The sequence below is a fragment of the Streptomyces sp. NPDC005262 genome (assembly GCF_042872425.1).
Lineage (GTDB): Bacteria > Actinomycetota > Actinomycetes > Streptomycetales > Streptomycetaceae > Streptomyces.
The window spans coordinates 1-228197 of sequence record NZ_JBIAKK010000007.1; the positions used below are offsets into that span (position 1 = coordinate 1).

196 protein-coding genes, 3 tRNA genes, 2 pseudogenes and 1 riboswitch (1 of these 202 running past the window's edge) are annotated in these 228197 nt (G+C 70.2%); of the genes and pseudogenes, 79 read left to right on the forward strand and 122 right to left on the reverse strand.

Annotation, left to right across the window (positions count from 1 at the left end):
* Nucleotides 1-444: 444 nt before the first annotated feature.
* Complete coding sequence (locus tag ACFYP5_RS18985; protein ID WP_389037103.1) at nucleotides 445-1452, reverse strand: stage II sporulation protein M; 1008 nt, start codon at nucleotides 1450-1452, stop codon at nucleotides 445-447.
* Between the two features lie 119 nt (nucleotides 1453-1571).
* Between ACFYP5_RS18985 and ACFYP5_RS18990 the strand changes: the two genes are divergently transcribed.
* Nucleotides 1572-2540, forward strand: coding sequence for an RDD family protein (locus tag ACFYP5_RS18990; protein ID WP_389037104.1), 969 nt, complete (start codon nucleotides 1572-1574; stop codon nucleotides 2538-2540).
* 554 nt (nucleotides 2541-3094) lie between these two features.
* On the opposite strand, the gene ACFYP5_RS18995 is transcribed toward ACFYP5_RS18990, so the two are convergent.
* The 9 genes from ACFYP5_RS18995 to ACFYP5_RS19035 form a co-directional block, all read right to left on the reverse strand.
* The gene (locus ACFYP5_RS18995) at nucleotides 3095-3703 is read right to left on the reverse strand and encodes a hypothetical protein (RefSeq protein WP_389037106.1); all 609 of its coding nucleotides are present in this window, start codon (nucleotides 3701-3703) and stop codon (nucleotides 3095-3097) included.
* A 177-nt stretch (nucleotides 3704-3880) separates the two neighbouring features.
* On the reverse strand, nucleotides 3881-5338 hold the full coding sequence (gene ahcY / locus ACFYP5_RS19000; protein WP_030927023.1) for an adenosylhomocysteinase: 1458 nt from the start codon (nucleotides 5336-5338) through the stop codon (nucleotides 3881-3883).
* Between the two features lie 269 nt (nucleotides 5339-5607).
* The gene (locus ACFYP5_RS19005; RefSeq protein WP_389037109.1) at nucleotides 5608-6603 is read right to left on the reverse strand and encodes a cation diffusion facilitator family transporter; all 996 of its coding nucleotides are present in this window, start codon (nucleotides 6601-6603) and stop codon (nucleotides 5608-5610) included.
* A gap of 87 nt (nucleotides 6604-6690) precedes the next feature.
* Entirely contained in the window at nucleotides 6691-7872 is a 1182-nt protein-coding gene (gene manA / locus ACFYP5_RS19010) for a mannose-6-phosphate isomerase, class I (RefSeq protein ID WP_389037112.1), read from the reverse strand.
* Between the two features lie 104 nt (nucleotides 7873-7976).
* On the reverse strand, nucleotides 7977-9113 hold the full coding sequence (locus tag ACFYP5_RS19015) for an SIS domain-containing protein (RefSeq protein ID WP_389037114.1): 1137 nt from the start codon (nucleotides 9111-9113) through the stop codon (nucleotides 7977-7979).
* A 100-nt stretch (nucleotides 9114-9213) separates the two neighbouring features.
* Entirely contained in the window at nucleotides 9214-9396 is a 183-nt protein-coding gene (locus tag ACFYP5_RS19020) for a Trm112 family protein (RefSeq protein ID WP_030927015.1), read from the reverse strand.
* Between the two features lie 301 nt (nucleotides 9397-9697).
* Nucleotides 9698-11089 (reverse strand): phosphomannomutase/phosphoglucomutase, encoded by a 1392-nt coding sequence (locus tag ACFYP5_RS19025; protein ID WP_389037117.1) that lies wholly within the window; start codon nucleotides 11087-11089, stop codon nucleotides 9698-9700.
* A 180-nt stretch (nucleotides 11090-11269) separates the two neighbouring features.
* Nucleotides 11270-12886: an L-lactate permease gene (locus ACFYP5_RS19030; protein WP_389037120.1), complete on the reverse strand. Its 1617-nt coding sequence runs from the start codon at nucleotides 12884-12886 to the stop codon at nucleotides 11270-11272.
* 148 nt (nucleotides 12887-13034) lie between these two features.
* A complete protein-coding gene (locus ACFYP5_RS19035) occupies nucleotides 13035-13412 on the reverse strand; it encodes a DUF3499 domain-containing protein (RefSeq protein WP_389037123.1) in 378 nt (125 codons plus the stop codon).
* Between the two features lie 322 nt (nucleotides 13413-13734).
* On the opposite strand from ACFYP5_RS19035, the gene ACFYP5_RS19040 reads away from it, so the two are divergent.
* A complete protein-coding gene (locus ACFYP5_RS19040) occupies nucleotides 13735-14178 on the forward strand; it encodes a metallopeptidase family protein (protein ID WP_389037876.1) in 444 nt (147 codons plus the stop codon).
* A gap of 111 nt (nucleotides 14179-14289) precedes the next feature.
* On the opposite strand, the gene ACFYP5_RS19045 is transcribed toward ACFYP5_RS19040, so the two are convergent.
* The 3 genes from ACFYP5_RS19045 to ACFYP5_RS19055 form a co-directional block, all read right to left on the reverse strand.
* The gene (locus tag ACFYP5_RS19045) at nucleotides 14290-15813 is read right to left on the reverse strand and encodes a DUF5719 family protein (RefSeq protein ID WP_389037126.1); all 1524 of its coding nucleotides are present in this window, start codon (nucleotides 15811-15813) and stop codon (nucleotides 14290-14292) included.
* Entirely contained in the window at nucleotides 15810-19661 is a 3852-nt protein-coding gene (locus ACFYP5_RS19050; RefSeq protein ID WP_389037129.1) for a glycosyltransferase, read from the reverse strand. The genes ACFYP5_RS19045 and ACFYP5_RS19050 overlap by 4 nt, the downstream gene beginning before the upstream one ends.
* A gap of 461 nt (nucleotides 19662-20122) precedes the next feature.
* The gene (locus tag ACFYP5_RS19055) at nucleotides 20123-20386 is read right to left on the reverse strand and encodes a WhiB family transcriptional regulator (protein ID WP_030927001.1); all 264 of its coding nucleotides are present in this window, start codon (nucleotides 20384-20386) and stop codon (nucleotides 20123-20125) included.
* Between the two features lie 750 nt (nucleotides 20387-21136).
* On the opposite strand from ACFYP5_RS19055, the gene ACFYP5_RS19060 reads away from it, so the two are divergent.
* The 3 genes from ACFYP5_RS19060 (at nucleotide 21137) to ACFYP5_RS19070 (ending at nucleotide 24064) form a co-directional block, all read left to right on the forward strand.
* On the forward strand, nucleotides 21137-21637 hold the full coding sequence (locus ACFYP5_RS19060; RefSeq protein ID WP_389037132.1) for a cysteine dioxygenase: 501 nt from the start codon (nucleotides 21137-21139) through the stop codon (nucleotides 21635-21637).
* 115 nt (nucleotides 21638-21752) lie between these two features.
* Complete coding sequence (cofD, locus tag ACFYP5_RS19065) at nucleotides 21753-22709, forward strand: 2-phospho-L-lactate transferase (protein WP_389037134.1); 957 nt, start codon at nucleotides 21753-21755, stop codon at nucleotides 22707-22709.
* Nucleotides 22706-24064 carry a coenzyme F420-0:L-glutamate ligase gene (locus tag ACFYP5_RS19070; protein WP_389037137.1) on the forward strand — a complete coding sequence of 453 codons (1359 nt, stop codon included), beginning with the start codon at nucleotides 22706-22708 and terminating at the stop codon, nucleotides 24062-24064. Before cofD ends, ACFYP5_RS19070 begins: the two co-directional genes overlap by 4 nt.
* A 142-nt stretch (nucleotides 24065-24206) precedes the next feature.
* Here ACFYP5_RS19070 and ACFYP5_RS19075 read toward each other — a convergent pair whose 3' ends face one another.
* The 3 genes from ACFYP5_RS19075 to ACFYP5_RS19085 form a co-directional block, all read right to left on the reverse strand.
* Nucleotides 24207-25268: a DNA-3-methyladenine glycosylase family protein gene (locus ACFYP5_RS19075; protein WP_389037140.1), complete on the reverse strand. Its 1062-nt coding sequence runs from the start codon at nucleotides 25266-25268 to the stop codon at nucleotides 24207-24209.
* A 57-nt stretch (nucleotides 25269-25325) separates the two neighbouring features.
* Nucleotides 25326-26417 carry a sugar phosphate nucleotidyltransferase gene (locus ACFYP5_RS19080; RefSeq protein WP_389037143.1) on the reverse strand — a complete coding sequence of 364 codons (1092 nt, stop codon included), beginning with the start codon at nucleotides 26415-26417 and terminating at the stop codon, nucleotides 25326-25328.
* A gap of 128 nt (nucleotides 26418-26545) precedes the next feature.
* Nucleotides 26546-27955, reverse strand: coding sequence for a peptidoglycan recognition protein (locus ACFYP5_RS19085; RefSeq protein WP_389037146.1), 1410 nt, complete (start codon nucleotides 27953-27955; stop codon nucleotides 26546-26548).
* A gap of 138 nt (nucleotides 27956-28093) precedes the next feature.
* Between ACFYP5_RS19085 and ACFYP5_RS19090 the strand changes: the two genes are divergently transcribed.
* From ACFYP5_RS19090 to ACFYP5_RS19105, 4 genes are all read left to right on the forward strand, one after another.
* Nucleotides 28094-28846: a TIGR03089 family protein gene (locus ACFYP5_RS19090; RefSeq protein ID WP_389037148.1), complete on the forward strand. Its 753-nt coding sequence runs from the start codon at nucleotides 28094-28096 to the stop codon at nucleotides 28844-28846.
* 248 nt (nucleotides 28847-29094) lie between these two features.
* Nucleotides 29095-30399, forward strand: a complete 1305-nt coding sequence (locus ACFYP5_RS19095; protein ID WP_389037151.1) for an LCP family protein — start codon at nucleotides 29095-29097, stop codon at nucleotides 30397-30399.
* 224 nt (nucleotides 30400-30623) lie between these two features.
* Nucleotides 30624-32384, forward strand: a complete 1761-nt coding sequence (locus tag ACFYP5_RS19100; protein WP_389037154.1) for an LCP family protein — start codon at nucleotides 30624-30626, stop codon at nucleotides 32382-32384.
* Between the two features lie 49 nt (nucleotides 32385-32433).
* Nucleotides 32434-34122: an LCP family protein gene (locus tag ACFYP5_RS19105; protein WP_389037157.1), complete on the forward strand. Its 1689-nt coding sequence runs from the start codon at nucleotides 32434-32436 to the stop codon at nucleotides 34120-34122.
* Nucleotides 34123-34219: 97 nt separating this feature from the next.
* Here the strand turns inward: ACFYP5_RS19105 and ACFYP5_RS19110 are convergent, their stop codons facing one another.
* Nucleotides 34220-35242, reverse strand: coding sequence for a glycosyltransferase family 2 protein (locus tag ACFYP5_RS19110; protein WP_389037159.1), 1023 nt, complete (start codon nucleotides 35240-35242; stop codon nucleotides 34220-34222).
* Nucleotides 35243-35516: 274 nt separating this feature from the next.
* Here ACFYP5_RS19110 and ACFYP5_RS19115 point away from each other — a divergent pair, with 274 nt between their 5' ends.
* The gene (locus ACFYP5_RS19115) at nucleotides 35517-36878 is read left to right on the forward strand and encodes an LCP family protein (RefSeq protein WP_389037161.1); all 1362 of its coding nucleotides are present in this window, start codon (nucleotides 35517-35519) and stop codon (nucleotides 36876-36878) included.
* A gap of 80 nt (nucleotides 36879-36958) precedes the next feature.
* On the opposite strand, the gene ACFYP5_RS19120 is transcribed toward ACFYP5_RS19115, so the two are convergent.
* On the reverse strand, nucleotides 36959-37510 hold the full coding sequence (locus ACFYP5_RS19120; protein ID WP_030977033.1) for an acyl-CoA thioesterase: 552 nt from the start codon (nucleotides 37508-37510) through the stop codon (nucleotides 36959-36961).
* A 119-nt stretch (nucleotides 37511-37629) separates the two neighbouring features.
* Between ACFYP5_RS19120 and ACFYP5_RS19125 the strand changes: the two genes are divergently transcribed.
* The gene (locus tag ACFYP5_RS19125; protein WP_389037164.1) at nucleotides 37630-38946 is read left to right on the forward strand and encodes an LCP family protein; all 1317 of its coding nucleotides are present in this window, start codon (nucleotides 37630-37632) and stop codon (nucleotides 38944-38946) included.
* A 92-nt stretch (nucleotides 38947-39038) separates the two neighbouring features.
* On the opposite strand, the gene ACFYP5_RS19130 is transcribed toward ACFYP5_RS19125, so the two are convergent.
* From ACFYP5_RS19130 to ACFYP5_RS19140, 3 genes are all read right to left on the reverse strand, one after another.
* The gene (locus ACFYP5_RS19130; RefSeq protein WP_389037166.1) at nucleotides 39039-39845 is read right to left on the reverse strand and encodes a class I SAM-dependent methyltransferase; all 807 of its coding nucleotides are present in this window, start codon (nucleotides 39843-39845) and stop codon (nucleotides 39039-39041) included.
* On the reverse strand, nucleotides 39842-40318 hold the full coding sequence (locus ACFYP5_RS19135) for a hypothetical protein (RefSeq protein ID WP_389037169.1): 477 nt from the start codon (nucleotides 40316-40318) through the stop codon (nucleotides 39842-39844). The genes ACFYP5_RS19130 and ACFYP5_RS19135 overlap by 4 nt, the downstream gene beginning before the upstream one ends.
* Nucleotides 40319-40474: 156 nt before the next feature.
* Nucleotides 40475-41632: an acyl-CoA dehydrogenase gene (locus tag ACFYP5_RS19140; protein WP_093776593.1), complete on the reverse strand. Its 1158-nt coding sequence runs from the start codon at nucleotides 41630-41632 to the stop codon at nucleotides 40475-40477.
* 189 nt (nucleotides 41633-41821) lie between these two features.
* Between ACFYP5_RS19140 and ACFYP5_RS19145 the strand changes: the two genes are divergently transcribed.
* Nucleotides 41822-43165 carry a UDP-glucose dehydrogenase family protein gene (locus ACFYP5_RS19145; RefSeq protein ID WP_389037172.1) on the forward strand — a complete coding sequence of 448 codons (1344 nt, stop codon included), beginning with the start codon at nucleotides 41822-41824 and terminating at the stop codon, nucleotides 43163-43165.
* A gap of 97 nt (nucleotides 43166-43262) precedes the next feature.
* Here ACFYP5_RS19145 and ACFYP5_RS19150 read toward each other — a convergent pair whose 3' ends face one another.
* Genes ACFYP5_RS19150 through ACFYP5_RS19160 form a run of 3 tightly spaced genes read right to left on the reverse strand, consistent with a single transcriptional unit; the run spans nucleotide 43263 to nucleotide 46201 of the window.
* Nucleotides 43263-44504, reverse strand: a complete 1242-nt coding sequence (locus tag ACFYP5_RS19150; RefSeq protein WP_389037175.1) for a dipeptidase — start codon at nucleotides 44502-44504, stop codon at nucleotides 43263-43265.
* Between the two features lie 21 nt (nucleotides 44505-44525).
* Nucleotides 44526-45065, reverse strand: coding sequence for a 5-(carboxyamino)imidazole ribonucleotide mutase (purE, locus tag ACFYP5_RS19155; protein WP_389037178.1), 540 nt, complete (start codon nucleotides 45063-45065; stop codon nucleotides 44526-44528).
* On the reverse strand, nucleotides 45062-46201 hold the full coding sequence (locus ACFYP5_RS19160) for a 5-(carboxyamino)imidazole ribonucleotide synthase (protein ID WP_389037181.1): 1140 nt from the start codon (nucleotides 46199-46201) through the stop codon (nucleotides 45062-45064). The genes purE and ACFYP5_RS19160 overlap by 4 nt, the downstream gene beginning before the upstream one ends.
* 188 nt (nucleotides 46202-46389) lie before the next feature.
* Between ACFYP5_RS19160 and ACFYP5_RS19165 the strand changes: the two genes are divergently transcribed.
* Nucleotides 46390-46893 carry a GtrA family protein gene (locus ACFYP5_RS19165; RefSeq protein ID WP_389037182.1) on the forward strand — a complete coding sequence of 168 codons (504 nt, stop codon included), beginning with the start codon at nucleotides 46390-46392 and terminating at the stop codon, nucleotides 46891-46893.
* Between the two features lie 133 nt (nucleotides 46894-47026).
* Here the strand turns inward: ACFYP5_RS19165 and ACFYP5_RS19170 are convergent, their stop codons facing one another.
* A complete protein-coding gene (locus tag ACFYP5_RS19170; protein ID WP_389037185.1) occupies nucleotides 47027-48292 on the reverse strand; it encodes an ATP-binding protein in 1266 nt (421 codons plus the stop codon).
* A gap of 15 nt (nucleotides 48293-48307) precedes the next feature.
* The gene (locus ACFYP5_RS19175; protein WP_030926954.1) at nucleotides 48308-48985 is read right to left on the reverse strand and encodes a response regulator transcription factor; all 678 of its coding nucleotides are present in this window, start codon (nucleotides 48983-48985) and stop codon (nucleotides 48308-48310) included.
* A gap of 484 nt (nucleotides 48986-49469) precedes the next feature.
* Here ACFYP5_RS19175 and ACFYP5_RS19180 point away from each other — a divergent pair, with 484 nt between their 5' ends.
* On the forward strand, nucleotides 49470-50960 hold the full coding sequence (locus ACFYP5_RS19180; protein WP_389037188.1) for an oligopeptide:H+ symporter: 1491 nt from the start codon (nucleotides 49470-49472) through the stop codon (nucleotides 50958-50960).
* Between the two features lie 97 nt (nucleotides 50961-51057).
* Here the strand turns inward: ACFYP5_RS19180 and ACFYP5_RS19185 are convergent, their stop codons facing one another.
* The 6 genes from ACFYP5_RS19185 to ACFYP5_RS19210 form a co-directional block, all read right to left on the reverse strand.
* Complete coding sequence (locus ACFYP5_RS19185) at nucleotides 51058-52473, reverse strand: hypothetical protein (RefSeq protein WP_389037878.1); 1416 nt, start codon at nucleotides 52471-52473, stop codon at nucleotides 51058-51060.
* Between the two features lie 14 nt (nucleotides 52474-52487).
* On the reverse strand, nucleotides 52488-53621 hold the full coding sequence (locus tag ACFYP5_RS19190) for a hypothetical protein (RefSeq protein ID WP_389037881.1): 1134 nt from the start codon (nucleotides 53619-53621) through the stop codon (nucleotides 52488-52490).
* A 17-nt stretch (nucleotides 53622-53638) separates the two neighbouring features.
* Entirely contained in the window at nucleotides 53639-54616 is a 978-nt protein-coding gene (locus ACFYP5_RS19195; RefSeq protein ID WP_389037191.1) for a hypothetical protein, read from the reverse strand.
* A 112-nt stretch (nucleotides 54617-54728) separates the two neighbouring features.
* Entirely contained in the window at nucleotides 54729-55397 is a 669-nt protein-coding gene (locus ACFYP5_RS19200) for a peptidase (RefSeq protein ID WP_389037193.1), read from the reverse strand.
* A gap of 188 nt (nucleotides 55398-55585) precedes the next feature.
* Entirely contained in the window at nucleotides 55586-56089 is a 504-nt protein-coding gene (locus tag ACFYP5_RS19205) for an ATP-binding protein (RefSeq protein ID WP_389037195.1), read from the reverse strand.
* Nucleotides 56090-56332: 243 nt separating this feature from the next.
* The gene (locus ACFYP5_RS19210; protein WP_389037197.1) at nucleotides 56333-56701 is read right to left on the reverse strand and encodes an STAS domain-containing protein; all 369 of its coding nucleotides are present in this window, start codon (nucleotides 56699-56701) and stop codon (nucleotides 56333-56335) included.
* Between the two features lie 319 nt (nucleotides 56702-57020).
* Between ACFYP5_RS19210 and ACFYP5_RS19215 the strand changes: the two genes are divergently transcribed.
* A complete protein-coding gene (locus ACFYP5_RS19215) occupies nucleotides 57021-57989 on the forward strand; it encodes an RNA polymerase sigma factor SigF (protein WP_389037884.1) in 969 nt (322 codons plus the stop codon).
* A 112-nt stretch (nucleotides 57990-58101) separates the two neighbouring features.
* Here ACFYP5_RS19215 and hutI read toward each other — a convergent pair whose 3' ends face one another.
* The 4 genes from hutI to hutU all read right to left on the reverse strand — a co-directional run bounded on the left by hutI (nucleotide 58102) and on the right by hutU (nucleotide 63684).
* Nucleotides 58102-59274 carry an imidazolonepropionase gene (gene hutI, locus ACFYP5_RS19220; RefSeq protein ID WP_389037199.1) on the reverse strand — a complete coding sequence of 391 codons (1173 nt, stop codon included), beginning with the start codon at nucleotides 59272-59274 and terminating at the stop codon, nucleotides 58102-58104.
* Nucleotides 59275-59306: 32 nt separating this feature from the next.
* Nucleotides 59307-60674 carry a formimidoylglutamate deiminase gene (locus ACFYP5_RS19225; RefSeq protein WP_389037201.1) on the reverse strand — a complete coding sequence of 456 codons (1368 nt, stop codon included), beginning with the start codon at nucleotides 60672-60674 and terminating at the stop codon, nucleotides 59307-59309.
* Nucleotides 60665-61879, reverse strand: a complete 1215-nt coding sequence (locus ACFYP5_RS19230; protein WP_389037203.1) for an allantoate amidohydrolase — start codon at nucleotides 61877-61879, stop codon at nucleotides 60665-60667. The genes ACFYP5_RS19225 and ACFYP5_RS19230 overlap by 10 nt, the downstream gene beginning before the upstream one ends.
* 143 nt (nucleotides 61880-62022) lie before the next feature.
* Nucleotides 62023-63684: a urocanate hydratase gene (hutU, locus tag ACFYP5_RS19235; RefSeq protein WP_093776571.1), complete on the reverse strand. Its 1662-nt coding sequence runs from the start codon at nucleotides 63682-63684 to the stop codon at nucleotides 62023-62025.
* A 268-nt stretch (nucleotides 63685-63952) separates the two neighbouring features.
* On the opposite strand from hutU, the gene ACFYP5_RS19240 reads away from it, so the two are divergent.
* From ACFYP5_RS19240 to ACFYP5_RS19255, 4 genes are all read left to right on the forward strand, one after another.
* A complete protein-coding gene (locus ACFYP5_RS19240) occupies nucleotides 63953-64381 on the forward strand; it encodes a hypothetical protein (RefSeq protein WP_389037205.1) in 429 nt (142 codons plus the stop codon).
* Between the two features lie 101 nt (nucleotides 64382-64482).
* On the forward strand, nucleotides 64483-65226 hold the full coding sequence (locus ACFYP5_RS19245; RefSeq protein ID WP_389037886.1) for a winged helix-turn-helix domain-containing protein: 744 nt from the start codon (nucleotides 64483-64485) through the stop codon (nucleotides 65224-65226).
* Nucleotides 65227-65264: 38 nt separating this feature from the next.
* Entirely contained in the window at nucleotides 65265-65732 is a 468-nt protein-coding gene (locus tag ACFYP5_RS19250) for a roadblock/LC7 domain-containing protein (protein ID WP_389037208.1), read from the forward strand.
* A 78-nt stretch (nucleotides 65733-65810) separates the two neighbouring features.
* Complete coding sequence (locus ACFYP5_RS19255) at nucleotides 65811-66185, forward strand: hypothetical protein (protein WP_371796058.1); 375 nt, start codon at nucleotides 65811-65813, stop codon at nucleotides 66183-66185.
* Between the two features lie 16 nt (nucleotides 66186-66201).
* On the opposite strand, the gene ACFYP5_RS19260 is transcribed toward ACFYP5_RS19255, so the two are convergent.
* The 3 genes from ACFYP5_RS19260 to ACFYP5_RS19270 all read right to left on the reverse strand — a co-directional run bounded on the left by ACFYP5_RS19260 (nucleotide 66202) and on the right by ACFYP5_RS19270 (nucleotide 69378).
* Nucleotides 66202-66765, reverse strand: a complete 564-nt coding sequence (locus tag ACFYP5_RS19260; protein ID WP_389037211.1) for a hypothetical protein — start codon at nucleotides 66763-66765, stop codon at nucleotides 66202-66204.
* A gap of 181 nt (nucleotides 66766-66946) precedes the next feature.
* Nucleotides 66947-67798, reverse strand: coding sequence for a MurR/RpiR family transcriptional regulator (locus ACFYP5_RS19265; protein WP_389037214.1), 852 nt, complete (start codon nucleotides 67796-67798; stop codon nucleotides 66947-66949).
* The gene (locus ACFYP5_RS19270) at nucleotides 67795-69378 is read right to left on the reverse strand and encodes an aromatic amino acid ammonia-lyase (protein WP_389037889.1); all 1584 of its coding nucleotides are present in this window, start codon (nucleotides 69376-69378) and stop codon (nucleotides 67795-67797) included. The genes ACFYP5_RS19265 and ACFYP5_RS19270 overlap by 4 nt, the downstream gene beginning before the upstream one ends.
* A gap of 141 nt (nucleotides 69379-69519) precedes the next feature.
* Here ACFYP5_RS19270 and ACFYP5_RS19275 point away from each other — a divergent pair, with 141 nt between their 5' ends.
* The 6 genes from ACFYP5_RS19275 to ACFYP5_RS19300 all read left to right on the forward strand — a co-directional run bounded on the left by ACFYP5_RS19275 (nucleotide 69520) and on the right by ACFYP5_RS19300 (nucleotide 74969).
* Nucleotides 69520-70650 carry an ABC transporter ATP-binding protein gene (locus tag ACFYP5_RS19275; RefSeq protein ID WP_384110956.1) on the forward strand — a complete coding sequence of 377 codons (1131 nt, stop codon included), beginning with the start codon at nucleotides 69520-69522 and terminating at the stop codon, nucleotides 70648-70650.
* On the forward strand, nucleotides 70647-71291 hold the full coding sequence (locus ACFYP5_RS19280) for an ABC transporter permease (protein ID WP_389037217.1): 645 nt from the start codon (nucleotides 70647-70649) through the stop codon (nucleotides 71289-71291). Before ACFYP5_RS19275 ends, ACFYP5_RS19280 begins: the two co-directional genes overlap by 4 nt.
* A 3-nt stretch (nucleotides 71292-71294) precedes the next feature.
* Nucleotides 71295-71957: an ABC transporter permease gene (locus tag ACFYP5_RS19285; protein ID WP_376259905.1), complete on the forward strand. Its 663-nt coding sequence runs from the start codon at nucleotides 71295-71297 to the stop codon at nucleotides 71955-71957.
* An 11-nt stretch (nucleotides 71958-71968) separates the two neighbouring features.
* Complete coding sequence (locus tag ACFYP5_RS19290; protein ID WP_389037220.1) at nucleotides 71969-72928, forward strand: ABC transporter substrate-binding protein; 960 nt, start codon at nucleotides 71969-71971, stop codon at nucleotides 72926-72928.
* 18 nt (nucleotides 72929-72946) lie between these two features.
* Nucleotides 72947-74353 (forward strand): purine-cytosine permease family protein, encoded by a 1407-nt coding sequence (locus ACFYP5_RS19295; RefSeq protein ID WP_389037223.1) that lies wholly within the window; start codon nucleotides 72947-72949, stop codon nucleotides 74351-74353.
* A gap of 193 nt (nucleotides 74354-74546) precedes the next feature.
* A complete protein-coding gene (locus tag ACFYP5_RS19300) occupies nucleotides 74547-74969 on the forward strand; it encodes a hypothetical protein (RefSeq protein ID WP_389037226.1) in 423 nt (140 codons plus the stop codon).
* 11 nt (nucleotides 74970-74980) lie between these two features.
* Here ACFYP5_RS19300 and ACFYP5_RS19305 read toward each other — a convergent pair whose 3' ends face one another.
* Complete coding sequence (locus ACFYP5_RS19305) at nucleotides 74981-75742, reverse strand: SDR family oxidoreductase (RefSeq protein ID WP_389037229.1); 762 nt, start codon at nucleotides 75740-75742, stop codon at nucleotides 74981-74983.
* 152 nt (nucleotides 75743-75894) lie between these two features.
* Between ACFYP5_RS19305 and ACFYP5_RS19310 the strand changes: the two genes are divergently transcribed.
* Nucleotides 75895-76731 (forward strand): helix-turn-helix transcriptional regulator, encoded by an 837-nt coding sequence (locus ACFYP5_RS19310; protein WP_389037231.1) that lies wholly within the window; start codon nucleotides 75895-75897, stop codon nucleotides 76729-76731.
* A 298-nt stretch (nucleotides 76732-77029) separates the two neighbouring features.
* Here ACFYP5_RS19310 and ACFYP5_RS19315 read toward each other — a convergent pair whose 3' ends face one another.
* Nucleotides 77030-78433, reverse strand: a complete 1404-nt coding sequence (locus tag ACFYP5_RS19315; protein WP_389037234.1) for a cystathionine beta-synthase — start codon at nucleotides 78431-78433, stop codon at nucleotides 77030-77032.
* A 157-nt stretch (nucleotides 78434-78590) separates the two neighbouring features.
* On the opposite strand from ACFYP5_RS19315, the gene ACFYP5_RS19320 reads away from it, so the two are divergent.
* The 3 genes from ACFYP5_RS19320 (at nucleotide 78591) to ACFYP5_RS19330 (ending at nucleotide 82357) form a co-directional block, all read left to right on the forward strand.
* On the forward strand, nucleotides 78591-79766 hold the full coding sequence (locus tag ACFYP5_RS19320; protein ID WP_389037892.1) for an SGNH/GDSL hydrolase family protein: 1176 nt from the start codon (nucleotides 78591-78593) through the stop codon (nucleotides 79764-79766).
* Between the two features lie 197 nt (nucleotides 79767-79963).
* On the forward strand, nucleotides 79964-81184 hold the full coding sequence (locus ACFYP5_RS19325; protein WP_389037237.1) for an acetyl-CoA C-acetyltransferase: 1221 nt from the start codon (nucleotides 79964-79966) through the stop codon (nucleotides 81182-81184).
* 342 nt (nucleotides 81185-81526) lie between these two features.
* The gene (locus ACFYP5_RS19330) at nucleotides 81527-82357 is read left to right on the forward strand and encodes a hypothetical protein (RefSeq protein WP_389037895.1); all 831 of its coding nucleotides are present in this window, start codon (nucleotides 81527-81529) and stop codon (nucleotides 82355-82357) included.
* Between the two features lie 100 nt (nucleotides 82358-82457).
* Here the strand turns inward: ACFYP5_RS19330 and ACFYP5_RS19335 are convergent, their stop codons facing one another.
* Complete coding sequence (locus ACFYP5_RS19335; protein ID WP_389037240.1) at nucleotides 82458-82775, reverse strand: hypothetical protein; 318 nt, start codon at nucleotides 82773-82775, stop codon at nucleotides 82458-82460.
* Between the two features lie 100 nt (nucleotides 82776-82875).
* On the opposite strand from ACFYP5_RS19335, the gene ACFYP5_RS19340 reads away from it, so the two are divergent.
* Complete coding sequence (locus ACFYP5_RS19340) at nucleotides 82876-83103, forward strand: DUF4287 domain-containing protein (protein ID WP_030926897.1); 228 nt, start codon at nucleotides 82876-82878, stop codon at nucleotides 83101-83103.
* A 77-nt stretch (nucleotides 83104-83180) separates the two neighbouring features.
* On the opposite strand, the gene ACFYP5_RS19345 is transcribed toward ACFYP5_RS19340, so the two are convergent.
* From ACFYP5_RS19345 to ACFYP5_RS19355, 3 genes are all read right to left on the reverse strand, one after another.
* On the reverse strand, nucleotides 83181-84068 hold the full coding sequence (locus ACFYP5_RS19345) for a Bax inhibitor-1/YccA family protein (RefSeq protein ID WP_389037243.1): 888 nt from the start codon (nucleotides 84066-84068) through the stop codon (nucleotides 83181-83183).
* Between the two features lie 149 nt (nucleotides 84069-84217).
* A tRNA-Leu gene (locus tag ACFYP5_RS19350) sits at nucleotides 84218-84303 on the reverse strand.
* Nucleotides 84304-84545: 242 nt separating this feature from the next.
* Nucleotides 84546-84854: a hypothetical protein gene (locus tag ACFYP5_RS19355; protein ID WP_389037245.1), complete on the reverse strand. Its 309-nt coding sequence runs from the start codon at nucleotides 84852-84854 to the stop codon at nucleotides 84546-84548.
* A gap of 64 nt (nucleotides 84855-84918) precedes the next feature.
* Here ACFYP5_RS19355 and ACFYP5_RS19360 point away from each other — a divergent pair, with 64 nt between their 5' ends.
* The 3 genes from ACFYP5_RS19360 (at nucleotide 84919) to ACFYP5_RS19370 (ending at nucleotide 89010) form a co-directional block, all read left to right on the forward strand.
* Complete coding sequence (locus ACFYP5_RS19360) at nucleotides 84919-85401, forward strand: substrate-binding domain-containing protein (protein ID WP_389037897.1); 483 nt, start codon at nucleotides 84919-84921, stop codon at nucleotides 85399-85401.
* Between the two features lie 242 nt (nucleotides 85402-85643).
* The gene (locus tag ACFYP5_RS19365) at nucleotides 85644-86414 is read left to right on the forward strand and encodes an ABC transporter ATP-binding protein (protein WP_093776545.1); all 771 of its coding nucleotides are present in this window, start codon (nucleotides 85644-85646) and stop codon (nucleotides 86412-86414) included.
* 70 nt (nucleotides 86415-86484) lie between these two features.
* Nucleotides 86485-89010, forward strand: coding sequence for an ABC transporter permease (locus tag ACFYP5_RS19370; RefSeq protein ID WP_389037248.1), 2526 nt, complete (start codon nucleotides 86485-86487; stop codon nucleotides 89008-89010).
* Between the two features lie 93 nt (nucleotides 89011-89103).
* Here the strand turns inward: ACFYP5_RS19370 and ACFYP5_RS19375 are convergent, their stop codons facing one another.
* The 13 genes from ACFYP5_RS19375 to ACFYP5_RS19435 all read right to left on the reverse strand — a co-directional run bounded on the left by ACFYP5_RS19375 (nucleotide 89104) and on the right by ACFYP5_RS19435 (nucleotide 103235).
* Nucleotides 89104-90408, reverse strand: coding sequence for a class I SAM-dependent methyltransferase (locus ACFYP5_RS19375; protein WP_389037251.1), 1305 nt, complete (start codon nucleotides 90406-90408; stop codon nucleotides 89104-89106).
* Nucleotides 90409-90708: 300 nt separating this feature from the next.
* A complete protein-coding gene (locus ACFYP5_RS19380; protein ID WP_389037253.1) occupies nucleotides 90709-92094 on the reverse strand; it encodes an NAD(P)/FAD-dependent oxidoreductase in 1386 nt (461 codons plus the stop codon).
* A gap of 627 nt (nucleotides 92095-92721) precedes the next feature.
* Nucleotides 92722-93663, reverse strand: a complete 942-nt coding sequence (locus ACFYP5_RS19385) for an exopolyphosphatase (RefSeq protein WP_389037256.1) — start codon at nucleotides 93661-93663, stop codon at nucleotides 92722-92724.
* Nucleotides 93660-94268 carry a DUF501 domain-containing protein gene (locus tag ACFYP5_RS19390; protein WP_389037259.1) on the reverse strand — a complete coding sequence of 203 codons (609 nt, stop codon included), beginning with the start codon at nucleotides 94266-94268 and terminating at the stop codon, nucleotides 93660-93662. The genes ACFYP5_RS19385 and ACFYP5_RS19390 overlap by 4 nt, the downstream gene beginning before the upstream one ends.
* Before the next feature lie 68 nt (nucleotides 94269-94336).
* Nucleotides 94337-94807: a septum formation initiator family protein gene (locus tag ACFYP5_RS19395; RefSeq protein WP_389037262.1), complete on the reverse strand. Its 471-nt coding sequence runs from the start codon at nucleotides 94805-94807 to the stop codon at nucleotides 94337-94339.
* A gap of 102 nt (nucleotides 94808-94909) precedes the next feature.
* On the reverse strand, nucleotides 94910-96190 hold the full coding sequence (gene eno, locus ACFYP5_RS19400) for a phosphopyruvate hydratase (protein ID WP_030926869.1): 1281 nt from the start codon (nucleotides 96188-96190) through the stop codon (nucleotides 94910-94912).
* A gap of 285 nt (nucleotides 96191-96475) precedes the next feature.
* Nucleotides 96476-97174, reverse strand: coding sequence for a transglycosylase family protein (locus ACFYP5_RS19405; protein ID WP_389037265.1), 699 nt, complete (start codon nucleotides 97172-97174; stop codon nucleotides 96476-96478).
* Between the two features lie 3 nt (nucleotides 97175-97177).
* Nucleotides 97178-97348, reverse strand: a riboswitch (cyclic di-AMP (ydaO/yuaA leader).
* 300 nt (nucleotides 97349-97648) lie between these two features.
* Nucleotides 97649-98584: a transglycosylase family protein gene (locus tag ACFYP5_RS19410; RefSeq protein WP_389037268.1), complete on the reverse strand. Its 936-nt coding sequence runs from the start codon at nucleotides 98582-98584 to the stop codon at nucleotides 97649-97651.
* Between the two features lie 105 nt (nucleotides 98585-98689).
* Nucleotides 98690-100003 (reverse strand): cytochrome P450, encoded by a 1314-nt coding sequence (locus ACFYP5_RS19415; RefSeq protein WP_389037271.1) that lies wholly within the window; start codon nucleotides 100001-100003, stop codon nucleotides 98690-98692.
* A gap of 9 nt (nucleotides 100004-100012) precedes the next feature.
* On the reverse strand, nucleotides 100013-100975 hold the full coding sequence (locus ACFYP5_RS19420; RefSeq protein WP_389037274.1) for a nucleoside triphosphate pyrophosphohydrolase: 963 nt from the start codon (nucleotides 100973-100975) through the stop codon (nucleotides 100013-100015).
* Nucleotides 100976-101082: 107 nt separating this feature from the next.
* Nucleotides 101083-101739 carry a SurA N-terminal domain-containing protein gene (locus ACFYP5_RS19425; RefSeq protein ID WP_389037277.1) on the reverse strand — a complete coding sequence of 219 codons (657 nt, stop codon included), beginning with the start codon at nucleotides 101737-101739 and terminating at the stop codon, nucleotides 101083-101085.
* Nucleotides 101740-101877: 138 nt separating this feature from the next.
* Entirely contained in the window at nucleotides 101878-102279 is a 402-nt protein-coding gene (locus ACFYP5_RS19430; RefSeq protein ID WP_389037280.1) for a GtrA family protein, read from the reverse strand.
* The gene (locus ACFYP5_RS19435; RefSeq protein ID WP_389037283.1) at nucleotides 102276-103235 is read right to left on the reverse strand and encodes a glycosyltransferase family 2 protein; all 960 of its coding nucleotides are present in this window, start codon (nucleotides 103233-103235) and stop codon (nucleotides 102276-102278) included. The genes ACFYP5_RS19430 and ACFYP5_RS19435 overlap by 4 nt, the downstream gene beginning before the upstream one ends.
* A 133-nt stretch (nucleotides 103236-103368) precedes the next feature.
* Here ACFYP5_RS19435 and ACFYP5_RS19440 point away from each other — a divergent pair, with 133 nt between their 5' ends.
* Nucleotides 103369-105900, forward strand: coding sequence for a YfhO family protein (locus tag ACFYP5_RS19440; protein WP_389037286.1), 2532 nt, complete (start codon nucleotides 103369-103371; stop codon nucleotides 105898-105900).
* Nucleotides 105901-106017: 117 nt separating this feature from the next.
* Here the strand turns inward: ACFYP5_RS19440 and ACFYP5_RS19445 are convergent, their stop codons facing one another.
* The 4 genes from ACFYP5_RS19445 to ACFYP5_RS19460 all read right to left on the reverse strand — a co-directional run bounded on the left by ACFYP5_RS19445 (nucleotide 106018) and on the right by ACFYP5_RS19460 (nucleotide 111692).
* Nucleotides 106018-106854, reverse strand: a complete 837-nt coding sequence (locus tag ACFYP5_RS19445; protein WP_389037289.1) for a glycoside hydrolase domain-containing protein — start codon at nucleotides 106852-106854, stop codon at nucleotides 106018-106020.
* 357 nt (nucleotides 106855-107211) lie between these two features.
* The gene (locus ACFYP5_RS19450) at nucleotides 107212-108744 is read right to left on the reverse strand and encodes a protein kinase (RefSeq protein ID WP_389037292.1); all 1533 of its coding nucleotides are present in this window, start codon (nucleotides 108742-108744) and stop codon (nucleotides 107212-107214) included.
* Nucleotides 108741-109388, reverse strand: coding sequence for a hypothetical protein (locus ACFYP5_RS19455; RefSeq protein WP_389037295.1), 648 nt, complete (start codon nucleotides 109386-109388; stop codon nucleotides 108741-108743). Before ACFYP5_RS19455 ends, ACFYP5_RS19450 begins: the two co-directional genes overlap by 4 nt.
* A gap of 129 nt (nucleotides 109389-109517) precedes the next feature.
* On the reverse strand, nucleotides 109518-111692 hold the full coding sequence (locus ACFYP5_RS19460; RefSeq protein WP_389037298.1) for an N-6 DNA methylase: 2175 nt from the start codon (nucleotides 111690-111692) through the stop codon (nucleotides 109518-109520).
* A gap of 234 nt (nucleotides 111693-111926) precedes the next feature.
* On the opposite strand from ACFYP5_RS19460, the gene ACFYP5_RS19465 reads away from it, so the two are divergent.
* Together ACFYP5_RS19465 and ACFYP5_RS19470 are read left to right on the forward strand one after the other, a co-directional pair.
* The gene (locus ACFYP5_RS19465) at nucleotides 111927-112775 is read left to right on the forward strand and encodes a DUF4190 domain-containing protein (RefSeq protein ID WP_389037301.1); all 849 of its coding nucleotides are present in this window, start codon (nucleotides 111927-111929) and stop codon (nucleotides 112773-112775) included.
* A gap of 38 nt (nucleotides 112776-112813) precedes the next feature.
* On the forward strand, nucleotides 112814-113548 hold the full coding sequence (locus ACFYP5_RS19470) for a hypothetical protein (protein ID WP_389037304.1): 735 nt from the start codon (nucleotides 112814-112816) through the stop codon (nucleotides 113546-113548).
* A gap of 46 nt (nucleotides 113549-113594) precedes the next feature.
* Here ACFYP5_RS19470 and ACFYP5_RS19475 read toward each other — a convergent pair whose 3' ends face one another.
* Both ACFYP5_RS19475 and ACFYP5_RS19480 read right to left on the reverse strand, forming a co-directional pair.
* Complete coding sequence (locus ACFYP5_RS19475) at nucleotides 113595-114341, reverse strand: N-acetyltransferase (protein ID WP_389037307.1); 747 nt, start codon at nucleotides 114339-114341, stop codon at nucleotides 113595-113597.
* A 176-nt stretch (nucleotides 114342-114517) separates the two neighbouring features.
* A pseudogene (locus ACFYP5_RS19480) lies at nucleotides 114518-114940 on the reverse strand (HNH endonuclease family protein); the annotation flags it as partial.
* Between the two features lie 123 nt (nucleotides 114941-115063).
* Between ACFYP5_RS19480 and ACFYP5_RS19485 the strand changes: the two are divergent.
* From ACFYP5_RS19485 to ACFYP5_RS19495, 3 genes are all read left to right on the forward strand, one after another.
* Nucleotides 115064-116194: a tyrosine-type recombinase/integrase gene (locus ACFYP5_RS19485; RefSeq protein WP_389037310.1), complete on the forward strand. Its 1131-nt coding sequence runs from the start codon at nucleotides 115064-115066 to the stop codon at nucleotides 116192-116194.
* A 133-nt stretch (nucleotides 116195-116327) separates the two neighbouring features.
* Nucleotides 116328-117680: a tyrosine-type recombinase/integrase gene (locus ACFYP5_RS19490; RefSeq protein WP_389037313.1), complete on the forward strand. Its 1353-nt coding sequence runs from the start codon at nucleotides 116328-116330 to the stop codon at nucleotides 117678-117680.
* Complete coding sequence (locus ACFYP5_RS19495; protein ID WP_389037316.1) at nucleotides 117677-118276, forward strand: DUF6262 family protein; 600 nt, start codon at nucleotides 117677-117679, stop codon at nucleotides 118274-118276. Before ACFYP5_RS19490 ends, ACFYP5_RS19495 begins: the two co-directional genes overlap by 4 nt.
* 115 nt (nucleotides 118277-118391) lie before the next feature.
* On the opposite strand, the gene ACFYP5_RS19500 is transcribed toward ACFYP5_RS19495, so the two are convergent.
* From ACFYP5_RS19500 to ACFYP5_RS19515, 4 genes and pseudogenes are all read right to left on the reverse strand, one after another.
* Nucleotides 118392-119519 carry a DUF6183 family protein gene (locus ACFYP5_RS19500; protein ID WP_389037319.1) on the reverse strand — a complete coding sequence of 376 codons (1128 nt, stop codon included), beginning with the start codon at nucleotides 119517-119519 and terminating at the stop codon, nucleotides 118392-118394.
* A gap of 65 nt (nucleotides 119520-119584) precedes the next feature.
* A complete protein-coding gene (locus tag ACFYP5_RS19505; RefSeq protein WP_389037899.1) occupies nucleotides 119585-120340 on the reverse strand; it encodes an HNH endonuclease family protein in 756 nt (251 codons plus the stop codon).
* 97 nt (nucleotides 120341-120437) lie between these two features.
* Nucleotides 120438-120764: pseudogene (locus tag ACFYP5_RS19510) on the reverse strand (HNH endonuclease); the annotation flags it as partial.
* Nucleotides 120765-120925: 161 nt separating this feature from the next.
* Nucleotides 120926-121792, reverse strand: coding sequence for a hypothetical protein (locus ACFYP5_RS19515; RefSeq protein WP_389037322.1), 867 nt, complete (start codon nucleotides 121790-121792; stop codon nucleotides 120926-120928).
* Nucleotides 121793-121897: 105 nt separating this feature from the next.
* On the opposite strand from ACFYP5_RS19515, the gene ACFYP5_RS19520 reads away from it, so the two are divergent.
* The gene (locus tag ACFYP5_RS19520) at nucleotides 121898-122473 is read left to right on the forward strand and encodes a TetR/AcrR family transcriptional regulator (RefSeq protein WP_389037325.1); all 576 of its coding nucleotides are present in this window, start codon (nucleotides 121898-121900) and stop codon (nucleotides 122471-122473) included.
* Here ACFYP5_RS19520 and mfd read toward each other — a convergent pair.
* From mfd to ACFYP5_RS19535, 3 genes are all read right to left on the reverse strand, one after another.
* Nucleotides 122451-125981, reverse strand: coding sequence for a transcription-repair coupling factor (mfd, locus tag ACFYP5_RS19525; protein WP_389037327.1), 3531 nt, complete (start codon nucleotides 125979-125981; stop codon nucleotides 122451-122453). The two genes, ACFYP5_RS19520 and mfd, sit on opposite strands and share 23 nt — an antisense overlap.
* A gap of 315 nt (nucleotides 125982-126296) precedes the next feature.
* Nucleotides 126297-128882 carry an ABC transporter permease gene (locus tag ACFYP5_RS19530; RefSeq protein WP_389037330.1) on the reverse strand — a complete coding sequence of 862 codons (2586 nt, stop codon included), beginning with the start codon at nucleotides 128880-128882 and terminating at the stop codon, nucleotides 126297-126299.
* Nucleotides 128879-129667 carry an ABC transporter ATP-binding protein gene (locus tag ACFYP5_RS19535; RefSeq protein ID WP_356645371.1) on the reverse strand — a complete coding sequence of 263 codons (789 nt, stop codon included), beginning with the start codon at nucleotides 129665-129667 and terminating at the stop codon, nucleotides 128879-128881. Before ACFYP5_RS19535 ends, ACFYP5_RS19530 begins: the two co-directional genes overlap by 4 nt.
* A gap of 433 nt (nucleotides 129668-130100) precedes the next feature.
* On the opposite strand from ACFYP5_RS19535, the gene ACFYP5_RS19540 reads away from it, so the two are divergent.
* The 3 genes from ACFYP5_RS19540 (at nucleotide 130101) to ACFYP5_RS19550 (ending at nucleotide 133971) form a co-directional block, all read left to right on the forward strand.
* Complete coding sequence (locus ACFYP5_RS19540; protein WP_389037902.1) at nucleotides 130101-131708, forward strand: MFS transporter; 1608 nt, start codon at nucleotides 130101-130103, stop codon at nucleotides 131706-131708.
* A gap of 140 nt (nucleotides 131709-131848) precedes the next feature.
* Entirely contained in the window at nucleotides 131849-132346 is a 498-nt protein-coding gene (locus tag ACFYP5_RS19545) for a DUF485 domain-containing protein (RefSeq protein ID WP_389037333.1), read from the forward strand.
* Nucleotides 132343-133971 carry a cation acetate symporter gene (locus ACFYP5_RS19550; protein ID WP_389037335.1) on the forward strand — a complete coding sequence of 543 codons (1629 nt, stop codon included), beginning with the start codon at nucleotides 132343-132345 and terminating at the stop codon, nucleotides 133969-133971. The genes ACFYP5_RS19545 and ACFYP5_RS19550 overlap by 4 nt, the downstream gene beginning before the upstream one ends.
* 82 nt (nucleotides 133972-134053) lie before the next feature.
* On the opposite strand, the gene ACFYP5_RS19555 is transcribed toward ACFYP5_RS19550, so the two are convergent.
* The 3 genes from ACFYP5_RS19555 to ACFYP5_RS19565 all read right to left on the reverse strand — a co-directional run bounded on the left by ACFYP5_RS19555 (nucleotide 134054) and on the right by ACFYP5_RS19565 (nucleotide 138735).
* On the reverse strand, nucleotides 134054-134947 hold the full coding sequence (locus tag ACFYP5_RS19555; protein WP_389037338.1) for a cellulose-binding protein: 894 nt from the start codon (nucleotides 134945-134947) through the stop codon (nucleotides 134054-134056).
* A gap of 192 nt (nucleotides 134948-135139) precedes the next feature.
* Nucleotides 135140-137752 (reverse strand): SUKH-4 family immunity protein, encoded by a 2613-nt coding sequence (locus ACFYP5_RS19560; protein WP_389037341.1) that lies wholly within the window; start codon nucleotides 137750-137752, stop codon nucleotides 135140-135142.
* 5 nt (nucleotides 137753-137757) lie between these two features.
* Nucleotides 137758-138735 carry an SMI1/KNR4 family protein gene (locus ACFYP5_RS19565; protein WP_389037344.1) on the reverse strand — a complete coding sequence of 326 codons (978 nt, stop codon included), beginning with the start codon at nucleotides 138733-138735 and terminating at the stop codon, nucleotides 137758-137760.
* Nucleotides 138736-139024: 289 nt separating this feature from the next.
* Between ACFYP5_RS19565 and ACFYP5_RS19570 the strand changes: the two genes are divergently transcribed.
* Complete coding sequence (locus tag ACFYP5_RS19570; RefSeq protein WP_389037347.1) at nucleotides 139025-139549, forward strand: YwqJ-related putative deaminase; 525 nt, start codon at nucleotides 139025-139027, stop codon at nucleotides 139547-139549.
* 10 nt (nucleotides 139550-139559) lie between these two features.
* A complete protein-coding gene (locus ACFYP5_RS19575; RefSeq protein WP_389037350.1) occupies nucleotides 139560-140114 on the forward strand; it encodes an SUKH-3 domain-containing protein in 555 nt (184 codons plus the stop codon).
* Between the two features lie 66 nt (nucleotides 140115-140180).
* Here ACFYP5_RS19575 and ACFYP5_RS19580 read toward each other — a convergent pair whose 3' ends face one another.
* Nucleotides 140181-141497, reverse strand: a complete 1317-nt coding sequence (locus ACFYP5_RS19580; RefSeq protein ID WP_389037353.1) for a sensor histidine kinase — start codon at nucleotides 141495-141497, stop codon at nucleotides 140181-140183.
* A 155-nt stretch (nucleotides 141498-141652) separates the two neighbouring features.
* Between ACFYP5_RS19580 and ACFYP5_RS19585 the strand changes: the two genes are divergently transcribed.
* The 7 genes from ACFYP5_RS19585 to ACFYP5_RS19615 all read left to right on the forward strand — a co-directional run bounded on the left by ACFYP5_RS19585 (nucleotide 141653) and on the right by ACFYP5_RS19615 (nucleotide 147313).
* Complete coding sequence (locus tag ACFYP5_RS19585; RefSeq protein ID WP_389037356.1) at nucleotides 141653-142528, forward strand: hypothetical protein; 876 nt, start codon at nucleotides 141653-141655, stop codon at nucleotides 142526-142528.
* A 10-nt stretch (nucleotides 142529-142538) separates the two neighbouring features.
* Nucleotides 142539-142610, forward strand: a tRNA-Gln gene (locus ACFYP5_RS19590).
* Nucleotides 142611-142719: 109 nt separating this feature from the next.
* The gene (gene glmU / locus ACFYP5_RS19595) at nucleotides 142720-144168 is read left to right on the forward strand and encodes a bifunctional UDP-N-acetylglucosamine diphosphorylase/glucosamine-1-phosphate N-acetyltransferase GlmU (protein ID WP_389037359.1); all 1449 of its coding nucleotides are present in this window, start codon (nucleotides 142720-142722) and stop codon (nucleotides 144166-144168) included.
* Nucleotides 144169-144287: 119 nt separating this feature from the next.
* Nucleotides 144288-145262, forward strand: a complete 975-nt coding sequence (locus ACFYP5_RS19600; RefSeq protein WP_030926792.1) for a ribose-phosphate diphosphokinase — start codon at nucleotides 144288-144290, stop codon at nucleotides 145260-145262.
* A gap of 182 nt (nucleotides 145263-145444) precedes the next feature.
* Nucleotides 145445-146035, forward strand: a complete 591-nt coding sequence (locus ACFYP5_RS19605; RefSeq protein ID WP_389037363.1) for a 50S ribosomal protein L25/general stress protein Ctc — start codon at nucleotides 145445-145447, stop codon at nucleotides 146033-146035.
* Nucleotides 146036-146162: 127 nt separating this feature from the next.
* A complete protein-coding gene (gene pth / locus ACFYP5_RS19610; RefSeq protein WP_389037366.1) occupies nucleotides 146163-146756 on the forward strand; it encodes an aminoacyl-tRNA hydrolase in 594 nt (197 codons plus the stop codon).
* An 86-nt stretch (nucleotides 146757-146842) separates the two neighbouring features.
* Nucleotides 146843-147313, forward strand: a complete 471-nt coding sequence (locus ACFYP5_RS19615; RefSeq protein WP_389037369.1) for a hypothetical protein — start codon at nucleotides 146843-146845, stop codon at nucleotides 147311-147313.
* Nucleotides 147314-147343: 30 nt separating this feature from the next.
* Here ACFYP5_RS19615 and ppc read toward each other — a convergent pair whose 3' ends face one another.
* Entirely contained in the window at nucleotides 147344-150073 is a 2730-nt protein-coding gene (ppc, locus tag ACFYP5_RS19620) for a phosphoenolpyruvate carboxylase (protein WP_389037372.1), read from the reverse strand.
* A gap of 277 nt (nucleotides 150074-150350) precedes the next feature.
* Here ppc and ACFYP5_RS19625 point away from each other — a divergent pair, with 277 nt between their 5' ends.
* Both ACFYP5_RS19625 and ACFYP5_RS19630 read left to right on the forward strand, forming a co-directional pair.
* Complete coding sequence (locus ACFYP5_RS19625) at nucleotides 150351-151352, forward strand: acyl-CoA desaturase (protein WP_389037375.1); 1002 nt, start codon at nucleotides 150351-150353, stop codon at nucleotides 151350-151352.
* Complete coding sequence (locus ACFYP5_RS19630; protein WP_267004749.1) at nucleotides 151349-152035, forward strand: TetR/AcrR family transcriptional regulator; 687 nt, start codon at nucleotides 151349-151351, stop codon at nucleotides 152033-152035. Before ACFYP5_RS19625 ends, ACFYP5_RS19630 begins: the two co-directional genes overlap by 4 nt.
* Before the next feature lie 115 nt (nucleotides 152036-152150).
* Here ACFYP5_RS19630 and ACFYP5_RS19635 read toward each other — a convergent pair whose 3' ends face one another.
* Both ACFYP5_RS19635 and ACFYP5_RS19640 read right to left on the reverse strand, forming a co-directional pair.
* A complete protein-coding gene (locus tag ACFYP5_RS19635; protein WP_327125369.1) occupies nucleotides 152151-152516 on the reverse strand; it encodes a VOC family protein in 366 nt (121 codons plus the stop codon).
* Entirely contained in the window at nucleotides 152516-153313 is a 798-nt protein-coding gene (locus tag ACFYP5_RS19640) for a trans-aconitate 2-methyltransferase (protein ID WP_389037378.1), read from the reverse strand. Before ACFYP5_RS19640 ends, ACFYP5_RS19635 begins: the two co-directional genes overlap by 1 nt.
* Before the next feature lie 88 nt (nucleotides 153314-153401).
* On the opposite strand from ACFYP5_RS19640, the gene ACFYP5_RS19645 reads away from it, so the two are divergent.
* Nucleotides 153402-153899 (forward strand): MarR family winged helix-turn-helix transcriptional regulator, encoded by a 498-nt coding sequence (locus ACFYP5_RS19645; protein WP_030976849.1) that lies wholly within the window; start codon nucleotides 153402-153404, stop codon nucleotides 153897-153899.
* Here the strand turns inward: ACFYP5_RS19645 and ACFYP5_RS19650 are convergent.
* Entirely contained in the window at nucleotides 153858-154643 is a 786-nt protein-coding gene (locus ACFYP5_RS19650; RefSeq protein ID WP_389037381.1) for a LuxR C-terminal-related transcriptional regulator, read from the reverse strand. The genes ACFYP5_RS19645 and ACFYP5_RS19650 overlap by 42 nt on opposite strands.
* 277 nt (nucleotides 154644-154920) lie before the next feature.
* Between ACFYP5_RS19650 and ACFYP5_RS19655 the strand changes: the two genes are divergently transcribed.
* Entirely contained in the window at nucleotides 154921-155364 is a 444-nt protein-coding gene (locus ACFYP5_RS19655) for a GNAT family N-acetyltransferase (RefSeq protein WP_389037385.1), read from the forward strand.
* Between the two features lie 9 nt (nucleotides 155365-155373).
* Here ACFYP5_RS19655 and galK read toward each other — a convergent pair whose 3' ends face one another.
* From galK to galT, 3 genes are read right to left on the reverse strand one after another with little or no spacing between them, the layout of a single operon-like run.
* Nucleotides 155374-156540, reverse strand: coding sequence for a galactokinase (gene galK / locus ACFYP5_RS19660; protein WP_389037388.1), 1167 nt, complete (start codon nucleotides 156538-156540; stop codon nucleotides 155374-155376).
* Nucleotides 156537-157541 carry a UDP-glucose 4-epimerase GalE gene (gene galE / locus ACFYP5_RS19665; RefSeq protein ID WP_389037391.1) on the reverse strand — a complete coding sequence of 335 codons (1005 nt, stop codon included), beginning with the start codon at nucleotides 157539-157541 and terminating at the stop codon, nucleotides 156537-156539. The genes galK and galE overlap by 4 nt, the downstream gene beginning before the upstream one ends.
* Nucleotides 157538-158581, reverse strand: a complete 1044-nt coding sequence (gene galT / locus ACFYP5_RS19670) for a galactose-1-phosphate uridylyltransferase (RefSeq protein WP_389037394.1) — start codon at nucleotides 158579-158581, stop codon at nucleotides 157538-157540. The genes galE and galT overlap by 4 nt, the downstream gene beginning before the upstream one ends.
* 234 nt (nucleotides 158582-158815) lie before the next feature.
* Between galT and ACFYP5_RS19675 the strand changes: the two genes are divergently transcribed.
* Nucleotides 158816-160486, forward strand: a complete 1671-nt coding sequence (locus ACFYP5_RS19675; protein ID WP_389037397.1) for a sodium:solute symporter family protein — start codon at nucleotides 158816-158818, stop codon at nucleotides 160484-160486.
* 15 nt (nucleotides 160487-160501) lie between these two features.
* A complete protein-coding gene (locus tag ACFYP5_RS19680; RefSeq protein ID WP_389037400.1) occupies nucleotides 160502-160810 on the forward strand; it encodes a hypothetical protein in 309 nt (102 codons plus the stop codon).
* Between the two features lie 33 nt (nucleotides 160811-160843).
* Here the strand turns inward: ACFYP5_RS19680 and ACFYP5_RS19685 are convergent, their stop codons facing one another.
* The 5 genes from ACFYP5_RS19685 to ACFYP5_RS19705 form a co-directional block, all read right to left on the reverse strand.
* The gene (locus tag ACFYP5_RS19685) at nucleotides 160844-161539 is read right to left on the reverse strand and encodes a LuxR C-terminal-related transcriptional regulator (RefSeq protein ID WP_389037402.1); all 696 of its coding nucleotides are present in this window, start codon (nucleotides 161537-161539) and stop codon (nucleotides 160844-160846) included.
* Between the two features lie 296 nt (nucleotides 161540-161835).
* Nucleotides 161836-163680: a PQQ-binding-like beta-propeller repeat protein gene (locus ACFYP5_RS19690; protein WP_389037404.1), complete on the reverse strand. Its 1845-nt coding sequence runs from the start codon at nucleotides 163678-163680 to the stop codon at nucleotides 161836-161838.
* An 85-nt stretch (nucleotides 163681-163765) separates the two neighbouring features.
* The gene (locus tag ACFYP5_RS19695) at nucleotides 163766-165628 is read right to left on the reverse strand and encodes a PQQ-binding-like beta-propeller repeat protein (protein ID WP_389037407.1); all 1863 of its coding nucleotides are present in this window, start codon (nucleotides 165626-165628) and stop codon (nucleotides 163766-163768) included.
* A gap of 226 nt (nucleotides 165629-165854) precedes the next feature.
* Complete coding sequence (locus ACFYP5_RS19700; RefSeq protein WP_389037410.1) at nucleotides 165855-167696, reverse strand: PQQ-binding-like beta-propeller repeat protein; 1842 nt, start codon at nucleotides 167694-167696, stop codon at nucleotides 165855-165857.
* A gap of 114 nt (nucleotides 167697-167810) precedes the next feature.
* Nucleotides 167811-169625, reverse strand: coding sequence for an ABC-F family ATP-binding cassette domain-containing protein (locus ACFYP5_RS19705; protein WP_389037413.1), 1815 nt, complete (start codon nucleotides 169623-169625; stop codon nucleotides 167811-167813).
* A 99-nt stretch (nucleotides 169626-169724) separates the two neighbouring features.
* Here ACFYP5_RS19705 and ACFYP5_RS19710 point away from each other — a divergent pair, with 99 nt between their 5' ends.
* Nucleotides 169725-170360 carry a lipoprotein gene (locus ACFYP5_RS19710; protein WP_389037416.1) on the forward strand — a complete coding sequence of 212 codons (636 nt, stop codon included), beginning with the start codon at nucleotides 169725-169727 and terminating at the stop codon, nucleotides 170358-170360.
* A gap of 157 nt (nucleotides 170361-170517) precedes the next feature.
* Here ACFYP5_RS19710 and ACFYP5_RS19715 read toward each other — a convergent pair whose 3' ends face one another.
* From ACFYP5_RS19715 to rsmI, 7 genes are all read right to left on the reverse strand, one after another.
* Nucleotides 170518-171831 (reverse strand): acyltransferase, encoded by a 1314-nt coding sequence (locus ACFYP5_RS19715; RefSeq protein ID WP_389037418.1) that lies wholly within the window; start codon nucleotides 171829-171831, stop codon nucleotides 170518-170520.
* A 73-nt stretch (nucleotides 171832-171904) separates the two neighbouring features.
* A complete protein-coding gene (locus ACFYP5_RS19720; RefSeq protein WP_389037421.1) occupies nucleotides 171905-172798 on the reverse strand; it encodes a 4-(cytidine 5'-diphospho)-2-C-methyl-D-erythritol kinase in 894 nt (297 codons plus the stop codon).
* Entirely contained in the window at nucleotides 172795-173745 is a 951-nt protein-coding gene (gene rsmA, locus ACFYP5_RS19725; protein WP_389037424.1) for a 16S rRNA (adenine(1518)-N(6)/adenine(1519)-N(6))-dimethyltransferase RsmA, read from the reverse strand. The genes ACFYP5_RS19720 and rsmA overlap by 4 nt, the downstream gene beginning before the upstream one ends.
* Complete coding sequence (locus ACFYP5_RS19730; protein WP_389037427.1) at nucleotides 173742-175025, reverse strand: ubiquitin-like domain-containing protein; 1284 nt, start codon at nucleotides 175023-175025, stop codon at nucleotides 173742-173744. The genes rsmA and ACFYP5_RS19730 overlap by 4 nt, the downstream gene beginning before the upstream one ends.
* Before the next feature lie 175 nt (nucleotides 175026-175200).
* Complete coding sequence (locus ACFYP5_RS19735) at nucleotides 175201-176067, reverse strand: TatD family hydrolase (RefSeq protein WP_389037430.1); 867 nt, start codon at nucleotides 176065-176067, stop codon at nucleotides 175201-175203.
* 32 nt (nucleotides 176068-176099) lie between these two features.
* Nucleotides 176100-176477: a hypothetical protein gene (locus tag ACFYP5_RS19740; protein ID WP_389037432.1), complete on the reverse strand. Its 378-nt coding sequence runs from the start codon at nucleotides 176475-176477 to the stop codon at nucleotides 176100-176102.
* A 161-nt stretch (nucleotides 176478-176638) separates the two neighbouring features.
* Nucleotides 176639-177532 (reverse strand): 16S rRNA (cytidine(1402)-2'-O)-methyltransferase, encoded by an 894-nt coding sequence (gene rsmI, locus ACFYP5_RS19745; protein ID WP_389037435.1) that lies wholly within the window; start codon nucleotides 177530-177532, stop codon nucleotides 176639-176641.
* A 53-nt stretch (nucleotides 177533-177585) separates the two neighbouring features.
* Between rsmI and ACFYP5_RS19750 the strand changes: the two genes are divergently transcribed.
* The 4 genes from ACFYP5_RS19750 to ACFYP5_RS19765 all read left to right on the forward strand — a co-directional run bounded on the left by ACFYP5_RS19750 (nucleotide 177586) and on the right by ACFYP5_RS19765 (nucleotide 182587).
* Nucleotides 177586-179364, forward strand: a complete 1779-nt coding sequence (locus ACFYP5_RS19750) for a dolichyl-phosphate-mannose--protein mannosyltransferase (RefSeq protein ID WP_389037438.1) — start codon at nucleotides 177586-177588, stop codon at nucleotides 179362-179364.
* Nucleotides 179365-179498: 134 nt separating this feature from the next.
* Nucleotides 179499-181139 (forward strand): penicillin-binding transpeptidase domain-containing protein, encoded by a 1641-nt coding sequence (locus ACFYP5_RS19755; protein ID WP_389037441.1) that lies wholly within the window; start codon nucleotides 179499-179501, stop codon nucleotides 181137-181139.
* A gap of 72 nt (nucleotides 181140-181211) precedes the next feature.
* Nucleotides 181212-181739 (forward strand): YbaK/EbsC family protein, encoded by a 528-nt coding sequence (locus tag ACFYP5_RS19760; RefSeq protein WP_389037444.1) that lies wholly within the window; start codon nucleotides 181212-181214, stop codon nucleotides 181737-181739.
* Nucleotides 181736-182587 carry an EamA family transporter gene (locus ACFYP5_RS19765; RefSeq protein ID WP_389037446.1) on the forward strand — a complete coding sequence of 284 codons (852 nt, stop codon included), beginning with the start codon at nucleotides 181736-181738 and terminating at the stop codon, nucleotides 182585-182587. The genes ACFYP5_RS19760 and ACFYP5_RS19765 overlap by 4 nt, the downstream gene beginning before the upstream one ends.
* Nucleotides 182588-182702: 115 nt before the next feature.
* Here ACFYP5_RS19765 and ACFYP5_RS19770 read toward each other — a convergent pair whose 3' ends face one another.
* The 6 genes from ACFYP5_RS19770 to ACFYP5_RS19795 are packed head-to-tail and all read right to left on the reverse strand — an operon-like array spanning nucleotide 182703 to nucleotide 187678.
* Nucleotides 182703-183497, reverse strand: a complete 795-nt coding sequence (locus ACFYP5_RS19770) for an SDR family NAD(P)-dependent oxidoreductase (RefSeq protein ID WP_389037449.1) — start codon at nucleotides 183495-183497, stop codon at nucleotides 182703-182705.
* A complete protein-coding gene (locus tag ACFYP5_RS19775) occupies nucleotides 183494-184657 on the reverse strand; it encodes a serine hydrolase domain-containing protein (protein WP_389037904.1) in 1164 nt (387 codons plus the stop codon). Before ACFYP5_RS19775 ends, ACFYP5_RS19770 begins: the two co-directional genes overlap by 4 nt.
* Nucleotides 184596-185063: a MarR family transcriptional regulator gene (locus ACFYP5_RS19780; protein WP_389037452.1), complete on the reverse strand. Its 468-nt coding sequence runs from the start codon at nucleotides 185061-185063 to the stop codon at nucleotides 184596-184598. Before ACFYP5_RS19780 ends, ACFYP5_RS19775 begins: the two co-directional genes overlap by 62 nt.
* A gap of 40 nt (nucleotides 185064-185103) precedes the next feature.
* Nucleotides 185104-185871 (reverse strand): energy-coupling factor ABC transporter ATP-binding protein, encoded by a 768-nt coding sequence (locus ACFYP5_RS19785; RefSeq protein ID WP_389037455.1) that lies wholly within the window; start codon nucleotides 185869-185871, stop codon nucleotides 185104-185106.
* A complete protein-coding gene (gene cbiQ, locus ACFYP5_RS19790) occupies nucleotides 185868-186629 on the reverse strand; it encodes a cobalt ECF transporter T component CbiQ (RefSeq protein ID WP_389037458.1) in 762 nt (253 codons plus the stop codon). The genes ACFYP5_RS19785 and cbiQ overlap by 4 nt, the downstream gene beginning before the upstream one ends.
* Nucleotides 186629-187678: an energy-coupling factor ABC transporter permease gene (locus ACFYP5_RS19795; protein ID WP_389037461.1), complete on the reverse strand. Its 1050-nt coding sequence runs from the start codon at nucleotides 187676-187678 to the stop codon at nucleotides 186629-186631. Before ACFYP5_RS19795 ends, cbiQ begins: the two co-directional genes overlap by 1 nt.
* Nucleotides 187679-187867: 189 nt before the next feature.
* On the opposite strand from ACFYP5_RS19795, the gene ACFYP5_RS19800 reads away from it, so the two are divergent.
* A complete protein-coding gene (locus ACFYP5_RS19800; RefSeq protein WP_389037464.1) occupies nucleotides 187868-188233 on the forward strand; it encodes an SsgA family sporulation/cell division regulator in 366 nt (121 codons plus the stop codon).
* Between the two features lie 144 nt (nucleotides 188234-188377).
* Here ACFYP5_RS19800 and ACFYP5_RS19805 read toward each other — a convergent pair whose 3' ends face one another.
* Nucleotides 188378-190609, reverse strand: coding sequence for an MMPL family transporter (locus tag ACFYP5_RS19805; RefSeq protein WP_389037467.1), 2232 nt, complete (start codon nucleotides 190607-190609; stop codon nucleotides 188378-188380).
* Between the two features lie 116 nt (nucleotides 190610-190725).
* The gene (locus ACFYP5_RS19810) at nucleotides 190726-191298 is read right to left on the reverse strand and encodes a TetR/AcrR family transcriptional regulator (RefSeq protein WP_389037470.1); all 573 of its coding nucleotides are present in this window, start codon (nucleotides 191296-191298) and stop codon (nucleotides 190726-190728) included.
* 188 nt (nucleotides 191299-191486) lie between these two features.
* Between ACFYP5_RS19810 and ACFYP5_RS19815 the strand changes: the two genes are divergently transcribed.
* Entirely contained in the window at nucleotides 191487-194765 is a 3279-nt protein-coding gene (locus ACFYP5_RS19815; protein WP_389037473.1) for a S41 family peptidase, read from the forward strand.
* Nucleotides 194766-195442: 677 nt separating this feature from the next.
* On the opposite strand, the gene ACFYP5_RS19820 is transcribed toward ACFYP5_RS19815, so the two are convergent.
* From ACFYP5_RS19820 to ACFYP5_RS19835, 4 genes are all read right to left on the reverse strand, one after another.
* Nucleotides 195443-195637 carry a hypothetical protein gene (locus ACFYP5_RS19820; RefSeq protein WP_389037476.1) on the reverse strand — a complete coding sequence of 65 codons (195 nt, stop codon included), beginning with the start codon at nucleotides 195635-195637 and terminating at the stop codon, nucleotides 195443-195445.
* Nucleotides 195638-195722: 85 nt separating this feature from the next.
* Nucleotides 195723-196643 (reverse strand): SDR family oxidoreductase, encoded by a 921-nt coding sequence (locus ACFYP5_RS19825; RefSeq protein ID WP_389037478.1) that lies wholly within the window; start codon nucleotides 196641-196643, stop codon nucleotides 195723-195725.
* Nucleotides 196640-197587, reverse strand: coding sequence for an alpha/beta fold hydrolase (locus tag ACFYP5_RS19830; RefSeq protein WP_389037481.1), 948 nt, complete (start codon nucleotides 197585-197587; stop codon nucleotides 196640-196642). The genes ACFYP5_RS19825 and ACFYP5_RS19830 overlap by 4 nt, the downstream gene beginning before the upstream one ends.
* Nucleotides 197584-199119, reverse strand: coding sequence for a flavin-containing monooxygenase (locus ACFYP5_RS19835; RefSeq protein WP_389037484.1), 1536 nt, complete (start codon nucleotides 199117-199119; stop codon nucleotides 197584-197586). The genes ACFYP5_RS19830 and ACFYP5_RS19835 overlap by 4 nt, the downstream gene beginning before the upstream one ends.
* Nucleotides 199120-199287: 168 nt before the next feature.
* Between ACFYP5_RS19835 and ACFYP5_RS19840 the strand changes: the two genes are divergently transcribed.
* Entirely contained in the window at nucleotides 199288-199950 is a 663-nt protein-coding gene (locus tag ACFYP5_RS19840) for a MerR family transcriptional regulator (protein ID WP_389037907.1), read from the forward strand.
* A gap of 108 nt (nucleotides 199951-200058) precedes the next feature.
* Nucleotides 200059-200340 carry a DUF2087 domain-containing protein gene (locus ACFYP5_RS19845; RefSeq protein ID WP_319739047.1) on the forward strand — a complete coding sequence of 94 codons (282 nt, stop codon included), beginning with the start codon at nucleotides 200059-200061 and terminating at the stop codon, nucleotides 200338-200340.
* Here ACFYP5_RS19845 and ACFYP5_RS19850 read toward each other — a convergent pair.
* Complete coding sequence (locus tag ACFYP5_RS19850) at nucleotides 200330-201145, reverse strand: exodeoxyribonuclease III (RefSeq protein ID WP_389037487.1); 816 nt, start codon at nucleotides 201143-201145, stop codon at nucleotides 200330-200332. The genes ACFYP5_RS19845 and ACFYP5_RS19850 overlap by 11 nt on opposite strands.
* Before the next feature lie 50 nt (nucleotides 201146-201195).
* Between ACFYP5_RS19850 and ACFYP5_RS19855 the strand changes: the two genes are divergently transcribed.
* Nucleotides 201196-201681: a GNAT family N-acetyltransferase gene (locus ACFYP5_RS19855; RefSeq protein WP_389037490.1), complete on the forward strand. Its 486-nt coding sequence runs from the start codon at nucleotides 201196-201198 to the stop codon at nucleotides 201679-201681.
* 19 nt (nucleotides 201682-201700) lie between these two features.
* Here ACFYP5_RS19855 and ACFYP5_RS19860 read toward each other — a convergent pair whose 3' ends face one another.
* Nucleotides 201701-202501 (reverse strand): alpha/beta fold hydrolase, encoded by an 801-nt coding sequence (locus tag ACFYP5_RS19860; RefSeq protein WP_389037493.1) that lies wholly within the window; start codon nucleotides 202499-202501, stop codon nucleotides 201701-201703.
* Between ACFYP5_RS19860 and ACFYP5_RS19865 the strand changes: the two genes are divergently transcribed.
* Nucleotides 202500-202712, forward strand: coding sequence for a hypothetical protein (locus ACFYP5_RS19865; RefSeq protein WP_389037496.1), 213 nt, complete (start codon nucleotides 202500-202502; stop codon nucleotides 202710-202712). The genes ACFYP5_RS19860 and ACFYP5_RS19865 overlap by 2 nt on opposite strands.
* A 47-nt stretch (nucleotides 202713-202759) precedes the next feature.
* Here ACFYP5_RS19865 and ACFYP5_RS19870 read toward each other — a convergent pair whose 3' ends face one another.
* A complete protein-coding gene (locus ACFYP5_RS19870) occupies nucleotides 202760-203545 on the reverse strand; it encodes an SAM-dependent methyltransferase (RefSeq protein ID WP_389037499.1) in 786 nt (261 codons plus the stop codon).
* Nucleotides 203546-203876: 331 nt separating this feature from the next.
* Between ACFYP5_RS19870 and ACFYP5_RS19875 the strand changes: the two genes are divergently transcribed.
* From ACFYP5_RS19875 to ACFYP5_RS19885, 3 genes are read left to right on the forward strand one after another with little or no spacing between them, the layout of a single operon-like run.
* Nucleotides 203877-204818, forward strand: a complete 942-nt coding sequence (locus tag ACFYP5_RS19875) for an ABC transporter ATP-binding protein (RefSeq protein WP_389037502.1) — start codon at nucleotides 203877-203879, stop codon at nucleotides 204816-204818.
* The gene (locus ACFYP5_RS19880; protein ID WP_389037504.1) at nucleotides 204815-206173 is read left to right on the forward strand and encodes an ABC transporter permease; all 1359 of its coding nucleotides are present in this window, start codon (nucleotides 204815-204817) and stop codon (nucleotides 206171-206173) included. Before ACFYP5_RS19875 ends, ACFYP5_RS19880 begins: the two co-directional genes overlap by 4 nt.
* 6 nt (nucleotides 206174-206179) lie before the next feature.
* Nucleotides 206180-208939, forward strand: a complete 2760-nt coding sequence (locus ACFYP5_RS19885) for a bifunctional YncE family protein/alkaline phosphatase family protein (RefSeq protein WP_389037507.1) — start codon at nucleotides 206180-206182, stop codon at nucleotides 208937-208939.
* Between the two features lie 255 nt (nucleotides 208940-209194).
* On the opposite strand, the gene ACFYP5_RS19890 is transcribed toward ACFYP5_RS19885, so the two are convergent.
* From ACFYP5_RS19890 to galU, 7 genes are all read right to left on the reverse strand, one after another.
* Nucleotides 209195-209268: transfer RNA gene (locus ACFYP5_RS19890), tRNA-Ala, on the reverse strand.
* An 88-nt stretch (nucleotides 209269-209356) separates the two neighbouring features.
* Nucleotides 209357-210517 carry a gephyrin-like molybdotransferase receptor GlpR gene (gene glpR, locus ACFYP5_RS19895; RefSeq protein ID WP_389037510.1) on the reverse strand — a complete coding sequence of 387 codons (1161 nt, stop codon included), beginning with the start codon at nucleotides 210515-210517 and terminating at the stop codon, nucleotides 209357-209359.
* A gap of 167 nt (nucleotides 210518-210684) precedes the next feature.
* The gene (locus tag ACFYP5_RS19900; protein WP_030926682.1) at nucleotides 210685-211287 is read right to left on the reverse strand and encodes a GNAT family N-acetyltransferase; all 603 of its coding nucleotides are present in this window, start codon (nucleotides 211285-211287) and stop codon (nucleotides 210685-210687) included.
* A 17-nt stretch (nucleotides 211288-211304) separates the two neighbouring features.
* On the reverse strand, nucleotides 211305-211895 hold the full coding sequence (locus ACFYP5_RS19905) for a molybdenum cofactor biosynthesis protein B (protein ID WP_389037513.1): 591 nt from the start codon (nucleotides 211893-211895) through the stop codon (nucleotides 211305-211307).
* Nucleotides 211892-212392 carry a cyclic pyranopterin monophosphate synthase MoaC gene (moaC, locus tag ACFYP5_RS19910; RefSeq protein WP_389037516.1) on the reverse strand — a complete coding sequence of 167 codons (501 nt, stop codon included), beginning with the start codon at nucleotides 212390-212392 and terminating at the stop codon, nucleotides 211892-211894. Before moaC ends, ACFYP5_RS19905 begins: the two co-directional genes overlap by 4 nt.
* 124 nt (nucleotides 212393-212516) lie before the next feature.
* On the reverse strand, nucleotides 212517-213827 hold the full coding sequence (gene glp, locus ACFYP5_RS19915) for a gephyrin-like molybdotransferase Glp (RefSeq protein ID WP_389037519.1): 1311 nt from the start codon (nucleotides 213825-213827) through the stop codon (nucleotides 212517-212519).
* Nucleotides 213828-213830: 3 nt separating this feature from the next.
* The gene (galU, locus tag ACFYP5_RS19920; protein ID WP_030976749.1) at nucleotides 213831-214733 is read right to left on the reverse strand and encodes a UTP--glucose-1-phosphate uridylyltransferase GalU; all 903 of its coding nucleotides are present in this window, start codon (nucleotides 214731-214733) and stop codon (nucleotides 213831-213833) included.
* 106 nt (nucleotides 214734-214839) lie between these two features.
* On the opposite strand from galU, the gene ACFYP5_RS19925 reads away from it, so the two are divergent.
* Complete coding sequence (locus ACFYP5_RS19925; protein ID WP_389037522.1) at nucleotides 214840-215421, forward strand: 5-formyltetrahydrofolate cyclo-ligase; 582 nt, start codon at nucleotides 214840-214842, stop codon at nucleotides 215419-215421.
* 51 nt (nucleotides 215422-215472) lie between these two features.
* Here the strand turns inward: ACFYP5_RS19925 and ACFYP5_RS19930 are convergent, their stop codons facing one another.
* Nucleotides 215473-218226, reverse strand: coding sequence for a penicillin acylase family protein (locus ACFYP5_RS19930; RefSeq protein WP_389037525.1), 2754 nt, complete (start codon nucleotides 218224-218226; stop codon nucleotides 215473-215475).
* Nucleotides 218227-218469: 243 nt separating this feature from the next.
* Here ACFYP5_RS19930 and ACFYP5_RS19935 point away from each other — a divergent pair, with 243 nt between their 5' ends.
* The 6 genes from ACFYP5_RS19935 to ACFYP5_RS19960 all read left to right on the forward strand — a co-directional run bounded on the left by ACFYP5_RS19935 (nucleotide 218470) and on the right by ACFYP5_RS19960 (nucleotide 224444).
* A complete protein-coding gene (locus tag ACFYP5_RS19935; protein WP_389037910.1) occupies nucleotides 218470-219972 on the forward strand; it encodes a potassium/proton antiporter in 1503 nt (500 codons plus the stop codon).
* A 311-nt stretch (nucleotides 219973-220283) separates the two neighbouring features.
* Nucleotides 220284-221567 (forward strand): MFS transporter, encoded by a 1284-nt coding sequence (locus ACFYP5_RS19940; protein ID WP_389037527.1) that lies wholly within the window; start codon nucleotides 220284-220286, stop codon nucleotides 221565-221567.
* 66 nt (nucleotides 221568-221633) lie between these two features.
* Nucleotides 221634-221981, forward strand: coding sequence for an FmdB family zinc ribbon protein (locus ACFYP5_RS19945; protein ID WP_389037530.1), 348 nt, complete (start codon nucleotides 221634-221636; stop codon nucleotides 221979-221981).
* Nucleotides 221982-222075: 94 nt separating this feature from the next.
* The gene (locus ACFYP5_RS19950) at nucleotides 222076-222909 is read left to right on the forward strand and encodes an S-methyl-5'-thioadenosine phosphorylase (RefSeq protein WP_030926660.1); all 834 of its coding nucleotides are present in this window, start codon (nucleotides 222076-222078) and stop codon (nucleotides 222907-222909) included.
* 473 nt (nucleotides 222910-223382) lie between these two features.
* On the forward strand, nucleotides 223383-223790 hold the full coding sequence (locus ACFYP5_RS19955; protein ID WP_389037533.1) for an RcpC/CpaB family pilus assembly protein: 408 nt from the start codon (nucleotides 223383-223385) through the stop codon (nucleotides 223788-223790).
* 141 nt (nucleotides 223791-223931) lie between these two features.
* On the forward strand, nucleotides 223932-224444 hold the full coding sequence (locus tag ACFYP5_RS19960; RefSeq protein WP_389037535.1) for an MscL family protein: 513 nt from the start codon (nucleotides 223932-223934) through the stop codon (nucleotides 224442-224444).
* Nucleotide 224445: 1 nt separating this feature from the next.
* Here ACFYP5_RS19960 and ACFYP5_RS19965 read toward each other — a convergent pair whose 3' ends face one another.
* The 5 genes in view from ACFYP5_RS19965 to ACFYP5_RS19985 are tightly spaced (at most 21 nt apart) and all read right to left on the reverse strand, a layout consistent with a single transcriptional unit that may run on beyond the window.
* Entirely contained in the window at nucleotides 224446-224673 is a 228-nt protein-coding gene (locus ACFYP5_RS19965) for a hypothetical protein (protein ID WP_030976735.1), read from the reverse strand.
* A 21-nt stretch (nucleotides 224674-224694) separates the two neighbouring features.
* Nucleotides 224695-225081, reverse strand: coding sequence for a hypothetical protein (locus ACFYP5_RS19970; protein ID WP_389037538.1), 387 nt, complete (start codon nucleotides 225079-225081; stop codon nucleotides 224695-224697).
* Nucleotides 225078-225800 (reverse strand): ubiquinol-cytochrome c reductase iron-sulfur subunit, encoded by a 723-nt coding sequence (locus tag ACFYP5_RS19975; RefSeq protein WP_389037541.1) that lies wholly within the window; start codon nucleotides 225798-225800, stop codon nucleotides 225078-225080. Before ACFYP5_RS19975 ends, ACFYP5_RS19970 begins: the two co-directional genes overlap by 4 nt.
* Nucleotides 225797-226399, reverse strand: coding sequence for a 4Fe-4S dicluster domain-containing protein (locus tag ACFYP5_RS19980; protein ID WP_389037544.1), 603 nt, complete (start codon nucleotides 226397-226399; stop codon nucleotides 225797-225799). The genes ACFYP5_RS19975 and ACFYP5_RS19980 overlap by 4 nt, the downstream gene beginning before the upstream one ends.
* Before the next feature lie 7 nt (nucleotides 226400-226406).
* Nucleotides 226407-228197, reverse strand: the 3' portion of a protein-coding gene (locus ACFYP5_RS19985) for a molybdopterin oxidoreductase family protein (protein ID WP_389037547.1). 519 nt of this gene lie beyond the right edge of the window; only the last 1791 of its 2310 coding nucleotides appear in the window; its start codon lies off the right edge, out of view; the stop codon is at nucleotides 226407-226409.

Genomic DNA, 228197 nt, shown 5'->3' on the forward strand with positions numbered 1-228197 from the left:
GCTTTCCTCCGGGCTTTTCCCTTCGATCTTGCGTTTCCGACTCTATCAGACTCTTTCGTGTCCGATTCCCGGTCGAAGCAGGTTCCGCTTTCCAGGTATTCGCTTTCGCGTTTCCCTTTCCGGCGGGCCCAACCTTACCAGACTCATTTTCGTTCCGTTTCCGGTCCGAATTTGATTCCGATGGCCGTTGGAGTGACCTTTGCCTTTCGGCTGATTCGACTTTATCAGAAGCGTTTCGGCCGAGCTAATCGGCTTCGTGGCCCAGATAAAGGAATCGACGGCTCTTCAGGAATTCAATTTCCAGTGAGCGAGATGGAGACTAGCTGTTGGGTCCTGACTTGTCCAGTCCGACTCAACCGTTAGAATCTACCTCCCCCTGTCCACCATGTCAACGGTTTTTTGGGGCGAGGAGGAGACTAGCAGGTCAGCGGGGTCGTACGCACATCAGGCGGCGGCGGGGAGCTCAGCGCTCCGCTCGGTGGCATCGACGTCTCCCACCTCGCCGGCGCGGGCCGCTCGGCCTCCCAGTACATAGACGTAGGCGAGAAAGGCCAGTTCGGCCGCTATGCCTATGGCGATGCGGCTCCAGGTCGGGAGGCCCGACGGGGTGACGAAACCTTCGATGGCGCCGGAGACGAAGAGAACCAGGGCCAGGCCTATGGCCATGCCGATCGCGGCCCGGCCTTGTTGCGCGAGGGCGGATCGCCGGGTCTGCGGGCCGGGGTCGATGACCGTCCATCCCAGGCGGAGGCCCGTTCCGGCTGCGACGAACACCGCGGTCAGTTCGAGCAGGCCGTGCGGGAGGATCAGGCCGAGGAAGGTGTCGAGGCGGCCGGCCGACGACATCAGACCGATGCCGACCGCGAGATTGAGGACGTTGACGAAGAGGATCCAGATCACCGGGACACACAGGAACGCCCCCAGGACCAGGCACATCGCGGCGGCCTGGGCGTTGTTCGTCCAGACCTGAGCTGCGAACGAGGCCGCCGGGTGGCTGGAGTAGTACGTCTCGTACTCCCCACCGGGGCTGGTCAGGCGACGCAGATCGTCCGGGGCGGCGATGGCCGACTGGACTTCCGGGTGGGTGCCGATCCACCAGCCCATGAGTGCGGCCAGCAGCGTCGAGAGGACGGCCGTGGGTATCCACCAGTGCCTGGAGCGGTAGACCGCGGCGGGGAAGCCGGCTGTCAGGAAGCGGGTGGCGTCGCGCCAGGAGGCCCGGCGGGTTCCCGTCACCGTGGATCGGGCGCGGGCCACGAGCTGGGTGAGGCGCGCGGTGAGCATCGGGTCGGGGGCGCTGGACTGGATCAGCGAGAGATGCGTGGCCGTCCGCTGGTAGAGAGCGACGAGCTCGTCGGCTTCCGTGCCGGTGAGTCGGCGCCCGCGGTGCAGGAGATGGTCCAGGCGGTCCCACTCGGTTCGGTGGGCGGTCACGAATACGTCGAGATCCATGGTCGGCTGCTGCTCCAGGCATGGGTGCGTACGGGTCCGTAGTACTGCGGCGCGCTGCGGGTCAGCTTGGCAGACTGAGCGCCCGAGGGTCAGAGAAGGTCGGCGAAGGGTGGGCGGCGATGAGTGAGCTTGTGACCGGGGACGCGGTCGTACTGGGGCTGCGGCCGGCGAGGCTGCCGAGCCGTGCGTTGGCTCTGGCGATCGATCTTGTCGTGGTCTGGATCGTGTTCATCCTGGTGTCGATCGGTTTGGCCATTGCGACGGTGACGCTGGACGAGGCGGCCAGTGCAGCCATAGCCGTCGCGACCTTTCTGCTGGTGCTCGTGGGCGGGCCGATCGCGGTCGAGACCCTCAGCCATGGACGTTCGCTGGGGAAGCTCGCGTGTGGGCTCCGGGTGGTACGGGACGACGGGGGTCCGATCCGGTTCCGGCACGCGCTGGTGCGCGGGGCGATGGGCGTCGTCGAGATTCTGATGACGCTCGGGGTCTTCGCCTGCATCGCGTCGCTGGTGTCGGCGCGGGGGCGACGGCTCGGGGATGTCTTCGCGGGGACACTCGTCGTGCGGGAGCGGGTGTCGGCCGGTCGGGGGACCGCCGTGCCGCCTCCGCCGCCGTGGCTGGTCGGGCGGTTCGCCGGGCTGGATCTGTCAGCGGTGCCGGACGAGCTGTGGCTGGCGATACGGCAGTACCTGACGCGGATGCAGCAGCTCGACGCGGAGGTGGGGCTGTCCATGGCGGAGCGGCTGGCCGGTGAGCTGGTGGTACGGACCGGGGTTCCGGTGCCGCCGGGGGTGCCGGCCGCGGCGTATCTGGCCGGCGTGGTGAACGAGCGGCAGGCGCGGGATGCCCGGCGGGTGTTCCCCGCTGCACCGGCCGATCACATCGGGGAGGCCGTGGGAGTTGGTTCGGCGCCGGTGGGGGCTGCGGGGGCGGTCGGCTCGGTCGCCCCAGGCACCACTGTTTCCTCTGTGGTGTCTGTTTCCCCTGTGGCGCCCGCTGTCCCTGCGGCTCCTGTTCAACCTGGGGTTTCTGTGGCGGAGGGGCCGGGAGGCCGGAAGCCGGGTACGGGGTTCGCGCCGCCGGCCTAGAAGTTGTCCCGTATGGGGGGCAGTTATCGCCTGGGGTTCATGTTGTGGAGCAGTTGGCCGGCTGAGGCCAGGGCTCAGGGCCCAAAGGGCCCCGTGTTCTGCCTCGTAGCGCTCGCCGTTCCCAGCGTTCGTGCGAGTCCCTGGTCCGCTGCGCCACGCTCCAGTGCCCCGCGTTCCCCGGAACCGCCTCTGCGCCGCGGTGCGACCAGGCACACCCCGACCGCGGCCGCGAGCACGACCACCATGGAAACAACAAAGATCACGGGTCCCCCGTCTGTCCGACGGAACCGTCCTGTGGCCCCTTGTCGATCTGGATCGTCGCATGCTGCCTGTTCACAGGGAAGCCCGGTCCCGGCCTGGGCGCCGCAGCTACGCCTCGGAGCACATGTCCCGTCGCGCCCTGCTCGCGGGAGGCAGTCCCGAGAGGGCACCGCGTCGCGGGTGGGCACGCGCGTGCCGTCGTCCACGTTGCCGGCGATCTCGTCGACTCGCCGTCCTCACAAGCACACGGCCCGTCAACGCACTCACCCACCGCACCGGTTGCGGGGCAACCTCTAAGGGCTGGGCGGGGTTTCCAGGTGTTCGAGCTCGATGCCGGGGGCCGAGAGGACTACGTCGCCGGCGATGTGGATGGTGTGCTGTTCGCCCGTGTCGAGGGCGTTGACCTGGTATTCGTCCACCACAAGAGGGCCGTTGTCAGTGGCGTGCGCTTCACTGTTCACCAGGGCCCAGGACTGGTCGACCGTACGGGGGGCGAGGACCGGGTCCGTGAAGGCGACGAGACGGACGCGGGTCGCGGGGGAACCGGGGGTGAGGCGCAGCAGGCGCGAGGTCGCGATGAGGAATGCGGGGGATGTGCCGGTGAAGCCGTGGGCACGGACATTGCCTTCGGTGGCATGAGTGCCGGTGGGGTCGGTACGGACCCAGGTGACGCCTTCGAGGGCGGCGCCGCGGATCTGCCAGCTCGCGGCGTGCAGTTCGAGGCGGATGGGGCGACCGAGTTCGTCGAGGGCCAGATCGACGGAGCCGAGATGGTCGCCGGAGGGGGCGATGGTCTGGGAGACGTAGCGCCAGCCGGAGGGGCCGGGGGCGCAGTGGAAGTGTTCTTCGCCGAGGGGGGTGTGGTCGTGAGGATCGTGGAGCGAATAACGGCCGCGTGGCATGGGGTCCTTCGGGTTCCTCGGGCTGTGCGGGTGCGGTACGGCGCAGGCCCCCGACACGGGGGTGCGGGGGCCTGCGCTCGTATCTGCTGCTGAGGCTGCGGCGGTTCCTGCCGTCAGTGACCGGTCACCGGCCGGCGGGGGGCCGTGTGGTCGATGACGGGCGGGACCGGTGCCGGATCAGTAGCGGTAGTGGTCGGGCTTGTACGGGCCTTCGACCTCGACGCCGATGTACGCGGCCTGCTCGGGGCGGAGCGTCGTGAGCTTCACGCCGAGCGCGGCAAGGTGGAGGCGGGCGACCTTCTCGTCGAGGTGCTTGGGCAGCACGTAGACGTCGGTCGGGTACTCCTCGGGCTTGGTGAACAGCTCGATCTGGGCCAGGGTCTGGTCCGCGAAAGAGTTGGACATCACGAACGAGGGGTGGCCGGTGGCGTTGCCCAGGTTCAGCAGGCGGCCCTCGGACAGCACGATGATGACCTTGCCGTCGGGGAACGTCCAGGTGTGGACCTGCGGCTTGACCTCGTCCTTGACGATGCCCTCGATCTTGGCGAGGCCGGCCATGTCGATCTCGTTGTCGAAGTGGCCGATGTTCCCGACGATCGCCTGGTGCTTCATCTTGGCCATGTCGGCGGCCATGATGATGTCCTTGTTGCCCGTCGTGGTGACGAAGATGTCGGCCTGGGCGACCACGTCGTCGAGCGTGGCGACCTGGTAGCCGTCCATCGCCGCCTGGAGGGCGCAGATCGGGTCGATCTCGGTGATGATGACGCGGGCGCCCTGGCCGCGCAGGGACTCCGCGCAGCCCTTGCCCACGTCGCCGTAGCCGCAGACGACGGCGGTCTTGCCGCCGATGAGGACGTCGGTGGCGCGGTTGATGCCGTCGATCAGGGAGTGGCGGCAGCCGTACTTGTTGTCGAACTTGGACTTGGTGACGGCGTCATTGACGTTGATCGCCGGGAAGAGGAGCGTGCCGTCGCGGTGCATCTCGTACAGACGGTGCACACCGGTCGTGGTCTCTTCGGTGACGCCGCGGATCTCGGACGCCAGCTGGGTCCACTTCTGCGGGGACTCGCCGAGGGTGCGGTTCAGCAGAGTGAGGATGTGGCCGTACTCCTCGCTGTCCGCGGTCGACGGGTCCGGGGCCGCACCCGCCTTCTCGAACTCGACGCCCTTGTGGACGAGGAGGGTGGCGTCACCACCGTCGTCGAGGATCATGTTGGGGCCGCCGGTGGGGGTGTTCGGCCAGGTCAGGGCCTGCTCCGTGCACCACCAGTACTCTTCGAGCGTCTCGCCCTTCCAGGCGAAGACCGGGACGCCGGCGGGGGCGTCCGGGGTGCCGTTCGGACCGACGGCGATGGCCGCGGCGGCGTGGTCCTGGGTGGAGAAGATGTTGCAGGAGGCCCAGCGGACCTCGGCGCCGAGGGCGACCAGGGTCTCGATCAGCACGGCGGTCTGCACGGTCATGTGCAGCGAGCCGGTGATGCGGGCGCCGGCGAGCGGCTGCGCGGCGGCGTACTCCTTACGGATCGACATCAGGCCGGGCATCTCGTGCTCGGCGAGCGTGATCTCCTTGCGGCCGAACTCCGCGAGGGAGAGGTCGGCGACCTTGAAGTCCTGTCGATTGGCGACCGTCGTCATAACGGGCTGCTCCTCGTAGTGGGTGTCGAGGGTGGGTACGGCTGGCTCTGCGGCGACGGGCACAGAAATGCCCGGGTGCACGCAGCGCAGTCCGTCGGAGGCCCTCTCTCCCTCGCCCGGTCCGCATGCGCGGAGCGGCCGACCGCCATCAGCAGCGACGTCTGACACTGCCATCGAATCTACACCGATCGGGCCGACCGCTCCCAGCCCGCCCGGGGCCGGAAGTGATCGGGAGGGGGGCCGGGGCGGGGGTGCGGGTGCGGGTGGGATCAGTGGTCGGATGGCGTCGGGGCGTCGTCAGGCGTCTCAGGAGCGTCCGGGGCCTTGGCCGGGTTGGTGCCCGTGGCGGCTGCGGCCTCGTTGAAGATGTCCGGTTCCAGATAGATGACCCGGGCGATCGGGACGGCCTCGCGGATGCGGGACTCGGCGGCATTGATGGCGTTGGCGACCTCGGTGGCGGTGTCGTCGTGCTGGACCGCAATCTTGGCGGCGACCAGCAGCTCTTCCGGGCCGAGGTGGAGCGTACGCATGTGGATGATGCGGGTGACGGTTTCGCCGTCGACGACCGCAGCCTTGATCTTTTCGACCTGGTCGGTGTCGGCGGCCTCGCCGAGCAGCAGGGACTTCGTCTCTGCTGCGAGGACGATCGCAATGCCGATGAGCAGGATGCCGATGCACAGCGTGCCGATGCCGTCCCACACGCCGTTGCCGGTCGCCAGGGTCAGGCCCACACCGAAGAGGGCGAGTACCAGACCGATCAGCGCGCCGAGGTCCTCCAGGAGGACGACCGGGAGCTCGGGGGCCTTGGCCCGGCGGACGAACTGGGTCCACGTGAGCTCGCCGCGGCTCTCGTTGGACTCCTTGATGGCGGTCCGGAAGGAGAAGCCCTCGGCGATGATCGCGAAGACCAGCACGCCGACCGGCCAGTACCAGGCCTCGAGCTCGTGCGGGTGCAGGATCTTCTCGTAGCCCTCGTAGACCGCGAACATGCCACCGACCGAGAACAGGACGATGGAGACGAGGAAGGCGTAGATGTACCGCTCGCGCCCGTAGCCGAAGGGGTGCTGGGGGGTGGCTTCGCGCAGGGACTTCTTGCCGCCGAGCAGCAGCAGCCCCTGGTTGCCCGAGTCGGCGACCGAGTGGACGCTCTCCGCGAGCATCGATGACGAGCCACTGAACAGGAACGCCACGAATTTGGCCACTGCGATCGCGAGATTGGCGGCGAGTGCCGCCACGATCGCCTTGGTTCCGCCTGACGCACTCATGGGTGCCTGGTGTCCCTTCTTCGGTGCTGCGGCCCTGGCGCCGCGGCACGGCCGGACATTGTTGCAGCCGCTGATGCGGACGGTACGTCAGGCCACCACTGTGGCGCGGAACAGAGTGCCGGTACCGGACGCTTCGACCGTTTCGCCCGACGGTACGAAGACCGAGGCGCCCGGCGTGAGACCGAGAGTGCCGACGCGAGGTGCGCCCGCGGTGCAGAGCAGGATCTGCGGGGTGGGCCTGGTCAGGTCTACGGGGGCGGCGCCGGGCGAGAGGTCGAAGCGCGACAGCCGGAACTCGTCGACCGGGGTCTCGTACAGCTCCTCGCCGGAAGGGGACGCCTCAGGACGCAGGATGCCGGGGTCGGTCGCTTCGAAGCGGACGATGCGCAGCAGTTCGGGGACGTCGATGTGCTTGGGCGTCAGTCCGCAGCGCAGCACGTTGTCCGAGTTGGCCATGATCTCGACGCCGAGGCCGCCGAGGTAGGCGTGCGGGACCCCCGCGCCGAGGAACAGGGCCTCACCGGGCTGGAGTTGTACGTAGTTCAGCAGCATCGCCGCGAGGACGCCCGGGTCGCCGGGGAAGTGGTGTGCGATGCGGGCGTACGGGGCGTGGGCGCCGCCGAGGCGTTCGGCGGCGGCCGCCGCGGCGGTCACCGTCTCGGCCATCTCGACGGGGTCCGCGGTGAGGATCGCCGTGAGCACCTCGCGCAGGGCCGCCTCTTCGGGGTGGGCGCCGAGGAGATCGACGTACGGCTTCAGGGAGTCGACACCGAGTGCCGCCATGGCCTGCGCCGCCTCGGTGGGCCTGCGGAAACCGCAGAGGCCTTCGAAGGGGGTGAGCGCGCAGATCAGTTCGGGCTTGTGGTTGGCGTCCTTGTACGTGCGGTGAGCTGCGTCGATCGGGACGGACCGGCGCTCCTCGTCCTCGTACCCCTTCCTGGCCTGCTCGAGGTCGGGGTGGACCTGGAGCGAGAGGGGGGCGCCTGCGGCGAGCAGCTTGAGGAGGAAGGGCAGGCGGGGGCCGAACTTCTCGACGGCGGCCGGGCCCAGCTCGCGCTCCGGGTCGGCGGCGATGATGTCGGTGAGCGGCTGCTCCGTGGGGGCTTCCGAGGCGCCGGATATGCGGGTGAGGCGGGAAGGGGCTCCGGGGTGGGCGCCCATCCACATCTCGGCTTGGGGCTCGCCGGTGGGGGCGACGCCGAGCAGCTCGGGAATGGCGGTGGTGGAGCCCCAGGCGTAAGGGCGCACGGTGTTGGAGAGCCGGTCCATGGAGAGTTCGTCCTCGTGAGATGCGCGGATCGCGCGGTGGTCGTGTGGTGCGGTGGGGCTGTGCGTGGTGCGAGGGTCGTGCCCGGTACGGGCGTGCGGTGCGGTCAGGCGTGGGCTGCCGAGGCCAGTGCCAGGTAGACGGCGGCGAAGTCGGTGACCGCGAGGAGCTCGGCGAGGGCTTCGAGTTCGCTGCCCTCGTCCGGTTCGAGTTCACTGATCGCCGTGTCGTGGCCGAGGGCCAGTTCGCGGGCGGCGGGGGCGGCGCTCAGACCGCCGGCGGGCCGGTCGCGGAGCAGGACGACCCGGGCGTGCAGAGCCTCCGCCTCGTCGACCCGGTCGCGGAAGAAGTCGTCGGGGTCGGCCCCTGCAGCGAAGGTGCCCGCCAGCAGCGCCCCATGGGCGGGGAGGGCCTCGGGGAGTTCGGCGGCGAGGGCCGGGCGGCCCGACAGCTCGGCGAGGACAGCGGCGAACCGGCGCCCGACCGGCCCCGCGGCATCGCCTTCCGTCCAGACGAGCGGCAGGCTGTCGGCGAGTTCGGCGGCGAGCGTCTTGGCCGGGTTGCTGTACGTGGCGATGGCCGGGCCGCAGCGTTCCGCGGTGCGGTCCAGGCGGTCGGCGACGCTCTGGAGCGTCTCGGCGGGTGCGGTGATCAGGCCGACCCGGTCGAGCAGAGCGAGGAGCGGCGTGAACAGGGCCCAGAGCGTGCCGGGTCCGGCGGCCGACGTCTCGGCGTCGTACTCGCCGTGCGGGGCGGACGCCATCGGTACGACGAGGCCGTGCGCCCCGTCGACCGCTTCACGCAACGGGGACTGCCGGGGGGCGACGGCGACGACCGTGCAGCCGCGCCTGTAGGCCTGTTCGGCGAGCAGGGCGAGGCCCGGTTCGGAGCCGTCTGCCGTGACGATCAGCAGCAGGTCCACGGAGCCGGCCCAGCCGGGGAGCGTCCAGCGCATGGCGCCCGCGGCAGGTGCGACGCCCGTGGGGTGGATACGGGTCACAGGTGCGGAGGCTCCCGCGAGCGCGCCGATCAGATCGGCGACGCCGGCTGCGGCGGTGCCGGATCCTGCTACCAGGACGGCTCGTGGGCGGCCCTCCGGGGCCAGCTCGGTGATCCCGGCCTCCGCCGCATGCCGGGCGGCGGTACGGACGCGCGCCCCTGCCTCGGCGGCGCCGCGGAGCAGACCGCGGCGGTCGGCTCGGGCCAGGGCTTCCGGGGCGTCGAGCAACGACTCGTCGAGCATGGGGACGGGCCTCCGATCACGTGCTGATCACCGTGCGGGCTGCGGGTGTACGGGGGTGGGGCGCCCGGCCCGGTGGGCGGCGGCGCTCCCGTGCCTCGCGCTACGCGGGGCGGCGGGCCTCGTCGACCAGGAGTACGGGGATGCCGTCCCGGACCGGGTAGGCCAGGCCGCAGTCCGTGCCGGTGCAGACCAGCTCGGGGCTGTCGGCTGCCGATCGGTCGTCGAGCGGGGAGTGGCAGGCCGGGCAGGCGAGGATCTCCAGGAGGCCGGCTTCGAGCGGCATGGGGTGAGTCCCTTCAAGCATTCGAACAGGAGGTTCGGGTTCGCGCGGATCGGGCGAGGTCAGCCTACCGCCGGGGTGACGGGGGCGCGGCCTGGCCGGGGGGGTGGTGCGGTCGCCCCGCGGGTGCGGTGGGGGCGCCCACGGCCGGCTGTTGCCCTGCCTGCCCCTCCCGGAACCGGGGATCCACCCCGGAACCCCGGTCCTCGAGGGCCGGACGGGCCGGAAGGACGCCGTCGAGCGCCGGGCGGGCCGGAGGCCCGGCGCGCCGTGAAGGGCCCCTCGGGCGCTCTCTCAGGTGTCCTCAGACATCGGGGTCGTTCGATGCTGCCTGGCCTCGGACCAAGGCCAGGACTTCGTCGCGTACCGCCGTCATCGTCTCTTCGTCGCGTGCTTCCACGTTCAGGCGCAGCAGCGGTTCGGTGTTGGAGGCGCGGAGGTTGAACCACCAGTCCGGTGCCGTGACGGTCAGGCCGTCCAGTTCGTCGAGGGTGATGTGGTCGCGGGTCTCGAAGGCGGCGCGCACCGCCGCTGTGCGGCCGGGCTGGTCGCCGACCGTGGAGTTGATCTCGCCGGAGCCGGTGTAGCGGTCGTACTGTGCGACCAGTTCCGACAGCGTGCCCGGCTGGCCGCCGAGGGCGGCCAGCACGTGGAGGGCGGCGAGCATGCCCGTATCGGCGTTCCAGAAGTCGCGGAAGTAGTAGTGCGCGGAGTGTTCGCCGCCGAAGATCGCGCCGTGTGCGGCCATCTCCGCCTTGATGAAAGAGTGGCCGACGCGGGTACGGACCGGGGTGCCGCCGTGTTCGCGGACGACCTCGGGGACCGACCAGGACGTGATCAGGTTGTGGATGACGGTGCCCTTGCCGCCGTTGCGGGCGAGTTCGCGGGCCGCGACCAGGGCGGTGATGGCGGACGGGGAGACGCCCGCGCCGCGCTCGTCGACGACGAAGCAGCGGTCCGCGTCACCGTCGAAGGCGAGGCCCAGGTCGGCGCCCTCGGCCAGGACCCGGGCCTGGAGGTCGACGAGGTTCTTCGGGTCGAGGGGGTTGGCCTCGTGGTTGGGGAACGTTCCGTCCAGCTCGAAGTACATGGGGACGACGTCGAGCGGGAGACCTTCGAGGACGGTGGGGACGGTGTGGCCGCCCATGCCGTTGCCGGCGTCGACCACGACCTTCAGCGGACGGATGGCCGTCAGGTCCACCAGGGTCCGCAGGTGGGCCGCGTAGTCGGTGAGGGTCTCGCGCTCGGTGACGGTACCGGGAGTGGCGACCGGCTTCGGTACGCCCTGCTCGGCCCACTTCTCGATCAGGGCGCGGATCTCGGAGAGCCCGGTGTCCTGGCCGACCGGCGCGGCGCCCGCCCGGCACAGCTTGATGCCGTTGTACTGCGCCGGGTTGTGCGAGGCCGTGAACATCGCACCGGGCAGGCCGAGGCTGCCGGAGGCGAAGTACAGCTGGTCGGTCGAGCAGAGGCCGATGAGGGTGACGTCCGCACCGCGCGAGGCCGCACCGCGCGCGAAAGCCGCCGAGAGGCCGGGCGACGAGGGCCGCATGTCGTGGCCGATCACGATCGCTTCGGCATCCGTCACCTCGACGAACGCCGCTCCGAACTCCTCGGCCAGCGATTCGTCCCACTGGTCGGGCACGACTCCGCGCACGTCGTACGCCTTGACGATCTGCGACAGATCAGCAGCCACGGGCCGGTCCTCCTGAGGTTTCTGCGGACCGCCCAAACTACCCGGCGACCGTCCGGGCAGGCCGTGGGGTCTCGTGGCTGGGCGGAGGCGCGGTGCCCGGCTGCCCGGCTGGGCCCAGGGTGACCGGGTGCGGCCGGTCACTGCTCGGTCGTCGATCGGCGGCCGGACCTGCTCCTGTGCTCAAGGCAGCATCCAGCCCAGCACCGCCGTGCTCTGCGCCAGCACGATCAGGCACATCACCAGCAGCAGTCCCAGGCTCCACGGCAGCACCTTGCGCAGCAGGTCCCCCTCGCGCCCGGCCAGACCGACCGCCGCACACGCGATCGTCAGGTTCTGCGGGGAGATCATCTTGCCGAGCACCCCACCGGAGCTGTTCGCCGCGGCGAGCAGCTCCGGAGAGAGACCCGATTCGCGTGCCGCCGAGACCTGGAGTGCGCCGAAGAGTGCGTTCGCGGAGGTGTCGGAGCCGGAGACGGCGACGCCGAACCAGCCGAGCACCGGTGAGAGAAAGGCCAGCCCGGCGCCCGCCGCTGCCACGAACTGGCCGATCGTGGCAGCCTGCCCGGAGAGGTTCATGACGTACGCGAGTGCCAGTACGGAGGTCACGGTGAGGATCGCGTACCGCAGTTCGTACACCGTGCCCACCCATTCGCGCGCCGCGTCCCGGGGACGTACACCGAGTGCGACGGTGGCGATCAGGCCGGCCAGCAGGACGAGGGTGCCGCCCGTGGCGATGAGCGGGAGCGTGAAGAGGTTGGCGCCGACCGGCTTGCCCGCCGGGTTCGCGACGTCGAGCAGGGGCCAGTCGAAGACCCGGGTCGCCTCGGCCAGCAGTTCCTTGACCGGCGGGATCTGGGCGACGGAGAAGACGGCGACGATGAGGGCGTACGGGACGTAGGCGCGCAGTACTTCGCGGTGCGGGTCCTCGTGATCGAGGTCCCCGCTCCGTACGCCTGTCAGGACGGCCGCACGCACCGGTTCCTCGGCCGGCCTGCGTGCCCCGGGGACGGCCATCAGTGCGGCCGCGCCCACGAGCGCGGCGGCGATGTCCGCCAGCTGGGCGGAGACGTAGTTGGAGGCTGCGAACTGGGCACCGGCGAAGGCGATCCCGCAGACGAGTGCGGGCAGCCAGGTCTCGCGCAGCCCGCGCCTTCCATCCACCAGGAAGACCAGGATCAAGGGTACGAGAAGGGCCAGCAGCGGGGTCTGGCGACCCACGACGGAGGCCACGTCGTCCAGCGGCAGCCCGGTGATCTGGGCGAGCGTCACCACCGGCGTGCCCATGGCGCCGAACGCGACCGGTGCGGTGTTGGCCACGAGCGAGACGACGGCCGCCTTCACCGGGTCGAATCCGAGCGCCACCAGCATCACGGACGAGATCGCGACGGGCGCACCGAATCCGGCGAGGGCTTCGAGGAGCGCGCCGAAGCAGAATGCGATGACCAGTGCCTGGATGCGAGGGTCGTCCGAGAGCCGGCCGAAGGAGCGGCGGAGGATGTCGAAGTGCTGGGTACGCACGGTCATCCGGTACACCCAGAGGGCGTTGACGACGATCCACATGATGGGGAAGAGGCCGAAGAGCACGCCCTGAGCACCTGCGGAGACGGTCTGCCCGAGCGGCATGCCGTACGCGAGCGAGCTGACGGCGACCGCGACGACGAGGCCGATGAGTCCGGCGCGGTGTGCCCGCATCCGGACCGCCCCGAGCAGCACCAGCACGGTGACCAGGGGAAGCGTCGCGACCAGAGCGGACATGGCGAGCGAATCGGCTACGGGCTCGAGTTGCTGGACAAACACACAGGCCTCCCCGGATTCCGTGATGCGGAAAAACATTTCTCACGGGTGGGGGAATCGTCGTGTCCACGACAAGAATTGGTCAATGGTCCGTACGAGAAAACTTGTAACGGGAAATCATGGGCGGAGGGCGCCGAGCAGCACGCTGCGGTCAGGAATCCGGCGAGCGCAGCACCCGAAGATGACCGCGGCGCGCGACCTCCATCGGGTCCGCGGCGCGCGGGCCGCCGCCTCTGACATCGGCTGCGCGCTCGTGCGGACGCGCCGCTTCCCGTACGGCGTTGGCGAGCGCTTCGAGATCGTCACCGCTGGGGCGCGTGGGCGCGGAGGGGTCCGAGAGCCGGACCACTTCCCAGCCGCGCGGCGCAGTCAGCCGCTCACCGTGCTCGGCACAGAGGTCGTAGCAGTGGGGCTCGGCATAGGTGGCGAGCGGGCCGAGGACCGCAGTCGAGTCGGCATAGACGTACGTCAGTGTCGCGACGGCAGGGCGGCCGCACGCAGTGCGCGAACAGCGACGTACAGGGCTCACGATGTTGGACGGTACCGCACTCTTGAGCGGGCTGCGACGACTCTCCCTCAGGTCACCCCACCGTGTCGCACTGTGACCTCCGGCACAACCGCCTTTCGGGCAACTACCCTGACCTGCGTCGGAAGAGAGAACCGCAGGTCGCAACGGCAACGATTCCGGTTACCACTCGATACAAAAGCTGTCATTACGTAAGAGATCAGCGGTCGCGGACAGGGCCTGAAACGGGCTCAACGTTGGCCGGAATGTTCAACGGTGGACATGCCGCCGCCCTGCCGGTGAGCGGCGATCCCACTGCCCCGCCGGGAGTTACGCTGCGTCGGTGATGGACAGTCCTGTACCGCCGCCCCACCCGTCCGAGCCGCGATCCGAACCGCGTCCCCGCCGTCGTGACCGCCACGGCCGCGGCATGCGCGGCCCCGTGGCGCCGCCCCAGGTGCCTCTCTCGGTCAGCAGGGCGGAGACCTTCCGCGATCTCGTACAGGATTCGGTGGAGCGGCTGGAGCGCCGCTGGCCGCAGCTGGCCGATGTCGACTTCATGGTCCTCGACGTACCGGGGACGCAGGAGGAGACCGTGCCGCTGGGGCGCGCGGTGTCCGCGGCGAAGGACCAGCCCGCGCAGATCGTCGTCTACCGGCGCCCCGTCGAGATCCGGACCAAGAGCCGCGACGAGCGTGCGCTGCTGGTGCACGAGATCGTGGTGGAGCAGGTCGCGGAGCTGCTCGGGCTGTCCCCGGAGTCGGTCGACCCGCGGTACGGCCAGGACTAGGGCCTGACGGATCACGCTCGGCGCCACGGATCCGCCGGGCACTCCCTCAAGGGGGGCGTGAGTGCGGGTGCGGGGGCGTGCTGTGTCAGGCGCCGCCCCCGTACCCGTTGCTCAGTCGTCCAGGACCGAGAGGTCCTGCTCCGCCGTCGGCACCTCGACCGTTCCGCCGTCGTCCGGGAGCGTCTGCACCGTGAACATCGGGATGCCGTCCTGCGGCAGAGTGAGCGTGCGGGCCGCGTGCACCGGGCCGCCCGACTCCGTCTCGACGGTCAGCGCGTAGCTTCCCTTGAGCCCGTCCGGCACCTGCGGGGTGACCGCGAGCGTCGTACCGCCCTTCACCGTGTACGTCTTGACGGTCCGTTCGCCGCCCCCGCTGCCGGCGGACGCCGTGACCTTCACCGTGCCCGTGGCGCCCGGCGCGGTGAGGGAGAGGACCGACCCCTTCGCCCGGTTGCCGGCCACCGTGGCCTGCGCGCCCACCGGTCCGGTCGCCGGGATGTACGCGACCTCCTGCTTGTCACCGGTGCCGCGGACCACACGCAGCGCGGCCACCACCGGGGTGGCCTGTCCGCTCTGTGCCGGGGTCAGCAGCAGCGAACCCGCTTCACCCCTGGTGATGTTCTTCAGGTCGACGCTCGCGGTCATGCTGGACTTGACGTGGAGATCCTCGTGCCCGGCAGGCGAGATCGCTCCGGTCTTGCCCAGCAGCTTCAGCTTCAGGTCGGCGTCCTCCTCGCCGGGGGCGAAGGCCACCAGCCGTACGGAGGTGGCGTCCGCCGGGATACCCGGGAGGACCAGGGTGCCCGTCGGGTCGACGGAGGCGGTGAGCCAGTCGCTGCCCGTCACGCCGTCCGCCGCCCTCACGACGGCTCCGACACGTCCGGTACGGGTGGTGACGTGGATCGTCACATCGTCGGCGGCCTCGCTGGTCAGGGTGGAGATCAGGACCGGGACGCTGGATCTGGCGGGGACCGTGATGCCCTCGCCCACGTCGGACTTGAGCGAGCCGTCCGGCCCGTACAGCTCGATGTCGGCGACGGCGGCGGTGTCGTCCGGGTTGGTGAGATGGACGTAGTCCTCGCGGGACTTCGCGGTACTGGCGGCCGGGAACCAGAAGTCCGTGTCGGGTCCGGTGCAGCTGACCCCGAGCAGGCCGCGGGAGGCGCCCGTGCTGACCGTGGTGGTCTGCTGGGTGGTCCAGCCGGGGGCCAGCTTGCCGGTGGCGGTGCCGACCAGGGCGGGGGCGTCGGCGCCGGACGCGTCGGCGGTGGCCGGCTTGCCCGGCTCCTTGAGGGAGACGACCGGCTTGTCGGAGTCCGCGGCCTTCTTCTTCGTGTCCTTCTTGGCGGGGGCCCCGTCGCCGGCGTCCGCGTTGGTGGGCACGGACGGCTTCAGTTCCGCGGTACCGGCCTCGCCGCTGCCCGCGGACGCCGGGGTGAAGGACGTGTACGTCGTCTCCGCGAGCTCCGAGAGGCCGGGTGCCGGGCAAAGCAGGCTGGACCGCTCCACGGGCAGCCGCGCGGCGGCCGTCGCCCCCGTGGCGTCCGCGTCACCGGGCGCGGAGAGCGCGGCGAAGCCGGTGACGGCGGCGAGGGCTACGGTGCCCGCGATGAGGGACAGGTTGGTGGACTTCACTCTGACTCGCCTCGCGATGCGTTACCGGTCGGCCACGGGTTCTGGGCCGGGGCGGGGTTCTCGTCGGGGTGTTGCGGGTCGTACGGGGCCTGCCCGCTGTACGGCGCCTGCGGGTCGTACGTGCCCTGCTCGTACTGGCCGTACTGACCCTGGTCGTACTGTCCGCCCTGGTTCGGGTCGTACTGGCCCTGGTCGTACTGCTGCTGCGGGTAGCCGTACGGGTCGTACGCCTGGGCGGCGCCCTGCTGGTACGGATCGGCGTCGGGCTGCTGCTCGCCCTGGTACTGCGCGTACTCGCCGCCCTGGTACTGCTGCTGGGCGTCCCACTCGCCGTACTGGTGCTGCTGCGGAACGGACGCGTACTGGCCGTCCTCGCCCTGGGGCGCGTACTGGCCGTCGCCCTGCGGGTCGTAGGGATCCGGGGCCTGGTGCGGGTGACCGTAGGCGTCGGCCCCTTCCGGCTGCTGCGCGTACGGGTCGGTCGTCTGCTGTGCGGGGATGTATTCACCCGCCGCTTCCGCCGGCCGCTCCGCGCCGTCGCCGAAGTCGTCGCCGTCGTAGTCGCCGTCCTCGGCCGCCTCCGCCTGCGCGGCCGCGCGCAGCCTGCGGGCCCGGCGTCCCTCGCCCGCGACCGGCTCGGCCGGAACCGTCGCGGACTCCTCGGGCAGGTCGTCGTCGATCTCGCGGCGGCGGCCCGGCAGGGCCAGGACCAGCAGGACCACGCCGAGCGCGGCCTGGGCCCAGATCCATGCGGTGTGGGTGAACGGCGTCTCGTACGTGAGGTCCAGCCTGCCGCCCTCGGCGGGGAGCTCGAAGCCCTGCGCCCAGCCGTCGGCGGTCCTGCCGGTCAGCGCCCGGCCGTTGAGCGTGGCGTGCCAGCCGGAGTCCGCCGTGTCGGCGATCCGCAGCACCCGGCCGGAGCCGCCCGCCGGGATCTTGGAGTGCGCCTCGACGGGCTGGGAACCGACGGGCAGCTGTTCGCCACCGGCGCCGGATGGAACGATCATGATCCGGGCGATCTGGCGGTCGACGCGCCACAGCGCGCTGCCGTCCAGCTGGCTCAGCCGGCTCAGCCCCGGGGTCGCGTCGAGCACCCGGCTCATCTCGCGCGGTGCCCCGTCCCGTACGAGCACGTAACGGATCGCGAACCCGCTGAGCTGGCTGCCCTGGTCGGCGCCGGAGCCCGCGACCAGGTTGGCGACGACCTTGTCGAGGTGGCTGTTGCCGCCGCCCGACGCGGCCAGCTCGGCGTCACCCAGCCGCGCGCCGGAGCCGCGGACCAGGGTGTACGAGACGGAGGCCGGCGAACTTCCGCCGAGCACCAGCGTGCGCGGCTGGTCACGGGTGCTGCTCTCCTCCGCGACGAACGCGGGAACCTGCACCGGATCCCGGCGCTCCAGCGGTCCCGCGGCGCCGCCGATCATCCAGCCGGCGGCGGCCACCGCGGGGGCCAGTACCGCGGCGACGGCGATCAGCCCGGCGACGGGCTGGCGCCAGCCGAAGCTCAGCTCCGCGACACGCACCCGTGCGCCGTCCGCACCGACGAGCGCGGCGGCGATCAGCGCGATGCCGTAGACGAGGGTGGCGGGTCCGGCCCAGCCGGAGCCGTTGGTAAGTCCGGCGAAGACCAGGGCGACGAGCGCGACGGCCCAGGCGGCGCGCACCGCGAACTGCCGTTCCCCGCGCAGCAGCGCGGCCAGTGCCGCGAGCACGATGCCGAGCAGCAGTACGCCGCCCACGGCATTCGGGCCACCGGGGCTGATCCCGAGCAGATCGAGTGCGGAGGCCGAGCCCGTACCGAACTCCAGCCCCGCTTCCTTCAGGAACGACGAAGGGTTGCCCAGCAGCGACAGCGACCACGGCGCGAGGACGAGCAGCGGGGTGCCGATCGTGGCGAGGAAGCGGAGTCCGTACGCGGCGACGTCATGGCGGCGCAGTGCGAGGACACCGATGCCGAGGACCACGGCCAGCGGCCAGACGACGGGCGTGAAAGCCATCGCCAGGGTGAGGAGCAGGGTGTACGCCCAGGTGGCGCGCCAGCTGCCACGGGCGTCCCCGCTGCTGCGCATCCCGTACGCGGAGACGGCGGTGCGAGCGATGAGCGGCAGCAGGATCGCCAGTACGGCGGTGCCGAGGCGGCCGGTCGCGAGGGCGCCGGTCGCCGCCGGCAGGAAGGCGTACGCGATGCTCGCCCAGGCCCGCAGCAGCCGCGATTCGAGCAGCGGGCGGGAGACGAAGTACGCGGTGAGTCCGGCGAGCGGCACGGAGCAGACCAGGAGCAGCGTGAGCGCGAAGCCGGTCGAGCCGAGGAACAGCGCGGACAGGGCGGAGATCACGGCGAGGTAGGGCGGTGCGGTCTGGGTGCCGCCGGTGCCGACCGGGTGCCAGCCGTCCGCGTACCGCCCCCACAGGTCGGAGACGTCCGCGGGCGCGGGCAGCAGCGCGCCGCCCGCCAGTGCCCCGCCGCCGAGGAGGCCGCGGCAGGCGACGAGCGAGACGAGGAGCAGGACGGCGAAGAGCACCGGGCCGGGCTTACGGCCGATCCGCTTGAGCCGTGCGAACTGCTCGATCTCCAGGAAGTCGGCGTCGTCACCGCCCGGTCCGGACTCGACGGCGCCGTGCCGTGAGCCGCCCGAGTCGGCGTCGGACCCGCTGCCGAAGTTTCCGGCGACCTGTTCGAAGGTGGCGCGGACGGTCGCGCCGGGCGGCGGGAACAGCCCGCGCAGTTCGGCCGCGTCCACCACTCCCTTGCCGCGTCTGCGCCGGGCAGCGAAGATCCTGCCGGGTCGCAGCAGAGTGCCCAAGAGTCCGGCGACCTCGTCGAGTGCCTGGCCGGGGACCTTGCCGACGAGATAGGCGAGGGTACGCACCAGAGTGCCGAGGACGAGCCTGAGCAGCACCCACGGCAGCATCTTGCCGCGGGCGTTGACGAGCATCGCGTAGACGGCACCGGCCTTGTCGACCCGGTGCGGGGAGGCGACGAAGCGGCCCGCACAGTCGATGGGCCGGCGTTCCCTGGCGGAGGCCTCGGCATGCCGCAGGATGGCGTCGGGGGCGACGAGCACCCGGTACCCGGCGGCGTGCGCGCGCCAGCAGAGGTCGACGTCGTCACGCATCAGCGGGAGTCTGCGGTCGAACCCGCCCAGCTCCTCCCAGAGGTCACGGCGGATCAGCATGCCGGCGGAGGAGACGGACAGCACGGTACGGACCTGGTCGTGCTGGCCCTGGTCCTGCTCACGCCGGTCGAGCCCGGTCCAGCGGCGCCCGCTGTTCGCGATGGAGACGCCGACCTCGAGGAGCTGCTTGCGGTCGTACCAGCCGCGGAGCTTGGGGCCGACGATCGCGGCGTGCGGGTCGCTGTCGACGACGCGGAGCAGCTCGGCGAGCGCGTCGGGCTCGGGCGCACAGTCGTCGTGGAGCAACCACAGCCACTGCACCGGTTCGCCGTGCGGCAGTTCGGGCAGGTCGTAGGCGTCGTCGCGCCAGCTTCTGGTGACCGGGTCCCAGCTGCTGGGACGCTTCAGGTACGGCAGGTCGTCCGGGGTGAGTTCACCGGCCGTGCGTACCGCCTCGTCGACGGCCGTGCCGAAGCTCGTACGGCGTGCGAGGTGCAGGACGCGCTCGGCACCGAGCGCGTCGGTGACCAGCCGCGCGGAGTCGTCGGCGCTGCCGGTGTCGGCGGCGACGACGTGCTGTACGGGGCGTTCCTGCCCGAGCAGCCCGGCGAGCACATCGGGCAGCCAGCGTGCGCCGTCATGGGAGACGAGCACGGCGGTGACGACATGCCGGGGGAACTCTGGGGCGGCGGCGGCCGCGTACGGCGCCGTCGATTGGCTGTGCACGGACATCGAGGTACGGGCCCTCCGGCCGGGTCCGGGGGGCGTCCCCCCGGGGGCTGCATCGGTGTACACGCGCGCTCCGTCGGGGCGTTGGCGCGTCTCGGACGGAGCCCCACACTAACGGTACGGATAACCGGGGTGGCGCGGAGCGGCTGAACGAGGACGGCGGCGGACCGGCCTCGCGACGGTCCGCGGACATGCCAATGGCCCGCCGCCTGCGGGCAGGGTGCAGGCGGCGGGCCATGTCGGTCGGGGGCCGCAGCGTTGTGCGGAGCGGTATGCAGTGGGTGGTCCGGAGCGTGGTCGGTGGCGCTCCGGTGGCCGTGCGGCTCCGGCGGATCCGGTCCGGCAGGCGGTCGCACTGCGGGGTTCGTGGACGTCGCGGTCTCACGGGCGCCGCGGCTTCGTGGACGTCGCGGCTTCGTCGGCTTCGCGGTCCTGTGCGCTTCGCGGTCCTGTGCGCTTCGCGGTCAGACCGCGGCCTTCTTCAGCCGTCGCCGTTCCCGCTCGGAAAGGCCGCCCCAGATACCGAAACGTTCATCATTGGAAAGGGCGTACTCAAGGCATTCGGACCGGACTTCACAGGCGAGGCACACCTTCTTCGCCTCGCGGGTCGATCCGCCCTTCTCGGGGAAGAAGGACTCGGGATCGGTCTGGGCGCACAGTGCGCGCTCCTGCCAGCCGAGTTCCTCGTCCGCGTCCTCGACCAGCAGTTGCTGGAACAGCTCGGTCATGTGCGCCCCTCGTCTGTCTCTTGCGTCCCCGTGATGCGACCGTTATCGAATCGGCCGAACGACACGAGTGAAATTACAAGTGTGTGGATCCGAGCCAGTCAAGCGGAGATCTGCTATTGGGCCCGGTATTCACTCTGCGGAACCAAGCCTATGCAGAAAGTGTGCAAATCACCAAAAACCTGACATATGCCACAGGCTCCACCACGCCCCGTCCGCCACAGAGTGAGACGCCCCGGAGGACGGTCATGTTTCGATTTGATCACCGAAGCGATCAAGATCACAGTCGGGTCACGAGGCCACTGCGACGTTTAAGGGCGCGGTTGTTGCGCCACATCTCCGTTACAACGACTGCACAAACCTTTCTCCGACTGGAGTAACCGGATGAGGTGAAACATTGCCGCCAATTCGGGCATTGAGTTGACAGTGGGAGCTTTGCTCAGTTCTCCTTGATGCCATGCCAGCAAAGTCAGCGATGCGCACCACCCACGTCCGTGGGTTCCGTACCGCTGTCCAGGCTCGCTGTTGCTGTTCCAGCTGTCTCAGCTGTTGATGCCGTCCCCGCTGTCGAAGCCCTCGCGCTCCAGCTAGTCACGGCCCACCCTCGGACCCCGGACTCTCCGGTTCCGCTCCGCCGAGCCGCTTTTCTCGCGCGGCGGGCGCCCGGTCCCCACGACCTCGGGTCAACGCGACACCCCCGCATCTGCGTCCGCACTTCTGCCCGCACTCCCTTGCCGAGGAACCACCGCACCCATGAACAGCGACAGCGACCTCCAGATCGCCGGCGACATCCTCGAGGTTCAGCACCTCCTCCAGCCCGCACGCAAGCACCCGTCCACGGTGGCCGAGTTCGTCGGACTCGCCCGGGCCATCGCCGCCGACCGTGAGCAGTGGGCGTCGCTCGTCCGGTACGACGCGACCACCCGCTGGTACCACCGGCTCCGCACGGGCCCGGGCTACGAGGTGTGGCTGCTCAGCTGGGTCCCCGGCCAGGGCAGCGGAATGCACGACCACGGACTGTCCTCCGGCGTACTGACCGTCCTGGAGGGCGAGCTGACCGAGCGCACGGAGCGCGGCAGCCGGTCGCTGGACCCCGGCGCGCAGCGCGTCTTCGCGCCCGGATATGTCCACGAAGTGGTCAACGACTCCCTCGAACCGGCCGTCAGCCTGCACGTCTACTACCCGGGTCTGACCGAGATGCCGATGCACGCGGCGCAGTGCGCCCCGACGGCCGCTGACGTCGTACCCGCCTGACAGCCCACCCGTCGCCCACCACCACCCCACCAACGATCAGGCTTCGCCCGACAGCCCACCCGTCGCCCACCACCACCCCACCAACGATCAGGCTTCGCCTGACAGACTGTTGTGCATGCGCATTGTGGTTCTGGCCGGTGGTATCGGTGGTGCTCGTTTTCTGCGTGGCCTCAAGCAGGCCGCGCCCGACGCGGACATCACGGTGATCGGCAATACCGGTGACGACATCCATCTGTTCGGGCTGAAGGTCTGCCCCGACCTCGACACCGTGATGTACACCCTCGGCGGTGGCATCAACGAGGAGCAGGGCTGGGGACGTACCGACGAGAGCTTCCAGGTCAAGGAGGAACTCGCGGCATACGGCGTGGGACCCGAGTGGTTCGGGCTCGGCGACCGTGACTTCGCGACACACATCGTCCGTACGCAGATGCTGGGCGCGGGCTACCCGCTCAGCGCCGTCACCGAGGCACTCTGCTCCCGCTGGAAGCCTGGAGTCCGGCTGCTGCCCATGTCCGACGACCGCGTCGAGACGCATGTCGCGATCGAGGTGGACGGCGAGAGTCGCGCGATCCACTTCCAGGAGTACTGGGTGAAGCTGCGTGCCTCCGTGGCCGCCCGTGCGATCGTGCCGGTCGGCGCGGAGCAGGCCAAGCCGGCGCCTGGTGTGCTCGAGGCCATCGCCGAGGCCGACGTCATCCTCTTCCCGCCGTCCAACCCTGTCGTGTCGGTGGGGACCATCCTCGCCGTACCCGGGATCCGGGAAGCCATCGCCGAGGCCGGGGTGCCGGTCGTCGGCCTCTCCCCCATCGTCGGCAACGCACCGGTGCGGGGCATGGCGGACAAGGTGCTCGCCGCGGTGGGCGTCGAGTCGACGGCCGCGGCCGTCGCCCAGCACTACGGTTCCGGGCTGCTCGACGGCTGGCTCGTCGACACGGTGGACGCCGGGGCGGTCGAGGACGTGGAGGCAGCGGGCATCCGCTGCCGCGCCGTGCCGCTGATGATGACGGATGTGGACGTGACCGCCGAGATGGCGCGTCAGGCGCTGGTGCTGGCCGAGGAGGTACGGGCGTGAGCGGCGGCGCGGCCTCCGGCGAGGCTCCCTCGTACCGGGTGTGGGCGCTGCCCGGGATGCCGGAGGTACGGACCGGGGACGACCTCGCGAAGCTGATCGCCGCCACCGAACCGGGGCTGGTGGACGGCGACATCCTCCTCGTCACCTCGAAGATCGTCTCCAAGGCGGAGGGCCGGATCGTCGAGGCGGCGGACCGGGAGGCGGCGATCGACGCCGAGACGGTACGGGTGGTGGCGCGCCGCGGCACGCTGCGGATCGTCGAGAACCGGCAGGGGCTCGTCATGGCCGCTGCCGGGGTCGATGCCTCGAACACCCCCGCCGGGACGGTGCTGCTGCTGCCCGAGGACCCGGACGCGTCGGCCCGGACGATCCGGGACGGGCTGCGGGACACGCTCGGCGTCGAGGTCGGGGTCGTCGTCACGGACACCTTCGGGCGGCCGTGGCGCAACGGCCTGACCGATGTCGCGATCGGGGCGGCCGGGGTGCGGGTGCTGGATGACCTGCGGGGCGGGACCGACGCGTACGGCAACCCGCTGAGCGCGACCGTCGTGGCCACCGCCGATGAACTGGCCTCGGCCGGTGACCTGGTCAAGGGCAAGGCCGAGGGGCTGCCGGTCGCGGTGGTGCGGGGACTTTCGCATGCCGTGGCCACGGGGAGCGGGGCGAAGGTGTCCGGTGGCGATGCCGACGGCGTCGCGCCGGGAGCCCGGGCGCTGGTGCGGGTCGCGGCCGACGACATGTTCCGGCTCGGGACGTCCGAGGCGGTACGGGAAGCGGTGACCCTTCGGCGTACGGTGCGGGAGTTCACGGACGAGCCCGTGGACCCGGCAGCGGTACGCCGCGCCGTGGCCGCGGCGGTGACGGCTCCGGCGCCGCATCACACGACACCGTGGCGGTTCGTGCTCCTGGAGTCCGAGGAGTCGCGGACGCGGCTGCTCGACGCGATGCGGGACGCGTGGATCGCGGACCTGCGGCGGGACGGCAAGAGCGAGGAGTCGATCGCCAAGCGGGTGCGGCGGGGCGACGTGCTGCGCCGGGCGCCGTACCTGGCGGTGCCGTGCATGGTGATGGACGGCTCCCACACGTACGGGGACGCGCGGCGGGATGCGGCGGAGCGCGAGATGTTCGTGGTCGCGGCGGGGGCCGGCGTCCAGAACTTCCTGGTGGCACTGGCCGGTGAGCAGCTCGGGTCGGCGTGGGTCTCTTCGACGATGTTCTGCCGGGATGTGGTGCGTGAGGTGCTGGATCTGCCGGCGGAGTGGGATCCGCTGGGAGCGGTGGCCATTGGTCGGGCTGCGGGGGTGCCGCGGGAGCGCGGGGAGCGGGATGTGGCTGCGTTCGTCGCGGTGCGGTGAGGGGGCGTTTTTCTCCCTTGCCCGCTTCTTCCCGAAACCGCGGGCGGCCGCGGTCTCGCGGCCTTCGGCCGAGCTCCCCCCTCGGTCGCCGGACGGGCTTGAAATCGCCGCGCTCGTCCCGAGCGGCTCGGCGGGCCGTGGCTCACAGGCGGGCGATGTCGCCCCTCGTCATGCGGGGAGCTCGGCGCGATGGGGTGTGGCCCGAGAGCAGGATCAGGCGGGTGGCCCGATGGCGTTGGCCCTCGTAGGGGGCGAGCAGGGTCAGCATCTCCGCGTCGTCGGCGTTCCTGTTGCCTGCCAGGGCGTGGCCGATGATGCCGGGGAGGTGGAGGTCGCCCACCGTGACCGCGTCGGCGGCGCCGTTGGCTCGCTGGAGCGTCTCCGCGGAGGTCCAGGGGCCGATGCCGGGGATCAGTTCGAGCCGCGCGGTGGCCTCCGGGAGGGGCATCGTGGCCGCTTCCTCCAGCCGTCGGGCCACGCGTACCGCGCGCAGGATCGTGGCCGACCGCTTGGCGTCCACGCCCGCGCGGTGCCATTCCCAGGACGGGATCAGCGACCAGGTGCGCGGGTCCGGCATCACATGCAGGCCGTGCGTGGTGAACAGGGTGGCCGCAGGGCCGGGGGCCGGGGTGCCATAGGTCCGGACCAGAAGTCGCCAGGCGCGGTAGGCCTCGTCGGTGGTGACCTTCTGTTCCAGGATCGACGGGATCAGAGACTCCAGCACCAGACCCGTGCGCAGCAGCCGCAGTCCGGGGCGGCGATGCTGGGCCGCGGCGACCAGACGGTGGCGCGGACGGAATGCCTCCGGTTCATCCTCCGCACCGAGCAGGGTCGGTAGCTGGTCCAGAAGCCATGAGGCGCCGGGACCCCAGGCCGTCGCCGCGATCCGGCCGCCCCGGTCGGTGAGGTGCAGCGCGCCGGGGCCGGCCGGGGTGCGGGTCGCCCGCCAGACCGAGCCGTCCCGGTCGACACGGAACGTCGGATCGGCGGGGCCGCGGCGCAGTGGGGCGAGGACGAGGCGCAGGTCCAGCGGGCCGGGTGGGGTCCACTCCCGGGTCAGTGCCTCGGGTGCCTGTTGTGCCCCGGATGCCTGTTGTGCCTCCGGTCGGCGCAATGCCCCCGGTGCCTGCGGTGCCCCGTCCGCTGCGGCCTGGCGCGGGACGGACCTGCTAGGGGCGCTGCGGGGGGCGAATCGTCCTGCCACGGGTGAGGTCCTCGGTCGTCGGGGATACCTATTGAGCGTACGCGCCGCGGAGGCCCGTCATTCGTCCGACGAGAAACGCACGGACGCGTCGGGCAGTGTCGCCCCGCACCAGATGCGGACGCCGTCGCGCAGTTCGTTGTCGGCGCCGACCTGTGCGCCGTCGCCGACGACCGCGCCCGCCAGCACCGTACGACTGCCTATCCTGGCACCGGCTCCGACCAGGGAGTCCGTGATCACGGCGCCGGGTTCGACGACCGCGCCGGCCAGCACCGCGGAGCCGTCGATCCGGACGCCCGCGCCGATCAGGGCGCCTTCGCCGATGACCGTGCCGCCGCTGAGTTTGGCGTCGGCTGCGACGGAGGCCGTCGGCAGCACGAGCCGGTCGCCGCACCGCCCGGGGACGGCCGGGGACGGGGCCCGGCCGAGAACCAGGTCGGCGGAGCCGCGTACGAACGCCTGCGGGGTACCGAGGTCCAGCCAGTACGTGGAGTCCACCATGCCCTGGAGATGCGCACCGGAGGCGAGCAGTCCCGGGAAGGTCTCGCGCTCCACGGAGACCGGGCGGTCGGCCGGGATGGTGTCGATGACCGACCGGCGGAAGATGTACGCCCCCGCGTTGATCTGGTCGGTGACGATCTCTTCGGGCGTCTGCGGCTTCTCCAGGAACGCGGTGACCCTGCCGGTGTCGTCCGTCGGTACGAGACCGAAGGCGCGCGGGTCCTCGACCCGGGTGAGGTGGAGCGAGACGTCCGCCCCGGACGTGGCGTGCGAGGTGACCAGCGCCCGGATGTCGAGGCCGGTGAGGATGTCGCCGTTGAAGATGAGGACGGGTTCGTCCGGTCCGGAGACGAGACGGGACGCCACATTGCGGATGGCTCCGCCGGTGCCGAGCGGTTCGTGTTCGGTGACGTACTCGATGTGGAGGCCGAGTGACGAACCGTCGCCGAAGTACGGCTCGAAGACCTCCGCCAGGTACGACGTGGCGAGGACGATGTGCTCCACCCCGGCGGCCCTCGCCCGCGCCAGCTGGTGCGTCAGGAACGGGACGCCGGCTGCCGGAACCATCGGCTTCGGAGTGTGCACCGTGAGCGGGCGCAGTCGAGTGCCTTTGCCACCGACCAGGAGAATCGCTTCTTTTGCCTCTGTCACAGCACTGTCTCTGCTTCCTGCTGGGGCCGGGCCTCGTTTCGGCTGGCCAGTGTAAGCAGACCGGTCGGATCTCCCCGGTCGGCGGCCCGGCCGACGGTCCGGCACTCCAGCCGGCGCCGCACGGGCCGTCAGCGGCCTTGCAGGTGGGCGGAGCTGGTCCGGGCCGAGCCGAGCTTCTTGTAGAGACGGGTTCCAGGGCATTCGGTCACGAAGCCGTCCCGATGCCCGGAGATGACGTTGAGTTTGACCTTTGTTCCCTTCTTGAACCGGTTTCCACCGCCTGACACGAGGGTGGTTCTGGAGCTCGGGTTGGCGCCGAACAAACCGAGTTTCCAGGCGGTGAGCTTCGCGATGGCGTTCACCGCGGCGGCGGGCGGGTCGGACGTGGTGAAGGTACCGAGCACGGCGATGCCCATGCTGTCGGTGTTGAAACCGAGGGTGTGCGCCCCCTGGACCGCCTTCGTCACGCCCCCGGCGCGTCCTTCGTAGATGGTTCCGCACTTGTCGACGGCGAAGTTGTAGCCGATGTCGCGCCAGCCACTGCTCTTGACGTGGTAGCGGTAGATACCGCGAAGGACCGACGGCGCCTGGGAGCACGTGTACTTGTTGCCCGTGGCGCTGTGGTGGATGAAAGCGGCCTTGACGCTCTTCGTGTACGCGAAGTCCTTCTCGCGGAGCTTCTCGTCGGCTCCCCATCCCTTGCGGGTGATGATGGTCGGGCGGGGGCCGATATACGGCTTGCTGCCCGGCGCGACACCGGCCTCGGCCTCACTCTCCGCCTCGGTCCGCGCCTTGCTCAGTGCGGGCAGGACGCGGCCTTGGCCGGATGCCTGGAGGGAGGTCTGGGCGGATGTGGCGAAGCGGCCGCCGCTGCCGGACACGAGGCCCGCGAACTCGGCACCTGCGGCTTCGAAGTCGCCTTCGCCGGTGCCGGCCACGGGCGACTGCTGCGGGTCCTCGCCGGGGTCGACGAGTTCGAGCCGCAGCCCTTCGGGCAGCGGAACGCGGGCGGTGGCCCGGTCGTGGTCGTCGGACGCCTCCGGGATGACCCGGACCTCGACGCCGTCGCAGTTGCCGACCCAGAGCGGGGCGGTGGAGCCGCGGACCGTCCCGGAGTCGCGCTCGGCGCTCCCGGGATCGGCGGCGTGCTCGGCATTGTGGGTCTCCAGGTCCTGCCAGTCGGACCAACTGTCGGAGCCGATGGCGCGGGTGCGGACCTCGACGGCGCCGTGGAGTTCGGCGTCGGCGTCGTCCCAGACGACGCCAACCAGTGAGAAGGGGTGGACGTCGCGACGAGGCAGACCTTGTACGGCGCCGGCCTCGGCGGTGCCGCTGGGGGCGTCGGTCGCCCGCATGGACGCGTCGGGCAGTGGCGACAGCGGCAGGGACTGCGTCGACCCGGGCACTCCGGCGGGATCGGCGGCCTCGGTCGCTGCGGTGGCGGAGGTGTCGGGGGCGGCGCCCGCGGGCGCGGCGTTGGGCAGCACAAGGGCTGCCGAACAGGTGACACCAATGGCAGATGTGATGAAGGCACGCATACGACCGATAGTGACCACAATGCGACAACGACGGCTACCGGGGTATCTCTGGACAATTGACGGGCCGTCTGCCGAACCGGTGTACCCGATGCCTGTGGCATCCGGCCCCGTCCGGCACCGCCGCGTACCCTTGCGCGGATGAACGCCAGCGACCGCACCCCTGCCGACCTGCTGCGTTCCGCGCTCGCCGCGGACCCGGCCCGCCCCATGGTCACTTTCTACGACGACGCCACCGGAGAACGGGTCGAACTGTCGGTGGCCACCTTCGCCAATTGGGTGGCCAAGACCGCCAACCTGCTGCAGGGCGACCTGGCCGCGGAACCCGGCGACCGTCTCGCCCTCCTGCTGCCCGCGCACTGGCAGTCCGCGGTCTGGCTGCTCGCCTGTTCCTCGGTCGGCGTCGTCGTCGATGTGCAGGGCGACCCCGCCGCCGCCGACCTCGTCGTCACCGGCCCGGACACACTGGACGCCGCGCGCGCCTGTCGCGGCGAACGGATCGCTCTGGCCCTGCGCCCGCTGGGCGGCCGGTTCCCGCAGCCCCCCGAAGGTTTCGCGGACTACGCCGTGGAGGTGCCGAGCCAGGGCGACCGGTTCGCGCCGTACGCACCGGTGGACCCGGACGCGCCCGCGCTGACCGTCGGCGGACTCGGGCTGACGTCGGCGCAACTGGTCGCGCGCGCCCGCGAGGACGCCGGGGAGTTGGGGCTGACGCCCGGATCGCGGCTGCTGACGGGGCGCACGTACGACAGCTGGGACGGGCTCAGCGCCGGGCTCTTCGCCCCGCTGGCCGCCGGCGCCTCCGTGGTCCTGTGCCGGCATCTGGGACAGCTGGACGGGGACGGACTCGCCAAGCGCGTCGAGAGCGAGCGGGTCACCAACACCGCGGTGTGACAAGCCCCCTGACGGCCACTCGTCCGGCCCACAGCGGGCCGAGTCCCCGGGCCTGCGCATCAACTCCGGTACATCATCGGCGGTACAGACCACTCGGGCCCTGGGTCTTCCGTCCTGACCGGGCCGGGCCCCGCGAGCCCGGCCCGGTCAGGACGTGATTCCCGAGCACAACCAAGCGTGAGGTTCAGCCGTCTACTCCTGCGACCGGCGGCCCAGCGCGCCGCCGAACGTGAAGGATGGACGCAGACGTGACCGAAAGCGCCGGCACGCCGGCCGACCCCGACCGCTCGGCCGCGGACCAGGACGGGCACAACGACGAGTCGCAGGGCAGGGACGAGTCTCAGGGCGAGGGCAGGTCTCGGGGCGACGGCGGCTCTCAGGACGGGCTGGATGGCGAAGGCCGCCCTGACGAGCCACTCGACTCGGACGTCGCCGCCAGGCGCAGGCACCGCTGGCTGCGTTGGACTGCGCTCGCCGCGTCGATCTTCGTCCTGATCGCCGCAGGCGGCGGCTGGTGGCTGTACCGGAAGCTCGACAGCAACATCAGGACCGACACATCCGCGGCCGCCGAACTGAAGGTGTACGAAAAGGAACGCCCCGTGTCCGTCGTGCACGACGCGGAGAACATCCTGCTCATCGGTTCCGACAGCCGCGCCGGCGACAACCGCAAGTACGGCCGCTCCTACGGCAGCACCCAGCGCTCCGACACCACGATCCTGCTGCACCTCGCCGCGGACCGGAAGAGCGCCACGGCCATGTCCATCCCGCGCGACCTGATGACGGAAATCCCCAGTTGTCACCAAGCGGACGGAAAGCCCACCAGGAAACAATTCGCCCAATTCAACTGGGCCTTCCAATTCGGCGGCACCGCCTGCACGATCCGCACGGTCGAGCGGATGACGGGCATTCGCATCGACCACCACATGGTCGTCGACTTCAATGGCTTCAAGGACATGGTCGACGCGGTGCACGGTGTCGAGATCTGCCTCAAGGAGCCGGTCGACGACTCGGACGCGCACCTGAAGCTCCGCGCGGGCCGCCAGAAGCTCGACGGCGAGGAAGCACTGGGGTACGTACGGGCCCGCAAGTCCATCGGCAACGGCAGCGACACCGACCGAATGGAACGCCAGCAGCGATTCCTCGGGGCACTGGTGAACAAGATGCAGAGCAACGGTGTCCTGCTCAACCCGACCCGGCTCTATCCGGTGCTGGACGCGGCCACCAAGTCGCTGACCACGGACCCGGGCCTGGACAGCCTCAAGGACCTGTACGAGCTGGTGCGCGGCATGCGCAACGTACCGACCAAAAAGGTGCAATTCCTTACAGTTCCACGACAGCCGTACGCTGCCGATCCGAACCGGGACGAACTTGTCCAACCCGAGGCCGACAAGCTCTTCAAGCGACTGCGCGACGACGCCCCTGTCGCAGTGGTCCCGGCGGATGAACTGAAACGCAGAAAGGGCAAGAACTCGGACGGCGCGGACTCCCGGAGCCCGACGCCCACACCCACCTATTCAGGCAGCAATGCGGCCACCGACCCATGTGAGCAGTAAAGCAATTCCCAAGTAGGCACCATCAATCGGAGCGTAATGAGCAGTATGACCGGTTGTAAGTGCCGTGGAATGTGTCACGCCCGTCGCTTGACAGCGAACCGGGCGGATAGTGTGACGCGATCCGGTGCTTCCGACCTTCAGGTCGCGCACTGCTGGAGCGAAAGATCGAGCGCCTCTCGGGGGGAAGGCGCCTCGCGTGGCACCGACGGAGGACTCAAACAACCGTGGATGCGCAAAGCCGTGGGCGGGCGGACGAAATCGACCCCGCAGACCAGTGGGTCCTCAACCCGCAGACCGGCGATTACGAATTGCGACTGCCTCAATCCGGAGGGGATTCATACCGCACGCCGAGTGCGCCGGGTCCGCGTGGTTCCGGGCGCAGAGGCACGGCGCATGAGGGCGGCGGCGAGCGCAGAAGCGGTGGACGGAACGGCGAGGGCCGGGGACCGGTGCCCGAGCAGCGTGGTCGCCGTGCCAATGGCCCGCGTGGCCCGGAGGGTTCCGGTCCCGACTCCGCCGGTCGGCGCAAGCGCAAGCAGCCGAAGGGCCGCCGCAAGAAGGCGCTGCTCTGGACGGGCGGCGTGATGGCCTTCGTGCTGGTCGGCCTGTCGGTGGGCGGGTACGCGCTGTACCAGCACTTCAACGGCAACCTGAACTCCGTGGACATCGGCGACGCCGGCAACAAGGACGTCATCACCGCCAACGCACCCCTCAACATATTGATCATCGGCACCGACAAGCGGACCGGTAAGGGCAATGAGGGGTACGGCGACAAGAGCAGCCCCGGCCACGCCGACACCAACATCCTCTTCCACGTCTCCAAGGACCGGACCAACGCCACGGCGCTGAGCATCCCCCGCGACCTGATCACCGACATCCCGGACTGCACCACCAAGCAGCCGGACGGTTCGGACAAGGTCATCCCGGGCACCCAGAACATCCGGTTCAACGTCAGCCTCGGCCAGGAAGGCCGCGACCCGGGCTGCACCATGCGTACGGTCGAGGAGATCACCGGCGTGAAGCCCGACCACTTCATGATGGTCGACTTCAACGCGGTCAAGGAGCTGACCACTGCGGTCGGCGGCGTCAAGGTGTGCCTGGCCCACCCGGTCAAGGACCCCGACTCGCACCTCGACCTCCCGGCAGGCGAGAGCAAGATCCAGGGCGAGGACGCGCTGGCGTTCGTACGGACCCGGCACAGCTTCGGCAATCAGAGCGACCTGGACCGGATCAAGGTCCAGCAGCAGTTCCTCGGCTCGATGATCCGGCAGATGAAGTCGGACGACACACTGACCAGTCCGACGAAGATGTACAGCCTGGCGGACGCGGCGACCAAGGCGCTGACGGTCGACAAGGGCATCGGCTCGATAAAGAAGCTGACCGCGCTCGCCAAGGAGCTCGGCAAGATCGACACCAAGAACATCACCTTCGTGACGGCCCCGGTCATAGACAACCCGGCCGAGAAGGTCCATGCCACGGTGGTGCTCAACGAGGCCAAGTCCGACCCGCTGTTCCAGATGATGCGCGAGGACACCTCGCTGACCGAGGTGAAGAAGCAGAAGCAGGCCGCCAAGAGCAAGCAGGACGCGCTGCTCAAGGGCACCAAGGCCGCTGCCGCCGACGTACGCGTCGACGTCCTCAACGGTGGCGACCGGGCGGGCGCCGCTCAGGAGACGGTCACCTGGCTCCAGAACGAGCAGGGCGTACTCAAGTCGACGAACAAGGCCAACGCCCCGGAGAAGATCGCCAAGACGACGCTCGAGTACGCACCGAACCAGGCCGACCAGGCCCGGGCACTGGCCGCCATGATGGGGCTGCCCGGCTCGGCCCTGAAGAAGGGCACCACGGACGCCGAGGGGCTCCAGGCGATGGTCCTGACACTGGGGGCGGACTTCAAGGGCGCAGGTGTGCCTGTCACCGGACCGGCAAAGGTGCCGGACGACATACCGCTGGCAAACGCCGACAAGGCAGTGTGCGCAAAGTGACACGGGGTCACTGCGCCATTCCAAGAGTCTGAGCAGCAGGGGGGACCTGGTGGGACGGAGCAGCACACCCGGGGAGGGAACGCGACCACGCGTCCGGCACGCCGGACAACTCGGCTGGGACGACGGCCTGTACGACGACGGCCCGTCGGCCGGCCCTGAGGGCGGGCCCGACAGCGGCGCCGGGGACCGGGACCGCCCGGACCCCGGCCGCGCCGGGCGGCGCCGCGGCCGGCCGCACCGGCACGGCAAGCGCGGCAAACGCCGCATACTGCGCTGGATCGCCTGGGTTCTCGTGGTGGCGATACTCGGCGCCGGCGCCGCCGGCTATCTCTGGTACGAGCACCTGAACAGCAATCTCCGCAAGGGGCACCGCAGCGCCGGGAACAGCGCGGCGAAGAAGACCGCCCCGAACGCCGCGGGCCAGACCCCGCTGAACATCCTGCTGATCGGCTCGGACAGCCGTAATTCCAAGGAGAACCTCAAGCTCGGCGGCTCGAAGGCGAGCGTCGGTGCGAAGCCGCTGGCCGATGTGCAGATGCTCCTCCACGTGTCGGCCGACCGGAAGAACGCCTCGGTGATCAGCGTTCCGCGTGATACGCGCGTCGACATCCCGAAGTGCGTGGACCCCGACACCGGCCACGAGTCCCCGGCCACCAACACGCTCATCAACGAGTCGCTGGGCCGCGGCGGCCCCGGCTGCACGCTGGACACCTGGGAGCAGCTGACCGGCGTCTACATCGACCACTGGGTGATGGTCGACTTCGCCGGGGTGGTCGCCATGGCGGACGCCGTGGGCGGCGCCGATGTGTGCGTCAAGAACAACGTCTACGACATCCCCAAGCCCAACGTTCCGGGCGGCTCCTATCTGAAGCTGACCGAGGGCACGCACAAGATCAAGGGCAAGAAGGCACTGCAGTGGCTGCGTACCCGCCATGCCTTCGAGAGCGACATCGGCCGCGCCAAGGCCCAGCACATGTACCTGAACTCGGTCATCCGTGAGCTGAAGAACCAGAACGCGTTCACCGACACCGGGCGGCTGATGGACCTCGCCGAGACGGCGACCAAGTCGCTCCAGGTCTCGGAGGAGATCGGCTCGGTCAAGAAGCTGTTCGACCTCGGTATGCAGCTCAAGGGCGTACCGATGGACAAGATCAACATGTTGACGATGCCACGGATCGCGGATCCGGAGGACGACAACCACGTGCTGCCGAAGCCGGTCGCCGCCGACAAGCTCTGGGCGCTGCTGCGGGACGACGAGTCGCTCGACCCGAAGGACCGCAAGACGTCCGGGAAGAAGGACAAGGGGCCGGCCGCGGCCGCGCCTGCTTCCCTCGAGGTGACGGTGGTCAACGGCACCGGAGCCGACGGGCAGGTGCCGACCGGCGGCCGCGCCACAGCCGTCCAGGACATCCTCCGGTCCGAGGGCTTCACCAAGGCCGCCGCCTCGACCGTCCCGGGATCCGCGCTGAGCACCACGGTGACCTACCCGAAGGACTCCGGTGCCCAGGGCAAGTCGGACGCGCTGTCGATCGCCGAGGCCCTGGGGATGCCGACCAGCGCGGTCAAGGTGTCGACGGATGTCGAGGCGCTGACCCTCACGGTCGGCTCGGACTGGCGGACGGGACAGACGTACCCCAAGAAGGCCGCTGACGACGACGACCCTCTGAAGGGGACCGAGGCGGTCAACGGGTCGGAGGAGGACGCCTGCATGGACGTCTACTGGCCGTACCGGTTCTAGCCGGGGCGACCGACGGACAGGGGCGCCGACCGTTCTCCGGGGAGAGCGGACGGCGCCCCTGTCCGTATCCGTGCCGGATCGGCGTGCCCGCGCCGGATCAGACCGTCTGCCGCCCGACCGCCGGGCGGCGGCCGGCCATGACCTTCTTGGCCAGTGAGCGCGGGCTGGTCAGGAAGCCGTAGCCCCAGGACATGTGCATGGTGGCCAGCGCCACCGGGATCTGTGCCCGGGCCTTCAGCGGCAGGCCCTTGCCCGCCGGGAGGGACCCGGCGACTATGGCCGCGGCGTAACCGGCCGGGACGACGAAGGCCCACGGGGTGACGGCCGCGCCGACGACGATGCCCGCCGCGATCGCGCAGACGGCGGTCGGCGGGGCCAGGTAACGCAGGTTGATCGAACCGGCGTGGTAGCGGGCGACGACGTGGCGCCAGCGACCGTAGTCCTTGTACTGCTTGGCGAGGGCCTTCACCGAGGGACGCGGCCGGTACTGCACCTTCAGCTCCGGCGAGAACCAGATCAGCCCGCCCGCCTCGCGGATCCGGAAGTTCAGCTCCCAGTCCTGGGCGCGGATGAACTCCACGTTGTAGCCGTCCGCCTTCTCCAGCGCCTCGCGGCGGAAGACGCCCAGGTAGACGGTCTCGGCCGGGCCCGCCTGGCCGCCGGTGTGGAAGGCCGCGTTGCCGACACCGATCCTCGACGTCATGGCCGCGGCGACGGCGTCCTCCCAGGCGTTCTCGCCCTCGGCGTGCATGATGCCGCCGACGTTCTGCGCGCCGGTCTCCTCCAGGAGGCGGACGGCGGTCGCGATGTAGTTCGGCGAGAGCATGCCGTGACCGTCGACCCGCACCACGATGGGGTGCGAGGAGGCCATTATCGCGGCGTTGAGCGCGGCCGGGGTGCGGCCGGTCGGGTTCGGCACCGTGTGCACCCGGGAGTCCTCGCGTACGAGCTCGGCGGCGATCTCGTCCGTACGGTCCGTGGACGGGCCGAGCGCGATCACGACCTCCATCTCGCCGGCGTACTCCTGCTCGAGGATGTGCCGGACGGAGTTCCTGAGATGGCGTTCCTCATTGAGCACCGGCATGATCACGGAGACGGCGGGGCACTGCGCGGCAGACATGTGGTCCTCGGGGGGTCCTCGGGGGCGCCGGGGGTTCGCACCCCAGGAGGCGGCGTTATTCGGCCGCCACGTTACCGCGAATGAGGGACACGGGCGCGCGCCACCGGGTCGCGTCCCGGAGTGCTGATCGTATGGACCTACTGTGCGAACGGTCCCCCATGCACCGCGGAGGTCCCCCGTGCCCACACCGCACAGTTCCCCCCGTCCGCCGCGCCGCCACGCCACTCCCCCGCAGCGTAGATCGAGAAAGCAGGACGAGCGGCCCCGCTGGGGCATGCGAATGGCGACCAGTCTGTCCGTGCTGGTGCTCGGGGCAGGCGGGATCGGTCATGCGGTCGTGACCGGCCTGGAGACCGGGATCGACCGGGTCGACCCGTTCAAGGACATGAAGAACCGGCCGCGGGCCGGCAACGGCATGAATCTGCTGCTCGTCGGCACCGACGGCCGCGACAAGGTCGGCCGGGAGGAGAAGCGGAAGTACCGGCTGGGCGGTGCACCCTGCCACTGCACCGACACGATCATGCTGGTGCACCTGTCGGCGGACAGGGAACGCGCGACCATCGTCTCGCTGCCACGCGACACCTACACCGAGCTCCCCGAGCACCGGGACCCGGCCAGCGGCGCCGAGCGCGCCGCCCATGCGGTGAAGCTGAACGCCGCTTATGCGGAGGGCGGCCCGAGTCTGACCGTCCGGACCGTCGAGCGCATGACGGGTGTCAAGGTCGACCACTACCTGGAGGTCGACTTCAGCAGCTTCATGAAGGCGGTGGACACCCTCGGCGGGGTGCAGATCTGCACGGCCCGGCCGATGAAGGACTCGTACACCGGTCTCGATCTCGCCGCGGGCACCCACTGGCTGGACGGCGGGCAGGCGCTTCGCTACGTGCGCTCACGCCATATCGACGCGGCCGCCGACCTGGGCCGGATGCAGCGCCAGCAGACGTTCCTCGCGTCGCTGATCAAGCGGGCGACCAGCAGCGGTGTGCTGATGAACCCGGTGAAGTTCCGGGACGTCGCGTCGACGATGCTCCGCTCGGTCCGGGCCGACCGGGGGTTCGGTACGGACCAGTTGCTGGATCTCGGCCAGGCGATGCGCGGCTTCACCCCGGCGTCGTCCGAGTTCGCCTCCGTACCGATCAGCGATCCCTCCTTCCCGGTCAAGGGCATCGGCTCGACGGTCAAATGGGACCCGGCGAAGTCGCAGAAGCTCTTCGAGGCACTGCGCGAGGACAAGCCGCTGGCATCGAAGCGACCCAAGCCGATGGCGAAGCCGGTCGATGTCGCACCGGGTGAGATCCGGGTCCAGGTCTACAACGGGACCGTGCAGGACGGGCTGGGAAAAAGGGTCGACGACGCACTGCGCGCCACCGGCTTCGTCACGACACGGGCCCCGCTCAACGCGGAGCCGCGCAGCCTCAAACACACCCTGGTCGAGTACGACCCGCGCTGGGACCGGTCGGCGAAGTCGCTGGCGGCAGCGCTGCCGGGGGCCGAACTGCGGGCGGTGACGGGGCAGGGCAAGACGATGAAGGTGACCGCGGGCGAGAGCTTCGGCAAGGTGGAGCGGGTACAGGCCGAGGTGAGGCACCGGGGCGAGTTCGGCACGGTCACGGGCGACCAGGTGGTGTGCCCGTAGGGGCGGTGCCGCGTGCCGGGCGATGTCCTGGAGGACGGCGGCCACCAGGTACCCGCCCACACCCGACCCGGGGCCTGCCGTCAGTCGACGTCGATGCCGTCCGCGATGCGCTTCTCACGCAGTTCCTTGATCGCGCGGCGCCGGGCGAGGCGGTGCGTACGCCGGATCTGCGCCTCCTGGTAGCGCCGCTTGTCGCGCTCCGTCTCCGGGATCACAGGCGGTACGGGGCGCGGCTTGCCGTCCCCGTCGACCGCCGCGAACACCAGGTACGCGCTGCCGACCTGCTGGGCGGGGGTCGATTCGTTCCACCGCTCGGCCATGACCCGGACGCCGACCTCCATCGAGGAACGCCCGGTCCAGTTCACCTGCGCGCGGACGTGAACAAGGTCACCGACGCGGACCGGCTCCAGGAAGACCATCTCGTCCATCGATGCCGTCACCGCGGGGCCGCCGGAGTGCCGGCCGGCCACGGCGCCCGCCGCGTCGTCGACGAGTTTCATGATCACGCCACCGTGCACGGTACCCAGCAGGTTGGTGTCACTGCCGGTCATGATGTGGCTGAGGGTGGTCCGGGAGGCCGCGGTCGGCTTGCCCGGAATATCGCCCTCCGGGCGCGGGGCCTGATCTGTCATGCCGTCCACCATATGCGGGGGCCATGCGGCGCGGACATTGCATCAGCTTGGCAACAGCCCCGGCCCGATATCTCACACCCCCTGTAATACCGACAGGTCCGGCCTGCACACTGGTCCACATGAGCGACAGGCCCGGTGGATGGACCGACGACAACCGCGACGACCGCTACGGACAGGGCAGTGAGAGCGCCCAGCCCGAAGGTGCCCGTGTGATGCGGCACGTCCAGCGGCACCCCGCACCGCCGCAGCAGCGCCCGGCGCCGCCGCGGCAGTATCCGCCGCAGCAGTATCCGGCGCCGCCGCAGCAGCGCCGTCCGGAGCCGCCGCGGTACTCCGACGGCTATGACGACAACGCTGGGTACGGCAACGGTTACAGCGACGGTCAGGTCTACGGCGGCGGCAACGGCGGCGGCCGGGGTTACGGCGGCGGTGACGGCGGTTACGTCCAGGGCCGGCCCGCACCGGACTGGCGCCGTCGAATAAAGATCGGCGCGCTGACCCTCGTGGTCGTGGTGCTGGCCGTCTCCATCGGCACGTACTTCTGGGCCGACTCCAAGCTCAAGCGTGAGGTCGACCTCTCCAAGGTGATCGAGCGTCCCGGCGAGGGCGACGGCACCAACTATCTGATCGTCGGTTCCGACAGCCGCGCGGGCATGACGGCCGAGGACAAGAAGAGGCTCCACACCGGCTCGGCCGAGGGCAAGCGGACCGACTCGATGATGATCCTGCACGACGGTGCGAACGGCCCGACGCTGGTCTCGCTGCCGCGTGACTCGAACGTCGAGATCCCCTCGTACAAGGGCTCCGACTCAGGCAAGCTCTACCCGGGCCGCGGCCGCTTCACCAAGCTGAACGCCGCCTACGCGGAGGACGGACCCGAACTGCTGGTCCGTACCGTCGAGTTCAACACCGGGCTGCACATCGACCACTACGTCGAGATCGGGTTCGGCGGCTTCGCCAAGATCGTGGACGCGATCGGCGGCGTGGAGCTCGACATCCCCAAGGCGTTCAAGGACAAGTACTCCGGCGCCGACTTCCAGGCGGGCAAGCAGACCCTCGACGGCCAGCAGGCCCTCGCCTTCGTCCGCACCCGCCACGCGTTCACGTCCGACCTGGACCGCACGAAGAACCAGCAGAAGTTCCTCGCGGCGCTGGCGAGCCAGACGGCGACGCCGTCCACGATCCTCAATCCGTTCAAGCTGTACCCGACGATGGGCGCCGGTCTCGACACCCTGGTCGTCGACAAGGACATGTCGCTGTGGAACCTGGGCAACATGTTCTTGGCGATGAAGGGCGTCACGGGCGGTGACGGCACGTCGATGAACATGCCGATCTCGGGCAGCATCAACGGAAATTTGGTCTGGGACAAGGCCAAGGTCAAGCAGCTGGTGCAGCAGCTCAACAACGACGAGAAGGTCACCGTCTCCGGCAACTGACGGCGGACAGGGGCGGGGCCCGGACGGTTCGCCGACCGGGCCCCGCCGCATGCCACGGGCGTGACCACGCGGGCGACCGCGGCGCACCGCCGCTACACGCTCCCCCGCGCCAGCAGCGCCACATGCGGCAGCGCCAGATCGCCGTCCTCCGCGGCGAATTCGGCGCACAGCACGTCGTACTCCCGCTTGGCCGCGGCCACTCCCTCCGGCCCGCCGCTGTTGACCAACTGCCCGATGGCGGCGACCCCGGACGCGGGTCCGGCCCACCAGTCCTCCGCGCCCACGTGGTGATCCCAGGCGAGGGCCTCGGTCCGTACGTCTCCGAGGCCGGCCGCGGACATCAGCGCGGCCAGACCTTCCCGGGTGCGCGGGAAATCGTGCTCGGCGTCGACCGTGGCCAGCCACCGCGGGCGGGTCAGCCCCACCGCCTGCGCGGCCCGTCCCACCAGTGCCTGCCCGGCGGCGTTGGGCACCTGCCAGATGGTGACCGCGACCAGGCCGCCCGGACGGGTGACCCGGCGCAGTTCCTCGATGGCGGCCTCCGGACGGCCCACGTGGTTGAGCACGAAGTTCGCCACGACCGCGTCGAACTCGCCGTTCTGGTAAGGAAGTTCGGGCAGTCGGCCGAGTCGGACACCGACTCCGGGCGCGGCCCGGCGGGTCGCCTCCACCATGCCGGGTTCGGCGTCCACGGCCTGTACGGCCGCACCGCGCCCGACGGCTGCCACCGTCACGCTGCCACTGCCGCAGCCCACATCGAGCACCCGTGTCCCGGTACCGACCCCGGCGGCGTCCAGCAGCGCGGGCACGGGGTGAGCGCAGAGGCCCGCGAAGGTGCGCGCGTAGGCCTCGGCGCGGCCGTCCCAGATACGTCGCTCACTCAGATCGAACGCGGTCACCGCACACCTTCCGCAGGTCCCTGCGGTTCGAGCTCGTCCAGGTCCTCGTACAGCGCACCCAGAATCCGCCCCGTGGGCTCGCCCTGCGGGGACAGTTCCGCCAGGCGCCAGCCGGGCAACTGTTCCTCGACGTCAGGCGGAAGATGGCCGTCCGTCGGATCGGCCAGGCTGTAGAGCAGACCGAACGCGGTCTCCTTCGCCACCTCCCGGGCTATCTCGCCCAGTTCACCCGGGGTCAGCCCGAGCCGCACCGCCCGCTCGACGGCGCCGCCCGCGAGGCCCTCCTTCCGGTACACCTCGACCCAGTCGGGTGCCGCCGAGCTCCAGGCGTCGATGTCCTGCCAGACCTTGCGCAGGAACCGGTAGCGGGCGAGCTGCGGAATGTTCTCCTCGACTTCTGAGTCGGCCCAGCCCGTTGCGTCGTCGGCCCCCAGCGCTTCGAACAGGCCGGTTAGCTTGTCGATGTCGGTCATGGACAGGGAAGTTACGCCATCGCGAGCCACCGCTCCCTCGGCGTTCACGAACCCGCTGTGCCACGGAGACGCGACCGGCCCCCGGCAGGAGGCCGGGGGCCGGTCGATGGTCGCAATCCGTTCAGAACGGACGCCGGGCCGGGAGAACCCACCTGGTTACGGAAGGTTCCGCGCCATGACTATGCGCTGGACCTGGTTCGTGCCCTCGTAGATCTGCGTGATCTTGGCGTCGCGCATCATCCGCTCCACCGGGTAGTCCCGGGTGTAGCCGTAGCCGCCGAGCAGCTGGACCGCGTCCGTGGTGATCTCCATCGCGACGTCGGAGGCGAAGCACTTGGCCGCGGCGCCGAAGAAGGTCAGGTCGCCGTCGAGGCGCTCGGACTTGGCGGCGGCCGAGTAGGTGAGCTGGCGGGCCGCCTCCAGCTTCATCGCCATGTCGGCGAGCATGAACTGGACGCCCTGGAAGTCGCCGATCGGCTTGCCGAACTGCTTGCGCTCCTGGACGTAACCCTTGGCGTAGTCGAGGGCGCCCTGCGCGATGCCGAGGGCCTGGGCCGCGATCGTGATGCGGGTGTGGTCCAGGGTCTTCATCGCCGTGGCGAAGCCGGTGCCCTCCTCGCCGATCATGCGGTCGGCGGGGATCCGGACGTTGTCGAAGTAGACCTCGCGGGTCGGGGAACCCTTGATGCCGAGCTTCTTCTCCGGGGCGCCGAAGGAGACGCCCTCGTCCGACTTCTCGACGACGAACGCCGAAATGCCCTTGGAGCGCTTGGTCGGGTCGGTGACAGCCATCACCGTGTAGTACTCGGAGACGCCCGCGTTGGTGATCCAGCGCTTCACGCCGTTGAGGACCCAGAAGTCGCCGTCGCGGACGGCCTTGGTCTTCATGCCGGCGGCGTCGGAGCCCGCGTCGGGCTCGGAGAGGCAGTACGAGAACATCGCGTCGCCCTTGGCGAGCGGGCCCAGGTACTTCTTCTTCAGCGCCTCGGAGCCGGAGAGGATCACCGGGAGCGAGCCGAGCTTGTTCACGGCCGGGATCAGGGAGGAGGAGGCGCAGACGCGGGCCACCTCCTCGATCACGATCACGGTGGCGAGGGCGTCGGCACCGGCGCCGCCGTACTCCTCGGGGACGTGCACGGCCTGCAGGTCGGAGGCGACCAGGGCGTCCAGCGCCTCCTGCGGGAAGCGGGCCTCCTCGTCGACCGCCGCCGCGAACGGGGCGATCTTCGCCTCGGCGAGCGCACGGACCGTCTCGCGGAGCATGTCGTGCTCCTCGGCCGGACGGTACAGGTCGAAATCGGTGGAACCCGCCAAGACTCTCACTCCCCAGGGATGCTAACTACCGTTAAGTAACCCAATTTTAGGCGCCATGCCCCGCAAAGACCTATGCGAGCCGTACGTGAGCTACGCGACAGGGGTCCGCAAGACCGGTAAAACAGGGCGTCAGGGGGCACGACTATGCTCGTTCACCGCACGTCCGTCCGCATCTCCCAGGAGCACTTCATGGCCCTCAGGATCACTGTGATCGGCACCGGCTACCTCGGCGCCACCCACGCCGCGGCCATGGCGGAGCTCGGCTTCGAAGTGCTCGGGCTCGATGTCGTGCCCGAGAAGATCGAGATGCTGAGCGCCGGCAAGGTCCCGATGTACGAGCCGGGTCTGGAGGAGCTGCTCCGCAAGCACGTCGCGGGCATCGAGGGATCCACCGGCCGGCTGCGGTTCACCACCTCGTGGGAAGAGGTAGGTGCCTTCGGTGATGTGCACTTCGTCTGTGTGAACACCCCGCAGAAGCACGGCGAGTACGCCTGCGACATGTCCTATGTGGACAGCGCCTTCGAGTCGCTGGCGGCGCAGCTGACCCGGCCCACCCTGGTCGTCGGGAAGTCGACCGTGCCGGTGGGCTCCGCGGCCCGGCTCGCGGCGCGGCTGGCCGAGCTGGCGCCCGTGGGTACGGACGCGGAGCTGGCCTGGAACCCGGAGTTCCTGCGCGAGGGCTTCGCCGTGAAGGACACCCTGCACCCCGACCGGATCGTCGTCGGTGTGGAGAGCGAGCGGGCCGAGAAGCTGCTGCGCGAGGTGTACGCGGTTCCGGTCGTGGAGGGGTCGCCCTTCGTGGTGACGGACTTCCCGACCGCCGAGCTGGTGAAGACCGCCGCGAACTCGTTCCTGGCGACCAAGATCTCGTTCATCAACGCCATGGCGGAGGTCTGCGAGGCAGCCGACGGTGATGTGAAGAAGCTCGCCGAGGCGATCGGCCACGACGAGCGGATCGGCAACAAGTTCCTGCGGGCCGGGATCGGCTTCGGCGGCGGCTGTCTGCCCAAGGACATCCGCGCGTTCATGGCGCGCGCCGGTGAGCTGGGCGCGGACCAGGCGCTGACGTTTCTCCGCGAGGTCGACTCGATCAACATGCGGCGCCGCGGCCACATGGTGGAGCTGGCCCGGGAGGCCGTGGGCGGCGACTCGTTCCTCGGCAAGCGGGTGGGCGTGCTGGGTGCGACGTTCAAGCCGGACTCGGACGACGTACGCGACTCGCCCGCGCTGAACGTGGCCGGGCAGATCCACCTCCAGGGCGGCCAGGTCACCGTGTACGACCCGAAGGGCATGGACAACGCCCGGCGGCTCTTCCCGACGCTCGGGTACGCGGAGTCGGCACTGGACGCCGTACGCGGCGCGGATGTGGTGCTGCACCTGACGGAGTGGCACGAGTTCCGTGAGCTGGACGCTGTGGCGCTGGGCGAGGCCGCGGCACACCGCATCATTCTGGACGGCCGAAACGCGCTGGACAGTACGGTGTGGCGCGAGGCGGGCTGGACGTACCGGGCGATGGGCCGGCCCCGGGCCTGAGCCGCTGGTTCATGAGCCGGCCGCCGAGGGCCGGTCCGCCCCGAGCCGTTGAGGGCCCGAGCCGCCTCCCTTGGAGCGCTCGGGCCGTTCGCCTTTCTCAGCCCTCGGGAGCGTCGAGCACCTCGATGGTGGCGTGGGACGGACCGCGCCGCGTACGCAGCTCGCGGGCGACGTCCTCCGCGTCGCGCAGCACCCGTACCGCGTTGCGCCAGGTGAGCTTGGCGAGGTCGGTGGCGGACCAGCCGCGGCCCAGGAGTTCCGCGATCAGGTTCGGGTAACCCGAGACGTCCTCCAGGCCGGCGGGGAGGAACGCGGTGCCGTCGTAGTCGCCGCCGATACCGATGTGGTCGATCCCGGCGACCTCACGCATGTGGTCGAGGTGGTCGGCGATCGTCGCCACCGTGGCCATCGGGCGCGGGTTGGCCGCCTCGAACGCGGCGTGGATCTTCATCGCCTGCGGGGTGGTGTCGAGATGGTGCAGGCCGTGGGCGCGCATGTTCTCGTCCGCGTCCCGGGTCCAGGCGACGGCGGCAGGCAGGACGAACTTCGGTACGAAGGTCGCCATGGCGATGCCGCCGTTGGCCGGGAGCTGCGCGAGGACGTCGTCGGGGATGTTGCGCGGATGGTCGCAGACCGCCCGTGCCGAGGAGTGCGAGAACATCACCGGCGCCGTGGAGGTCGCGAGCGCGTCGCGCATCGTCGTGGCCGCGACATGCGAGAGGTCGACGAGCATGCCGGTGCGGTTCATCTCCCGTACGACCTCGTGGCCGAACGGGGAGAGCCCGCCGACGCCCGGTTCGTCGGTCGCCGAGTCCGCCCACGCGATGTTGTCGTTGTGGGTCAGCGTCATGTAGCGGACGCCGAGGGTGTGCAGGGCCCGCAGGGTGCCCAGCGAGTTGTTGATGGAGTGGCCGCCCTCGGCGCCCATCAGGGAGGCGATACGGCCCTCGGCGCGGGCCGCCTCCATGTCGTCGGCGGTCAGGGCACGCCGCAGGTCGGCGCGGTGGCGGTCCAGCAGCTCGGCGACCACGTCGATCTGCTCGAGGGTGGCGCTGACGGCGGTGTCACCGGCCATGTCGGACCGCACGTAGACGGACCAGAACTGGGCGCCGACGCCACCGGCGCGCAGCCGTCGGATGTCGGTGTGGAGGTGGGCGGACTGGTCGGTGGCGATGTCCCGGGCGTCCAGGTCGTAGCCGACCTGCTCCCGCAGTGCCCAGGGCAGGTCGTTGTGGCCGTCGACGACGGGGTACTCGGCAAGCAGTTCCCCGGCCCGGGTGAGCCGTTCCGCGCTGCGGTCGGCCGTGTGGTCCGCGATGCTGTCGGCGCTGTGATCCATGGTCGCCCTCCCCCTCTGCCGCTACTTGCCGAAGCCGAAGGAGTCGCTGCCCTCGACCTTGTTGCGCAGCCGCTTGCCCTTCTCCGTCGCCTGGTCGTTCAGCTCCTGCTGGAACTCCCGCATCCGGGCAAGCAGCTCGCCGTCGTGGGCGGCGAGGATGCGCGCGGCGAGCAGGCCCGCGTTGCGTGCGCCGCCGACCGAGACGGTCGCGACCGGGACACCGGCCGGCATCTGCACGATGGAGAGCAGGCTGTCCATGCCGTCCAGGTACTTCAGCGGGACCGGGACGCCGATGACGGGCAGCGGGGTGACGGAAGCCAGCATGCCGGGCAGGTGGGCGGCGCCGCCCGCGCCCGCGATGATCGCCTTGAGGCCGCGGTCCGCCGCGTTCTCCCCGTACGCGATCATTTCGCGCGGCATCCGGTGGGCGGAGACGACGTCGACCTCGTAGGGGATCTCGAACTCGTCGAGGGCCTTGGCCGCTGCTTCCATGACGGGCCAGTCGGAGTCCGAGCCCATGACGATGCCGACGACGGGCGCGGCGGAGGCGGGGGAAGTCATTCGGTGATCGTTCCTCGCAGGTAGTCGGCCGCGTGCCGGGCGCGCTCCCGCACGTCCGCCAGGTCGTCGCCGTAGGTGTTGACGTGCCCGACCTTGCGGCCGGGCTTGACGTCCTTGCCGTACATGTGGATCTTGAGCTGCGGGTCGCGGGCCATGCAGTGCAGGTAACCCTGGTACATGTCCGGGTAGTCGCCGCCGAGGACGTTGGACATGACCGTCCAGGTGGCACGCGGGCGCGGGTCGCCGAGCGGCAGGTCGAGGACGGCCCGGACGTGGTTGGCGAACTGCGAGGTGATCGCGCCGTCCTGGGTCCAGTGCCCGGAGTTGTGCGGGCGCATCGCGAGCTCGTTGACGAGGATGCGGCCGTCGCCGGTCTCGAAGAGTTCGACCGCGAGGTGTCCGACGACGCCGAGCTCGGCGGCGACCCGGAGGGCCAGCTGCTGGGCCTCGCCGGCGAGCTTCTCGCTCAGTTCGGGGGCCGGAGCGATGACCGTGTCGCAGACGCCGTCGACCTGGATCGACTCGACGACCGGGTAGGCGACGGCCTGGCCGTGCGGCGAGCGGACGATGTTCGCCGCCAGCTCCCGTACGAAGTCGACCTTCTCCTCGGCGAGGACCGGGACGCCGGCCCGGAACGGTTCGGCCGCGTCCGCCTCGGAGCGGACCACCCAGACACCCTTGCCGTCGTAGCCGCCGCGGACCGTCTTCAGGATGACGGGGAAGCCACCGACCTCGGCCGCGAACGCCGCGGCGTCGGCCGGGTCCGTCACGATGCGGTGGCGGGGGCAGGGCACACCGATCTCCGAGAGCTTGGCGCGCATCACCCCCTTGTCCTGGGCGTGCACCAGCGCGTCGGGACCGGGGCGCACGGGGATGCCGTCCGCCTCCAGGGCCCGCAGGTGCTCGGTCGGGACGTGCTCGTGATCGAAGGTGATCACGTCACAGCCGCGCGCGAAGGCACGCAGCGTGTCCAGGTCGCGATAGTCGCCGACGACGACTTCGTTCACCACCTGGGCCGCCGAGTCCTGCGGGGTGTCGCTGAGGAGCTTGAATTTGATGCCGAGGGGGATACCCGCCTCGTGGGTCATACGGGCGAGCTGACCGCCGCCGACCATGCCGACTACCGGAAACGTCACTCCTCCAGGGTATCCGGCGTCCCGGGAACAACCGGACGACGCCCCTGCGGGCGGTCCCGTGACGGTTCCACGCGGTCCTGTGACGGCTCCGCGTCGCCGGGTTCTGCGTCAGCTCACAGGCATCCCACAGGGGTGCTGGTTAGCATGACCGGGTTGACCGAATCCACGGACGGGGCTGAGCGATCACCATGAGCGAACGGGGCGCACTGCGAACCCGGCTGGATCGGCTGGCCCGGGAGGTCGCCAAGTTCGGCGCCGTCGGTGCGCTGGGTCTGCTGGTCAATATCGCGGTCTTCAACCTGCTGCGGCACACCACGAACCTCCAGGTGGTGCGGGCCAGCCTGCTGGCGACGTTCGTCGCCATCCTCTTCAACTACGTGGGCTTCCGCTACTGGACGTACCGGGATCGTGACAAGACCGGCCGGACCCGGGAGCTGATGCTGTTCCTGCTGTTCAGCGCGGTGGGCGCGGTGATCGAGAACGGTGTGCTGTACACGGCGACGTACGGATTCGGGTGGAACAGCCCTGTCCAGAGCAACGTGTTCAAGATCCTCGGAATCGGGATCGCGACGCTGTTCCGGTTCTGGTCCTACCGGAGCTGGGTCTTCAAGGCGCTGCCGGCCAAGGACGGTGCAGGTGTGGTGGCGCAGGGGCAGGCTCCGGTGGCGCCGGCGGAAGCGGTACGGCGCTGAGGCACCGGGGCCGCCCGGTGACCGGTCTGCACTCGATCTCCCCCATGACCTCAAGGACATGGGGGAACCCCCTCGACGGGCTCTGTCCCGTCCGATGCCGTACTGCGCAGGTGCGGGTCCGGACTCGCTCGAGTCAGCGCACCGGGCGTTCCGGTTCCAGGCGGGGGACGGGCACCCGGCTCAGGAACAGGGCGAAGACCGCCGGCTGCTGCTGGAGCAGTTCCAGACGGCCGCCGTCGGCCTCGGCCAGGTCGCGGGCCACCGCCAGGCCGATCCCCGTGGAGTTGCGGCCGCTGATCGTCCGCTCGAAGATCCGGGCACCCAGGTCGGGCGGGACCCCGGGGCCCTCGTCAGTCACCTCGATGACCGCCTGGTTGCCGGTGACCCGGGTGCGCAGCGCCACCGTGCCACCACCGTGCATCAGTGAGTTCTCGATCAGTGCGGCCAGCACCTGGGCGACCGCACCCGGGGTGCCGACGGCCCGCAGGCCCTGCTTGCCGGAGCGGACGATGGCGCGGCCCTCGCCGCGGTAGGCCGGACGCCACTCCTCGATCTGCTGCTTGACGACCTCGTCGAGGTCGAAGACGACCGCGGAGCCGGTGCGCGGGTCGCGGGCATTGGTCAGCAGCCGTTCCACCACGTCGGTGAGGCGCTCGACCTGGGTGAGGGCGAAGTTCGCCTCTTCCTTCACCGTGTCCGGGTCGTCGGTGACGGAGATCTCCTCGATCCGCATGGAGAGCGCGGTCAGCGGGGTGCGGAGCTGGTGGGAAGCGTCGGCGGCGAGCCTGCGTTCCGCGGTCAGCATCCGCGCGATCCGCTCGGCGGAGGAGTCGAGGACGTCGGCGACCCGGTCCAGTTCCGGCACCCCGTACCGCTTGTGGCGCGGTCGCGGGTCGCCGGAGCCCAGGCGTTCCGCCGTCTCGGCGAGGTCGGTGAGCGGCGAGGCCAGTTTGTTGGCCTGGCGTACCGCGAGGAGCACCGCGGAGACGATCGCGAGCAGCGCCACCGCACCGATGATCATCAGGGTGCGGCCGACCTCGCGGGTGACGGCCGAGCTGGACTCCTCGACGGTGACCTTCTCGCCCTGCTCCCCCGACGCCGTACTGCTGATCACTCTGCCGGTGGGGCGCGTGCCCACCTCGAGGGGGGCACGTCCGGGGATCCTGACGAGCGCGTACCGGTTGTCGTCGACCTGTTCGGCCAGCACCGAGGGGTTGATCCGCTCGGCCCCGAGGAGCCGGCTCTCGACGACGCTGATCAGCCGCAGCGCCTCGGAGTCGACGCTCTCCTGGGCGCTGTTGCTGATGGTGCGGGTCTCGACGATGACGAGGGAGACGCCGAAGACGGCGATCACCACGAGCACCACGGCGAGGGTGGAGTTGATCAGTCGGCGGCGCATGACTGTTTCTGTACGTCAGCTCTTCTCGAAGCGGAAGCCGACGCCCCGGACGGTCGCGATGTAGCGGGGGTTGGCGGCATCGTCGCCGAGCTTCTTGCGGAGCCAGGAGATGTGCATGTCGAGGGTCTTCGTCGACGACCACCAGGTGGTGTCCCAGACCTCGCGCATCAGCTGGTCGCGGGTGACGACCCGGCCCGCGTCGCGGACCAGGACCCGCAGCAGGTCGAACTCCTTCGCGGTGAGCTGGAGTTCCTCATCGCCCATCCAGGCCCGGTGCGACTCGACGTCGATCCGCACGCCGTGCGTGGCGGGCTGCGGCGAGGGCTCCGTGGCGCCGCGCCGGAGCAGCGCCCGGACCCGGGCGAGGAGCTCGGCCAGGCGGAACGGCTTGGTGACGTAGTCGTCGGCTCCGGCGTCCAGGCCGACGACGGTGTCCACCTCGTCGGCGCGGGCGGTGAGCACCAGGATCGGCACGGTGTGGCCGTCGGCGCGGAGCCTTCGGGCCACTTCGAGGCCGTCCATCCCGGGCAGGCCCAGGTCGAGCACGACCAGGTCGATGCCGCCCTGGAGACCGGCGTCGAGAGCGGTCGGGCCGTCTTCGCGGACTTCGACCTCGTAACCCTCCCGACGCAGGGCGCGAGCCAGGGGCTCCGAGATGGAGGCGTCGTCCTCGGCGAGCAGTACACGGGTCATGGGGTGATGGTAGTCCGCATGAGGCGGCTGTCGTGAGGTGATCGACAAGGCCTGCGGGTCCGCGGCCCGAACCGAGGCGTGCCTTCGAATATGCGAGTCTGGTTGCATTCATCCCTGTGATCCATCTCTCAAGTCCTTCCATATCCGGCACTGTGGTGTCGTATGGTGGCTCGACGCCTGTTGCACTACTCAAGGACCTTTGGGCAGCTTTAAGCGCCGAAGGTCTCTTTTGTATGCGGGCTGGTACTCGCCAGCCTTTTGGTTCAGTGAATGACCTGTGGCCGGGCCCGGAGCGCAATGAGCACTCCGGGCGTGGATCCCGATGCGGTCGGTCCCCCGACTCCGACTCCGTACCAGGTACGGGGTCCGGAGCGAATCCCCTCTCAGGCGTGAGGGGTGGGCGCAGCCACATCGGTGCCGGCCTCCCCCCACCGGGCGCTCAACGCTCACAAGGCGTCGCGTCCCGAGCAAGCAAGGATCGACCATGGCGTCCAGCCTGACGAAGGACTCAGCCAGCACGTCCGGCTCCGAGAAGACCTTCTTCGGCCACCCCCGCGGCCTGGCCACTCTCTTCATGACCGAGATGTGGGAGCGTTTCAGCTATTACGGCATGAGGGCCCTGCTCCCCCTCTACTTGATCGCCCCCAACGGGCTTCACATGAACCCGGCCACGGCCACGGCGATCTACTCGGTCTACGTGTCGCTGGTGTACCTGCTCGCGATGCCCGGTGGCTGGTTCGGTGACCGCGTCTGGGGTCCCCGCAAGACCGTCGCCGTCGCCGGTGCGGTCATCATGATCGGCCACCTCGCGCTGGCGCTGCCCACGCAGGGCACGTTCTTCGCGGGTCTCGGCCTGGTGGCCATAGGCTCCGGTCTGCTGAAGTCCAACATCTCGACGATGGTCGGCCAGCTCTACGACGGCCCGGACGACCCGCGCCGTGACGGTGGCTTCACGATCTTCTACATGGGCATCAACGTCGGCGCCTTCGCCGCGCCGCTGGCCATCGGCACCGTCGGCGAGAACGTGAACTGGCACCTGGGCTTCGCGCTCGCCGCGGCCGGCATGGCGCTGGGTCTCATCCAGTTCCTGCTGGGCACCCGCCACCTCAACGAGCGCAGCCTCGTCGTCCCGAAGCCGCTGTCCGCCGCCGAGCGTGCGAGCACGCTGCGCAAGGCCATGATCTGGATGGCCGTCGCCGCGGTCTTCTACATCGTCACCGTGGTCACCGGCGTCTACACGCTCAACTGGATCCTGGTCCCGATCACCGTCGCCGGTCTGATCATTCCGATCGTGGTCCTGGCGCGCATCAAGCGCGACAAGGAGCTCAGCGCCGCCGAGCAGTCGAAGATGTCCGGCTACATCTGGTTCTTCGTCGCCGCCGCCATCTTCTGGATGATCTACGACCAGGGCGGTTCGACGCTCGCGATCTTCGCCGACTCCTCGGCCGAGAACAGCGTCTTCGGGTGGGACTTCCCGGTCTCCTGGTACCAGTCGGTCAACCCGGTCCTGATCATGGCGCTGGCCCCGGTCTTCGCCGCCTTCTGGCTGGCGCTGAACCGCCGTGGCAAGGAGCCGAGCACCATCGTGAAGTTCAGCTCCGGTCTGGTGCTGGTCGGTGCGTCGTTCTTCCTCTTCCTGGCTCCGCTGATGATCGCCACGGACGGCCACAAGGCCGCCGCGATGTGGCTGGTCGCGATCTACTTCGTCCAGACGGTCGCCGAGCTGACGCTGTCCCCGGTGGGCCTGTCCGTCACCACGAAGATGGCTCCGGCCAAGTACGCCAGCCAGATGATGGGTGTCTGGTTCCTGGCCGTCACCGCCGGTGACTGCACCACGGGTCTGCTCTCCATCGCGGGTGTCGACCTCAACGGAACCGGTGTGGTCACGCTGCAGGCCGCCCTCGCGGCGGCTGCGGGTGTCGCGATCTTCATGTACCGCAACAAGGTCAAGCAGCTCATGGGCGACGTGCGCTGACGCACCGATCGCTGATGCGCTGACCGCTCGTACGAAGGGCCGTCCCACCGGTTGACCGGTGGGACGGCCCTTCGCGTTGCCCTGTACGGAGCTCAGCTCACCGGGTGCCGCGCAGCCGGCGCCAGGGGGTGAACGTGAACACGGCGCCGCCCAGCAGGATCGCCGTACCGGCGACCAGGCCGAGCGCGCGCAAAGTGCCGTTGTCCTCGGCGCCGGTGGCGGCCAGCCCGCCGCCGGAGTCCGTACCGCCGCCGCTCGTGGCTCCGCCCGCGTCCGAGCCGCCGGCGGCCCCGCCGGGCTGGGACGAGGTGTCCAGCTCCAGGGAGACCGCGACATCGGCGGGTGGGGTGCAGGTCGTCGTCGTGCCGAGCGCCATCACGGTCAGTACACCCGGGCTGAGAGTGGACTTGCCGCTTGCGCCCGGCTTGTACGTACCGGTGAGATCGGGGATCTCGATCGGATCGCCGGACTTGATGGGCTCCTTGTTGGTGGGACCCTCGACATGGACCGTGCCCTTGTCGGCTCCGCCGAGCTTGACCTCCATGGAGGGCTTCACCGAATCGGCCGGGATGTCGGCGGGACTGTCCATGACCGACTTGCTGAACTTCACCGTGAGGTCGAAGCTGCCGCCGTTCTTCTTCGCGTTGATCTTCACCGGGGAGGTGGCGTTCTTGTCACCGATCGGCGTCTTGCAGGCGTACGCGACGGACACCTCCTTGCCCTCGAAGTCGGTCTGACCGCCGCCGCCACCGCTCGACCCGGCGGTGGTGCCGCCGGAGTCCGCGCCTCCGGTGTCCGCACCGCCGGCCGTCGTGCCCGCCGTGGTCCCGCCGTCGGCCGTCGTCCCGCCCGCGGTGGTGGAACCGGTGGTCGTGCCGGTGGTCGTGCCGGTGGTCGTGCCGGAGATGGTGCCACCGACCGTCGTACCGGCGATGGTGCCACCCACTGTCGTACCGGTGGTCGTGCCGCCCGCCGTCGTACCGCCGCCGTCCGTGACCTTGATCGTCGCGCCCGGCTGCACGGTCTCCTTCGGGGAGCACTTGGTGTCGGTGGAGATCGGCTTGGAGACGTTGATGTTGTACGCGTCCGGCGTCAGCGTGATCTCGCCGGCCTTCTCCAGCTTCAGCATGCCCTTCATGTCGGGCAGCACCATGGGGCTGTTCTTGGGGATCGGCGGGTTCTGCCGGGGCCCTTCCATCGGCAGGTCGCCACCGGCCGCGCCGCCCACCTTGATCGTGCCGGTCGGCTTGACCGTGTCCTTGTCCAGATCGAGGACGTCGGGGTTGCCGGAAGCGGCCGCGACCGTCTTCCACACCACCTCGACCGTGTCCCCGACCTTCGCCTCGGCGGGCGCGGTCAGCTGTACCTCGGTCGTGCCCTGTACGGGCGGCAGCCCGGAGATGGCCGGTGGAATGCACTCCGTCTTGTACGAGACGTCGGCGGCCTGTGCCGGGCTCGCGGCCAGCAGGATCCCCGCGCCGCCGAGCATCAGCGCGACTCCGGCCGCGCTCATCCTCCGTTGGGTGCTCACGAATGTCCCTTCGTCGTGGGTCTGTTCTCTGACGGTGCGGATTCGGGTGTGAACCACGGCAGCGCGGCCGTGGCGCCCGCGGCGGACCCGGTGCGTCCCGCCCGGTCCTCCGTCGCGGGGTTCACAGGGGTGGTGCCAGGTGTCCGGCGCAGCGTCGGGAGCTTCGCGGTCACGTCGGTGAGCTGTGGGTGGCGGTGACGTCCGGCCCGGACCGAGGCATGCGGGGTGCGGGGCCGGACCTTGTCGACGATCGCCATGCCGATCCGGAACACGGCGGCCGGTACGACGACGCAGAGCAGGATCCAGAAGAGGGTGACGCCCCACGGCCGGCCCACCCCCCACGGCTGTTCGGCCAGCACCTTCGTCCCGTACCGCAGGGAGATCTGGTAGTCGCCGTGCGCGCCCGCCGTCAGTTCGACCGGGAGTTTGATCTGCGCCTTGCGGCCGGGCGCGATGGTGCCGCGCCACTGCTGTTCCTCCCACTGCGGGGCGAAGACGCCGTGCGCCGTACCGACCTGGAAGACCGGGTCCTTGACGGGTGCCGTGCCGAGGTTGCCGACGGTGAGGACGAGCCTCCGTGCGGGCGGGGCACCGAACCAGGTGAGGATGCCGCTGTCGCCCTCCAGCCGGGTCGTGGCGAGCACGGCGAGCTTCCCGCCCTCGGTCTGCTTCGGCAGCGGAGCGACCGGGTGGCCGGCGACGACGAACACGGCGTCGGCGGTGGCCTGTTCCCCGGTGACCGTGGCGACATGCACCACGCACGGGCACGGCTCGGGGGGCTCGGCGACGGGCATCCTCTTGCTGAAGGCGCCCTTGGTGTCGGTGGTGACGGCGCGTCCGTCGGCGTTGGAGCAGGAGTTGGTGCCACCGATGACGCCCCTGCCGGGCGCGGACTGCCCGCAGATCAGCATCATCAGCAAGGTGTGGGGCCGCCAGCCGGTGCCTTTGACGGTGATCTCACCGCCCTTGCCGGCCTGCTGTTTCGAGAGAGTGACCGCGGGCTTTCCGTCCGCCGCGCGGGCCCCTGGTGCGGGGAGGAGCAGCAGGGCGGGCACCAGGGCCACGAGCAGCGCGGTGGCCCATCGGTGGCTGCCGCGCCCGAGGGATGCCGGTCCGGTCCGTCGACCCACGTGTCCGGTCTGTCGTCTCACCTGTCCGCTCCCGCCTTCACCAAGTGCCTTTCGTCCGACGTGGGTCGAGATACCGGGCCGTCGCCGTCCGGCGGCCGCCGCTGTCTGCGCCGCAGCCGGTACCCGGCCGCCGCGGCCGCGGCCAGGAACAGCAGTACGCCGACGGTCACCGGCACCCACGGGACGAGGACCGCCGAGCCCGTCGCCTCGCTGTGCGCGCCGCCCGCGGCAGTGACCCGCAGCCGGACGGTGACGGAGTCGAGGGCGGGGACGTCCCGCCACGCTTCGGTGAGCTTCGCCCGCTGTCCGGGCAGCAGCTCCACCGGCAGGGACCGGGCCTCACGCCGCAGCAGCGTGCCGAACACCCCGTCCGCGCTGACGGCAAGGTGCGGGGCGAGGGCCGCATTGCCACGGTTGACGAGGGTGTAGTGAATGGTCCGGCCGGACACGGTGACGTCCTCGACGGTCAGTGCGGCCAGGGTCGGCCCGCTGACCCGGAGATGGACGCGTACGCCGACCGAACGGCCGGCGCCCTCGGCGACTATCGCGCCGGGGTGGTCGCCCGGTGGTGCACTTGTCGGCACGGTGACGGAGAACGGCACTTCGGCACGGGTACGGGCGGGCACGGTCACCCGGTCCGCCGCGAGCCGCAGCCAGGCGCCGGTCCCGGTGGAGCCCTTTGATCCGCGTGCCGCGAATTCACCGTCCTCGGCGTTGTACGCGTCGGCCCCGCGCAGCCGCACGGTGACCGGGGTGCGGCCCGGGTTGGTGACGGCGAGCCGGTCCTGCAGGACGGTGCCGGGCACACCCTCCAGGTAGAAGTACCGTCTGCCGCCGTCCTCGCCGGTCCGGGTCGCGGGGCCGCTCGCGACGGGCCGGGCCGTCCAGTCCGTGGCACTGTCCGCCCGCTCGACGGCCGCCGCCGGGTTCATGGCGAAGGCGCACAGCAGGACGGCGAGAACGGCTCGGGCGGCGTGACCGGTCGACGACGGCATGGGCGGGGCTCCCTGGTGCGTACAGAGCTGGTGCGTACCGAGCTGGCGTGTACGCACGGTGCGCGGACGGGGACTGCGGCCGTATCGGCCATGGGGTGGCGCGGCTCGTGGCTCAGCCCGCGGCCCGCTGCCCTCGCCGGGTCAGCCACAGCACTCCGGCCGCACCGGTCAGCAGCACCGTGCCGCCGAGTGTCCCGAGCGCCATCGCGGAGTCCAGCGGACCGGTCTTCGGCAGCTGGCCGCCGTCGTCCGACGGGTTCTGCGCGCCGCCGGCCGCTGCCGTCACATCGAGCTCCAGCGACGGCTTGGGGCTGTTGCCCGGGGTGCAGGTCGTGGTCGTGCCGAGTGCCTTGATGGTGAGCACCCCCGCGGTGAAGCTGACCTTGCCGCTCTTCTTCGGGGTGTACGTACCCGTCAAGTCACTGATCTTGATGGGGGTGTTGGCCGGGATCGCCGCCGCGTTCGCCGGGCCCGAGACCTGCACCTGGCCGGATTCGGCGCCACCCAGCCGGATCACCGCGCTGGGCTTCATGGCGCCCTTGCCCAGTTCGACGGGGCTGGACGAGACGCCCTTCTGGAAGGACATCGTGAGCGTGTAACCGCTGCCGCTCTTGACGCCCTTGATGTCGATGGGCGATACGGCACTCTTGTCCCCGATCGGGGTCTTGCACTGGTAGTCGACGTCCACGACCGTGGCGTGTGCGGCGGGCGCGGCCAGCAGCACCACCGAGCCGGCCAGCGCGGACGTCAGGGCGAGAGCTGTTCGCTTCGGGTACGACACCTCGAGTTCCCCTCCTGCCGGTGGTCGCCGCACGCCGCATCACATCGACGCAAGTTACTGACGACACATCAGATTGGGCGCTCAAGGTACGCCTGAGGCCTTGTGGAGGGAAGACAAAGAGCGCGCCGATCCGGCGCGCTCCTCGGGGATACGAATTCAGGGGTACGGAGTCGGGGGCCGGCCCGTGACTACGCGGGGACGGCCAGCTCCGCCCAGACCGTCTTGCCGGGTTCACCCGGCACCCGCAGAACCCCCCAGTCCAGACAGAGCCGCTGGACGATGAACATGCCGTGCCCGCCGGGCCGGCCGGCACGGTGCGGGGTGCGGGGTGCGGGCTGTCCCGCTCCGCCGTCGAGAACTTCCACCCGCAGCACCTTCGAGGTGCAGCCGATGCGCAGCTCCTCGGGCCCCTCCGCGTGCAGGCAGGCGTTGGTGACCAGCTCGGAGACGACCAGCAGGACGTCCTCGGCAGCCGCTCGGCGGTCGGCGCTCGACGCAGGCAGCCAGCCCCAGTCGTGGAGTGCCTGGCGGGCGAAATCGCGGGCCGCCGGCACGATGCCGCTGACCTGCCGCAGCGGCAGCGTGCGCCACTGTCGCTCGACCGACTCGGCGGAGGGTGCGTCGGAGCTGTCGCCCGTGCCCTCCGGCTCGCGGCCGAGGTCGCCCGGCTGATGCTGCCGGGTGGTGCTCATCAGCGCTTCACCTCACCGATTCACCATGTCGCCATCGAACAGATACAGATACAGATTCGGGACCGCTGCGGGCGCCGACACAGGCTCGGTACAGGTACCGGCCAGCTACAGAGTGTGCAGGTCGTTCCGGGCTCGCGAGGTCTCTCCTGCCCGCCCGAATCGTGACAACACCCACTTCGCCTACGCGGATCGCGTGGCATCGGGCGACACACGTGACTCCCGATGCCACATGCCGCACCACGATCAGGTGTCCAGAGCCTCTTCAAGGGAGTCGTGGACGGTGAAGACCGCCTCGGCCCCGGTGATCTCGAAGACCCTCGCCACCACCGGCAGCATTCCGGCCAAATGGACCCCTCCCCCGGCCGCCTCCGCCTTGAGGCGGGCACCGAGCAGCACATTCAGCCCGGTGGAATCACAGAATTCGAGTCGCGAACAGTCGACCACCAGGCGCACCCGCCCTTGCTCGACCGCGCTCTCCAAGGGCTCGCGGAGCAGGTCCGCGGTGTGGTGATCCAGCTCACCCACCGGCGTCACGACCTCACTGCGCCCCTCGGTCCGGGCCTCGACCTGAAGTCGACCCCGGCTCGCACTGCCGACCGTCTGGCGGTCCATGCCCGTCCCTCTTCACCGTTCGCGGTTGCCTGTGTCACTACCTGCATCATCGCTCACGCGTCACCGACTGTCACCGTGCATGCGGTTGCGCGTGCAGCCGTCACCGGCTTTCGTAAAACAGTACGCGTTCCGTACGCCACGCGGTAGCCAAGGAACCCTACAAACCGGACATTTGACATCAATTGGCAGTTGTAACTCGCCGCCCGGACCGGGTAAGGGTAGGAGGACACCCGAAACACGGCCGGCTTGGAGGCGCCGCTTCACCGCAGGAACACGTAAGGGCATCGGCAGCCATATGCCGAGAACGATGGAGGAGACCATGTCGCCCCGGCTCGACGGAACGCGTACCCACAACGCAACGTCAGCATGTCCTCAGGGACTGACCGAATCAGACTCCCCTGCAACGGTTGCCGTACCCGGCCCGCGCAGCAGCAACACCAGCACCGCCCGCAACACCAGCACAACCAGCAGCATCGGCGACGGTCTCGACGACCTTCCCGAGATCCCGCCGTACTCCGAAGTGGGTCCGCTGGACGCCAGAGCGCTTTCCAAGACGCTCTTCGCGCGGCTCGAATCCCTCGAAGAGGGCACCCATGAGCACGCGTACGTACGCAACACGCTCGTCGAACTCAACCTGGCCCTGGTCAAGTTCGCCGCCTCCCGGTTCCGCTCCCGCAGCGAACCGATGGAGGACATCGTCCAGGTCGGCACCATCGGCCTGATCAAGGCGATCGACCGGTTCGAGCTCAGCCGGGGCGTCGAGTTCCCCACCTTCGCGATGCCCACCATCATCGGCGAGATCAAGCGTTTCTTCCGCGACACCAGTTGGTCCGTGCGCGTCCCGCGACGACTGCAGGAGTTGCGGATCGACCTGGCCAAGGCGGGCGACGAACTCGCCCAGCACCTGGACCGGGCGCCCACCGTGGGCGAACTCGCCGACCGCCTCGGACTCACCGACGACGAGGTCGTCGAGGGCATGGCCGCGAGCAACGCGTACACCGCGAGCTCACTCGACGCCAAGCCCATGGAGGACGACACCGAGGGTGCGCTGGCCGACCGGATCGGCTACGAGGACCACGGACTCGCAGGTGTCGAGTACATCGAGTCCCTGAAGCCGCTGATCGCCTCGCTGCCCGGCCGCGACCGGCAGATCCTCTCGCTCCGCTTCGTCGCCAACATGACGCAGTCGGAGATCGGCGAGGAGCTCGGCATCTCCCAGATGCACGTCTCGCGGCTGCTCTCCCGGACGCTGGTCAAGCTCAGGAAGGGCCTGACGCTGGAGGAATGATTCCCCGGCACGTTCCGCGCCGTTGCGCGGCCTCACCATGCAGAAGGACCTGACCCGGCAACGGGCAGGTCCTTCCGCATGACTGACGTGGTGTCGGAGCCTGCCGACGCGGTCAGAGCGCGCGTTCGCCGCGCTGCCAGACCGCCTGGGCCAGCGGGACACCCGGCCGGTAGGCGAGGTGGACATGGCTGGGGGCGTCGAGGAGGACCAGGTCGGCGCGGGCCCCGGGAGCGATGCGGCCGATGTCCGTGCGGCGCAGGGCCGCGGCGCCGCCCGCGGTGGCGGACCAGAGGGCCTCGTCCGGAGTCATGCCCATGTCGCGTACGGCGAGGGCGATGCAGAACGGCACGGAAGAGGTGAACGACGAGCCCGGGTTGCAGTCCGTGGAGAGCGCGACGGTGGCTCCCGCGTCGAGGATCCGACGGGCGTCGGGCCAGTCGGCCCTGGTGGAGAACTCGGCGCCGGGCAGGAGCGTGGCCACGGTGTCGCTCTGGGCCAAGGCGTCGACGTCGGCGTCGGTCAGGTGGGTGCAGTGGTCGGCCGACGCGGCGTCGAGCTCGACGGCGAGCTGGACACCGGGACCGTAGCCGAGCTGGTTGGCGTGGACGCGGGGGTGAAGGCCCTTGGCCATGCCGGCGGTCAGGATCGCGCGGGCCTGGTCGCCGTCGAACGCGCCCTTCTCGCAGAAGACGTCGACCCAACGGGCGTACGGCGCACAGGCGTCGAGCATCGGTCCGGTCACCAGGTCGACGTACCCGGCAGGATCGTCGGCGTAGTCGGGGGACACGACGTGGGCGCCGAGGTAGGTGACCTCGTCGGTGTGGCGGGCGGCGATACGCAGGGCGCGGGCCTCGTCCTCGACGGTGAGCCCGTAGCCGGACTTGGTCTCGAACGTGGTGGTGCCCTGGCGGAGTGCCTCGGTCAGATACCGGACGACGTTGGCGGACAGCTCGTCGTCGGTGGCGGCGCGGGTGGCGGCGACCGTGGTCCTGATGCCGCCCGCGGTGTAGGGACGGCCGGACATCCGGGCGTTGAACTCCTGGGTGCGGTCGCCCGCGAAGAGGAGATGCGAATGGGAGTCGACGAACCCCGGGATCACCGCGCGGCCGCTCGCGTCGACGGCGTCGTCAGCGGCGGGTGCTTTGCTCGACTCGCCGGTCCAGACGACGCGGTCGCCCTCGATGACGACGGCCGCGTCCAGGATCAGGCCCAGGGGGGAATTGTCACCGAGGGAGGGGTCGTTGGTGACCAGACTGGCGATGTTGGTGATGGCGGTCGTCGTCATCGGGTGACTGCTCTCCTTGCGAGGGTCCGGCGTCAGTCGTGCAGGACGGCGACGGCCGAGGCGAGTGCTGCGGGTACGTCCTCGACGAGCGCGTGCTGCCCGTCCCGGACGATGTGCCGGCCTGCCACGACCGTATGCCGCACATCGGCGGCGGAGGCGGCGAATACGGCTGCTTCGGCCGCCAGTCGGGGCGCCGGTCCCGCGGTTCTGACGGAGTCCAGGGCGACGGTGGTGAAGTCGGCGAAGGCGCCCGGTTCGAGGGTGCCCGCGTCGGGACGGCCGAGTGCGGCGTGCCCGTCGGCGGTGGCGGCGCGCAGCAGTGCGGCCGCGGTCCAGTGGCCGCGGGTCCGGGTGCGCAGCCGCTCGTTGAGCTCCATCGCGCGGGCCTCTTCGAAGAGGTCGATCACGGCGTGGCTGTCGCTGCCCAGGGAGAGCGGCGAGCCCGCGCGCTGGAGGGCTACGGCGGGGCCGATGCCGTCGGCGAGGTCGCGTTCGGTGGTGGGACACATGCAGGTGCCGGTGGCCGAGGAGCCGAGCAGCGTGATGTCCTCACCGCTGAGGTGGGTGTTGTGGACGCCGGTGGTGCGCGGGCCCAGGACCCCGTGGTCGGCGAGCAGCCGGGTGGGGGAACAGCCGTGGGCGGCCTGGCAGGCCTCGTTCTCCGCAACCTGTTCGGAGAGGTGGACATGGAGGGGGGCCCGCCGCCCCTCGGCCCACGCGGCCACGGTGGCGAGCTGCCCGGCGGGCACGGCGCGCACGGAGTGGACGGCCGCGCCGATCAGGGCGTGGTCGGTGTCCTTCAGGAGGGAAGCGCGTTCGGCCCAGGCCTCGGCCGTGGTGTCGGAGAACCGCAGCTGGTACTGGTTGGGCTGCTGCCCGAACCCGGCGGCGAGATAGGCGGTGTCCAGCAGCGTGATCCGGATACCGGCCGCGTCGGCGGCGGCGATCAGGGCCTCGCCCATCGCGTTCGGGTTGTTGTACGGCACTCCGCCCGGCGCGTGGTGCAGATAGTGGAACTCACCGACGGCGGTGATGCCGGCCAGCGCCATCTCGGCGTACACGGCGCGGGCGAGGTCGTAGTACGTCTCGGGGGTGAGCCTGGACGAGACCTGGTACATGAGCTCGCGCCAGGTCCAGAAGGTGCCGGAGCCGACCTGGACGGTGGAGCGCAGGGCGCGGTGGAAGGCGTGCGAGTGGGCGTTGGCGAGTCCGGGAAGAGTGAGCCCGCGCAGCACGGTGGCGCCCGGCGGCGGGGCGCCGACGCCGGTACGCACCCCGGCGATCCGCCCGTCCGCGACGTCCAGGGCGACGCCCGGCTCGACATGGGTGCCGAGCCAGGCGTGGGACAGCCAGAAGGTCGCGGTGTCGCGCTTTCCCGTCGGTGTCGTTGTCAGCTGCACGCGAGCCCTTCCAGTACATCGGCGAGTGCGATCACCCCGGCCACGCAGTCGTCCTCGGCGGCGTGTTCGGCCGGCGAGTGCGAGATCCCGGTGGGGTTCCGTACGAACAGCATGGCGGTAGGGACCGAAGCGGACAAAATACCCGCATCGTGCCCGGCGCCGGTGCCGAGGACGGGCACGGCGCGGCCCGAGTCGTCGCCGCCCCTGCCCGTCAGGATCTTGCCGAGTTCGTCGCGCAGGGCGTGCTGGAACTCCACGACGGGCGTGAAGGACTCCCGTACGACATCGAGATCGATGCCCGCGCGCTCGGCGTGTTCCCGGGCGGCCCGCTCGATGCCGGTGACGACGGCGTCGAGGGTGTCCTGGTCGGCGGCGCGCGAGTCGAGCCAGCCCCGGACGAGCGAGGGGATGGCGTTCACCCCGTTCGGCTCGACCGCGATCTTGCCGAAGGTGGCCAGGGCACCGGTGAGCTGCGCCTCGCGGCGGGCAGCCAGCACGGTCTCGGCGTACGTGAGCATCGGGTCGCGCCGGTCCACGAGCCGGGTGGTGCCCGCGTGGTTGGCCTCACCCCGGAAGTCGAACCGCCAGCGGCCGTGCGGCCAGATGGCGGAGGCGATGCCGACCGGGTCGCCGGTGAGGTCGAGGGAGCGCCCCTGTTCGACGTGGAGCTCGACGAACGCACCGATCCGGGCCAGCCGTTCGGGGTCCGGGCCGATCACCTCGGGGTCGTAGCCGGCGGCCTCCATGGCCTGCGGCAGTGTGATGCCGTCGCCGTCGCGGAGCTGGTGCGCCTTCTCGACGGTCAGCTGCCCGGCCGCGAGCCGGGACCCGACACACGCGAGCCCGAACCTGGCCCCTTCCTCGTCACCGAAGTTGGTGATGGCGAACGGACGGGTGAACTCCGCTCCCCTGCAGCGGAGTTCATCGAACGCGGCGAAGGAGGAGACCACACCGAGCGGCCCGTCGAAGGCGCCGCCGTCGGGCACGGAGTCGAGGTGCGACCCGGTGACGACGGCGTCGTCACCGAGCGGGTCCCCGAGCCAGGCCCACTGGTTCCCGTTCCGGTCGACCTCGTACTCGAGCCCACGGGCTTCGGCCTGCGCCCGGAACCAGACACGGCAGTCAGCGTCGGCGGCGGTCCAGGCGTAGCGGCGGTAGCCACCGCTCCCGGGATGCCGCCCGATGGGGGCAAGCTCCTTCCACATGCCCTGGAAGGAGACTTGCGAGCCTTCGTTCCGCGGGGCGGGGGCGGCGTCTCCCCCGCCTTCAGGGCCATGGCGGAGGGTGGGCGCAGGCGAACCCGCGCCCGACAGCGAACCCCCCACCGAGCCGGCCGCGCCGGACACCGTCACTGCCCGCCCTCGGTCATCGGCACCCGCACGCCCTTGTCCGCGGCGACGGACTCCGCGATGTCGTACCCGGCATCGACATGCCGGATGACGCCCATGCCCGGGTCGTTCGTCAGCACCCGGCGGATCTTCTCGCCCGCCAGCTTCGTGCCGTCGGCCACGGTCACCTGCCCCGCGTGGATGGAGCGCCCCATCCCGACGCCGCCACCATGGTGGATGGAGACCCAGGAGGCGCCGGACGCCACGTTGACCATGGCGTTCAGCAGCGGCCAGTCCGCGATCGCGTCGGACCCGTCGAGCATCGCCTCGGTCTCGCGGTACGGGGATGCCACCGACCCGCAGTCCAGGTGGTCACGGCCGATCGCCAGCGGCGCGGCCAGCTCACCGCTGGCCACCATGTCGTTGAACCGCTCGCCGGCACGGTCGCGCTCGCCGTAGCCGAGCCAGCAGATCCGGGCGGGCAGCCCCTGGAAGTGGACGCGTTCGCCGGCCATCTTGATCCACCGGTGCAGCGACTCGTTCTCGGGGAAGAGTTCGAGCATCGCCTTGTCGGTCTTGTGGATGTCCGAAGCCTCGCCGGACAGCGCCGCCCAGCGGAACGGGCCCTTGCCCTCGCAGAACAGCGGCCGGATGTACGCCGGGACGAACCCGGGGAAGTCGAATGCCCGGTCGTAGCCCGCCAGCTGGGCCTCGCCTCGGATCGAGTTGCCGTAGTCGAAGACCTCGGCCCCGGCGTCCATGAAGCCGACCATCGCCTCGACGTGCTTGGCCATCGCCTCGCGGGCCCGCTGCGTGAAGTCGGCGGGCTTCTCGGCGGCGTACGAGGCCATGTCGTCGAAGTCGACGCCGATCGGGAGGTATGCGAGCGGGTCGTGCGCGCTGGTCTGGTCGGTGACGATGTCGATCGGGGCGCCCTCGGCGAGCATCCGGGGCAGCAGCTCCGCCGCGTTGCCGAGCAGCCCGATGGAGAGCGGCTTGCGTGCGTCACGCGCCTCGACGGCGAGCTGGAGCGCGTGCTCCAGGGAGTCGGCGCGCACATCCAGGTAGCGGTGCTCGATGCGGCGCTCGATGGCGCGCGGGTCGCAGTCGATACAGATCGCGACGCCGTCGTTCATGGTGACCGCGAGCGGCTGGGCGCCGCCCATGCCGCCGAGTCCGGCGGTCAGGGTGATCGTCCCGGCCAGCGTCCCGTTGAACTTCTTCGCGGCGACGGCGGCGAACGTCTCGTACGTGCCCTGCAGGATGCCCTGCGTGCCGATGTAGATCCACGACCCGGCGGTCATCTGGCCGTACATGGTGAGCCCGAGCGCCTCCAGGCGGCGGAACTCCTCCCAGTTCGCCCAGTCGCCCACCAGGTTGGAGTTGGCGATCAGGACGCGCGGCGCCCACTCGTGGGTCTGCATGACGCCGACCGGCCGCCCGGACTGGACGAGCATCGTCTCGTCCTGCTTGAGCGTCTGCAGCGTGCGCACCATCGCGTCGAACGAGCGCCAGTCGCGGGCCGCCTTGCCCGTGCCGCCGTAGACGACGAGCTTGTCGGGGTGCTCGGCCACCTCGGGGTCGAGGTTGTTCTGCAGCATGCGGAGGGCGGCTTCCTGCTGCCATCCCAGGGCGCTCAGTTCCGTACCGCGCGGTGCCCGTACGGGGCGGGGTCCTGACATGGCAATGCCTCCTCGCTTCTGTGATGCTTCTATTCACATCCTGTCGCTCTGAATACTTGTAGTCAACAGGCGCGCCCGAAAGACCTGCCCGGAAGGCGGGAAGCGGCGCCGAAGACGGACAGAACGTGACAGGGGCGTCAACGGGTCCGACTGTTTCCGATCGTCTTCCGCATGTACCAATGGAAAATGCCAGAACTCCCACCCTGGGCGAGCACGTTGCGTAGCCTCAGGGTCACAGCCGTGCGTCCGGTCGGGGGAGGGAGTCCGCGTGTCCGGAATCGACGAGTGCCTGCTCGAAGTCATGAGGCTGCCCGGTGCCCGCGGCGCCGCGGTGGTCGACTGGACGAGTGGTCTCGCCCTGGGCACCATCGGCGACTCGCCCAACGGCGATCACGAGGCTACCGCCGCCGAGACGGCCGAGGTGGCGCGCATGGCGGCGGAGCAGCCCGCGTTCGCCCTCTCCGTCCCGGAACCCTCAACAGGCCCGGACGAGAACGCCGTCAAGGATACGGGTGCGGCGCCTCCGGTGGAGGACGTCATCATCACCACCCGCGCCGGCTACCACATCCTCCGATTCGTCGAGACGGCCTTCGACAGCAGCGTCTTCCTGCATCTGTGGCTCGACCGTTCCGACGGCAACCTGGCGCTCGCCCGGATACGGCTGAGCGAGATGGCGGAGCGGCTGGTCCTGGCATGAGAACCAGAACCACCGCGCCCGAGACAACACCCCCGGACAGAACCCACAGAACCTCACCCGAGGGAACCTCCCCCGTGAGAGCAGCCTCCGCCCTCTCCCCCATGCTCCAGCGCCTCGCCGCCGAGCGCGCCACCGGCGCCCTGATGCGCGACCGCGGCACGCTCTACCTCGCCGACGGCCAGGTCGTGCACGCCGAGAGTCCCGCGACACCCGGCATCGACATCCTGCTCACCGCCGGCGGCACCCTGCACCGCGACGGCTGGTGGGACGCGGTCTCCCAGGCGGGCGCGGGGCAGCGGGTCGGCCGCTACCTGGTGGACAGCGGACGGATACCCGGCGGCGCGCTTGAGCTCTGCCACCTGGGGGCGCTGTACGACGCCGCCTTCTTCGCCCTCGCCCCCACCCGGACCCCCGCCCGGTTCCGTTACGGGGTCTCGCACTGGATCGGTCCCGTACACCCGGTCCCCGTCGATGCCGTGCAGCGCGAGACGCTCCGGCGGCGGGAGCTGCTGGACCGAATCTGGCCCGACGCGATGACCGACACCGCCCCGCTCGTCCGGGCCGCCCATCCCGTCGACGCCCCCGTCCCGGCGCGCCGGCGCCGCGTACTCGACCTGGTGGACGGAGTGCGTACGGCATCCGACATCGCACAGCACCTGGGCCGCTCGGCGTTCCACATCCTCGTCGACCTGCGGCGGCTGACGGCCGCCGGACTGGTCGAAGCGGTCCGGCAGGCGGCGGCCCCGTCCGCCTCCGCGCCCGGCCGGATCGCGCTTCCCGAGGTCACGGCCGACCCCGACGTCGCCCTGCTGCGCCGGCTCAGAGACGCATTGGAGGCCCTGTGATACGCGCGCTCAGACAGCGTGCCGGGAGGAGACAACTGATGGTTCCCGAGGCCGAAGTCCAGGACGTCCTGGCCGAACTCCAGCGGCTTCGCGCCAGGGTTCCGCTCCTCGCGGGCGCGCTGGCGGCCAGCACCGACGGACTCGTCCTGGCCCAGGACACCCCGGGGGTGGAGGCGGAGGGCGTCGCCGCACTGACCGCGGCCTCGCTCGGCGTCGCGCTCCGGATGACGGAGGCGACCGGCCGGGGCGGCTTCCGCGAACTGCTCGTACGAGGCGAGACCGGCTACATCGCCACGTACGCGGCGGGCTCCTCAGCCGTCCTCACGCTCCTGGCCGAGGACCGGATCAACGTCGGCCGGCTCCACCTGGAAGGCCGCCGGGCGAGCACCCGGATCGGCGAACTGGTCGACACCGCTCTGCGACGCACCGCACCGCACGCGCCCTCGTCGCACGCCCCTCGCCCACGCACCCCGCCCACCGGCGGCCCCCTCCCGCACCGCACGTAATACCCGTCACATCCGCACCAGGAACACCAGATAACGGAGCCGGTCACCTCGGCCGGCAAGGAAAGGAAACGAGCACTCATGGCCAACACCGAAGCGTCGCTCAAGGAAGCGATGACCTCCATCGAGGGCACCCTCGGTGTCGCACTCGTCGACTACACCAGCGGCATGGCGCTGGGCACCCTCGGCGGCGGCAAGGACTTCAACCTGGACGTCGCGGCCGCGGGCAACACCGATGTCGTACGTGCCAAGCTCCGCACGATGGAACACCTCGGCATCAAGGACGAGATCGAAGACATCCTGATCACCCTCGGCGGCCAGTACCACCTGATCCGGCTGCTCAAGGCGCGCGGCACCAACGGTCTCTTCCTCTACCTGGTGCTGGACTCCGCCCGCGCCAACCTGGCGATGGCCCGCCACCAGCTGAAGCGGATCGAGGCCGAACTGGAGGTCTGACCTCCGCAGCACACCCTCAGCGACGCCGCGCCCCACCGGGCGCGGCGTCGCCCGCAACCGGCCCGGTCGTCCGGTACGCCGCGACCTGCCTGCCCGTCGGCCGCCCCTTCGCCACCCAGTCGGTCCGCACCCAGTACAGGATGTCGTTCTTCCGCTCCCGCTGTCCGATCCGGACCGCCTTGAGCCAGAGACCGGCCCCGGCACCCGCCAGTACCAGCCCACCGGCACCGGGCAGCAGGAACCCACTGGCGATCGCCACGAGGAAGCCGCCCAGCAGCCACCACCGGTGCCCGCGCCGCCAGTTGCGTATGGTCACGGCCCGGTCCTGGAGGAAGTCGGTCCGCCCGGCACGGGTGGCGGCGCCGGCCAGTTCCGCGTACCTGCCCCCGCGTACGAGCGCCACCACCACTGCGGTGACCAGGAAGAGCGCGGCTCCGGCCAGCAGGCCGATCCGCCGGCCGGTGAGCCCCGGGACGAGCGCGCCGACCGCGGCGGCGAGCAGTCCCGGCCACCACAGCGGTACGGCTCCGGCCCGTACGATCACGGCCACCCTTGCCAGCGACTGCGCTCCGCGCCCCACGTCCGTACCCCTCTCGACAGCCTTCGGTGCTGTTTCTGGGCGCAGATTAATGGCCGTGTCTGAGCAGTTTCTGAAAATTCGCAGTGATTCCGGGACTCCTGGCCGAGCATCCGTCAGGAGGCGTCCGCCCTTCCGTCCCCGCCCGGCAGGGCCGCTCCCCGCCCCGGCTCCGGCCACACGCTCACTCGGCGAACAGACCGCGCGCCGCCGCCCGCGCGTCGAACTCCTCCAGCCGCGCCTGCGCGTCGGGCAGGCCGTCGCACATCGCCTCCAGCAGCACCCGCCCCAGCAGCATCGGCGCACACGCCGTGTCGAAGGCGAGCCCGGTGCCGACGGCCGCCGGAATCAGCAGATCGCTGTGTCTGGCCACCGGGGCGAACGCCGAGTCGGCCACCGACACCACAGTCAGGCCCTGTTCCTGGGCATACGCGAGCGCGTCCACGACCTCCTTCGGGTGGCGTGGCAGCGCGAAGCAGACCAGCGCGCTCGCCCCCGCCCGCCGCGCGGCGTCGATGCGGTCGCGCAGCATGCTGCCGCCCTCGTCGAGCACCCGCACATCCGGGTGGACCTTGGCTGCGAAGTAGCCGAAGCCACGCGCCTGCGAGGAGGCGGCGCGCAACCCGAGCACGGGCAGCGGCCGTGACGCGGCGAGCAGACGCCCCGCCCGCTCGACGGGGGTGGGGTCGGCGAGCAGCTCGGCGAGGTGCCGCAGGTTCTCGATCTCCGCGTGTACGGCCTGCTGGTATTCGTTGTACGTGTCGTCGACGGCGCCCGCCGCCTCGCCGGGTCCGGGCGCGACCTCCCGCAGGTGCTTGCGCAGCGCCGGATACCCGTCGAACCCGAGCGCTACGGCGAAGCGGGTGACGGACGGCTGACTGACCCCGGCCAGCTCTGCCAGTTCCACGCTGGACAGGAACGGCACATCGGCGGCCCGCCGGACCATGGAGTGCGCGATGCGCCGCTGGGTGGGCGTGAGCCGGTGCCCCTCGAAGAGCTGCTGCAACCGCGCGGCCGGGCTGCTCCCGCTGCTCATGCTGTCCCCCTTGTACTGGCGAGTCCGGTGTCCCGGCTCGTTCCGGTGTTCCACAGATCCGTGCAGCGGTCGAGCAGTTCCCCGGCTGCCACCTTCACATCATCGGTGAGCGGCCGGTCCGCGAGCTCGGCGTCGAGCAACGAATCGGCCAGCGCGAACGCCCGGCCGACCGGCAGCTCAGGATCGGGCCGCAGGTCGCGCAGGCGCAACGCCCTTACGGCGGAGACGAGTTCGCAGGCGACGACCTGCCGGTAGGCGCTGCAGGCGCGCAGTGACTGACGGGCGGCCAGCGAGGCGAAGCTGGCCTGCTCCTCGACGCCGCGGGAGAGCACGGCATGCCCGAGCGAGGCGGGCGCGGAGAACGCCCGAAGATCTCCGAGGGCGGCCCCGGCCGCGTACTCCAGGATCATCACGCCCGAGGCGGCGGGCTCGCCGTCCGCGAGGAACGGCCGCAGCCGGGTGAAGGACGGCTCGTTGAGCGCCGAGAGCCGAGAGGTGGAGAGCCGGGCCACCTGGGTGATCGCGAGCCTGAAGTGATCGAGAGACAGGGCTAGTTGGGCCATGTAGAAGCCGCCGTGGTGATAGGCGGCGGGGCTGTCGTTGAGACCGGCGTCCGGGCAGATCAGCGGGTTCTCGGCGGCGGCGTTGATCTCGACGGCGAGGACACGTTCGAGCGCGTCGGCGGCGTCCTGCGCAGGGCCGTGGATCTGCGGCAGGCAGCGGAAGCCGTACGGGTCCTGGATCCGGCCGAGCGGCGGCCCCGGGCGGTCGGGGGCGCCGAGCAACTGCCGCATCCGCGCCGCGACCTGGTACGAGCCGGGGTGCGGGCGGGCGGCGTGGACCGGTTCGGCGTACGCCTCGTACGAACCGTCGACCGCGAGCAGCGAGAGCGCGGCGACCGCTTCGGTGGCGGTGACGAGCCGGCGCAGCTCGTCGAGCGCGAGCGCGGCCTGGCCGAGGGTGAGGGCATTGCTGCTGATCAGGGCGAGGGCGTCGTTGTTGTCGAGCGACTGGGGCTCGGGCGCGGCGCCGGGCCCCTGCCAGGGGTGCTCCCCGGCGAGCGCGAGGCCGACCTGGGCGAGGGCGGCGATGTCCCCGGTGCCGACCGAACCGAACTCGTTGACCACCGGGTGCGCGCCGGCCTCGAGTGCCTCGCAGAGACCCATGACGACGCCGGGCCGCAGTCCGGCACCGCCCGCAAGCAGCTGATTGGCGCGCACGGCGAGCATGGCACGGACCTCGCGGGCGGGCAGCGGGTCACCGATGGCCCCGGCGTGGCTGCGCAGCAGGCGCAGCCCGTGATCGGCGGCGGCCTCGGTGGGGACACCCTCGTTGCGATTGGCGCCGACCCCGGTGGAGCGCCCGTAGACTCGCCCGGTCGCGGCGAGCTCCCGGGCGGCGGACCAGGACCGGTCGACACGCTTCATCGCCTCGGTACCGGGCACGGGACGGGCGGTACCACGGGCGATTCGGACGACGTCGGCGACGGGAAGGGTCCGGCCGTCGAGCTCGACGACGGAGACGGCATGATCCGCGGCCCAGCCACCGAAGGGCGAGGAGTCCATCATGTGGGACGACATCATGCGCGAACCCTCCTCATTCAGACACAAAATCTCGCCGCTCGGGTTTCTGTAACCAGTGTTTTTCCCCGAGGCATTGACAACCTATTCAGTCAACGAGAACTCTGCATGACTATATGCAGCCGGGGCAAGGGACGACCGATGATCAAATTCGACGCAGTGAACAAGCGTTTCCCGAACGGCACGACAGCAGTTCATGAGCTCAGCCTCACCATGCCGGAGGGCGGCATCACCGTCCTGGTCGGTTCGTCCGGCTGCGGCAAGACCACCACTCTCCGGATGATCAACCGGATGGTCGATCCGAGCTCCGGCACGATCACGCTCGGCGGCCGGAACATCCTCGAAGCGGACGCCGCCGAGCTCCGCCGCGGCATCGGATACGTCATCCAGCAGGCCGGGCTCTTTCCGCACCGCACGATCCTCGACAACATCGCCACCGTCCCGCTGCTGCTGGGCCACGGACGCAAGCGCGCCCGGGCCCGCGCGGCCGAGCTGCTGGAGACGGTCGGACTTCCGGCCGACGCCGCCAAGCGCTACCCGCACCAGCTCTCCGGCGGGCAGCAGCAGCGCGTCGGTGTCGCACGCGCGCTCGCCGCGGATCCGCCGGTGCTGCTGATGGACGAGCCGTTCGGCGCGGTCGACCCCGTCGTCCGGACCCAGCTCCAGGACGAGCTGCTCCGCCTCCAGCAGGAGCTGAACAAGACCATCGTCTTCGTCACCCATGACATCGACGAGGCGGTACGGCTCGGCGACCGGATCGCCGTGTTCCGTACCGGCGGTCATCTGGTGCAGTGCGCACCGCCCGCCGAACTGCTCGCGCGTCCGGCCGACGACTTCGTCGCCGACTTCCTCGGCGCCGAACGCGGCCTGAAGCTGCTCTCGTTGAGCACGCTCGCGGATCTCCCCCGGCAGCCGGCGACGACGGTACGGGCCGACGAACCCGCCCCCGCCGGGCGCGCCGACTGGCAGCTGGTCGTCTCCGCCAAGGGCGAACCCCTCGGCTGGCTGGACCCGGCAGCCGCTCCGTCGGGTCCGGCGGGCGACGCCCCGCTCCTCCCCGTACGCCCGCTGCGCGACACCGATTCGCTGCTCTCCGCGCTGAACGAGTCGGTCGCCTCCCCGGCCGGCCTGATAGCCCGGGTCGACGACACGGGCGTACTGACCGGGGTCACCGCGCGCGAGGCCGTCCACGCGCGGGCGGGGGACGCCCACACCGCAGCGGTCGCGGCCCCGCTGCCCGCTACGGCTCCGGCCGGGAAGGGCAGCGCATGACCATCGACTGGTCGTGGATATCCGACCACGCGAGCGACCTCGTCACCCTCACCGTCTCCCACCTCCAGGCCGCCCTGACCGCCGTGCTCCTCGGCCTGCTGATCTCGCTCCCGCTGGCCGTCCTGGCCCACCGGGTACGGCCCCTGCGCGGGTTCCTCCTGGGCCTGTCGAACATCCTCTTCACGATCCCGTCCATCGCGGTTTTCGTCCTTCTCCTGCCGGTGTCCGGCCTCACCCGCACCACCACGGTGATCGGGCTGACCGTCTACACACTGGTCGTGCTCCTCCGCAACACGGTCGAGGGCCTGGACTCCGTCCCGGCACGCACCCGGGAGGCCGCCAAGGCGATGGGCACCCGCCCGCTGCGCATCCTGCTCACCGTCGAGCTCCCCCTCGCCCTCCCCGTGATCATGGCGGGCGTACGGATCGCCACGGTCATGTCGATCTCGCTGGTCAGTGTGGCCACGTACATCGGCGACGGCGGCCTCGGCCAGCTCTTCACCGACGGGTTCCAGCGCAACTTCCCGACCCCGGTGGTCGTCGGCATCGTCCTGACCCTGCTGCTCGCGCTGGTCGCGGACGCGGCGCTGGTGGCCGTGCAGTACGTGCTCACCCCCTGGAAGCGGAAGCAGAGGGCCTGACCGATGTACGAACTCTTCGCGAACCTCGGGACCTGGCTGACCGGTGCCGAACAGTGGCAGGGCCCGGACGGCATCGCGCACCGCCTTGCCGAGCACCTCCAGTACTCGCTCCTCGCCACCTTGATCGCCACGGCGATCGCGCTCCCGATCGGCCTGCTCATCGGCCACACGGGGCGCGGCGCGTTCCTCGCCATCAACCTCTCGTCGTTCGGCCGGGCGCTCCCCACGGTCGGCCTGGTGGTCCTGGTTTTCCTGGCCAGCGGCCTGTCGATGACCCCGGTGTACGTCGCGCTGGTCGCCCTCGCCGTCCCGTCGATCGTCACCAACACCTACGCCGGGATGACCGCCGTCGACCCGGAGGTGAAGGACGCCGCCCGCGGCCAGGGCATGCGTGGCCACCAGATCCTGTGGCAGGTGGAACTCCCCCTCGCCCTCCCTCTGATCATGACCGGGCTGCGCCTCGCCCTGATCCAGGTCGTCGCCACCGCCACGGTCGCCGCGTACGTCAGCTTCGGCGGCCTCGGCCGGTACGTCTTCGACGGCCTGGCCCAGCGCGACCTCGTCCAGGTTCTGGGCGGCGCGGTCCTGGTGGCGGTCGTGGCCGTCGCCCTGGACCTGGTCCTGTCCGGACTGCAGCGCATCCTCTTCCGCCACCGCACCGCCTGAGGAGACCACCCATGACCCACCAGCCCCGCAGCACCACCCGCCGCTCCCTGCTGGGCGGCCTCCTCGCCGCTGCTGCCGTCCCCGCACTCGCGGCCTGCAGCAGCGGCATCACCTCGCTCGACGGCCAGGGCGGAGGCAGCAACAGCGGCGCCGGTTCCAGCGCCGGCGGCATCACGATCGGCACGGCCAACTTCACCGAGAACCAGGTGCTCGGCTACCTGTACGCCGAAGCCCTGCAGGCCGCCGGAGTGAAGACGGAGGTCCGCGCCAACCTGGGCACCCGCGAGATCCTCATCCCCGCCCTCGAGGGCGGCGACATCGACCTCCTCCCCGAGTACCAGGGCGCCCTCCTGCACTACCTCGACCCGAAGGCGAAGGCCACCGAGGAGGGCGAGATGCAGAACGCCCTGGCCATCGCCCTCCCCAAGGGCCTCCAGATCCTCCCGTACGGCATGGCCGAGGACTCGGACGCCTTCGTCGTCACCCCGGGGACCGCCAGGAAATACGGCCTGACCTCCCTCGCCGACCTGGCGAAGCAGAACGGAAAGCTCGTCATCGGCGCGGCCCCCGAGGTGAAGAAGCGGACGGTCGGGGCGGTGGGCCTGAAGGACGTGTACGGAGTCGAGTTCAAGGAGTTCAAGTCGCTGGACTCCTCCGGCCCGCTGGTCAAGGGGGCCCTGAAGAAGGGCGACGTCGACGTCGCCAACCTCTTCACCACCGACACGGACATCGCCGCCGAGGGCTGGGTGGTCCTCACCGACCCCAAGAACCTGATCCCCGGCCAGCACGTGGTCCCCCTGATCGCGGACCGCGCGGCGGACTCCACGGTCCGCAAGGCACTGGCCCGCCTGGGCGCCACGCTCACGACGAAGGACCTCACCGAGCTGAACCGCCTGGTGGACAAGGACAAGAAGGACCCGGAGGACGTGGCGCACGAGTGGGCCGCGGCGCACGGCCTGACACAGAAGTAAGCGAAAAGGAGCACCCCCATGGCCGACTCTCTCGTCGAGCGCCGCTCGATCGACGTCGTACCGGACGACGAACGGCACGGAAACGCGTTCTCCCAGTTCACCCTCTGGCTCGGGGCGAACCTCCAGATCACCGCAGTGGTCAGCGGCGCGCTCGCGGTCATCTTCGGCGGCGGCGCCTTCTGGTCACTGATCGGCCTGCTGGTGGGCAATCTGCTCGGCGGAGCGGTGATGTCGCTGCACTCGGCGCAGGGCCCTCGTCTCGGCCTGCCCCAGATGATCTCCAGCCGGGCACAGTTCGGGGTGCGGGGCGCGGTCGTGCCGCTGCTCCTCGTCGTCGTGATGTACGTCGGCTTCTTCGCCAGCGGCAGCGTGCTGGCCGGTCAGGCGGTCGGCGAGCTCACCCACCTCGGGCAGACCCCCGGCATCCTCGTCTTCGCCGTGATCACCGCGTTGATGGCGGCGATCGGCTACCGGGTCGTCCACGTCCTCGGCCGGGTCGCCAGCGTGGTCTGCGCACTGGCCTTCGTCTATCTCGGCATCCGGCTGCTGGACCGGATCGATCTCGGCGCCGCCCTCGCCGACCGCGCCTTCGACCTGCCGATGTTCCTGCTCGCGGTGTCGATCGCGGCGTCCTGGCAGCTGGCGTTCGGGCCCTACGTCGCGGACTACTCGCGCTACCTGCCGCGCCGCACGAGCGCCCGCGCCACCTTCTGGTGGACCCTGGCCGGCACGACGCTCGGCTCCCAGTGGTCCATGGCCTTCGGCGTGCTGGTCGCGGCATCCGCGGGCGAGGCGTTCCTCGACGACCAGGTCAGCTACGTCGTCTCGCTGGGCGGCACCGGGCTGATCGCGTCGCTGCTCTACTTCGTGATCGCGCTCGGCAAACTGACCATCAACGTGCTGAACACCTATGGCGGGTTCATGTCGATGGTCACCGGCATCAGCGGTTTCCGCGGACAGCGGGCGCTCTCGCAGCGCGGCCGCTCCGTGTACATCGCCGTGATCATGGTCGCGGGCACGGCGGTCGCCCTGCTCGGCAAGGACACCTTCCTCACCTCGTTCAAGGACTTCCTGCTGTTCCTGCTGACCTTCTTCACCCCGTGGTCGGCGATCAACCTCGTCGACTACTACCTGATTTCGCGTGAGCGGTACGACATCCCCGCCCTGTCCGACCCCGACGGCCGTTACGGTGCCTGGCGCTGGGACGCACTGTCGGTGTACGCGGTGGGCATCGTCGCCCAACTCCCGTTCCTGGCGACGACCTTCTACACCGGCCCGCTGGTGGCGCCGCTGGGCGGCGCGGACATCTCCTGGGTGATCGGCCTGCTCGTACCCGCCCTGCTGTACTGGCTGCTCGCCCGCCGCGACACGACACACATCCCGACGGCGACGATCACCTCGCCGGACCGGGTCCCGGCCGGCTGAGCCCGGGCCCCACCGGGTCGCGGTCGTCCGCGACCCGGTGGGCCACGGCGCGACGGCCCACGGTGTCGGTAGCGAGGACGCCACCATCGCCGGGTGGACCGTCTCCCCCGCAGGCCTGCCCGGTACGCACCCGACCTCCAACAGGGGGGCTAGCCCCACTGTGCAGGGCTTGTCCGCTCCGTACGGTTGGACCATGGAAGCCCGTGACCCCGAGCTCGAGAAAGAGCTCAACGCCACCTTGCAGGCCCGCAGTGAACTGGGGCCCGAGTACGAGTCGGCGCTCATCGACTCGTTCCTGGAGAAGGTCGACCGGCGTCTCGACGAGACGCTCGACCGCCGCGTCCGGCGTCATCTCGCCGAGCAGCAGATCACGGTCGCCCGAGGGGCCAGGGCGCCCCAGGAGCCGATGGCGAACTTCGGTGAACGGTTCGGGCTCGGGATCATCTCGCTGGTGCTGGCCATCCCGCTGTCCGCGATCGGGGTCGCGAACGCCGGGATCGAGGGGCTCGTCGTGGCCTGGCTGGGGATCGTCGGGGTGAATGTCGCCCAGGTGGTCCGCAGCCGGCCGTTGTTCCGGCGCTCGGAGCAACGCACGAAGTCCGACTGGGAGGACTGAGCGGCCGCCGGTCACGCCTGGCGTGTGGGGAGCACGATCAGCTGGCGCAGGTTGACGTGGCGCGGGCGACTGGTGGTGTAGGCGACCAGGTCGGCGATGTCGTCCCCGGACAGGGAGCCCAGCGCGTCGAACATGCCGTCCAGCTGGCCGGACAGCTCCGCGTTGTCGATGTGGCTCCCCAGCTCCGTGTCGGTGAGGCCCGGCTCGATGTTCGTGACGCGGACGTCGCGCGGGCCGAACTCCGTGCGCAGGGATGCCGACAGGTAGCTGAGTGCCGCCTTCGTCGCCCCGTACACGGCGTAGTTGGGGAACGCGATGTGCGCGCCGATCGACGAGATGTTCACCAGGTCGGCGGTGCGGCCCTCGGCGGCGGCCGCCACCAGGTCGGGGGTGAAGGCACGGATGATCCGCAGCGCGCCGGCCACATTGGTGTCGAGCATCCGCTGCCACTCGTCCGTGCGGCCCTCGTCCACCGGGTTCGGCAGCATCACTCCGGCCGCGTTGACCACCAGGTCGACCCCGCCGAAGGCGTTGTGGACACGCTCGGCAGCCGCGTCGACGGACGTCTGGTCGGTGACGTCCGCCGCCACGACGAGGACTTCACCGCCCTCCGCGGTGGCCTTGGCGGCCACTTCTTCCAACCGGTCCGCCCGGCGGGCCAGCAGCGCCACCCTGGCTCCCTGGGCGGCGAGCAGGAGGGCGATGGCGGCGCCCATGCCGCTGGCGGCTCCGGTGACGACAGCGGTGCGGCCGGCGAGGGTCTCGTACGACATGGCGTGCTCCTTGCGCTCCGTGGTGTCCGCCGGGCTTCTCCCCGGTGGCGGGTTCCACTCTTCGCCGCCCGGCACCCGTTACCCAGGGATGCGTCTTTCCTGGGTCCCGCAGTACCAGGCTCCGGTCCGGCCCGTCTCCTAGGATCGAACGCATGGATGGGGACCTCGGAGATTTTCTCCGCTCGCGACGCGCACGGATTCAGCCCGAGGACGTAGGCCTGCAGGCATACGGCCGACGCCGGGTCCCCGGGCTGCGCCGCGAGGAGGTCGCACAGCTCGCGGGGGTGAGCGTCGACTACTACATCCGGCTGGAACAGGGGCGCGGCCCGAGCGTCTCGGACGCGGTGCTCGACGCGATCGCCCGGGTGCTGCGGCTGGACGAGACGGAGCTGGCGTATCTGCACACCGTGGCCCGGCCGAGCACGAAGGCACGCGGTGAGCGGCCGGCGGCCGCGCAGCGGGTACGGCCCGGGCTGCGGCTGTTGCTGGACACCATCGACCGGGCCCCCGCGTTCATCCTGGGCCGCCGCATGGACGTGCTGGCCTGGAACACCCTGGGCGACGCCGTCGTCGGTTTCTCCGGGATGCCCGCCGCCGCGCGCAACATGCCGCGCCAGGTGTTCCTGGAACCGGCGGCGCGCGAGCTGTACCCGGAGTGGGCGGCAGTGGCGGCGGAGACGGTCGCGCATCTGCGGCTGGATGCCGGGCTGCACCCGACGGACAGACAGCTCGCCACGCTGGTCGGCGAGCTGTCGTTGCGGAGTGAGGACTTCCGGCGGCTGTGGGCGGATCACCAGGTCAAGACGAAGACGTACGGGGTCAAGCGCATCCAGCATCCCGTGGCGGGCGAACTGACGCTGCCGTACGAGACGCTGGCGCTGCCCGGTGACCCCGACCAGTCGCTGGTCGTCTATACGCCGGAGCCGGACACCGAGACCGCCGAGCGGATCGCGCTCCTGGCGAGCTGGGCGGCCGCGCCCGCCGGATGAGCGGCCCTCGGCCGCTGGTGGTCGCGCGTGGAGGTATGTCGCAGGGACCGCCGCACCCCCGGTTTCCCAGGGGGCGGGACGACGGCGGTCCCCGCGAGGGACGCGGGTCCGGGTCAGGGCCGGCTGATCGCGTCCTGGCGACGGTGGAGGTCCGGGAGCCGCTCCGTAGTCCGTGTCGCCGTCTCGGGTGCCGGCGGGTTTCCCTGCCGACACCCATCAATGTGCCGGAGCCGTGTTAAGCCGGTGCTGCGGGTACGTGTCGTGCTCGTACCGTTTTCACGAAGCCCCGATTCCCGTTCTACTGCTTAGGACCGGCGACCTTCGCCAGGAACGACAGCAGGTCCTGCCTGCTCACGACGCCCTTCGGCTTGCCCTCCACCAGGACGATCGCCGCGTCCGCGGCATCCGGACCGCTGAGCACCGACATCAGGTCCTCGACCGGTTCACCCGAGCCGACCTGCGGGAGCGGCGGCGACATGTGCTTCTCCAGCGGGTCGGTGAGCGAAGCGCGCTGCGCGAACAGCGCGTTCAGCAGCTCCCGCTCCACCACCGAACCGATGACCTCCGCGGCCATCACGTCCGGGTGCCCGGCGCCCGGCTTCACGATCGGCATCTGCGAGACGCCGTACTCGCGCAGGACGTCGATCGCCTCGCCGACGGTCTCCTCCGGGTGCATGTGGACGAGCGTCGGGATCGGGCCCTCCTTGTGGGCGAGTACGTCCCCCACACGCGCCGACGGGCCGGTGTCCTCCAGGAAGCCGTAGTCGGCCATCCACTCGTCGTTGAAGATCTTGCTCAGGTAACCGCGGCCGCTGTCCGGCAGCAGTACGACGACCACGTCGTCCGGGCCGAGCCGCTGCGCGACCTCCAGGGCCGCCACGACCGCCATGCCGCAGGAGCCGCCGACGAGCAGGCCCTCCTCCTTGGCGAGCCGCCGGGTCATCTGGAAGGAGTCCTTGTCGGACACCGCGACGATCTCGTCCGTGACCGTGCTGTCGTACGCGCTCGGCCAGAAGTCCTCACCGACGCCCTCGACCAGATACGGACGGCCGGAACCGCCGGAGTAGACCGAGCCCTCCGGGTCCGCGCCGACGATCTTGACCGAGCCGCCGCTGACCTCCTTCAGATAGCGGCCGGTGCCGGTGATCGTGCCACCGGTGCCCACGCCCGCCACGAAGTGGGTGATCTTCCCGTCCGTCTGCTCCCACAGCTCGGGACCGGTGGTCTCGTAGTGCGAGCGCGGGTTGTTCGGGTTCGAGTACTGGTCGGGCTTCCAGGCGCCCGGCGTCTCACGGACCAGCCGGTCGGACACGTTGTAGTACGAGTCCGGGTGCTCGGGGTCGACGGCCGTCGGGCAGACGACGACCTCGGCACCGTATGCGCGCAGCACGTTGATCTTGTCCGTGGACACCTTGTCCGGGCAGACGAAGATGCACTTGTAGCCCTTCTGCTGCGCGACGATCGCCAGGCCGACGCCAGTGTTTCCGCTGGTCGGCTCGACGATCGTGCCGCCGGGTTGCAGCGCGCCGCTCTCCTCGGCCGCCTCGATCATGCGCAGGGCGATACGGTCCTTGACCGAACCGCCGGGGTTGAAGTACTCGACCTTGGCCAGCACCGTCGCCTCGATGCCGGCCGTCACACTGCGCAGCCTCACCAGCGGGGTGTTGCCAACGAGACTGATCATCGAATCGTGAAATTGCACCGTGGTTACTCCGGGGTCTCCGAGATGGTGCGGCCAGCGTATGCGTACGGGGATGAGATTGGGCGAAGCGATTGGGCGACGGTCGTTACGGGGCAGTTAGCTCTATGTACGACGGTACGGCGACGAGGAGGTGGACCGGACTGTGTCAAGAGCAAGGGTGGCACGGCGGATCGCGGCAGGGGCCGCCTACGGCGGCGGCAGTATCGGACTGCTCGGTGCGGCGGCGGTGGGCGTGGTGCTGGCGGAGGTCCAGCTGGCGAAGCGGCAGGTGGGTGGCGGTATCGCACCCGTCCCGCCGAGTGCCGACGGGCGGTACGGAGTGGCCTTCACCGGTCCGGCGGAGCCATTGCTGCTATGCCTGCTCGGCGACTCCACCGCGGCCGGCCAGGGCGTGCGCAGGGCCGGGCAGACCCCCGGGGCGCTGCTCGCCTCGGGGCTCGCGGCGGTTTCCGAGCGTCCGGTGGATCTGCGGAATGTCGCGCAGCCGGGGGCCCGGTCGGACGATCTGGAGCGGCAGGTGTCGGTGCTGCTGGCCGACACGTCCCGCACGCCCGACGTCTGCGTGATCATGATCGGGGCGAACGATGTGACACACCGGATGCCCGCCACCCATTCGGTGCGGTGCCTGACCACCGCCGTGCGCAGGCTGCGTACGACGGGCGCGGAGGTGGTTGTCGGCACGTGCCCTGATCTCGGCACGATCGAGCCGGTCTACCAGCCGCTGCGCTGGCTGGCCCGGCGGGCGAGCCGCCAGTTGGCCGCGGCCCAGACGATCGGTTCGGTGGAACAGGGCGGGCGCACGGTGTCGCTGGGCGACCTGCTGGGGCCGGAGTTCGAGGCGAACCCGCGCGAGCTGTTCGGCCCGGACAACTACCACCCGTCGGCCGAGGGGTACGCGACGGCGGCGATGGCGCTGCTGCCGACCCTGTGCGCCGTGCTGGGGCTGTGGCCGGAGTCCGACCGCCTCGACGGCTCGCGCCGCGAGGACATGCTGCCGGTGGCCAAGGCGGCGTCCCAGGCAGCCAGGGAGGCAGGCACGGAGGTCACGGGGGCGCGGGCGCCCTGGGCCCTGCTCAAGCACCGCAGGCGGCGGCGTCTGCCCGCGGCCACGGAGCCGCAGCCGGAGCCACAGCCGCAGTCGGAGCCCCTGGCGCGATCCCATCCGTACCCGAACGGGCAGCACCCCGACGGGCAGCACCCCGACGTACCGCTGCCGGACGGCCAGCACCCCGACGGGCAGCACCCCGACGGCAAACACCGCGACGTGCACCAGGACGGCGACCCCCGCGCGGGCCGGGACACGGGCACGGATCCCACGCCCCGGCACGCCTGAACATCCGCGCGCACGAGACCCCGTCCACCGACCCATCCATTCGACTGAGCGGTCGCTTAGAAAAGAGGTCCGCATCACATGGCCTGCCGGGTGACCTCAGCGATACGGCCGGGTAACTTCCAAGGCAGTCCTGCCCGTCAGGTCTGCCGGTCAGTCCCGCCGGACAGCCAGCCTTCCAGCCCTCATGGAGCCGCGTGATGCCTGAAGCCGTGATCGTCTCTGCTGCCCGTTCCCCCATCGGCCGGGCTTTCAAGGGTTCGCTGAAGGACCTGCGGGCGGACGACCTGACCGCCACGATCATCCAGACCGCGCTGGCCAAGGTCCCCGAGCTGGACCCGAAGGACATCGACGACCTGATGCTCGGCTGCGGCCTCCCCGGCGGCGAGCAGGGCAACAACCTGGGCCGCATCATCGCCGTGCAGATGGGGATGGACCACCTTCCCGGCTGTACGGTCACCCGCTACTGCTCGTCCTCCCTGCAGACGAGCCGCATGGCGCTGCACGCCATCAAGGCCGGCGAGGGCGACGTCTTCATCTCCGCCGGTGTCGAGATGGTGTCCCGCTTCGTGAAGGGCAACTCCGACAGCCTGCCGGACACGCACAACCCGCTCTTCGCCGAGGCCGAGGCCCGCACCGCCGCGCGCGCCGAGGAGACCGGTGCGAGCTGGCACGACCCGCGCGAGGACGGCCTCGTCCCGGACGCGTACATCGCGATGGGGCAGACCGCCGAGAACCTGGCCCGGCTCAAGGGCGTCACCCGTCAGGACATGGACGAGTTCGGCGTACGGTCGCAGAACCTCGCCGAGGAAGCCCTCAAGAACGGCTTCTGGGCGCGCGAGATCACCCCGGTCACGACCCCCGACGGCACGGTCGTCTCCCAGGACGACGGCCCGCGCGCGGGCGTCACGCTGGAGGGCGTGCAGGGCCTGAAGCCGGTCTTCCGCCCCGACGGCCTGGTCACCGCCGCCAACTGCTGCCCGCTCAACGACGGCGCCGCCGCACTCGTGATCATGTCCGACACGAAGGCACGCGAGCTGGGTCTGACCCCGCTGGCCCGGATCGTCTCGACCGGCGTCTCCGGCCTCTCCCCCGAGATCATGGGGTACGGACCGGTGGAAGCCAGCAAGCAGGCCCTGAAGCGCGCCGGACTCACCATCGACGACATCGACCTGGCCGAGATCAACGAGGCGTTCGCCGCCCAGGTGATCCCCTCCTACCGCGACCTCGGCCTGCCGCTGGAGAAGGTCAACGTCAACGGTGGCGCGATCGCCGTCGGCCACCCCTTCGGCATGACCGGCGCCCGGATCACCGGCACGCTGATCAACAGCCTGCAGTTCCACGACAAGCAGTTCGGTCTGGAGACCATGTGCGTGGGCGGCGGCCAGGGCATGGCGATGGTCATCGAGCGGCTGAGCTGAGCTGCAGCGGAGGGTAGGGGGCGCCTGAGGTACGAAGGCGGCACCTGCCCGCAGCGGAAGCGAAGCGAACGCGACCACAGGCCCGAGCGGCTGAGCTGAGCTGAGCTGAGTTCCGAGCCCCGACCGTGACCGAATCTCCCCCAGGATGTGACCTATCTCCTGGGGGAGAGGTGTTTTTGCAGGTCACACCCACATCAGAGGTAAACGTGAGCCCCAAAGAACTGTCCAATTCGTGACGTAATGCACTGACAACGGGCACAGGTGCAGGCCAAGCTGATGTAGGAAGTCGTGGGATCAATTGAAACCGGGAGTATGTCAGTGAGCATCATGCCTCTTGCCCTGTTGCTGACCACCGCCGCTGCGACGGCTGTGGGCGCTGCTGCGCTGCACGCTGCTCACGGGCTGCGCAAGCAGGTCACGGCCCTGCGCATCGAGCTGGCCGCGGGCCACGCCCGCACCGCCTCGGTGCCGCCGCAGAGCCGCGCCACGGCCACTCCAGCCGCCGAAATACGCGCTGCCGTGGCCGAAGCACTCGCCGAGGAGCGTGAACGCGAGCTCGCCGAGGCCCGTGCCTTCTGGGCCTCCCAGGAAGCACGCGACGCCGCCGACGCCCCGTCCCTGCTGGGCGGTCTCGCCGGGATCGGCGAGGATGCGCCGTACTTCCTGCCGCGTCAGGCCGACTTCGCGGGCCTGGAGGCCATGGACCTCGACGCCGCCGAGGCGCTCGAAGAGCTGACGGAACTGGCCGAGCTGGCGGAGATAACCGAGCTGCCCGAGACGGCGGAGTTCCCCGAGGACTCCCCCGAGCTGGCCGCGGCCCGTCGCCGCCACCCCTCGCACCCCGACTTCGTACCGGTGCAGACCCCGGTCGTCACCGATCACGAGCGCACCGTGAGCCGGCTGGAGGAACTCGCCGACCGCCGTACCGAGCTCGCCGACGTCCGCCCCGGCCCGCTCGGCACCCTCGATGTCTATGTCTTCGCCGACGGCACCACCCTCTGCATGACTCCCGGCCACCGCGAGACGGCCGAGCAGCTCGGCCGAGCGCTGCTGGCCGGTGAACACCCGGTGCTGCTGGGCGGCTCCGGCGTCTCCGGCGCGTACGCGCTGACGTTCTCCTGCGGCAAGGAGAACGTCTACATTCTCGCCGACCGCGTCATCGCCTCTTTCTGACCAACCGGAAGCACTCCCGGAACCCCTGGCGCCCCCCGGGAACCCTCCGGGAAGACCGGGTGCCCCGCAGCGGCTCTCGACGGCCGCTGCCCGAAGGCCGCTACGCGAATGCCCGGGCGGTCGCTGCCTCGACGAATCGCACGGCCTCGTCCAGCTCCACGGACGGGGCCGTTTCCAGTGCCACCGCCAAGTCCCGCCCCGCGACCGCGAGTTGGTCACCGATTACGAACATTCCGACGTCCGGCAGGATGCTTGGCTCACGGTCCGGCGCCTCGATGCGCTGAGCCCGTACGGCCAATTCCCTGGCCGTGGCGAGCCCTTCGGCGGCGGCTCCGCGCTGGAGCCTGCTCTGCGGAGCGGCACGCAGCCGGTCGGCAAATCGGTCCACGGCGGTGATCAGCGGGGTCGTATCGAGCACCCAGTGACCCTACGCGCCGGTCCGTGATGGTTGCCAACGGGCCAACGCTCAGGCACGGTGTCGGGAAGGACCAGCAACGCGCAATGCGTCGGAGGCGCCGATGAACCATGTCTTCTCCGAAGAGACCCATCGCAATCTGCTCTCCCGAATCCCCCGCTGCACCGGTCGTGAAATCTCCGACTGGCTCCGCACCGTCGACGAAGGCCCTGCCCTCCGGTTCGACGAGAAGGTCAGCTGGCTGCGGAGCGAACACGACCTCGCCTATGGACACGCGAAGGCACTCATCCACGAGTACGACCTGAGGCGGGCGGCGCGGAAGCTGCTTTAGGCGTACGAGATCCGGACAGACGGAACGGCCCGCAGGCGGTGTGCCTGCGGGCCGTTCCGTCGTGCGGGACCGTTCGGTCAGTCGTCGCCGCTGAGGATGGAGAACAGACGCAGCATCTCCAGGTAGATCCACACCAGGGTCATGGTGAGGCCGAAGGCCGCCAGCCAGGACTCCTCGCGCGGAGCGCCGTACGCGATGCCGTCCTCGACCTGCTTGAAGTCCAGGGCCAGGAAGCACGCACCGAGGATGATCCCGATGACGCCGAAGAGGATGCCGAGACCACCGCTGCGGAAGCCCAGGCCGTCGCCTCCGCCGAAGACGGCGAACAGCAGGTTGACCACCATCAGGAGCATGAAGCCCATGGCGGCGGCCATCACGAAGCCGTAGAAGCGGCGGGTGACGCGGATCCAGCGCATCTTGTACGCGAGAAGCACACCGGCGAAGACACACATGGTGCCGAGCACCGCCTGCATCACCACGCCGGGACCGATGTACGTGGAGACCGCGCTGGAGATCACCCCGAGGAAGACACCCTCGAAGGCCGCGTAGGAGACGATCAGCGCCGGGACGGGCTTGCGCTTGAACGACTGGATGAGCGACAGGACGAACGCCACCAGGGCAGCGCCGATCGCGATGCCGTAGGACTTGCCGAGGTTGGCCTCGTCGACCGGCAGCAGGGCCCAGGCGAGGGCCGCGCCGAGCACCACGGTGCCCAGCGTGATCGCGGTTCTCGTGACGACGTCGTCGATCGTCATCGCGCCGGTGCGCGCCGGTGCCTGCGGGGCGCCGTACCGGGTGTCCTGCTGGGCGTAGGGGTTGGTGGCGTACGGGTTCGCGGCGGCGCCCTGCGCGTACGGGTCGGCGCCCGTCACGGGGGCCCCGGCCTGCGGCGCCGCGTTGAAGCCCGCGTAGCCGTTGTCGCGGCTGAACCCCCGTCGCGAGAAGACCGGGTTGCTGCTCCTCATTGCTCTCCTCCATGGCCACCCTGCGTGGCCTTCCCACAAGAGTAATGGGTAGGCAAAAGAATCACCCTAGTGCCAGGGGAGGATCTTCATGAAGGTTGATCGCTGAAGTAAATGCCTGTCCGGACCGGAGCCCTCACCGAATGTCGCAGTGGTGCCCGGAGCCGGACTCGAACCGGCACGCCCCCGAGGGGCAGCGAGGTTTAAGCTCGCCGTGTCTGCATTCCACCATCCGGGCCTGGCGCGCGGCTCCGCGTTGGCACATGACCCTATCCGTGGACGTCCCCCGATCAGCGGAACAGTGGCTCGATGTTGTCTTATTTTATTGACCGTTTGAGGGACCGTCAGCATAGCTGAGAGGGCATCGGTACATGCCTGGCCGGGGTAGTGGGTACCAAGGCCCACAATCGGGATTGACGGAAACTCGCCGCACCCGGACGGCCCAGCCGCGCCATGGTTCGCCATGGGGCCGGACAGTCCTCAGGCAAGGGTGTCGTTGACGCACCTCAGCACCGGGCGGGTCCCCAGTGCCCCCGGGTCCTCGATCACCGCGCCGGTCACCCGGAAGACGGTGCTCTCCCCCGGCAGCAGGGTGACGAGCATCTCGTCCACCTCGGCCGCCGGATCGAGCCGGTCGGGGAAGAGCGCGAGATCCCGCAGCAGGGTCCGGGCGGTCACCTCGACACGGTATGCGGACGCGTCGCCCTCACTCCGGGTGATCCCCACGTCGTAGCGGGGGGGCGGCAGGGCCAGCCGGGTGTCGTCCTCGTAGAACTCGACCGTCCGCACCTCGCCCAGCCGGCGGGGCGAGACGCACCACGTTCTCGCGGGCCTCGGCCGCCACCTCACCCATCTGACCGCGCTGGGCCACCGGTCCGTCGCCCGGGTGGCAGGGCTCCCCGATCTGGTCCACACGCGGCTGCGCGACCGGGCCCAGCGCGAGATCTGCGCCGAACTGGGTCTGGGCGAACCGCTGATCGTCCACACCGACTACTCCGGTGACGACGGGGCACACGCCACGCGGCGGCTGATCAGCTCCGCCGCGCGGCCCACCGCCGTCATCTACGACAACGACATCATGGCCGTTGCCGGTCTCTCGGTAGCCCAGGAGATGGGGCTCGACGTCCCAGGCGACCTCTCCCTGGTCGCCTGGGACGACTCCCAGCTCTCCCGGGTGGTCCGGCCGCCGCTGACCGCGCTGAGCCGGGACATCCCGGCGTACGGAAGTCATGCGGCACGCACCCTGATGGCGCTGGTCACGGAGGGCAGCGCGACCGGATTCGAGGACTCTGCCGCCCGCCTCGTCCCGCGCGGCTCCACGGCGCCGCCACGCTGACCGCCGGGTCGGGGCGCCCGGCGCGACGTGCCGGAGGCGACGTCCCGGATGTGACGTGCGCGGTAGGTCCTCAGGGTCGCCGTCATACCGCAGGAGGACGCGCGTACCCCGCCGATGCGACTCAAGAGGGCCCCCGGAACGGGCACGGGGACTGACGACCGGCGGCGAACCGGCGGAGAGGATGAAGCGGTGCCTTGCAGAAGGCCCCGTACCTGAACCGAGCCCCGACCCAGGAGTCTCCCGTGACCACCATGTCCACCGCTCACCGCGCCACCGCGGTGGCCGCCCGCGCCACGGAACTGTCGAAGATCTACGGAGAGGGCGAGACCAAGGTGACCGCCCTGGACCGGGTCACCGTGGACTTCCCGCAGGGCGAGTTCACCGCGATCATGGGACCGTCGGGCTCCGGCAAGTCCACGCTGATGCACTGCGTGGCCGGCCTCGACAGCTTCAGCAGCGGTTCGGTGCGGCTCGGCGAGACGGAGCTCGGCTCCCTCAAGGACAAGCAGCTCACCCAGCTGCGCCGGGACAAGATCGGCTTCATCTTCCAGGCGTTCAACCTGCTGCCGACGCTGACCGCACTGGAGAACATCACCCTGCCGATGGACATCGCGGGCCGTAAGCCGGACGCCGACTGGCTGCGTGGGGTGATCGACATGGTGGGACTGTCCGACCGGCTGAAGCACCGGCCGACCGAACTCTCCGGCGGCCAGCAGCAGCGCGTCGCGGTGGCCCGCGCGCTGGCCTCACGGCCGGAGATCATCTTCGGTGACGAGCCGACCGGGAACCTGGACTCCCGCTCCGGCGCCGAAGTCCTGGGCTTCCTGCGCAACTCGGTGCGCGAACTGGGCCAGACCGTGGTGATGGTGACGCACGACCCGGTCGCCGCGTCCTACGCGGACCGGGTGATCTTCCTCGCGGACGGGGCGATCGTCGACCAGATGGTGCGTCCTACCGCCGACGGGGTGCTGGACCGGATGAAGGCGTTCGACTCCAAGGGCCGTACCAGCTGAGCACCGTCCAGCTGCGTACCGACCGCCTTCCCCGTTCCCGCTTCCGGACCCCATCCCAGGACTGACAGACATGTTCCGTACCGCCCTGCGCAATGTGCTCGCGCACAAGGCCAGGCTGCTGATGACCGTGCTCGCCGTGATGCTCGGCGTGGCCTTCGTCTCCGGCACCCTGGTCTTCACCGACACCCTCGGCAACGCCTTCCGCAACCAGTCGGCGAAGAGCTACGACGACGTCGCCGTCGCCGTCACCACCCACGCCGACCGACGCGACGAAAAGACGTCCGGCATCGACGCGGCCACACTGAAGAAGATCCAGTCCCTGGACGGGGTGGCCGCGGCCACCGGCCGGGTCTCCGGCTTCGCCGGGGTCGCCGACCCGGGCGGCAAGCTGATCGGCAACGGCTGGTCCAACACCGGTGGCAACTTCTCCCCCGGCACCAACGGGAAGGACGCCTCGTACACCTTCGTCGACGGCACGGGCCCGGCCGGCGACGGCCGGATCGCGCTCGACAAGGAGACCGCGAAGAAGGGCACGTACAAGGTCGGTGACCGGGTCAGGGTCGCCACGAACGGGCCGGTGAAGAAGTACACCCTCTCCGGGATCTTCACCACCGAGGACGGCGCGGTCAACGCGGGCGGCAGCCTGGTCCTCTTCGACACCCCGGTCGCCCAGCAGCTCTATCTGAAGCCCGGCTGGTTCCAGGACGTCACCGTCACCGCCGCGGCCGGCTCCTCCGACCAGAAACTGCTGGACGCGGTGGAGCCGCTGCTGCCCGAGGACGCCACCGCCAGGACCGGCAAGGCCCTCGCCGATGACCAGGCGAAGCAGATCGAGGACGGCCTGGACAACCTCAACACGATGCTGCTCGCGTTCGCGGCCATCGCCCTGTTCGTCGGCATCTTCCTGATCGCCAACACGTTCACCATGCTGGTCGCCCAGCGCACCAAGGAACTGGCGCTGCTGCGCGCCGTCGGCGCCTCCCGCCGCCAGGTCAAGCGGTCCGTGCTCCTCGAAGCGGCCGTGGTCGGCGCGCTCGCCTCGGTGATCGGCTTCCTGCTCGGTATCGGCCTCGCCACCGGACTGCGTTCGGCGATGAGCCTGATCGGCGGAAAGATCCCGGCCGGTCCGCTGGTGATCTCCCCCGTCGCGGTCGGTGCCGCGCTCGGCGTCGGCATCCTGATCACCGTGCTGGCCGCCTGGCTGCCCGCCCGCCGCGCCGCGAAGATCGCGCCGGTGGCCGCGATGAGCAGCGTCCACGCGGTGGCCACCACCAAGTCGCTGGTCGTACGGAACTCGATCGGCGGGGTGCTCACCCTGCTCGGTGCGGCCGGGATCGTCGCGGGTGCGGCGGCCGGTTCGGACGGCCGGACGATCATCGGGGCCGGTGCCTTCGTGGCACTGATCGGTGTCATCGTGCTGATCCCGCTGCTGTCGCGGCCGGTCATCGCGCTGGTGCGGCCGCTGCTGCAGAAGCTGTTCGGTGTCTCCGGCAAGCTGGCCGCGCAGAACGCGGTCCGCAACCCCCGGCGTACCGGGGCAACGGCCTCCGCGCTCGCGATCGGCCTCACCCTGGTCACCGGCATCTCGGTGCTCGGCGTCACGCTCGGCCAGGCCGTCGACCGGATGACGACGGACAACATCAAGGCCGACTACATGATCTCGATGGCGAGCGGCGACTCGCTCGACGAGTCGGCGCTCACCGCCCTGGAGAAGTCCGACGCGGTCTCCGCGGTCTCGCCCCAGCAGGCCGCCTCCATCAGGGTCGAGGGCACCTACCACGCGGCGTCCGGGGTGACACCGGGCGATGTGCAGAAGGTCTTCTCCGTGAAGACGGTCTCCGGTTCGCTGGATTCGCTCGCCGACGGCGAGATCGCCGTCGGCGACAAGACCGCCGAGTCCAACGGCTGGAAGCCCGGCACCTCGCTCCCGGTGACGTACGACGACGACAAGAAGGGCACCCTGAAGGTCGGCGCCGTCTACGAGGAGAACGAGTTCCTCTCGCCCGTCCTGATGCCGAAGAACGTCCTGGACGCGCACCAGAGCCGCCCGGACATCCGCGAGATCTGGCTGAAGACGGACGGCGGCGCCTCGAAGGCCAACGAGCAGGCCGTGGTCGACGCCCTGGGTGACAACCCGGCGATGTCCGTGATGGACCGTCAGGACATCCGGGACATGTTCGGCGGCTTCATCAGCACGGCGTTGAACATCATGTACGGGCTGTTGGCGATGGCCCTGATCATCGCGGTGCTCGGGGTCATCAACACCCTGGCGATGTCGGTCTTCGAGCGTCAGCAGGAGATCGGCATGCTGCGGGCGATCGGGCTGGACCGGCGCAAGGTCAAGCGCATGATCCGGCTGGAGGCCGTGGTCATCTCGGTCTTCGGCGCGGTGATCGGGGTCGCGCTCGGTACGTTCCTCGGCTGGGCGATCGGCCGGACGCTGGCCTCCGCCATCCCGGGCTACGCCCTTGTGATCCCGTGGGACCGGATCGCGGTCTTCCTGGTACTGGCAGCGCTGGTGGGCGTGCTGGCCTCGCTCTGGCCGGCCCGCAGCGCAGCGAAGCTGAACATGCTGACGGCGATCAAGACGGAGTAGCGAGTGAGCCACTGATGGCCGGCTCCTGATACGGAGGGCCGGTACCCGCAGGCTGGAGCTGCGGGTACCGGCCCTCTCCGCGTTCGGACGCGTTCAGTCGGCCGCGGAGGCCTTCCATTCGCGGGCGCGCAACGGCATCCGGGACGCCCCGCCGTCCATGGGACGCACCACGAGGATCTGGTTGACGCCGATCTTGTTGTGCTCGAAGGAGAGCGCGGAGGCCGCCATGTAGAGCCGCCAGACCCTGGCCCGGCCGGGCGTGGTCATGGTGACGGCGCGGTCCCAGTGCTTCTCCAGGTTCGCGACCCAGCGGCGCAGGGTCAGCGCGTAGTGTTCACGGATCGACTCGACGTCGCGGGCTTCGAAGCCCGCTTCCTCGAGCGTTGCGACGGTCCGGCCCACCGGCGCGAGTTCGCCGTCCGGGAAGACGTACGCGTCGATGAACTCGTCCACGTGGTACGCGGACTCGTCCTTCTCGGGACGGCGGGCGATCTGGTGGTTGAGCAGCCGGCCGCCGGGCCTGAGCAGTGCGTAGAGGCTGTCCGCGTACTCGCGATAGCGGACCGAACCGACGTGTTCGGCCATGCCGATCGACGAGATGGCGTCGTACGGCCCGTCCCTGACGTCCCGGTAGTCCTGGACCCGGATCTCGATCCGGTCCGTCAGCCCCTCTTCGGCGATGCGCTTGCGGGCGAACGCGGCCTGCTCGGTGGAGAGGGTCACTCCGGTGACCTGGGCGCCGTACTCGCGGGCCGCGTGCATGGCCATGGAGCCCCAGCCGCAGCCGACGTCGAGAAGACGGTCGCCCTCCTTCAGGGCGAGCTTGCGGCAGACCAGGTCGAGCTTGTCGCGCTGGGCGTCCTCCAGGCTGCCGTCGTCCTCCCAGTAGGCGCAGGAGTAGACCATGGAAGGGCCGAGGACCAGTTCGTAGAAGTCATTGCCCACGTCGTAGTGGTGGCTGATGGCCGCCTTGTCGCGGCGTCTGGTGTGGAGGGGGCCGGTGCGGCGGCGGACCTCCTCGGCGGGCGGGGGCGGGGGCGGCCAGGGCCCGGCCAGCTGGAGCAGGCCGCGGGCGGCGGACCGTACCTTGGGGTCCCGGATCGGGTGGACGGCGTCCTTCGCGTCCGCCCCGCGCTCCCAGAGCAGCCCTGCCATCCGGTCCAGGGCCTCGTACAGATCGCCTTCGATGTCGAGCTCGCCGGCCACCCAGGCGCGGGCCAGGCCCAGTTCGCCCGGCTTCCAGAGCAGCCGGCGCAGCGCGCGGCGGTTCCGGACGACGAGTACGGGGGCACCTGGCGGTCCGGATTCGCTGCCGTCCCAGGCCCGGATCCGGACCGGTACGGGTTCTCCCAGCAACTCCTCGGCGAGAGCGGTCAGCCGCAACGCGGCGTCTGCCATGGCGTACACCTCCGTGATGGTGTTTCCCAACGTGCCCGAACATGCCCAAACATGCCGTGAACCACGCCCTGCACACGTGGTGCCACGACGAGGTACACCCCCGTCAACACTCTCCGGCGCCAACGCCATCCCGCAGCGGCGCAACGGATCGGCAAAATACCTGTAGTTCACACGCACTTACCCGGGCCGGAGGGCCGACCCCTCCCGGGGCACGCCGAAGGGGCCGCCCGCACCACGGATGGCGGACGGCCCCTTCGGGGTCATGCACAAGCTGCGCGGACGCGAGCATCCGCGGTCGGGCTAGGAGGCGTTGGCCTTCTCGCCCTCGGCCTTGGCGGCGGCCGGAGCCGGAGCCGGCTTGGCGGCCTCGTAGAACTCCTCGCGCGGCGTCTCCATGGCGCCCAGCGAGACGACCTCGCGCTTGAGGAACATCGCAAGAGTCCAGTCGGCGAAGATCCGGATCTTACGGTTCCAGGTCGGCATCGCCATGCCGTGGTAGCCACGGTGCATGTACCAGGCGAGACGGCCCTTGAGCTTGATCTTCATCTTGCCCATGACGATCATCGCGACGCCCTTGTGCAGGCCGAGACCGGCGACCGCACCCTTGTTGGCGTGGCTGTAGTCCTTCTGCGGGAAGCCGCGCATCCCGGAGATGACGTTGTCGCCGAGGACCCTGGCCTGACGCAGTGCGTGCTGGGCGTTCGGCGGGCACCATGCGTTCGGGTTGCCGGCCTTGCGGCCGACCATGTCCGGAACCTGGGCGTTGTCGCCCGCGGCCCAGATGTAGTCGGTGCCCTGCACCTGAAGCTTCTCGGAGGTGTCCACGTGACCGCGCGGACCGAGCGGCAGGCCGAAGCGGGCCAGCGCCGGGTTCGGCTTCACGCCGGCCGTCCACACGATGGTGTTGGAGTCGACCTCGAGGCCGTTCTTCAGGACGACGTGGCCGTCGACGCAGGAGTCCATGGAGGTCGAGAGGAAGACCTCGACACCACGGGACTCCAGGTGCTCCCGGCCCCAGGTGCCCAGCTTCGGGCCGACCTCGGGAAGGATCTTGTCGGCGGCGTCGACGAGGATGAAGCGCATGTCCTCGCGCTTCACGCTCGTGTAGTACTTCGCCGCGTCGCGGGCCATGTCCTCGACCTCGCCGATGGTCTCCGCACCGGCGAAGCCGCCGCCCACGAAGACGAACGTCAACGCCCTGCGGCGGACGTCCTCATCGGTCGTCGAGTCGGCCTTGTCCAGCTGCTCGAGAACGTGGTTGCGCAGGCCGATGGCCTCCTCGATGCCCTTCATGCCGATGCCCTGTTCGGCCAGGCCGGGGATCGGGAAGGTGCGGGAGACCGCGCCCATCGCGATGACCAGGTAGTCGAAGGGCAGCTCGTAGGCCTCGCCGACGAGCGGCGCGACCGTGGCGACCTTGCGGTCCTGATCGATGGTCGTGACGCGGCCGGTGAGAACCTCGGCCTTCGGCAGTACGCGTCGCAGCGGGACGACGACATGCCGAGGCGAGATGCTGCCGGCGGCGGCTTCGGGGAGGAAGGGCTGGTAGGTCATGTACGACCGGGGGTCGACGACCGTGACGGTCGCCTCGCCGTAGCGCATCTTCTTCAGAATGCGCCGAGCTGCGTACAGGCCTACGTACCCACCGCCTACTACGAGGATCCTGGGACGCTCCGTGGTGCTCATGCCATCGAGTATCCACCCCACCCGGGGGGCACGCTCGTGAGCCCCTTCACAAGGTATCCCCCACCCTCTGCTACACTTCGCCGCCCACGTGACCGAGGTCATGGCAGCACGGGGGAACCACCGCGTCGCGGCGAACGTTGTTCACCGCTTGTGAGCAGGCCCTTGAGCCCCTCGAACACAGTGGACCACCCTCTTCCCCCACCCCCGCGAAACACACCCGAAACCGTCCCGCATGCGCGGCGGGCGGACCCGTCGGCGGCCGCGGAAGCCCGTTCGGAGCAGAAGTGTGGTCCGGAGCGCCGAATTCCTTGTGAAGAAGTTCACGAACTTCGTCGTGGCGTGTCTCCGTAGGGGGTCCGCGAAGGGTCCACGAGGAGCCGACGGAGGCTCAAAGGTGCAGGCGGGAGTGCGCATGAGCGCCTTGCCGGCCGCGCTCGTACGCACCCCCGCACAGTCGCCGCGACCAAAGGCTGTCCCGTAGTCCATGGCGGGCGCACGACGACAGCCACGACACCTCGCCGCGTTGCCGGAACGCCCGGATACGACCGGTACGAGGACGCCCCTCCGCCTTGCGATGCACCGCATCCGACACCGCGCGCCGATCCACCACGGATCGCGGGACAGGCCTCAGGCGATCGACCAGCCGATTCCGTCCAGGATGTCGTGTTCGCTGACGACGACCTCGCGGGCCCCGGTCCGCTTCATCACGGCCAGCAGGACCAGCGCCCCGGAGGTGATCACATCGACGCGTCCCGGGTGCATCGCGGGGATCGCGGCGCGCTCGGCGTGGGTCGAGGTGACGAGCCGCCCGGTGATCTCCTGGACCTGCTCGAAGGAGATCCGGGAGTGGTGGATCGCCTCGGAGTCGTACTCCTGCAGTCCCAGCGCGATCGCGGCCACGGTGGTGACGGTGCCGGCGAGGCCGACGAGCGTGGCCGCCTCGGTGAGCGGGACGCTCTCCTCGGCGAGGTCCAGGGCGGCGTCGATGTCCCCGCGGATCGCTGCGATCTGAGCCGGCGTGGGCGGGTCGGTGACGACACCGTCGCGTACGAGATGACGCTCCGTCATCCGTACGCAGCCGATGTCCACGGACCGCGCGGCCAGTACCCGGTCGTCGCCGACGACGAACTCGGTGGAGCCGCCGCCGATGTCGACCACCAGATACGGCTTGGCGAGATGGTCCCGGCCCGCGAGCTCCTTGGTGGCGCCTTCGAAGGAGAACTCCGCCTCCTGGTCGCCACTGATCACCTCGGGCTCGACGCCGAGGATGTCCAGCACGCCGCGGACGAACTCGTCCCTGTTCTCCGCGTCACGTGAGGCGGAGGTGGCGACGAAGCGGAGCTTCTCCGCGCCGTGCTCCTTGATGACGGCCGCGTACCGGCGGCAGGCGGCGAAGGTCCGCTCCAGCGCGTCCGGGGCGAGCCTGCCGGTGCGGTCCACGCCCTGCCCGAGCCGGACGATCTCCATCCGCCGGTCGAGCTCGGTGAGCTCACCGGTGGCGGGGTCGGCGTCGGCGACGAGCAGCCGGATGGAGTTGGTTCCGCAGTCGATGGCCGCGACGCGTGTCATGGGCGCTCCTGTCGTGATGTCTGGGGATCCGCCCCGGCCCCCGGTCCGGGGTCACCGGACGGGGTTGACATGCCGGACCCGGCCGCGGGTTCGCACGGGGTCACGCACGGCCCCTTGCGCCACCACTCCGGCAGCATCGCAATCGCCTCGTCCCCGAGCGGATTCACGCCCGGCCCCGCCGCCAGCGAGTGCCCGACCAGCACATGCAGGCACTTCACCCGGTCCGGCATGCCTCCCGCGCTGGGGAAGCCCTCCAGCATTTCGATCGCGTCACGCCGGGCGATGTAGTCCTCGTGTGCATTGCGGTACGCCGCGGCCAGCTCCGGGTCCGTGGCCAGACGCTCCGTCATCTCCTTCATGACGCCGTTCGCCTCCAGCGTTCCGATCGCGGACGCCGCGCGCGGGCACGTCAGGTAGTACGTCGTCGGGAACGGCGTACCGTCCTCCAGCCGGGGCTGCGTCTCGACCACGTCCGGGTTGCCGCACGGGCAGCGGTGCGCGATCGCACGCAGTCCGCGCGGCGGACGGCCGAGCTGCTGCTGGAACGCGGCGATGTCCGCCTCGGTGGGCGTGGTGGATTCGGTCTGGGGAGGGGGCGTTTCCATGCCTGCCTTGGTTCTACTCGGGATGCTTGAACTGCGGTTCCGCAGTGGATCGAGAAAAGGGGAAGAGGTCAGTCGCGGTCGGCGGAGTCCACGCCGTCCCACAGGTTGGAGTGCCACGGCCGGTCGGTCTCCTCCGCCCCTCCGCTGCGCGCCTTGGCCGCATCCGGGTCGACCACGGTGTAACCGGTCTCCCCGGGAAGGACGTAGTGCAGATGCTCCCGGGCCAGCCGCCGGATGTACGCGTCGTCCTGGAGGCGCGCCTTCTCGTCGCGGAGCTCCTCGGTGCGCGCCTCCGCGTCCTGCGCCAGCCGTTCCTGGTCGGCGATCTCGTCGCGCTGCGACACGTACTGCCGCATCGGGTACGCGAGCGCCACCACCAGGGAGCAGACGACAAGGGCAAGGAAGGCGGCCCGGCCGGTGAGCCGGGAGCGACGGGCCTGACGACGGTTCTGGGACCGGTAGACGCGGGCGGCGGTCTGCTCTCCGAGCAGCCGCAGCCGGGTCGCGGTGGAGAACCGGTCCCGGTCCTTCGCGGCCATGTCTCCGCCTCCCCACTACGCACGTCCGTCCCCGCACACGGTACGGGACCGAGTGCGGGGACGGACGGAGGCCGGTGCCTTTGCCCTGTGACGGGCCCGCGATCAGCCCTTGAAGCGCGGGAACGCGGAGCGGCCCGCGTACACCGCCGCGTCGTCGAGGATCTCCTCGATGCGCAACAGCTGGTTGTACTTGGCGACGCGGTCCGAGCGGGCCGGGGCGCCGGTCTTGATCTGACCGCAGTTCACCGCGACGGCGAGGTCGGCGATGGTGACGTCCTCGGTCTCACCGGAGCGGTGGGACATCATGCACTTGAAGCCGTTGCGCTGGGCCAGCTCGACGGCGTCCAGGGTCTCGGTCAGCGAACCGATCTGGTTGACCTTGACGAGCAGGGCGTTGGCGGAGCCCTCCTCGATGCCACGGGCCAGACGCTCCGGGTTGGTGACGAACAGGTCGTCGCCGACGATCTGCACCTTGGCGCCGAGCTTCTGGGTGATGACGTTCCAGCCGGCCCAGTCGTCCTCGTACAGCGGGTCCTCGATGGAGACCAGCGGGTACGCGGAGACGAGCTCCTCGTAGTACTCGGTCATCTCGGCGGCCGAGCGGGACTTGCCCTCGAACTCGTACTTGCCGTCCTTGTAGAACTCCGAGGCGGCGACGTCGAGCGCGAGCGCGATGTCCTTGCCCGGGGCGTAACCGGCCTCCTTGATGGCCTCGAGGATGAGGTCCAGGGCGGCGCGGTTCGACTCCAGGTTCGGCGCGAAGCCGCCCTCGTCGCCGAGACCGGTCGACAGGCCCTTCGTCTTCAGGACCTTCTTCAGCGTGTGGTAGACCTCGGCACCCCAGCGCAGGGCCTCGGAGAAGGACTCCGCGCCGATCGGGGCGATCATGAACTCCTGGATGTCCACGTTGGAGTCGGCGTGCGACCCACCGTTGAGGATGTTCATCATCGGGACGGGCAGCAGGTGCGCGTTCGGGCCACCGAGGTAGCGGAACAGCGGCAGGTCCGAGGCCTCGGAGGCGGCGTGCGCGACGGCCAGCGAGACGCCGAGGATGGCGTTGGCGCCGAGCGAGCCCTTGTTCTCGGTGGCGTCCAGGTCGAACATCGCCTGGTCGATCAGCCGCTGCTCGGTCGCGTCGTAGCCGACGAGCTCCGGGCCGATCTGCTCGATCACGGCGAGGACGGCCTTCTCGACGCCCTTGCCCTGGTAGCGGTTGGGGTCACCGTCGCGAAGCTCAATGGCCTCGAACGCACCGGTGGAGGCGCCGGACGGAACAGCAGCACGGCCGGTGCTGCCGTCGTCGAGGCCAACCTCGACCTCGACCGTGGGGTTTCCGCGGGAGTCGAGGATTTCCCGGGCTACGACGACGTCGATGGACGGCACGAGGCATCTCCTTCTGGGATATGACGCTGGTTGTGCAGGGTCGCTTTGGCCTTGCGCCAAGAGCCTAACCGCCTTGGCCCACTGCGTTCGGCGACCGCCCGCCTCCTGGGACGAAAAAGGACCCAAGGACACCCGTAGACGGGCAAATGTTCAAAAATCTACTGAGCGGTAACCACAACAGTTGAACGCCGAGCGCAGAAACCCCGACCCGGCGCGTACGGGGGAATCCGCGCCGGGTCGGGGTGCTCAGGGAGGAGAGAGAGCGCTTTTCTGCTGAGGCTCGTACTACTTCGTCAGGTGGAGCTGCTGACCCGGGAAGATCAGGTCGGCGTCCTTGACGATGTCCTTGTTCAGCTTGAACAGCTGGTGCCAGCCGCCCTTCACCTTGTGCGCCTCGGCGATCTTGCTGAGCGAGTCACCGGCCTTCACCTTGTACTCGCCATCACCCTTCGCGACCTTCTGGCCGGTCGGCGTGGTGACGGTCTTCGCGGCCTCGGGGGCGGTGCCGCGGTCCGAGCGGGAGGCGGTGGGGGCCTCGGTGTGCTCGGCAGGCTTCGGCGCGGCCGGCTTCGCGGCGGCGGAGCCGGTGTCGACGCCCGGGTCGACACCGTCGTTGGACAGGTTGCCGGCGCCGGCGCAGCCCCAGGCACCCGGACCCTGCATGTCGAGGAGCTTCTCGGCGGTGGCGATCTGCTGGGCCTTGGTGGCCAGGTCGGCCCGCGGGGCGTACTGCGTGCCGCCGGCGGCAGCCCAGCTGGACTGCGAGAACTGCAGGCCGCCGTAGTAGCCGTTGCCGGTGTTGATGGACCAGTTGCCACCGGACTCGCACTGGGCGACGGCGTCCCACGTGGCGACGGAGGCCGCGGAGGCGCCCGTGGCACCCATCAGGGGAACGGCGATGGCGGCACCGGCGACACCGGCGAGCGTGGCCACACGGACGGCCTTGGAGGGGCGACGGTGCTTGCCCTTGCTGTTCAGCAGCATGCAATTTCTCCTCACCGACGCCTACGAGGTGAGCTGTCGGATTCGGGCCAAGTGAGTTGCCCGGTCGCATGTCCTAGCACGCGACTTCACCCCAAGCCGGTCCTGACGGTCTTTCGGCCATCGGTCCCGGCGCTTACCTGGGTCCCCCGCTCCTGCCTACGGCGCTTTACGCGTCTGTTCCCTTCGACCGACGGCAGGATTCGGCGTGACGGTCGACGGGGCCCGCGGTGCGAGCGGTTCCGACCGTAAACGCACGCAACCCCCATATTCAAAGACGGACATAACTGACAATCATCCCCTACTCACGCCCAGCTGATTACCGTTTTCGCAGGTGGGGGGCGATGCGGACAGGCCTGGCGGACAAGACACGCCGATTAACGCAAAGAGACCCATGTCTCACTTACGCATAAGTGGACATAGGCCTCTGAACTACCCCTACTTTTGGGGTGATTTAAGCTGTTGATCAGACTGGTCTCACTCCGCCTTCACACCGAGATCGAGGCTCTGGCCAGGAAGAATGAGATCCGGGTCGTCGCCGACAGCACTCTTGTTGGCCTCATAGAGCGCCGGCCATCCGCCATGAACCTTCTGTGCATCAGCAATCGCCCAGAGGTTGTCGCCCGGCCGAACGGTGTATGTGCCGTCGGCGGCCGAGTCGCGCGTGTCGCGTCCGTCGCTGTTACCGCGGGAAGCATGGCGGCCCGAGTCGCGGTCACCGCCCGTCCCCATGCCCTGGCTCACCTCGGGGGCCGGCGCACCACGGTGCTTACCGCCCGCCTCACTGCCCGAAGATCCTGAAGAGCGGGACGAGTCGGATGAACCGGATGTATCCGACACATCGGCCGACGGCTCACTCGACGCCTGACCCGACGTCCCGCCCGCCTTCTCGCCGGACGACTTCTCCGACGACGATTTCGATCCGCCCTCGGCGCTCGCCTTGTCCGACGCCTCGTCCGAGGCCTCGTCGGACGGATCCGCGCTCTCCGTCGGGTCGGCCGACAGCAGGCTCCCCGGGTCGACACCCGGAAGCGTCCCGTCCACCGTGAGCCCGGAGATCACCGCGCAGCTGGGCCATGCCCGTGGCCCCTGGTCGTCGAGGACCTTCTCGGCGACCGCTATCTGCTGGGAGCGGCTGGCGAGGTCGGCACGCGAGGCGTACGCCTCGCCGCCGTACGACTTCCAGGTGTCCTGCGAGAACTGGAGACCGCCGTAGAAGCCGTTGCCGAGATCGGCACTCCACATTCCGCCGCTCTCGCACTCGGCGACCCGGTCCCAGGTCGTGGCGTCGGCCGCGTGCGCACCGGCCGCGCCGAGCAGCGGGATGGCGATGGCCGAACCGGTGACGCCTGCGGCGACGACGATGGCGGGTGCCTGACGAGGGCGACGGTGTCTGCCGTTCGCGGAGCCCATGGGGTTGCCTTCCGTGTGACTGACAAGTGACTGGTGAGTCGAACGGTGAACGTAGCGGCAGTCGAACGCTTGTCACAAGTCGATGCAGCGCAGATCACGTGAAAGTCACGGAGTTGACAGAGTGTCACCTTCACCGGAGCGATGTCCGGGATGGAACTCCACGGGAAGAGTGCGCAGTCCGCGCATGATGAGCCCCCCACGCCACCGCAAATCGGCAGGTTCCACCGCAAGACGCAGGTCCGGGAGGCGCCTCAGAAGCGTGGCCAGCGCGGCCTGCCCCTCCAGTCGGGCGAGCGGCGCCCCCAGGCAGTAGTGGATGCCGTGACCGTAGCCGAGGTGCTGATTGTCACGCCGCGAGAGGTCGAGTGTGTCGGGGTCGGCGAACCTTTCCGGATCCCGGTCCGCGGCGGCGAGCACCACCAGCACGGGGTCGCCCGCCGCGATCCGCTGCCCGCCGAGCACCAGCGGTTCGGTGGCGAACCGCCAGGTCGCCAGCTCCACCGGACCGTCGTACCGCAGCAGTTCCTCGATGCCGGTCTCCAGCAGCCCCGTCGCCCCCGCGTCGAGCGAGCGCTGCAGCCGCTCCCGCTGCCCGGGGTTGCGCAGCAGGGCGTACACCCCGTTGCCGATCAGGTTGACCGTCGTCTCGAAGCCGGCGAAGAGGAGGATGAAGGCCATCGCGGCGGCCTCGTTCTCGGTGAGGTGCTCGCCGTGGTCGCTGGCCCGGATCAGCCCCGAGATCAGATCGCCCCCGGGGTTCTCCCGCTTCCGGTGGATGAGTTCGGCGAGATAGCCGCGCATCTTCTTCACCGACCGCGCCACCCCGCCGCGCGGCCCGCCGCCGTGGCGGATCATCATGCCCGCCCAGTCCCGGAAGTCGTCCTGGTCCTCGCGCGGAACGCCGAGCAGATCGCAGATCGCGTAGATGGGGAGCGGGAACGCGAAGTCGTGGATGAGGTCCGCACTCCCCTCCTCGATGAAGTTGTCGATGAGGCGGTCCGTCAGCTCCTGCACGCGCGGCGCGAACTCCGCGACCCGGCGCGGCGTGAACGCCTTCGACACGAGGCGGCGCAGCCGCGTGTGGTCGGGCGGGTCGATGTTCAGCAGATGCGTCATCAGCTCCGCCTTGCGCTCGCCCGGGATACCGGTCTTCCCCTTGGCGTGCGCCGGCTCGTCGTGGTGCGCCGGGTTCTTGGAGAGCCGGGTGTCGGCGAGGGCCTGCCGGGCGTCCGCGTACCGCGTCACGAGCCATGCCTCGACCCCGCTGGGCAGCGCGGTGCGGTGCACGGGGCTGTGCTCACGCAGCCAGGCGTAGGCCGGGTACGGGTCGGTGGCGAACTCCCATGTGAAGAGTTCGGGGGCGTCCGCAGGAGCGTCGGCGGGGCATTCGGCTGGGGCGTCGGCGGGGCTGTCGTTCACCCCCTGACGTTATCCGTTGCCCTCCGCCTCGAGGATCGCGTCCCGGTAGGCTCGGCCGGCGGCGCGCAGTGCGGCCTCGGGGTCGGTGCCGTCCTGCTCCGCGCGTACGGCGAGGGCGAGGAGCTCGTACCCGATGCCGTCCCCCGCGGGGAGCGTCACATCGAGTCCGGCGGTACGGACCCGGCCGGCCAGCTTCGCCGCCAGCGCCAGGCCGGGCTGGCCGAGCGGAACCCCGTCGGTGACCGAGTCGCGCTGCTTCTCGATGGCCTTGGTGCGCAGCCAGTGCGCGTGCACGTCCTCCGGGGTCTCGGCGGTCTCGTCGCCGAAGACGTGCGGATGGCGGTGGATCAGCTTCTCCACGAGGTTGGCCGCGACATCGTCGACGGAGAACGGCTGGTCCTCGTCCTCCTCCGCGATCCTGGCGTGGAAGACGACCTGAAGAAGTACGTCCCCGAGTTCCTCGCGCAACTCGTCGCGGTCGCCGTCCTCGATCGCCTCGACCAGTTCGTACGCCTCCTCGATGGCGTACTTGGCGAGCCCCTGGTGGGTCTTCTGCGACGTCCAGGGGCACTCGGCCCTGATCCGGTCCATGACCTGGACGAGATCGAGGAGGCGGGCGCCCGGCAGATCGTACGAGCCGGGCAGCAGCTCCAGGTTCGGCATCTGCACCCGGCCCGATCCGGCGAGACGGGCCAGCCCGTCCGTCAGCGGCTGGTTGCCCTCGCCGCCGGTGACGACCACGACGGTCCGGCCGCCCACGCAGGCGTCGACGAGCTCCTGCGCGGTGGGCGCGGTGTGCTCGACGGTGACGCCCGCCTCGCGCAGATACGGCAGCTGGGGGTGGTCCTGCTCGGCACAGAGCACCCGGTCGGCGGCGTGCAGCGTCTGCCAGGCCGGCCAGGACAGCAGTCCGGGCGCGACCCGGTGGCTGGCAGTGAGCAGGACGATACGACCGGGATCTTCAGCGTTCACCCCACCAACCTACCCAGCGGGTGTCCGTTCGGTCAGGCCGGATCAGGGGGCGGGGTCTGGTGCGTGCCCAGGGCACGCGAGCCCGGCCTGACCGACCGGGCACCCCCCTAAGCGCCCGCTGCGGCTTCCTGCTGGGCGGGCTTGGTGACCTGGGTGATCCACGGGGCCTTGTAGTTGGCGAGCTGGGTCTGCTTGTCGTCCCAGGTGCCGAAGCGCGGGTTGACGTCGATGTGCAGCGACTTCGACGCCGCGGTGAGTGCGTCGCCGACGGCCTTCTGCCCGGCGGGCTGCTGCAGGTCGGCGCCGAGCGCCTGGGCCAGCTTCGTCAGCTGGACCTGCTCACGCAGGACGGCCTCGATCTGGTCCGGGGCGACCCAGCTCTGCTGGAGCATCGTCGTCCGCAGCTGTACCTCTCCCCCGGACTGGGTGGCCGCCGACTGCCGCATCTCCTGGATCTCCTTGCGGCTGACCGTCACGCCCGCGTCCGCGGCGGCCTTGTCCAGGATGCGGTCGAAGATCAGCCCGTGCAGCTTGGCCCGGCCGAGCTGCCCCGACTTGTTGATGAGCTGGACGGACTGGTCGGACTTGCGCTGCGCGGAGCGTACCTGCGCCACCTGGGCCTGCACGGTGGACACCTCGATCCGGTCCCCTCCGACCACGGCTGCGGCACCTGGGTGGGCCTGGTTCCCGCAGGCGGAGAGCAGCGGCGCCGCGACGAGCATGGCGGCGGAGACGACGAGCGCGGTGCGACGGCGGCGGTGCAAAGGAGCCTCCCGGGGAGAGATTGTGCGGCGGTGCACAAGACCCTGCGGTGATCGATGTTAGGCAGTGGGCGTGATCCGGGCCACTGGTTCGACCAACGATTCGGAAGGAGTTGGGGATGTGGGCCGGATCCGGTGTGCTCAGCGCACGCGTTCGACCGGTTTCGGCCTCACGTCCGGCCGCAGCATGATCGCGCGGGAGACCACAAAGGTGATCGGGATGGCCGCCACCGCCGCGACCAGCGGTGCGTAGCGGCTGCTGAAGCCGGCCCGGTCGACCAGCAGCCAGACACCACCGGTCGTGATGACGAAGTTGGCGGCATTGGTGAGCGGGAAGAGCAGGAACTTCCGCCAGGTGGGCCGGGTCCGGTACGTGAAGTACGAGTTCAGCAGGAACGAGCCGGTCATGCTCAACGCGAACGCGATCACATGCGCGGCAAGGTACGGCAGCACTGTCAGCAGGGCCAGGTAGCAGCCGTAGTACGTACCGGTGTTCACGACACCGACGAGGGAGAAGCGGGCCATCTGGGCCGTGACCGTCATCGGCGTACGAACTCCCGCGGCCGCTGCTGATTCGGTACGCCGGTATTGGATGCCTTCACCAAGAAGTGCGGGCGCCGCTTCACCTCGTAATAGATACGGCCGACATACTCGCCGACCACGCCCACTATCACCATCTGGACCCCGGCGAGGGCCGTGACCACGACGATCAGCGTGACGTAGCCGGGTGTTTCCACTCCCTTCACCAGGGCGACACCGACGATCCAGGCGGCGTAGGCGAAGGCGACGGACATCAGCACCATCCCCAGGTACAGGGCGGCGCGCAGCGGCTTGTTGTTGAAGGAAAGCAGCCCGTCGAGCCCGTAGTTGAGAAGCTTTCCGATCGTCCAGGCGGAACTTCCCTTCTCACGGACCGCGTTCTCGTACTCGAAGGTCGTCGTCCGGAATCCGACCCAGGCGAACAGGCCCTTGGAGAAGCGGTTGTACTCGGTGAGTTCGAGGACGGCGTCGACGGTACGCCGGGACAGCAACCGGAAGTCACCGACTCCGTCGACCAGCTCCACATCCACCAGGCGGTTGATCAGCGAGTAGTAGGCGCGGGCACTGAGGGTGCGGGTGACCCGGTCGCCCTTGCGGTTGCGGCGGGCGATCACCTGGTCGTAGCCGTGGGCGTGCTCCTCCAGCATGCGACCGACGAGCTCGGGCGGGTGCTGGAGGTCCGCGTCCATGATGACGACCGCATCGCCGTCGGCGTTCTGGAGGCCGGCGAGCATGGCGGCTTCCTTGCCGAAGTTGCGGCTGAAGGAGAGATAGCGGATCCGCGGGTCGGCCGCGGCCAGCTCCTCCAGGATCGACAGCGTGCGGTCCGCACTGCCGTCGTCGATGTAGACGATCTGGAAATCATGCCCCAGCCGGCCCATTTCGTCCGAGGCACGCGCATGGAAGCGTTCGAGGATCTCCTCCTCGTTGAAACAAGGTACTACCAACGAGATCAGCACAGGATCATCTCACCCTGTCGGTGCGTCAGGCGTGGAGGGTAAACATGGACGATGGACAACCATTAAGTGAATTGAACTATTGAATGAGTGGTTCACCCTGCTCATTACTTTCACAGGTGCGATATTCGTCCGTATGCCGACTTTCCATCCCCGCACGGCCGCGGTCACGCTCGCCGCATTGATCACCACGGCCACTGTGTGCACGGGCGATGCCATGGCACGCAGCTTCCCGTTCGGGGCGCGCACCCGGAGCGTCAATGATCTCGGCAATCAGTTCGTGCCGTTCCACGCCCGGCTCTGGGACCTGCTGCACGGACGCGGCGACGGCGGGCTGTTCCTGAACTGGTCGTCCGGATACGGCACCAGCTTCCTGCCTGATCTCGGCACCTACCTGACCAGCCCGTTCGCACTGCTCGTCGGGGTCTTCCCGCGGGACCGCATCGACCTCGCGGTGTACGTGGTGACCGTGGTGAAGATGGCGTCCGCCGCGGCAGCGATGGCGTTCCTGCTGCTGACACTGCGGGGCGGGCGCTGGTGGGCGGCCGGGGTGCTCGGCGGCGCCTACGCGTTGTGCGGCTGGTCGGTCGCCGAGGCGTCGTACAACCCGATGTGGCTGGACGGTCTGATCGCCCTGCCGCTGCTCTGCCTGGTCGGTGAGTGGGCCCGCACCGGGCGCCATCGCATGGTGGCTCCGCTGCTTGTCGCGTTGGTGTGGGTCGCCAACTTCTACACGGCGTACATGGCGACCCTGGGGGCCGCCCTGGTGCTGGTGGTACGTCTGCTGACGGAGGGCGAGAACGGGAGGGGGAGGGCGAAGGCCGCGATACGGGGGCTGACGCGGGCGGCCGGGAGCGTGCTGGTGGGGATCGGGCTCTCGGCGCCCGTCCTGATTCCCGTCTACCTGGGCACGAAGCACGCCTACCCCGGCTGGGACGGGACGTTCCGGCCCGCGGCCTGGCCCGATGTGCTCGCCCGGCTGTTCCCCGGCACCTACGGCTTCTTCACCCCCGCCCTCTTCCTGAGCGCCGTCGCACTGCTCCCCGCCTGCGCACTCGCCTTCCAGCGGGGTGTACCGCGGCGCGAACGGTGGGCGTGGGCAGGGCTGGTGGCGGGGGTCGGGCTGTCGCTGCAGTGGGGGCCGACCCATCTCCTCTGGCACGCGTTCGCGACGCCCAACGGCAGTCCGTACCGGCAGACGTTCGTGCTCGCCGGTCTGGTGGTGATCGCTGCCTGGATCTCGCTCTCGTACGGACGCCCGGGGCCCCGGGCCTTGCTCGGCGGAGCCGCCGTACTGGCGCTGGTCGCGACGGGGGCGGCCTTCAGCGACCTGGCAACCCACCGGTCGTACCTGCTGTTCGCGGCCGGTCTGGTGGCGACGGCCGCCGCGCTCGCCCTGCCCGCCCGGGGCCGTCGGGCGGGGCTCGTCGCCGTGCTGCTGACCGGTGCGCTGGTGGGACAGGCCGCGGCGACCACTGCGCTCGCCGACCGGCAGCGCCTGGCGCAGCTCGATCACTACGCGCCCTGGGGCGAGCGGCAACGCGTACAGGCCGACGCGGTGGACGGCGCCGACGGCTGGCCGCGCTACCGCACCGACCCCGGCGGGGAGCGGACCACCGCCAACGATCCGCTGCTCGTGGGCGGTCAGGGCGGCGCGTACTACAGCAGCCATACGCCGGCCGTGCTGACCCGCACGCTCGCCGCCCTCGGCGCCGGCTGGACGTCCCACGGCCGGGCCATGCAGAGCCTGGACAACCCCGTCACCGACGCGATCTTCTCGGTCGGTGCTCGGGTCCACGGGCCGCGTGACCCGGACCAGCGTTGGGACGCACCGGACGACCGGCCGGTGACGGTGACGCGGCAGCAGGTGCCGCCGCTGGTGACGGTGCGACAACCGGGCGCGGCGCCGTCCTTCGGCCCGTCGCCGTTCCGGAACCAGGAGGCGCTGCTCGGTTCACGGGTCTATACCGTGCCGCGGACGGCGCTCCGGACGGTGAGCGGTGCTCCGGTCGTGGAACAGGGCGACCGCACCCTCCGGGTGGGGCGCGGCACATACCGGCTGACCGCCCTCTGTCCGGCAGGCAGTGAGGTGTATCTGTGGGCGCCCGGAGTGTTCGGCTCGGCTCGGGTGAGCGATCAGCCGGGGGCGGGCGAGCAGACCGAGCTCCGGGGCCTGCTGCCGGCCCGCCGCGCGGCGATGGAACCACTCGGACGGATCGTGGGCCCCGACGGGCAGGTCGCGGTCACGCTGCGGTCCGTCCGCGCCGGGAGCCTGCCGCACGAGGCCCTCGGCTGTCTGGACCGGGACCGGCTGGCCGCGGCCACGACCGGACTGCGGCGCACAGGAGCGACGTCCGTCCGCGTCACCGATGACGGCTTCCGGGCCGAACTGCCGCCCGGAAGCAGCGGAACCGTCGTGCTCGCCGCGCCCCGGATCGCGGGCTGGAGCTGCGAGGGGCGGCCCGCCGACTCGTATCTGGGACTGGTCGCGGTGCCGGTCCCCGCCCACGCGTCCTCCGTGGACTGCACGTTCCGGCCGCCCGGGCTGCGGGCCGGTTCGACGGTCGGAGCAGGCGCGCTGCTCGTGCTGGCCGGGGCGGCGGTGTGGGGTGCGCTGGCGCGACGACGCGCCGGACGACGGGAACTTGTGCTGGCGGGACCGGACTGACCCGGCCCCCGCCGGTGCCTGGCCGGTCCGACGGCGCGTCCCGTCGGACCGGCCTGCCGGGCGGGAGCGACGGCGCGGAGTCCGGGGTGGTCGCTCGGTCAGCCATGACCGGCGGCCTCAGCTCCCCACGATCGCGACCGGGGCGTCCCAGGCGTTCCGGTCGATCGTGAGCGTGCCACCGGTGTGCGTCACCTTCTTGTTGACGGCGTACTGGTGACCGCGTCGGTGCCCGGTGTACAGCGTCGAGGCGTACGGGAAGCCCGTGGTGGTGGAGTACACGTCGTCGTAACGGGCGTACCAGAGGATCTCCGGCAGATCCGTGCGGTTAGTGGCGTTGGCCACGACGGCGGCACTGGAGTTGCTGAAGCCGTAGAAGCCGGACCAGTACCCCTTGGCCTTGACCGTCTTGTCGAACGACCGGATGTACGAGAGCACCGTGTTCACACAGGAGGTGTTCTTCGGGTCGAAGTACTCCATGTCGAGGTAGACCGGGCTGCCCGCCTTCATGCCGAGCGCGGCCTCCCTCGCCACGGCGTCGCCGGCGTCGGTGACGGCCAGTGAGGTGGCGTTGGCGGCGGTCATCTTCTCGGGGTTCGCGCTCGTCTGGCACGGCGGTTGCGCGCCGACGTACAGCGGGACGAGCTTCCAGCCGGTGGCGCTGACGGCCTTCACCCAGGAGGCGGTGAGGTTCGGCTGCGCGCAACCGCGGTTCCTACCGCCGACGTACACGGCGGCACCGTGGTAGACGGAGGAGCCGTACCAGCCCTTCATGGTGGTCAGCGACGGCGCGGTGCAGGTGTCGAAGACGTGCCCGGTGTAGATCTTCGGCGCGGGCCTGGCGACCGTGGTGGCGGTGGCCGCCTCGGCGGCGAACGCACCACCGGCGAGAACAGCGACGCCCGCCACGGCCATGGAGATGCGGCGACGCTTCTTGGATATGCGGTGAGAAGGCACAGAGACCTCGACAGTGCTCGGGAGAAGGATCGAAAGAAGTGAGAGGCCGTCAGGGCAGGCGAGTCGTCAGCCTCCCCGGCGGCAGATCACGGTCTCACGCCTTGATCGACGGCTCACCGACGAATGGGGCATTCCGCTCAGTCGTTGCCGAAATTTGGCGTGCTCATTGCTTTCATGGACCGCGCCGGAGCCCGCACCGGCCGCGTCCCGTCGCCCTGCGCGGTCCATGACCAGGGGCTGCCGGAATGCGTGCCGTTCCCGCCCACGCGTCCTCCGTGCTGCTGCGCCGACGCCCCGGCCAAGAGGCTGTCCCGTAATCCCTGGTGGGACCGGACCTGCCGGCCCCGGCCGGTCCGGTCAGCCGCCGCGGACCTGCATCTGCCGGTCCAGCTGGCGGCGCAGCTCCACCGGCAGCGGGTGGTGCGGCCCGTACATCCGCTCGGTGTCGTACAGCAGTGCCTGGAGCTGTCCGCGCGCCGCCGCGTGGTCGCCGACCGCGAGCAGCAGATACCCGATGCGCTGACGGATCTCGAAGGAACGGGCCGGGTCGTTGCCCGTCGCGTACTGATTCTCGTAATACGGCAGGACCGCGCGGTACTCCGCGAGCGCGGCGGCCGGTTCGCCCAGCTGCTCCAGGCACTGCGCCGCGTCGTAGCGGTACTGCAGCGTCTGGGTGTCGGCCGGGCCGGCCTCCGCCGCGCGGTCGTCGGCGAGGCGGCGCAGTTCGGGCAGGGCACGACGGTACTGCCCGTCGTCCATGAGCGTCGCGGCGTACTGCTTGCGCAGGATGCGGACCACCGGCGAACCCTCACCGTGCTGCTCTGCCGCGGCCGGGAGGATGCCACCGAGAATGTCCACGGCCTGGGTGATCCGGCCCTGCCCGAGCAGCTGCTTCACCTCGTCGACGGCGGCCGCGACATCCGGTTTGGCCGCCACCGGCGCCGGCTGCGCGGCGGGCGGGGTGGTGACGAGGTCGGGCCACGGGGCGTGCGGCCGCAGAAAGGGGCGGGTCGGGTCGAGCGGGCCGGACGGCAGCCCTGTGGAGCGGGACGGGATGAGCGGGGTGAGGTGTTCGTACACCTCCTGGGCGCTCGCCGGACGGTGCTGCGGGTCCTTGGCGAGCAGCCGCAGCACGAGCGCTTCGAGGGCCTCGGGGATCTCGGGCCGGATCTGCCGCACCGGGAGCGGCGGCTCGTAGAGGTGGCGGTGCAGCACACCGAGGGCGGTGGACCCGGCGAACGGCACGTCCCCGCTGAGCAGTTCGTGGAGCAGCACCCCGAGCGCGTAGAGGTCGGTGTACGGGCCGACGGCGCCGCCCATCGCCTGCTCGGGCGCCATGTAGGCCGGGGAACCGATCGGCGTACCGGTGTGGGTGAGCCGGGTGGTGTCGTTGTCCAGGACGGAGGCGACACCCAGGTCGAGCACGGTGATCGTGCCGTCCGGGCGCACCATCAGATTGCGGGGCTTGAGGTCGCGGTGGACGATCGGCACGGCGTGCACGGCGGAGAGCGCGGCGCAGAGCTGGGCGGCCACAGCGACGGCCCACTGCCAGGGATACGGGTCGTGCTCGGCGAGATGGTCGGCGAGGTCGGAGCCCTCGACGTACTGCATGACGAGGAACAGGTCGTCGCCGTCATTGCCCGCGTCGTGGACGGTGACCAGGCCCGGATGGTCCACCTGGGCGGTGACCCGGCACTCGCGCACGAACCGGCGCCGCAGCTCGTCGGCGGCACCGCTGCCGCCGGGACCGGCTACCCGGTCGGGCCGGAGCAGCTTCACCGCGACCCTGCGGTCCAGGCGTTGGTCGTACGCCGTCCAGACCTGGCCCATGCCGCCCTGGCCCAGGATGGTCGCCAGCTCGTACCGCCCGGCGATGACACGCCCGCTCAACGGTCCTCCTCCTTACGGAGGTAGTCGCTCAGCTCGTCGAGCTCGGCGCGGACCTGGTCGATGCGGTGGGGCGGGGTGGGGGCGGACTGCGCAGGCCGGGCCTGCGAGCTCTGGGGATGCGCATCCTGGGAGTGGGGCTGGTATCGGGGCGGCTGTGGCTGCTGGTACTGCTGTGGCTGCTGCTGGTACTGCTGCGACTGAGCGGGCCGCGGCTGCTGTACGGGCACGGTCGTGTACCCGTATCCCGGCACCGGCGGCAGGTACCCGCCGGCGAAGGGCTGCTTTTCGAGCTGCTCGTAGTGACGGATGTCCGCGACCAGGTAGTACACGGGGGCGCCCAGCATCGCCAGGAACAGCATCGGTATGAGAACGAAGTCGATGCCGTTGGCGTCGGCGTTGCTGCCGTCCCTGCCGATGATCGGCAGGAGGACACAGATGAAAACGAAGCCGGCCCCGGTCAGCCACCAGTCGGACGTCCTGCGGCGCACGATCGCGAGGCGCAGCAGCGGAGCCCACAGCAGCAGACCGATCGAGCCCACCGAGAGCACCACGAACAGCACGCGCATCGAGACGATCCAGGCCCGGCTGGGCAGCCGACGCGGCGGCATAGGCGTCGGCTGCGGCGGATGACCCGGGCCGTACATGGCTGCTCCTGGTACCTGGTCGGGGAAGTGCTGAACGCACCTGTCAGCGCGCGCAGATCTGGCAGACCTGAGCGTAAAGGGCGACACCGACAACGGTCCCGGGGTTGTACGGAACCGTTGTGGTTCAGCTCACTTCGGCGTGACCGTACCGTCCGTCAGGCCGTCGTACATCCCCTGGACCAGCTGTCCGCCGAGCCGGCCGGTCAGCCGGAGCGCGTCCTCGAACGCGGCAAGGGCCCGGAACTGCGCCCCGTACCGCTGCTGTTCGACGAGTGGCAGGCGCGGCAGCTGGAGGCGGCGGGCGTCGAGCCGGGACGCGGTCGACGCGTAACTGCTGGCCTGCCGGTTGTTGGCGGTGCCGCGCAGGAAACCGGCGAGGAACCACGGGTCGAGGGCGGCCGGTTCGGGGCGCAGCAGCTGAAGGTTGCGGCCGAGTGCGGCGCCCGCGGTGGCCTCGTCGATCACCCGGGCGACGGTGCCGCCGCCGAGTACAGGGACGACGACGTCACCCGGCTCGACGAGGACCGGCTCCTCGGGCGGCCCGTCGGCGCTCGCGGGGGTGGCGGGAAGTGTTCCGGAGGGGGCGGTGGAGCCCAGGACGTCGTATTCGGTGAGGACGGGCCCGGGTCCGGTGCCGGAGCCGCCGGTGCGGAGCTGGAGTGCGCCGGCACGGGCGAGTTCACCGACGGTGGTGAGAGGCCAGTGGGCCGGGTCGGAGACGTCCGCGAGCGGCGGGGTGAGAGTGGCGGTCAGCCGCAGCGTCTCGGTCAGCCGGTCCCGTACGCGGGTGAGTCCGGCGGCCCCGCCACCGGCCGCCGGCGGGGGCAGATGGCGGGCGGGGGCCAGGTCCACGTCGTCGTCGAGGAGTTCGATGACGGGGACGATCCGGCTGACACCCGGCCGGTCCTGGCCGGTTCGGCCGAGGGAGGCGTCCGGCTCGGGACCGGTCCGCTCCGCCCGGTCGAACGGCTCCCAGGCGTCCAGCACGGCGCTGCGCACCGTCTGCCAGTCGAGCCGGTCGCGCCCGCCCGACGCGGGGGCGGCAGTGGTCGCCGCAGCCGGTTCGGCGGGCTCGGCGGTGTCCACGAGCAGCAGCTCGGGCGAGGGCCGGACACCGGCGCCGGGCTTGCGCAGCACCCAGAGGTGGAGCGGAATGCCGTACGGGGGTGCGGCGCCGGCCGGGAGGGCGACGACGGCACGAAGGGCGCCGCGGCGCAGCAGATCGGCACGGATCCGACGGCCGGAACGGCGCGACGCGGCGGCCGGGGGCATCAGCAGGACGGCGGTACCGCCCTCACGCAGATGCGCCAGCGCGTGCTGGACCCAGGCGAGTTCGGACTCCGTACGGGCAGGGAAGCCGTACTCCCAGCGGGGGTCGTAGGCGAGCTGGTCGTGCCCCCAGTTGCGCTCGTTGAACGGCGGGTGGCAGAGCACGGCGTCGACGGCGAGCTGCGGGAACGCGTCGGCACGCAGGGTGTCGCCGGTCCGCACGGCGACCGTGCAGCTCTCGATGGTGGAGTTCAGGGCGAGGCGGAGCGCGGTGAGCGCAGCGAGGTCGGGGTCGGCGTCCTGCGCGTACAAGGCGGTCGGACGGCTGAGGGCGCGCAGCAGGGCGCCTGTTCCCGTCGCCGGGTCGAGGACCGTACGGGCAGGCCGGCTGCCCGTCTCCACGAGGGCGGCCATCAGCTCGGCGAGGCCCGGAGGGGTGAGGGTGAACTGGCGCGGGTTGGCGTCGAGCTGGCGGCCGAGGAGGAACTCGAAGGCCTGGCGGGCGCCGGTCCCGGCGGCGAGTTCGCCGGCGGCGCGCAGCAGAGGAACGGACGGAAGGAGTTCGTCGGCGGTCGGCGTGTGAACAGCGCGTGCGCATCCGTTCGTTCCGCCTCCGCTTCCGTCGCCCGCTTCGGTGGCCGGGCCGAAGCGTGCGGTGAGCAGGTCGTCCAGGGCGAGGTGCAGCACCTTGGCCATCCGCTCGTCCGACACGGCGGTGATCTCCAGCCAGGCGGTGGGCCTGTCCCGGACGAGCAGCAGGGCGCAGCCCGTGTGGACGAGGGCGGGAACGGCGCCGGCCGGGTACCCGGCCAGCTGCTGCCAGACCCGTTCACGGAGCGGGACCTCGGCAAGCTTTCCCTGGTCGCGCAGCCACTGTTCGACTTCGGGCAGGGCGAAGGACGGGCTGGTCTCCGTGCCGCCGACCGGCTTGGGGAAGTCGGCGTGGCGGCGTCGCCAGTTGCTGACGGCGGCGCGTCCCACCCCCGCGAGCCGGGCGATCCCGGCCGCGGTCACCTCTGTCGAGTTCTCCGGCACTGACTGTCTCCCTGGTCCTGGGCGTCCTGGTCCTGATCCGTCCGCGCTGTCTGCTCTGTGTAGGCGAGCATAGCGAGCCGTTCACACGACATCGATTCACACCGTGCATGAATCTGTTTCACGTGAACAGTGTTGACTCGGTTCACACGCTCTGCTGTTATTGACCTGTCGCTACACCAGGCGGCGAAGCATTCCGCTCACCACTCATCCCTGCACTTGCCGGAGGGCACAGCCATGTCCCAGTTCACGCAGCCGCCGCAGTCCCCGCAGCCCCAGCAGCCGTACGCCCCGGCCCAGACGCCGGGCCTGCGCCCGGCCCGCAACGGCCTCGGCATCTCGGCGCTGATCCTCGGCATCATCGGCGCCGTCTCCGGCCTGATCCCGTTCCTCTTCTGGCTGGCGGGCATCCTCGGCGTCATCGCCCTGATCCTCGGCCTGGTCGGCCGGGGCCGGGTCAAGCGCGGCGAGGCCACCAACAAGGGCGCGACCACGTTCGGCGCCGTACTCGGCCTGATCGCGCTGATCCTCTCGGTGGTCGGGGCGGTGATCACGTTCAAGGCGGTGGGCGACGCGGTGGACGACCTCGACAGGGCGGTCTCGGACACCACGGCCACCGCCGGGGCGAAGGCCGGCGACGCGGGCTCCGGAAAGAACAAGGGCAAGGACTCCGGCAGCGAGAAGCCGGACGCCGGGAAGGCGCTGGATGCCGGTGACTCGGCCGTCTACGACGACGATCTGACGGTGACGGTCGGCGACGCGACCTCGTACACCCCCGACTCGTTCGCCGCCGGTCACACGAAGGGCAACAAGGCGTACCGGATCGCCGTCGTCATCGAGAACGCGGGCAAGGAGAAGTTCGACTCGGCGCTCGTCAACGTCGAGGCGCGGGCCGGCAAGGACGGTGTGAACGCCGAGCAGATCTTCGACGGCAAGGTCGGCGAGGGCTTCAGCGGCACGGTCCTGCCGGGCAAGAAGGTCACCGTCCAGTTCGCCTTCGACGCCCCGGCGGACGCCAAGGACCTGACCGTCGAGGTCAACCCCGGCTTCACGTACGACGCCACCCAGTGGGACCTGAAGCTCTAGAGCGCCCCGCCCTTCGCCACCCCGACGGGAACCCGACCATGCCCCTCCTCCCCCGCATCGCCGCAACCGCTCTGCGCACCGCGACAGCGACGCTCTGCGCCGTCACGGCCCTGGCTCTCACGGCCTGCAACCCGGTATTCGCGCAGCAGCCTGACACCGCGCCGTTCGACCGGCTGACGGGACCCGAAGTCGCCGACAAGGCCCTGACGGCGACCCGGGCCGCCAAGTCGGTACGTATGACCGTGGGAACGAAGTCGCCCGACGGCACCCCGGTCGAGGCGTACGTGGCCACCGACATCAGGGGCGAGTGCACGGTGACCCTGTCCATGGGCGCGGCAGGCACGATGGACCTGGTCAGGACCGGCGGCACGGTCTACACCCAGTCCGACGAGGCGATGCTGCGGGCGTCGTCCGCGGACCGGCCGCGGCACACCGGCACGGACGCCGGGGTCAAGAAGCTGACGGGCCGCTGGGTGAAGGCGGATGACACCGACAGGTTCACGGCCCGGACCCTGGGCTACTGCGACCGGAAGGGTTTCCTCGACCGCCTGGCGGAGAACAGCGATACCGCGCACAAGGGGAGGGTGACCACCGTCGGTTCCCTGCCCGCCCTGTCCCTCACCGGCCGGGCGGGCAGGGGGACATGGCAGGCGGCGGTCGCCGCGGAGGGCAGGCCCCACCTCCTGAAGCTGCGCTTCAGGACCGGGACCCCGCTCACCGTCGAGTTCACCGAGTTCGACAAGCCGTTCACGGTGAAGAGACCGGCCGTCTGACCCACGGACCCGCCTGTACACACACGTACAGGCGGGTCGTTCGTCCTCACACCCGGTGCCGCACCCACACATTGGGCTCCACATACACCGCGTATCCGTGTGCCACCGAACAGTGCACCGGCACCAACGCGCCCGGAACCTCCACCGGACCGTCCTCGTCGAACGGCAGCCCGGTCCAGGACCGCCACCGCTCGAGGGAACCCGACACCGTCATGGACACCGGCGCCACCGCCTCGATCACACCGCCCGCCCGCACATGGACGCGCAGCCACGGGTCGTACGGAAGCCCGTCCTCCACCCGGGTCCGGCGGGCGTACTCCGCCATCGGGGCCGAGGCGTCCAGGTGCTTGGCGCTCGGCCGCACCGGGGCGACGAGTTCCCGGAACCCGAGCCGCCCGGCGTTCTCCCGCATCGCGGCGACCATCCGCCCCGAAATCCCCTCCCCCTGCCGCCCCTTGGCGACGGCGATCTCGACCGCGCCAACCGTGTCCGGCGTACGCCCACGCCGCAGGTCGGAGAAGGCCCACAGCAGCGACTGGTCCCAGCCACCCTCGGGCAACTCCCCGCGCCCCGGGGCATGCAGCGCGAACGGAACGCTGTACGCCCGCGCGGCGACGCCACCGTCGGGGTCCGTCGCGACGAGCGCGTACTCCGGGAAATCGACAGCGAGCCTGGGGTAGTTGGCCCACCCGACGAGGTCCTCCAGGACGAACTCCGGCCAGGTCTCGGGCATCTCCTGCATGGGCCCGGCGAGCTCGGGGCGCGCGGCGAGGGTGGTGATCTCCAGCTCCATCCACCACACGCTAGGCAGCGGAACCCCCCGAAGCCAACCTATTTGCCGATGCCCCCCGCTGCACGACCGCGGCCGCGTGACCGTGCGTACGCCCGGCATCGTCACCGCCGGGGCCACCTGGAAGGACGGCTGCCTCCAGAGCTGGTGCGTGTGCCCTTCTCAGCGGCCCGACGCCGTCAGCCGCCGCACTGCGCCAGCATCGCCCGCTTGTCGGCGGTGGTCACCGGCAGCGCGTACTTCAGCGAGACCTGCGCGAACCGCACCGCGTACGAGCAGCGGATCCGCTTGTACGGCGGCAGCCAGGAGGCCGGGCCGGAGTCACGCTTGGCGTTGTTGGCCGGCCCGTCGACCGGGATGAGGTTGAGCGGGTCGTTGGCGATCTGCTGGCGCTTGGCCTCGGGCCAGCGGGAGGCGCCCATCTGCCAGTCGTACGAGAGCGGCATCACGTGGTCGATCTGGACCTTCGTCGCCTGCTGCTTGCTCCACTCGATGGTCGAGCCGGTGTACGGGTCCTCGAGGGTCATGGAGACGACGACGCAGTCCGACCCCGACCGGAGTTCGACGTCCTTTCCGTCCCTGGCCAACAGGTCGTTGCGGGTTATCTCTATCTCCCTCCTGACCTCGATGCACATGAGGCACAGCCGTAACCCCTTCTTGTCCCTCGCAGTTATCAGTCATGCCATGAGGCACATGAGTGACATCGGAGACAGGAAGCAGATCCCGTGACGTTACGTGCAGAGAAGGCCGTGTCGCCTGCCACCGGCGAGATCACCTGGCTCCTGGTCGACGAGGAGACGTACGCGCCCCACCCCGAAGCCCGTGAGTTCTCCCTGTACCTGCGCGGAGCCGGGCGGTCGCCGCAGACACAGCGCGCGTACATCCCCAGAATCGGCCGCTTCCTCAATTGGTGCGCAGAGCGGGGTACCGACTGGAGGACCGTCCGGCTCGGGGACATGAGTCTGTTCAAGTACCACGTCGAGCGGACACCGACCCAGTACGGGCGGCCTCCGTCCGGCAAGACGGTCAACGCCACGCTCACTGCGGTGTGTGAGTTCCTCCGCTTCTGCGCGGTTCAGGGACATGTGGGTCACGAAGTCGCCGCGCGTCTCAGCGAGCCGCGCTTCCTCGCCCACGCCCCGGCCGGCTTCGATCCCGGCGAGGGCGGCCAACACCTGATGGTCAAAGCCCGCGTCCTGAAGGCGCCTGAAATCGAGCGGGCACCGCAGACGCTCACCCGAGCCCAGACGGATCAGATCCTCAACGCCGCTCGCACCGCGCGTGACCGGCTGCTGCTGACCGTCCTCCTGGAAGCCGGTCTCCGCATCGGCGAAGCCCTCGGACTGCGGCGCGAGGACATGCATCTACTCCCCGATTCCAGCCATCTCGGCTGCCGGATTGGTGGCGCGCACCTGCACGTCAGGCCTCGGCAGGACAACGTCAACGGGGCACGGGCCAAGGCCGGGCGCCCTCGCATGGTTCCGCTGACGCCAGAGGTGGTGCGTCGGTATCGCGATCATCTCGCCGAGCGTGAACAGGTGGCCGGCTCCGCCGCCTGTGACTACGTCTTCGTCAATCTCGTCGGCGGGCACGCCGGACGGCCCCTGTCGTACTCCAACGCCAAGCAAGTGGTCGAACGGATCGGGAGACGCTGCGGTCTGACCGCCCGGCCGCACATGATGCGGCACACGGCCGCCACCCGCTGGATTCGCAACGGGGTCGCTCCGGACGTGGTGCAGACACTCCTGGGCCATGCCTCGTCGGCGAGCACAGCCGTGTACGTGCACGCCCAGGACGAGGATCTCCGAGCGGCCGTCGCAGCCGTCGGCAGTCTCGCCTCGGAGCTGCTGCGATGACCGTTACACCTCTCCGCTCGGCTGTCGTTGCCTCCGTCTCCGTTGAACCGGAGTGGGCGTCATGGCTCGCGGCGCGCCTCCCGTCGGGCTGGCGAGCAGATGAGTGGGACCCCGTTCAGGCACTGTCCTCGCCATGGCTGACATGAACGCCGTGGTGGACATGTTCCGAATCACCAAGCGTCCCGAGGACGGTCACGACTACTCCACCAGCCACCGCAGAGCCCTGCTCGGCCACTGGCGCACGTTCCTGGAATACGCCCGTCAGGCCGGGATGATGGACCACGTGCCCGGCGGGTTCGCGCTCAACCCCCGCTTCCACAGCATCGCCGCCGTGGAAGTGACCGAGGACGATCTCGGACGCGCGATCCCCGAGCACGTCATCGCCCAGCTCGACGCGCACCTCGGCCTGCTGGGCACCTCTACGGGGTACGCGAGCGGCGGCTGGACGGCCGCCGACTTCGCGCGGATGTACCAGGTGGTCTACGCGGTCCTCCGGGACACCGGCCGACGTCCAGGCGAAGTCACCAGCCTGCACCGCGACTGCCTGGAGCGGGTCGACGGCAAACCGACGCTGATCTACGACAACCACAAACGGCGACGCCACGGCCGTCGGCTGCCGATCTCGGAGAGCACCGCCCAGCTGGTCGAAACCTGGCAGCAGGAGCTCGATGCGCTACCGGCCGTACCGGCCTGCGCCCAGTGGCTGTTTCCCTCGCCCGGACAGCGCAACCGTCCGCGCCGCGGGCATCTGAACACTTCGCACTTCTGCAACCGGATCTTCCGGAACTGGGTCGACGAACTGATCCCAGACCTTGTGGACGACCGGCTCGACGCGGACGGCGCCCCGCTCGCTTGCGACCGGACCCAGGTCGTCCCGTACGGCTTCCGCCACGCTTACGCCCAGCGCCATGCGGACGCGGGCACTCGCCCCGACGTCCTGCGGGAACTCATGGACCACCGTTCACTGGACGTGACCATGGGGTACTACAAAGTCTCCCTCAGCCGAAAGCATGAGGCCGTGCGCACGGTCGGGGCACTCGCCGTCGACCGGCACGGAGCAGCCCGCGGATTCGGCGATCCCCTCGCCTACGAGGTGGAAAGCGTCGGGGTTCCCTACGGCGGCTGCACCGAGCCGAGCAACGTCAAGGCCGGCGGCGGGCACTGCCGCATCCGCTTCCAGTGCGCCGGATGCGACTTCTACCGCCCCGATCCCTCCTACCTCCCCGCCCTGGAACAGCAGGTCGCGGACCTGCGAGCCGACAAGGAGGCCGCCCTCGCGATGGAGGCCGCCGACTGGGTCGTACGCAATCTCGATGACCAGATCCGCGCCTACTCGAAGTCGGCCGACGAGATGCGGCGCAAACTCGACGCGCTGCCCGCCGAGGAGCGGGCCGCCGTCGAATCCGCCTCACGCGAGCTGCGCAAGGCACGTTCGGCAGCGGCCTTCATCCCTCTGCAGGCGCTGACAACACGGAGCTCCGAATGAAAATCCCTGCTGCTTCCGGCGGCAACGACCGGAACGCCCGGGTCGAGCGCCTGCGCGTCAGCCGCGCCAAGGACAGCGAAGACAAGACCAGGCGTGCACTCGAGGCCGTGGACGGCCTCCTCCGCTCGGGACGACGGATCACCGTCGCCCAAGTGGCACGGGACGCCTCGGTATCCACGTGGTTCGTCTACAACCAGCCTCAGGTGCACCAAGCCGTTCAGGACGGCATCACCGCCCAGCGAGCGCGGGGGCGCCAGAACTCCCTTGCTCCGGAGGCATCTCAGGTGTCTCCCGCCGGGTTGCGGACGGATCTTGCACTGGCCCGCGAAGAGATCAAGGACCTCAAGAAGGAGCGCGATCGGCTCCGTAGCCGGGTCAGGCTGTCTCTCGGCGCCGAGCTGGAGGGCGTGAACCGGAATGAGCTGATCGAGCGGGTACAGCAGATCGAGCAGCGGAATACCGCGCTGGAGCAAGCGGTGTCAGAGGCCAGGGATCAGATCGTCGCTCTGGAGGGCCAGCTGCGTGAGGCGGAGGACGACCTCACCGCCGCGCGAGCCAGTCTCCGCCGTGCTATGCGGTCCGTTCCGACCCCGTAACCCGTGATGCATGGCCACACTTTGTGGTTGTCCGGTTCTCACCCCGTCAACCGGACAGCCACAAAGCACGTCGTCCCTACGGTCAGGACTTCACCGAAGCGGGTTCCGGGCATGCTCAGTCGGTGTCCGTCGCGGCCAACACTGCCAGTCGTCGGCGTCCTGGAGAGACCGAGGTCAGGCCGATGTCCCACGCCACGCGCTCGAACCACTTGGTGTCGGCGCCGAAGCCGTACCAGGCGCACTTCCTTGCACATGCCTCTACGTCCTCCGCGGGGGTGCCCTCGGCTGTACCGGAGAGGCCGGCCAGGGACTGCCACGCGGCCAGCCGTCCGTAAGCACCGCGTGCGCCGGAGTTATAGGCACCTCCCGTGGACGCGGCGGCGAAGAGGACCCTCCATACCTGGTCCGGCGGGCAGGCCGCGACTGAGAAGGTGGTTTTCTTCCCTGCACCCTTCAGGCACTCCAGGCCCAGTCCCAGCAACATGCTCGGTACCGACTCGGTTACCAGAGGAGCTGCCAGGTCGAAGACTCGCGCCTCGATCCGGCCGTTCGACTCGTCAGCCCAGTTCGCCACAGCAGTGCCGATGCCCTTGGTGGCAGCTTCGGTCGTCGTTTCCTCGACCGACGGCACGAGCGCACCGGCATCAGCCCACGTCTCACGATTCGCCGGCGAGCCGAACGGCATCGAGTGGCTGCCACCGCGAGCGCTGTAGCTCGGCAGATCCGGCTGCCCTTCCATGTCGGACAGCGCCAATGGCAGCCATCCCAGCGGGTGGTGTCTCCAGTGCGGCGACGTCGACCACCCTGCGATCCCTGGAGTCTCCGTGACGTCAGCACCCCTGAGTACCAGTTCGTGGACGAGGCAGGCGCGGAGTTCCTCCGAGGCGTGTCCGGTGAACGCCACGGCCAGTTCCTCCACCGGGTGGCTTGGGGCCAGCAGGGAGGCCGCATAACGGTCCAGCTTCCTGTCGGCAGCCTCCGACGAGGAGACCAGCCGCAGCGCCGCGGCGACATTCCCGGGACCGGGCGTGGTGGACAGCAACCGGAGCAGGTAGTCGAAGACGCTCCGGTACTGCCACATCCGCCCGGCGTCGGAGGCGTAAGCCCCGGCCAGTGCTATGCCGAGATCTGCGAGGAAGGCAGCATCGCCCCGCGCCAGGCTGCGGTCAGCCGTCTTCCATATGCCGGTGACGCTCTTGAGTCCCGGCAGCTTCGTCACGATCTTCTGTACGCCGTCAGCCACAGTAGGGAGCGTATGTGTCCCACAGTCCGAAAGCGATGGCGTTTTCCCAGGTCACTGCGGCTCGATCAGCTTCGGCACTGCTTCAGCATCATCGCCTTGTCCGCCGTCGTCACCGGGAGCTCGTACTTGTCGGCGACCTGCGCGAAGCGCACCACGTACGAGCACCGGATCTTCTTGTTCGGCGGCAACCAGGACGCGGGCCCCGAGTCCCGCTTCGCCGAGTTGGCGCGCCCTTCGACGGGAAGCAAATTGAGCACATCGTTCGCCAGCTGCTTGCGCTTGCTCTCCGGCCATCGGGCGGCGCCCATCTGCCAGCTGTAGGAGAGCGGGACCACGTGGTCTATCTGCACCTCGGTGGCTTTCGCCTTCTTCCAAGCGATGTCCTTGCCGGTGTACGGGTCGTACAGGTCCATCGCAACGACCACGCAGTCGGAACCTGAACGGAACTCCACGTGCCTCCCATGGAGTTTCAACAAGTCGTTCCGCGTGTCACAACCATTCCTCGCCAGCGGCACCCCGTCCGCCGTATCCATCCACGCGTAGCCGAACTCATCCCGTTCGTAGCCCGTCTTCGGCCCACGCCCCTTTGTGGTGAGTCCTTGGATGATCTTGCGTGCGTTGGCCTTGTCCGCTTCCGACGTGAGCGCGGCGAGCCCCGGCTTCGTCCCGTCGGGATTCGTCAACGGGCTCACCGCCTGGCCGGCAGCTGCGTCCGGTCCGGATCCTGCGGAACTTCCGCCCGGCTCCAAGCCATCACAGCCTGCGACGAACGCGGCGACAACGACGGCCGAAAGCGCGGCCTTCTTCCCGCGAATCCGCAGGAGCCCGTGACTCACATGCCTCTCACTACGCACAGCCGACCACACCCTGCATACGCTGCGAGAACAGATCCATCACGGCGCGAAGCATAGAGATAATGCGGGTGTCGCAGCCGTTGCGGGACAGCGGGATCCCGTCAACCGAATCCTTCCAGGCGTAGCCGAACTTGTCCCGCTCGTAACCGGTCTTCGGTCCGCGGCCCTTCGTGCTCACCTTCTCGATGAGCTTCCGGGCGGCCGCCCGGTCCGCGTCGGAGGTGAGAGGTGCGAGGCCGGGCTTCGTACCGTCGGGGTTGCTCAGCGGGCCGGCGCCGAAGCCGTCCGCCGACTGCCCGCCGCCCGCCGATCCGCTGCCACCGGCGGTCACGTCATCGGGGTCGCAGCCCGCCAGGGCCAGAACCGCCGCCACGCCCAGGGCTGGCAGCATCACTCGGTACGCGTGGGGAGATATCACTCGAAGCCGTCCTGACGGGGGGAAGTCGAACCCGCGAATCCTACGGACGTCTTCCCCGCTGACGGACGTTCATGGCCGCGATACCCGAGGGATGCGGCCCGAATCACACTCCCCCTCGCCCGACACCCTCCTCCTCACACCTTCCCGATGCCGAGCGTCGTCTCGGACGGCAGCAGCCCGGACCCGATCGCCGCCACCCACAACGGCCCCAGCAGCTCCACGAGTCGCTCCCGCTCCCCCGCACCGAGCACCCGCCAGGGTGCGGCCGCCTGTTCGTCGGTGCGCCGCTCGACTTCGGTACGCAGCGCCCGGCCCGCCTCCGTCGCCGTACCGTCCTCCTCCGACAGCCCGCGCTTCACCAGCCGTCCACGGGCCGCGTCCCACTCCTCGCCGCTCCAGGCCCGGCTCTCGAACACCTCCGGGCGTGCGGCACCGATGCCGGCGAACGAGACCAGCGACTCGACCGGGTCGAGCCCCGCCTCGGCGAGCGCGGCGATGTGCCCGTCCCCGCGGTGTTCACGCAGAACCGTCGCCGCGTGCCAGAGCGCCGAATGCGGTTCGTCCGGCCACGGCAGGGCGGCGTTGGCCTCGGCCAGCGGACGGCCGGTCACGTCCGCGGCCTCCGCGACGCGCCGGGCCAGCGCGGCGGCCCCGGTGATCTCCGGGCCGGCGGCCTTTTCCCCGAACAGCGCCTGGTACGCACGGTCCACCGCCTTCGTGCGGGCCGCGACCACCGCATCGGGAGAGGCGACGGACCAGGCGGCCGGAATGTGCTCCCGCACCATCTGGGGACTGAAGCTGTAGAAGGTTTCGGTGACCCGCTCCGCGTCGGCCGCTCCCAGCGGCGCCGCGCGCCAGGCGAAGTAGCTGGGCCAGCGCTCGTCGGTGCGGTAGCCGAGCACGGCCGCCTCCTCGAACGCCTCCGGCGCGTAATAGAGCACCGCGTGCAGAGGTTCCAGCAGGTGCCACATCTGACGTACGCGACCCAACTCCTCGGACATGTCTCCACCCTCCGGTCGATCCATCATCTTGTCGCTGACCAGTTCTAGAGAATCCTCGCCCCACCCGAACTTGTCAATGACTAGATTCCGCGTAATGTGCTGCCCATGAGCAGCGATCGCACCTACCACCACGGCGACCTGCGACGGGCCGTCCTCACCGCCGCACTCGACGTCATCCGCACCGAGGGCCCCGGCGCCCTGAGCCTGCGCGACCTGGCCCGCCGGGCCGGCGTCTCCCACGCCGCCCCCGCCCACCACTTCAAGGACCGCACGGGCCTGCTCACCGCCATCGCCGCCGAGGGGTACGGGCTCTTCGCCGACGCGCTCGCCGACGCACCGGACCTACGCGAGCGGGGTGTGCGGTACGTACGGTTCGCGACCGGCCACCCCGCGCACTTCCAGGTGATGTTCCAGCCGGAGCTCCACCGCCCGGGCGACCCGGAACTCCTCGCCGCGAAGGCCCGCGCGGCACAGGCGCTGCGCACAGGGGTCACCGGCCTCCCCGCCGAGGGACGCGGTGACGATCCGCGGCTCGCCGGCATCGCCGCCTGGTCCCTGGCCCACGGCTACGCCACCCTGCTCCTGAGCGGCAATCTGAACGACTCGCTGGGCGACCGGAACGCCGAGGAGGTGTTCCGGTCGCTCACCGGGCTGTTCTTCAAGACCCCAGAATCGTCGTGAGGAACTCACCGGTCCAGGCCAGCAGTTCGCGGCCGACGACCGGCTTGCCGCCGACCTTTCCGGTGGTCGGGCGCGGGACCAGGATCTGGTGGAGGGCCGGCTTGATCACCGTCTTCGGGTAGAGCCGCTTCAGGCGCAGTTCCTGCGACTCGCGCAGTTCCACCGGGGCGAACCGGATGTTCGGGCCCTGGAGCACGATGTCGCCGACGCCGCAGGCACGGGCGAGCATCCGCAGGCCCGCGACCAGCAGCAGGTTCTCGACCGGCTCCGGGAGCTTGCCGTAGCGGTCGTTGAGCTCCTCGCGGACCGCCTTGATGTCGTCCTCCGTGGTGGCGGACGCGATCGCGCGGTACGCCTGGAGACGCAGCCGCTCGCCGGGGGCGTAGTCGTGCGGGACGTGCGCGTCGACCGGGAGCTCGATCTTGACCTCCAGCGGCGGCTCCTCCTCGACGCCGCCTTCGAGCGAGGCCCGGTAGTCGGCGACCGCCTCGCCGACCATGCGTACGTACAGGTCGAAGCCGACGCCCGCGATGTGGCCGGACTGTTCGCCGCCCAGAAGGTTTCCGGCGCCGCGGATCTCCAGGTCCTTCATGGCCACGTACATGCCCGCGCCCATCTCCGTGTGCTGGGCGATCGTGGCCAGGCGCTCGTGGGCGGTCTCGGTGAGCGGCTTCTCCGGCGGGTACAGGAAGTACGCGTAACCGCGCTCCCGGCCACGGCCGACGCGGCCGCGCAGCTGGTGCAGCTGGGAGAGGCCGAAGTTGTCGCCGCGCTCCACGATCAGCGTGTTGGCGTTGGAGATGTCGATGCCCGACTCGACGATCGTCGTGGAGACCAGGACGTCGAACTTCTTCTCCCAGAAGTCGACGACGACCTGCTCCAGGGCCTGTTCCGACATCTGCCCGTGCGCGGTCGCGATCCGGGCCTCGGGGACGATCTGGCGGAGGCGGGCAGCCGCGCGGTCGATGGACTCGACACGGTTGTGGATGTAGAACGCCTGCCCCTCACGCAGCAGTTCACGACGGATCGCCGCGCCGATCTGCTTCTCCTCGTACGGGCCGACGAAGGTCAGGACCGGGTGGCGCTCCTCGGGAGGCGTGGTGATCGTCGACATCTCGCGGATGCCGGTGACAGCCATCTCGAGCGTGCGGGGGATCGGCGTCGCGGACATGGTGAGCACGTCGACGTTGGCCCGGAGCTTCTTCAGCTGCTCCTTGTGCTCGACGCCGAAGCGCTGCTCCTCGTCGACGATGACCAGCCCCAGGTCCTTGAACTTCGTCTCCGAGGAGAACAGCCGGTGCGTGCCGATGACCAGGTCGACGGAGCCCTCACGCAGACCCTGAAGGGTCGCCTTCGACTCGGTATCGGACTGGAAGCGGCTCAGCGCCCGTACGCTGACCGGGAATTGGGAGTAGCGCTCGGTGAACGTGCCGTAGTGCTGCTGGACCAGGAGCGTCGTGGGGACGAGAACGGCCACCTGCTTGCCGTCCTGCACCGCCTTGAACGCGGCGCGCACCGCGATCTCCGTCTTGCCGTACCCGACGTCGCCGCAGATCAGCCGGTCCATCGGGACCGACTTCTCCATGTCCTCCTTGACCTCGGCGATCGTGGTGAGCTGGTCCGGCGTCTCCGCGTACGGGAAGGCGTCCTCCAGCTCGCGCTGCCACGGGGTGTCGGGGCCGAAGACATGGCCGGGCGCCGCCATCCGCGCCGAGTACAGCTTGATGAGGTCGGCGGCGATCTCCTTGACGGCCTTCTTGGCGCGCGCCTTGGTCTTCGTCCAGTCGGCGCCGCCGAGCCGGTGCAGGGTGGGGGCCTCGCCGCCGACGTACTTGGTGACCTGCTCCAGCTGGTCGGTCGGGATGTAGAGGCGGTCGCCGGGCTGGCCGCGCTTGGCGGGGGCGTACTCGACGAGGAGGTACTCGCGGGTGGCGCCCTGCACCGTCCGCTGCACCATCTCGATGTAGCGGCCCACACCGTGCTGCTCGTGGACGATGTAGTCGCCCGCCTCCAGCGTCAGCGGGTCGATGGTCTTGCGGCGGCGGGCCGGCATCCGGCCCAGGTCCTTGGTGGCGGTGCGCTGACCGGTCAGGTCCGTCTCGGTGAGAACGGCGAGCTTCAGCGCCGAGTCGACGAAGCCGTGGTCGATCGCACCGCACGAGACGTGGACGACGGACGGCGAGATCTCCGCCAGGTCCGCGTCGAGGCGGGCCGGGATGCCTTCGCCGCCGAGCACCTCGACGGTACGGGCGGCGAGCCCCTGCCCCTCGGTGACGTACACAGTGCGCCAGCCTTCGGCGAGCCAGCCCTTGGTGTCGGCGAGCGCCCGGGCGGTGTCGCCGCGGTACGACTCCGGGGCGTGCATCGAGAGTTTCAGCGTGTCTTCGTCGAGCTCGGCGTCGGCGGCGAACGGGGAGACCGACCACCACATCATGTTCAGCTCGCGGGCCCGGTCGCGGACGTCCGCGATGCCCCACAGGGAGGCGGCGTCGACATCGATCGGGGCCTCACCGCCACCGGCCGTCGCCGCCCAGGACGCCTGGAGGAACTCCTGGCTGGTGGCGACCAGGTCCGCGGCCCGGGTGCGGACCCGCTCAGGGTCGCAGACCAGCGCCATCGAGCCCTTGGGCAGCACGTCGAGCAGCAGCTCCATGTCGTCGACGAGGACCGGGGCGAGGGACTCCATGCCCTCCACCGCGATCCCCTCGGCGATCTTGCCGAGCAGCTCGCCCAGCTCCGGGTGGCGTTCGGCGAGGGCGGCGGCCCGTTCGCGTACCTCGTCGGTGAGCAGCAGCTCACGGCAGGGCGGCGCCCACAGCCCGTGCTCAGCGATCTCCAGCGACCGCTGGTCGGCGATCTTGAAGTAGCGGATCTCCTCGACGTCGTCGCCCCAGAACTCCACCCGCAGGGGGTGCTCCTCGGTCGGCGGGAAAACGTCCAGAATGCCGCCACGGACGGCGAACTCACCGCGCTTCTCGACCAGTTCGACCCGGGAGTACGCGGCTGCCGCGAGCGCCTCGACGGTCTTGCCGAGATCGGCGCTCTGACCGATGCGCAACGCCACGGGCTCCAGGTCGCCCAGCCCCTTGACCTGCGGCTGCAGTACGGAACGCACCGGTGCGACGACGACGCTGACCGGGCCGGTCTCCGGGTCGTCGGCCCTCGGGTGCGCCAGCCGGCGCAGCACCGCGAGACGGCGGCCCACCGTGTCGGAGCGCGGTGAGAGCCGCTCGTGCGGCAGGGTCTCCCAGGACGGGAACTCGGCGATGCTGTCCGGCGGCAGCAGCGTCCGCAGGGCGGCGGCCAGATCCTCCGCCTCCCGTCCGGTCGCGGTGACGGCGAGCACCGTCCTCCCGGCCTCGCGGGCCAGTGCGGCCACGGCGAAGGGGCGGGCAGCGGCAGGGCCGACGAGGTCGACATGCATCCGGTGGCCGTCGGTGGCGGCCTTCACCGCTTCGGCGAGTGCCGGGTCACGTACGACGACATCCAGCAGACCGTGCAGGCTCATGAAGGGCTTCCGTCCGGGTTCCGAGGGCGAGGTTCCGGCAGCCGGCTGCTGCCAGGGGGGCAACGCGAAGGGCCCGACACGTATCACGGGCCGGGGGTTCCCAGCGTACGACTCCCCTGTGACACCCGCGCCCGCAATCCGGTTCGGCGGGCCGGATCCGGTCCCCCTCCGGCCGACGCGCCGCCGTCCGGCGGCGCGTCGTCCCCCGGCTGCGCGGGGGCACCGCCCGGGAACAGCGCAACGCATCCGGCTCCGGGGTGTTTGGAGGAACACCCCGGAGCCGGACCAGTCATCCTACGTGGATCTCCGCGGCCGCTACTCGGTGGCGATCGCGTTCAGCACATTCATCCGGCCCGCCCGGAACGCCGGGACCAGGGCCGCGAACAGTCCGACGAAGGCCGAGCCGACGAAGACAGTGAGGATCGTCGGCCACGGAATCTCCAGCACGCCGAGGCCTTCCAGGGCCAGCAGCTTCTGCGCGGCCGTGCCCCAGCCCATGCCCAGGCCGAGGCCGAGCAGGGCACCGAAGAGGGCGATGACCACCGACTCCAGGCGGATCATGCGGCGCAGCTGGCGGCGGGAGAGGCCGATGGCACGCATCAGGCCGATCTCCCGGGTCCGCTCGACCACCGACAGGGCCAGGGTGTTCACCACACCGAGCACCGCGACGATGATCGCGAGCGCCAGCAGGCCGTAGACGATGTTCAGCAGCTGGCCGATCTGGTCCTTCAGGTCCTGCTTGAAGTCGGCCTGGTTCTGCACGGTGTACTGCGGGTAGGCGGCGAGGGCGTCCTTGAGGGCGGCGTACGCCTCCTTCTGCTTGCCGTCCTGCGCCTTGGCGAACATGATCATGTTCTTCGGCATCTTGTCGGCGGGGACGTACTTCTCGGCGGTCGTGATGTTGGTGTACATCGCGCCCTTGTCGACGTTCGTGTCGTCCGAGGTGATCGCGGCGACCCTCAGCTTCGCCGTTTCGCCGTCCTTGAACGCGACGGTGATCCGGTCGCCGACCTCCACCTCGTGCCGGGTGGCGTACGCGTCACCGACCGACATGGCGTCCTTGCCGTAGGCGTCGGCCAGGTTCCCGGAGACCGTCTCGCGACGCAGGTCGTCCTGGTATGTCGGGTCCGCGGCGACGACACCCTCGTCCTCGACCGCACCGTCGGGGGCGGTCAGCTCGGCACCGACCGACTTGTAGTTGGTGATGTGCTCGATACCCGGGACGGCCTCCAGGGCCTTCGCGGCCTGCGGCACGATCGGCTGGGGCGGGTTACCGCTCGGCTGGACGATGAAGTCCGCGCCGACCGACCTGTCGAGTTCCTCGGTCGCCGAGGCGACCATCGAAGAGCCGACGACGGAGAGGCAGGCGACCAGCGCGAGGCCGATCATCAGGGCCGCTCCGGTCGCTCCGGTACGCCGCGGGTTGCGCAGTGCGTTGCGCTCCGCCATCCGCCCGACCGGGCCGAACATCCGCAGCACCACCGTGCTGAGCACCCGGACCACGAAGCCGGCCAGCAGCGGGCCGATCACGATGAAGCCGATCAGGGTGAGGACCACACCGAGACCGAGGAAGAGCGATCCGTCGCTCGCCTTGTCGGCCTGCGCCACGGTGTACAGGGCGGCGCCACCGGCGGCCGTGAGGACCAGACCGATCAGGGCCCGTACCCGGCCGGCGCGGCCGTCCGCCGGGGTGCCGACTTCGCGCAGGGCGGCCATCGGGGAGATCTTCCCGGCCCGGCGGGCCGGGACGTACGCGGCGACGACGGTGACGATGACGCCGAGCGCCAGCCCGAGCACCGGAGTGGTCCAGGCGATCGTGAGGTCCTCGGTGGACAGGTTCATACCCATGGCGGTCATGAGCTTCATCAGGCCGACGGCGACACCGATTCCGGCACCGACGCCGAGGACGGAGCCGACGAAGCCGAGGAACAGCGCCTCGACCAGCACGGACCGGTTGACCTGCCTGCGGCTGGAGCCGATGGCCCGCATCAGGCCGATCTCGCGGGTGCGCTGGGCCACCAGCATCGAGAAGGTGTTGACGATGAGGAAGATGCCGACGAGGAAGGCGATCCCGGCGAAGCCGAGCATCGCGTACTTCATCACGTCGAGGAAGGAGCCCATCGAGTCCTTGTTGGCGTCCGCGGCCTCCTGCTGGGTCTGGAGCTTGTACGCGGCGCTGTCACCGAGGGCGGTGGCGACGTTCTTCTTCAACTGGGTGTCACTGACACCGGGTTCGGCGGTGACGGAGATGTGGGTGAAGACACCCGGCTTGCCGAGCAGTTCGGCCTGCGCGGTGGCGGTGTCGAGGTAGACGACGGCCGCGCCCGGGTTGGTGACCTTGAAGGAGGCGATACCGCTGATCGTCGCCCTGATGTCGCCGGTGACGGCGATGGTGCGCAGCTCGTCACCGATCTTCAGGTGGTGTTTGTCCGCGGTGTCGGCGTCGACCATGACCTCGGTCGGTCCGCGCGGCGCGTGTCCGGAGGTGATCTCCATCGAACGCAGGTCGTTCTGCGTCCAGTTGCCCGCGATCGTCGGGGCGCCGGTCGAGGAGCCCATGTTCTTGTTGTGACTGTCGACGACGGTGACGGACATGCTGGTGACCGCGCCCTCGGCGGTCTTCACCCCGTCCGCCTTCCTGGCCTGCTCGACGGCTGCGGCGGGCAGCGAAACGGGCCTGCCGTTCTGCGGCATTTCGTCGGCACCCTGCGCGTTCCTGGGGCTGACGGTGACATCGGCCGAGGTCGCCGCGAACAGCTTGTCGAACGTGGTGTTCATCGTGTCGGTGAAGACGAGCGTGCCGCACACGAACGCCACCGAAAGCAGGACCGCCACGGCGGAGAGCGCCATCCGTCCCTTGTGCGCGAAGAAGTTGCGCATCGAGGTCTTCCAGACGGTCATGACGTCCGCCCGCGCGCGTCGAAGTCCTTCATGCGGTCGAGGACCTGGTCGGCCGTCGGGTTGTGCATCTCGTCGACGATGCGACCGTCCGCGAGGTACAGCACCCGGTCCGCGTAGGAGGCGGCCACCGGGTCGTGGGTGACCATGACGATGGTCTGGTTCAGCTCGTCGACCGACTTGCGCAGGAAGGTCAGCACCTCGGCGCCGGCCCGCGAGTCCAGGTTCCCGGTGGGCTCGTCACCGAAGATGATCTCCGGGCGGGCGGCGAGCGCCCGGGCCACCGCGACGCGCTGCTGCTGGCCGCCGGAGAGCTCGGTGGGGCGGTGCTTCAGCCGCTCGGCGAGACCGACCGTGTCCACGACCTGCCGCAGCCATTCGGCGTCGGGCCTGCGGCCGGCGATGTCCATCGGCAGCGTGATGTTCTCCAGCGCATTGAGCGTCGGGAGCAGGTTGAACGCCTGGAAGATGAAGCCGATCCGGTCCCGGCGGAGCTGGGTGAGCTTCTTGTCCTTGAGCTTCGTGATCTCGGTCTCGTCCAGGTGGATCTCGCCCGAGGTCACCGTGTCCAGACCGGCCAGGCAGTGCATCAGCGTCGACTTTCCGGAGCCGGACGGGCCCATGATCGCCGTGAACTGCCCGCGGGCGATGTCCACATCGACATGGTCGAGCGCGACGACCCGGGTCTCCCCCGCTCCGTACGCCTTGACGACCTGGCGCGCTCGCGCAGCGACGGCCGTACGTCCTCCAGTGCCCCCGTGCCTGGGAATGGTTACAGCCGTTGTCACGGTAATTCTCCTATGTCGGTCGATACCTGGACGTCGTGGTGTACGTACTGAGTGCGTTGTTGTGTACGTACTGAGTCTGGGGCCTGACGGCTGTCGGCGCGCTGGTGCCCAGCGCAGTCTTCGGGTGGGGTTTTCCCCACCCCGCCCCCTGCGGTCAGCCGCAATCGCGGTGTAAGAACACGCTAAGGAACGGGGGCCCTCCACCACGTCCTCCGCCGGGAGGAACCGCCCCTGGCCGGATGTAAGGAGCTACCCCTAGGGGTCTCCGCCCATGGGTGGAGCCGGATCTCAGGGGGCTCCACCTCTGGGCGGTGCCGGGCAGCCATGCCCGTTCCGGTGTCCTGGCACGGCAGCGGGTGAGACAGTGTCCCCGGGAAAGTACGTGCATAGGGAAGGGATCTTTGTGAGCGGCGCGGGCGGCGGTACCGAAGCGATGACCGGGTCCGGACCGGCCCCCGCACCCTCCCCCACCGCACACCACGGCCGTGGCCGCGTCGTGGCCGCGCTGATGCTCGGCATGGCCCTGACCGCGATCGACGGCACCATCGTCTCCACCGCGGTCCCCCAGATCGTCGGCGATCTCGGCGGGTTCGCCGTCTTCTCCTGGCTCTTCTCCGGCTATCTGCTGGCCGTGACGGTCACCCTCCCGGTCTACGGCAAGCTCTCCGACACCTTCGGCCGCAAGCCGGTGCTGATCGCCGGCATCATCCCCTTCCTCGCCGGATCGGTCCTCTGCGCCGCAGCCTGGAACATGGCCGCCCTGATCGCCTTCCGCGTCGTCCAGGGGCTCGGCGGCGGCGCGCTGCAGGGCACGGTGCAGACCATTGCCGCCGACCTCTACCCGCTCAAGGAACGCCCGAGGATCCAGGCCAGGCTGTCCACCGTCTGGGCCACGTCCGCCGTCGCGGGGCCGGTGGTCGGCGGCCTGCTCGCGTCCTACGCCGACTGGCGCTGGATCTTCCTGATCAATCTGCCGATCGGTGCGCTCGCGCTCTGGCTGGTCGTACGCCACCTCCAGGAACCGTTCCGAGCCCGCCGCACCGCGGGCGCATCCCGGCTCCGCGTCGACTGGGCGGGCGCCCTCGCCGTCTTCGTGACCGGCGCCCTGCTGCTGACCGCGCTCGTGCAGGGCGGCGTCGCCTGGCCCTGGCTGTCGGCGCCGTCGCTCGGCCTGCTGGGCGCGAGCGCCGTTCTGGCCGCTCTGACCGTCGTCATCGAGCGACGCGCCGCCGACCCGATCATCCCCGGCTGGGTGTGGCGGCGGCGGACCATCGCCTCGGTCAATCTTGCCCTGGGTGCGATGGGGCTGCTGATGGTCGCCCCGACCGTCTTCCTGCCGACGTACGCCCAGTCGGTCCTCGGCCTCGGGCCGATCGCCGCCGGTTTCGTGCTCTCCGTGATGACGCTGAGCTGGCCGGTGTCGGCGGCCCTGTCCAACCGGGTCTACAACCGCATCGGCTTCCGCCGCACCGCGATCATCGGCATGAGCGGCGCCCTGCTGATCCTGCTGTCCTTCCCGCTGCTGCCGTATCCCGGTGAGCCGTGGCAGCCGGCCCTGATCATGCTGCTGCTGGGTGCGGCGCTGGGGTTGTTCCAGCTCCCGTTGATCGTGGGGGTCCAGTCGACAGTCGGCTGGTCCGAACGCGGTACGACGACCGCCTCCGTGCTCTTCTGCCGTCAGGTCGGCCAGAGTCTGGGCGCCGCACTCTTCGGGGCCGTCGCCAACGGCGTACTCGCGTCCCGGCTCGCCCGTGCACCCGTCCCCGGGCTGCCCGGCGACCTGGATGCGATCTCGCACGCACTGGACGACCCGGGTGCGCTCTCCGCCGCCGGGGCGGACTACCTGCGGCGGGCCGTCGACGCGGCCGTCGACCAGGTCTACCTCGGGGCCGCGGCGGCCGCGGCGGTGGCTCTGCTGGTGCTGGTCTTCGTTGCGCCACGCCGTTTCCCGATCCTCACGGAGGGCGCCGAGGAGTCCGGTGGCGATACCGGAAACCGGGTCCTGGAGACCCCAGGAACCGACAGAGGACTGGACAACTGAAGGGTTACCGTAGGTAGTTCGGACCAACCCCTCCCCAGCCGCTTTACTCACGAGTAACGTACGCGCATCCAGCAGCGCACCCGCGCCTCTCCCTTGCAGCCCGTCCCCGGGCCCGAAGCCGTGCAAGGAGCAGCATCCAGATGTCGTACGAACCTGCACAGCCCTCCCCTGAGCGCCAGCCTCCCCAACCGCCGCACCGTCCCCCGTACCGGCCCCGCCACCAACGGCCGCAGCCGACCCACCGGCCCCGGTACGAACCTCCGAACGACCCCGCGTTCCTCCTCCCCTGGCAGAGCTCCACACCCGCGGCCACGCCCCGCTGGCCGAGCCCGCCCACCACGCCCGTCCCCGCACCCGGCCACCACAGCGACCTGCGCCGGCTGCGCGGCGCCTACCGCATCCTGCGGCGCGGGGCGACGCTGACCGCACTCGGCTTCTTCACGCTCTTCCTCCTGCTGTCCGGCTTCGCCCCGGGGCTGATGACCCACCCCCTCGGCGGCGGCCTCACCACCGGCCTCGCACTCGGCCTGTGCCAACTCCCGGTGACCCTGCTCGCGATCGCCCTCTACGAGCGGACCGCCCGGCGCACGGTCGACCCGCTCGCCGCCGAACTCCGCAGAACAGGAGGGACCCGATGAACGGATTCGACGAGTCCGCCCAGACGATGTCCCTCGTGGCGTTCATCGCCGTGGCCACCGTCACCCTGCTGCTCTGCGTGATGACCGGCCCGGACCGCGACGACCTCGACGAGTTCTACACCGGCTACCGCTCGCTCTCCCCGGTACGCAACGGCCTCGCCATCGCCGGCGACTACCTCTCCGCCGCAACGCTTCTCGGCACCACCGGAGTCATCGCCCTCACCGGCTACGACGGGCTCGTCCTCGCCCTGAGCACCGCTCTCTCCCTGGTCCTGCTGATGTTCCTGCTGGCCGAACCGCTGCGCAACGCAGGGCGGTTCACCATGGGCGACATGCTCACCCGCCGCGCGCCCGGCCGTAAGGTCCGCATCGCCGCCTGCGGGGTCACCCTGACCGCGCTCGTCCCGATGATGGTCGTCCAGCTGGCAGGCAGTGGCGATCTGCTCGCGTTCATCCTCGGCTTCGACAGCTCCGGATTCCGTACCGGCTCGATCATCGTCCTCGGCATCGTGATGATCAGCTACGCGGCGATCGGCGGGATGAAGGGCACCGCCCTGATCCAGATCGTCAAGACGGTCGTCCTCGTGGCCGCCTGCCTCACCATCTCCGCACTCGTCATGAACCGCTTCGACTGGTCCAGCGACGCCCTGCTCGCAGCCGCCCAGCAGGGCAGCGGCGCCGGGGCGGCATATCTCCGCTCCGGCCTGCAGTTCGGCGGCAGCGGGCTCGACATGGTCAGCTCCCAGCTGACCGTGGTGCTCGGCGCCGCCTGCCTGCCGCACATCACCATGCGCATGTCGAGCGCCCGCAGCGCACAGGCCGTCCGCCGCTCACTGTCCTGGGCGGTCTCGGTGGTCGTGGGTCTCTGTCTGCTGCTCACCGTGATCGGCTTCGGTGCGGCGGCACTGGTCGGCCACAACCTCATCGTGGCCGCCGGAGCGCAAGGAAACGGTTCGATCCTGCAGGTCAGCGGCGCGGTCGCGGGCAGCGGCGAGCTCGGTGCGCTGGTTGTCACCCTGATGACGACAGCCATCTTCCTGACGCTGCTCGCCTCGGTCGCCGGAATGATCCTGGCCTGCGCGAACTCTCTCGCCCACGACCTGTTCGCGCACGGGCTGCGCGGGATCCGCGACCGCGGCAAGGAGCCGGTCGAGGACCGCATCGAGATGGGTACGGCGCAGGCTGCCGCGGTCGGTGTCGGCCTGGTCGCCATCACGCTCGCCGTGCTGGCCCGGCACTGGAACGTCCAGGCGCTGGTGACGCTCTCCTTCTGCATCGGCGCGTCGGCGCTGGCCCCGGCGCTCGTCTACAGCATGTTCTGGCGGCGCTTCACCCGCATGGGGCTGCTGTGCACCCTCATCGGCGGCACCGTTGCCGTACTGGTGCTGATCACCGGCAGCAATCTGGTCTCGGGCTCGCCCGGGTCGGTCTTCCCCGGACGCGACTTCAACTGGTTCCCGTTCACCACGACCGGGCTCGTGTCGATCCCGGTCGGTTTCCTGGCGGGCTGGCTGGGAACGGTGCTCGGCGGGCGCACGGCCGCCGAGGAACGCAGGCTGTACGAGGCCGAGGAGTCGTGGATCCTGGCGGGCGCACCCCCGGCAACGGCGCGCCGGGCGAGGTAGGACCGGCCCGCACCCGCTCAAGGGCACGGACCACCTATGCGCCCGTTGCCGCCCGGTCCCGCGACGCCCGGCCCCGCGAGGCTCAGCCCTCCGCCGTAGCCCCACGCCCGGTGAGAGCCGCGAGCGAGTTCCGTACGTGCGCCATGTGCGCCTGGACCTCCTCGCGGCCCTCCTCGTGCTCCCGCAGGATCCGCTCCGTCTCCCGGACCAACCGCTCCTCGCGCACCCGCGCCGCCGCGATCAGCTCCGCGGCCTGCGCCTCCGCGTCCTCCTGGCCGTGCCGCGCAGCCTCCTCCTCCTCGGCCAGCGCCCGCCGCGCCTCGGCCAGGCGGTTCTCCGCCTGCTCGGTCAGCGCATCGTGGTGCGCGGCCTGCGCCGCTTCGGCCTCGGCCAGCTCCCGCTCGGCCGCCTTCCACCGCTCGGTGTGCTCCTGCTCCTGGTTCGCCAGCACGGCCGCCGTGCGACGGCGCGTCTCGGCCACCGCGGCCAGCGCCGCGTCACGTACCTCTCCGGCGTCCTTGAGAGCCGCGGCAAGCGTGTCGTCGGCGCTCCGCTGCGCCGTGGACACCGTCTCGTCGGCGTGCGCCCCGGCGGCCGCCCGCATGGCCTCGGAGTCCGCGCGGGCCGTGCTGCGGAACGCGCGGGCCGCCGCGTCCGCCGCGTCCCGCAGCGCCTGCGCCTCCTCCAGCGCGGCACCGCGCACGGCCTCCGCCTCCGCCCCGGCGAGCGCCAGCATCTCCTGCGCCCGCTCGCCGAGCGAGACGTACGTCTGCGGGGCGAGCGTGGCGACGACCTCGGCAAGCCGGGCGGACTCGGCCTCCAGCTCCTCGGCCAGCGCGGTCAGCCGGGCCAGCAGCTCCCAGGCCTCGTCCCGCTCCGCCGACAGGGCGGTCACCGTCCCGTCCACCTGCTCCGGGCGGTAGCCACGCCCGCGCATCACGACGAAGCCGTGCGCGGACACCGGTGCAGCACTCATCTGAAGCCTTTCTCCGACTCTCCGGACACCAAGCAATACGTCAAGGATGCGGCAATTGGCAGAGAAGTCGGAATCGTTTCGGTACTTTTCGGACGGAAGCGACGGGTGTCACAAGACGGTCGATCGCAGACGCAGAGGCGCCCGGACCCCTGTCGGAGTCCGGGCGCCTCGTACGCGGCAGATCGGATCAGGTCAGATCAGCCCGTCCCACATCTGCTCGAGCAGCACCGACCACCAGCTCTCCGGCGACGCCAGCGCCGCCGGGTCCAGCGCCACCAGCTGCGCCTGGAAGTCGACCGTCCAGCGGCCCGCCTGCTCCGGATTGAGGCCGAAGCGGAGCCGCCACATCCGGCCCAGGAGTGCCATCGAACGGGTGAACTCCGGCAGCCCGGTGTTCACGAACTGCGGGGGCACCGGCTGCCCGCCCGGACCGGCCTCGACCGGCACGGCGACGATGTTCGCCGTGCCGTACTGGACACAGATCGCCCGCCCGAAGTCGGACCCCATGACGAGGTACGCCCCCGCGTCGGCAGCCGGCTGCACCTGCCGCTGCGCGGCCAGCTCAGCCAGCGTCGGCACCACCGGCTGACCCGGCTGCGCCCAGAAGAACGGCCCGAAATCGGCCGGCAGTCCCGCCCACACCAGCGTCCGCGCCACGACCTCGGGCACCCCCTGCCGGGACACCGCGCGCTGGTCGAAACGGAGCACGCCCTGCGGTCCGAAGGACTGCAGCAGCTCCTCCGCGACGGCCTCCGGCGGGATCGGCATCGCGGGCGGTATCTGCGGCAGCGGGGCTCGTACCGGAGCCGGACGCGCCGGACCGTCCGCGACCTGGTGCAACTCGCCCTGGTGCGTGAGCAGATGCTGCATGCCCTGCTGACGGCTGGCGTGATCGGTGCCGTACGGGGCGACGCTGGTGATCCGCACCTGCGGCCAGGTCTCCCGGATCATGCGCGCGCAGTAACCACCGGGCAGCTCGCACGACTCCAGCTCGGTGTGCAGCTCGATGACCTGCTGCGGCGGCACGTTCATGGCCCGCAGCTCGTGCAGCATCTGCCACTCGGGGTGCGGGGTGCCGGGCGCCGAGCGGCGGATCAGCTGCTGCTCGCTGCCATCGGGCGCACGGAAGCGCAGGACCGCCTGGTAGCCGGGGCCGACGGTCGGCTGACCGGCCGGCGCCTGCGGATAGCCGTACGCCGGGGGCGGCGGGGTGTGCGGATTCGGCGGTACGGGACCGGGGGCCCCACCCGGCGGCATACCGGGAGCTCCGGGCGGACCGGGCTGCTGCGGAGCGGACGGCCCGGCCTGGCCGGGGCCCGCGAGCATCGTGGCGGCGTGGTGTGCACCGCCACCGGGCGGCGGCGTCGAACCAGGAGGACCGGGAGGCGCGGGCGGACCAGGCGGCTGCGGCACACCAGGCGTGCCAGGCGCACCGGGCGGCCCCGGCGGCCGAGGCGCGGTCGGGCCGCCCGTGCCGCTCGGGTCGGCGAACATCGTCTCGGCCTGATGCACCCCGCCACCGGGCGGCGGCGTCGAACCAGGCGGACCGGGAGGACCGGGAGGCGCGGGCGGACCAGGCGGCTGCGGCGCACCGGGCGGGCCGGGCGGCCGAGGCGCACCGGGGCCACCCATGCCGCTCGGGTCGGCCAGCATGGTCGCGGCGTGGTCGAAACCGCCACCGGGCGGCGTCGTCGAACCAGGAGGACCGGGAGGCGCAGGGGGACCAGGCGGACCGGGAGGCTGCGGCGCACCGGGCGGGCCGGCCTGCGGGACGAGCTGCGTCGGCAGGTAACCGCCCGCCGGAACGCCGGGCGTACCCGGGCCAGACGGCGGCGGCACCGGCGCACCCGGCCTCACACCCGGCGTACCGGGTGCGCCGGGCGGCGGCGGAGTCGTCGAACCGCCTCCGCGCGCACCGCGCGGAGGCATCACGGCCTTACTGGTGGCCGCGTCCGCGATGTCACCGCTCCCCGGACCACCAGGAACCGGAGCTCCAGGGCCGGGCGCGCCCGGCCCCTGCGGATTCAACCCCGGAGCGACCGCCGTCCGCGGCAACCCGCTGCCACCGGACATCAGCGCGGTCGGCGCATCCGCCGACACCGCCGGCGGCGGGGTGCCGTCGTCATCGGCACCCGACAGCGGCGGCGAGAACACGGTGGCCGGCAGCGCGACCGCACCGTCGTCGGAATCCGCGTTCGTGTCGGTACCGGCCCACGGGGCGGCCCCCGTCGGCACATTCGGCGCAGCGGCCGGAACACCGTCCTGAGCGGTGGGCTCGTACGCGGCCTGCGCCCCGGCACCGGACCACGGCGTCCCGCCGGACGGCAGCCCGGGCCCGCCAACGGCCTCAGGAGCAGCGGAAGAAGGAAAGGGGGAAGGAACGGAGGGAGAAGCAGGGAGCGCGTCCCCGGACCGCTCCGCCCGCCGGTCCGGAATCCCGAGCTTGTCCGCCGCCTCCTGAAGCCACTCCGGGGGACTCAGCAGGAACGACGTCTGGTTCAGATCGATACGCTGCGGCGGCTCCGGAGCGGCCGGGGCCGTGTCGAGTGCGCCGTACTCCTCCTCGTACCGCCGGATCACCTCACCCACCGGCAGCGCGGGCCACAGCGTGGCCTCACCGCTGTCCCGGGCGATCACCAGCCGCTGACGGCCGCCGTCCGAGACCGGACCCTCCGCACGGTCCTCGGCCCACACCACGAAGCCCAGCTCGAACTCGCGGACCCGCACCTCACGATGCTGATACGCGGGCACCTCACCGTTGACCCACTCTTCCGCGCGCTCCTGCGCCTGCGCGAAGGTCACCATCGCGCTCACCCCTCCACCGGGACGGCGTACGCGAAGCCGCCGTCCACCATCAGGTTCGCCACGGTCTCCAGCTCCGGTGGATTGCCCGCCAGCCGCTGCAGAAAGGCGTCGAAGTCCGCACCGCACGGCAGCAGCAGCCGGTCCACGCGCTCCTGCACACTCCACCCGTCCCGGTCCCTGGCATCGTCGTACGCGCAGAACCAGACCGAGCCGACACCGTCGCCCCGGACCTTCACCGCGAGGATGCCGCCCTGGACGAAGCCGACGCCCAGGTAGTCCTTGGTGAGATGGTCCCGCAGGCACTTGTTGACGTACACCAGATCGTTCACGGCGGCCTCCTCGCGCACCGTGAAGAACGGCTGGTCGACCAGGAGACCCAGCTCCGCGTCGAGCGCCGCACCCACCGGGGCCGAACCACCCGCCGCCTTCAGGAACGAGCGGTACGCGCCCGGCAGCCGGTAACCGAGGTCCTCCTCGACGCCCAGGATCTGCTGCTCACCGACCGCCACCTCCCCCTTCGGGAGCCGGAAATGCGCGGGCCGGGTCTCCTGCAGCGGACGCGTGCCCCGCTTGTTCTGGTCGACCGGAGTGGTGGCCAGACCACCGTGGTGCCTCAGCAGCGCCTTGACCTCGACCGGGACGAGCTCCATCCGGCGGCCGCCCGGCACGTGGTGCCAGGTCCAGCCGTGCGGAGTGGCAACCGCCGGAATCGTGTCCCACAGCTCATGGCCGGTCGCCGCCAACGCCGCGTTCGCCGAGACATAGTCGGTGAGCCGCAGCTCATCGACGCCGAAGCCCTGCGGAGGCTCCGCGATCTCGGCGGCGGCCCGTGCGTACGGCGTGAATACCGGACAGCCGTTCTCGTCCACGCGCACACCCCTGGGGTGGCGGGACGCCCGGACCGGATCCGGGAAGTGCACGACCTGCCCGGCGTAGGCCGCGTTCGGTGGCGCGGCTTGCTGCCCGAGCCGACCTGTCGTCATGGCGGTTGCCCCCTGCTGCGTCTGTCTGATGAGGACCGACCTGCCCATGAAGGCGGTCCAGGCACAGCCTATGCGGTGACGCAACAGGCGGTCTCGCCACTCCACTTCACCTCCGCTTCACCCTCCGCTTCGATCACGAACCGTCACAACTGAGTGACGGACGAGCGTCGGTCAGGCCACCTTCCGCGACACGCAGACACGTTTCACCGACCCAGCTTCCCCACCACCTGGCACATTTGGCAGGCTGTCACCGCAACTCGGGGGATTGCACGGGAGGGACATTCGCACCATGCACACAGCACAAACAGTCACATCCGGGGATCCACGCCTCAGCTGGAGCAGCACCGAGACCAGCCGCACACCTCGCCTGCTCCACCGCCGCGACGGCATCCTGCCGGCCGTGGCCGCAGCGCTGTCCGTCCGCGGCGAGACACTCACCTGCACAGCCGGCAAGGGCGACCAGCCACCCGTACTGCACCCACTGGTACAGGACTTCCTCGACACCCTCACCAGCGGCCAGCGCGAACGCTTCACCGGCCGCTGCCCCGAAGCGATACTGCTCTCCCGCCAACTCACCGCCGCCGAGGCCGACCGATCCAAACGAGCCCAGCGCAAGCCGCTGACCAGCAGCGAGGCCCGGCGCGCACTGAAACACTCACGGCTCACCGCACGGCGGATCCGCGAGGACGGCGACCCCATGCACGGCAGTTACGCACCGCCCTGCCGCTCCTGCACGGCGATGCTCGCCCATTTCGGCGTACGACCCGTCGACCTCACCACCACCAGCGCGGCGACCACCGCCGAGAAGGGCTGACCGCGCGCCGATGCACGACCGAACCGACGACCACCCCGTTCCCGGCCTTCCCGGACAGACCGACCGAACGGCCCAGGCGGACCGCACCGCCACCCCCCGCTTCCCCGTCGCCGTCGATGCCGCCCTGCGCTCCGCGGGCTGGCAACCGGGCCGCTGGGACATCCGGCAGGCGGAAGAATGGGCCGACGCACTGCGCGCCCACACCTCACCCGCCGGACATCAGCACGCGGTCTTCCCGGCAGCCGTCGAGGCATGGGCGGAATTCGGCGGACTGCACATCACCGCGTCCGCGCCGGGCCGGCAGATCGCACCCGCATCCGTGCGCATCGACCCACTGAGCGGACTCCACCTGGCCCGCACACTCGGAGACCTGGGGCGGGCACTGGAAACCGAGGTCAGCCCACTCGGCGAGGAAGACAACGGGCAGGCCGTCCTCGCGATCGACACCGAAGGACGGGTGTACAGCATCGACCACACCGGGGACTGGTACCTCGGCGCGAGCATCGACCAGGCGCTGGCCATGCTCATCGCGGGAATCCAGCCGGAGCGGCTGACTTCGGGCTGAGCGACTCCCGCACGCTCGGCCCCGCCCTGCGACCGGGAACGGCCCTCAGGAGCCGAGCCGGCCAAGTCACACGGCGCGCTGGGCCGGCAGCACCGCCGAAACCCGGAAGCCCCCCGCATCCGTCGGGCCCGACACGAACACGCCCCCCAGACCGAGCACCCGCTCCCGCATCCCCACCAGACCGTTGCCACCGCTCGGCAACCCCGCGTCCGCCGTCACCCCGTCCGTCGGCCCGTTCTCCACCTGCATCGCGACCTCCGAACCGCGGTGCGCCAACCGCACCCACGTCTTCGCACCCGCCGCATGCTTGTGGACATTCGTCAGGGCCTCCTGCACCACCCGGTACGCCGTCTGTTCCACCTCGGGGGCATACGGACGCGCCTCACCGTCCACCGACAGCTCCACCGTCATCCCGGCCGCCCGGGACTGCCCGACCAGCGCCTCCACCTCATGCAGCCGAGGCCCGTCCTCCGCAGCCGCCGCAGCAGCCGCGGCCGCCGCCTCGCCCACCGCGGCCAGCGGAACCCTCGCGACCCGGGCCGTCATCGGATCACCCGTACGCAGCACGCCCAGCATCTCCCGCAGCTCGGTCAGCGCCTGCCGGCCCATGTCACCGACCAACGCCGCGTTCCGTACCGCCTTCGCCGGATCCTTCGGAGCGACGGCCTGCAGAGCCGCGGCATGCACCACCATCAGACTGACCCGGTGCGCGACCACGTCATGCATCTCCCGGGCGATCCGGGTCCGCTCCTCCGTACGCGCCCACTCGGCCCGCTCCTCCGCCCGGTCGGCAAGCAGCGACAGCTCCCGCTCCAGCGAGTCCGCCCGCTCCCGCAAGCTCTCCATCAACCGGCGGCGCGCCCCTATGTAAAGGCCGAACAGCACAGGCGGGGCAGTCAGCCCCAGCGACATGAAGAGGGACAGCACCGGCACGTACCAGTCGCCGGGACCGAAGTCCCCCGCGTGCACCGAAACGCTCTGCCGCAGCCGCACATAGGTGACGATGAACGTCCCCACCAGAGACATCCCCATCAGCACCGCGGTGATCCTGCGCGGTACGTCGGACGCGGCCAGCGTGTAGAGGCCCACCAGGCCCATCAGGAAGCCCATCTCGGCGGGCGTCGTCGCGATCGAGACCAGCACCACGGCGATCGGCCAGCGCCGCCGCACCACCAGCACGGAGCCCGCGAACAGCCCGAAGACGACCCCGAGCGGCACCGGCAGCCCGGCGTCCCCCGCGAACTCGACCCCCTCCAACGCGCACTCCAGCGCGGACAGGAGCGCCAGCACCACGTCCAGCGCGACACTGCGCCGTCGTTCCCACCACCAATAGCCGCGAGTGGTCGATCCCGCGCCTTCCCGGTGTTCCCCCGTTGCGGTCATGGCATCCAGCCTACGGGCGGACGCATCTCATTTTCGGGCGACCTGGACAGCACGCCCCTCGTTCGAACAGGGCCGAAATGATGGACGATCGCCCGAAATAGCGAATCGGCCACTCTTTCGAGTCGGACGTCCGCATTCCGGACAACGCTTGACCCGTGACGGAAATCACCAGCAAATACACCGACTTCGAAGGCCTCCGGAAGCAGGCGATCACCCTGCGGCGCGACGGCTTGAGCCGCCGCCAGATCCGCGACCGGCTGTCCGTGGACAACAACGACATCCTCAACCGCCTCCTGGAGGGCGAGCCCGCCCCGGAGTGGACGAAGCGCCCCAACGCCAAGGACGACCTGCGTGAGAAGGCCCGGGAGCTGAGGCGCCAGGGCCTGACGTACGACCGGATACAGGTGGAACTGGGGTGCTCGAAGAGTTCGATCTCGCTGTGGGTGCGGGATCTGCCGAAGCCGGAGCCTCACTACACACCCACGGAACACCTTGCCCTCATGAACGCCGGCCTGGCCGACCTGCGCGCCTCACGGGAGAAGGAGCGGGCGGAAGCCAAACTCCTCGCACGCGACGCCGTGGGTGAACTGTCGGACCGGGAACTCTTCCTTGTCGGCGTGACCCTCTACTGGGCCGAAGGCTCCAAGGACAAGACGTACAGCCGACGAGAGTGTCTCCAGTTCATCAACAGCGATCCGAACGTGATCAAGCTGCACCTGCGGTGGCTCGAGCTGCTGGGAGTCACGCGGGACCGCATGCGCATGCGGGTGAGCATCCATGAGTCGGCGGACATTGCCGGAGCAGAGCGCTTCTGGGCGGAGTTGGCAGGGATCCCCGTTTCCGCACTCAAGAAGACGACCCTGAAGAAACACAACCCGAGGACGACCCGGAAGAACACCGCAGAGAGCTACCGAGGCTGCCTGGTCATCTACGTATCCAAGAGCGCCGACCTCTACCGTCGCATGGAAGGGGCTTGGTACGGCATAGTGTTGGCGTGCCGTACCAGCAGTCGGACGGGAATGTCTGATTAGCTGGCTTTATTCCCCCGTGGTGTAATTGGCAGCACAGTAGCTTTTGGTGCTATTTGTCCGGGTTCGAGTCCTGGCGGGGGAGCCTTGACGAACGGGCCCTGACCATCACGGTCAGGGCCCGCACTCATGTCCACCCCGTACGCCCCCGGTATCCTGCGGATGTCCACCACCCGAAGCCGAAGGGCATATCTGTGAGCGTCAACAGCCCGGCAGCCGTCGTCGTCCTCGCAGCGGGTGAGGGCACCCGCATGAAGTCGAAGACTCCCAAGGTTCTGCACGAGATCTCCGGGCGCTCGCTCGTCGGACATGTCGTCACCGCCGCCCGCGAGCTGACCCCCGAGCACCTCGTCGTGGTCGTGGGTCATGCCAGCGAGCAGGTCACCGCGCATCTCGCCACCGTCGACAGCCAGGTGCGAACCGCCTACCAGGCCGTCCAGGGCGGCACCGGCCACGCCGTGCGCGTCGGTCTCGAAGAGCTCGGCGGCGCCGTCGAGGGCACCGTGATCGTCGTCTGCGGCGATACGCCGCTGCTCTCCGGTCAGACGCTCACCGCGCTCGCCGCCACCCACACGGCCGACGGCAACGCCGTCACCGTGCTGACGGCCGAGGTCCCGGACGCCACGGGCTACGGCCGGATCGTCCGGGATGCTGCCAGCGGGGCGGTCACCGAGATCGTCGAGCACAAGGACGCCACCGACGACCAGCGTTCGATCCGTGAGATCAACTCCGGCGTCTTCGCCTTCGACGGGCGGCTGCTCGCGGACGCCCTCGGCAAGGTCCGTACCGACAACAGCCAGGGCGAGGAGTACCTCACCGATGTGCTGTCGATCCTGCGCGAGGCCGGGCACCGCGTCGGCGCCTCGGTCGCGGCCGACCACCGCGAGATCCTCGGGATCAACAACCGGGTGCAGCTGGCCCAGGCCCGCGCCCTGCTGAACCAGCGGCTGCTGGAGCGGGCGATGCTGGCCGGCGTGACCGTCGTGGACCCGGCGACGACGGTGATCGACGCGACGGTGACGTACGAGCCGGACGCGATCGTGCACCCCGGTACTCAGCTGCTCGGTACCACGCACCTCGCCGAGGACGCCGAGGTCGGCCCGAACACCCGACTGACGGACACCACCGTCCACGCGGGCGCGCGCGTCGACAACTCGGTCGCGGACCGGGCGGAGATCGGCCCGGGCTCGACGGTCGGCCCGTACGCGTATCTGCGCCCCGGCACCAACCTCGGCGCGAAGGCCAAGGCCGGTACGTACGTGGAGATGAAGAACGCCACGATCGGCGAAGGCACGAAGGTGCCGCACCTGAGCTATGTCGGCGACGCGACGATCGGCGATCACACGAACATCGGTGCCGCGAGCGTCTTCGTGAACTACGACGGTGTGGCGAAGCACCACACGACGATCGGCTCACATTGCCGGACCGGTTCGGACAATATGTTTGTGGCACCCGTCACGATCGGGGACGGTGTGTACACCGCCGCCGGCTCGGTGATCACCAAGGATGTGCCGCCCGGTTCGCTGGCCGTCGCCCGCGGTCAGCAAAGGAATATCGCGGGTTGGGTGGCCCGTAAGCGTCCGGGCAGCGCTGCCGCACAGGCGGCTCAGGCCGCTGCGCAGGAGACCGACAGCGAAAGCTGACCGGAAACGGGTGCGCCGCGCACGGCGTACCGTGATAGATGCTCACCCCATTTCGGCTGGCTCGTTGCACATCGGACACAAGCGTGCAGCGCCAGGAACACGTCTGAGGAGACTGTGCTGTGACCGGGATCAAGACGACCGGCGAGAAGAAACTGATGCTCTTCTCCGGCCGCGCCCACCCCGAGCTGGCCGAGGAGGTTGCGCACCAACTGGGTGTCGGCCTCGTGCCGACGAAGGCCTTCGATTTCGCCAACGGTGAGATCTATGTCCGCTTCCAGGAGTCCGCACGCGGCGCCGACTGCTTCCTGATCCAGAGCCACACGGCTCCGATCAACAAGTGGATCATGGAGCAGCTGATCATGCTGGACGCGCTGAAGCGCGCGTCGGCCCGTTCGATCACGGTGATCGTGCCGTTCTACGGTTATGCCCGTCAGGACAAGAAGCACCGTGGCCGCGAGCCGATCTCGGCCCGTTTGGTCGCCGATCTGATGAAGACGGCGGGTGCCGACCGTATCCTCACCGTCGACCTGCACACCGACCAGATCCAGGGCTTCTTCGACGGCCCGGTCGACCACCTCTTCGCGCTGCCGATCCTCGCCGACTACGTCGGTGCCAAGGTCGACCGGACGAAGCTGACGATCGTCTCCCCGGACGCCGGCCGTGTGCGGGTCGCCGACCGTTGGTGCGACCGTCTGGACGCCCCGCTGGCGATTGTCCACAAGCGCCGTGACAAGGACGTCGCGAACCAGGTGACGGTCCACGAGGTCGTCGGTAACGTCAAGGGCCGGGTCTGCGTCCTGGTCGACGACATGATCGACACCGGTGGCACCATCTGTGCCGCTGCCGACGCGCTGTTCGCGCACGGGGCCGAGGACGTCATAGTGACGGCGACGCACGGTGTGCTCTCCGGCCCGGCTGCGGACCGGCTGAAGAACTCCAAGGTCAGCGAGTTCGTCTTCACGGACACGCTGCCGACCCCGGGTGAGCTGGAGCTCGACAAGATCACGGTGCTCTCGATCGCGCCGACGATCGCGCGTGCGGTGCGTGAGGTCTTCGAGGACGGTTCGGTCACGAGCCTCTTCGAGGAGCAGTAAGCAGCACCGCGGAAAAGATCCACTTTGGGTGCGGCCTCCCCGCCGGGTAGACTCAGCGAGTTGCTCGGCGAGGGAGGCCGTACTCATGGGTACGGCGGTCCGTTATCGACGCGCTCTTCGTAGCAGGCCTGTCGTGGGCCGGGTGACCTTCCAGTTTTCGTCACCCCACGAGGAGTGCAGTCATGGCCGAGATCAAGCTCGCCACCCAGCCCCGTTCCGAGTTCGGCAAGGGTGCCGCTCGTCGCGCCCGTCGTGACAACCAGGTCCCCGCGGTCGTCTACGGCCACGGCGCCGAGCCGGTCCACGTCACGCTGCCGGCCCACGAGCTGCTCCTTGCGCTCCGTACCGCCAACGTCCTGATCGGCCTGGAGATCGAGGGCAAGGACACGCTGGTCATCCCGAAGGCCGTGCAGCGCAACCCGCTCAAGGGTGACATCGAGCACGTCGACCTGCTGACCGTCAAGCGCGGCGAGAAGGTCAACGTCGAGGTCGCCGTGCACGTCGAGGGCGAGCTGGCCCCGGGCGGCAACCTGCTCGAGTACGTGCAGAACACCCTGCTCGTCGAGGCCGAGGCCACCCACATCCCGGAGTCCGTCACGGTCTCCATCGCGGGCCTCGACGCCGGTGACTCCATCCTCGCCAAGGACATCCCGCTGCCCTCCGGCTCCGTGCTGGCCGGCGACGAGGACGCTGTCGTGCTGCAGGTCGTCGCCGCGCAGGCCGAGGAGCCGGCTGCCGAGACGGCCGAGGCGGCCGAGGGCACCGAGGCCTGAGCCTCGCCCTCCACGCTTCACCTGCTTCACTGACGGGGCGGCGGTTCCTTCTTCGGGGACCCGCCGCCCCGTCCGCCTGTATCCGGGCCATCCGGAACCATCCGTACGCGAAGGAGACCGAGCGCAGATGTCCGAAGCCACCGACCCCTGGCTCATCGTGGGCCTCGGCAATCCCGGTCCTGAGTACGCGGCGAACCGGCACAATGTCGGTTTCATGGTCGCCGACCTTCTCGCGGAGCGGATCGGAGGGAAGTTCAAGCGGGCGCAGAAGGCCCAGGCGCAGGTCGTCGAGGGCCGCATCGGCTCGCCCGGACCGGCGAACCGCCGCGTGATCCTGGCCAAGCCGATGTCGTACATGAATCTTTCCGGTGGCCCTGTGGCGGCGCTGCGCGACTTCTACAAGGTGCCGACCGACCACGTCGTGGCGATCCATGACGAGCTGGACATCGATTACGGGATGCTGCGGCTGAAGCTGGGTGGCGGCGACAACGGGCACAACGGGCTGAAGTCGATGACGAAGTCGATGGGCTCCGACTATCACCGGATCAGGTTCGGGATCGGCCGGCCGCCGGGCCGGATGCAGGTTGCGGATTTTGTGCTGAAGGACTTCTCGTCCACCGAGCGCAAGGAGCTCGGGTATCTGGTGGACCGGGCGGCGGATTCGGTGGAGTGCCTGCTCGCGGAGGGGTTGGAGCGCGCGCAGAGCGCGTACAACTCGTGAGTTAGCCGTGCAATTCGGGGTCTTTTCTGGCCATGGGCTGACTCAGAGTTGACCGAAAGCGTTCGCTTGGCCAAGGATCGCTCCCCATGAAGCGGAGCCCCTCCCACCGCGCCGTCCTGTACGGCCGCAGCGCAGCCATGGGCTGTATCGCGCTGCTGCTGCTCGTCGCGGGCGTCGTGTCGTCCTGGGACTCGGCGCAGCACATCGTCCTCGCCAAGGGCCGTGAGCACGGCACGATGACCGTCACCGGCTGCGGTGCCGATGTCTGTACGGGTCCGTTCGCTCCGGCCGACGGTGCCACCGCCCGCCCGCGCGTGACGGCGGAGAAGTCCGTCGCGGTGCGGAAGGGCGACAGGTTCCCGGTCGTCGTGAAGCCCGGCACGGACGTGGTCGTACGCACGGGGCTTCCGGGTTTTCTGCATGCCTGGACACCGCTGGGCGGTGCGCTGCTGCTGGCTGCCCTGGTCATCGGTGGTGGTCTGCGGCTGACCCGGATCGCCTGGTCCACCGGGATCGCGGGCGCGGCTCTGCTGGTGGCGACTTTCATCGCCCTGTGACAGAACCGCGCCCGCGCACTGCCCGGCGGGTCAGCCGGTGTTGCGAAGGCCCGCGGCGACACCGTTCACGGTGAGCAGCAGGGCCCGGGCGAGCAGCGGGTCGGCTTCCTCGCCGCGCTCTGCGGCCGCGCGCTGGCGGGCCAGGAGCGAGACCTGGAGGTAGGAGATCGGGTCCAGGTAGGCGTCGCGGATGGCGAAGGTCTGCTGGAGCACCGGGCTGGTGCCGAGCAGTTCGGTCCCGCCGGTGACCTTCAGGACTTCCTTGACCGTGAGTGCGTGCTCGGCCTCGATGCCGGCGAAGACGTGCTTCAGCTCGTCGGGGACGAGTGTGTCGACGTAGTGGCGGGCGATCCGCAGGTCGGTCTTGGCGAGCGTCATCTCCACGTTCGAGATGAAGTTCCGGAAGAAGTGCCACTGCTCGTGCATCTCTTCCAGAACGGTGTCCAGGCCGGCTTCGCGCAGTGCCTTGAGCCCGGAGCCGACGCCGTACCAGCCGGGCACGATCTGCCGGGACTGGGTCCAGCCGAAGACCCACGGGATGGCCCGCAGGCCGTCGAGTCCGGCGCCGGAGTCCGGGCGGCGCGAGGGGCGCGAGCCGAGGTGGAGTTCGGCGAGCTGGTCGACGGGGGTGGATGCGAAGAAGTACGCGGGCAGGTCGGGGTCCTCGACCAGCTTGCGGTACGCGTCGTGCGCGGCGTCGGAGACGGTGTCCATCGCCGCGTCCCAGCGTGCGAGGGCCTCGTCGGACTGGCGGGGCGCGGTGTGCAGCGCGGACGCCTGGAGGGTGGCCGCGACGGTCAGCTCCAGGTTCTCCCGGGCGAGCGCGGGGATGAGGTACTTGTCGGAGATGACCTCGCCCTGTTCGGTCACCTTGATCTCGCCCTCCAGCGTGCCCCACGGCTGCGCGAGGATCGCGTCGTGCGAGGGGCCGCCGCCGCGGCCGACGGTGCCGCCGCGGCCGTGGAAGAGCCGCAGCCGTACGCCGTAGCGGTGGGCGACGTCGCGGAGCCGGCGCTGCGCGCGGTGGATCTCCCACTGGGAGGTGGTGATGCCGCCGAACTTGGAGGAGTCGGAGTATCCGAGCATGACCTCCTGGACGTCGCCGCGGAGGGAGACGAGCCGCCGGTAGGACGGGTCGGCGAGCATTTCGTCGAGGATCACGTCGGCGGCGCGCAGCTCGTCGGTGGTCTCCAGGAGCGGCACGATGCCGATCTTGGCCCAGCCGCCGTGCAGGTCGAGCAGTCCGGCCTCGCGGGCGAGCACGGCGGCGGCGAAGACGTCGTCGGCGCCCTGGCACATCGAGATGATGTACGACTCGATGACTTCGGGGCCGAAGCGTTCGAAGGCTTCCTTGATGGTGTGGAAGACGCCGAGGGTCTTCTCGCCCGCGGCGTCCAGCGGGGCGGGGGTCGGGGCGAGCGGGCGGCGTGAGCGGAGTTCCTTGGCGAGGAGCTTCTGCCGGTAGTCGCGCGGCATGTCGGCGTAGCGCCAGGATTCCTCGCCGAGCCGGTCGAAGAGCTGTCCGAGGGTGTGGTGGTGGGCGTCGGCGTGTTCGCGTACGTCCATGGTGGCGAGCTGCAGGCCGAAGGCGGCGAGGGTGCGGATGGTGCGGTTCATCCGGCCGTCGGCGAAGAGGCCGCAGCGGTGTTCGCGCAGGGAGGTCTGGATGAGTTCCAGGTCGGCGAGGAGTTCGGCGGTGCCGAGGTAGTCGCAGCCGGGGCGGTGCGGGGTGCCGCCGGCGAGGCGCTCGCGGGTGTTGACGAGCTTCTGCCGGATGCAGGTGGCCTTGAGGCGGTACGGCTCCTCGGCGTTCAGCCGCTTGTAGCGCGGGCTGATCTCGGGGAGGCGTTCCAGGTCGGCCTGCAGGGACGTCAGCAGCTCGTCGGTGGCGCCGGTGTAGCGGATGGAGTTGGAGAGCTGACCGCGCAGGTAGTCGACGAGTTCCAGTGCGTCGGTGATGCCGTGTTCGTGCTGGAGGATCAGCACGTCCCAGGTGACGGCGGGCGTCACGTTGGGGTTGCCGTCGCGGTCGCCGCCGATCCAGGTGCCGAAGGTCAGCGGGCGGGTTCCGGCGGGCAGCTCGACGCCGACGCGCTCCAGCTCGGCCGCGAGGTCCTCGAGTACGTCCCCGACGGCGTTGGCGTGCAGTTCGTCGAGGTAGTAGATGGCGTTGCGGGCCTCGTCGGCCGGCTCGGGGCGGACCACGCGCAGTTCGTCGGTCTGCCAGATGAGGTCGATGTTCTCGGCGAGCCGCAGGTCGTGGCGGCGCCGGTCGGCCTCGATGACGGGGGTGTCGAGCAGTTCGGCGATGCGGCGGAGCTTGTTCAGTACGGAGCGCCGCGCGGCCTCGGTGGGGTGTGCGGTGAAGACGGGCCGTACGTTGAGGTTCTTGACGGTCTCGCGCAGGTGCTCGGGGTCCGCGTCCTTCAGCCGGTCGGCGGTACGGGCCAGCAGCCCGCCCTCCGCGGCGCGCCGGTCGCGCATCTCGTGGGCGCGGTGGACCTGCTCGGTCACGTTGGCCAGGTGGAAGTAGGTGGAGAAGGCGCGCACGAGCTGTGCGGCGGTCTCCAGGTCGGTGTCGCCGAGGAGTTCGGCGGCGGCCTCGCCGTCGGTACGGGTCAGGGCGCGGACACGCTCGACGAGGTCGAGGAGTTCCTGGCCCTCCTGGCGTACGAGGGTCTCGCCCAGCAGGTCGCCGAGGCGGCGGATGTCGGCGCGCAGCTCGGCGTTGGCGGCGGGTGTCTGGTCGGCACTGCTCACAGTGTGCGGCTCCTTGCAGTGGTTGAGCACCGGATCCGGGGCCGGCGGCCGGCACGGGCCCCGGGAAAGCAGAGTGCGGACCGCGCTGTCCGACGCTTCCAGGATAGGTGTCCGCGCCGTCGGCGCTGCTCCCGGCCCGACCGCGGTTCCCCTTCATGGCGGAGGCCCGCAGCTCTCGTGCTGCGGGCCTCGGCGCTGCCATACTTACGAAGCCGTAGGTTACGGATGCGTAGCCAGAGCTGTCTCCGTCGTACTTCTCACCCCCCAGGGGCTCCCCATGAACACCACCCCCGACGTGATCGACGACGCCCGGAAGCCGGGGGCCGACGGTCCGGTTCCCCCCTCCGCCACGCTCGGCGGCGACAACAAGCGTTCGATCGAGCAGATCGCGCTGCTGCTCTTCATCGTGGTGCCGTTCGTGGCGCTGGTCGCGGCGGTGCCGCTGGCCTGGGGCCGCGGTGTGAGCTGGCTCGATCTGGGTCTGCTGGTCGCCATGTACTTCACCGGCGTCCACGGCATCACGATCGGTTTCCACCGCTACTTCACCCACGGTTCCTTCAAGGCGAAACGCCCGCTCCGGATCGCTCTGGCCGTCGCCGGGTCGCTCGCCGTGGAGGGCCCGCTGGTGCGCTGGGTGGCCGACCACCGCAAGCACCACCGCTTCTCCGACGCCGAGGGCGACCCGCATTCGCCGTGGCGGTTTGGCGAGACGCTCCCGGCCCTGATGAAGGGCCTGTGGTGGGCGCACATCGGCTGGATGTTCGACGAGGAGCAGACGCCGCAGCACAAGTACGCCCCGGACCTGGTCAAGGACCCTGCGCTCCGTGGGATCTCCCGCCACTTCCTCACGTTCACGATCGTCTCGCTGGGGATCCCGCCGCTGGTCGGCGGTCTGGTGACGATGTCGTGGTGGGGTGCGGCGACGGCGTTCTTCTGGGGTTCTCTGGTACGGGTGGCTCTCCTGCACCACGTCACGTGGTCGATCAACTCCATCTGCCACGCGGTCGGCAAGCGTCCCTTCAAGTCCCGTGACCGGTCCGGCAATGTCTGGTGGCTGGCGGTTCTGTCCTGCGGCGAGTCCTGGCACAACCTGCACCACGCGGACCCGACGAGCGCCCGGCACGGGGTCATGAGGGGCCAGGTCGATTCCAGCGCCCGGCTGATCCGCTGGTTCGAGAAGCTCGGCTGGGCGTACGACGTGCGCTGGCCGGACGCGTCCCGGATCGACTCCCGGCGTATCGACTCCCGGCGCGAGTCCGCGCGCGCCGACGCGGCATGATTGACGACGTGGCGACCGACGGCAGCACGAGCAGCGAGAAGAACCGTCCCTCCTCCACCCGGCGGACCCGCCGCGTGAGGATGACGGGCAAGGAACGCCGCGAGCAGCTGCTGGACATCGGCCGCATCCTCTTCGCCGACAAGGGATTCGAAGGCACCTCGGTCGAGGAGATCGCGGCCCGGGCCGGCGTCTCCAAGCCGGTCGTCTACGAACACTTCGGCGGCAAGGAGGGCCTGTACGCCGTCGTGGTGGACCGCGAGATGCGCCAGCTCCTCGACATGGTGACCAGCGCCCTGACGGCGGGCCACCCGCGTGAGCTCCTGGAACAGGCCGCGTTCGCACTGCTCGACTACATCGAGACGTACACGGACGGCTTCCGCATCCTGGTCCGCGACTCCCCCGTCGCCCAGTCGACGGGCACCTTCGCGTCGCTGATCAGTGACATCGCCACCCAGGTGGAGGACATCCTGGGCCTGGAGTTCAAGGCCCGCGGCTTCGACCCGAAGCTGGCCCCCCTGTACGCGCAGGCGCTGGTCGGCATGGTGGCGCTGACGGGTCAGTGGTGGCTGAACGTACGCAAGCCGAAGAAGGCCGAGGTGGCGGCGCATCTGGTGAACCTGGCCTGGCACGGCCTGGAGAATCTGGAGTCGAAGCCGCGGCTGATCGGCCACCGGAAGAACTGACCGGCCACCGGAGGAACCGGCGTGCCGACACGGTGCGTGAGCGGGCCCGCCCTGTCGTCAGGGGCTGGGCCTTGCCGGCCGTTACCGGCGTCCCGTCCCGAACGGGCTCCGACGCTCAGCCGTCCACCGGTTCCAGGAACTCCAGGCGGTTGCCGACCGGGTCGTGGCTGAAGAACCGGCGGTGTCCCGGCAGGTCGCCGTCCCACCGCACCGGTGCGCCGTGCGCCTCCAGCCGCGCCGCGAACGCCTCGATGTCCGTGACCCGCAGCCCGGGGTGGGCCTTCTTCGCCGGGCGGAACTCTGCTTCGACGCCCAGGTGCAGCTGGACGGGTCCCGTCCGGAACCAGCAGCCGCCGCGAGCTGCGAGGACCGGGGGCTTGGGGATCTCCGTCATACCGAGGGCGTCCACGTAGAAGGCGCGTAGCGCGTCCTCCGAGCCTGCCGGGGCGGCCAGTTGGACGTGGTCCATTGCGGCGATCATCACTTCTCCTTGTGGGCCACGGCGAAGATGCGGCGGAACGGGAAGACCGTGCCGTGCGGACCCTTCGGGTAGGCGGTGCGCAGCGCGTCGCGGTATTCGGTGAGGAAGGCGTCCTCGGCCTGCGGGTCGTCCGCGAGCGCCGTCAGGATCGGGCGCAGGCCGGTGCCCTTGACCCAGTCCAGGGCGGCGTCCTCGCCCTGGAGGAGGTGGAGGTAGGTGGTCTCCCAGACGTCCGCCGTGATGCCGGGGGCTGTGAGCGCGTCCAGGTAGGCGGTGGGTGTCAGGACGGCGTCGGCGTGGCGCAGGATGCCGGTCAGGCGGGAGCGCCAGCGCGGGGACTCGGCCAGTTCGCGCATCAGGACGTGTGTGGGCTGGTCGAAGTTGCCCGGGACCTGGAAGGCGAACGTACCGCCGGGGGTGATGGCGTCCAGCCAGGCCGGGAAGCGGTCGGTGTGGCCGGGGACCCACTGGAGCAGGGCGTTGGAGACGATCAGGTCGTACGGTTCGTCCGGCGTCCAGGTGGTGGCGTCCGCCTCGGCGAAGTCCAGGAAGGGTGTGGCGTGGGCGCGGGCCTGTTCCAGCATCTGGGGGGAGTTGTCGTAGCCGGTGATGCGGCCCTCGGGCCAGCGGTCGGCGAGGAGGGCCGTCACGTTGCCCGCTCCGCAGCCGAGGTCCGCGATGCGGGGTGCGGGTGCGGCCGGGAGCTCGGGGACGCGGGCCAGGAGGTCGCGGAACGGGCGGGTGCGGTGGTCGGCGTGACGCAGGTACTGCTGCGGGTCCCAGGAGGGTGTCGTCATGCAGTAAGGATCACCATCGGTGTATCTTGATGTCAAGACACTTGAATTCAAGAGACTTCATGTCGACAGACCCTTTACACTGATCCACATGGAGGACGAGGTCGACCGTCTGGTCGCTGCATGGCGCCGCGAGCGCCCCGACCTCGACGTGGAACCGCTCGAGGTGCTCAGCCGCGTCTCACGCCTCGCCCGTCACCTCGACCGGGCCCGCCGGATCGCGTTCTCCGAACACAATCTTGAGCCGTGGGAGTTCGACGTACTGACGTCGCTGCGCCGCGCAGGTGCCCCTTATCAGCTCTCCCCCGGCCAGCTGCTGACCCAGACGCTGGTCACTTCGGGCACGATGACCAACCGCATCGACCGGCTGACCAAGAAGAACCTCGTCGAGCGGCTCCCCGACCCCAGCGACCGGCGGGGCGTGCTGGTCCGGCTCACCCCTGAGGGGCGCGACAAGGCCGACCAGTCACTGGCCGGCCTGCTCGCCCAGGAGCGCGCCATCCTGGGCGAACTCTCCCGCCATCAGCGGGGTGAACTGGCGTCGTTGCTACGCCAGCTGACCGCCCCGTTCGACAACATCCCCGGCTAGCTCGGCCGGTCCGACGCCCGCCCGCCGGGCCAGCGCGACGGCGGCCAGGGTCGAGTGCACACCCAGCTTCCCCAGCACGTTCTGCATATGCGTACGCACCGTGTGCGGGGAGAGGAAGAGCCGTTCCGCCACCGCCTTGCGGCCCAGCCCCGCGACCATGCAGCGCAGCACCTCGCGCTCGCGCGGGGTCAGCGACTCGACCAGCCGCTCACTCTCGGTGCGGTGCTTGCGGGCCGCCGTCATCTCCCGCAGCACACCGGTGAGCAGCGCGGGAGGAAGGTGCGTCTCGTCGCGGAGCACCCCCCGGATGACCGTGAGCAGCCGTTGCAGCGAGCAGTCCTTGGCGACCCAGCCCGACGCCCCGGCCTGCAGCGCGAGCGCAGCCCGGCGCGGGTCGTCCTTCTCGGCGAGCACCACCGTACGGGCGGACGGCTGGCCCGAACGGACGCCGGCGACCAGCGAGAGCCCGTCGAGGGGCACGCTCTCGCCGCTGTTCGGCGCGGGGACCGGGACCGGCCCCGAGGCCATGCGTCCACCGCCCGGCGACAGGGTGCCGAGTTCGGCGTCGACGAGTATCACGTCGTACCTACGGCCTTCGGCGGCCGCCCGCTCCAGACATCGCAGCGCGGCGGGGCCACTGCTGGCCGCCGCCACGTCGACGTCCGGCTCGGCCGCGAGGGCCGCCGCGAGCGACTCGGCGAAAATGCGGTGGTCGTCCACCACGAGAACCCGGATACGAACCACAGGCACCCCCATGCTGCGTCTGGTGCGGGGCCACCCCCTGGCCCCCCGACGGGGACGGACCGGTGCGGGCACGACGCCCGGAGCGATGGGTGAGCCTCAGTCCTACGGCCGCCGCCGTGTGCCGATTGCCACCCCGCCACGGGCGTCGTACCCGACTGCCTCGTACCCCTGAATCAGCACCGGCCCCCGCCGGTGCTGTGCATCAGCGTACGACTGGGGGCCCGGAGCGGAAGGCAATTGACAGAACTGATGGACCTCGGTGTTTAGGGTGTGGTTCATGTTTCGTCTTGAGACAGAAGTAGACAAAGATCGTCGCCTTCTGCTGGGTGAACGGCTGCACCGCAGCAACAGGGAGCGCTCCCCGGAGCTACGCGCCCTGCTCGCCACGCCCGCCGAGCACGAACTCCCGCTGGAGGTATGGGCGATGGACGGCCGAGGCGGGCTGGCCGGCGGGCTGACCGGACGTACCTGGGCGTACTGGCTCCATGTGGATCTGCTCTGGGTCGACGACCGGCACCGCGGCTCCGGCCTCGGCTCGCAACTGCTCGCCGAGGCCGAACGGGTGGCCGTGACGGACCGTGCCTGCACCCGCTCCCGGCTGGAGACCTGGGGGTTCCAGGCCCCCGGCTTCTACCGCAAGCGGGGGTACGAGGTGATCGGGCAGGTCGAGAACTACCCGCCCGGCGTCACCGAGTTCATCCTGACGAAGACCTTCGGCTGACCGACACGCTCAGCCGGTGCGGCGGGCGCCTGCCGACGGGACCGCCGGAAAGACCCCGGGTGTCGCGTATCCCGCCGAAGTGAACGCCTCCAGCACCGACTTGGTGACCGCGTCCGCGTCCACCTCCTCCACCAGCACGATCGCCGACCCGCCGAAGCCGCCGCCGGTCATCCGCGCCCCCAGTGCCCCGGCCGCGTTCGCCGCGAAGACCACCAGGTCCAGTTCGGGGCAGGAGACCCGCAGATCGTCACGGAGCGAGACATGGCCTGCCGTGAGGACGGGGCCCGTCGCGCGCACATCGCCCGCGTCGAGCAGCGCGATGACCTGCTCCACCCGTGCGTTGTCGCTGACCACATGGCGTACGTACCGCACGACCGACTCGTCGGCGCCGGACTCGGCGAGGGTGTCGAGCGCCGCGCCGAGACCGTCATACGGAAGATCGCGCAGCGTCCCGATGCCGAGCGCCCGCGCGCCCGCCTCGCAGCCGGCCCGCCGCTCCGCGTACGCGCCGTCGCCCAGCTCGTGCTTGACCCGGGTGTCGACGACCAGCAGCCGCAGACCGTGCGCGGCCAGGTCGAACGGGACCTGGCGCTGGGTGAGGTCGCGGGTGTCGAGGTGCAGGGCGTGGCCGTCGGTGCAGCAGGCCGACGCCATCTGGTCCATGACCCCGCACGGCACGCCGACGAACGCGTTCTCGGCGCGCTGCGCGAGCACCGCCAGCTCGGACGCGGACAGGCCGAGCTCGTAGAGGTCGTTCAGCGCGAGTGCGGTGACCACTTCGAGGGCGGCGGACGAGGAGAGCCCGGCGCCGGTGGGGACGGTCGAGGTCAGCTGGATGTCCGCGCCGGTGACCTGGTGGCCGGCCTCACGCAGCGCCCAGACGACGCCGGCCGGGTAGGCCGCCCAGCCGTGCCCGGAGTGCGGGGCCAGCTCGTCGACCCGGAGCTGGACGACACCGCCCGGCACGTCGGTCGAGTGCAGCCGCAGCTCGCCGTCGGTGCGGCGGGCGACGGCCGCGCGCGCGGTGTGCGGCAGCGCGAGCGGCATCACGAAGCCGTCGTTGAAGTCGGTGTACTCGCCGATCAGGTTGACCCGTCCGGGCGCCGCCCAGACTCCTTCGGGGGCGGTGCCGTACAGCTCGGTGAAAGCGGTGACCAGCTCAGCGTTGTCGGTCATGGCGCGGTGGGCTCCTCTCGGCGGGCGAACGTCCAGGCGTCGGAGACGATTCCGGCCAGGTCGGCACGGCTCGGCCGCCAGCCGAGCCGCTCCCTGGCAGTGGCGGCGGAGGCGACCAGCACGGCCGGGTCACCGGCGCGGCGCGGGGCCGCGGTCTCGGGGACCGGATGGCCGGTGACCTTGCGGACGGTCTCGATGACCTCGCGTACCGAGAAGCCGTTGCCGTTGCCGAGGTTGCAGATCAGGTGTTCGCCCGCGGTGGCCGCGTCCAGGGCCAGGAGGTGGGCCTCGGCCAGGTCCGCGACGTGGATGTAGTCGCGTACGCAGCTGCCGTCGGGGGTCGGGTAGTCGTCGCCGTAGACGGAAATCGACTCGCGCCGACCGAGCGCGACCTGGAGGACCAGCGGAATCAGATGTGACTCGGGGCTGTGCCGCTCCCCGTGGCTGCCGTACGCCCCGGCCACGTTGAAGTAGCGCAGCGAGACCGCGGCCAGTCCGTGCGCGGCCGCCTCACCGGTGATCATGTGGTCGACGGCCAGCTTCGTCGCGCCGTACGGGTTGGTGGGGGCGGTCGGGTCGGACTCCGTGATCGGGCTGGACACCGGTTCGCCGTAGGTCGCGGCCGTGGAGGAGAAGACCAGGGTGCGGACGCCCGCGTCACGCATCGCGGCGAGCAGGGCGGTGGATCCGCCGACGTTGTTGACCCAGTACTTCTCCGGGTCGGTGACGGACTCGCCGACCTGGGAGTACGCGGCGAAGTGCAGCACCCCGTCGTAGGAGGAGTCCAGCCAGCGCGCGGCGTCCTGGATGCGGCCCTCGATGAACTCGGCCCCGGCGGGGACGCCCTCGCGGAACCCGGTCGACAGGTCGTCGAGGACGGTCACCTCGTGACCGGCTTCGAGCAGATGCGCGGCGACCACACTGCCGACATATCCGGCGCCGCCTGTGACCAGGTACTTCTTCCGGGGGTTGAGCCGGGGGTCGCTCTGGGGCTTGCTCACTCGCTCGCTACCTCTCGCAGTCGCTGGGCCGCGGCCTCCGGCGGCACGTCGTTGATGAACACGCTCATGCCGGACTCGGAACCCGCGAGGAACTTCAGCTTGCCGGAGGTACGTCGGATGGTGAAAAGCTCGAGGTGAAGCCCGAACTGCTCCCGCCCGGGGACTCCGAACGGCGCCTGGTGCCAGGCCGCGATGTACGGGGTCGGCGGCTCACCGGGGCCGAAGATCCGGTCGAATCGCCTCAAGAGTTCCAGATAGACCTGTGCGAACTCCGTGCGTGCGCCTTCGTCGAGTTCCCGCAGGTCGGGGACGCGCCGGCGCGGGTGCAGATGCACCTCGTACGGCCAGTGCGCCGCGTACGGGACGAAGGCCACCCAGTGCTCGCCGGTCAGCACCACACGATCACCGTCGGCCAGCTCGCGGGCCACGATGTCGTCGAAGAGGTTGCCACCGGTCCGCTCGCGGTGCGCCTCCATCGAGCGGAGCATCAGCTCGGTGCGCGGGGTGACGAAGGGGTACGCGTAGATCTGCCCGTGGGGATGGCCGAGCGTCACACCTATCTCGGCGCCCCGGTTCTCGAAGCAGAACACCTGCTTGACCTGCTCGAACCCGGCGAGTTCGGCGGTGCGGTCGGTCCAGGCGTCGAGGACCAGAGCCGCCTGCTCCTCGGTGAGGTCGGCGAAGGACGCGTCGTGGTCGGAGGTGAAGCAGACGACCTCGCAGCGGCCGGAGTCACCGGCGAGCGAGGGGAAGCGGTTCTCGAAGACGACCACGTCGTACCGGTCGTCGGGGATCTCGCTGAGCCGCCCGTCCCGGGACGGGCAGAGCGGGCACTCGTCGGCCGGCGGGTGGTACGTGCGCCCCTGACGGTGCGAGGCGATGGCGACGCTGTCCCCGAGGAGGGGATCGCGACGGATTTCGGAGGAGGTCGATACGGCGTCCAGCGGCCGCCGGTCGACGGCGTCCCGGACCACGTCGTCGCGGCTGTCGTAGTAGAGCAGCTCCCGGCCGTCGGCGAGCGTCGTAACCGTCTTCTTCACCAGGTTCCTCCAAACATAACCGAACACAACAAACCACAAGCCAACACACACGTCAATGGTCCGACGCCGCCGTATGTGACCTGGATCTCCTGTGGCCGCGAGCCGGTCAGGCCTGGAATTCTCCCCTCATCCGATCACAATCCAACAAAGGACCCCAGGCAAACTGTTCATTTTTTGACAACAGGAGCGTAGGTTTCTGCAGGTTCAGTTCGCGCAACGAAGCGAGTACCCCCCATGCAATATCTGGCCGAAGGGCTCCGGCTGCCCACGAACGGGCTCGACTACACGATTCTGGCGATCTACTTCGTCGTGGTTCTCGGCATCGGCTTCGCCGCCCGGGCCAGCGTGAAGACCAGCCTCGACTTCTTTCTCTCCGGACGTTCGCTGCCCGCCTGGGTGACCGGTCTCGCGTTCGTCGCGGCCAATCTCGGTGCCACCGAGATCCTCGGCATGGCGGCCACCGGCGCGCAGTACGGCGTCGCGGTCGTCCACTGGTACTGGATCGGCGCCATCCCCGCCATGGTCTTCCTCGGCCTGGTGATGATGCCCTTCTACTACCGGTCGAAGGTCCGTTCCGTCCCGGAATTCCTGCTCCAGCGCTTCGACAAGTCCGCACACCTGCTGAGTTCCATACTCTTCGCCTTCGCCGCGATCCTGATTGCGGGCGTCAACCTGTACGCCCTGTCGATCGTCGTGGAGGCGCTCCTCGGCTGGCCGCAGTGGGTCGCGATCGTCGTCGCGGGCCTCTTCGTCCTCGTCTACATCACCATCGGCGGACTCTCCTCGGCGATCTACAACGAGGTGCTGCAGTTCTTCGTCATCCTCGCCGCGCTCATCCCGCTCACCCTGCTGGGCCTCAAGCGTGTCGGCGGCTGGGACGGTCTGACCGGCTCGCTGGAGAAGAGCCACGGCTCCAACTTCCTCTCCGCCTGGGGCGGCACGGGCATCGGCGACGCCAACCCGCTCGGCGCCAACTGGCTGACGATCATCCTCGGCCTCGGCTTCGTGCTCTCCTTCGGCTACTGGACAACCAACTTCGCCGAGGTGCAGCGCGCCCTGTCCGCGAAGAACCTCTCGGCCGCCCAGCGCACGCCGCTGATCGCCGCGTTCCCGAAGATCTTCATCGTCTTCCTCGTGATGATCCCGGGCCTGGTCGCCGCCGTACTCGTACCGAAGATCGGCACGCCGGGCTCGGACCTCACATACAACGACGCGATCCCGCTGCTGATGCAGGAGCTGCTGCCCAACGGTGTGCTCGGCATCGCCGTGACCGGTCTGCTCGCCGCGTTCATGGCCGGCATGGCGGCCAACGTCTCGTCGTTCAACACCGTGTTCACGACGGACATCTGGGCGCGTTACGTGAAGAAGGACCGGTCCGACGCGTACTACCTGCGGTTCGGCCGGCTGATCACAGCGGTCGGTGTACTGGCCTCCATCGGCACGGCCTTCATCGCCGCCAGCTTCTCGAACATCATGAGCTACCTCCAGACGCTGTTCTCGTTCTTCAACGTCCCGATGTTCGTGGTCTTCATCATCGGCATGTTCTGGAAGCGCGCTTCGATGAAGTCCGGGGTCTGGGGGCTCCTCGCGGGCACCACCGCCGCGATGGTCAACTACTTCTGGATTTACAAGCAGGGTGTCATCGACATCCCGACCGACCAGGGCGCCAACTTCGTCTCCGCGATCGTCGGCTTCGTCGCCGGTGCGGTGGTCATGGTCGTCGTCACCCTCTTCACGGCTCCGAAGCCCGAGGCCGAACTCGCGGGTCTGGTGTACGGAAAGGAGTCCCCGGACGCGGTGGAACCGCCTGCCGAGGGCGACAGCGCCTGGTACCGCAAGCCGGCCCTGCTCGGCTGGGGCGCGATCGTCATCGCCGCCCTCTGCTACCTGCCCTACTCGCTCTGATCGGAGGCCATCACCATGTCCGAATTCCGCAATGACCTGCACAAGGAAGTCTCCGAACTGGAGCGCAAGTCCGCGACCGCGGCCCGTCTCTTCGACATCCGGCGGATCATCGGCGGCCTCTTCGTGATCTACGGAGTGATCGTCACGCTCGCCGGGATCAACCCGTCCGACGCGGATCTGAAGAAGGCCGAGGGCGTCCACATCAACCTCTGGACCGGGCTGGCCATGCTGGTCCTGGGGCTGTTCTTCCTGCTGTGGCTGAAGCTGCGTCCGGCTCAGGCACCGGAGCCGGACGGCGCCGCCGACGGCACCCCGGACGCCTGAGCAGTCTCCGCACCGCCCCGAAGGGGCCGGACGTCACCCGGCGTCCGGTCCCTTCGGCGTTCCGCCCACCGCCGCGCGGTCCAGCAGCCCCGTGCGGGCCGCCAGCGCCGCTGCCTCCAGCCGTGAACCGACCCCCAGCTTCATCAGCACCCGCTGCACATGCGTACGCGCGGTGCTCGACGCGATCCGCATCCCGGCCGCGATCAGCCGGGTGTCCTCGCCCTCCGCGACCCGCACCAGGACCTCGACCTCGCGCGGGGTGAGCATCCGCAGCAGCCGCTGTCCCTCGTCGTCCGGCTGGACGGCCGGGTTGAGCAGCTCGGCGAAGGCGCCCTGGAGCAGTTGCGGCGCGACCGCCGCCTCGCCGGCCCGCGCCTTGACCATCGCCCGCTCGACACCCTCTATCCGCTCGTCGTGCCTGACATATCCGGCGGCGCCGGCCGCGAAGGCCGCCGCGATCCCGCGTGGACTGGGCACCGGCCCGAGCACCACCACGGCCACCTGCGGGCGCTCCCGCTTGATCCGGGCTATCGGGTCGAACGCTCCGGGTTCTGCGGGTGTCGCCGTGCCGAACAGGCAGACCTCCGGGGCTCTGCTCACCACGAGTTCCGCCGCACCGGCGGTCGGCGCGGCAGCCGCGAGCACCCGGTGACCCCGCAATTTCAGCGCCGAGGCCAACGCCTCGGCGAGCAGTCTGTGGTCATCGACCACCATGAGCCGCACGCCCATCGAGTTACCCCCCACAGCAATGGAGCCACACCCAGGCGTCGCGCGGCAGACGCCGGTTCGACGACAGGCCCCGGCCCCCCGGCCCCTTTGACCCGGCAAGCTACACGCTTGTTCGACGTGGCGCGCCCCTTACCAGGCAGAAGAACCCTGGAATGCCGAATTATGTGCTGCTCGGGTCCGGTTGATTGACGGTTGACCGGCGGAAGGGATCGGTGAGCGGGCAGAAAACGACCGGCCCTGCCGGTCGAATGATCGACCGGCAGGGCCGTGATGCGTTGCCCGTATCCGCGCCGGGGTCAGCCGGTGCCGAACGAGACCGCGAGGTACTGCTTGTCGTCGAGGGAGCTCTCGCGCGGCTTGCTCACCATCACCTCGGAGATGTACATCCGGCCGTCCGAGTAGAGGATCTCCGCGTAGTCCATGGAGAAGCTGGTCTCCGCGTCCCGGACGGACTCGTCCCCCGGGTTCTCCATCAGCACCGTCTGCTTGAAGGTGGAGCCGTCGATGGAGACGATCTGGCCGCCCTTGTCGTACGGGGGAACCTTGTACGCGATGATGTTGGAACCGTCCATGCGGATCGGGAACATCGTGTACCGGTCGCCTGCGTCGGCCTTGTCGCTGGTCGGCTTGCCGGTGGTGAGGTCGAACGAGACGATCTCGTTGGTGTCGCCGTAGTCGCCGGTGCCCTCGTGCTCCTCGGTCGGCAGGTACAGCCGGTTGTTGCCGACGGCCAGCTGCTGGCAGGTCTCGACCTCGGTGGAGCCGCAGCGGGCGGCGTACTTCTCACCGTCCGCGGCGATCTTGGTGAGGAGTTTCCCGGTCGACGCGTCGATCGAGAAGAAGTCCGAGATCCCACTGCCGTCACCGGCGGTGTCGCCGACATCGGCAGCGACGACCAGCGGCTTGGTGGAGACGATGCTCGCGTAGTCGACGCCGGGCGGCATCTTGAACGACGAGAGCGGGGCGCCGGTCGTCGGGTTCAGCGCCTGGATGACGAGCTGCGGGCTGTCGTACGTACCGCACTTGCGGACCACCGCGAGCGCGTCGCCGCCGCCGTACCCCTTGTCGTAGCAGCCGTCGGTGCCGACCTTCGGCTTCCAGCGCTCGGCGCCGGTGTTCAGGTCGAAGGCGGCGCCGCCCTCGGTGCCGCCCGCGGCGACCGTGGTGCCGCTGAGCGTGACCTCGTCGAACCTGACCGGCGCGTCACCGCTGGTGGCGGCCGTCACCGACTTGCTCCACATCAGCTTGCCGGTGTTCAGGTCGAGCCCACCGACCTGGTTGCACGGCGGGTACTTCTTCGCCTTGGTCGGCTTGCCCTCCTCGAAGACGACGGCCGTCCTGTAGTCCTTCGACATGTGCCGGGAGGCGGCGCAGAGCTGGCCCTCCAGCGGGATGGACCAGAGCTTGGTGCCCTTGACCTTGTCGTAGCCGACGATCTCGTCGACGCCGGTCTTCACATACGCCTTGTCGGTCAGCCAGGAGCCGTCGACCGTCGTGACGTCGCCGACCTTGGGCTCCGGCAGCTGGAAGGCGACGGTGGACTTGGTGTTCGCCGGCACCTTCTCCTTGCCGCCACCACCGATGCCGCTGTCCTCGCCGCCCTTGCCCTCACCGGTGGGACCGGCGGTGGACACCTCGTTCTTCTTGTCGTCGCCACCGGAGACGAGGAAGATGCCACCACCGATGATCACTGCCACGGCGACCACCGCGGCAACGATGATCTGCATCTGCGTGGAGAACTTCTTGCCGCCGTTCCCGCCCTTCTGCGGCGGCGCGTACTGCGGCTGCATCGGAGCGGTCGGGTAGCCGTATCCGTAGCCCTGCTGCGGCGGCTGACCGGGCGGCAGGCCCTGTCCGGCCGGGGGGCCCGGCGGGTAGCCGTAACCGGGCTGCTGCGGATAGCCGTAACCCGGCTGCTGCTGCGGCGGACCGGCCGGCGGGGTCTGCGGAGCGCCGAAACCACCGGCGGGCGGCTGCGCCTGCGGGGCGCCGAATCCGCCCGCGGGCGGGGTGGCCGGCTGCTTGCCGAACGGGTCGGCGGGCGGCGGGACCGGTGCCCCGAACTCACCGGGCGGGGGGTCCTGCGGGGAGCCGAACCCGCCCTGGGGGGGTTCGTTGGGCGGCTGGGGCGGCTGAGTCATGGCGTGCGTACCTCGAGGGAAGGAGAGTCGGTCGGTCGGGACCTGTCGCGGTCGGTCAGGGTCCGTCGGGTGCCTGCGTGAGCCGTCACTTGCCGAAAGCCATCATGGTCTTCGTCTCCAGCTCTTCCTTGTCGTTGCTCGCGCTGACCCGCCCGCTCGCGATGAAGGAACGCCCGTCCGCGTAGACGATCTTCGCGTTGTAGAAGGAGCTCTCGATCTGGGACGTCGACTCCTGGTGCCGGAGCAGCATCTGCGGAGCGCCACCGGTCGGGGCGAGGGTGGCGATCCCGCCGCCCTTGTTGTATCCGGCCTCCACGTAGAGCAGCACGTTGCCGCCCTCCATCCGCAGCGGCTTCATGGTCTGCTCGGCCGGGGCCGCGGCCTTCCACTTCGGCTTGCCGGTGTTCAGGTTGAACGCGACGACCTTGTTCGTGCGGGCGGTGCCGCTGGAGTCGGGTTCGGTCGCCATGTAGAAGGTGTTGGCGTCGGCGGCGACACCGACACACCCGTCCAGCGACTTGCCGAAGATGGCGAACGCGCTGCCGCAGTCCGGTGCGAACTTGTCACCCTTGTCACCGACCAGCTGGGAACGGAGCGTGCCGTTCTCCTTGATGGCGAGGATGCTCCACTTCTTCTTCTCGCTCTGGGTCAGCGATACGACGAGCGGGCTCACCGAGTAGACCCGGTCGATCTCCCAGCCACGGGCCGGCCGGTACGTCCACTTGGGCTTGCCGGTGGCCGGGTCGATCTCCTGGATCTGGTGCTGGGGGTTGTCCAGGTCCTCGGTACGGCAGCTGGAGGCTGCGATCAGCTTGGGGCCGCCGGCGAAGGCGAACGGCTGGCAGTTGCCCGCCGGCTTGCCGAACAGCTCCTTGCCGTCGCTGACCCGGTAGGCGTTGGAGTTGCTCGTCCGGCCGACCGTGACGGTGTCTCCGCTGATGGCGAGGGAGATGTCCGACATCATGTCCCAGATGCCGTTCTTCTTGATCGACTTCTTCCAGCCGGCCTTGCCGGTGTTGAGGTCGATCATCTGGAGGTCCGAGCAGTCCGCCTTGTCGGTGGTGCCGTTCTTGACCCCGATGACGATCTTGCCGTCAGTGGTGGTCTGTGAAGGCGCGGCGCACATGTCGGCGGGCAGCTTCAGCGTCCACTTCTGCTTGCCGTCGGCGACCGAGTAGCCGGAGACCGCGCGATACATGCCCTTGACGACGGTGTCGCCGACGACCCAGGGGCCGTACACGTCCGCGCCGTTGCGCGGCAGGTCGACGTCGTTCTTCTGCAGCCAGAGGACCTTGGCCTCGCCCGACTTGCGCCCGGCGTTGAGGTCGTCATCGGCCTGTCGTCCGTCGCCGTTGCCGTCGCCCTCGTCGACGGAGGGCGAACCGGTCGGCGCCTTGCCGTCGTTACTGGCCTGTGCGGCGGGCTTCTTGTCGTCGTCACCACCGCTGGTCGCGAGGAACACGCCGCCCGCGATGACGATCGCGGCGGCGACCGCGGCACCGATGATCACTGCGGGCTTCCCCTTGAAAGGGTTGCCACCGCCCGTACCGCCGGGGCCGCCGGGTACCGGGGCGCCGGGGTACTGCTGCTGCGGGTAGCCGTATCCGGGCTGCGGCTGCTGGCCGTAGGGGCCCGGCTGTTGGGCGTACGGTCCCGGCTGCTGCCCGTAGGGGCCCGGCTGTTGGCCGTACGGTCCCGGCTGGTTGTACGGTCCCGGCTGCTGCGGGTAGCCGTAGCCGGGGGCCTGCCCCGGGGCCTGCGGGTAGCCGTAACCCGGCTGAGCGGGCGGCGGCGGCGTCGGCGGCGCGGCAGGCATCTGCGGCGGCTGGGCAGGCGGTTGACCCTGCGGCGGCTGCCCGGGCGCCGTCGGCTGAGGACTCCCCTGCGGCGGCTCCTGCGGAGCGCCGAAGCCTCCCTGCGGCGGTTGCTGGCTGGGCGGCTGGGTCATCAGCACGTCCCCCTTCGTGCGGTCCGGTGCCCGTTCCGGTCTCCCCCGCGATTCCGCTGGGCTGAATTCCCCTCGGAAAGGAGCGAATCGGGCATGGCTTCCGCGGTGTTACGACAGTCGGGCGGGGCTTCTTTGTACCACCCGCGACGCATCGGACACCGAGCCGGTCCGCCCCCTGTTCCCAAGGGAGAACCGCGCCGTGATGCCCTCGTTACGCCTCGGTCCGTCAGCTGCCGAAGCCCGCCATCGACTTCATCGACATCTCGTCCTCGTCGTCGATCCCGCTGATCCTCGCGTGCATGAGGATGCAACGCCCGTTCCGATAGGCGACCCTGGAATCGAAGAAGCCCCGCTCGACCGTGGCGGCCGCTGCCGGGTGCCGCAGCACCATCTGCGGCGTGCCACCGGTCGGCGGGAGCGATGCGATGCCGCCGCCCTTGTTCTTCCCCGCGGCGAGATACATCAGCAGCCTGCCGCCCTCCGTTCGCATCGGCATGAGGGTCTGTCCGGCCGGTGCCGCGGCCTTCCACTGCGCCTGACCGGTGTTCAGGTCGAAGGCGACGACCTTGTTGGTGGGGGTGATGTCGTCCTCGGGGGGCTTGGTCGCCAGATAGACCGTCCGGTCGTCGGCCGCCACTCCGAGGCAGTTGTCGAGGTTCTTGCCCTCGGTGAGGAGGTCACCGCCGCACTTCGTCCCGTAGTCGTCGGTCCCGCCGACCAGTTGGGAACGGTAGGTGCCGTTCTCGTTGAGCACGATGATCGCCCACTTGTCCTCCTGCTTCAGCGAGACGACCAGCGGGCTGACCGAGTAGAACTGTGCGACCTCCCAGCCCTTCTTGACCTTGTACGTCCACTGGACCTTTCCGGTGACCGGATCGATCCGCTGCACCTGCTGCTCCTTGTGGTCGTCGGCCGCGGTCTGGCAACTGGCGGCGGCGATCGCCACGGGGCCGCTGGCGAAGCCGAACGGCTGGCAGTTGCCCGGCAGTTCGCCGAAGAGCACCGCGCCGTCGCTGACCCGGAAGGCGTCCGTCCTGCTGGTGCGCCCCACGGTCACGGTGTCACCGTTGATCGCCATCGAGACGTCGGACAGCAGGTCCCAGGCGCCCTGGCGCCTGTATGTCTTGCGCCAGCCGGCCTTGCCGGTCGTGAGGTCGACCATCTGGAGGGAGTTGCAGAGCGCGTCGTCCGCGGTGCCGGTCTTGATTCCGAAGACGATCTTGCCGTCCGCGGTGGGCTGCGAAGGCGCCGCGCACAGACTCGACGGCATACGAAGACTCCACTTCCGGCTGCCGTCGGTGACGGAGTAGCCGGAGACCGTCCGGAACATGGCCTTGACGACGGTGTCGCCGACGACCCAGGGGCCGTACACGTCCGAGCCGTTGCGCGGCAGGTCCACGCCGCCCTCCTGGAGCCAGAGGACCTTCGCCTCGCCCGTCCTGCGCTTGGCGTTGAGCGCGTCGGCCTCGGCACGGAGGTCGTGCGTGCCCTGGTCCTCTGCCTTGCCGTCGCCCCCGCCGCCGTTGGTTCCCGGCCCGGGGTCGGTGCTCGCCTTCGCCGTGGGCTTCGACTCGTCGTCGCCCTCGCTCGTGGCGAACCAGATGCCGCCGCCGGCCAGCAGCACCACCGCGAGCACGGCACCGATGACCGCGCCGCGCCTGCCGCTGAAGAATCCTCCGCCACCGGGCCGCGGGGGCTGCTGCGACTGCTGCGACTGCTGCGACTGCTGCGGGTAGCCGTATCCGGGCTGCGGCGACGGCGGACAGCCGTACGGCCCGGGCTGCGTGGGTGCGTTGTACGGCCCGGGCTGCGTGGGGGCGTTGTACGGACCCGGCTGTACCGGCGCACCGTACGGACCCGGCTGTACCGGCGCACCGTACGGACCCGGCTGTACCGGCGCACCGTACGGTCCCGGCTGTACCGGCGCACCGTACGGTCCCGCGGCCTGACCGGGCGGCGGCGTGGAGCCGTATCCGGGTGGCGGCGACGGCTGGACCGACTCCGGCGGTGGATCGTACGGAGCCCCGAAGCCTCCCTGCGGCGGTTGCTGGCCGGGCGGCTGGGCCATCAGCACGTCCCCCTTCGCGCGGACCGGTCCGGCATCTGCAGCTGCGCCGGGCGAGCCTTCTTTCTATCACCCGCCCCACAGGCCCCACCGGTCACGCCGAAGGCACGTCAGCGATCAGGCGTCCTCGGCCAGCTCCAGCCAGCGCATCTCCAACTCGTCGCGTTCCGCGACCAGTTCCCGCAGCTCCGCGTCGAGCTTCGCCACCTTCTCGAAGTCCGTGGCGTTGTCGGCGATCTGCGCGTGCAGGGTCGTCTCCCTGCTCGACATCTTGTCGAGCTGCCGCTCGATCTTCTGCAGTTCCTTCTTGGCTGCGCGGGCGGCCTGCGGCGAGACCGCGGCGGTGGCCGGCGTCTCCTTCGCCGCGGTGGGCGTGGAGGCGGGTACGGCCGCCTCCTCCATCCGGCGCCTGCGCTCGATGTACTCGTCGATACCGCGCGGCAGCATCCGCAAGGTGGCGTCACCGAGCAGCGCCATCACCCGGTCCGTGGTCCGCTCGATGAAGAACCGGTCGTGGGAGATCACGATCATCGATCCCGGCCAGCCGTCGAGGAGGTCCTCCAGCTGGGTCAGGGTCTCGATGTCGAGGTCGTTGGTGGGCTCGTCGAGGAAGAGGACGTTCGGTTCGTCCATCAGCAGCCGCAGGATCTGCAGCCGTCGCCGCTCACCGCCCGACAGGTCGCCCACCGGGGTCCACTGCTTCTCCTTCGAGAAGCCGAACTGCTCGCAGAGCTGGCCCGCGGTCATCTCCCGGCCCTTGCCGAGGTCGACCCGGTCCCGTACCTGCTGCACGGCCTCCAGCACCCGCAGGTTCGGCTTGAGCTCGCTGACCTCCTGGGAGAGGTAGGCGAGCTTGACGGTCTTGCCGACGACGATCTTCCCGGCCGCGGGCTGCGCCTCGCCCTGGGTGCGGGCCGCCTCGGCGAGCGCCCGCAGCAGCGAGGTCTTGCCCGCGCCGTTGATGCCGACCAGGCCGATCCGGTCGCCGGGTCCGAGGTGCCAGGTGAGGTGGGTGAGCAGCGTCTTGGGTCCGGCCTGGACGGTCACGTCCTCCAGGTCGAAGACGGTCTTGCCGAGCCGTGCGTTGGCGAACTTCATCAGCTCGCTGGTGTCGCGCGGCGGCGGCACATCGGCGATCAGCTCGTTGGCGGCCTCGATGCGGTAGCGCGGCTTCGACGTACGGGCGGGGGCGCCGCGCCGCAGCCAGGCCAGCTCCTTGCGCATCAGGTTCTGCCGCTTGGACTCCTCGGTCGCGGCGATCCGCTCCCGCTCGGCCCGGGCGAACACGTAGTCGCTGTAGCCGCCCTCGTACTCGTGGACCGTGCCGCGCTGGACGTCCCACATGCGCGTACAGACCTGGTCGAGGAACCACCGGTCGTGGGTGACGCAGACCAGGGCCGAGCGCCGGTTCTGCAGGTGCCGGGCCAGCCAGGAGATGCCCTCGACATCGAGGTGGTTGGTCGGCTCGTCGAGGACGATCAGGTCCTGTTCGGCGATGAGCAGCTTGGCGAGCGCGATCCGGCGCCGCTCGCCACCGGAGAGCGGGGCGATGACGGTGTCCAGGCCGAGTTCGAAGCCGGGCAGGTCCAGCCCGCCGAAGAGCCCGGTCAGCACGTCACGGATCTTGGCGTCACCAGCCCACTCGTGGTCGGCGAGATCGCCGATGACCTCGTGGCGGACCGTCGCCTCCGGGTCGAGCGAATCGTGCTGTGTGAGGACACCGAGACGCAGGCCACCGTTGTGGGTGACGCGGCCGGTGTCCGCCTCCTCCAGCTTGGCGAGCATCCGGATGAGGGTCGTCTTGCCGTCGCCGTTACGGCCGACGACACCGATCCGGTCCCCCTCGGACACACCGAGGGACACACCGTCGAGCAGGGCACGGGTGCCGTACACCTTGCTGACCTGCTCGACATTGACCAGATTGACGGCCATTTCACTCCTGACTGGGGGATCGATCGACATCCCAGGGTAGTCGCCACGCGGGTGGGTTAGCGTGCGGCGATTGATCAAGGGCGGGGACAGGGGATTTCCATGGTGCGCAATTCCGTACGGGGCACGGTCGCGGCGGTGCTGGTGGCGGTGTCGGCGACCGGCTGCACGTCGTCCGCCCGGGACGACGGCGGGAACGGCGGGAAAGCGGCCCCGGAGCCGCGGGCCGCGGCAGAGAGCGTGATGAAGGGCGGCAGCGTCGGAGGCTCCGGTTCCGCCTGTGCCCTGCCCGTCACCTTCGACCTCGCGGCCTCCTGGAAACCGGCGGCCGTCCAGCCCGTCGAGGACGAGGCACTGAGCGAACTCGGTGAGCAGGGCCCGGTCACGCTCGTCTGCGAGATCGACGCGAAGCCCGCCGGGAACATCGGCTACCTGCAGGTGTGGACCGGGGACGGCACCGACGACACCCCGCGCCAGGTCCTGGAAGCGCTCCTGGCCGCCGATCCGAACGCCGCCGAGGCCACCTACACCGAGGTCGAGGCCGGCTCCCTGGCGGCGGCCGAGGTCGGCTACAGGGTCAGCAGCGAGCTGCTGGACGAGCCCAAGAAGGAGCGGGCCTTCGCCGTCACCACCCCGAGCGGACCGGTCGTGGTGCACCTCGGCGGGCTGGACTCACGGGAGCACGAGGAGATGCTCCCGGCGTACGAACTCGCGAAGAAGAGCGTGCGGCTCGGCTGAGACGGGCGCCGCCCCCGACCGGGAAGAACGCGTGCCGAGCGACGCGGGCGCGTGTCGGCCGGGACGAACGCGTGCCGGCCGGCGCGGGCGCGTATCGGCCGTAGCGGGCGCGTATCGGCCGTAGCGCGGGCGTATGCCGGTCAGCGGGGGACCGCGGTCAGTTCGGCCGCCGCCCCGCCCGTTCCACCAGCAGCCAGCCGCCCAGTGCCATCGCGACGGCCGCCGGGGCGCTGACCCGCACAGCGATCAGCACCGCCGTACGCCCTTCCAGCAGCCCGCCGAACCCGACCATCGACACCCCGAGCACCCCGAACAGGCAGAGCGTCACACCGAGCGCGGACACCGGCGCGGAGCCCTTCCCCGGTATCGCGGAGACCGGCCGCTCGAACGTACGGAAGACGGCGACCAGCCCGGCCGTGACGGCTGCCGCCACCGCGATCCGCACCGGCACCTGCGCCCACCAGGCGCCGGTCGCCGGTCCGGGCAGCGGAACGTGCAGGGCGATCATCGCCCCGTAGACCCCGAGCATCGCGGTGAGGTGCCAGAGGAACGCGGTCATCGCCACCCCGTTGGCCGCGACGACCCCACGCCACACCCGTGGGCGGGCGACCAGCCGGGCGCCGGGGCCGCGCAGCAGCTCGACCGCGCCGACCAGCCACAATCCGTGGCAGAGCAGGGCGAGCGTCGGCGGTGCCATGTTGCTGATCTTCTCGCCGGGCATCCCGACCATGGAGAGCGGATACGGGCCGAACGCGACCAGCGCGGCCGCGGCGGCCAGGCCGGGGCCGGCCAGCAGCGCGGGGCGGCGGATGCGGCCGTCGGCGCGCAGGAAGCCCAGCTGGTGCACGGCGAGCCAGACGAACGCGAAATTGAGGAACGCGATGTACGGGACACCGGCGGCGAACCGCAGCACGTCGACCGCGACCGCCGCCGCGGCAAGCCCGGCGAAGGCCCCCCAGCCGTACCGGTCGTGCAGCTTCAGCAGCGGCGGCGTGAACGCCACCATCGCCAGATAGATCCCGATGAACCAGAGCGGCTGGGCCACCAGTCGCAGCGTGACCCCGGTCAGCCCGCCGCCCCCGCCGAACAGCTGGACGATGAGGGCGGCCGTGCCCCAGACCAGGATGAAGACCATGGTGGGGCGCAGCAGCCGCTGCAGTCTGGCCCGGAGAAAGGCCGAGTAGACGGAGTCCGTCGAGCCGGCGGGCTGCTTGCGGCTGAGGGAGCGGTACGACAGGGCGTGCGAGAAGCCGCCGACGAAGAAGAACACCGGCATGATCTGGAGCACCCAGGTCAGCAGCTGGAGCCCTGGGACGACGGCGAGCAGATTGCCGACGCCGTCGGTGGTGACTGCGGCCATCAGCCAGTGCCCGAGGACGACCGTCCCGAGCGAGGCGACGCGCAGCAGGTCGATGTACCGGTCCCGGGTGGCGGGGGTGGCCCCGGCCAGTTCGCGAACACTTGATCCCATACGGGTACGGTCGCGCCGGACGCCCCGGGGGCGGCAGCGCGACCGTACTCAATTCCCGTCTGAGTACCCGCGGTCAGACGATCGTGGCGCCCGGCGCCGGGGACACCGCGACCCGCGCGGTCCGGCAGGTCCCCGACGTCCGCAGCGTGTCCGCGATCTCGTGCGCCGCCTCCGCGTCCGCCGCCAGGAACGCGGTGGTCGGCCCGGAGCCCGAGACCAGTGCGGCCAGCGCACCGGCCCCGGTGCCGGCAGCGAGGGTGTCGGCGAGCGAGGGCCGCAGGGAGAGCGCGGCGGGCTGCAGGTCGTTGGAGAGAGCCTTCGCGAGCACATCGGTGGCGCCGGTGCGCAGGGCGTCGAGGAGCGCCGGCGAGGCTTCCGGTGCGGGGACGTCGGTGCCCGCGGTGAGCCGGTCGAACTCCCTGTAGACGGCCGGGGTGGAGAGCCCGCCGTCGGCGACCGCGAACACCCAGTGGAACGTTCCGCCGACATCGATCGGGGTCAGCTGCTCGCCGCGGCCGATACCGAGGGCGGCGCCGCCGACCAGGGAGAACGGCACGTCGCTGCCGAGCTCCGCGCAGATGGCGAGCAGTTCGTCCCGGGTGTCGCCGGTGGCCCAGAGGGCGTCGCAGGCCATCAGGGCGGCCGCGGCGTCGGCGCTGCCGCCCGCCATGCCGCCCGCGACGGGGATGTCCTTGGAGATGTGGATGTGCACGTCGGGGGCGATGCCGTGGCGTTCGGCGAGCGCGATCGCGGCGCGGGCCGCGAGGTTGCCGGCGTCGAGCGGGACCTGTGCGGCGTCCGGGCCCGAGCAGGTGACGGTCAGCACGTCTGCTCGGGTGACGGTGACCTCGTCGTAGAGGCCGACGGCGAGGAAGACGTTCGCCAGGTCGTGGAAGCCGTCGGGGCGCGGGGCGCCGACCGCGAGCTGCACATTGACCTTGGCGGGGACGCGAACGGTGACGCTCACTCGCCACTCCCGGTGGACTCGTTCCCGTGGGACCGGTCCGCGGCGGGCTCACCCTCGCCGGGCCTGCTCCCGCTCGACGGGTCCGCCGCCGGCTTGTTCTCGGCGATGGCCGCGAACTCCTCGACGGTCAGTGCTTCACCCCGCGTCTTCGGCGAGATCCCGGCCGCGACCAGAGCCGCCTCGGCGGCCGGCGCGGAGCCCGCCCAGCCGGCCAGGGCGGCCCGCAGCGTCTTGCGACGCTGAGCGAACGCCGCGTCGACGACCGCGAAGACCTCGGCCCGGCTCGCGGTCGTCGTGATCGGCTCGGTGCGCCGGACCAGTGACACCAGACCGGAGTCGACGTTCGGGGCCGGCCAGAACACCGTGCGGCCGATGGACCCGGCCCGCTTGACGTCCGCGTACCAGTTGGCCTTCACCGACGGCACGCCGTAGACCTTGTTGCCCGGCCGGGCGGCCAGCCGGTCGGCGACCTCGGCCTGCACCATGACCAGGGTCCGCTCGATGGTCGGGAACCGCTCCAGCATCGTCAGCAGGACCGGCACGGCCACGTTGTACGGCAGGTTGGCGACCAGGGCGGTGGGCGGCGGGCCCGGCAGCTCCGTGACCAGCATCGCGTCGGAGTGGACCAGCGAGAACCGGTCGGCGCGACCCGGCATCCGGGCCTGGACGGTGGCCGGCAGCGCCGCCGCCAGCACATCGTCGATCTCGACGGCGACGACGCGGTCCGCCGCCTCCAGCAGCGCCAGGGTCAGCGAGCCCAGGCCGGGTCCGACCTCGACCACCACGTCGTCCGGACGGACCTCCGCGGTCCGTACGATCCTGCGGACCGTATTGGCGTCGATGACGAAGTTCTGACCGCGCTGCTTCGTGGGGCGTACCCCGAGCTTCGCGGCCAGATCGCGGATGTCTGCGGGGCCCAGGAGGGCGTCGGGCTCTGTGGTGCTCACCCGGTAAGCCTACGGCCGCAATGCGGCCACGGGCTCGCCCCCCGTTGCAGGTACAGCTTCCTCGCCCGGAACGTCTGCTCGGACGCCGGGGCGTCCTGCGGGCGTCCGCTGCCGCCGAGGGAGTGCCAGGTCTCCGTGTCGAACTGGTACAGCCCGCCGTACGTGCCGCTTGCGTCGACCGCGCGAGGCCGACCGCCGGACTCGCAGGACGCGAGCCCGGCCCAGTTCAGTCCGCCCGCGCCCGCCACGGACCGCGGGCGGGCTCCGGTACCGACCTTCACGATCCGGTCGACAGGTGTGCGGACGACCTCGGCGTCCAGCGCCCGCGGCCGCTGCCGGACGCCGTTGACGGTCCGCACCCCGTACGTGATCCGGCGGACGCCCGGCCTGCCCTCGCGCTCGACGACCTCCGTACCGGCGAGGAGCGAATCGTCCTCGGACCGTTGCTCGGCGTAGGGGACGGGCTCCTCGCGCACCTCGCGGGAGTCGGTGATCCGCATCACGGAGACCGTCTGGCCGTCGCGCGGAAAGCTGTGCGGGTCCACGGAGGTGGTGTCCTCGCCGTGCAGGGTGATGCCCGCCTCGGCGACGGCCTCCCGGACGGTCGAGGCGTTGGTGCGGACGGTGCGCTCCCGGCCGTCGGCCATGAAGGTCACGGTGCGTTCGGTACGGACGTCCAGGGCGAGCCCGGTGCGGCCGATCGAGGAGGAACGGGCGACGGAGAGGTACGCCCCCTCGGCGCGCACCCCGAGCTGGCGCAGGGCGGCGTCGACCGAACCTGCGGTGGTCCACACCTGGCGCCGCACCCCGTCGAGGGTGAGGGTCACCGGGCGCCCGTGGCGGACGGTGATCTCGTCGCCGTCGTCGAGGTCGCCCACGGGGGCCGGGGTGACGACGTCATGGGGGCCGACGGTGATGCCCTCGTCGTCGAGGAGTTCGTCGATGTCGTCCGCGAAGGTGTGCAGGGTGCGCGGCTCCCCGTCGACGGTGAGCCGTACCGCCTTGTCGTGGGCGACGAACGCGGAGGTGCCGCCGGCCAGGAAGGCGACGACCAGGGCCTGCGGGACGAGGCGGCGCAGGTTCTCCGGACGTGCGGTGCTCTTGCGGCGGTGCGCGGCCCGCCGGGTACCGCCGCGGCCGCCGGTGCGGGGGCCGGCGGCCGGCCCGGGCGGCGCCGCAGGCGTGTCGACGACGGTCGGATCGTGGACCGGCCAGAGAGCGACGAACGTCTGCTCCTGGTGGAACGGCAGAGGTGCGGGGACGGTCTGCGGTGTCGCCACCGCCGCACCCCCCGCACGTCCCCTGCCCGGTGCCGCACGGTGACTGCCCTGCGCATTGATCACGACGCTCCAGAAGGTCCGTTCGTCCCGATGGCCCGATGGGCGTCCGGGACGATAGTGGAGCTTCGGTCACTCTCCAAAGCGGCGCGACCGCACACCGTCACAGCGTGACCTGTCAGTAATCGAACGCGCGAGCCGTGTTGTCGTTGATCGCCGACGCCAGGGTGTCCTCGTCGACCCCCTTCACCTCCGCCATGGCACGGAGCGTGACGGGGATGAGATACGGCGCGTTGGGACGGCCGCGATACGGGGCGGGGGTGAGGAACGGCGCATCCGTCTCGACCAGGACCAGTTCGATCGGCGCCACGGCCAGCGCGTCCCGCAGCGGCTGGGCGTTCTTGAACGTCACGTTGCCCGCGAAGGACATGAAGTACCCGGCGTCGGCGCAGATCCGGGCCATCTCGGCGTCCCCGGAGTAGCAGTGGAACACGGTCCGCTCGGGGGCGCCCGCGTCGGCGAGCACACGCAGCACATCGGCGTGCGCCTCGCGGTCGTGGATGACGAGCGCCTTGCCGTGCCGTTTGGCGATCTCGATATGGGCCCGGAAGGACTCCTCCTGGGCGGCCATGCCCTCGGGGCCCGTACGGAAGTGGTCGAGGCCGGTCTCGCCGACGCCGCGCACGCGGTCGAGGGCGGCCAGCTTGTCGATCTCGGCAAGGGCGTCGTCGAGGGCGGCCTTCCCGCCCGGCTCCCGCGCATCCTGGCGGGACCAGCCGTCCGGGTCGCCGTGGACGATGCGCGGCGCCTCGTTGGGGTGCAGGGCGACCGCCGCGTACACACCTGCGTGCGCGGCCGCGGTCTCGGCGGCCCAGCGCGAGCCCCGCACGTCGCAGCCCACCTGGATCACGGTGGTGACGTTGACCGCCGCGGCCCTGGCCAGGCCCTCCTCGACGGTGGCGTCCTGCATGTCCAGATGGGTGTGCGAATCGGCGACCGGTACCCGCAGGGGTTCGGGCAGTGGCGGGGCTTCCGTACGGCTCATGCCACGATCGTACGAGGACCGCGGCGCCGCTCTCACTTGCGGTGGAAGGGGTGCAGCAGGTCGGAGAGGTGCCAGTGGTGCTCCGTGGCAGTCGGAGCGGCTGCGGATACGGCGACCGCCTCACTTTCGCGGGCGTCGCTGTCCTCGGTGTGTCCGGCCCGGAGCAGCTGCTGGACGGTCGAGACCCGGCCGGACCGCATGATCCGGACCACATGGCCGTCGCAGTTCACACAGGTGGGCTTGGACAGGGGTGACGGGACCCGTTCCCCGTTCGCCTTGTAGATGACGAAGTCGTTGTTGGAACCGTCGACGTGGTGCTCTATCTCGTAGGCCTGTTCCCAGCCGTATCCGCACCTCATGCAGGCGAAGGCATACGCCTCATGCACGGTGGTTGCTGCGGTCTCACTCATGCCTGCTCCTCTTGTCCGCTCGGACGAACACTCCGGAGAATGCGTCCCTGATTCAGTGGACGCCTTTACCGGCAGGAGCGCACCATGCCCTGTCGAGTATTGGATCGGTCTTGGCCTTCTCGTGGCAAAAGGGGCCAGATGAGCGGCTCGCGCTTTGCCTTTTACGAGAGTCCTTTGCCGTCCGCAGGGCCGGTCCGCGACGCGTTCTTCGCGGCGACGACCGCATCGAAGACCTCCCGTTTGGGCAGCCCCGCAGCCGCGGCGACAGCGGCGATCGCCTCCTTGCGCCGCTCCCCCGCCTCCTCGCGCACCTGCACCCTGCGCACCAGCTCGGCGGCGTCCAGCTCCTCGGCCACATCCGCCGCGCCCTCGACGACGACGGTGATCTCGCCGCGTACGCCTTCGGCCGCCCAGACCGCCAGTTCGGCCAGCGGGCCGCGCTTCACTTCCTCGTACGTCTTGGTCAGTTCCCGGCACACGGCGGCCCTGCGGTCGCCGCCGAACACCTCGGCCATCGCGGCGAGGGTGTCGTCGAGCCGGTGCGGGGCCTCGAAGAAGACCATGGTGCGGCGCTCGTCGGCGACCTCGCGGAGCCGGCCGAGCCGTTCGCCGGCCTTGCGCGGCAGGAAGCCCTCGAAGCAGAACCGGTCGACGGGCAGACCGGACAGGGCGAGCGCGGTGAGCACGGCGGACGGGCCGGGGACCGCGGTGACCTTGATGTCCTTCTCCACGGCCGCGGCGACGAGCCGGTAACCGGGGTCGGAGACGGACGGCATCCCGGCGTCCGTGACGAGCAGGACCCGGGCGCCACCGGTCAGCGCCTCGACGAGTTCGGGCGTACGCGCCGACTCGTTGCCTTCGAAGTAGGAGACCACACGCCCTGTGGTGTGGATGCCGAGCGCCTGCGTCAGCCGGCGCAGCCGGCGGGTGTCCTCGGCGGCGACGACGTCCGCCGTCTCCAGTTCTGCGGCGAGCCGTGGCGGGGCGTCCGCCACATCGCCGATGGGGGTCCCTGCGAGTACCAGCGTTCCAGTCGTTCCAGTCACATCAGCCATCCTCCCAGCACGGGCGACAGCAGTCGCACAGATGCGTTCCCTACGATGGCGCGGTGACGAGTACTGCGCCCGAAGCCCAGCAGGGTCAAGACGCCGGGGAACAACACGGCGAAAAGCCGCCTTCCTGGCAGCAGCGGCTGCGCCGCTTCGGCCATTCGCCGCGGCCCGGTATCGGGCTGCGGGAACGGCTGGTCCCGCCGTACAACCGGCCGGGACCGCAGTTGTGGGCGGTCCTGGGGGTGTCGCCGCCGACCGCCGAGCGGCTGGTGCGGTGGTCGGCCTGGGGCGGGCCGCTGCTGGTGACGCTGGTCGCGGGGGTGCTGCGGTTCTGGCATCTGGGCAGCCCGAAGGCGGTGATATTCGACGAGACGTATTACGCCAAGGACTCCTGGGCGCTGATCAAGCAGGGGTACGAGGGGTCCTGGCCGAAGGACGTCGACAAGTCGATCCTGGCCGATCCTTCGCTGGTGACGGTGCCGACGGCGCCCGGCTATGTGGTGCATCCGCCGGTCGGCAAGTGGATCATCGGGTTCGGCGAGCAGCTCTTCGGGTTCACGCCGTTCGGCTGGCGGTTCATGGTGGCGGTGCTCGGCACGCTGTCGGTGCTGATGCTCTGCCGGATCGGGCGGCGGCTGTTCCGCTCGACGTTCCTGGGGTGTCTGGCGGGCGCGCTGCTCGCCGTGGACGGGCTGCACTTCGTGATGAGCCGCACCGCGCTGCTCGACCTGGTGCTGATGTTCTTCGTGGTGGCGGCGTTCGGCTGTCTGCTGATCGACCGGGACTGGGCGCGGCGCAGGCTCGCCGCGGCACTGCCGGTCGACGCGGAGGGGGTGCTGCGCCCGGACGCACGGATCGCCGAGACGCTGCGGCTGGGGTGGCGGCCGTGGCGGATCGCGGCGGGACTCTCGCTGGGGCTGGCGTTCGGCACGAAGTGGAACGGCCTGTACATCCTGGTCGCGTTCGGTCTGATGACGGTGCTGTGGGACGTCGGCGCGCGCCGGACGGCGGGTGCGGTCCATCCGTACCAGGCGGTGATCCGGCGGGATCTGGTGCCCGCGTTCGTCTCGACCGTGCCGGTGGCGATCCTGACGTACATCGCTTCGTGGACCGGCTGGATCATCAGGAACGATCCCGACCACCACGGCTACTACCGGGACTGGGCCACCACCGACGGCAGGGGCGGCAGCTGGACCTGGCTGCCGGACTGGCTGCGCAGCCTGTGGCACTACGAGTACCAGGTCTACGAGTTCCATGTGAACCTGACGTCCGGCCACACGTACCAGTCCAACCCCTGGAGCTGGATCGTCCTGGGCCGCCCCGTCTCGTACTTCTACGAGGAGCAGAACGGCTGCACCGCCTCGGCGACCGGCAAGTGCGCCCGTGAGGTGCTGGCCATCGGCACACCGCTGCTGTGGTGGGCCGCGTGCTTCGCCCTGGTGTACGTTCTGTGGCGGTGGCTCTTCCGCCGCGACTGGCGGGCGGGCGCGATCGCCTGCGGTGTGGCGGCGGGCTGGGTGCCGTGGTTCCTCTACCAGGAACGCACCATCTTCCTGTTCTACGCGGTCGTCTTCGTGCCGTTCCTCTGTCTCGCGGTGGCGATGATGATCGGCGCGATGATCGGGCCCGCGGCGGGCACCGGGGCCAGGCGGGAACTGGGCCTGGTGACGGGCGATCCCTCCGGTGAACGGCGGCGGACATTGGGGGCGGTCGCGGTCGGTGTACTCGTCCTGCTGATCGTCTGGAATTTCATCTATTTCTGGCCGCTGTACACAGGCATGTCCATTCCGGAGAATTCCTGGCGCAACCGCATGTGGCTGGATACCTGGATTTGACCGGCCTCTTTCCGCCGTTGCCGGTCGCGGTCCGATAACAACTGCCCCTGGAATCACTGCCGTCCCGTAAAGTGCCCACAAGCGCTCTCTTGAACATGTTCAAGAGAGCCTCCTGGGGAGGGGGGACTGCACAGATGCGCAGTGGAGCGAAGGTCGCCGTCATCGGCGGAGTGTTCGTGCTGGTGGTCGGCGGTGTGGGCTACGGGGCCTACAACGTGCTCGACGGGCTCGGGGGCGGCGGGGGCGACGGAGCGGACGGCCGCCCCGTCTCCGCCGCGGTGAAGACAGGCCCGCCGAGCAAGGCGGAGATCAGCGAGACGTCGAAGAAGTTCCTCGAGGCCTGGGCGGCCGGTGAGGCCGGGGACGCGTCCCAGCTCACCAATAACGCGACCGAGTCCGAACCTGCTCTCCGCGGATACAGCGCCGAGGCCCACGTCACCAAGGCGGTGATCACTCCGGGCCCGGCGACCGGCACGACAGTGCCGTTCACGGTGAAGGCGACCGTGAGTTACGAGGGGAAGTCCAAGCCCTGGTCGTACTCCTCCGAACTGACCGTCGTGCGGGGTCTGACCACCGGCCGGGCGCTGGTGGACTGGAAGCCCTCGGTGATCCACCCGGATCTGGCGGAGGGGGAGTCGCTCAAGACCGGCGAGGCTTCCGCCCCGTCCATCCAGGCACTCGACCACAACGGCAGGGTGCTGACGAAGGAGAAGTACCCGTCGCTGGGGCCGATCCTGGACGGGCTGCGCGAGAAGTACGGCGAGAAGGTCGGCGGGACCGCAGGCATAGAGACCTGGATCGAGTCCACGGGTGAGGACACCCCGGACCAGACGCTGCTGACGCTGTCCAAGGGGAAGCCCGGCAAGCTGCAGACCACCCTGGACGCGAACATCCAGGCGGCGGCCGAGAAGGCGGTCAAGCAGTACAGCCAGGCCTCCGTGGTCGCGGTCCGGCCGTCCACCGGCTCGATCCGCGCGGTCGCCAACAACCCTGCGACCGGCTTCAACGCGGCGATGCTCGGCAAGCAGGCACCCGGTTCGACCATGAAGATCGTGACCGCGTCGATGCTGATCGAGAAGGGCTTCGCCTCGGCGAACCGTCCCGTCGAATGCCCGAAGGACGTGATGTACCAGGGCCGGACCTTCCACAACCTGGAGAACTTCTCGCTCCCGGACACCGACACGCTCACCACCAGCTTCGCGCGCTCCTGCAACACCGCCTTCATCAAGCTGATCGACGATGTGGACGACGACTCCGCGCTCGCCAAGGAGGCCCGGGACGTCTTCGGGATCGGCCTCGACTGGAAGACCGGCTCCGCGTCCTTCGACGGCAGCGTGCCCGAGGCCACCGGCGGTGAGGCCGCCGCGCAGTACATCGGCCAGGGCACCATCCAGATGAACGCACTCAACATGGCGTCCATCACCGCCACCGCGCGCAACGGCACCTTCCGGCAGCCGGTCCTCGTGCCGCAGGAGCTGGACGGCCGTCAGCTGGCCACCGCATCCCGTTCGCTGCCCTCGTCCGTCTCCCAGCAGGTGACGAACATGATGCGGCAGACCGCGAGCTGGGGCACCGGCAAGGCGGCGATGTCCTCGGTCGGCGGCGACAAGGGCGCGAAGACCGGTTCGGCGGAGGTCGACGGACAGGCCTCGTCCAACAGCTGGTTCACCGGCTTCAGCAACGACCTCGCGGCCGCGGCGGTCGTCCAGTCCGGCGGCCACGGCGGCGACGCGGCGGGCCCGGTGGTGGCCCAGGTGCTGCGTGCGGGGCCGTGATCTGCTCCGACCGGGGTCCGGTGGCCGAAACAGGATCGCGTGCCCCGCTGGGGGGCGGCTAGCGTGCGGGGCATGAGTACTCCCGACGCCACGGCTCCCGTCGCCCCTGCTCCTGAGCCCGCAGCTGCCGAAGCCCACCCCCGATTCGCCGAAGCCCTGCGCGAGCTGGGCCTCGATGTCGAGATCCGCCGTTTCCCGGAGGCGACCCGTACGGCGGCCGAGGCTGCTGCCGCGATCGGCTGCGACCTCAGCGCCATCGTCAAGTCGCTGATCTTCGAGGCCGACGGGGCGCCGGTGCTGGTCCTGATGGACGGCTCCTCGCGGGTCGACGTGGAGCTCGTACGACGGGAACTGTGTGCCGGGAAGGTCAAGCGTGCCGGGGCCGACCTGGTCCGGGAGACCACGGGATACGCGATCGGCGGGGTGCCGCCCTTCGGCCACCGTACGAAGACACGGGTGCTGGCCGACCGCGGGCTGCTCGACCACGACGTGGTGTGGGCCGCGGCGGGTACCCCGTACACCGTCTTCCCGCTCGACCCCAAGACGGTCATCGAACATGCCGGCGGCACCGTGGTGGACGTGCGCGAGCAGACGAAGTGACGCCGCTCGTCGCGCTCGCGGTCCTGGCCGCGGCGATCACGCACGCCAGCTGGAACGCGATCGCGCACGCCATCAAGGACCAACTGCTCTCCTTCACCCTGATCTCCGGGGGCGGGGTGCTGCTCGGCGCGGTCACCGCCTGCTTCGTACCGCTGCCGGCCGCGGAGGCGTGGCCGTATCTGGTCGTCTCGGCGGTCCTGCACGTCGCCTACATGGCGCTGCTGATGCGGTCGTTCACGCTCGGCGACTTCGGTCAGATGTACCCGATCGCACGCGGCACCGCGCCCCTGGTGGTGACGGTGCTCGCGGCGGTCTTCGTCGGCGAGCGGCCGGACGGCTGGGCGACGACGGGGGTGGCGGTCGCCTGCGCCGGGCTCGTCGGTGTCGCGCTCTGGGGCATCCGGGGCTCGCAGGCCCGCCCGCACTGGCCGGCGATCACGGCGGCACTGGCGACGGGGCTGGCGATCGCCGGCTACACGACCGTGGACGGGGTGGGGGTCCGGGCCTCCGGCACCTCACTCGGCTACATCGCCTGGCTGATGATCCTGGAGGGGCTTGCCGTCCCGGCGTACACGCTCTATCGCCGCCGCGGGCAACTGGCCGCCCAGCTCAAGCCGTTCGCGGCACGGGGGCTGCTGGGCGCGGCTCTGTCGGTGGTCGCGTACGGGCTGGTCCTGTGGGCGCAGACGAAGGCCCCGCTGGCCCCGATCGCCGCCCTGCGCGAGTCGTCGATCATCGTGGGCGCGGCGATAGGGTCGGTGTTCTTCAAGGAGCGTTTCGGCGCACCGCGCATGGCGGCCGCCGGGCTCATGGTCATCGGGATCGGGCTCATGCTGCACACGAGTTGAGCGCACCGGCCCGGGCCCGCGTCGACGGTACCGGCGGCAGCGGACGTGCCGGGTACGGACGTGGCACCCGAGGATCACCGGTCACGTCCGCACACGCGAGGCACGGCCGCCCGGCTCAGCCCTCCGCGATCGCCCTCCGGAAGCCTGTGTTCACAGCGAGCAGGCCGCCGTCCACCCGCAGCGTCGTCCCCGTGATCCAGGCCGCGTCGCGGGAGGCGAGGAAGGCGACCGCGGCCGCGATGTCGTCCGGTTCGCCGACCCGGCCCAGCGGGTAGGCCGCGCTCACCCGGTCCAGCTCGAGGTCACGTCCCGCCCAGGCGTCCGTCCGGATCGTGCCGGGCGCCACCAGGTTGACCCGGACCCCGCGCGGACCGGCGTGGCCCGCGAGCGTACGGGTCAGACTGCCCAACCCGGCCTTGGCGGCGCTGTAGGCATGGTTGCCGAAGTCCTGCTCGCCGTTGACCGAGCCGATGTTGACGATCGCGCCCCTCCCCGACGCCACCAGATGCGGCAGAGCGGCGCGCGAGCAGCGGTACGGGCCGGTGAGCGTGGCGTCCAGGTCTCCCTGCCAGACGTCGTCGGGCTCGTCCTCGAAGAGCGGGGTGTCGGGGGTGCAGCGGTACGCGTTGTTGACCAGCACGTCGAGCGTGCCGAACGCCTCGACCGCATGGGCCACCGCAGCCTCTACCGCCGCCCGGTCGCCCACGTCGCAGGGCAGCGCCTCGGCGGCGGCACCCGTCTTCCGTATCGCCGCCGCCGTGTGCTCGGCGCGGTCACCGTCCAGATCGGTCACCAGGACGCGCGCGCCCTCGCCGGCCAGCCGGCGGGCCGTGGCCGCGCCGATACCCTGTCCCGCACCCGTGATGAGTACGCCGTATCCGTCGAACCTGGAATCACCGGTAGGAGTCATAGCGCCGACCGTACTGCCCTGACCAGAGCCTGGGCACGGGGATCGGCGGTGACTCCCTTCTGCAGACCGTTCGTCACATAGCCGAGCGCGATGCCCGATTCGGGGTCGGCGAAGCCGAGCGAGCCGCCGCGGCCCGGGTGGCCGAAGGAGCCGGGGGCGAGGAGCGGGGCGGCCGGGCCGTGCAGCATGTAGCCGAGGCCGAAGCGGGTGTTCACGACGAGCACCCGGTCCGGGCCCGCGGACTCCTCGGTGCGGGCCAGGGTGAGCGTGGCCGGGGCGAACAGCCGGTGCCCGTCGACCGGCCCGATCATCGCGGCGTAGCACCGGGCCAGCGCACGGGCGGTGGCGATGCCGTTCGAAGCGGGGAGTTCGGCCGCCCGGTAGGCGGGGTCGTTCTCGTCGGGCAACGGGTCTATCGCGCCGAACGCGCGACGGGTCAGCGACTCCGGGTCGCGGTAGGCCTCCGTGACCGACCGCTTGGGGCGCAGCCGCAGCGCGCCGCCGTTGTCCTGGAGGGCGGGCGGCTCGACCGGTCCGATCCGGCCCACCCGGTGCGCCTCTTCCGCCGGCAGCCCGAACCAGAAGTCCAGGCCGAGCGGACGGGCGATCTCCTCGGCGACCCAGCGGCCCACGGTACGCCCGGTGACCCTGCGCACCAGCTCGCCGACGAGCCAGCTGTACGTCTGCGCGTGGTAGCCGTGCGCGGAACCCGGCTCCCACTGCGGGCACTGCGCGGCGACGGCACGCGGCCCGGAGATCCCGTCGGCTGCCTCCTGCGGCGTCAACGGCCGGTCGAGGGCGGGGATCCCGGCCCGGTGGGCGAGGAGGTGGCGTACGAGGACACGTTCCTTGCCTGCCGTCTTGAACTCGGGCCAGTACGTGCCGACCGGGGCGTCCAGGTCCACCTGGCCGCGCTGGTGCAGCAGCAGCGGTACGGCGGCGGCGATGCCCTTGCCCGCCGAGCGGACGATCTGCACGGTGTCGACGGCCCACGGCTCGGTGCCGTCCACGTCCCTCGTACCGGCCCAGAGGTCGACGACCTTGCGCCCGTCCCGGTAGACGGCGACCGCGGCCCCCCGCTCGCCGCGGTGCTCGAAGTTACGGATGAAGGCGTCCCTGACCGGTTCGAATCCGGCCGCCACCGTGCCCCGTACGTCCACGCCTGCTCCTGCACTCCCGCTCATCCCCCCATGGTGCATGGCGCCGCAGGTGAGCTGCACCGCGGGTGACGTTCAGCTCAGCACGATCGAGACGTCGATGTTTCCCCGGGTGGCGTCGGAGTACGGGCACGTGCAGCTCCGCCCGCAGCCGCGTCACCTCGCCCTCCCCGCGCCCCACCGCTGCCGGCAGAAGCCTGGGGACGCGCTCCGCACGGGTGCGGAGCGACGCATCCTCCCCGGTCGGCTCGACGAGCACCGAGCGCTCGTCGGCGGCCGAGCGCACGCGCCGCACGAGCCCGGCCGCCTGCAACCGCTCGAACAGCGGGGACACGGTCCCGTTGTCGGGACGCAGGGCCCCGGCGAGATCCTCGACCGGGGCCTCGCCGCGCTCCCGCAGCACCGGCATCACCGGGGCGGCGAGGCCGCGCGATGGCTGGTGTCGTCGGTCACGCGCCCATTGTCACCGAGCGCGGGTCGAACCCGAAGGGCAGCTCCAGACGGTGGGCGCGCATCAACTCCTCGTCGCAGAGAAGGTCATGCGTACGGTCGTCGGCGGCGATGACACCGTCGCTGAGGATGACCGCGCGCGGGCAGAGTTCCAGGGCATACGGCAGGTCATGCGTGACCATCAGCACGGTGACGTCCAACGACCGCAGGATGTCGGCGAGCTCACGCCTCGACGCGGGGTCCAGGTTGGACGACGGCTCGTCCAGGACGAGGATCTCCGGCCGCATCGCGAGCACGGTGGCGACGGCGACGCGGCGGCGCTGGCCGAAGGAGAGGTGATGCGGGGGGCGGTCCGCGTACCCCTCCATGCCGACCTGCTTCAGAGCCTCGACGACCCGCTCCTCCAGCTCGGCGCCGCGCAGCCCGGAGGCGGCGGGTCCGAAAGCAACGTCCTCCCGGACGGTCGGCATGAAGAGCTGGTCGTCGGGGTCCTGGAAGACGATGCCGACGCGGCGGCGGATCTCGGCGAGGTTGCGTTTCTCCACCGGGAGACCGGCGACCCGGACGGTGCCCGCGCCCGCGTCGAGGATGCCGTTGAGGTGGAGGACGAGGGTTGTCTTGCCGGCGCCGTTCGGGCCGAGCAGGGCGACACGCTCGCCGCGGGCGACGGTCAGATCGACGCCGAAGAGCGCCTGGTGACCGTCGGGGTAGGCGTAGGCGAGGCCGCTGACGTCGAGGGAGGCGGGGGGCGTCGGTGACATGCTCATAGGATCCATCCCAGCAGACAGGCGACGAGGGCGAGGACGGGGAGTGCCGAGGCGTACGCCCACTGGACGCGGGACGCCGTCACTTCGTCGATGACCGGCATCGAGCCGGTGTAGCCGCGGCTGACCATGGCGAGATGGACCCGTTCGCCGCGTTCGTAGGAGCGGATGAAGAGGGCGCCCGCCGACGCGGCGAGAACCCCCCACTGCCGCACGCCGCGCGCCTCGAAGCCCCGGGAGCGGCGGGCGATCGACATGCGCCGCATCTCGTCGGTGACCACATCCCCGTACCGGATCATGAACGAGGCGATCTGCACGAGCAGCGGCGGCAGCTTGAGCCGCTGGAGGCCGAGCAGCAGGGAGCGCAGCTCGGTGGTGGAGGCCAGCAGCACCGAGGCGGCGACGCCCAGGGTGCCCTTGGCCAGTACGTTCCAGGCGCCCCAGAGGCCGGGGACGCTGACCGGGACACCGAGGAGTTCGGTCTGCTCGCCCGGCACCACGAACGGCATCAGCAGCGCGAACGCGACGAACGGCACCTCGATGAGCAGCCGCTTGAGGAGGAACCCGGCCGGGATCCGGGCGAGCACGGCGACCGCGGCGATCAGCGCGGCGTACAGGACGAACGCCCAGACCGCCTCGCGCGGTGTCGAGACGACGACCACCACGAAGCAGAAGACGGCGGCCAGCTTGCAGTGCGGCGGCAGATCATGGACCGGCGAGTGCCCGTGCCGGTAGAGCTTGTGGGCGTGTCCGGCGCCCATCAGACGGTTTCCTCGGTGCGCGCGCCGAGTGCGTCCGGTGTACGGCGGCGGCGCACGGCCCAGAAGACCCCGCTGCCGGCCACGACCGTGGCGCCGACCCCGATCACTCCGGCGAGGCCGCCGGAGATCCGGGCGTCGGAGATGTCCCGCACGCCGTAGTCGGCGAGCGGGGAGTCCTCGGACGCATGCGGCTCGGTCTTCTCGTCGATGCCCTGGTCGGCGGCGACCTTCTCCAGGCCGTCCGGGCTGGCCGAGGCGTAGAAGGAGACGAAGCCCGCGAGGACGAGGGCGGTGACCAGGCCGGTGGCCCAGACCTTGCGCGTCGACCGGCCGGCGACGGGGGCGGTCTCGCGTGCCGGCGCGTCGACGAGTTCGCCTCCGACCCGGAGCTTCAGCGGTGCGGTCAGCCCCCGGGCGCCGTGGACCAGATCGGGACGGACGGCGATGACGGCGCCGACGGTCAGCGCCGTGATCAGGGCCTCACCGATCCCGATCAGGACGTGTACGCCGACCATCGCGGTGAAGACCTTGCCGATCGCGATGTCGGTGGTTCCGCCGATCCAGTAGATCAGTGTGAAGACGACCGCCGCGGCCGGTACGGACACCAGCGCGGCGACGAACGCAGAGGCCGTCATGGAACGACGGGTCCGTGGCAGCACACCGACCAGGCCGCGGAAGAGGGCGTACGCGACGACGGTGGTCGTGATGCCCATGTCGAGGACGTTCACGCCGAGCGCGGTGAGCCCGCCGTCCGCGAAGAGAATGCCCTGCATGAGCAGGACGACGGATATGCAGAGCACCCCGGTATAAGGACCGACCAGGATCGCGGCCAGCGCCCCGCCCAGGAGATGGCCGCTGGTCCCTGCGGCCACCGGGAAGTTCAGCATCTGCACGGCAAAGATGAAGGCGGCGACAAGACCCGCGAGCGGCGCGGTGCGCTCATCGAGCTCGCGGCGGGCACCCCTCAGACTGACCGCGACAGCACCCGCGGCGACGACACCGGCGACGGCGGAGACGGGTGCGTTGATGAATCCGTCGGGTACATGCATGGAGGAGGCTCCGCTTCTGCGTTGCTGCGCGGGGTCATGAACCTCTCAATGATAGGGCCTTGTTGCGAACCATTCGCAAGAGCGCATACCTCACAGCTGCGCGCCCGGCCGCCCGGCACCCTCGTGGTGCCAATCGGTCAAAATATGCGACATTAGAGGGCAAGGGTGAATAAATAGGAGGAGCCGGCCATGTCCCCCGTGATCGAAGAGCACACCGAAGCCCGGCTCATCACCGAGGCAACCGACACCTTCACAGTCCCCGTCGACCTGCGGTACGACGCCGCCTCCGACCCGCGAACCGTCCATGTCACCTTCCCCGGCGGCACCGACTGGGCCTTCGGCCGCGATCTGCTGGAGGGCGGGATGCGTTCCCCGGCCAGGAGCGGCGCCATCCGGATCTGGCCGTTGGGGCGGGCGCAACTGGTCGTGGAGAAGCACTCGGCGGACGGTGTCGAGGTGGTCCAGTTCGACAACGCGTCGATGATCCGCTTCCTGCACCGCATCCACGACGAGACCAGCCCCGAGGCCGCACAGACGGTGACGGCCCGGGCGTGACGGCATGGATGAGCCCCCGTGCCGCTCGCACGGGGGCTCATCGTCGCCCCGGTCCCCCGTCCCCACAGGTAACCGGTGCAGTCCGGGGCCGCGCTCCGCTCAGACGCGGACCCCGGGGCTCTCAGGGGGTTGTCCCCCTCGACATCAGACCCGGGTCAGCTCGCGCTCACCCTGGGCGTCACCGTGGCCCTCGCCTTCGGACGGCGTCCCGCCGAGCTGCTTGCGCAGCTTCTCGCCCTCCACGTCGACGTTGGGCAGCAGCCGGTCCAGCCAGCGCGGCAGCCACCAGGCGCGCTTGCCGAGCAGGGCGAGGACCGCGGGCACGATCGCCATCCGGACGACGAACGCGTCGAAGAAGACCGCGATCGCGAGCGAGAAGCCGATCATCTTGATCATCGACTCGCTGGAGCCGATGAACCCGGCGAAGACCGCCATCATGATCACGGCCGCGGCGGTGACGACGCGGGCGCCGTGCCGGAAGCCGGTGACGATCGCCTGCGGGGGCTTCTCCCCATGGACGTACGCCTCGCGCATCCGGGTGACGAGGAAGACCTCGTAGTCCATGGCGAGGCCGAAGACCACACCCACCATGAAGATCGGCATCATGGACATGATCGGGCCGGTCTGTTCGACACCGAAGAGCGAGCCGAGCCAGCCCCACTGGAAGACCGCGACGACCGCACCGAGGGCCGCGACGACCGAGAGCAGGAAGCCGAGGGCCGCCTTCAGCGGCACCAGCACCGACCGGAAGACCAGCATCAGGAGCAGGAACGCCAGGCCGACGACGAGCGCCAGATACGGCAGCAGCGCATCGTTCATCTTCTGCGAGAAGTCGATGTTCATCGCCGTGGAGCCGGTGACCAGGACCTCGGCGCCGGTGTCGGACTTGATGTCCGTGCCCGCGTCACGGATCGCGTGGACCACGTTCTCCGTTTCGGCGGAGCTCGGCCGGTCCTTGGGGACGACGGTGATCATCGCGGTGTCGCCGGCCTTGTTGAAGGTGGCCGGGGAGACGGCGACGACGTGCGGGATACCGGAGATGTCGTCGGTGACCCGGTCGACCGCGGTCCTGCCGTCCGAGCTGTTCGCCGTGTCCACGACGACCATCAGCGGACCGTTGAAGCCGGGGCCGAAGCCGTCGGAGAGCAGGTCGTAGGCGCGGCGCTGAGTGGTGCTGGTGGGCTGGGAGCCGTCGTCGGGCAGGCCCATCTCCAAGGAGGCGGCCGGCACGGCGATGGTCCCGAGGCCGATGACTCCGACCAGCAGCACCCACACCGGCTTACGCAGCACGAATCGCGCCCACCGGGTGCCCATGTTCGGCTTCGGCTCCGTCTTGATCTCCGCCTCGGCGGCCTTGCGTGCCTTGCGTCCCATCACCCGCTTGCCCGCGAAACCCATCATCGCCGGGACCAGGGTCAGTGCGATGAGGACGGCGATGGCGACCGTACCGGCCGCGGCGAAGCCCATCTTCGACAGCATCGGGATGTTGACGACAGCCAGGCCGACCAGGGCGATGACCACGGTGAGCCCGGCGAAGACGACCGCGGAACCGGCCGTGCCGACCGCCCGCCCCGCCGCTTCGTCGCGCTCGCGGCCCTCGGCCAGCTCGGCGCGGTAGCGGGAGACGATGAAGAGCGCGTAGTCGATGCCGACCGCGAGGCCGATCATCATCGCGAGGGTGGAGGTGGTGGAGCCCAGGTCGAGCACGTTCGCCAGCGCCGTGATCGTCGAGACACCGATGCCGACGCCGATGAGCGCGGTCAGCAGTGGCAGCCCGGCCGCGATCAGCGACCCGAAGGTGATGACCAGCACGACCGCCGCGATCGCCACACCGATGATCTCGGTGGCACCGGTCTCCGGCATCACCTGGAGCGCGTCACCGCCGATCTCCACGGTGAGCCCGCTCTGCTGCGCCGCCTTGCCCGCGTCCTGGAGGTCGTCCCGTGTCGCGTCGGTCAGCTCCATCGAGCTGACCTTGTAGGAGACGGAGACGTACGCGGTGGAACCGTCCTTGCTGACGGCCTTGCCCGTGTACGGGTCGGTCACCGAGGCGATCTGGTCCGAGCCGGACTTCAGCTCGTCCGCGACCTTGCGCACCTCGGCCTTGTTGGCCGGGTCCGTCATCTTCTCGCCGTCGGGCGCCTTGAAGACGACCCGCGCGGTCGCACCGTCGGCGCTGGTGGCGGGGAAGCGCTGTTCCAGCAGGTCGAAGGCCTTCTGTGCCTCCGTACCCGGAATGGAGAAGGAGCTGGAGGTGGCAGTGGACGCGGAGGCCGCGCCGAATCCGGCGAGCGCCAGCAACGCCACCCAGACGAGGGCGACATAGCGGCGGCGCCGGAAGGCGAACCGTCCGAGTTTGTAAAGGAATGTGGCCACGGGGGCGTACTCCCGGTCAGGTCGTGTGAGTGGAAAAGGGCGTGAGGAACCAGCCCGACGACGAGAGCGGCGTGTCAGGTGGGGCTTGGGGAGAGGGCCGTACGGAGGGGACGGGTTCAGACGCCGAGAGCGGGGAGGATCACGGAGTCGACGTAGTCGATGAGAAACGCCCGGTCGACGGCGCGGTCCTCGACCAGCTGCCGAGCGGCGAAAGCGCCTATCAGCATGTGCGGTACATATTTCAGCGCCGGGTTGTCCGGACGCAGCTCACCCCGGTCCACCGCTCGGCGGAGCAGCGCGTCGAGGCCGGTCATCTCCGGCTCGATGAGCAGCTCGCGCAGGGCCTGGTGGAGATCGGGATTCTCGTGGACGGCATGCATCAGGCCCCGCATCAGCGCGGAGTCCTTCTCCATCTGGCAGTCGTCGGCACGGCCGAGAGCGGCGTGGAAGTCGCCGCGCAGCGAGCCGGTGTCGATCTCGGCAAGGCCGCCCGGCTTGTTGTGCCGCAGCGCCTTGACGGCCAGCTCCGCCTTGCTCCCCCACTGGCGGTAGAGGGTGGCCTTGCTGGAACGGGTGCGGGCGGCAACGGCATCCATGGTCAGGGCGTCGTAGCCGACCTCGCGCAACAGGTCGAGCACCGCGGCGTACATCTCGCTCTCGCGCTCGGGCGTGAGCCTGGTGCGTGCCATGGTGCGACCCCCTGTTCTTCCGGTCGTATGTCAGTCGCTCGTACATCAGCCGACCGAACGAAACTGTTTCGTACACATCGAAGGTACCTCGCCGAATCAGCGAAACTAAATCGTTTCGCTTGTGTGCTGCACCACAACTCGGCGCGCCACGAGTTGCCGGGGCCCTCTCGCGCGGAAAGCATTGGGGGGTGAGTGACGACGTCGCGTATCTCCGTTTCCCGCACCTCCACGAGGACCTGCTCTGCTTCGCGGCCGAGGACGACCTCTGGGTCGCTCCCCTCGTCCCCGAGGGCCACCCGTCCGGCCGGGCGTGGCGGGTGACCGTCGACCGGACCCGGGTCAGCCACCCTCGCTTCTCCCCCGACGGAACCCGTATCGCCTATACGACCTGGCGTAGCCTCGACCCCGAGATCCATATCGCCCCGGTCGAGGGCGGGCCCTCCCGCCGGCTCACCTACTGGGGGGCCACCGACGCACGGGTCCGCGGCTGGACGCCCGATCCGGGTGAGCAGTCCCACATCCTCGCCGTGTCCTCGCACGCCCAGCCGTTCTCGTACTTCTCCTGGGCCTACAGCGTGCCCACGGACGGCTCCCCCGGCGGGAAGCTCCCCTGGGGCCCGGTCGCCGACATCGCGGTGGCGGACATCGACGGCGAGCGCCGCACGCTGCTCCTCACCGGCACGCCGCCGCACGAACCGGCCGCCTGGAAGCGGTACCGGGGCGGGGCGATGGGGCGGCTGTGGCTGCACGGCGTGCGGCTGCTGCCCGATCTCGACGGCCATCTGGACGCACCGATGTTCGTCGGCGGGCGAATCGCGTTCCTCTCCGACCACGAGGGCGTCGGCAACCTCTACTCCTGTCTGCACGACGGCAGCGATCTTCGCCGCCACACCGACCACGACGCGTTCTACGCCCGGCACGCTTCCAGCGACGGGCGCCGGGTCGTCTACCAGTGCGCGGGCGAAGTGTGGCTGGTCGACGACCTGTCACCGGACGCGGTGCCGCGGAAGCTGGAGGTGCGCCTCGGCGGGCCGCGGGCCGGGCGGCGTACGTACCAGGTACCGGCCGCCAGCCATGTCGACTCGCTGTCCGTGGACGAGACGGGCCGCGCGAGCGCCGTCGTGGTACGCGGCAGTCTGTACTGGCTCACCCACCGCGACGGGCCGGCCCGCACGATCACCGACACCCCGGGGGTCAGGGTCCGGCTGCCCGAGATGCTCGGCTGCATGGGCCAGGTCGCGTACGTCACGGACGCGGACGGTGCGGACGCGATCGAGATCGCCTACCTGCCGCGTGCCAGTGGGCCCCGGGAGCCGCGCCGGCTGGCCTCCGGGCAGATCGGCCGGGTCCACGAGCTGGCCTCCGACCCGGACGGCGAACGGCTCGCGATCGCGACCAACGACGGCCGCCTGCTGCTCCTGGAGACCGTCGAGGAGTCCACCGGCGAACCGACCGAACTGATCCGCTCCATCAACGGCCCCGTCCGCGATCTGGCGTTCTCGCCGGACGGCGCCTGGCTTACCTGGTCCCACCCCGGGATCGGCCGTTCGCTGAGGCAGATCAAACTGGCCCGGATCATGGGGCCCGGCGCGCCGGTGATCGTCGACGTCACCAACGGCCGCTTCGAGGACGAGAACCCGGTGTTCACGGGCGACGGCCGGTACCTGGCGTTCCTCTCCTGGCGCGGCTTCGACCCGGTGTACGACGTCCACACCGGCGACCTGTCCTTCCCGCTCGGCTGCCGCCCGTACCTGGTGCCGCTCTCGTCGGCTACCCCCTCCCCGTTCGCTCTCTCACCGGAAGGGCGCCCGGCGGCGGGCGGCCTCGACCCGGTCGACGTTCCGGAAGCGACTCAGGTCGAAGGGGCCACGGTCACGGTCGAGTTCGAGGGGCTGGAGAACCGGGTGACGCCGTTCCCGGTCACCGCGTCGAAGTATTCGGCGCTCCATCCGGTCAGCGGCGGCGGGCTCGTCTGGCTTCGCTGGCCGATCTCCGGCGCGCTCGGCGAGACGTTCGTCAACCCGGCCGACACCTCGGGTCGCCCCACCCTCGAACACTTCAACATCACCAAGGCCAGGAAGACCGAACTCGTCGGCCATCTCGACTGGTTCGCCGTCAGCGGCGACGCGTCACGGCTCGTCGTGATGGACGACGGCGAACTGCGGGCCGTACCGGCCACCGAGGCCGGTGACAGCGACTCGACGGTCTACCTCGACCTACGACGGATCCTGCACGACGTCGACCCGCCGGCGGAATGGCGACAGGCATTCGGGGAGGCGGGCCGGATCATCCGCGCCTACTTCTGGGAGCCGAACATGTGCGGCATCGACTGGGAGGGCGTGCTCGACCAGTACCGTCCGCTGGTCGAACGGGTGTCGACGCCGGACGAGTTCGCCGACCTGCTGCGCGAGGTCCTCGGCGAACTGGGCACCTCGCACGCGTACGTGGCACCCGCCCGCCGCAACGAGGGACCGCCGCACTACCAGCGGCCGATCGGACTGCTCGGCGCGAACCTGGTGTGCCGGGACGGAGCCTGGGTGGTCCGGCGGATCCTGCCCGGCGACTCCTCGGACTCCAAGGCCCGTTCACCGCTCGCCGGCACCGGCATCCGGGAGGGCGCGATCCTCACCCATGTCGACGGTCGCCCGGTGGACCCCGTCGCAGGCCCCTACCCTCTCCTCTCCGCGGCGGGCGGCACCACGGTCGAACTCACCTTCCAACCCCCCGAGGGCGAGGGCCCCGCGCGCCGCGTCGCGATCGTGCCCCTGATCGACGAGCGACCGCTGCGCTACCAGGACTGGGTGGCCAAACGCCGCGAAGTCGTACGCGAGCTGAGCGGCGGCAAGTGCGGCTACCTGCACATCCCTGACATGGGCGGCTCGGGCTGGGCCCAGTTCAACCGGGACCTGCGTCTGGAGGTCTCCCGCCCCGCCCTGATCGTCGACGTACGCGGCAACGCGGGCGGCCACATCAGCGAGCTGGTGGTCGAGAAACTGACCCGCCCGATCCTCGGGTGGGACCTGACCCGCAACGCCCAGCCGGTCTCGTACGCCTCCAACGCCCCCCGGGGCCCGGTGGTCGCCCTCGCCGACGAGGCGACATCCTCCGACGGCGACATGATCACCGCCGCGTTCCGCCTGCTGGAGCTGGGCCCGGTGGTGGGTCAGCGGACGTGGGGCGGCGTGGTCGGCATGACCGGCCGGCACCGGCTGATCGACGGCACGGTGATCACGGTGCCGATGAATGCGGCGTGGTTCGACGAGTACGGCTGGTCGGTGGAGAACCGAGGCGTGGAACCGGACCTGGAGGCCCTGCGCACCCCGCTGGACTGGGCGGAGGGCCGTCACGCGGTGCTGGACGACGCGGTGCACGTGGCCCTGGACCTCCTGAACACCCAGCCGGCCGCCACCCCTCCCACATACGAAAACGTCCCCGACCGGGTACGCCCGCCCCTGCCACCGAGGTAACTCGGCGCGGGGGCCCGGCTCCACGGCTGGTCCTCGATCGCCGGGCGGGCCGATCGCCCGCGCCGGTTTCGAGGGCGGCCGCGGGCGAATGCCCCCACGACGACGGCGATTCGGGAGCCCCGCCCGCCGACGACAGCTCGCGAACCGACCCACCGACGACAGCTCCTGAACCACGTCCGCAGACGGCAGCTTGCGGCCCTGTCCGACGACCGCAACTTGTGAGTCACGTCCGCCGACGGCAGTTTCGTGAACCCGTCCGCCGACGACGGCTCGTAAATCACTGCCGCCGGAGGCCACTTGTGAGCCCACGCGGCCGGCTTCGTGAACCCGTGCAGCGAACGCCACTTGCCGGCCCACCCGGCGACGGCGATTTCGTGAACCCTTCCACTGACGGCAACTTGCGAGCGTTGGCGAGACCCCCGGCGACGGCAACTCGTGAGCCCGTCCGCCGACGGCAATGTGTGAGCCCTGTCCGCCGACGGCAGCTCGTGAAACCGGCGCGGGCGATCGGCCCGTCCGGCGATTGAGGACAGCGGGGGCCCAGGGGGCTTGCCCCGGATTCGGGAAGGGGGAAGAAAACCCCCACGCACGCGAAAGGCGCGCCCGGTCTCCCGGGCGCGCCCCTCATCCGCGCGAAGCCTCAAACCACGCCTCCGCGCAGGTCACCAACGATCAAGTCAAGACTCGTCGTCGACCCGGCCGTGCGTGCCACGCGCCGCGTTCCGCGACGTGTTCTGGGCCCTGTCACGCCCGCGCTCCGACGCCTCGGACGACGAACGCTGCCGCGCGTCGCCCTTCTTGTCGCCGCCGTTCTTCTTCGCCTGGTCGGCGAGCTCCTGCGCCTTGTCCTTGAACTGGTCTGCGATACCCATGCTGTTCACTCCTAGTGGGGTGCTTGGGGGTGGCCCGTAAGGGCCTCGACCAGACTTACACGGCAGGACATCCGACGCATTTCGATCAGTCACGCTGAGTGTGCGAACCCCGCGCACCCCCCGCTCCCCCCACGCCACGCGCACTCTCGTCCGCCGCGCCCCCGGCCCCCACGAGCCCCTTGCCCACGCCCTCCAGCCGCGGCCCGAACCGTTTCATCTCGCGCTGCCCGACCACCCCGATGACCGCCGGCAGGTAGCCCCGCACCGACTGCATGCCCCGCAGCCACCACTGCGCGTACACGTGCGCGGAACGGCGCTCGATGCCGGCCACGATCCGGTCGATCGCCGGGCCCAGCGGATACGTACGATTCGCCGGCCACGGCAGCCGCTGCCGCAACTCCCGCATGACGTCGTCCTCGTCGGCGCCCCGCACCATGTCGGTGTCCGTCCAGGACAGATAGCCGACGCCGACCTTCACCCCCCGGTACCCGACCTCCGCCCGCAGGCTGTGGGCGAACGCCTCCACGCCCGACTTCGACGCGCAGTACGCGGTCATCATCGGTGCCGGAGTGATCGCGGCGAGCGACGCGATCTGCAGGAAGTAGCCGCGGCTCTCCATCAGTACGGGCAGGAACGCCCGCCCCGTCACCGCGCCACCGATCAGGTTGACCTCGATGACCCGCCGCCACGACTCCGGGTCGGAGTCGACGAACGGCCCGCCCGAGGCGACCCCCGCATTGGCGACGACGACGTCGACCTTGCCGAACCGCTCCTTCACCTCCTGCGCGACCTGCGCCATCGCCACATGATCGGTGACGTCCGCGTGCCAGTGGTCGCTCTCCGAGTGCAGCCGCTCGGAGACCTTCTTCAGCTCGTCCGGCTCCAGGCCGACCAGCGCCAGCTTCGCACCGCGCGCCGAGAGCTTGCGGGCCAGCAGTTCGCCCACGCCGCGCGCCGCGCCGGTGACGACCACGACCTGTCCTTCGAGACTGCGCCTGCCGCTCATACGACCTCCTCCTCCTCGACACTGCCACCGACCGTGCCGGTGACAGGGGTGACATACCCGGCGACCAGTTCCCGGATCTTCGCGGTGACCGCCTCCGGCGCCTCCACCGGTGTCATGTGGCCCATGCCCGCCAGCTCGGTCAGTCCCAGACAGTCGGGCAGTGCGGCCGCGAGGGCACGGGCGTGGACCGGCGGCGTCAGCCGGTCCTCCGTGCCGGCGATCACGGCCGTGGGTACTCGCAACTCCCGTATCCCCGCGTCGAGATCGAGGTCCGCGAGCACATGCCCCCAGGCGACCCGCGCCGCCCGCGGACAGGCGTGCACGATCCTGGCACAGGCCTCGACCCGCTCCGGCGCCGAACCGGCTCCCATCGTCGCGTACTTGAGGATCCGCTTCGAGACGGACGTGACCGGCCCGAGCGGGGCCCGCGCCCCGAGGATCGCGCGGGTCATCCGGGTCCGGACGGCCCCGGCCCGCATCGGCACGACGAGCGACTCGGCGATCAGTCGCGAGCTGCCGGTGCTGCACAGCAGTACGGCTGCCGCATGCTCACGCAGCCCGGCCCGTCGGGAGGCGGCCATCAGTGTCATGCCGCCCATGGAGTGCCCGGCGAGCACCGCCTGCTCGCCGGGGGCGAGAGCGGCGGCGAGCACCGCTTCGAGGTCGTCGGCGAGCGCGTCGGTGCTGTACCCCTCGGGGCCGACCGCGGGTGTACGTCCGTGTCCGCGCTGGTCGTAGGCGACGACCCGGTGGTCCACCGCCAGGTCCCGGATCTGCGCGGCCCAGAAGTGGGTGTTGCAGGTCCAGCCGTGCGCCAGCACCACCGCGGGCGCGCCGTCCGGCCCGTACACCTCGACGTGGATGCGGGAGCCGTCGGCGGAGACGGCGGTCAGTTCGCGCGCGGGCACCGGCGGGGCGTCCTCGCGTCGCAGCAGCCGGCTCATCGCGCGACCTCCTCGGCGACGGACGTCCGGCCGACGACGGTCTCGGCGGCATCAGCCTTCCGGGGCCGGATGACCTCGTACTCCCCGAGGTCCACCGTCCGTGTCGCCCGGCGGAACTCACCTGTCGTTCCCGGCCAGACCGTGGTGTTGCGCCCGTTGGCGTCCAGATACCAGCTGGTGCAGCCACCGGTGTTCCAGACGGTCCGCTTCATCCGCTCCTGGACCCGCCGGTTCCACATCCCGACCGCCGACCTCCGCGCGCCGAGCGCGGCCCGTCCGCCCAGGACGTTCAGCTGGCGCAGATAGTCCGCCATGTAGTTCAGCTGGGACTCGATCATCAGGATCATGGAGGAGTTCCCCAGCCCCGTGTTGGGGCCGATGATCGTCATCCAGTTGGGGAAGCCCGCGGCGGTGGCACCCCGCAGCGACTGCATGCCGTCCTTCCAGGACTCGGCGAGCGTGATGCCCTCCGCGCCGACGACCCGGTCGGCGATCGGCATGTCCGTCACATGGAAGCCGGTGCCGAAGATGATCACGTCGACCTCGGTCTCCGTGCCGTCGGCGGCGACGACGGAGGAGCCGCGCACCTCCGTCAGCCCGGAGGCGACCACATCCACATTGGGCTGGGCGAGAGCCGGGTAGTAGGAACTGGAGAGCAGGATCCGCTTGCAGCCGATGCGGTACGAGGGGGTCAGCTTGGCCCGCAGCGCCGGATCCTTGATGGCCCGGGCGATGTTGGACTTGGCTATCCTCTCGACGATACCGAGCTCGTTCGGGTGCTTGGTGAAGGCGCTCACCTGCAACTCCCGTATGCCCCAGAGCAGTCCGCGGCGCGCGGCGCCGGTGAACGGCAGCGTGCGGTGCAGCCACCGCTCGGCACCGCTGATGCTGCGGTCCATGCGCGGCATGACCCATGGCGGGGTGCGCTGGAACAGGGTCAGGCTCCCGGCCTTCGGCTGGATCGACGGCACGATCTGGATGGCGGAGGCACCGGTGCCGATCATGGCGACGCGCTTGCCGGTCAGGTCGTAGTCGTGGTCCCAGCGGGCCGAGTGGAAGACCTTGCCGGGGAAGTCGGCGAGACCGGGGATGTCCGGCATCTTGGGGTCGGACAGCGGGCCGGTCGCGGAGACGACGACGTCGGCGACGATCGTGGTCCCGTTCGCGGACTCGATCGTCCAGTTCAGCTCGTCGCCGTCCCACCGCATCATCGTCACTTCGTGACCCAGCCTGATGTGCGGACGCAGCCCGAAGGTGTCGGCGACGTGCTCGAGGTAGGCGCGGATGTGCTCCTGCCCGGAGAAGGTGCGCGGCCACTCGGGGTTGGGGGCGAACGAGAACGAGTAGAGGTGGGACGGTACGTCGCAGGCACAGCCCGGATAGCTGTTGTCGCGCCAGGTGCCACCGACGGAGTCGGCGCGTTCCAGGACGACGAAGTCGGTGATGCCTTCGCGGCGCAGCCGGACCGCGGCCCCCAGGCCCCCGAATCCGGATCCGATCACCGCCACTCGTACATGCTCGTGCTGGGCCATGCTGCCGCCTCCCGCGGTACGTCACACGACTCTGCCAGCAATCACTGGCATTGTGGGGAGAGTAGAACAGCTCCGTACCGATGGGTAGGGGTCGGGCAAGGGAAAGTTACCGACGGTACAACATAGGGTGCCGTTGTGGCTGAAGGACGTGAGCACCGCGAATACCGCATGGAGGAGCTGGCCCGGGAGGCCGGCATCCCCGTACGGACCGTGCGCTTCTACCGGGAGCGCGGACTGATCGCGCCACCGCGCCGGGAGGGGCGCATCGCCTGGTACGACGACCATCACCTGGCGCGACTGCGGACGATCGCCGGCCTGCTGGAGCGCGGCCACACCCTTACCGGAATCGCCGATCTGGCCCGGACGTTCGAGAGCGGCCGCGATGTCGCCGAAGTGCTGGGGCTGGGCGAACCGACCGAGGAGACCCCGGTCCGCCTCACGCCCGAACAGCTGGCGGACTACTTCGAGGGCGAGGTCACCCCGGAGAACCTCGCCACCGCCCTGGACCTCGGCTATCTCGCCACCGACGGCGACGAGATCGTGCACATCAGCCGACGCCTGCTGGAGGTGTCGGCGGAGCTGGTACGGGAAGGGGTGCCGCTCTCCACGGTGCTCTCGGCGGGGCGCCGGGTCCGCGAACACGCGGACGCGCTCGCCGAACTCTTCGTCGGGGTGATGCGGGCCCACTCCACCGAGGCCGAACCCGCCCAACTCCGCCCGCTCGCCCGCGCGGTGGTGGACGCGGAACTCTCGATGGCCTTCGACCGCAGGCTGCGCCGCGACGACGACACCCGGCCGAAGCCCTCGGCGCCGAAGACGCCGGAGACGTGACCCCCGGCGCCGAAGACGCCGGACACGTGCCCCTCGGAGCCGTCACCCCCAGAGCCGTCGCCCGAAATTGCGTTGCCCGCACCCGTCCCGTGCGTCAGGCTTCCGCTCATGCCTGACAACGATCCGAGCAGTTCGCACGGGGTCGCCGCCCTGTTCTCCCGTGGTCGGCTGACCGCGATCCCCCGCAAACCGGCCCGCCGCGAACAGCTGCTCGTCCACCTCGCCCGGACGCTGTTCGAGCCGGACCGCACCTACAGCGAGCGCGAGGTCAACGAGGCACTGCTGACGGTGCACGACGACTACTCGGCGCTGCGCCGCTATCTGGTGGTGGCGGGCCTGCTGACCCGCCCCAAGGACGGCAGCAGCTACCGCCGCACCCTTACAGGTTGAAGACGGCCGTCACCGGCGCGTGGTCGCTCCACCGCTCGGCATGTGTGGCGGCCCGCTCGACCCACGCCTTCACCGCACGCCCGGCGAGACCGGGCGTCGCCACCTGGTAGTCGATGCGCCAGCCCGTGTCGTTGTCGAAGGCCCGCCCCCGGTAGGACCACCAGGAGTACGGCCCTTCCGCGTCGGGGTGGAGCGCCCGCACCACATCGACGTACGCGGCCTCGTCGAAGACCCGGGTCAGCCACTCCCGCTCCTCCGGCAGGAAGCCGGAGTTCTTCTTGTTGCCCTTCCAGTTCTTCAGGTCGACCTCCTGGTGGGCGATGTTCCAGTCGCCGCACACCAGCACCTCGCGGCCGTCGGCCGCGGCCCGCACCCTGAGTCCCTTGAGGTACGAGAGGAAGGCGCCCATGAAGCGCTCCTTCTCGTCCTGCCGCTCCGTGCCGACCTCACCGGAGGGCAGGTACAGGCTCGCCACCGTCACACCGGGCAGGTCGACCTCGACGTAACGGCCGCTGTCGACGAACTCCTCGCTCCCGGCGTCCCCGAACCCCCCGAATCCGATCTGCACCCGCTCCGGCGCCCTGCGCGTGTAGAGCGAGACCCCGGCCCGCCCCTTCGCGGCAGCGGGTGCGTGCACGGTGTGCCAGCCGTCGGGCTCACGCACCTCGGCAGCGAGCTGCTGCGGCTCGGCCCGCACCTCCTGCAGGCAGATCACATCGGCTTCGGTCTGCGCCAGCCACTCGGTGAAGCCCTTCTTCGCGGCGGCGCGGAGCCCGTTCACATTTACGGTGGTCACGGTGAGCATCCAGGCACCATACCGAGTACCGGACGCCGCATACATGTACCATATTTCGCATGTATATCCAGCCGCGCTGCTTCGACCACCCCGACGCCGTCAAACTCAACGACGAGGTGCAGCTCGAGTACGCCGAGCGCTACGGGGACGAGGGCGATCTCACACCGCTCGACCCGTCGATGTTCCGGCCGCCGAACGGCCTGTATCTGCTCGCCTACGACGAGTGGGACGCACCGGTCGCCACCGGCGGCTGGCGCGCGCAGGAACGGAACGACGAGGGCTACTCGGACGGCGACGCCGAGCTCAAGCGGATGTTCGTGACCCGGGAGGGCCGCGGACAGGGTCTGGCCCGCCGTATCCTCGCCGCCCTCGAAGCCGACGCGCGGGCGGCGGGCCGCAACCGGATGGTGCTGGAGACCGGCGACCAGCAGCCGGAGGCCATCGCGCTGTACACCTCCAGCGGCTACACCCCGTGCGAGAAGTTCGGCTACTACCGCACGTACGAGAGCAGCCTCTGCTTCGCCAAGCCGCTCCAGGAGTCCTGATCCGGACTGCTCTCCCCGTCTAGAGCCTTCCGAGGAACCCGAGCAGCGCGGCGTCGAACCGCTCCGGCTGCTCCAGGTTCGGCAGGTGCCCGGCGCGGTCGACGACGACGAGCGAGGACTGCGGAATCAGCCGGTGCATGGCCTCGGCGTCCGCGACCGGTGTGTACGCGTCGTCCGCACCCACGACGATCAGCACCGGCACCTCGGCCCCGGCGAGCGACTCCCGGTAGTCGGGACGCTCGGCCCGGCCCCGCAGAGCCGCCGCGGCCCCTTCGGGAGCGGTCGTGCGCATCATGGCGAGGACGTGCGCGGCGACGTCCGGCAGCCCGGTGACGTTGTACGGGGCGATCATCTTGTCGATCACCTCGTCCGCATACCCGTCCAGGCCCTCGGCGAGCAGCCGGTCGGCCATCCGGTTGCGGAAGACCTTGCCGTCCTCGGTCTCGGCGACCGGTGACGTGTCGGCGAGGACCAGCGCGGAGACCCGGGCGCGGTGCAGGCGGTGGAACTCCATGACGATCTGTCCGCCCATGGACAGCCCGGCGACCACGGCCCGTTCGACACCGAGGTGGTCGAGGAGGGCGGCGATGTCGTCGGCGAAGTCCGCGAGCAGGGTCCGGCCCGGCACGACGGTGCTCTCCCCGTATCCGCGCAGATCCGGCACGATCACCCGGTGACCGGCCCGCTCCACCGCTTCGGCCTGCGGGTTCCACATCGTCCGGTCGAACGGATGGCCGTGGACGAGAACGACGGCCGGACCGTCGGACGGCCCCCGGTCGTCGTACGCGATGGTGGTGCCGCTCTTCGTGCTGAACTCCATGCCGATCCCCCTGGGTCTGCCGTTCCGTACGCCCCTGCGGACACCCCGGACCGTACCCGGCTCCGGCCATCACGTGGTCGGCATCCGCCTCAACGACGTCCAGGCGGCGGCCCCGTTCGACGGCCACGGCCGAACCGCTGCGCAGCCGCGCCGAGAAGGCGGACCGGGCGCGTCCGGCTGGAGCGCGCCCTCCGTCCCGGTCAGCCCATGACACAGGATCCTGACCCGGCGCCGGAGAGCGTCGACGCACCTGCCCGCTCACTTCACGCGCGCGACGCCCACGTAGAAGCCACTCCGTTCGTTCTCCGGAGCCGGCTCCTCCTGGTACCACTCCGCGGCCGGCACCAGCCCGGGCGCAACGAGATCCAGACCGTCGAAGAACGGCTCGACCTCGCTGCGCGTGCGCATCCGCAGCGCGATGGCGCCCTTCTTGTACGCGGCCTCGGTCTCGACGCGCAGCTCCGGATGCTGGTCGGCCGTGCCGTGCGACAGGACCAGATAGCTGCCCGAGGGCAGGGCGTCCACCAGGGTGCGGGTGATGCCGTACGGGTCCTGGTCGTCGGGCAGGAAGTGCATGAGCGCGATCAGCGACAGGGCAATGGGCCTGTCGAAGTCCAGCAGTTCACGGGCTCGGTCGAGGATCAGCTGCGGCTGGCGGACATCCGCGTGGATGTAGTCGGTGGCACCGTCGGGGCTGCTGACGAGCAGCGCCTCCGCATGCCGCAGAACAATGGGGTCGTTGTCCGCGTAGACGATCCGGGCCGTGGGCGTGATCGCCTGGACGATCTGGTGCAGATTCGGCGAGGTGGGAATGCCGGTTCCGACGTCGAGGAACTGATCGACGCCCCGGTGCGCCAGCCACGCGGAGGCCCGGTGCATGAAGGCCCGGTTCCGGGCGGCATTGGCCCGCGCCTCCGGAGGCAGCTTCTCCCCGACCGCCTGATCGACCGGGTAGTTGTCCTTGCCGCCGAGCAGCCAGTCGTAGACGCGTGCCGGATGGGGATTGCTGGTGTCGATCTGGGGGTTGAGCGGGCCGGCCGTCACAGGACGCTCCTCCGTACGGGCATCGCGGGCAGGAAACTGCGGCTCGTCCTGCCGCGCGGCCACCGCGAGCGGAGCACCTGACGGGCGGGACGATCGAAACCAGCGTAGGCGACGCGGAGTTCGACCGTTGTACAGACCATTGTTCTCCACGTGCCCGACCGCTGCCGGAGGCGCCGACAGAAGCGGCCGTGACGGGACCCGAGTTGTGGGCCGACGCCAATCGGCGCGGCGGATGCCAACCACCGCCCGTTCCCTCAACGTTCAACCGGCCGTCCCTGCCTTCGTTGTATGCAGCCCCTAAGTTCCTTGAGGCTTCCGAAAGAAGGAACTCATGGACACACTCCTCGCGGCCCGGGCTCGCGGGATCACCAAGTGTTTCGGCGACGTCGTCGCACTCGACGGCATCGATCTGGATGTGGCGCAGGGGCAGATCCACGGCTTGGTCGGACCGAACGGCGCCGGCAAGACCACATTGCTCGGCCTCCTGCTGGGCCTGGCCGTCGCCGACAGCGGCCACCTCGAGATCCTGGGTACGCAAGTCGGGCGGGCGCTCGCCGCTCCCGACGGTGTCGCCGGCTTCGTGGACGGGCCCGGTCTCTACCCCTCACTCACCGCCCGGCAGAACCTTGCCGCGCTGGCCGCTCTGCGCGGCCACGACGCGCGGACGACGGGGATCGACGACGTGCTCGACCAGGTCGGGCTCACCGATGTCGCCGACGACCGTACCCGCGGCTTCTCCCTCGGCATGCGTCAGCGGCTCGGGCTCGCCGCCGCCCTGCTCACCAAGCCCCGGCTGCTCGTGCTCGACGAACCTTCCAACGGCCTCGATCCGGCCGGAAAGAAACAGGTCCACGGAGTCCTCAACCGGCTCGCGGCGGACGGCACCGGCGTCGTGCTCTCGAGCCACCGCATGGACGACCTCGAGGCGCTGTGCTCCGAGGTCACCATCCTCGCCACCGGACGGGTCGTCTTCTCCGGCCCGCTGAGCAAGCTGGCCGCGGAGAACCGTGAACTCGACTACCGGCTGCTCACCTCCGACCCGCAGGCGGCCCGCCGGCTGGCTGCCGACACGGCCGGGATCCGGGTCGTGGACGACACCGGGGCACGGAAGGACGCCGAACTACTCGTCGTGCGCGCCCTCGTGCCGGCCCTCGACGAACTGGTGACGCGGCTCGTCCACGCGGGCCTCGCGTTGCGGGAGCTCGCACCCGTGGTGTCGCCGCTCGAAGCGGCGTTCCTCGCCCTCACCGAGCAGCAGGAGGCCGGCCGATGACCGCGACCCTCACCCACGACAACGTTGCCAGTGCCCGCCGCGTCTCGGTTCCGCGCGGCTACCGCTTCGAGCTGGTCAAGCTGGTCTCGCAATGGCGGATCCGCTTGCTGGTCCTCGCCTGCTGGATCGTGCCGGCGCTCTTCGTCGCCGCCGTCAGCCAGCAGAGCACGCTCCCCGTCGACACCCTCTTCGGCCGCTGGATGCACGCCACGGGGTGGGCCGGGCCGCTGGTGATACTCGGTTTCGCGGGCACCTGGGCGCTCCCGCTGCTGACCTCGGTGGTCGCCGGCGACGTGTTCGCCTCCGAGGACCGGCTCGGCACCTGGCGCCACCTCCTCGTGGCGGTCCGGTCGCCTCGACGGATCTTCGCGGCGAAGGCGCTGGCCAGCCTCACCGTCATCCTGCTGCTCGTGACCGGGCTGGCCTGTTCCAGCGCGGCCGGCGGTGTCGTGGCGGTCGGCAGCCAGCCGCTGGTCGGCCTCGACGGCCACCTGCTGACGCCGGCGGACGCCGCCGGCACGGTCCTGCTCGCCTGGGTCTGCGTACTCGCCCCCACCCTTGCCCTCGCCGCGATCGGACTGCTCGGGTCCGTCACGCTGGGGCGGTCACCGATGGGACTGCTGCTGCCCGCGCTCGTCGCGCTCGCGATGCAGCTCGCCCAGATGCTGCCGCTGCCCGTTGCCGTACGCCTCGCCATGCCCAGTTACGCCTTCATCGCCTGGAACGGTCTGTTCACCGGCCCGGCACAGCTCGGCCCGCTCCTGATCGGCATCGTGGTCAGCCTGGTGTGGGCCGTGACCGCGACCGTGCTGGCCTACCTGCTTTTCGTGCGGCGCGATTTCACCAACCCGAGCTACGACGGCTCCGGGCGTCGCGCGATCACCGCCGGACTCCTGCCGCTGGTCGCGCTGGGCGCCGTCACGGTCGCGGTCGTCGCCGGGACGACCCCGTCCCTGGGTTCCGGAATCGAGCAGAACAAGGTGCAGCGGTCGGTCGCCACGGCATTCGCCCACCTCTACCGCATGCAGACCGAGCAGCTCAACCGCCCCGCCGTCACCGAAGCGCAGCTGAGGACCACGGCGACGTGCACGAAGGGCGGCGGCCAGGTCACCGGCGAGGGGCCGGGCAACGACTGGCGCTGCGTCGTCTCCTGGCATCTCCCTGACGTCGAGGCCGCCGGGACGGCCATCTACCAGCTCGACGTCACCGCAGACGGGCGGTTCATGGCCGACGGCGACGGACCGAAGGAAGTGAACGGCTACTTCCTGGTACGGACGCCGATCGGAGACGCACCGAACCCGCTCTGGCAGTTCGACGGCAATGTCGAACTGCTGTCCACCACCCTGAAGGGATAACACTCCATGCAGGTAACACGCCGCAGGCGTGTCGAGAAGGAGCATTCCGGCTTTCTCGGTAGACGCATCAGCCGCCGGATACCTCTGGCAACGGCAGGCATCACCGCTCTCGGCGTCGTCGCCGCCGGCACCGCTTTCGCCCAGACGCACCAGTTCGGCACCGATCAGGTCGGCCAGATCACCGATCAGGGCCAGGTCATCGCCAGCGACCAGTACATCGCCCCGTTCGGCGACCGTCTCGTCGTGAACAACGGCAAGATCATGTCGTCCTCGGTCAGCCCGGACGGCACCCACCTCGCGGCCTCGGTCACCGACGGTGGGATGGCTTTGTCCATCGTCGACCTGAAGAGCTGGAAGGTGCAGCAACTCGTCGGCAACTCCGCGTCGGCGAACCCGCGCATCAGTGGCAACGACGTGGGCCAGGAAGGCCCCACGTACTCGCCCGACGGTTCGCAGCTGTGGCTGGGCCAGACCGACGGCTACACGAAGTTCACCGTGAACCCGGACGGCAGCGTCGCCAACCCGACGTCCATCAAGATTCCGGTGGACGGTCCCAGGCATGCGCTGGTGGGCGAGGCGGTGTTCTCGCCCGACGGCTCCACCGTGTACTCCGCGGTCAACGGCCAGAACCGGGTGGTCGCCATCGACACGGCGACCGGCGCCGTCCAGCAGAGCTGGGCCGTGGGCAACGCCCCGCGTGACATGGTCAAGGTCGGCACCAAGCTCTACGTCAGCAACGAGGGCGGGCGTCCGGCGAAGCCCGGCGACACCACGATCAACTCCTACAACACCCAGGTGCCGGCCAGCCCGGTGACCGCTGCCACCACCACCGGCACGGTCAGCGTCATCGACACGGCGAACCCTGCTGCCGCCGTCGCGAGCATCGACGTCGGTCTGCACCCGACCGCCCTGTACGCCAAGCACGGGGCGCTGTTCGTCACCAACACCGCCACCAACGACGTGTCGGTCATCGACACCGCCAGGAACAAGGTCGTGCAGACCGTCGCCACCCAGCCGTGGCCGGAGGCGTCGGTGGGCTACGAGCCCGACGCGGTGACGCTCACCGACGACGGTCACCTGCTGGTGACGCTCGGCCGCGCCAACGCGGTCGCCGTCTACCGGTACACGACCCCGCAGGAGCCGGTCAGCTACGTCGGCCTGCTCCCGACGGACTACTTCCCCGCGGAGATCGCCACTGTCGGCAACGACGTGCTGGTCTCCAACACCCGTGGCATCGACGCCCGCCGCCCCACCAACAGCGCCGGGCACGGCACCCATGACACGACGTCGAGCGTGCAGCGGTTCACGCTGCCGAACGACCACGTCATCAAGTCCGAGACGGCCAAGGTCTTCAAGCAGAACGGCTGGAACCGCGGCGCGGTCACGCTGACCAAGGGCAAGGGCAAGGGCCACACGAAGCCGGTGCCGGTCCCGGAGCGGCTCGGCGACCCTTCGACGATCAAGCACGTCTTCCTGATCGTCAAGGAGAACCGGACCTACGACCAGGTCTTCGGTGACATCCCGGAGGGCAACGGCGACACGTCGCTCGCCCAGTTCGGCGAGAACGTGACGCCGAACCAGCACGCCCTGGCCAAGCAGTTCGGGCTGTACGACAACACGTACGACATCGGCACGAACTCCGCCGAGGGGCACAACTGGCTGATGCAGGCCGACAACCCGGAGTACACCGAGTCCTCGGCCGGTGAGTACGCGCGCAGCTACGACACCGAGGACGACGCTCTCGGTCACCAGCGGACCGGCTTCATCTGGACCGGTGCACAGGCGGCCGGCAAGTCCGTGCGCGACTTCGGTGAGTTCCAGCAGTTCCTGACCAAGCCGTCGGGCGCGAGCTGGCAGAACCTGTACTGCGACTCCAAGAACATGGCGGCGACCGGGCAGAACACCGCCTACCCGCTGAACTCGTCCTCGCCGATCCCGTCGCTCAACAACGTGTCGGTGCCCGGCTTCCCGAAGTTCGACACCAGCGTCCCGGACATCTACCGGTCCGAGATCTGGAAGCAGGACTTCGAGAAGAACGGGCCGGCGAACCTGAACATGTTCTGGCTCTCCAGCGACCACACCGGTGGTCCGGCGAACGCGGCCGCCCAGGTCGCGGACAACGACCTCGCGGTTGGCCGGATGGTCGACACGATCTCGCACAGCAAGTACTGGAAGGACTCGGCGATCTTCGTTGTCGAGGACGACTCCCAGGCCGGCCTCGACCACATCGACGGCCACCGTGCCCCGATCCAGATCATCAGCCCCTGGGCCCAGCACGACACCGTCGACAGCCACTACTACTCGCAGATCACGATGATCCGCACCATCGAGCAGATCCTCGGGATCCACCCGATGAACCAGAAGGACAGCGCGGCCAGCCCGATGCGTGGGGCGTTCACCAAGAAGGCGGACCTCACGCCGTTCAAGGCGCTGCCCAACCGGACCTCGCTGACCGCGGGTCTGGCGACCCCGCCTGCCTGCGGCCTGGACACCCCGGCGCCGCAGAACCCCAGTGCGGCGCCCGTGCCTTCGGCGAAGGTGCCGGCGGACAAGCAGGTGCTCGCGGCGAAGTGGGAGGACTGGAAGTCGAAGCAGCGGCTGACCGGACCCGACGCCAAGCCCGACTTCGCGAATCCCGCGCAGATGAACCACTTCACGTGGTACGAGACACACGAGTGGAAGAAGCCGTACCCCGGCGAGGACAAGATCTTCGCGCCGAAGGACGTGCCGGGCGCCTACATCCCGTCGCCGGAGTCCGACGGCTGACCTAGGCAGATCTCATCATGGAGCCCCTGGCCGGTGCACCGCCGGCCAGGAGCTCCTTCTGTCGCTGTGTGCAGCCACAGGATCGGGACCGAACCTCGGTCGAGCCGGAGAACTCCGACCGGGCCTTCGCCACGCGGTCGGCCGCCGCCACGGTCCACCTCGGTGCACAAGATCAGACGTGGTTGCCGCACTTCGCTGCTGTACGACGCCAAAGAGCCCCTACCGGGTTTCCCCGGTAGGGGCTCTGAGCTGCGGTGGACCTGTGGGGATTTGAACCCCAGACCCCCTCGATGCGAACGAGGTGCGCTACCAGACTGCGCCACAGGCCCTTGCAACGAGTGAAACTCTAGCATCCTCGGAGCGGTGCTCGGAAATCCGCTCCCCCGCTGGTCAGCCCGGTCGGTGTCGCAGCGGGTCTCACTCGTTGGCGGCGCGGGGCCGGTCGCCGTCCTCGTACTGGTCGAAGAGCGGTGTCCGGCCGCGGTCGCGGGTGCGGCGGGACTGGTTGGTGCGCTGGCGCGGGGCCGGGTCCACGGCGGGTGCGGTGGGGGCCGTGGTGCCCGGCTGTGCCGGTTCGGCGGTGCTGGAGCGTGCCGCGCTCCAGGTCTCCGGGTTGCCGACCTCGACGCCGCCCGTGGCGCGCGGGGCCACGGGCGCGGTGACGTAGGTCGGCAGCGGGACCGGGACAGGCTCCCAGCTGTCGCCCTGGGCCCGGCCGCGTTCGCGCTGCTGGTCGACCCACTCCGCGTGGTCCGTCTGCTCGACCAGCGCGCGGCGGCCCGCTTCCTGCGGGGAGACCGTGGGGGCGGGCTCGGGCTCGGGGTGGCGCGCTTCGGGCTCCTCGTCGGGCTCGGCGGGGGCCGTCGCCGCGGGCTGGTGCCTGCGGTGGCGGTTCTCGCGCAGGTGCTGCGCCGCCACCTCCGCCCTGCGCCGGTCCATGGTGAAGGCGAACCTGCGCCGTTCCTGGGCGCGCAGATGCACGATGTACGTGCTCAGCAGCACGGCAGGCACCGCGGGCGCCCACAGGAAGTGGAGGCCGCCGACCGCCGCGACGATCGCGCCGAGGGTGAAGGCGAGGAAGAGGACCGAGGTGGTGCGCCGACGGCGCGCCAGCACCTGCGAGCGCTGGGCACGCCGGGCGCGCTCCGCATCGATCGCACCCGGGCGCGCGCGCCGTGCGGGTACGAGCGCGGACGCCTGCGCCGATCCCTCCTGGGCCTGCCGCTCCTGGGAACCCTGGGACGCCTGCGCCGTGGAAGCCGCACGCACCGGGTCGTGCACGCGGGCTTCGGTATGCGCCGGAGGCGCGGCGAAGGCCCGGACGTCCACGGAATCCACTCGGTCCGTGTCCACGTCCGGCTCGGCGTCGGGCGCCGCCTCCTCGGTGGTGCGCTCCCGCAGTTCCCTGGCGTACCGGCGCTCCATCGCCGCCCGTCCGGACAGCAGCCGGATGGCGGTGCTGAAGCGTTCCGTCGGGCGGGCTTCATTGAGCTCGTCCTGCCTGCGGAGCCACATCGGCACCAAGTAGGCGGCCCAGGCCCCGACGATGACTGCATAGATGAGGCCGCTGCTGCTCACGTCTCACACCGTAGAGGGGTTTGCACGGGGGCATCCGCCAATTGGCCCGGTGTGTCGCACGATCTGGCTGATATCACGGACTTTTTTTGTGATTGTTCGGATCAACAGTCGGCGTTTGCACGTTCGTTAGCAGTCACACGGCGATCAATTTCGAACATGTATTTTATTTAGCGTGGCGTTCCGGGTCGTGCCTGGTGCCAGCGCCGGAGCAGCCCGTCGGGCACCTCCTCCGCGGTGAGCGCGAAGATCAGATGGTCCCGCCAGGCACCGTCGATGTGGAGATAGCGTGGACGCAGCCCTTCCTCGCGGAATCCGAGTTTCTCCACGACTCTTCGGCTGGGCCCGTTCTCGGGCCGAATGCACACCTCGATGCGGTGCAGTCCGACGGACCGGAAGCAGTGATCGACGGCGAGAGCGACCGCGGTCGGCATGACACCGCGACCCGCCACGTCCTGGTCCACCCAGTAGCCGATGTGGCCCGAGCACATCGATCCCCAGGTGATTCCGGCGACCGTCAACTGCCCCACCAGACGCCCCTCGTACTCGATGGCGAAGGGCAGCATCCGGCCGGCGTTCGCCTCGGAGCGCAGATGGCGGACCATCTGACGGTAGGTGGGGCGCCGGGCCACCGGACCGCCCGGGCCGGGCGGAGGGACGGTCGCCTCCCAGGGGCGGAGCCAGTCGCGGTTGCGCCGGTTGACCTCCCGCCACTCGCGCTGGTCGCGCAGCTTTATCGGCCGGAGGGCGATCGCGCCGTCCGTCAGGATCACCGGCCAGGTCGGGACGTTCAGCTCGGGCTCCCGGGTCGGGGGTGGTCGCCGCCGCGGAGCTGATCGACGGCGTGCACCAGAAGTCGTTCGAGGACGGCGAGGCCGTCGCGCACCCCGCCGGTGGAGCCCGGCAGGTTCACGATGAGGGTGCGGACGGCTACTCCGGCGAGGCCGCGGGAGAGCGCGGCCGTGGGGACCTTGTCGCGGCCCTCGGCACGGATCGCCTCGGGGATGCCGGGGATCTCGTGGTCGACGACGCGGCGGGTGGCTTCGGGGGTGCGGTCGGTCGGTGAGATGCCGGTACCGCCGGTGGTGACGATGACGTCGTACGCGGCGGCGACCCCGGCCCGCAGGGCCTGCTCGACGGGGTCGCCGTCGGGGACGACCTGCGGCCCGTCGACGGTGAAGCCGAGCCCGGCGAGCGCCTCGACGATCAGAGGACCGCCCCGATCGGCGTAGACACCGGCCGAGGCGCGGTTCGACGCGGTCACGACGAGCGCGGTACGGGGGGCGGGCGACGCACCGTCGAGGGTCGCGCCCTGTGCGTGCGGCTCCGGGAGCGACCCCGCATGCTCGCCGCCCGGCGCCGCAGCCTCGGGCGCCGTCATGCGTCCGCTCCCTTCGGCACGGAACGCCGGTATTCGCCGGACTTGCCACCGGACTTCGACTCGACCCGGACGTCCGTGATGACCGCGCTCTTGTCGACTGCCTTGATCATGTCGATCACGGTGAGTGCGGCGACCGAGACGGCCGTCAGAGCCTCCATCTCCACGCCGGTGCGGTCCGTGGTCTTCACCGTGGCGAGGATCTCCACCGCGTCGTCGGCGACGCTCAGGTCGACCTTCACGCCGGAGACGGCGAGCGGGTGACAGAGCGGGATCAGCTCGGGAGTGCGCTTGGCGCCCATGATCCCGGCGATACGGGCGGTGGCGAGGGCGTCGCCCTTGGGAACTCCCTCGCCACGGAGCAGTTCGACGACGCGCGGCGAGACGAGGACCCGGCCGCTGGCGCGGGCGACGCGCGCGGTGACGTCCTTCTCGGACACGTCGACCATCCGGGCCGCGCCCGCCTCGTCGAGGTGCGTCAGCCTGTTCTGCGTACTCACTGGACTCCGCCTAGCGGTAGGGCGCCGGTTGCCCGCTCGGCCCGCACCGGAGTGCGGTCGGGGGTCCGGGGGGTGTCCCCCGGTAAGGCACAGGGGCAGACACCGTACCGCCACCGGGGCGCGTTCAGCGGAGCAGGATCACCTCGGTGACCGTGCCGGGCTCCGCGGAGGTGACGTCCTCGGGCAGCACGATCAGCGCGTCCGCCTGGGCGAGGGCGGCGATCAGATGCGATCCGGAGCCGCCGAGGGGGGTGACGGTGCCCTCCTCGGCGTCGTACGTGCCGCGCAGGAACTGGCGCTTGCCGGACGGCGAGCTGAGTGCGCTGTCGGTCTTCAGCGTGGCGCGGACCGTCGGGCGGGTCACGTCTTTCAGGCCCATCAGTGTGCGGATCGCGGGCCGCACGAACAGCTCGAACGAAACGTACGACGAGACGGGGTTGCCCGGCAGAGCCAGCAGCGGGGTGTGTTCGGGGCCGATCGAGCCGAAGCCCTGCGGCTTGCCCGGCTGCATGGCGAGCTTGCGGAACTCGATGCCGCTGCCCGGCTCGTCCGCGTCGCCGACGGCGGACAGGGCCTCCTTGACCACGTCGTACGCGCCGACGCTGACGCCGCCCGTGGTGACGACGATGTCGGCACGGATCAGCTGGTCCTCGATCGTGGCGCGGAGCATGTCGGCGTCGTCGGTGACGGCGCCGACCCGGTAGGAGATGGCTCCCGCGTCGCGCGCGGCAGCAGTCAGCGCGAAGCTGTTCGAGTCGTAGATCTGGCCGCCGGTCAGTTCCTCGCCGGGTTGCACCAGCTCGCTGCCGGTGGAGATGACCACGACACGCGGCCGGGGCCGCACTTTCACGGTGGAGCGGCCGATCGCGGCGAGCAGCCCGATCTGCGGCGGCCCGATGACCGAACCGGCCCGCAGGGCCAGATCGCCGGGCTGCACATCGCTGCCGCGGGCCCGGACGTGGGCGCGGGCCTCGACGGGGCGGTGGACACGGACCTCGCCGCCCGCGTCCTGCGGGGCGTGGCTGTGCGCGCGCATGGTGTCCGCCGGGCCGCCGCCCGTACCGCCGTCGGTCCACTCGACCGGCACGACGGCCTCCGCACCCGCCGGCAGCGGGGCGCCGGTCATGATGCGGGCGGCCTCGCCGGGGCCGACGGTCTGGTCGCCGGAGAGCCCGTCGCTGCCCGCCGCGACGTCACCGATGACCGTGAGTACCGCGGGGAACTCCTCACTGGCGCCCTCGAGATCGGCGGTGCGGACCGCGTAACCGTCCATCGAGCTGTTGTCGAAGGGCGGCAGGGCGATCTCCACCATGACGTCCTCGACGAGGACGCAGCCCTGGGCCTCGGGCAGTTGGAGCTCGATGGCTTCGAGCGGCCGTACCGCGGCGAGGATGTCCTCCAGGTGCTCGTCCACGGACCAGATCGGGCTGCTCAAGTGCTACATCTCCTCGGTGACGAAACTGCGGAGCCAGCTCCGGAAGTCCGGGCCCAGGTCCTCACGCTCGCACGCGAGTCTGACAATGGCGCGGAGGTAGTCGCTCCGGTCACCGGTGTCGTAGCGGCGGCCCTTGAAGACGACACCGTGCACGGGGCCGCCGATCTTCTCGTCCTCGGCGAGCAGCTGCAGGGCGTCGGTGAGCTGGATCTCGCCGCCGCGGCCCGGCTCGGTCCTGCGCAGTATGTCGAAGACGGCGGGGTCGAGGACATAGCGGCCGATGATGGCGAGGTTGCTGGGCGCGTCCGCCGGATCGGGCTTCTCGACCAGGCCGGAGACCCTGACGACATCGCCGTCCGTGGTGGCTTCGACGGCCGCGCAGCCGTACAGATGGATCTGCTCCGGCTCGACCTCCATCAGCGCGACGACGCTGCCGCCCTCGCGCTCCTGGACCTCGACCATGCGGGCGAGCAGCGGGTCGCGCGGGTCGATCAGGTCGTCACCGAGGAGAACCGCGAACGGCTGGTCGCCGACGTGCGGTGCGGCGCACAGCACGGCGTGGCCGAGGCCGCGCGGGTCGCCCTGGCGGACGTAGTGCATGGTGGCGAGGTCACTCGACTCCTGGACCTTCCGGAGCCGGTCGGCGTCTCCCTTGCGGGTGAGCGCGGACTCCAGTTCGTAGTTGCGGTCGAAGTGGTCCTCGAGGGGGCGCTTGTTGCGGCCTGTGATCATGAGTACGTCGGAGAGGCCGGCCGCCACCGCTTCTTCGACGACGTACTGGATCGCGGGCTTGTCGACGACAGGCAGCATCTCTTTGGGAGTGGCTTTGGTGGCCGGCAGAAAGCGAGTACCAAGCCCTGCGGCCGGAATGACGGCCTTGCTGATCCTGGGGTGCGACTGAGTCATGCGCGCAACCATATCCGGTGCCCGTGGGCGGAAGATGAGCGTCCGGTTAACTTTGTACTCACATATGCACATACAAGAGATTCACAGGTGCCCGTTGAACACCGACATGCCCCGAAAGGCCCCCCTGCGGCGGGACCTGCTTGCCGCGCGATCCCTCCTGAGCAGGGAAGACGTGGACAACGCCGCGATGGTTCTGTCCCGCGGTGCAGTAAGTCTTCCGGAGCTGGCCGAGGCCCGTACCGTCGCCGCCTATGTCTCGGTGGGGAGCGAGCCGGGCACCCGCGCACTGCTGGATGCGCTGCGCGCGCGGGGGGTGCGGGTGCTGCTGCCGGTGCTCCTCCCGGACAACGATCTGGACTGGGCCGCGTACGAGGGTGGCGACGGCCTCGTGGCGGCCGCCCGCGGGCTGCTGGAGCCGGACGGTCCGCGGCTCGGGCCGGACGCCGTCCTGGGCGCGGACGTGGTCCTGCTGCCGGGCCTCGCGGTGGACGGGCGCGGGATGCGGCTCGGCCGCGGCGGAGGTTCGTACGACCGGGTGCTGGCCCGGCTCGCGGGGGCCGGGGCACATCCGGCGCTGGTCGTCCTGCTCTACGACAACGAGGTGGTCGCGCAGGTTCCGGTGGAACCGCACGACCACCCCGTGGACGCCGTGGTGACGCCGGCCGGAGCGCGGCGCTTCACCGTCTGAGCCCGGCCGGAACCACCCCGGGCCCGCCGTCCTCCCAGGACGGCTCCAGCGTCAGGACGGCTTGAGCGTCAACGTGTCCTTCGTCGCGTTCGCCACCGCATTCGTCCCGAAGGACCAGTCGAGCAGTTCGCCGTTGACCCACTTGTCGGTCTGGTCGGTGTAGTGCGCGCTGAACGCGTGCCCGGACGCGCCGGTGAGGTTGATCCAGCGGGACTTGTCCCAGTCCCCCACGTTGACGATCATCCGCATCGACGGGACCCAGATGACCTCGTAGCCGCCCGCCGCGTTCCAGCCTGAGGCGTTGACCGCGGCCTCACCGCCGCCGAGGTTCCACGGGCCGCGGTTGAGAGCCCGCTGGAGCACATCGGGGCCTTCGGTGCCGAGGGTCTGGTTCTTCAGGGTCAGCTGGTGCAGCCGGCCCCAGCTCCAGGTGGAGATGTCCTTGCCGAGCTTGGCGGTCAGCTCCCAGCGGGCGTCCTTCATGGCCCGGCCGAAGAGTTCGTCGCGGGTCTCGGTCGCCTTGTCCTTGCGGTTCTTCGGCGACTGCCACCAGCCGTTGTTCTCGTCGTCCATGAGGTTGGCGACCACCTGGTACCAGCGGTCGCCGCCGTCCGGCTGCGCCGTGTCCGTGTCGCGCTGGCCGCATTCGCGCACCGGCTTGTCCTGCTCGTCGACCGGGCCCGTGCTGTCGGCCGGGAGGACGGTGAGGCACTCGCCCTTGACCCGCAGCTCCTTGGGCAGCTTGTCGCCGAAGGCCAGCCTGAGGATGTTGCGCCAGACCGCGTTGAAGTAGGCGGCGGCCGCGGAGTCGGGCTCCTGGGTGTAGTCCCAGCCCTCCAGGAGCTTCTGTGCCTCACGGACGCTCTTGTCGGAAACGTTGATCTTCATCAGCTCGGGCACCAGCAGCGCGGCGATCTCGCTGGTGTTGTCCATCTGCATCTTCTGCATGTCGTCGGTCGAGATCTTCCCGCCGCCCTTGATCTTCGACTCGATGAGGTCGTTGATCCGCTGGCTGCGGGTGCCGTAGCCCCAGTCCTTGGTGAGCAGGTAGGGGTACTTCTTCTCGTCGATGACGGCCTGGTTGGCGGTGACGATGTAGCCGCGCTTCGGGTTGTACTCCCACGGCAGCTTGTCGAACGGGACCGGGTTCTTCTCCCAGCCGTACGACGACGCCCAGCCGGGGCTCGGCATCGTGCCGTTGCCCGCCTTGCGCACCGGGATCTTCCCCGGGGCCTGATAGCCGATGTTGCCCTTGGTGTCGGCGTAGATGAGGTTCTGCGAGGGGACCTCGAAGTGCTCGGCGGCGGCCCGGAAGGTCTTGAAGTCCTTGGCGCGGTCGAGCTCGAAGACGGCGTCCATGGAGTGACCCGGTTCCAGCGCGGTCCACTTCAGGGCGACGGCGTAACCGTCGCCGCGGTCCGGCGCGGCGTTGGTGACCGGAGCCTTCTGGCCGACCTTCCCCAGCTCGCCACTGCGGTCGGAGACCAGCGGACCGTTGTTCGTCTCGCGCACGGTGATGTGCCGGCTCTCGCCACCCGCAACCTTGATGGTCTCCTTGCGGGTGACGAAGGGCTTCACCTTGCCGTCGTACAGGTAGCCCTCGCCGGAGACCTTCTCCAGGAAGAGGTCGGTGACGTCCGCGCCGAGGTTGGTGAAGCCCCACGCGATGTCCTGGTTGTGACCGATTATCACGCCTGGCATGCCGGAGAAGGTGTATCCGGCGGTGTCGTACCGGCAGGTCGCCGAGAGCTGCCGGCAGTGCAGCCCCATCTGGTACCAGAGCGACGGCAGCTGCGGCGCCAGGTGCGGGTCGTTGGCGAGCAGCGGCTTGCCGGTGGTCGTGTAGGCACCGGAGACGACCCAGGAGTTGGATCCGATGCCGTTGCCGTTCGGGCCGAGCAGCGCCGGGATCTCGTCGAGGGTGTCGGAGAGCGAGGAGAGCTGCGTGTTCAGGCCCTCGGTGGCGCCCTGCACGGTGCTCGCGCCGATGCCGGTGGACGATGTCGCGGCCTGGTCGAACGCGCCGGTGACCGACGAGATCGCACCCTGGTCGACAATCGGCCGGTGCTTGTCGTACGGGTAGGCGGGGTACAGGTCCTCGATCTGCTCCTTGCTGAGCCTGCTGGTCATCAGCGAGCGGTCGATCTCGTCCTGCATGTTGCCGCGCAGGTCCCAGGCCATCGCCTTCAGCCAGGCCACCGAGTCGACCGGTGTCCACTTGGTCGGCTTGTAGTCGTTGGTGAGGCCGAGCGCGGCGTACTCGACGGAGACGTTCTTGCCGTCGCGCCCGTTGAGGTAGGCGTTCACCCCGTCCGCATACGCCTGGAGGTTCTTTTTGGTGTCCGCGGACAGGACGGTGTCGTACTCCTCCTGCGCGATCTTGCGCCAGCCCAGTGTCCGCAGGAAGGCGTCCGTGTCGACCTGCCCGGAGCCGAACATCTCGGAGAGCCGGCCGGCCGTCATATGACGGCGGACGTCCATCTCCCAGAAGCGGTCCTGAGCCTGTACGAAGCCCTGGGCGCGGAACAGGTCGGTGTCGGAGTCCGCGTAGATCTGCGGAATTCCATAGCTGTCGCGCTTGACGTCGACGTTGGCGGAGAGACCGTCGATCTTGACCGACCCGCTCGTCTGCGGGTACGAGGCACGCACGGTCGCTACGGACCAGTACGCGCCGTAACCGATACCCGCGACAAGCGCCAGCACCAGGGCGATCACGATCAGGCGGGCGCGTCGCCCCTTCTTCTTGCCGGTCTTCGCACCGGCAGAACCGGAAGAGCCGGAAGAGGCGGTTGTGTTGGCGGGCATCGCTGTCCTTCGAGGGGCAGGGTGGTCCTGGGAGTGCAGGAGCAACCATAGGCGCAGCACCGAGGCGGGTCCGACGCGGTATCGGGATCGATCGGATCGAGGTGCGATCACATGAGCACTCGAACGCGTCAAGAAAGCGTTAAAGATTAGGTAAGGTAACGAAGTACCGGCCGCCGGAGAGCCATTCGGCAGGCGTACGCAGGGAAGGAACGGCCACTGACTGTCCACGCGCTCAACGAACTCCTGCTCGTCTGCTCACTCGTCCTGCTCGTCGCCGTCGCGGCGGTACGCATCTCGTCCCGCAGCGGGCTGCCCAGCCTGCTCCTGTATCTCGGCATCGGGATCGCCATCGGGCAGGACGGGATCCTCCACATCAAGTTCGACAACGCCGAACTGACCCAGGTGTTCGGCTATGCCGCCCTTGTCGTGATCCTGGCCGAGGGCGGCCTCGGCACCAAGTGGAAAGAGATCAAGCCGGCCCTGCCCGCCGCCGCGATGCTGTCGGTCGTCGGCGTCGCGGTGAGCGTGAGCGTCACCGCGGCAGGGGCGCACTACCTGGTCGGCCTGGACTGGCGGCAGGCGCTGATCATCGGTGCGGTCGTCTCGTCGACGGACGCCGCCGCGGTCTTCTCCGTTCTGCGCAAGGTGCCGCTGCCTGCCCGGATCACCGGCGTGCTGGAGGCCGAGTCCGGCTTCAACGACGCCCCCGTGGTGATCCTGGTGGTGGCCTTCTCGACCAGGGGACCGGTGGACAGCTGGTACGTGCTGGTCGGCGAGATCGCCCTGGAACTGGTGATCGGCGCGGCCGTCGGCATCGCCGTCGGCTGGCTCGGTTCGTTCGGACTGCGTCATGTGGCACTGCCCGCGTCCGGTCTCTACCCGATCGCGGTGATGGCGATCGCCGTGTCCGCGTACGCGGCCGGCGCCCTGGTCCACGGCAGTGGCTTCCTCGCCGTCTATCTGGCCGCGATGATCCTCGGCAACGCCAAGCTGCCGCACTGGCCCGCCACCCGCGGCTTCGCCGACGGGCTCGGCTGGCTGGCCCAGATCGGCATGTTCGTCCTGCTCGGGCTGCTGGTCGCCCCCCACGACCTGTTCGACGACTTCTGGCCCGCGATCATCGTGGGTCTGGTCCTGACCGTGGTGGCGCGCCCGCTGGAGGTCTTCATCTCCCTGATCCCGTTCCGGATGGCGTGGCGGGAGAAGGCCTTCATGTCGTGGGCGGGGCTGCGCGGCGCCGTCCCCATCATCCTGGCGACCATTCCCATGGTGTCCGGGGTCGAGGGCTCCACCCACGTCTTCAACATCGTCTTCGTGCTCGTGGTCGTCTACACGCTGATCCAGGGGCCGACCCTGCCCTGGCTGGCCAAGGCCCTGAAGATCGCCGAGGACCCCTCCGAAGCCACCGACCTGGGCATCGAGTCGGCCCCGCTGGAGCGGCTGCGCGGGCATCTCCTGTCGGTGGCGATCCCCGGCAAGTCGAAGATGCACGGCGTGGAGATCGCCGAACTGCGGCTGCCCCCCGGAGCGGCCGTCACCCTCGTCGTACGGGAGGGGAAGAGCTTCGTGCCCGGACCGTCGACCATGCTGCGGCGGGGCGACGAACTGCTGGTCGTCGCGACCGATCCGGTGCGCGACACGGCAGAGGCCCGACTGCGGGCGGTCGGCGAAGGCGGCAAGCTGGCCGGGTGGCTGGGGACCGACGGCGGCACCGGTGGAACCGGCAGGACCAGGACGCACCCCTGATCCGAGGCGACAAGGGCGTGCCTGCCCTCAATCGCAGGCAGGCACCGGATTCTGCCCTGTAGCATGAAGGAAACGTGATCGACAAAGATCGATAGATCCGGTCAACACCGGATCGACCAACTCTGCCTGACGCAGAGCTGGCGCGACCGTATGGCGGTCGTGGCGTCCTCCGCCTCTGCTGCGAGCGCCCGGCATCTACCGCAGTTCCGCGCGAAGAGGACAGCTCTCGGCAGCTCCCGTCCGGGACCGGCACCCACAGGTGCGGACCGGCGACGGAAGCATGGCTACCAGGCGGCAGAAAGGCATGGACCGTGGCGTCCACGGTCTCCGACCGCCCCGGTTACGGGCAACTGCTGCGCACCCCCGGTGCGTGGACCTTCCTCCTTCCGGGCTTCGCCGCACGGCAGCCCTTCGCGATGCTGACCATCGGCATCGTCCTGCTGGTGCAGCACACCACCGGCTCGTACGGCAGCGCGGGCGCCGTCGCCGCTGTCACCGGCGTCTCCATGGCGCTGTTCGCCCCGCAGAGCGGCAGGCTGGCCGACCGCATCGGCCAGCGCGCCGTACTGCTGCCGGGAGTCCTCGCGCACGCGGCGTCCGTATCGGCGCTGACGGCACTCGCGCTGAAGGACGCACCGCTCTGGCTGCTGTTCCTTGCCGCAGTGCCGACGGGCGCCTCCGTCCCGCAGATCGGCCCGATGGTGCGGGCCCGCTGGGCGGCCCTGCTGGGCGCGGCACCGGGCCGGAAGGCCTCACCCCTGATGTCGACCGCCGCCGCCTTCGAGTCGGTGACGGACGAGTTCACCTTCGTCATCGGACCGGTCCTGACCACCGCCCTGTGCACCGGGGTGCATCCGGCGGCCGGACTGATCGCGGAGGCCGCACTGACACTGATGGGCGGCCTGCTCTTCGCGGCGCAGCGCCGTACACAGCCCGTGGTCCGCGCCACCACGTCCGACGCCTCCGAACGGCACGCCTCCGCCCTGTCCGTACCGGGCGTACGCGTGCTCGCGGTGGCGTTCCTCGGGATCGGCGCCGTCTTCGGCGGCATGCAGGTCTCGCTGACCGCGTTCGCCGAGGAGATCGGCCGGCCCGGTGCGAACGGCCTGCTGTACGGGATCTTCGCGGCCGGCAACATGCTGGCCGGGATCGCCTGCGGTGCCGTCGCCTGGAAGAGCGGGCCGCGGCGCAGGCTGATCGCCGGATACGCGGCGCTGACCCTGACCGCGTCCGGGCTGTGGGCCGTGCACTCCGTGCCGCTGCTGGCCGGACTCGGCCTGCTCGTCGGACTCTCCATCGCGCCCGCGCTGATCAGCGGATACACGCTCGTCGAGGCGCTGGTCCCGGCGTCCGCGCGGACCGAGGCGTTCACCTGGCTGACGGGCGCCGTCGCGCTCGGACAGGCCGCGGCGGTGACGGTGGCCGGGCGGCTGGCGGACGCCCACGGCGCGAGCACCGGGTTCGTGGTCCCGCTGGTGGGGACCGTACTGGCGCTCGTGACCCTGGTGACGCTGCGTTCGCGGCTGACACCGAGGGCTCCGGGACGGACCGTGGCACGTGGTGTCGGTCACCGAGAGCCGCTCACGGTGGACTGATCCAGCGGAATACGTCAGTATGGAGCGTCGTTAGCACTCACAGAGTCAGAGTGCCAGGAGGAGCAAGTGCCGACCTATCAGTACCAGTGCACCGAGTGTGGCGAGGGCCTCGAGGCGGTGCAGAAGTTCACCGATGACGCTCTGACCGTGTGCCCGAACTGCGAGGGACGCCTGAAGAAGGTGTTCTCGGCGGTCGGCATTGTCTTCAAGGGTTCCGGCTTCTACCGGAACGACAGCCGCGGCTCCTCGTCGAGCAGCACGCCGGCCTCGGCGTCCGCGAAGGCATCCGGTTCCGCTTCGTCGACTTCCTCGACGGGTTCGGACTCGAAGTCGTCCGCGTCTTCGTCCTCCGCCGCTTCCTCTTCCTCGTCGTCGTCCTCCGCGTCGTCGTCGAGCGGGACGTCGGCCGCCTGAGCCGAGTTACGCAGCTTCACACTTCGTCCCGAGGGCCCCTGCCGATCCGATCGGCGGGGGTCCTCGGCATTTACGGCCCCGCTAGTGTGATCGCATGGTGAACGCAGAGATCGGTGTCATCGGCGGCTCGGGCTTGTACTCCTTCCTGGAGGACGTCACCGAGGTTCGCGTGGACACCCCGTACGGACAGCCGAGCGATTCCGTCTTCCTCGGTGAGATCGGCGGCCGCCGGGTCGCTTTCCTCCCCCGCCACGGTCGCGGCCACCATGTGCCGCCGCACCGCATCAACTACCGCGCCAACCTGTGGGCGCTGCGGTCCGTGGGCGTACGTCAGGTGCTCGGCCCGTGTGCGGTCGGCGGGCTGCGTCCGGAGTACGGGCCGGGGACGCTGCTCGTACCGGACCAGATGGTGGACCGCACCAAGGCCCGCACGCAGACGTATTACGACGGGGAGACCCGTGCGGACGGCGTGGCGTCGAACGTGGTGCATCTGGGCTTCGCCGACCCGTACTGCCCCGAGGGGCGCAAGGTCGCACTGGCCTCGGCCCGTGCCAAGGGCTGGGAGCCGGTGGACGGCGGAACGCTGGTGGTCGTCGAGGGGCCGCGCTTCTCGACCCGGGCCGAATCGCGCTGGCACGCGGCGATGGGCTGGTCGGTGGTCGGCATGACCGGGCATCCGGAGGCCGTGCTCGCCCGTGAACTGGGGCTCTGCTACACGACGATGACGCTGGTGACGGACCTGGACGCGGGTGCCGAAGCGGGCGAGGGCGTCTCTCATGGGGACGTACTGAAGGTGTTCGCGGCCAATGTGGACCGGCTGCGGGCGGTGCTGTTCGACGCGGTGACGGCGCTGCCTGCGGAAGGGGAGCGCAGCTGTTCCTGTGCGCGTGCGCTGGACGGGATCGAGACGGGGATCGAGCTGCCGTAAGGCGTGCGGCCGCGGATTGGTACTCGGCTCGGGCCTGATCTTGGCTCGGGCCTGGCGCTGGTTCCCGCCTGGTTCGACTCCGGCCTGGTTCCGGCTCGGGCCTGATCTTGGTTCCGGCCTGGCTCCGATCGCGGCACTGCGGGACGGGTGGGGCGCGGGTGGGTGACCGACTTGTCCACAGCGTGTGCGCTGTCCACAGGGCTCGGCGGGAATCTCGCGGACGGTGGATCGTGAGGGGCGTCGGTGTTCGTCCGAACGCCGGACTTCGCGCTCCTCACTCCTCACGGCAGGTGGTGTCGGCCATGTTCCCGCCCGTTTCTCCGACGATGTCCTCGTCCGATGTGCGTCCGGCAGTCCCCGGCCCGCCGGTGTCGGCGCCGCCGCCCTGCGGGGTGCCCGCATTCGCGCCGCTGCGGGTGCGCGGGGGCGGTGGGCGTCGGTTACGGCGGGCGGTGTGGCGACAGCGCCGCGCGATGGCGGCCGGACTGGCGCTGACAGCTGCGGCGCTGGCCGCGGCAGGGCTGACCGCTGGTGACGGTGGCAGCAGGGCGGCCGACCTCACGGGAGGCTCGGCGCCGGAAGGGGAGCGACGACCGGTTCAACTGGTGTCGGCGCCGGTCCGGATCGCGGATGCGGCGACGGTACGGCTGTTGCGACCGGGTGACCGCGTCGATGTGATCGCGGGCGAGGGCTCCGGGGCGGACGCCAGGGTGGTGGCGAAGGGGGCCCGGGTGGCGGCGTTGCCGCAGACGGCGGCCGATGGTTCTGCCGAAGGGGCCGCGGAGGGTGGCGCACTGATCGTGCTGTCCGTGCCCCGGAGCACGGCGGCGTCGCTGGCCGGCGCCGGGATCTCGGCCCGGCTGGCGGTGACGCTGTGCTGAGCCGTACACACCGGATCATCCGCACTGATGAGCCGTCAAGTCGCCAGTCAGAAGGCGCGGATCGGGTGGTTTTGCCTCGTGCTGCCGTAGGTTGCGAAACAGTTCGCTCCCCCTGTGGCGCATGCGGAGGAAGGCTCACTCGTGAGCGAGAAGAAAAAGGTCAGTCTGTTGGAAGGCTTCAAGGTCTTCCTGTTGCGCGGCAATGTGATCGACCTGGCGATCGCGGTCGTCATCGGCGCCGCGTTCACGAACATCGTGAACGCGTTCGTCAAAGGCGTCATCGATCCGCTCGTCGGTGCCTTCGGCACCAAGGATCTGGGGAGCTACAGCTCCTGCCTCAAGGGCCCCTGTGTCACGGACCCGAAGACGGGCGAGGCGGCCGAGGGCATCCGGATCCTGTGGGGCTCGGTGCTCAGCGCCACGCTCAGCTTCGTGATCACGGCGGCCGTCGTCTACTTCCTGATGGTGCTGCCGATGGCCAAGTACCTGGCCAGGCGAGCGGCGATGCAGGCTGCCAAGGACGGCGTGCAGGAGACGCTGGAGGTGAGCGAGCTGGAGGTGCTGAAGGAGATCCGCGACGTTCTCGTCTCGCAGCGCAGCGGTCCGGCGAGCGAGGGCCGCGGCCAGGAACCGGACCGCGGCCACGACGAGTAACTCAGACGTGGTGGGGGGGCTTCTCGTCGAGGAAGCGCGCGAGGTCGGCGGCGCTGCCGCCGGCCGGAGCCCGCTCGCCCCACGCTCGGTCCGTATCGTCCGCGGACTGCTGGTCCAGCGGATCGTCGAAGATCAGAGCCGGCTTGGGCTTCCTCTGTTCCGGCTGTGTCGGGTTCGTCGGCTGCGTCGGTTTCGAATCGCGCGGTCCGGGGGTGGGGGCGGTGCTCATACCACCAGGGTACGGCGGCGGTCAGCGATCCTTCGGGTCGAGCATCCAGAGGCCCAGGACGACGAGGAACGACAGGCAGAGGAAGCCCGCACCCCACCAGGCCGTTCCGGTGTTGCCCTCCATCCATTCGTCGACGACGACGGTCAGTCCCCAGAGCTGGCCGATGACGACGGTCATGGCGAGTGTCAGCCGGGCCGTCAGTTTCGAGGAGCGCTCGGGTTCCTGGTCGGTGCCCGCTCCCGGGCCCGGACCGGTGCGGCGGACCCGGGGGTCCCCGTAGCCGCTGGTGGAGCGGATCTGCGGATAGCGCTCGCGGACGGGTCGGTTCAGCTCCGGCCTGGCGCTGCCCGGGTGGTACTCCGGGTAGGCCGGGCGCTCCGGGTCGGCGGGGTGCCGGGCGTCGGTCATGTCCGCCTGCCGGGGGTCTCGGCTCCGGTTGCCCCGGCACGGGGAGCTTTCGCACCGGGAGCATGCGCGGGAGGTGCCTCCGCACCGCCGTCCCGGACCGCGGGGCAGCCGATCCGCGAGGCGAGGTCCGGCCGTTCCTCGCTGATCTGGCGGCACAGACCGTGCTCGATGCTCTCGCCGGAACGGGTGGTGCCGATGGCCCAGACGCTGCCGTCGGCCTGCTCGGTGAGCGCCACCTTGGGCAGGGGCCGGGGCGGCGGTCCGGCGGTGACTTCCCCGGTGCGCACATCGAAGATGCCCTCGTGGCAGGGGCAGTAGAGCTCCCCCTCCGGACCGCGGTCCTTGCGCCAGAGCACCGCGCAGGCGAGATGGGTGCAGATCGCCGAGTAGCCGACGAGGGTGCCGTCGTCCAGACGTACGGCGACCGCCTTGTCGTCCTCCTCGGGGTAACTGAAGGCGATGGCCTCGCCGGGCGGGAGTTGAGCGGTGATCTTCCTCGGTTCGGGGGCTTTGGCGTCCCCGGTGTCCCCGTGGCGCGGGAGCATGCCGCCGGCCACGCCGAGGCCGCCGACGGCGAGTCCGCCGGAGACGGTGGCGACGATCCGGAGGTAGTCGCGCCGGGTGGTGAGGGAGTCGGCGGCGATCCGGTCGTGCAGGGCCCTGCGCGCGTCCCCGTGGGGGCTCCGGTCCCCGGTCGGCGGCTGTTCGGTGACGCTCATCGGCGGACGTCCTTCCCGTTGATCTCGACGACGGGAAGACCGCCGGGGACCGGCCACCGGACCTTGTCGGCGGGGACGACCATGGCCACGCCGGTGCGGACCTCGGTCTCGCCGAAGGTGAAGGTGTCGGCGATCTGGACGCCGGGCCGCTCTGCCTGAAGCTCCTCGAACGTTCCGTAGAACAGCGCCCCGGTCGGGCAGACGGTGGCACACATGGGAGCGAGACCGTAGGCGGTGCGGTCGTAGCAGAGGTTGCACTTCATCTGCAGCTTCGCCTGAAGGTCGATCTTCGGGACGCCGAAGGGGCAGGCGTTGACGCAGTTGGCGCAGCCGATGCAGCGGGTGGTGTCGGCCTGCTGCACCACACCGTCGGCGGTGACCAGGATCGCGTCGGCGGGGCAGACCTCGGCACATGGGGCGACCGGGTCCTCGCAGTGCATACAGACCGTGGGAAGGGAGGCGACGGAGTGACCCTCGTCGGTGTAATCGAGGTGGATCATCGACTTGCCGCGGTGCGAGTCGCATTCCCGGCAGGCGGAGACACATGCCTGGCAGCCGATGCAGCGCCCCGGGTCGATGAAGATCGTTCTGCCCATCATGCGGGCCTCAGCTCCTCTCCGAGGTGCCACGGCCTTGCGGGGCCGTGGGCGGCAACGGGTCGGTACGGGAGACCTGGGCCTCCGGGTAAGCGACCTGGCCGGGTGCGACGGGAGGTGCGGGGACCTCGTCGATCTTTTCCGCGTGCTCGATGCGACAGGCGCACACCTTGTACTCGGGGATCTTGGAGCGGGGGTCGAGGGCGTCGATGGTGAGGGCGTTGGCGGCGGTGGGGATCGGCCAGTGGTACGGGATGAAGACGGTGTCGGGGCGGATCGCCTCGGTGACGAGGGCGGGAAAGACCTCGCTGCCGCGCCGGCTGATGACGCGGACCGGTTCGCCGTTGCGGAAGCCGTGGGAGGGGTGGACCTCGGCCCAGGGGCGCGGGGTCTGTTCGACGAGAGCGCCCAGCCGACGGGTCTGGTTGCCGGAGAGGAAGTGGGCGACGGTACGGCCGGTGGTGAGCGACATGGGGTACTCGTCGTCGTACGGGTCCATCGGCAGGTGCCAGTCGACGACCTGCAGATGGATCTTGCCGTCGGGGTGGTAGGTCCTGCCGTCCTCGAACAGCCGGGGGGTACCGGGGTGGTCGGTGGAGGGGCAGGGCCAGGCGATGCCGCCGGTCTCCTCCAGCCGTTCGTAGGTGATGCCGTAGTAGTCGTTGACGGTTCCGGCGGAGGCGATCCGCAACTCGTCAAAGACCGCGCGCGAGTCGGCGAACGCGAATTTGTCGCCCGCGCCGAGCCGCCGGGCGAGTTCGCACATCACCCAGGTGTCGGTCCGTACCCCGGGGGGTGCCTCCTGGGCCTTGTTGTGCTTGACCACGCGGGCCTCGGCGTTGGCCATCACCCCTTCGTCCTCGGCCCAGGTGGTGACGGGAAAGACGACATGTGCGTTGGCAGCGGTCTCGGAAAGGAAGAAGTCGAATTGGGCATGGAATTCGGTGGCGTCGTACCCCTCCTTGACCACCCGGTAATTGGGCAGGGAGACGAAGGGGTTGTTGCAGATGCCGATCAGGCCGCGGATCTCGCGGCGCTGCATCTGCCAGACCATTTCCATCATCGAGGTGCCGGCGGGCGGGAGTTCGGACTCCTCGATGCCCCAGATCTCGCAGATCTGCCGACGGTGCTCCTCGTTCATGATCGAGCGGCCGCCGGGAAGGAGGTCGGCCTTCTGGCCGTGCTCGCGGCCGCCCTGCCCGTTGCCCTGGCCGGTGATGGTGCCGTAGCCGGCGCCGGGCTTGCCGATGTGGCCGGTCGCGGCGCAGAGGTTGATCACGGCGAGGCAGTTCTCGACACCCTGCGAGTGGTGCTCGATACCGCGGGCGTGCCAGGCCATGGCCTTGGGGGCGCGGGCGAAGGTGCGCGCGACCTGGACGACCTGTTCGGCGGGGATGCCGCAGATCTCTGCGGCGCGGGACGGTGGGTATTCGGCGGCCTTGGCCTTGACCTCGTCCCAGCCGGTGGCGTGGGCGGCGAGATACGCCTCGTCGGTGAGGCCCTCCTCGATGACCACGTTCAGGACGGAGGTGAAGAAGGCCGAGTCGGTGCCCGGCTTGAGGGCGACATGGATGTCGGCGGTGCGGGCGATCGCGGTCTCGCGCGGGTCGACGACGATCAGGCTGGCGCCGCGGTCCCGGGCTCCCCACACGTACTGGGTCATCACGGGGAAGCATTCGCCGACGTTGGAGCCCGCGATCAGCAGGCAGTCGGTGAGCAGGCAGTCGGAGAAGGGGTTGCCCGCCCGGTCGATGCCGAAGGCGAGCTTGTTGGCACCCGCGGCGCTGACCATGCAGAGCCG

Coding starts and splice junctions, on each gene's coding strand:
- ACFYP5_RS19570 (WP_389037347.1), top strand. CDS start 139,025: ATGCACACAGCACAAACAGTCACATCCGGGGATCCACGCCTCAGCTGG.
- ACFYP5_RS19475 (WP_389037307.1), bottom strand. CDS start 114,341: ATGGAGCTGGAGATCACCACCCTCGCCGCGCGCCCCGAGCTCGCCGGG.
- cbiQ (WP_389037458.1), bottom strand. CDS start 186,629: ATGGGCGCCGGACACGCCCACAAGCTCTACCGGCACGGGCACTCGCCG.
- ACFYP5_RS19740 (WP_389037432.1), bottom strand. CDS start 176,477: ATGAGTGAGACCGCAGCAACCACCGTGCATGAGGCGTATGCCTTCGCC.
- manA (WP_389037112.1), bottom strand. CDS start 7,872: ATGGACCGGCTCTCCAACACCGTGCGCCCTTACGCCTGGGGCTCCACC.
- ACFYP5_RS19150 (WP_389037175.1), bottom strand. CDS start 44,504: ATGGATCACAGCGCCGACAGCATCGCGGACCACACGGCCGACCGCAGC.
- ACFYP5_RS19370 (WP_389037248.1), top strand. CDS start 86,485: ATGTTCCGTACCGCCCTGCGCAATGTGCTCGCGCACAAGGCCAGGCTG.
- ACFYP5_RS19305 (WP_389037229.1), bottom strand. CDS start 75,742: ATGTCGTACGAGACCCTCGCCGGCCGCACCGCTGTCGTCACCGGAGCC.
- ACFYP5_RS19550 (WP_389037335.1), top strand. CDS start 132,343: ATGAACGGATTCGACGAGTCCGCCCAGACGATGTCCCTCGTGGCGTTC.
- ACFYP5_RS19375 (WP_389037251.1), bottom strand. CDS start 90,408: ATGGCAGACGCCGCGTTGCGGCTGACCGCTCTCGCCGAGGAGTTGCTG.
- ACFYP5_RS19275 (WP_384110956.1), top strand. CDS start 69,520: ATGATCAAATTCGACGCAGTGAACAAGCGTTTCCCGAACGGCACGACA.
- ACFYP5_RS19185 (WP_389037878.1), bottom strand. CDS start 52,473: ATGAGCGCGGCCGGAGTCGCGCTGATGCTCGGCGGCGCGGGGATCCTG.
- ACFYP5_RS19965 (WP_030976735.1), bottom strand. CDS start 224,673: ATGAGCACCGCCCCCACCCCCGGACCGCGCGATTCGAAACCGACGCAG.
- ACFYP5_RS19205 (WP_389037195.1), bottom strand. CDS start 56,089: ATGAGCACCACCCGGCAGCATCAGCCGGGCGACCTCGGCCGCGAGCCG.
- mfd (WP_389037327.1), bottom strand. CDS start 125,981: ATGAGCCTGCACGGTCTGCTGGATGTCGTCGTACGTGACCCGGCACTC.
- ACFYP5_RS19655 (WP_389037385.1), top strand. CDS start 154,921: ATGTTTCGTCTTGAGACAGAAGTAGACAAAGATCGTCGCCTTCTGCTG.
- ACFYP5_RS19345 (WP_389037243.1), bottom strand. CDS start 84,068: ATGAGGAGCAGCAACCCGGTCTTCTCGCGACGGGGGTTCAGCCGCGAC.
- ACFYP5_RS19835 (WP_389037484.1), bottom strand. CDS start 199,119: ATGGCCCAGCACGAGCATGTACGAGTGGCGGTGATCGGATCCGGATTC.
- ACFYP5_RS19925 (WP_389037522.1), top strand. CDS start 214,840: ATGCCCCGAAAGGCCCCCCTGCGGCGGGACCTGCTTGCCGCGCGATCC.
- ACFYP5_RS19145 (WP_389037172.1), top strand. CDS start 41,822: ATGGCCCTCAGGATCACTGTGATCGGCACCGGCTACCTCGGCGCCACC.
- ACFYP5_RS19195 (WP_389037191.1), bottom strand. CDS start 54,616: ATGCCGTCGTCGACCGGTCACGCCGCCCGAGCCGTTCTCGCCGTCCTG.
- ACFYP5_RS19165 (WP_389037182.1), top strand. CDS start 46,390: ATGAGCGAACGGGGCGCACTGCGAACCCGGCTGGATCGGCTGGCCCGG.
- ACFYP5_RS19880 (WP_389037504.1), top strand. CDS start 204,815: ATGACCGCGACCCTCACCCACGACAACGTTGCCAGTGCCCGCCGCGTC.
- ACFYP5_RS19280 (WP_389037217.1), top strand. CDS start 70,647: ATGACCATCGACTGGTCGTGGATATCCGACCACGCGAGCGACCTCGTC.
- ACFYP5_RS19860 (WP_389037493.1), bottom strand. CDS start 202,501: ATGGAGTTCAGCACGAAGAGCGGCACCACCATCGCGTACGACGACCGG.
- ACFYP5_RS19785 (WP_389037455.1), bottom strand. CDS start 185,871: ATGAGCATGTCACCGACGCCCCCCGCCTCCCTCGACGTCAGCGGCCTC.
- ahcY (WP_030927023.1), bottom strand. CDS start 5,338: ATGACGACGGTCGCCAATCGACAGGACTTCAAGGTCGCCGACCTCTCC.
- ACFYP5_RS19380 (WP_389037253.1), bottom strand. CDS start 92,094: ATGAGCACCACGGAGCGTCCCAGGATCCTCGTAGTAGGCGGTGGGTAC.
- ACFYP5_RS19715 (WP_389037418.1), bottom strand. CDS start 171,831: ATGGGATCAAGTGTTCGCGAACTGGCCGGGGCCACCCCCGCCACCCGG.
- ACFYP5_RS19410 (WP_389037268.1), bottom strand. CDS start 98,584: ATGGGCTCCGCGAACGGCAGACACCGTCGCCCTCGTCAGGCACCCGCC.
- ACFYP5_RS19405 (WP_389037265.1), bottom strand. CDS start 97,174: ATGCTGCTGAACAGCAAGGGCAAGCACCGTCGCCCCTCCAAGGCCGTC.
- ACFYP5_RS19735 (WP_389037430.1), bottom strand. CDS start 176,067: ATGAGCCGTACGGAAGCCCCGCCACTGCCCGAACCCCTGCGGGTACCG.
- ACFYP5_RS19685 (WP_389037402.1), bottom strand. CDS start 161,539: ATGGGCGTGCGGCTCATGGTGGTCGATGACCACAGACTGCTCGCCGAG.
- ACFYP5_RS19455 (WP_389037295.1), bottom strand. CDS start 109,388: ATGTACGGCCCGGGTCATCCGCCGCAGCCGACGCCTATGCCGCCGCGT.
- ACFYP5_RS19210 (WP_389037197.1), bottom strand. CDS start 56,701: ATGGACCGCCAGACGGTCGGCAGTGCGAGCCGGGGTCGACTTCAGGTC.
- ACFYP5_RS19640 (WP_389037378.1), bottom strand. CDS start 153,313: ATGACGACACCCTCCTGGGACCCGCAGCAGTACCTGCGTCACGCCGAC.
- pth (WP_389037366.1), top strand. CDS start 146,163: ATGTCCGAAGCCACCGACCCCTGGCTCATCGTGGGCCTCGGCAATCCC.
- ACFYP5_RS19850 (WP_389037487.1), bottom strand. CDS start 201,145: ATGCTCACCGTGACCACCGTAAATGTGAACGGGCTCCGCGCCGCCGCG.
- ACFYP5_RS19470 (WP_389037304.1), top strand. CDS start 112,814: ATGCCCCTCCTCCCCCGCATCGCCGCAACCGCTCTGCGCACCGCGACA.
- ACFYP5_RS19980 (WP_389037544.1), bottom strand. CDS start 226,399: ATGATGGGCAGAACGATCTTCATCGACCCGGGGCGCTGCATCGGCTGC.
- ACFYP5_RS19950 (WP_030926660.1), top strand. CDS start 222,076: ATGGTGAACGCAGAGATCGGTGTCATCGGCGGCTCGGGCTTGTACTCC.
- ACFYP5_RS19290 (WP_389037220.1), top strand. CDS start 71,969: ATGACCCACCAGCCCCGCAGCACCACCCGCCGCTCCCTGCTGGGCGGC.
- ACFYP5_RS19695 (WP_389037407.1), bottom strand. CDS start 165,628: ATGACCCAGCCGCCCAGCCAGCAACCGCCGCAGGGAGGCTTCGGCGCT.
- ACFYP5_RS19930 (WP_389037525.1), bottom strand. CDS start 218,226: ATGCCCGCCAACACAACCGCCTCTTCCGGCTCTTCCGGTTCTGCCGGT.
- hutU (WP_093776571.1), bottom strand. CDS start 63,684: ATGTCAGGACCCCGCCCCGTACGGGCACCGCGCGGTACGGAACTGAGC.
- ACFYP5_RS19560 (WP_389037341.1), bottom strand. CDS start 137,752: ATGGTGACCTTCGCGCAGGCGCAGGAGCGCGCGGAAGAGTGGGTCAAC.
- ACFYP5_RS19385 (WP_389037256.1), bottom strand. CDS start 93,663: ATGACACGCGTCGCGGCCATCGACTGCGGAACCAACTCCATCCGGCTG.
- ACFYP5_RS19310 (WP_389037231.1), top strand. CDS start 75,895: ATGGATGGGGACCTCGGAGATTTTCTCCGCTCGCGACGCGCACGGATT.
- ACFYP5_RS19975 (WP_389037541.1), bottom strand. CDS start 225,800: ATGAGCGTCACCGAACAGCCGCCGACCGGGGACCGGAGCCCCCACGGG.
- galU (WP_030976749.1), bottom strand. CDS start 214,733: ATGACTCAGTCGCACCCCAGGATCAGCAAGGCCGTCATTCCGGCCGCA.
- ACFYP5_RS19875 (WP_389037502.1), top strand. CDS start 203,877: ATGGACACACTCCTCGCGGCCCGGGCTCGCGGGATCACCAAGTGTTTC.
- ACFYP5_RS19565 (WP_389037344.1), bottom strand. CDS start 138,735: ATGACGACAGGTCGGCTCGGGCAGCAAGCCGCGCCACCGAACGCGGCC.
- ACFYP5_RS19255 (WP_371796058.1), top strand. CDS start 65,811: ATGGCCAACACCGAAGCGTCGCTCAAGGAAGCGATGACCTCCATCGAG.
- ACFYP5_RS19340 (WP_030926897.1), top strand. CDS start 82,876: ATGAACCATGTCTTCTCCGAAGAGACCCATCGCAATCTGCTCTCCCGA.
- ACFYP5_RS19085 (WP_389037146.1), bottom strand. CDS start 27,955: ATGCGTGCCTTCATCACATCTGCCATTGGTGTCACCTGTTCGGCAGCC.
- ACFYP5_RS19040 (WP_389037876.1), top strand. CDS start 13,735: ATGGACAGTCCTGTACCGCCGCCCCACCCGTCCGAGCCGCGATCCGAA.
- ACFYP5_RS19795 (WP_389037461.1), bottom strand. CDS start 187,678: ATGCATGTACCCGACGGATTCATCAACGCACCCGTCTCCGCCGTCGCC.
- ACFYP5_RS19615 (WP_389037369.1), top strand. CDS start 146,843: ATGAAGCGGAGCCCCTCCCACCGCGCCGTCCTGTACGGCCGCAGCGCA.
- ACFYP5_RS19060 (WP_389037132.1), top strand. CDS start 21,137: ATGAACAGCGACAGCGACCTCCAGATCGCCGGCGACATCCTCGAGGTT.
- ACFYP5_RS19465 (WP_389037301.1), top strand. CDS start 111,927: ATGTCCCAGTTCACGCAGCCGCCGCAGTCCCCGCAGCCCCAGCAGCCG.
- cofD (WP_389037134.1), top strand. CDS start 21,753: ATGCGCATTGTGGTTCTGGCCGGTGGTATCGGTGGTGCTCGTTTTCTG.
- ACFYP5_RS19325 (WP_389037237.1), top strand. CDS start 79,964: ATGCCTGAAGCCGTGATCGTCTCTGCTGCCCGTTCCCCCATCGGCCGG.
- ACFYP5_RS18995 (WP_389037106.1), bottom strand. CDS start 3,703: ATGCCACGCGGCCGTTATTCGCTCCACGATCCTCACGACCACACCCCC.
- ACFYP5_RS19245 (WP_389037886.1), top strand. CDS start 64,483: ATGCTCCAGCGCCTCGCCGCCGAGCGCGCCACCGGCGCCCTGATGCGC.
- ACFYP5_RS19555 (WP_389037338.1), bottom strand. CDS start 134,947: ATGAGTGCTGCACCGGTGTCCGCGCACGGCTTCGTCGTGATGCGCGGG.
- rsmI (WP_389037435.1), bottom strand. CDS start 177,532: ATGGCTGATGTGACTGGAACGACTGGAACGCTGGTACTCGCAGGGACC.
- ACFYP5_RS19760 (WP_389037444.1), top strand. CDS start 181,212: ATGAGTACTCCCGACGCCACGGCTCCCGTCGCCCCTGCTCCTGAGCCC.
- ACFYP5_RS19540 (WP_389037902.1), top strand. CDS start 130,101: ATGACCGGGTCCGGACCGGCCCCCGCACCCTCCCCCACCGCACACCAC.
- ACFYP5_RS19645 (WP_030976849.1), top strand. CDS start 153,402: ATGGAGGACGAGGTCGACCGTCTGGTCGCTGCATGGCGCCGCGAGCGC.
- ACFYP5_RS19135 (WP_389037169.1), bottom strand. CDS start 40,318: ATGACCGACATCGACAAGCTAACCGGCCTGTTCGAAGCGCTGGGGGCC.
- galK (WP_389037388.1), bottom strand. CDS start 156,540: ATGACCGACAACGCTGAGCTGGTCACCGCTTTCACCGAGCTGTACGGC.
- ACFYP5_RS19955 (WP_389037533.1), top strand. CDS start 223,383: ATGGCGGCCGGACTGGCGCTGACAGCTGCGGCGCTGGCCGCGGCAGGG.
- ACFYP5_RS19115 (WP_389037161.1), top strand. CDS start 35,517: ATGCGAATGGCGACCAGTCTGTCCGTGCTGGTGCTCGGGGCAGGCGGG.
- ACFYP5_RS19430 (WP_389037280.1), bottom strand. CDS start 102,279: ATGACGGTCACGGCCCAGATGGCCCGCTTCTCCCTCGTCGGTGTCGTG.
- ACFYP5_RS19575 (WP_389037350.1), top strand. CDS start 139,560: ATGCACGACCGAACCGACGACCACCCCGTTCCCGGCCTTCCCGGACAG.
- hutI (WP_389037199.1), bottom strand. CDS start 59,274: ATGACGACGACCGCCATCACCAACATCGCCAGTCTGGTCACCAACGAC.
- ACFYP5_RS19770 (WP_389037449.1), bottom strand. CDS start 183,497: ATGACTCCTACCGGTGATTCCAGGTTCGACGGATACGGCGTACTCATC.
- ACFYP5_RS19395 (WP_389037262.1), bottom strand. CDS start 94,807: ATGGCCGCGAAGGACCGGGACCGGTTCTCCACCGCGACCCGGCTGCGG.
- ACFYP5_RS19780 (WP_389037452.1), bottom strand. CDS start 185,063: ATGCCGGTGCTGCGGGAGCGCGGCGAGGCCCCGGTCGAGGATCTCGCC.
- ACFYP5_RS19265 (WP_389037214.1), bottom strand. CDS start 67,798: ATGAGCAGCGGGAGCAGCCCGGCCGCGCGGTTGCAGCAGCTCTTCGAG.
- ACFYP5_RS19015 (WP_389037114.1), bottom strand. CDS start 9,113: ATGCTCGACGAGTCGTTGCTCGACGCCCCGGAAGCCCTGGCCCGAGCC.
- ACFYP5_RS19495 (WP_389037316.1), top strand. CDS start 117,677: ATGAAAATCCCTGCTGCTTCCGGCGGCAACGACCGGAACGCCCGGGTC.
- ACFYP5_RS19125 (WP_389037164.1), top strand. CDS start 37,630: ATGAGCGACAGGCCCGGTGGATGGACCGACGACAACCGCGACGACCGC.
- ACFYP5_RS19680 (WP_389037400.1), top strand. CDS start 160,502: ATGTCCGAATTCCGCAATGACCTGCACAAGGAAGTCTCCGAACTGGAG.
- ACFYP5_RS19490 (WP_389037313.1), top strand. CDS start 116,328: ATGGCTGACATGAACGCCGTGGTGGACATGTTCCGAATCACCAAGCGT.
- ACFYP5_RS19020 (WP_030927015.1), bottom strand. CDS start 9,396: ATGCCGCTCGAAGCCGGCCTCCTGGAGATCCTCGCCTGCCCGGCCTGC.
- ACFYP5_RS19440 (WP_389037286.1), top strand. CDS start 103,369: ATGCCGACTTTCCATCCCCGCACGGCCGCGGTCACGCTCGCCGCATTG.
- ACFYP5_RS19845 (WP_319739047.1), top strand. CDS start 200,059: ATGCCTGACAACGATCCGAGCAGTTCGCACGGGGTCGCCGCCCTGTTC.
- ACFYP5_RS19855 (WP_389037490.1), top strand. CDS start 201,196: ATGTATATCCAGCCGCGCTGCTTCGACCACCCCGACGCCGTCAAACTC.
- ACFYP5_RS19270 (WP_389037889.1), bottom strand. CDS start 69,378: ATGTCGTCCCACATGATGGACTCCTCGCCCTTCGGTGGCTGGGCCGCG.
- ACFYP5_RS19180 (WP_389037188.1), top strand. CDS start 49,470: ATGGCGTCCAGCCTGACGAAGGACTCAGCCAGCACGTCCGGCTCCGAG.
- ACFYP5_RS19175 (WP_030926954.1), bottom strand. CDS start 48,985: ATGACCCGTGTACTGCTCGCCGAGGACGACGCCTCCATCTCGGAGCCC.
- ACFYP5_RS19710 (WP_389037416.1), top strand. CDS start 169,725: ATGGTGCGCAATTCCGTACGGGGCACGGTCGCGGCGGTGCTGGTGGCG.
- ACFYP5_RS19885 (WP_389037507.1), top strand. CDS start 206,180: ATGCAGGTAACACGCCGCAGGCGTGTCGAGAAGGAGCATTCCGGCTTT.
- ACFYP5_RS19830 (WP_389037481.1), bottom strand. CDS start 197,587: ATGAGCCGGCTGCTGCGACGCGAGGACGCCCCGCCGGTGCCCGCGCGC.
- ACFYP5_RS19905 (WP_389037513.1), bottom strand. CDS start 211,895: ATGACGGCGCCCGAGGCTGCGGCGCCGGGCGGCGAGCATGCGGGGTCG.
- ACFYP5_RS19700 (WP_389037410.1), bottom strand. CDS start 167,696: ATGGCCCAGCCGCCCGGCCAGCAACCGCCGCAGGGAGGCTTCGGGGCT.
- purE (WP_389037178.1), bottom strand. CDS start 45,065: ATGACTTCCCCCGCCTCCGCCGCGCCCGTCGTCGGCATCGTCATGGGC.
- ACFYP5_RS19230 (WP_389037203.1), bottom strand. CDS start 61,879: ATGTGGAAGGAGCTTGCCCCCATCGGGCGGCATCCCGGGAGCGGTGGC.
- ACFYP5_RS19285 (WP_376259905.1), top strand. CDS start 71,295: ATGTACGAACTCTTCGCGAACCTCGGGACCTGGCTGACCGGTGCCGAA.
- ACFYP5_RS19810 (WP_389037470.1), bottom strand. CDS start 191,298: ATGGCACGCACCAGGCTCACGCCCGAGCGCGAGAGCGAGATGTACGCC.
- ACFYP5_RS19970 (WP_389037538.1), bottom strand. CDS start 225,081: ATGACCGACGCCCGGCACCCCGCCGACCCGGAGCGCCCGGCCTACCCG.
- ACFYP5_RS18985 (WP_389037103.1), bottom strand. CDS start 1,452: ATGGATCTCGACGTATTCGTGACCGCCCACCGAACCGAGTGGGACCGC.
- ACFYP5_RS19705 (WP_389037413.1), bottom strand. CDS start 169,625: ATGGCCGTCAATCTGGTCAATGTCGAGCAGGTCAGCAAGGTGTACGGC.
- ACFYP5_RS19530 (WP_389037330.1), bottom strand. CDS start 128,882: ATGACCGTCTGGAAGACCTCGATGCGCAACTTCTTCGCGCACAAGGGA.
- ACFYP5_RS19515 (WP_389037322.1), bottom strand. CDS start 121,792: ATGTCCGAGGAGTTGGGTCGCGTACGTCAGATGTGGCACCTGCTGGAA.
- ACFYP5_RS19800 (WP_389037464.1), top strand. CDS start 187,868: ATGTCCCCCGTGATCGAAGAGCACACCGAAGCCCGGCTCATCACCGAG.
- ACFYP5_RS19390 (WP_389037259.1), bottom strand. CDS start 94,268: ATGGAAACGCCCCCTCCCCAGACCGAATCCACCACGCCCACCGAGGCG.
- ACFYP5_RS19295 (WP_389037223.1), top strand. CDS start 72,947: ATGGCCGACTCTCTCGTCGAGCGCCGCTCGATCGACGTCGTACCGGAC.
- ACFYP5_RS19635 (WP_327125369.1), bottom strand. CDS start 152,516: ATGATCGCCGCAATGGACCACGTCCAACTGGCCGCCCCGGCAGGCTCG.
- ACFYP5_RS19055 (WP_030927001.1), bottom strand. CDS start 20,386: ATGACCGAGCTGTTCCAGCAACTGCTGGTCGAGGACGCGGACGAGGAA.
- ACFYP5_RS19755 (WP_389037441.1), top strand. CDS start 179,499: ATGCGCAGTGGAGCGAAGGTCGCCGTCATCGGCGGAGTGTTCGTGCTG.
- ACFYP5_RS19170 (WP_389037185.1), bottom strand. CDS start 48,292: ATGCGCCGCCGACTGATCAACTCCACCCTCGCCGTGGTGCTCGTGGTG.
- ACFYP5_RS19050 (WP_389037129.1), bottom strand. CDS start 19,661: ATGTCCGTGCACAGCCAATCGACGGCGCCGTACGCGGCCGCCGCCGCC.
- ACFYP5_RS19005 (WP_389037109.1), bottom strand. CDS start 6,603: ATGAGTGCGTCAGGCGGAACCAAGGCGATCGTGGCGGCACTCGCCGCC.
- ACFYP5_RS19625 (WP_389037375.1), top strand. CDS start 150,351: ATGAACACCACCCCCGACGTGATCGACGACGCCCGGAAGCCGGGGGCC.
- ACFYP5_RS19520 (WP_389037325.1), top strand. CDS start 121,898: ATGAGCAGCGATCGCACCTACCACCACGGCGACCTGCGACGGGCCGTC.
- ACFYP5_RS19630 (WP_267004749.1), top strand. CDS start 151,349: ATGATTGACGACGTGGCGACCGACGGCAGCACGAGCAGCGAGAAGAAC.
- ACFYP5_RS19865 (WP_389037496.1), top strand. CDS start 202,500: ATGCCGATCCCCCTGGGTCTGCCGTTCCGTACGCCCCTGCGGACACCC.
- ACFYP5_RS18990 (WP_389037104.1), top strand. CDS start 1,572: ATGAGTGAGCTTGTGACCGGGGACGCGGTCGTACTGGGGCTGCGGCCG.
- ACFYP5_RS19300 (WP_389037226.1), top strand. CDS start 74,547: ATGGAAGCCCGTGACCCCGAGCTCGAGAAAGAGCTCAACGCCACCTTG.
- ACFYP5_RS19825 (WP_389037478.1), bottom strand. CDS start 196,643: ATGAGCGGCAGGCGCAGTCTCGAAGGACAGGTCGTGGTCGTCACCGGC.
- ACFYP5_RS19545 (WP_389037333.1), top strand. CDS start 131,849: ATGTCGTACGAACCTGCACAGCCCTCCCCTGAGCGCCAGCCTCCCCAA.
- ACFYP5_RS19250 (WP_389037208.1), top strand. CDS start 65,265: ATGGTTCCCGAGGCCGAAGTCCAGGACGTCCTGGCCGAACTCCAGCGG.
- ACFYP5_RS19675 (WP_389037397.1), top strand. CDS start 158,816: ATGCAATATCTGGCCGAAGGGCTCCGGCTGCCCACGAACGGGCTCGAC.
- ACFYP5_RS19215 (WP_389037884.1), top strand. CDS start 57,021: ATGTCGCCCCGGCTCGACGGAACGCGTACCCACAACGCAACGTCAGCA.
- ACFYP5_RS19605 (WP_389037363.1), top strand. CDS start 145,445: ATGGCCGAGATCAAGCTCGCCACCCAGCCCCGTTCCGAGTTCGGCAAG.
- ACFYP5_RS19580 (WP_389037353.1), bottom strand. CDS start 141,497: ATGACCGCAACGGGGGAACACCGGGAAGGCGCGGGATCGACCACTCGC.
- ACFYP5_RS19840 (WP_389037907.1), top strand. CDS start 199,288: ATGGAGGAGCTGGCCCGGGAGGCCGGCATCCCCGTACGGACCGTGCGC.
- ACFYP5_RS19090 (WP_389037148.1), top strand. CDS start 28,094: ATGAACGCCAGCGACCGCACCCCTGCCGACCTGCTGCGTTCCGCGCTC.
- ACFYP5_RS19820 (WP_389037476.1), bottom strand. CDS start 195,637: ATGGGTATCGCAGACCAGTTCAAGGACAAGGCGCAGGAGCTCGCCGAC.
- ACFYP5_RS19110 (WP_389037159.1), bottom strand. CDS start 35,242: ATGTCTGCCGCGCAGTGCCCCGCCGTCTCCGTGATCATGCCGGTGCTC.
- ACFYP5_RS19120 (WP_030977033.1), bottom strand. CDS start 37,510: ATGACAGATCAGGCCCCGCGCCCGGAGGGCGATATTCCGGGCAAGCCG.
- ACFYP5_RS19690 (WP_389037404.1), bottom strand. CDS start 163,680: ATGACTCAGCCGCCCCAGCCGCCCAACGAACCCCCCCAGGGCGGGTTC.